We start from the raw sequence: 230,686 nt of genomic DNA on the forward strand, positions 1-230,686 counted from the left end.
ATTAAGTGAAATTGCAAGGTAAAAACTAGTAATAAGGATGTCATGAGGTTTTTTAAAATGGTTAATCTGCTGTAAAACAGTTGTTCATCACTATGAGCAAGCTACAAAATAATGTGAATAATTTCAAGAATAATTGTTCTGAAAAGAAGATTAGATTAACGAATAATAAATATTCCCGCGTTTTTTATTTCTTTTTCATTTTATTCTTTTTTATATTTACTTATAAGTCAGTAATGTAATTACAGACTTGACTCTGTTCGTTAGCCGTGTTGCATGGGAAAGCTTTATTTCTATGAAATCCGTGACTGATGAAGAAATGTTAGATATAAACCTTTATTCAAATTTTTAATTCATGGCGTTATACTCGCATCATCAGGGACACTTGTTCAGGTATTTTTATGATCAGGTGACTCGTAGTCCGCAGCAACTGTACCTCTCTAGTTCCGGCAAAAGATGGACTTTTCAAGAGGCTGACGATGTGATCTTTGCTATTAGCCGTTTAATTTTAAAATCTGCTGCTGATCTGACAACAGTAATCATCAACTTTAATGATCAAAGAAAACTGTTATTCTCTTTCTGGGCATGTGTCGCTTTGGAACTGGATATGATCCTAGTTCCAGAACGCACAATCCCCGCGCACGATCTGCTAGCAAGATCCGATTGCCAGGGTTCCAGTATCACCCTTTCTGATGATCAGGGTGAGCATAGTCATGATGTCTATATCGATATCCCGCTGCAAAGGGCTCAATGGTCCGAGTTGCCAAATAAAAGACAGCAGTATAGCCATATCTTTTTTTTTACCAGTGGAACAACTGGTCAATCTAAATTGATTAAAACGTCCTATTATCAACTGATAAATGCAATAGATAGCATCCGTAAATCAAGGATGATGCCCTATACCCAATCACAGCTAGTGTTGATCAGTATTCCTTTATTCCATTCTTATGGTATAAGTGCGGTTGTGGAATATACGCAGGGTGGCAGTGCCCTCTTTATACCAGATGCTAAAGATAGCATCAGTCCGATCCAACTGCTGTTTGATCCGGAGGTGAATACTAAAATTACCGCCATTGAAGGGGTTCCTTATTTCTATAAACAACTGATGTTGATCTCAAATCGGATAAAAATACCGCATCTTCAGCATTTGGGTTTTGGTGGGGATGCGGTACCGCCGGAGCTGTTACAACAGCTACATGGAAAGTTTAAACAGGTATCTTTTTCCATTCGTTACGGGGTCACGGAAATACCGTCCATCATTGCCTTAAATTATATTAACGATATACATCGTGTACATCTCAAGTGTATCGGGCAGGTACTCCCTATTTATGATCTTCATCTAGCAGATGAATCTGCGCTAGTGAAGCCGCTACATATAAAGGGCGAATTGATCGTTCAATGCGATTTATACCCCGATCACCGGCTTCGGGTTGAGACACATGATGTGATGGAAAAAATCGGAGATCACTATCATTTTATAAGCCGAAATCTATTTATTAAATATAAAGGATATAAAATTAATCCGGTTCAGGTGGAAACCTGCTTAAATGCGGTGATCGGTATTGTCGATTCGAAGGTGTATTTAAAGAATGATCACCTATGTGCAGATCTCGTTGTTCATGCAGAATTTAAAGATGTTCAAGCATTAAAAATGGAATTGGCTCAATCCTTAAATAGCTATTTGATCCCCGATCATTTTGTATTGGTGGAGCAAATTGAAAGAACTAAAACAGGGAAAATAAAGCGTTAGACTTGTTGTTTTACAAATTCTACGTAACCGAATGCAATCGCTTCAGATCTATATGCGGTCTAGTTCTGCATAGGATGGAGGATAGCAAATCTTCTAATATTTAATTTATGGTGTGAATTATGATTGGTATTTTAACTTTTTCTAGGTGTTATAATTATGGTGCTTTTCTGCAAGCTTATGCCTTACAACGTTTTTTAATTGAAAATGGATATGACAATGAACTGATCGATTACAGAAATCAGAAAAGTATCCATAATGAACTGAGGACCATGTTTAGGCATGATGGAAATACGCCCGCTCTTTATCTTAAATTACTTTATAAATTTATGAAATTTAGGTATTACCATCGTAAGTTTAAGAAAACAAGGCATTATTTGCACCGGGAAGAATTGGGAGAAAAGCACTATCATACGGTCATCATTGGGAGTGATCAAATTTGGTGCTACACCAAGGAGTGGGGGGGAGTAGATACACCGTATTTTTCGGATCAGCTGTCTGCAGATAAAATCATCGCATATGCTGCAAGTATGGGACCGGATAATTTCGATCGACAGCATCCCAGAAGTATTGTTCGCCTCATGAAAAACTTTGATTCTATAGGCGTTCGAGATCTGAATACCTTCAAATTTGCAACATCTTTGAATGAGAATACAGTCAGACTTGTTTTAGATCCAACCCTTATTTATAATTTTGATCAGGAAATTAAGGATGTTCACTTCAAAAACTATATCCTTTTTTATTCTGATGGTCTGCTTCCAGATGATAAAATCATTCAGGAGATGAAAGCATTAAGTCGGGAAAAAGGTTTACAAATCATATCAATTGGTAAAAAATTTGACTGGGCAGATCGAAATATTATCGCTCCATCGCCTTTCCGCTGGATGGGCTATATCAAACATGCCGATTTTGTCTTTACGTGCATGTTCCATGGGCTACTTTTTTCCATGAAGTTTAATAAACAATTTGCACTCTTTCTAATTCCCGAGCGGGAAAATAAGTGTTTAGATTTTCTAAGACGTGTTGATCTGACTGGAAGGGTCGTGCGAGAACAATCGGATATGAACCGTTTGCTGGAATCAAAAATAGATTATCGCCCCGTAAATGAATTTTTAAAGAAAGAGCAGATTGTTTCTGCGTCATTTTTACATGAAAATTTAAAAAAGAATACGCTGTAATCAATTTTTAGCTCGCTAAAATTTTGTTGCAATTTGCGGTTTTATGCTATTCTTATACTTTTAATTTGATTTACATTAAAAATAATTCCTTTATTTTTGATGTTAAATAGGTTGTTATGAAGATTTTGTAACGAATCTATTGTATTAGATATAATTAATTTGCGTTTTCTTGCGTATTTTATTTTTTATGCTTATCCTTACAGCAGAAAAGGAATAGCAAGTGTATTTCTTTTACACGATTATAAACCCCGTATAACCGCATTGTACCAAATAACGATTAAAAATAATGGCCAGGTTATAGGAATGATCTCATCAATATGAAAACAGTTAAAATTATCTTCAGCTTTTGCATCGTCCTGTTACTCACTAATCCTCTTGTTGCTCAAATCCGTACAGGAGCTGATCAAACTTCGGAATATCTCGATTATTTGAAAGGGAAAAGAATTGGGATGGTGGTTAATCCTACTTCACGAATCGGGGATCAATCCAGTGTGGATAGTCTGATCGCTCTTGGGGTTAATATTGTGAAAGTATTTGGTCCGGAACATGGTTTCCGTGGCGATGTGGGTGCAGGGGTAAAGGTGACAGATGCCATCGATCCAACGACAGGGGTCAAAATCGTTTCTTTATATGGAAAGACCAATAAGCCGACAAAAGAGATGCTGGCAGATGTGGATCTGATGATTTTTGATATTCAAGATATCGGTGTTCGCTATTTTACGTATATCGGAACCATGCATCGCGTGATGGAAGCCTGTGCGGAGCAGGGAAAAGAGCTGTTGATCTTAGATCGACCTAATCCTAATGGATACTTTATCGATGGACCTATTCTGGATATGGCGTTCAAATCAGGAATCGGCATGCATCCTGTGCCTGTCACCCATGGAATGACAGTCGGGGAATATGCGCAGATGATCAATGGGGAAGGCTGGTTGGCAAATGGTGTGCAGTGTAACATCAAGATTGTACCGGTGGCAAACTATACGCATGATATGGAATATATACCGCCTGTACATATGTCTCCGAATATCAATACCTATCAGGCTGTCCTGTTATACCCCTCGACTTGCTTATTTGAAGGTACAGTGTTAAGTGAAGGAAGAGGCACTTTATTTCCATTTACCGTGATTGGTGCGCCTGAATTAAAGGATAAATATGATTTTTCGTTTACGCCAGTCCGTATACCCAATATGAGTGCAACCCCCATTCACCTCAATAAACCATGCTATGGCTTGGACTTAAGAACAGTCGATCTACAAAAATTAAGAGCATCTAAGCAAATTGACCTTTCGTGGTTGATCGAGACCTATCAGAACTATCCGAATCAAAAAATATTTTTTGATCATAAGCAAAGTAAAGAAATTGTCGTATTTGATAAGTTAGCGGGAGGACCTGCGCTACGGGAGGCTATTATTGCAGGTAAGTCTGCGGATGAAATTCGTAAAAGCTGGGAACCGGGATTAGCGACCTATAAAGAAATGAGAAAGAAATATTTAATTTATCAGTAAGATTTTCTCTAAAGTTTCATTCTTATCGTATATTTATTGCGGTATAGGTATCTTGATACCCCGTAAGGTGTTATTTCAATAGGATTAAGCAAATAATCCTATTGAAGTGATCACTCCATTCACAAAATTCAAGCGTTAATAAACCGATGATATCATATCCAGTTTTAAGATCCTTATGGGTTGTAATAATGGTTTTATTTTGTACGCAGCTATATGGGCAAGTACACGATAAACGCATTACCGGAAAAGTTGTTGATCAGCACCAGTCGCCTATATCTTTGGCTACGATAAGTCTTTATGATCACAGTGAAAAGTTAGTTTTGAGTACTGCAACAGATCGTTTAGGACAATTTCAGCTAAAATTTGATCAAGCAGGGAGCTATTTTGTAAGAGTGAGGCATATGGGTCATCAAGACCAACAGTCTGCAGTTTTTGAATGGTCAACCATCGATCTCGGCACGTTTACGCTTGTGCCATTGGCCAATACCTTGGCAGAGGTGGCTGTGGAGGGGAAGAAAAAAATAATCCAGATCGACGGTGGTACGCTTATTTATAATGTCGAAAGCACGATTGGTGGACAGGATGTTTCTGTTTTGGAAGCATTGAAAAGAGCTCCCGGTGTTTATGTTGAAAACGAAAGTGACATTACACTCAATGGAAAAAGTGGAGTACAGATTTTATTGGATGGTCGTCAGACTTTTCTTTCTGGAAAAGAATTGACAGATCTGTTAAAATCATTGTCATCCAATAACCTCAAGTCCATTGAAATCATCAATAGCCCAACGGCTAAATACGACGCTACCGGATCAGCGGGTATTATCAATATCAAAACGAAAAAAAATCAGGTATCAGGACTTAATGGTACGGTCACCAGCACTTTAGCGTATGGAGTCACTGCTAAACAGCTCCAAAATGTTGCGCTCAATTACCGGAAAGATAAATTAAATGTATATGGTAATTATAGCCACACTTTTGGTCATTATAATTACCTGTACGGGACAAACCGTCAGCAAAATGGAAAAGCCTATGATAGCCATACGGATGACGTGGACAAGCGCCAGAAAATGTCGACACAGGTGGGGGTCGACTACAATCTAAACGCTAAAAATACCATCGGTTTTTTGGCAAATGGCAATTTTATTTTTGGAGGGGGGATCACCGATACCCGGACAGCAATCAGTACCCTTCCGTCCTTAGTGATGGAAGAAACACTGGATGCTATAAACGATTATTATGGACAAGGTACTGCACGTTATAATTTTAACTTCAACTACAAATATGAAGACACGCTGGGCAGGAGTTTGAATATCGATGCGGATTATGGTTTTTTTGATAAGTGGAATAAAAATCTACAATCCAACACCTACCGTGATCAGCAACAAACCCTTCTTCAGGAAAATCTATACCGGACGCTCAATGGGATCGATATCGATCTAAAAGGAATCAAACTTGACTACGGGATGAACCTCTGGCAAGGTAAGTTGGAAACAGGTTTGAAGTATTCGAATGTCGGTTCTCGAAACAATTCGAGATTTTATCATGTAGGTGCTGCCGCTGATAGTTTGGATAATCGACGCTCCAATGATTTTCATTTTGATGAGCATACCTCCAGTGCTTATGTCGATTATAAACGAACGCTAGGAAAATGGTCGCTCCAGGGTGGATTGAGATTAGAAAATTCACGTTCAACAGGCCAATTATTTTACAAAGAGAACGGTGCGGATCTGGACGATGAAATTAATCGCAATTTTACCAACCTCTTTCCATTTTTTTCTGCTACCAGACCGTTTGGTGAGCATCAAACTCTTTCTTTGTCTTATGCCAAACGGATAGAGAGACCGGCTTATGCCGATCTGAACCCGTTTATCTATATGCTAGACGAATTATCTTTTTGGCAGGGAAATCCGTTTTTAAGTCCATCACTCACCCATCGCTTTACTGCTTTATATTCCTTAAAAAGTGCCACGGTGATCTCGTTTAACTTTGCTTATACGGATCAGTTGAATGCAAAGGTAACGGATACGCTCGATAGCGATAAAATTGTAATGATCAGCAAGAATGTAGGTACACAAAAACACTGGTCACTAACGCTGACGCAGAATCTTGCTCCAAAACCGTGGTGGGATCTTACTTTTAATGGTCTTTTTTATTATATCCAAAATGATGTTTCTTTTGATCAGTATAGAAATCTAAACTTGCAACAGGCAGCAGGTCGTGTGAGTTTAATACAATCTTTTAAGCTGCCTTACAAGATGAAAGCCGAACTGGCGGCTGTCTATAATTCAAGACGTCTCAGTGGTGCCAATACACTAAGTAGGGCCATTAGTCAGGTAGATATTGCTTTTCAGAAAACATTACTACAAGATAAAGCGACGGTCAGGTTTGCGATCAATGACATCTATAAAGGGAATCAAAGTAAGTATACACAAAATTTCCCTGGATTTGTTTCGAATAGCTATGGTTACTACGAGTCTAGGCAGGTGCGGTTGAGTTTCAGTTATCGATTCAGCAATGGAACGGCAAAAGCGCAACGCGCACGGAAATCTGCATTGGAAAGTGAAAGTGGAAGAATTCCCTAGTGCGCTTGATGCTCTCTTTATTGTAGGATAGCTTGACCGTAGATGGACTTATCTATGAATGGATTTTTACGTGTCTGATCAGCCCATGCAACAATCGTCTTTTTTTTCGACTGGGCTCCTGACATAACCACTTCTCCATCGTTGTCGACCACATTTAATTCGAGACCTATTTTTGTTCCGATTTCTGGCTTGATGCCCAGAACTGTCCAAGGTATCTTGCACGTATACAGATAGCCCGAATCCAAATCCTGATAACTGGACTGAATGGCCGAAAGCGGTTCTGGACTGATCTGCTGTTTGCCTAAAACTCGGATCGTATCTGATCCGTAAGTGAGTCTCAGATAAGTTAAATCTTTGAATTTTGCTTCAGGATCGAGTTTTTTAAAGTTGTCGAAAAATAGATCAATGCCATCTAGGTCATTGATTTTTAAGTCATACGCTTTTTCTATGTCAGTCTGTGCATCGAATACATATTTTTTGTTATCGACAATTTTAAACAAGAAATACCAATATTGATCATCCCACATACTTTTATATGCCGCAGATAAATCATGTGGGTTCTCCATCCTTTGTTCTTGTCTTGTAAACCTGATATGGGATATAGGCTCCCAGGCGCAGGAATCCCATATATGGTCAATCTGATTATCAGCCAATAAGGGTACAGTCGTTTTTTTGATCAGGATTTGTGTGGTAGGTACATCATTGCAGCCATATAAAAAGAGTGAGGCGATGCTGATCAAGCAGTAGTAAAGGAATGTTTTCATAATTGATTTGCCTTATGGGATAAAAGAGAAAAATGATCATGCGCTAGTGTATCGTATAGTGCTGTTGCTATCAAAGCATGCCCACGTTCATTAATGTGACTATCGGGGAGTGAAATGTCTTCAGGCTTGAATTCCAAGTTGAGAAATAAAGTATGGATGCCATTTTCGTTCAGGTAGGATTGTAAATTATTCTTCTCGGTATAGTAGGAGACTACTTGGAGGTTTGATCCATTTTTTGCGAGCTGCTCTTGCGTTGATTTTAACAGTTCTACAGATTTTTTGGTAGTGAGGTAGAATTCTTCCATTTCGCTAGCGCGGGAGGTTTTATCTCGATAGGCCCGCATCAGCACTGCTTCTCTCGAAAAGCTATTTTTATTGATCGTTTCCCGACAGACAGCCCTGTACGTATAGGAGAGGTCATATAGCGTTTTAAAAAAGGTTTTACCCTCGAGTTCATCTACTAGGTTTTGGGCCTTAATTTTTGTAGAATCATTGGTATAGGTAAGGAGATAGTTTTTATAAATAGCGCGCTGCATAACGCCTAAACTGATCGGGAAGCTCATTTCCAGTAAAATAAGATCGGGTTTATATCCGGAGAGTTCTGCCGTTAATAACTGCAGATTTGCCAAGCCTCGCCCCTGTCCATCCATACTGCAGTTTATAATTTCAACTTTTTTCTTAGCCTGATCAAATCGTTCTTGCAATTGAACGGCATAATTTTTCTCACCATCCATATATATTCCCGTTGCAAAAGATGCACCTACGATCATAATTCTAGCAACATCAGCTTTTTTTTCAGTACTGAATTCTGGAGAATAAAATCCTTTGGAGTTTATCTTAATATGCCTTTTACCTATTCCAGGTTTACTGATATACCCTTCGCTTGAGGGTATGTGTCGATATCCATAGAGACTATCGGGTTGGAAAATGAGTGGGGGTTCCTGATTTTTTAGCTCCTCACGGTACCAGATTCTGAAAAATAATTCTGAGCATCCGATTCCGACAATGAGGACTAAGAAAACGATTTTAATGAATTTGTAACTGCGCATCATAATTGGAAAACTTGTTTTTGGGATTGGGGAATTGCGTTAAATGACCGGTTTTTTGAAAAAGAAATTTAGGAAAAAGATAGATATAAGTGCAAATACAGCATATTGGACGGTTAATAGGAAACTGGAACGGAGTAATAATTCAACGATAAATATAGAGCAAAGCAGTAAGACCGCTAATCCTTTGAAAAAACGGGTATGCTGATTTCTTTTTCTTAAGAATATGAATAAAGGTGTTAGGATCATTGAAAATAGAAATGGGTATACAAGTGCCCGGATCACAAGATGAGCCTCTGATGGATCATGCTGTTCTGGAACCGCGTTCGCTTTCATAATAACAAGTGAAAGAAGAAGATTGGTACCCATTGCGATAAGCGCGGCCTTAAATCCCAAAATCAATGTTGCGACAAGGATACGGTGGTAGATCAGCTGGTGATAAATTTTTCCGATGATTTTTGCCCATATGATGTAAAGGAGAGGTTTGCCGACTTTATTGGCTAGCCAAAATACGCGATGGCTCCAAAAAGATATTAAATAGCGTAAGCGATAACTGATTCTTTTGGAAATTGGAATACGATCATAAGCCGGGGAGACCCTTTTGTTGAGCGCCAACTTAGGAGGGATCACCGATAATCGAAAAGATAGGCCTTCCCGGCGATGTCTTAATCCGGCGTCTTGGGTCTGTTGTACAAATGCGGCATTGACTTCTTTTAACTCCAGCTTCTGGGTATGGATGCCGTTTTTCAGGATCTCCAATAAACCCTTTGAGCGAACAATAACCACATTTGTCCCCTGATCATCGGAAGAGTAAGGTTCGATCCAAGCATCTCCAAAAGAAATGTCCGCAGTTTCAGAAACGACATCATCGCAAAAATTACAGGCGGAGTTCATAAAAAAGCCCGCACCCCAATCACCATCTGCTAATAACTCCCAATTATACTCTCTATTTTGTCCATTTTTCAATGAAAATTTAGCAAAATAAAGATTGGCAGGTCTACCGGATTGTTTTGCTCTAAAGTCTAAAGTCGCTACGTTTTGAAATGGGATACCAGATTGTAAAGCAAAGCTTTCAACCATTTTGCTGCTTTTCATATGGCCACAAAATAATCCCAGGGTGTAGCGGATCCGTTCTTTAAAAACGGGGTTTGTATTTCTTAGTAACTGGACTGCCTTAATAAAACAAGGAATACCGACAACGGCATACTTTCCGGGAGTAGCGGTAATGAGGCTTAATATCTGAGAAAGATCGGTCGGATAATATCTGGATTTTGCTCCTTCCTGCAGTTCTTCTTGGGTCCTCGATATGCGATATTGAAACAGAGGTTGCCCTTCTGATGGTGCTATAACCGGTACGACATGCGCTATGCCATCGATCAGGCCTAGATCTAATAATGTGGTCGCAACCCAGCTGACCATGCCTCCGGAACTTCCATTGGCTCGAATATCGATTTGATTGCTATAACCTACATAAGCTCGTTCGTAACGTCCGATCAAATGATTGGAGTGGCGGGCTTGAGGAAAATTTAATACAGATAGCTGGTCCTCATGAGGTGCATGTGGAGAGAATGGGCAGGTTTGGGACAGCGTTTTGGATGGACGGTCAAGCCATTGTTGAGGACCCGTAGGGACGAGCTGTCCAAAGCAATCAAATGCCATTTTGGCCCCTTCGTTTTGTTGGGCGACACAGCTGCCGCAACCAATACATAGTCCTGATTTTATCACATGATTTGGGCTGATCGGATTATTCATAGACATAGAGCTTGATGTCACATTGGTTTATACTTACGCTAGGTTATTGATCAAATTCAGACAAGAAGCCTTATTTGCTGCTATTTTATCTTCTAACAATGTCAAAATGATAGAACAGGTATCGAGCAGATGTGATAGCGGCTTGTCTAACTGCAAATAAATATAAAGTTTTTTTCTTGTATTTTAAATTAATACATCAATCTTATATAAAACGTGCTGCTTGCTTAATTGAATCGGTCGATTTTACTTAGATCGGAAGAATAAATAGGAAGAAAAACATATTTATAATAATGAATTATTTTCATTAACTTTAGTTGACTAAACTAAATTTATGGAAACCAATACTGCATTTAAAACCAAAATAGCTAAAGTGCTAACCGAATTATTGTCTAGAGAAATCAATCCTGATGAATTAAATGAAGAGACCGATCTGATCGATGGTATAGGTCTCAATTCGCTAGATTTCCTTCAGTTTATCCTTAAACTCGAAAATGAATTTGATATCGAAATCGATATCGAAAAATTAGAGCTCCATTATTTTAAGAAAATGGGACATTTAAGGGAATTCATTACGCAAGTACAGGAGGCTGAATAAGCGGAGCATCACCGTTGTGGAATGCTGTAAAAGAAATGTGGAAGAGGCTTAAATCAGGAGCAAATTCACCCGGTCGGACTGGATACAATCAAAAAAAAGAAGGCTTGGAGCATACGCATACTGCCGTCGGCATCAATACACGGAATAAAAGGGTATTAGTGATAATCAATTCGACCAAATTCAGCGGCGCTGAATCGAGTATCATGACCTTATTGGAACATCTTCGGAATGAATATCAGATCTTTGTTGCTCTCCCTGCTGATAGCGACCTGGATGACCGGTTTAAAAAAATCGGGTATAATACCATTGCTCTTGATATGATGCGTTTTTCGGGAAGTAAGACTATTCTCCAAAAAATGAAACAGGGCTTTCATATTGTCAAGCAAGGGTTTAAGATCGCAAAGATGGTCCGGAGTAAGCAAATTGATGTGGTATGGGCTAATTCAACGCAAGCGTTGATCTATGTCCTGTTTCTTAAATTTTTTAAGCATGTGCAGCTTATCTGGCATGTGCGAGACAACCTGCCCAAAAAATATATTCCTTATTTATTGGGCTTTTTTGCGACCAAAATCATCTGTATTTCTGAGCATGTGCGGAGGCAAGTGCCGAAGCTATTTCGGGCCGCTGTTGTTTACAACGGTGTGGATGTAACGATTTGGAAGCCAGAGTTGAATAAGAAGGTGCCTCCACAGCTGCGATTGCCTGATTCCGACACTTTTCTTGTCGGAAATATTGGTCAGCTGATTCCTTGGAAAAATCATCGTGATTTTATTAAGTGTGCAGCAATCGTGTCCCGCTCCATTTCAACTGTTCATTTTTTTATAATCGGAGCGGATCTTTTTTCAGCATATGATGAGTATGTCGAAGATCTGCAGGAGCAGATCGAACAAGCGGGACTGGCGCATAAAATAACCTTTGTCGATCATCAAGAGCACATAGCGCCTATGATCAATAGTTTGGATATCATCGTGCACACGGCCTTGGGTGAACCCTTGGGGCGTGTCATATTGGAAGCGATGGCGCTGGGGAAACCTGTCGTCTCTTATTCTACTGGAGGAATTAAAGAAATCATAACGCACGGAACTGATGGATTTCTAGTCGCTGAGCAGGATGTGGAAGGAATTGCTCATGCTGTGATCGAGTTGCTTAGAAATGAAGAAAGGTATCGTCAGACAATTGGTCTAAATGCACGTAATAAAATAAATTCACAGTTCAATATTCAAAAAATTGCTGAACAAATAAAAGAACTGCTCTAGTAATTTCATTTGCAATTAATCTTTTGAGGCGTTATGATTTATAGGATATTTTTTATTTCATTATTCTTGATGTCTGCCATAAAAATAAAAATGATCATGTGTTGAAAATTTGATTTATATTTTCTTTTTTGTAAAATGAATTATTTATATTTACGTAAGTTATAAGTGTCGCGAACTTTTTTAATTTAGATGCCGATCAATTAATTTCCACCTGCTCGTTTGCTACACAATTTTAATTTGAGATTTATTCATAAGCAGTAAAGCTAATTTTTAAGCTTATGCTTCATTGGTATTTTCGTAAAAGTCTAAATTATGCAACCAAAAACTAACCTCCAGTACACGCAGCATGCGGTAAAAAAGATCAAGCAAAAGATTCACAACACGAAACTTTGCGCAAAAGAACGAGAAAAGGACCCTAAATTTGCCCTTGACGTACCCATAGAAATCGGTCTAAAACTAACAAACCGTTGTAATCTCCGATGTACTCACTGTTTCCAATGGGATATCGGTGGCTACCATCACTCCCTCGACAAGTCAGAATTAAAAAAAGATGGCGATCTAAGTTTTGAGATTGTGACAGAATTGTTCAATAAAACAAAAGAAGCCAATTCATCACTATACCTTTGGGGGGGAGAACCCACTTTATATGCGCATTGGGATAAATTGATGGATCTACTGGTCGTGGATCCTCGGGAAACGGTCCTGTGTACAAACGGGGTTACGTTACATACGAAAATAGATTCGATCCTCAAGGTATCGGAGTATCTGACCGTTTTGGTGAGTATAGAAGGTCCGGAAGACATTCATAATGCGATAAGAGGAAAAGATACCTATGCTAAAATTGTAAAAAACCTGGATCAGTTGATTCAACTGCGAGAGGAAGGTCTTTTTAAGGGCACTTTGTCGGTTGAAGCTGTGATCAGCGATGGCTTGATTCCTCAGATGTACGAATTCTGTGAATATTGGGAGTCCAGAGGGATAGATAGTTTGTATTTGAATTTTCCTTGGTTTATACCACATGCGGTTGCCGATCACATGGATGAATATTTTGAAAATAAATTTTCGTGGATGGGACCTGGTTTGGGAAAAGGAAATTCGTGGCACTCCTTTGACTTTAAGATCAGTTCTGAACTGATTGATGAGCTTAAGAGACAGATGAAGAAGATTATTGATCGGAAATGGAATATCAGAATTCGTTTTCATCCTGACTTGACCACAAAAGATCTGATTGAATATATTGAAGGTAGTGTCAAACCTGCTCAAGATAGAACGAGATGTCTGGGAATGTCCAATCGAATTGATTTGCTGCCAAGCGGTCAAGTTACACCCTGTAAAAAATTTCCAGAATTTAATGTCGGTAATCTGAACAATAAAAGTCTAGAAGAAATTTGGAAGGGCGATAAATTTGATGAGTTTAGAAATATCCAAAATAATGGACTGATGGATATCTGTTCGAAATGTGAAATTCTATATGCGAATGGTATCTAAACATATAGGGGCTTATGCGCATTAGTCAGCATTTTTTTAAAAGTAATTCGACTGATCTTTTTGGAGCACTTTTTCTCCCGGATAAGCAAGTACATAGCTCCGGTTATGTGGTCTGTCACCCATTTGCGGAGGAAAAGAAAAGTGGTCAAAAAACACTTGTCGACTTGAGCCGGCGATTGGCTGCTAAAGGGAATAGTGTATTCATGTTCGATTTTCAAGGTTGTGGAGACAGTGGAAGCACGATTGCGCAAACAACGATTCGCGATTGGCAAATAAATATAACCGATGGCATTGATTTTTTTAAACAGAAAACTGGATTAGAGAAAATCACTTTAATTGGTCTAAGATCTGCTGCTACATTACTATTATCGCCTGCTGTAGATAAAAAATCTGTTAAAAAGTTAATGCTCTTGGAGCCGGTTCCTTCGCTCATCAAACATATTGAAGACTTCATCAAACAGAAACTGGTCAACGACCTCCTGACATATGGAAAGATAGAAACAAATAAAGGGGTCTTGATGGACCATTTGTTGAACGGCAGATCTATCGATTTGAATGGTTATGAAATCAGTTCAGAATTTTATCAATCCTGTATCGACTTTGATCGGGAACTAGAAACGATGACTATCCATCCGGATTTGGATATTGATGTGATTTCTATTTCCGTTTCAGGGGTGGTGAGTAAAGACTGTGCTCGATTTTATCAAAAATTTATGTGCGATCACCCTGCTGAAGTTCAAGCGATTAAGCTTGATGCTTTTTGGAATAAGGTGGATGGCGTTAAGGCAGATGCATTGTGGGAGATAATCGATCAATTATGAGGGAGAGCAGTTTATTATTTCATCATGATCATATCACCCTTTATGGGATTGAACATGCTCCGCTTGCTGAAAATAAGCTCAATGAAACCGTGATCATATTTTTACATGGTTGGAGTGGTTACCGTACTGGCCCGCATGATATCTTTGTCAAGATGGCACGAAGGTATGCTGCAATTGGATTTGGTTGTGTCAGATTTGATTTTGGAGGGCGTGGATTTAGTGATGGGGACCAATTAAAGGTTGATTTTCCGTCTATGTTAGCCGATATGCACGCGGTCATTAATCAGATTGATAAACGACCGGAGGTCAAGCGGATTATATTGATCGGCATGTGTTCGGGAGCAAAACTCGGTCTCTATTATATCAAACACATGACAAAGGGCAAAGTATCACTTTTGGTCGAGCTCTCCAGTCCTCCGCTTAATGAAGTGGAAGGTAATATCAAGATGGAAACTCAGAAGTTTAATGCTCATCTAAAAAGTTATTTTAATAAAGCCCTGGACAGGAATACCTATCGGCGACTGTTGAACAAAGAAATTAATGTGAAGCATATTTTGAGGATTTTACTTGATCCTTTTAAAAATATGAGTAAAATGGATGATTTTAAAGCTGCTCAGGCAAAAAGATGGGAACAGCAAGGTACTCATTTCTTTAAGGGGGAAGTATTGTCTATTCATGGCGGAAAGGATCCGGAGACGATCTTATCCGTCGGGCAAATTCAGCAGATGCTTGAAGACCATCAGATCCCTTTTTTGGAATACATCATTGAAGATGGTAATCATGGTTTTTATAGTGTATCTTGGGAACAGGAGATTATTTCCGTCGTGGAAAATTGGATGCTCAAGTTTTATGCAAAAGAATTGGAAATACCAAGTATTATAAATGTTTAATTTTTTCGATTGATGATGTGAAAAAACTGTGAAAAATACTAAAATTGTATGCATTTCCTTTCATGATGAATAACGGAGGGAAATGATATTTTTAATTCCATTTTCAACGGATACCGGTTGTTTTCCTAAAATACCTAACATTTTAGCATTATCAGGCTGACGTCTGGACATGTCCCCTTCTTTCAAAGCGGGTAAATGTATAATCGATGATGACGAGTTCGTTAAAGCAATAATCTTCTCTGCCAGATCGCGAATATTAATTTCTATAGAACAACCAATATTGATGATTTCGTTGACTAGAAGTTGTCGGTCAATGATTTTAAATACCGTTTCCACATTGTCATCGACATAACAAAATGTGCGCGTTTGGTGTCCATTACCGTATATAGTAATATCTTGATTGTTCATGGCAGATTCTATAAATCTTGGAATCACAAAATCACTACTTTGCTTGGGTCCATAAGTATTAAAAAAGCGAAAGATGCCAAATGGAAGACCGTACTCCTTTTGATAGGATCTAAAAAACGCTTCTCCAACATTTTTGACAATGGCATACGGCAACTTACAATTTAATGGGGTAATATCTTCTTTCTGTGGAAGCTGGGTGGATTCACCGTATACCTCAGAGGAAGATGCATAAAAGACGCGCTTGACACCTAAATCCCGTGATAAATTCAGGATGTTTTTAATTCCCTCGATATCCTGCAAAACAGCAAGTGGATTTTCCAATGTACGTTTTACGCCCACAACAGCTGCATAGTGAAGCACGTAATCAAATTGAAAAGCTTGCATAATTGCAGCAAGTTCGCTGTAAATATTAACATCACATTTGAAAAATTTAAGGTTGGGATAGCCTTGGGGCAAATTCGCCTTGTTTCCAGTGGTCAGGTTGTCGACCACGACAACTTCATAATTTTGTCGTTGAACTAAGGTGTGAACAAGAGAACTTCCTAAGTTTCCAGCTCCGCCAGTAATAAGAATCTTAGTCATTTGGTTAATTTTAAGTCATTTAGGTATAGTAATTTACAAAAATTATTGAATTAAATCAAAATTTATAGGACTACTTTATAATTTTTTGTCGTAAATCGCTGCTATTGATACGTAAAGCCTATTTTAATGATGCTTAGGAGTTAATCATTTAAACTTCAGGGAGTTTTTTGTTGGGGTATCGGTATTCTCTTGTAAAATATTATATTTGTTAAGCAAGTTTTTGTAACCTAACCTGGTGAACTAATAATTAAATATAAATATGAGCATGCCTAATATTACGATTTTAAATGCAGGACCTGGAATGGGGTTTTATATTCCTGGAATCATTATGCATAGACAATTAAAAAGTGCAGGCATTGATTCATGTGTGCATGTTTTTGAGCGTTTCTATCAACAGCAGAAAAAGGATATTATTCCTCAAATTAAATCTACTTTTCAAGAGAATTTTTCGATTGCTTTGTTGGCGCATAAATTGGCCCGTAATCCACAGGATGCATTAGATGACCAAGCTGTGGGTGAACTTCTTGCGCTGTGGGTGAAAGAGCAACGACGTCATTTTGTTGTCTTTTCAGGTTTTTGGCTTCCCATTCTGCAGCGTTATCGCGAATTGATTCATCCAATTGAACTTCAAATCGACTGTTGTCATTTGGATGCTGATTATTCAGTTTCATGGAAAATGCATATGGATATTCATGCGGGTATGAATAATAAGTGGTTTCATCATTGGGAAGAACAAGCGATAAACTACCATATCGATGTGGATAACGGTATGCCATTACCTTTTGAAGAAAGGACAAATAATCTACTCATCCATGGCGGCGGTTGGGGGCTTGGTGATTTTGAAAAGCAAGCTGCGCGACTTTTCGATACGCAATATAACCTCTCTATGGTGGCCTATGGTAATCGGGATTTTAAAAAGGAAGACGCTCGCATTCATTTTTACCATTTATCTTCGGAATGGAATATTTGGGATACGGATGAAAATGGCGAACATGGATTTCCACCCCTATATGATGTAGATCGTGATCATGACTACACACAACACAGGCTTAATGATGCTCCATATTCCCCCCTGTATCAAATTGCTAAAAGTAGTAAGGCTATTATCTGTAAACCAGGTGCGGGCACCCTCATTGATTCTTTATCTGCTGCTACGCCATTGATTATTTTGGAGCCATATGGTAAAAGTGAAGATAAAAATGGTCTGTTATGGAAACATCATGGATTGGGCATGTCATTTGATGATTGGGCTGCAGGAGGATTTTCTCATGAAGCGTTGGAACGCATGCATGTAAATCTATTGGCTATGAGAGCAAAATCGCAAAACTATATCCAATTGTACATCAAAAATTTACATCATAACAGGGATTGATACAGGTCAAACGTATTTGTAGCAGTTTTTTGCCAAGTGAAATTTTTTGACCACAATATTCCTTCTTGAATCATATTTTCTCTGAGCTCTCGATCGTTCAATAGTAAAAGGATAGCGGAGATAAGGGAGTCGATATCGTATGGATCGATTTGATAGGCAGCTCCTCCAGTGACTTCAGGCAACGCTCCTCGATTTGATATAATAACGGGGCAGCCACAGGCCATTGCTTCCAATGCGGGAATACCAAAGCCTTCGTAGAGAGAAGGAAAAAGAAATAGATCTGCCATAGCATATAAGGCTGGTAAATACTGCTCGTCGATATATCCGAGTAAAATAATATCTAGTTTGAAACGGCTCTGCTTTATTTCGCTTAAAATAGAATCGTATTTCCAACCTAATTGACCAACGATCACCAATTTATGATCGCAGAGGCGCATGTTTTTAATTTTTGTGTAAGCTTGTATAATAAATGTGAGGTTTTTCTTAGGTTCCAAATTACCCACAAATAGAAAGAATTGTTCAGGAAGATTATACAGGCTCTTGATGTTTTCTCTGATTTTAAGATCAAGAACGGAATTAAAATTGGCCTTTAAACCGGGATAGATAACACGTATTTTCTCTTCCGAAATGTCAGGGAAATGATTTAATACATCATCTTTTACTTTTTGTGATACGGTAATAATATGATCTGCTTTTCGAATAGATTGGGGAAGTGTTAATTTGAAATAGGCTGCTGTTTCATTTTGACAAAGTTTTGGAAAATCTAAAGCTATCAGGTCGTGAACCGTAACAATACTTTTAAATTTGGAAAAATAGGGTAAAATATAACCTGGTGAATGATAGAGGTCAAAACCTTCCTCTTTTAAATAGGTGGGGATTACAACATGCTCATAATAGATTCGACTGAATCTATTGTTCAGATTGTGCTGTATTTTTTTTAACTTGACATTACTGTTATCAAGCAATGGGCCTTCGTAATTTTCTGATATCAATATTTCAATATCATGCTCTTTTAAATCTAGTTGCTGTAAAGCTGCAATCAAGTTCTCAATTGAATATTGTACCCCACTGTGCTTATTTTTAAGTAATAGTCCATTAATTAAAATTTTACCCATAATTGATTTATAATCTATGTATAAGATAGTTCTTTATAAGTTATTCACATAAAAAAATATGAATTTTAGCTACGGCAGACCTTTATCACTTTTGCTTAGGGAGATTGATGCAGAAAAATCATAATTTTTCCTATGTTTGACAGGGCAGGTTCTAAAGGACTGATCCGATAAGTTTTCCGTTTGAAAAATCGGAATATAATAGACCTTATTGCAAAACAATTATTTTCAAATGATGATCAAAATCTATTATGCTTCTTTAGAACAGCCTCTATCCAACATAGATTTCCAAACAAAAATGAAGCTTCTTCCTTTAATGATGCAAAATAAGATACTGAGATTAAGGCATTCGGTAGATCAGCAGGTGTCGCTTATTGGAAAGTTATTGTTGAAAAAAGGGATGATGGATCTGGGATTTGAGCATCTATTCGCTCAGGTGCAGTATAGTTCATATGGTCGACCCTATGTGGATGATGAACTGGACTTTAATATCTCCCATTCGGGATGTTATGTGGTCTGTGCATTTTCGGTTGGTGGAAGTATTGGGATTGACATCGAACAGGTTAGGGTTTTGGATATGAAAGACTTTAAACGTGTTTTCCATAAAGAAGAATGGGCTGACATACAGTCTGCGGTGAATCGTTATCAGGTTTTTTTTGATTATTGGACAGCGAAGGAATCGGTGATTAAAGCGGTAGGTAAGGGAATGAGTATCCCTTTAAAATCAATTTTTGTTTCAAACAAACAATCAATTTTTGAGGATTCGGTTTGGCATCATAAACAGATCCTTCTTTTTGAGCATTGTATTTGCCAGATCGCATCGGATAAGCTGATCGATGATGTGGACTTATATGAAATGAAATTTTAAGAAAACTTTATATCTGCATCTTCTTTTCATACAGTGGTATTTTTATTTCCATTGTTTGTCATTTAACATTTCGTTAGCATGGATTAGAAAACTGGGTCCATAGTAGTTTATATCTATATTGTATTGCTTTACTGGTCACCTGTGACTATAATCAGGTTAGAAAGTGATATGGTTAGAAAAAGTTTAGATCTTTTTGTTACTGGGTCACGAGTCACATCGTTACTCATTTTGTTACGTTTCTAATTTTTGATCTTTTTTAGTAATATAGGTGTTTAATGCCTAATTATACTTGTTTTTTTTAATTTTCCTCCATTTTTTAGCTTAAAATTGAAATAACCTTTAATTTATTTTTTGTAAATTAGTCTGATATGGAATTAGCAAATATTACAAAAGCCAGGCTTGTCGAAGCTCAAAATAATGGATATACTGCAATTATTACGAAGTACAACTCGAATCCTTTGGATCCCATCTGGATTTTTGAAAAGGTAAAAAAAGATCAACTTTTCCAATTTTCAGAAAAGCTAAATGAAACTTTTCAATTATGCTACCCGATTTCGGAAGCTATTGAAACGGTAGAAGAATATCCCTTTATTGGTAAGGTGAAATTGCCGGATTAGTAGACTTCAAACTGGTTCAATTCCCCAGAATTGGAACCACGACCTAGCAGAATAAGGAGCATAACTTTTTAGATATAAGATAACGAAAGTCGTTGGGGAAACCCAACGACTTTTTTTGAAAAATCTGCTATTCTATCATCAAAAAAACGCGCTATTTTTGTACGTAAAAGTTTATTTTTTTTGTATTTTTTATTAAGTTTGAACATGTAAAACGGAATCATAAACACAATAAGACCTGTGAAGATTAGAACATTAGAATATCCCCTGCACTTAAATTATATACATAATGGCTAAGGAACAGGAGTATACTGCGACCAGCAGCATGTGGTTCAGGCAGATCACAAAAGAGAAAAAAGACTTAGCAGCAATTTATATTTATGCCATTCTGAGTGGTCTTGTGCAGTTGAGTATTCCACTCGGTATTCAGGCGATCGTCAGTTTTGTTCTGGGCGCAACCATGGTCACATCTTTGTACCTACTCATTGGTTTTGTCGTCTTAGGAACTTTTTTGATGGGTGTTTTTCGAATTAAAGTGATGCAGATCATCGAAAAAATTCAACAGAAAATTTTCGTCGAATATGCCATCGCATTTGCACAAAAACTTCCGAAAATAGACCTCTCCGCAACAAAAAAATACTACCTCCCCGAACTGATAAACCGTTTCTTTGATACCCAAAATTTACAAAAAGGAATTTCCAAGATCTTGCTGGAGATACCGACTGCATTGATCCAGATCGTTTTTGGAATTATCCTGTTGTCTTTCTATCATGCTTGGTTTTTGGTATTTGGGGCTGTGGTCATCATCATCGTCATTTGCATTTTTTATTTTACAATGGATTCTGGTATTCAATCCAGTATTGAGGAGAGTAATAAAAAATATGAAGTGGCTTCCTGGCTTGAAGATATCGCAGGCGCAATAAAAACATTTAAGATTATTTCAAAAACCAATATGCATCTAGCGGGCGCAGATCAGCGGGTGATCCAATACCTCGATCATCGGACTTCCCACTTTAAGGTGCTGTTGATCCAATATAAATCGATCATCGGTTTTAATGTGATCATTACTTTGGTGATGCTGGCTATCGGGACGTATTTGCTCGTCAATCAAAAGCTCAATATCGGTGCCTTTGTCGCTACCGAAATTGTGGTCATTATGATTATGTCAGCGGTTGAAAAGTTGATAAAAAGCCTCGAAAGCTATTACGATATGATCGCCTCCCTTGTGAAATTAAATAAAGTAACCGGATTGTTGGAAGAGTCCAATGGAGAGATTGTACTGGAGGGTCAAAGCAATGGTCTGGAGGTGATGTTTAAAGACGTCAGTTTAAATTTTGGTGATAGTAGACCCATTTTTACAAATCTCAATTTTAATGTTCCAGCCAATAGCCTCGCCGTGATATCAGGACAGGTGGGAGCAGGTAAATCCATGCTTCTGAATATGATCGCCGGATTTTATGACCCATCGGCTGGTACCATACTTTTTGATAAAATACCCATCAAAAATATCGATAAAATTGCTTTGCGCAATCGCATTGGTTTGTATATGGAAGACATGACAATCATCAAAGGTACCCTGCATGAAAACCTGGTACTAGGGCGTGAAAACATCAGTACCGAAGATATTCTGCGACTTTCTGAAGCGATCGGTATCGAGCACCTGTCTGATCAATTTAGCAATGGTTTTTATACCTTACTGAGTGAAACGGATACCGAAATATCTTTTAGTGCAAGAAAAATGATCTTGATGCTCAGAGCACTTTTGGGAAATAATCGTCTTCTGCTACTGGAAGATCCGCTGGATGGAATGGATGATGTATTCAGAAATAAATTGTTGCAATATCTCCATCGAATCAAAGCGCATACAACGATTATTATAGTATCAAAAGAAAGAGATATTATGGAGATTGCCGACCAGCACCTCTACTTGCGCAACCGTACGATTGAAATTAAGTAAAGCCATCGCCTACCCATGAAACTAACATCATTCGATAACATATACCATATCCATCAGCAGTCTAACGTAAAGAGGTGGTTTATCATCTTGGCGTTGATCTGCTTGGTTACACTTTTTCTCCCCTGGACGCAAAATATCAAAGTGAAAGGTACGGTGACGACGCTTTATCAGGATCAGCGACCGCAACAGCTTCATTCGCCGATACCGGGTAAGATCATCAAATGGTATGTGAAAAATGGAGATTTTGTACAAAAAGGAGATACCATCCTGCAGTTGGCCGAAGTAAAGGAAGACTATATGGATACCTTGCTGGTGCAACGTACCGAGCAACAGGTGAATGCTAAAAAAGGGGTACGCGATTATTACGAAGCTAAAGTGGGGACCACGGCAGACCAGCTGAAGGCTCTTGCCTCAGGAAGAGAATTGAAATTGGCTCAGCTCAAGGTGAAGATCAGTCAGTTGAATAATAAGCTACAAGCAGAGGAGGCTGAGCTTCTGGCGATGACCAATGAGCTGCGGTTAAGTGAAGATCAATTTAATCGACAGAAAAAAATGTATGATGAAGGTCTTGTATCACTCACCCAGTTTCAGCAGCGTAATATCGGATACCAAAATGTATTGGCTAAAAAAACAGCGATCGATCAAAAATTGGCGCAGACGAAGCAGGAAATCGTGGCTGTGGAAATCGAACAGAATGCCACGATACAGGACTATACCGAAAAACTGAGTAAGACGGAGGGTGATCGATTAACGAGTATGGGACAGATCGAGGGAAGTACGGGAGAAATTGCAAAACTTGAAAATCAGGTCGCCAATTATAAAGCAAGGCAAGGGTTATATTACGTGGTCGCTTCACAGCATGGCCAAATAGTACAACTGAATAAGGGCGGTATCGGAGAGATTTTAAAGGAAACGGAAAGCATCGGTACGATTGTACCCAGTGAAGTGAATTATGCGGTCGAGATTTTTGTTAAGCCTGTAGATCTGCCTTTGCTTAAGGTAGGACAGCGCGTGATGTGTGTGTTTGATGGTTTTCCGGCGATCGTATTCTCAGGTTGGCCTACTACAAGCTATGGAACCTTTGCAGGTCAGGTGATTGCTATAGAAAGTAATATCAATGCCAGTGGTCTTTTTAGGGCTTTAGTCGTCGAAGCTAAAGGCCAAAAACCTTGGCCTCCACAGATCAAGGTGGGAGCCGGTGTGCAAGGGATCGCGATCCTCAATGATGTGCCGATCTGGTATGAGCTATGGCGAAATGTCAATGGATTTCCGCCTGATTATTATACCGTCAAAAATGAACAAAAAGCAACGAATGATGAGGCGACCAAATAGTTTTATTTTACTATTGATCTTCTGCTGTTTTGGACCTATTTCTTATGGTCAGGATACCTTACGTTTAGCGCATAGCGAGTTTTTGGCGATCGTCAAAAATTACCATCCCTTAGCTTTTAAATATCGCCTGCAAAATCGAATGGCTGAAACCGATATCCAGCAGGCGCGGGGGAATTTTGATCCCGTACTGGATGCAAAGATCGGTGATAAAACCCTAGATGGTCTCGATTATTATAAACAGCGCAATATCAGTTTGGGTATTCCGACTTGGTATGGTATTGAAGTGAATGGTAGTTATAACCATCTCGATGGGGAGAAACTCAATAACAGCGATACCAAAGGTGGACTATACCAGATGGGCGTGACTGTGCCCTTAGCTAAAAATTTATTGTACGACAAACGCAGGGCACTTTTAGAACAGGCACAGATCGCTAGACGGATGACCGAAGCTGAACAGCTGTTATTGACCAATGAACTGCTGATGAACGCGGAGAATACGTATTGGGAATGGGTGAAACACTATGAAAACTACCTCCTGCAGCACGAAACTGTAAATATCAATAAACAACGCTTAGATCTGGTGATTAAAACTTTTCAACATGGAGAGCAAGCTGCTATAGATACCACCGAAGCATGGTCTCAACTGCAAAGTTTTGAAATGCAGCAACAAGATGCCTTGCTCCAATTTATAAGTGCCACACAGCAACTTTCGCTGTATCTTTGGCAGGAAAATCAGCAGCCAAGTTCGATCACAACAGGACTTATCCCTGCTGAACGATTGGATAAAAATAATCTGTACAGCTCTTATACAGAAATGCTCGCGGAGGTTGATGGACAGCTTCTACAGGATCATGCTGCATTACGATACTACGATGAAAAGGCGCGGATCCTGGAAAGCGAACGTAGATTGAAACTGCAAAGCCTATTGCCTAAGATTGATTTTACTTATAACTTCTTGCGAAAGGAAGGTTATGGACATCACTATTTCCCACTTTTTGACAACAATTATCAGTATGGTGTAAAACTAGAAATCCCTATTTTTTTAAGACAGGCTAGAGCGGATTATAAAAATGCAAAATTTAAAATTCAACAAAATAATTTAGATCTTAAATTTAAAAGTCAGGAATTGACCATAAAAATTGCTGGCTATAGAAATGAGGTCATCAACTACTGGAGGCAGATCGATATCGCGACAAAAAATATCGATAACTATACCAAATTACTGCAAGCCGAACAGACGAGGTACTTGAATGGAGAAAGTTCGCTCTTCTTGATCAACAGCCGGGAGAATAAGCTCATCGATGCTCAGGAGAAAATATTGGAATTAAGACTCAAGTTTCTAAAAAGTTATAGTAAACTAAAATGGACCAATACGAATTTTATGGAGACTGGCGATTAGCAGCTTCAAAAGAAACCCTCACCGTCAGGAGATGGTGAGGGTTTTCTTTTATTAACCTAAATAATCAACAGTTTCCTATTGCATCCCTAATATAATAAAAAAATAATGAAGTTTCAAATGATTTTTTAGGTTGTCATTTGTTATTGATCATTCCTTTCACGCTGTCAATCATTTTATTGGTTTATTTCATTTCTTATTTGGATTGTGTCTAAATTAAGTTAAATTTGTCGAGCTGAAAAATGATATGAGCGATCAAAATAATATAATGTGTTGTAAGTCAATTGATGCCAAGAGCTTCGAACAGATTTATATACGGTATTGGGATCAAGTTTTGCAGTATGCGATCTGTATTGTTCATGACGAATCTTTAGCAAAGGATATGGTGCAACATGTGTTTGTCTCGCTCTGGGACAAGAGAAAAGAGCGGCAGATCGAACATATCGAAATTTACCTCAAAAGGGCGGTAAAATATGCCGCGTTGCATGAAATCAAAAAAAGACTGGCGATCGATGATCAAATGGATTTGCGTGATGTCGAAGTCATCGGCGACCAGGAATCCGATCAGGACATAATGTATCAGGATCTGCACCTCATGATTGATCAGCTGATCACTAAACTCCCCTCCAAAAGTAAGGATATGTTTATGCTCAAATTTAGAGATGGACTGGACAATAATGCGATTGCAACCGCTTTGGACCTATCCGAAAAAACGATCCGTAATCAACTTTCCATCTGCCTGAAATCGGTCAGAATGAATCTGAAAAAAGTAGGTTTTTAAGGCGCTTTATTTCCTTATTTATATTAAGTATAAATAAATCGGGACAATTTCTATAAAAACGACACTTAGTAATATAGGATGTTCGTCAATCACCATCAGCAAATATCCTAATCTCCTTATGACAGAAAGAAATGTGTCTTGCTTTTTCAACTGATTGGAAAGCAATTCGTAATCTTAATATGCAGTAAGGTATCGATGAAATGTGGTGTTTTTTAAAGAAGGTCTGAACATTGGGGAAATTTAAAAGCGATAATAAAACAATTAATGCAAGCTAAACAATTATTTTTAACAGGATTTTTTTTACACATCTCGCTCTTATTGTGTGCACAAAAAATAGAAACGTTTAATCTTTCGGGTTACGTAAAAGACTCTTTTGGAAAACCTATCGCTGGTGCGACCATCTCGATACAGGAATTGGATCTGGGAACAACCAGTGATGTCGATGGATCCTACCAATTCTTGAAACTAAAGCAAGCGCATTTCAGTGTGCGTGTATCAAGTGTCGGTTTTCATTCGGACACGAGGAAGATTAATCTGGCGACAAACACCAATACCTTTCTGGATTTCCAGCTTCGTCGGGATGAAAAATCACTCGATGAGGTTTCTGTTGTTGGAAAAACCTTAAATCAACGTAAAGTACAGGAAATAAAACAGTCCGGCTATGCGGTCAATGTGATCGATTTAAATACACAGGTGGATAAGGTAGCCGATCTGAATCAGCTGTTGAGACGTTCTCCCGGTGTGACCATTCGTGAAGATGGGGGGATGGGGTCTGATTTCTCCTTTAAAATCAATGGCTTGGATGCCAAAATCTTTATCGATGCGGTGCCCATGGAAAATTATGGGAGCTCCATGACCTTAAATAATATTCCTGTCAATTTAGTTGACCGTATTGAAGTGTATAAGGGTGTTGTGCCCGCTTACTTGCCAACGGATGTGTTGGGAGGTGCTGTCAATATCATCACCAAACGTAGAAATAAACAATTTTTTGATTTTAGCTATGGTTATGGCTCTTTCAATACCCACCAGGCTTCATTGATTGCCAATATGCGGGATGCAAAGACCGGATTGATGGTGAAAGCGGATGCGTTTTTCAACCATTCGGACAATAATTATATGATGTACAGCAATCCGAAGTATGGGATTAATCTGGATGGATACTTCAAATCCTTTGTTGATGAAGAAACAGGGATCGTACAGAATCAGTTGGTGAAAGTCGATAAAGCGCGACGTTTTCATGATGCTTACACCTCTGGAATGGGTAAATTGGAAGCTGGTTTTGAAAATGTGAAATGGGCAGATCGTCTCCTTTTTGGACTGGGCTATTCAGAAAATAACAAGCAAATCCAAATGGGATCCAATATCAAATCAGTATATGGTGGTCGATGGTCTGAAAATAAGTTCCTGACTCCAAGTATCCAATATCGTAAAAATGGGCTCTTCCTTCCGGATTTATATGTGGATATTTTTGCGAGCTATGGTGATAGTCGAACCGATGTAAGGGATACTGCAAAATATATCTATTACTGGTCAGGGATACCACAAAGTAATGGCACATTCAAGGATGAAGCTTATGATCAGATTGTCAACAAGAGTTATATCGCAAAGACCGATTTTTCTTATAATCTGAATAAGGAAAAATCGCAAGTGATCAATTTGAGCTATAACCTCAGCACCAATCAGCAAAAGAATTTTGATCTAATGAAAACCGAGGAATATCGGGAAATCAACAGCAGGCCAAAGCGTCTGAATAAACACCTGATCAACTTAGCTTGGCAGGGGCAATGGCTCGATGAAAAACTAAGTTCTGTGGTATTCTTTAAATATTATGGTATGGATAACAGCTATACGGCAGATGAGCGGAAATACGATAGTGAGGGCAATCTGATTGAAGGTGATGTGGTCAAGTATGACAACTATAAAGATTATAAAAGCGGTGGTTTGACCTTGAGATATCTCTTGAAGAAGGATATAGGAATCAAAACATCGATTGAAAAATCATATAAATTACCTTCGGTAGAACAGCTCTATGGTAACGTAGTCTATGTATTGCCCAATATTGACCTGAAACCTGAAGAAGCGAATAATGTAAATCTCGGTGTGTTTTATAATGGCTATTTCCAGGACAAACATTTTATCAATTTAGATGTCACTACGTTCTTACGCAACACCAATAATTATATCCAGATGGTCAGTGCGGGTAATTATTATCGATACTCTAACCTCGATGGGGCACGATTGTATGGAATTGAGTTTGATGCTAAATACGGTTATAAAGATTTGTTTCGGATCAATGTCAACGGAAGTTATGATAAAGCAATCGTAACCAAATTGCAAACCGATGAGTCTATTGATCCGGCAGCATCCATCCTACACAAACAATTGCCCAATAGACCGTATCTGTATGGAAATGTGGATATTTCAATTGGAAAAAATGACTGGTTGGGAATGGGTACTCGTATCGAACTGACCTATATGAATCAATATACCCATAAATTTTATATGAGTTGGGAGAACCTAGCATCGCAATCGACCAAGCTCTATATTCCGAATCAAGATGTGCATTCTGCGATTTTGTCTTACTCTTGGAAGCATAATAAATACGGGATTTCTATGGAAGCTAGAAATTTTACCGACGAAAGACTTTACGATAATTTTGGACTGCAAAAAGCAGGTCGTGCATTCTATACCAAATTGAGAATGTCCATATTTTAATTTAATTTTTAACAATTATACTATACAACTATGCGTTTTTTTAATACTTATTTTAAAAAATCATGTCTAATGGCCACTGTGGCTTTAAGTTTTGCTGCCTGTAAAAATTCTTCTGATAATCCGGCTCCAGAGGAAATCACGAAAGACTCCAAATATGGTGTGACCATTCAAGTGGAAGCAGCAGGTGAAAAGCACGATTATATTTTACCGGTAGAAGACCTGATGAAAGAAGGTTCGGTATCTCCTGTAGGATTTGGTATTGATGTAACGGGAAAAATAGACCAGACTTATGGCGTAAGGGAGGGATCCAATATTTTCATAACGGACGGTAATGCTGTTTTTAAATATTCGGTCGCAACAGGCGATATTGTTGAAAAAGGAAATGCGGTAGTTTCTAACCCGGGCAACTACATGGGGATGATGAAATCCGCATTTATGGATGGCCGTTTAAACTTTATCAATTGGGCGGCTCAATATAATGTGACAACGGAAGCTATTGATAAGCGCTTATTTATTATCGATACAGCAACGATGATCGTGAAGGGCGAATCGGCATTGAATTTTAAAGTTCCTGCGATTGCTAAAGCAGGTAAACCAAATGAATTTTATGAAAAATCAACAATTCAATTGTCTCCAACAAGTCTTGGTATTAGAAATGGTAAGATCTATGTCGGATTTCTATACCTAACACCGGAATGGGCTGCTCCAGCAAAACAAGTCGCTTATGTATTGACAGCAGATTACCCAAGTTTACAAAATCAAAAGATTGCATCTAATGATAAATATGGACATACAACAGGTACGTGGTATCAAACAAAATCAAGTTTCTTTGATGAAAATGGTAACTATTACTTCACCACGATCCGTGAGGATAAATTCTACACCTTGTTGCGTGTGAAAGCCGGTACTACAGAGATCGATCCGGATTATGCATTTGATCTGTCCAACTACAGCTTGTTCTCGGAAGGATATATGGGACAGCAATCGGACCAACATACTTACCTAAAAGATGGGAAAGCACTACTGGGCGCATATATTTTTGATATCAACAATAAGGTGATGGTCAAAAATCTAAATGATTCTGGATTAGGGAAAGTTCAGATTGTCCCTTCCAATGGGGTATTAGTAGAGGGTAGTAAAGCATATGTTTTTGTAAAAACAGTGGATTCACAATGGTATATCGCTTGCTATGATACCGATAAAAATGAATTTAAAAGAGGAATTCAAATTAAAGGTGGTATTACATCAGCATACGGTATCGTTAAATATTAATCAAAGCGATTAAAAGCGGTTGTCTTTTTTAGCTATTAAAGCGGTTATCTTTTTTGAGATAACCGCTTTTTCGGTTTAATTGGAAATGTTTTTCAGCTGAGGTAAGGTTTTTATTTTATGTCTAATACCGTTTTTAATAACGGATCATCTGTTTTTTCATATTGGCAATTTGAGCAATTCCCGTTATCCCTCAATCCCCTGTTTGTTCAAGGTATTCTAATAGGTTTAGAGTATGTTGCTCCCGACTGATTGCAATTACTTCTGAGTACAATTAGCTGCATGGGAAGAAGCCGCATTATTTTACTTTGCTGACTCTTAGGTCATAATCCTATATGACTACGCTCTCCATATCCCTAGAATTGACACATGTAGGATCCTTTATACCTTTTATTGATTGGTTATCAAATATTTGTTAGCTTTACTCTTGCTTAAAAGTATTGTCATATACTGCAGAATAAAAAACAAATTTTTATCATTTATATAGATTTATTATGCCAAATATGTACATTATTTGTGGTTGTAATGGGGCTGGCAAAACAACAGCTAGCTATACTGTTTTGCCAGAAATATTGGAATGTAAAGAATATATAAATGCGGATAATATAGCAGCTGGAATTTCTCCTTTTAATCCAGACAGTGTTGCTGTGTCAGCTGGCCGTATTATGTTGAAAAGAATTCAAGAACTGATGAATGAAGGAGTTGACTTTGCATTTGAAACTACACTCGCTACAAGAAGTTATGTATCATTAATTGAAAATGCAAAAAAACGTAGCTATCAGGTTACTTTGTTATTTTTTTGGCTTGATTCTCCTGAATTGGCTTGTAAGCGCGTATTAAAGCGCGTCTCATTAGGTGGTCACGCTATTCCAAAAGATGTTATTTTTCGACGCTACTATAGAGGAATTTACAATCTGTTAAATTTGTATAAACCTATTTGCGACACATGGATTATTTTTGATAATATGGATCTTGTACCTGAAATTATAGCTAAAAAGGATGAATTTGGAGAAATGGTAATTAATGACGAGATTTGGTTAACGATTAAAAAACAAAGTGAGTATGTTGAATAAGACAGAAAAAATACCGAATAATATTTCTTTTTCAGAGAAAGTTCGATTGGGTGTTCAAAAAGCTTTAATCAAATTAGCTCATGAAACTGCAGAAAAGAATGGTACCTTAGTAGTTAAGGTTAATGGGGAGATAAAAGAAGTTTCGGCTAAAGAACTATTAAGTACCTTGCCAAAGGAATAAATTATGCATTTTAACTCCAATTATAGTAGTAGAACATACTGCATATCTCTACCTTATTATTCTCCATTATTCTCCTGGATTTATTTTGGCTAAGTCATTTCTAGTTAGATGAGCTGCCTTAGTGTATAATCCAATTACAGAAAGCGCACATATACCTATAAATGTAGCATAAGACTATCAATAATGCCGTCGAAAACAAGTTTTACCCATCAGAAATTATTTAAAAGTTGGTTGAACTTTCAACTGATTAAACTTGCTGATTAGGGCATGTTAAGATCCTTTTTGTTTAATTGTTTTTTCACGGATACATACATGCTTTTCTCTAATTGTAAATCTTATTTTTCTTTCACATTTCGTATTGAAAGTCGCTTGATATTTTTTGTAATTGGGTAAAGTGAATCTGAAAAACTATTCGAATTTCTAGATTAGCAAAGTAAACCCATCTCTCTTTATAGATGTAATGTTTATAATTTGTTTTGCTTTACTGACTATTTCCGCAAAATGGTGTTGCGCATTATTTGTTTATATGATTTTGATAGCATCGTAGTACTTTCCATGCTATACTCCAATGATTAAAATCCGATCGATATGAGAATCATTTTTTTGCAGGCATATCGTGGTTCTGTATCCATATTGTGCATCATCTATAAATAAGTCCCCACTAAAAAACAGAAGGGTTTTTTGGTATGATGGTCTGCCGAGCAATTTCTGTGATTAACTACCCTCTAGCATATTGAAAGTTTAGCTTTTTATTTCTTTTCATTGTAGTGGAGCTGAATTGCTATTACGGACCTATAACATGTAATCGTTAGGGTGGTTTGCTCAATTATCCCCTCAAAATTGACGAAAAAGCCCCTGATCTTAATCAGATTTGTTAGCTAATATTGTAAATGTCTTTTTGACATTTATACAAAATAACCAACAGTAACTAAATTATTTACTAACCAAATTAAATCTATTTAAATTATGAGAGCGAGATTTTTTTTGCTCCTTTTACTCTTTGTGGGGTGCAAAGATAATGAAAGGGACGATGAAGGGCGTCATTTACCCTTTGATGCCTCAAAACCCATTGAGGTAACCAGTTTTATGCCTGATTCTGGACGAATTCGTGAGAAAATTGTGATTAAGGGAAGCAATTTTGGTAATGACAAAAGTAAGGTCAAAGTTGTCTTTAAAGATGCGTTGACGGAGAGAATATCAACCGTAATTGGTGTTGATAACAATACCATATACTGTCTCGCTCCAAGGCAAATTTCGGGGCAGAACACGATTTCGATCGAGATCGATGGTAAAACGGTAATTCCTACCCGTGTTTTTGCATACAGTGCTTCTGAAAATGTATCAACGATAGCAGGGGGAGCAGGAGGAACCAAGACGGATGGTTCACTAGCAGAGGCTAACTTTTCTTATATGCATGGCATAGCCGCATTGGGCGATGAAAAGATCCTTGTTTTTCAGCGAGATAATCCTTCGGTACGTTATATTTCCGTACCTGATAATACCGTCATCACTGTTCATGCCGGTTTTCAAGCAGGAAAACCGACCGTCACAACGGATCGAAATACCGTGTATGCTACAGGTTGGGATTCTCCTCATACCGTATATCGTTATACCCGAGAATCGGGGTGGGCACCAAGTCGATTGGGCGCACTTGGAACCTTTGCTCGGATTCGGGCTTTAGCATTGGATCAATCCGAAAAATGGCTCTATTTCTGTGACCGTGATGGAAAATTTGGCCGCTTTGAAATAGCAACTCAAGAGGTCGAAATTTTAAATCCAGCATTAGATATTGTCAAGTCAGGTGATGGTGGATACCTTATTTTTGATCCTTTTCATGATTGTTTTTATATGTCGGTTCAAGCTGCATATGGTATTTATAAAATTGCTAAAAATGCACAAGGCATATATGAAGCAGCTCCCTACGCAGGATTCAATGGAAATCGGGTGACGAATGGATATCTGTCGGAAAGTGCATTTGCTCAGCCTAACGGGATGACATTAGATGAAGATGGTAATATTTTTATTGTGGAGGGATCAGGGTCGTATTTAGTCAGAAAAATATCAGCCATAGATGGTTATGTCTCCACCATTGCAGGCAGGACAAATGTAGAAGGAGCAACGGATGGAGCTCCTGTAGAAGCGCGTTTTAGCTTTCCATATGACATCTCCAATGATGGTCAGGGTAATTACTATATCGCCGAAGGATGGGGCGTGAGAGTTCGTAAATATGCAATCGAGTAACAAGCTAATCATGAAAAGAATTTTAACCATAATAACACTATTGTGTATATCTATCTATGCGTTCGGACAAGGTACTATCAATGTCGCCGGAACGGTTATGGATGAAAAAGGAATAGAACTCGTAGGTGTTTCTATTACGATAAAAAATAAAGCAAATTCGGGAACGACAAGTGATGCGGACGGGAGATTCAGGTTTAATAATATCCCTGTCAATGCGACACTCGTTTTTAGAATTGTAGGATATGAACCCTTTGAAGGACTTTATACCGCAACTAAGGAAAAAGAAAAGATCGTTCTGAAACAAAAGGTCAATGAGTTTGATGAAGTGGTGGTAACCGGTCAGGGAACACAGCGGAAGATTTCTGTCGTTGGTGCCATTACCAGTGTAGACCCCAAAGAATTGCAGGTGCCTGCCGTATCTGTAAGTAATATGTTGGGCGGACGTGTACCGGGTATTATAGCGGTAACAAGAAGCGGAGAGCCGGGAAATAATTTTTCAGAATTTTGGGTTAGGGGGATCAGTACCTTCGGAGCCCGTCAGGGAGCTTTGATTCTAATTGACGGGGTTGAAGGAAATTTAAATGATTTGGATCCGGCAGATATTCAGGATTTCAGTGTTTTAAAAGATGCTTCTTCTACTGCAGTGTATGGGGTACGTGGGGCAAATGGTGTAGTCGTTGTCAATACAAAAAGGGGAAAAGCAGGTAACCTGAATATTAATTTTAAAACAAACGCGACCTATAGCTATTCGCCAAGGATGCCTCAATATGCGGATGCTTTTACTTATGCATCGCTAGCAAATGAAGCTAAAGTGGCAAGAGGAGATTCACCTATTTATTCCCCTACAGAATTGGAACTGTTTAAATCCAATTTAGATCCGGATCTCTATCCCAATATCAATTGGCGTGATGTGATTCTAAAAGATCATGCGATCAACAATCAGCACCACTTAAGTGTATCTGGTGGGGGAGCAAATGCACGTTATTACTTGAGTTTGGGTGCCCTAAATAATGAGGCTTTATTTAAGCAGGAAAAGAATACCACAAATAAGGTGAATGTGGATTACCACAAATATAATTTTAGAGGAAATATTGATGCCAATTTGACTAAGACAACAGAGCTTTCTTTGAATCTAGAGACTGTATTTATTACACATAACTCTCCGGGCAATGGAACTAATAACGATGCTTTGTGGTCAGCTCAGGCAAATCTACCACCGACGATGGTTCCTGTACGCTACTCGAATGGACAATTACCGTCTTATGGTCAGAATACAGATGAGATGTCTCCTTATGTACGCCTCAACTACACGGGCTATCTCGAAAGTGAGCGGTATTCGGCCAAATCCATTTTAGCTGTAAAACAAAACTTAAGCGCAATAACCGAGGGCTTATCGGCAAGGGCAATGTTTTCTTTGACCACCAATGGCTACCACAGTATTATCAAAACGATGAATCCTGATTTATACTATGCGGATCCAAAAAATGGAAGAAATTTGGATGGAAGTCTTCGTACTATCCGAAGGGTGACTAAACAGGATCTGAATACCGCACAGGGATCGATGTCGGATCGTCAATATTATTTTGAGAGCACATTAAATTATAATCGCACTTTTAGTAACGATCATAATGTGACGGGCTTGGTACACTATTATATGCAAGAGGCAAAAAATAGTAATTGGGGAAACAGTGTGTTTAGTGTTATTCCACAACGTTATCAGGCATTTTCTAGTCGAGCGACCTACTCGTATAAGGATACTTATTTAGTGGAGGCGAATGTGGGCTATACCGGTTCTGAAAATTTTAATAAAGATCGACGTTTTGGAGTATTTCCTTCCATCGCTGCGGGTTGGGTTCCATCACAATATGCGTTTTTTAATGATCATGTGAAATGGATCAACTACCTGAAGTTTAGAGGTTCTTATGGACGAGTTGGAAATGACCGTCTGAATGTACGCTTTCCTTATCTGACCTTAATTGGCTCCAGTGGAACAGGGACATGGGGTGGTTCGGGGATCGCCGAAACACAGATAGGAGCACCAGATATGGAATGGGAAACCACGACCAAGTATAACTTTGGTATTGACGCCAAATTTTGGAATCGCAAATTTGATCTGGTGGTCGATATCTTTAAAAATAAAACGACAGGTATCTTCCAAAAACGGGCTAATATTCCTGATGAAGCAGGATTATCATCAGTACTTCCTTACTCCAATATAGGTTCTATGAGCACTTGGGGTACAGATGGTACATTATCATTTTCCCAAAATATTGGTGAAGACAAAAGCTTTACGTTACGGACCAATTTTACCCTTTCTCGAAATAAGGTAGATTATTGGGAACAGTCTGGTGTTAATTTCCCATACCAATCGTATGTAGGTGTTCCTTATGGTGTGATGAGAGGTCTGATAGCCGAAGGGTTATTTAAAGATGAGGCTGATATTATCAGTAGTCCGAAACAGCAATTTATGGAAAATGTATTGCCGGGTGATATTAAGTATAAGGATGTCAATGGTGATGGTGTGGTGAATAATGATGATATCGTACCGCTGTCGCATGCCAATATTCCGAATATTAATTATGGTTTTGCAGCGACTTTGAATATTAAAAGATTTAGCGTTAGTGCATTTTTTGAGGGTATTGGAGAGGTACAATACTTTATGGGTGGTTCAGGATACTATCCTTATGCGTGGGAATCCCGAGGTAATTTATTAAGCATTGCAGCAGATCCGGCCAATCGTTGGATCTCGAAGGAATATGCGCAAAAGCAAGGTATGGATCCGGCATTGGCCGAAAATACAAATGCGCGGTTTCCACGATTGACCTACGGCAACAATCCGAATAACAATCAATCTTCGACATTCTGGTTGGCCAATGGACGTTATATCAGACTCAAAAATGTGCAGGTAGATTATCGTTTACCGGAGCATTGGGTAAGACCTGCCGGTATTAAATCCGCATCGTTGAGTTTTGTCGGCGACAATCTCCACGTATGGGATAAGGTTAAATTATGGGATCCAGGACAAGCGTCTTCTAATGGAGGTGTGTACCCGCTTCAGCGGATGTATACAATGCAATTAGTGGTTACATTTTAAAACGATATAAAATGAAAAGTATAAAAATCAATATCAGTCAAATTTTTGTCGGTAGTTTGATGGCGATCAGTTGTTGCAGCATTTCCGCTTGCACTAGCTTTTTGAGTGTCGATGATTATTTTGAAAATACAACGCAGTTGGATTCGGTTTTCAAACGCAGGGATTTGGTCGAACAATATATCCGTGGAGCTGCGGGCTATTTGCCTAATGAAGGAAATTTATGGACAAGTTCGCCTACGCCTTTTCAGGGTGCATCGGACGAGAATTTTACATCCTGGAATGACGATCGCCATGCGGGCATCAAGTTTCTCCTAGATGAAATTACCCCTTTTAATAACTATTTTAACAATTATACCAATTACTATCAAGGAATCCGACGGGCAAATCTAGTGTTACAACGGATCAACGAGGTGCCTGACATCAGCGATGTCGATAGACGAGATTTTATGGGTCGTTGTTATTTCCTAAGAGGATATTATTCTTATATGCTCTTGTTGCAGTATGGTCCATTCCCGATTGTACCGGAGGCTCCATTTGCCGTGGATGCTGGAACCGAGGAGATGTCTATAGAACGAAATACATATGATGAGTGTGTCGATTATATCAGCGAAAATATGGAAAAGGCAAATGAGTTTTTATTAGATAGGCGAGAGGCTTCTGCGGATATGAATGTACCTGACAAGGGGGCGGCATTGGCAACCATGTCCCGAGTTTTATTGTATGCGGCTAGCCCTTGGTATAATGGTAACCATTTTTATGCAGATTGGACAAGAAAAGATGGGAAACATTTTATCAATCAAAATGCGGATAATAGTAAATGGGGAAAAGCAGCGGTAGCAGCAAAACGCGTGATGGATCTGAATCGGTATAAACTTTATATTGCCGTAAAAGAGAAAGATACAGCACCGCTGCCCACAGTGACGGAAGACCCTAATTTCAATACCCGTGATTTTCCGAATGGTGCGGCAAATGTGGATCCTTATCGTTCATTTTCCTATGTTTTCAACGGAGAAGTACCTCGGCTGCTGAATGATGAGATTATTTATTCTTGCCAGCCAGCGGTAGGGGGGGATTCTCCGATGTGGATCGCTGCCCCTACTTATTTGGGAGGTGGCAATGGACTCAATCTGACGCAGGATGCGGTGGACGCGTTCTATATGGTCGATGGAAAAGATATCAATGCTTCAAGTACGAAATATCCATATCCTGCTTCATCGATCGCGGGAGATGCTATTGGTGGATCAGATCTGGTTTTCTCTGGTTTTACGTTAAAGAATCAAACTGCAAAAATGTATCAAAATAGAGAGATGCGCTTCTACGCAACGGTAGGTTTCTGCCATAGTTTTTGGCCAGGCACTTCCTATACGGGGAGCGATGCGAGTTTGAAAAATCAGGAAGTGACCTACTATGCAGATGGAAGTGCACAGCCAGCACAAAATTTTCCTGAAGACTATAACCGTACCGGATATACCAGTAAAAAATACATTCATTCGGAAGATAATCTAAAAGCAAATGTGCGAACGAAAGCTTATCCAATATTTCGTTATGCAGAGATTTTGTTAAATTATGCAGAGGCGTTGAACGAACTGAACGGTTCCTACACTTCACCAACAACAGGGATCACCGTAACGCGAAATGAACAAGAGATTTTAGCTGCATTCAACCAAATCCGTTATCGTGCAGGATTGCCAGGGCTGGTTTCTCTTCCAGATCAGGCAACGATGCGCCAACTCATCAAACGGGAAAGACAAATTGAGTTTATGTCTGAAGGAAAACGCTACCTCGATTTACGCCGATGGGGGCAGGATGCCATGGATGCCTACAATCGACCTGTTAGGGGAATGAACGTTAAAGCGCGTAAAGCTGCCCGTAAAGATTTTTATACGGTAACAGTACTAACCGATAAACTGACCCGCCGCAGTTTTGCTCATAAGCATTATTTCTATCCAATTCCAAGAACAGCGCTGGATAGAAACTCCAAGTTGACTCAAAATCCAGGCTGGTAATCTAAAGTGTATAAATCATGAATAATTTAATAAAAAAATACAGCTACATATGGATTGCTCTTCTGCTGTTTTCAGGATGCGAACAGATCGATCCGCTCAAAGAGGAACAATACATCAAACAAATCTATATAGTAGGTGCATCAGCAGTTGTATCGCAATTTGTCATGCCTTACCAATCTACTCCGTCCGATGCTTATATTTCGCTGGCGACTGGCGGATCTTTAAAAATCGATAAAGATGTGTCGGTATCTGTCGTACATGACGACCAGGCAATCAAGTGGTACAACAATAAATATATGATCGATGCACCGGCGAAGTATAGAATTTTGGAGGCAACAAATTATACCATCCCGAAGATGTCTACAACAATTAAGGCAGGCGAGGTGTATGGAAGGGTGCCGTTTTCGGTAACTACAAAGGGACTTCACTGCGATTCATTGTATGCGCTGACTTTTAAGATCGATCAGGTTTCTGACTTTCAGAAAGTAGTTAAAGACAGTGTTTTGATCTTGAACCTCAACTTGGTAAATGATTATTCAGGAACTTATCAATTGAATATAGCACGGTCCAATATGATTAAAAATAATGCGGGTGTATGGGAAAAGGGAACAACAACGAATTTGAGCACAACACGTTTGTTAAAAGCAGTCGATGAAAATACGGTGAGGTTGTTTAATGAGGTCAAAGCTGAACAACGCTCCAGCTATACTTCCCATGAAGAATATTTTAATGCAATCAAAAAGTATGGCGTGAATTTGTCCAAGTCCGCTGATGGTACATTTGTTATTTCTCCCTGGGCTGATTTAGCTATAGTCGATCCTGGAACGTGCAAATATACAGATGATACATTTACTTTCGTATATGATTATATGGACGGAACCACGCGCTATAGAATAGAAGGAACGCTCCGAAAGTAATTTATATTTCGATCTTTAATAATCTAAGATCCCGTCTTCTATGAAAAGGAAGACGGGATCTTTTAATCGTGTGCTATTGGATATGTATACATTTGGCTGTAACTTATATTCTCCTTTTCTGAATCATGACCAATAGATAAAGATTTGGTCTTATTTTGCTCCGTGTGATTAGGATACGATCCTTTTATTTACTTGTTTTTTCACGGATTATATACATGCTTTGGCTGTTTGAAGAATAAAAAGCAAATCCATTTGGGGAGATATAAAATGACGGTCGGAAGGTTATTGCTGGATAGGATGATTCTACAATGGTATAAAATCTATTTTTATAGTTGTCAAATTTTTCTTTTTCCACCGCAATATGTGGGCTGAAAAAATTAAACTCATATTCTCCAATTTTTGTTTGAAAAAACGCTTTTCCACGCCAATTTTTGACGCTATACCCCGGACTTCCGCCTCCAATATTATGGCTGTATTTTAATTTTTCTTCGGGATGAAAATGTAAAAAATTAACATTTTCGGGTAGATATGGATCTATTTCTCCTGTCCAGAAAACATCCTTTCGGAAGCGATTGGCTGTCTCATTATCATCAGGACTTTTGTATTCAGATACTTTTTGCCACAACAGGTACCATTGCTTGTTTTCATAATAGAAAAACTGCATATAGTATTGATCATCTTTGGTCACATTTTTTAAAAACCAATACGGTATATTCTTTTTTGCCTGTTCAATTTTTTTATTTACTTTTTCTTCCTTCCAATTTAAGTCTTGATTTAAAATTTGAATAGCATGTCTTGAGGTATCGCCATTTTGAGGCCAAGTGGTATAATAGGAATGATCGTCAGTGGTGAAAATTATAAAATCATCAATGAAATCGGGCCAGTAGTGATTTAGGTTTAACTGTAAGCTGTCTTCAACAGTTCCGTTGTTTTTTATCTTGTAATAAACCATATCACCTTGCATTTCCACATTTTTTTCGGCATCACAAGAAACAATGAGTTGGTTATTTACTGACTGAAATATGCGTATCGGATTAGGTGAACTTGAGCTTGACACTTGGGTTTCACAAAATAATTTTACCTCGAAAATATCAGAACGGTAATTTTCATTGATTTCTTGAATATGTACATATGCGGAATCCAGCGGTTGTTCGTTCCGTTCCAAAATGCCATTACAGGAATAAGAAAAGATTGAAATGAGTAAAGTAATTAAAGTGGAGGTATTAAAATATTTATTTTGCATTTGATATGATTAACATCTTGTTTTAGATTATGTAGAGAAATTGTCTTTTAAGCTCCTTCAATCTTCATTAATAAGGCTTATTTAGATAAATATTCAATATTTATTAAAGAAATCTTCACGTTCAACTAAATCTGGGATTAGCTGTAATTTGCTTTTTTCCCAACTCTGAAAAATTTCTTTTGGAATTTTGATTTTTAAGAGACTTATTATGGGGCGTCCTGACTGAATCCCCATTGACCATCTTTTCTGATTTTTTAAGAAACTAGATAAAATAAAATCTGGAATAATATTATCCTTGGTAACAGAAAATCCCCGATCTGAAATGATAACCTTAAATACATAATCGGAATATAGTTTTTTATTCGTTAATACACCTGCCTGATTCAGAGAATCCAAATAATTAATCCACTGCAATTTGAAATTCTTTATCCCTTTTGGAGGATGAAGAGGAGCTTCAACTGTTTCAAAAACCACGCTTGTTGTATCAATAATTGATTTTTCTTGTGCTTTAATCAATGTGGTACATAGCAAACTGACGAAAATACAGGTAGCAATAATTTTAGTCATAATTTTTTTATTAAATACTTCTTTTTGGATCTATTCGCGACCCAATTTGTTCTTCAATAACAAATTCAAGCTTTTATAGTATTAAGTCGACCGACATCTCCGTATGATATCCTTAAAGACAATCCATGATGGTGATTGATAACAAATCAAAATATGATAAACTATTCGACAAGTTGACAGATCAAATATAGCTATTGCTATGCTTTGTTATAAAGGAATATCATTCTATTTGAAGTAGAATGATCATGATTAATGCGTGTGGATTTTTCTCTTTTTATTTCATGATCCACGTATTTGCGGAGTAATTCATAAATACGACCAGATTCGAGGACAAGTTCAAAATCTTTTGCAAAATCGATAGCCATTTCGGCAATTGACCTTGATGTGTTGAAATAATCTGTATGTAAAACGATATACTTGATCATTTCCCGTTCCCATTTGTTCCCTGCTCCAGTAGGTTTGGCTGCAAATTTAATACCCTCATCTTTTAACAGTTTATTTTTGTTATGCAGGTATTTTATTTGAAATTCTTGAACATGTTTTATGACTGGAGGATTAACAACCAAGGGTTTATCTGGATTGAAAAAATCAGTAAGTGAAATTTGATAAGTGTCGCATATCTTTTTTAGTGTTTCCACAGAAATTCGAACTGTCCTGCTATGGTAAGTTCTGAAAGTACTGTAGCCGATCTTGGAATAAGCTGCAAATACTTCAAGTTCCAATCCAGTTGTTTTCATTATTTCATTGAAACGATCTGAAATAAACTGTGCCAATTCTTTATTTACTGTTTTTGCCATTATGTTGTATGTAAAATATTTTTGGTCACTTTATTTGTATATATCATACAGATTTATTATGTTTGTATTGCAATCAGTTAATCTGATTGGAGTCTCGATACCGAAACGGCAAATTTCAATAGACACGAGGCGTAGGGTTTGCAGACCCCCATACTTTTTGTATTTTTACAAATAGAAGGGGCAAGCTCCCTATTCGAAACTGTGTCTAAGGTTCTTTGCCGTACCAGGTGTCAGTGTAGAGTAGGGGCTTGCCTTTTTATCTAAAGCCTATACCTGACACAGGCTCATTTTCATAAACCATATTTTATAATCTTATAAATGATGAAAAGAAAAGAGTTTAATAATCGATTATTATGTTTGCCGATTCCAGATCGAGAAAGGTGTAACGCGATCAAAGCACTACTAAAAAACAAGATTCGACAACCGGAATAACTTGTCAATCCTGAAAACCAAAAAGGCTCATCTACCTATTTAGGGCGATGAAAGATAGCCAGACTAATTATAGCTATTTTTAGTATCCCTAACCTTGTTGGTTTTACCGATTCATTTATACAGGCTATTATTCTATATCAATCATTTTTGTTCTTTTATTCTTGACACATTAAAAGTAATGAATTATTTACTGTAAAGCAAAGCTACATTTGCTATTGGTATAGAATTTCTGTATGAGTGAATCGGATTTTATTTCGAATAAATCAAAATGCAATTGCGAAGACCAATTCAACCTGTGATGAAGACATATAATTGCATTTTTTCCATCTTATTTTTTAACTGTTAAGCGGTGTTACCGAGGTAAAGATTTCTAGAGTCTTGCTTTCAGCACTGTGCTTAACGTAATCTTAAAATGATGCAAAAAACTTGCAAAAGGAAGAGCTATGCGCTATCCTCAAGGGAAGAAATGTTTTCGTACCAGTCTAAAAAACGTTTCCTAATTCTCAAAAAACGGGCTATGATCAGCTTTTTACTGGAAAGATATACCCCATAATAAGGGACAACAATTAAAAATTAAGTTTCAGTGTTTATAAATCCCTTTCTACCGAGGGTTAAAAAAGACTTTAGGATCAAGTCTCCCTCGGTGTGAAATGGAATATGGATACATAATGTCTAAAAATATGATGAAAATAGTAAATATATACAGCACTAGCTTTTGGGGATATATCCGGAAGCTGCGGCGTAGAAAAAAGGGGTTTCTGTTTGCCGGAAATATGTTGCTCGTAATCCTGATGATGGGAGGTGTCATGGAAAGCGGGGCGCAAGTTGATGTGATCAGACCCCTGAAAATAGGTGATACCATTCCTGAAGCAGTATGGAATATGCCCCTGTCGGCGACGAATATTCGATCTGAAGAAAAAAGTATCAAATTAGGGGATTTAAGAGATAAAAAATTGATTATTCTCGATTTTTGGGCGACATGGTGTAAGGGTTGCCGATATGCTCTAAAAGAAGTAAATAAGATGTATGATGATTTTTCATCTCATGATGCTCAGTTTATTCCCGTTACGTATCAAAGTAAAGAAGAAACGGCAAAATCGGTGGAAGATATGGGATTACAATTTCTACAAGTGCATTCGAATACCGGCCTTTCTAAATATTTCGCTCATAATACGTTGCCGCATACCGTAGTAATAAAAAATGGTGCGTTTTATGGAATAATGAAATTTTCAGGAGATCAAACGATTCAAGAATTTAAAAAGCTATTGAATCATCAACCGGTGAATTGGAAATATAATGCAAATCTACTATCTCCTAATCGTCCTCTCTTTTCAGATGGGAACGGTGCTGGTGAAATTATATATCAAGCTGATGGATTGAGCCTTTACATCGCAGATTCTACATTTCTATATGAATCTCTGAAACGATATGCTGTTGACAATAAGTTTTTATGGTATGCAAATAATACATCCTTGCTTACATTGCTTTTTCAAATTTATAAAGAAGATATCGATAAACTAAATGTGATGACCTTAGGTAATACGATATGTTATAGCGATTCCATAGTGGAAAAAGAGGTTAAATCAAATCATAAAAAGCTCGGTATACTCTATGAAAGCTCGAGTGCTGAAAGAGCTGGTTTGAACTGTAATTTTAAGAATATGCTTCGTGACCTATATAATTTAGAAATCAATATCGGTCATCATGTAACTCGTTATGATCCTGAAGGTAAATACTTGAAAATTATGATCAGTGCTTATAAGAAGGGGGGAGTGAACTATGAAGGTTAGTTTTATTAAACTGGTGCTGTGCTGTATTTTATTTAGTGCTTTTTTGTTTTCGATGGGGCAAACCAAAACAAAGTTATCTGTTGTGGATATATTAACCAAAAAAGGGATTGAAAAAGCAAGTGTTAAACTAATCTCATCGGATCAAAAAATAATAACTGGTCTAACAGATGGTTCTGGTGAATTTATATGGTCTGCTCCAAACCAAAGATGGATTCGCATAGAAGTAACTCACCTGGCATATGAGACTTTATATTTTATTGTTAAAGAAGGAACGGAAATTCCCGATCCAATAGAACTCAGCCCTAAAAATAATCTTATAAATGAAGTCGAAATCGTTAATACAGGTTATCAACGCTTGTCGAAGGAAAGGAGTACGGGCTCATTTTCAATGATTAAATCGGATGATCTGATGCAATATTCGGATCGCAATGCGCTATCTAATCTAGATAAATTAACATCTGGAATTGTATTCGATAAAAGATTTGAAGAAAATGACGGGAATACAATTTCTATTCGAGGGAGAGGTACTATTTTTGGAGGCACTGCACCACTTATTATATTAGATGATTTTCCTTATGAGGGACGAATTGATGATATTGACCCTGCGATCATAAAAAGTATAACGATTCTGAAAGATGCTGCTGCTGCTTCTATCTGGGGGGCACGAGCAAGTAATGGTGTCCTTGTCATCACGACGAAAAACGGAAAGGGATTACGTAAAACTCAAATATTCACTTCATCATCATTTCGTCTAAAAAATAAGCCTGATCTACAAGAGTTGAACTGGATCTCTACAATAGATTTTATAGAAGTTGAAAAATTTCTTTTTTCAAATAATTTCTATGATAATCAAGAAATAAGCCCAACAAAAATGGTCCTGTCGCCAGTAGTGGAAGCTTTGATTTCAAAGAGAGAAGGTAAAATATCGGATCTACAATTGGGTAAAATTATATCAAAATATAGTACATACGATATTCGAAAGGATATGGAAAGATATCTTTATAAATCAGAGTTTGGATTTCAGAATACGGTCCAGATAGCCAACTCAAATGGCATTAATAGTCAAAGTCTCCAATTAGGATGGGATCAACAGCAATCGCATACGGGACTGATTAGTAATCGCTATACGATTAATACTACAAATAATTTTTTACTATGGAATAAGCTGCAGTTAGATCTAAGGTTGAATTATACGTTGAATAAAATGAATGCAGGTGGACTAAATTATTCAGATTTGACCTCGGGCGGATCGAAAAGGATATATCCGTATGCTCGATTGGTGGATGATCAATATAATAATGCAGTGGTATTAAAAGATTATAGAGACCAATTTCTGGATGAGTCATATCAAAATGGTCTATTAGATTGGAGATACAGGCCGTTGGATGAAAATCAACTCATAAATGATAAGAGCAATAGACATCAAGGATTGTCAAATTTGACTTTACGGTATCCCATTTTTAAAGGGCTTAATATCGAAACCAAATATCAAGCATCTCTATATAATCAAACCCGCTTAAATTTAAAAAACAAAGATAGTTATTATGTGCGTGATCTTGTGAATCGCTTTACTCAAGAATCAACAAATGGTGAGTTGTCTTATCCGGTGCCTTATGCTGATGTGAGGAATAAATCTATTCAAACAAGTTACGCTCATTATTTCCGTACACAGGTTAATTATAACTTTAAAAGTGTTAATCATGAACTTGACGTGATGGGAGGTTATGAAAAACGGATTTCTGATGCATCAAATGAATCCAGTACGATCTATGGCTTTAATAACAATGATCTTACGTTTGCGATTTTGGATCATAATGCGCTATACCCGATGTACTATAATAAGAGTTTTAGGTACCGTATTGATAATGGATTGTCTTTGAACGCGACCTCTGACCGTTTTGTCTCTTACTATGCGAATATGGGTTATACTTTTAAAAATAAATATACGCTTTCAGCTAGTGCGCGAAAAGACGGATCAAATATATTTGGAGTAAATACAAACCAAAAATTTATCCCTTTATGGTCCATTGGCGGAGCTTATAATCTGACCAACCAACCTTTCTTGGCGATAGATATTATTAAATATTTGAAAGTTAGATTAAGTTATGGTTTTAATGGTCATGTAGATAATAGTATGTCTTCATTACCGACAATGCGCTATACTAATGGACAGACATTTTATCCAAATCTTAATTATGCGATACTGGTAAATCCCTATAATCCTGATCTAAGATGGGAAAAAACGGGTACTATAAATGTAGGTGTCGATTTTAAATTGAGCGGGGGGGTGAGTGGTAGTGTTGATCTCTACCAAAAAGATGGAACTGACATCATTGGTGATACACCCCTGGACCCAACATTAGGTATTATGGGGTTAGGTCTTTCATATGGTTCTTACGCTTATCGTGGCAATATAGCTGAAATGCGCAATCGTGGTCTTGATATTTCTTTGAATACTGTCAACCCAATTGATAAACTGATCTGGTCAAATACATTGAATATATCTTATAATGCCAATGAGGTAAGATCCTATCAACAGAAAAATAATTTAAATGGAAGCTTTTTTGTGGGAACAGGAATGAAAGTGAATCCAATTGTTGGTAAACCTATCTATTCTATTTATAGTTATTCATTTCAAGGCCTAGACGAATTCGGAGATCCACAAGGATGGCAAGAGGGCCAGATTAACAAAGATTATAGTAAAATTCTGACAAGTACAAATGTTGACGAGCTTATATACCATGGTCCTGCTGTCGCTCCGTGGTACGGAAATTATCGTACCCGATTTTCCTATGGACCAATGTCAATTTCAGCAGCAATTGCATTTAAATTTGGATTTTATTTTAGACGTGAATCTATAAATTATAATGATTTATATCAAGATTGGCGAGGGCATAGTGATTTTGAGAAAAGATGGCAGAAGCCAGGCGATGAGCTAAAAACATCGGTGCCAGCAATGATATATCCTAATATAAACAATCGTGATTTGTTCTATAGTAATAGCTCGGTATTGGTTGAGCGGGGTGATTATATTCGACTTTCAGATATTCGGTATGAATATAACTTGTTGAAAGGGAGTATAAAGTGTTTTGCTATGGTAGAGAATTTGGGATTTGTTTATAAAAAAACTAACGCTAGGGTGAATCCCGAAACGCTGTCTGATTTGAGTTTACCGCGAATGTACACGCTAGGTTTTTCATTACGATATTAAACTAAATTATGAAACAGATATATATAATGTGGTTTGCAGTAGTGTTGCTAACCAGTTGTGATACAGAATTTTTGGATGTTAAATCTGATAAATCAATGGTAGTGCCGATGGATTTAAAGGATTTTAGAGCAATCTTGGACAATGGAGCAATGAATGATTTAGCCCCATCTATTGGAGAAATTGCAGCGGACGACTATTATGTGGAATTTAATGCCTGGCAATCGATGTCTGATGTAGCTTCACGAAATGCATACATTTGGTTAGATGATGTCTTAAATGATAAAGAGTCGAATGACTGGTCTTTGGGTTATAAAGATATTTTGTACGCCAATACGGTATTAGATGGACTTGATAAATTAAAAATTGCATCTGACGAAGCGAATGATATTCGCGGTTCAGCACTTTTTTTTAGAGCTTTTAAGTATTTTCATCTCGCACAGGTATTTTGTATGCCATGGAAGAGAGAGGGAAATGATGAAGTGTTAGGTCTGCCACTGCGCTTAGGATCTGAAGTAGAATATAAATCAGTAAGATCCAGCTTAGAACAAACCTATCAGCAGATATTAGAAGACGCAAATAGCGCATTGGGCTTACTGCAATATGATAATTCGATATATAAGACTAGACCGAATAAGACTGCTGCTCATGCACTATTGGCAAGAATTTATTTAGTGATGGGTAATTATAAAAATGCACTGAAGCATTCTTCAGCAAGTTTGAATAAGGTGGATGCATTGATCGATTACAATCAGTTAAATTTTTCGAAATTCAATCCTATTGAAAGATTTAATTCTGAAGTGCTGTTTCATCATCGATTGTCCACCAAAACTATTTGGGGTACAAGCCGTCAGCGAATAGATACGACACTCTTGGCTTCGTATTCATTAAATGATTTGCGAAGAAAAGCTTTTTTTAAGTTTAGAAGTGATTCTACAGCATATTTCGTAGGAAGCTACGACGGGTCGGCGACTCAATTTACAGGCCTTGCGTGTGATGAAGTTATACTCATTAAGGCGGAATGCAACGTACGTTTGGATAATCTACAAGAAGCTAAAAATGACATGGTAAAATTGCTGAAAAATAGAACCATAGGTAGTTTTGATATAGCAAGCATTCCATCTGATAAAAATAATTTACTAAATTATATTCTAATGGAAAGGAGAAAGCAATTAGTTTTTAGAGGATTGAGATGGATGGACATTAGAAGACTGAATGCTTTGGAAGGTCTAAACTATACCATCGAGAAAAAATTAGGTGACCGGTTATACACATTACCTCCAAATGATAAACGTTATGCCTTTTTAATACCACTTCAGGTTATAAGCCAGAGTGATATGATTCAGAATCAAAGATAAATAAAAGGCAGCTCTGATTACTGAGCTGCCTTTTATGTGTTTAATCTTGTTTAATTTTCTGGAGTATAACGCGATTCGATTGTTGTAGCTAAATTAGGTTGGTTAGGATTACTAGCTGATGGCTGTGCTTTTAATGAGCATAAAACCTCTGTCTCTTCGGTAACACATTCTGATGGAGACTGTGTACCGTCACTGTGTAACTGATAATTTGAAGGTGAATTTGGATCGCCACCCATAAAGATAAACCACTGCTCTCCTGACTTTAAATCTGTCTTTTTAACAGCTAATTCATTTTTCTCTTCGCTGACTTTGTTGTCTGCTTTTTTCGTAAAGGCATGTGCTCCAAATACCATTCCTGCTGCCAGGACACACACACTTGTTGCGCCGATGGCTCTTTTTAATAATGTTCTCATATTTTAAATTTTAATACGTATATCTATCCTATTTTTATCCTCTCGGATAGTTGGAGAGTTTTGCTCTTGGTTTGTACCAATCGTAGACAGTTCAAATTTATGTGATCATTTTTTTTATTTAATCCATGTATCTCTACTCAAAGATAGCGTGTATCTTAAATAGAGATTTCGGTGATCGACATATCTTGATTTCGGACTTTTTTCTTGATAAGGTGTCAATCATCACGATTTACCTTATTGCTCTTCACTTCGTTTTTTTCTTTTTAAAATTTTCCGTTGATAGGTACTGGGTCGCATGCCTACTTTCTTGAAGAAAAAATCAGAAAAACTGCTGACTTCACTGTAACCACAGTACATCGCTGTTTCACTGACCGTGTATAGGGTTAACTTTTCTTTTGCTTTGATAATCAGGAGGTGCTGCAGGTATTGTAGCAAAGTCTGCTTGAAATACTGTTTGTGGACTGCAATAAGGCGTTTGTGACTTAAATCAAAACGCAGAGATAAACTACTGAGAGATAGGTTGCTAAATTCTTGATTGACTTGATCAGCAATAGCAATTCGTACTCTTCTGGCGAGATCTTCACTGGGGTCGACATAGGAATACATCCTAAATTGTTTTTGCTTAGCAATTTCAAAAAGAGTATACATGATTTTGATTACTTCATATTCATGATCCGGTTGGTAATGAAAAAATATTTCTTCTAGTCGTTGGATCTGAAAACGGGTCATCTCTTTGATCGGCCAGATCGGGGTTTGGTATAGTTTCTTTTTATCCCGCTGACGTGCAGCTCTAAATTCATGTAAAAAACTACTGCTCGAGAAGATGTCTGCTCTAATAAATCCCACATCTATCAATAAGCCAAAGACATCATAATGGCCATGATGGACATGGATATCATATTTTCCTTTTGGTACATAAATATATGTACCAGATGAGCTTGGTAAGGTGATTTGGTCTTCGTTGTCTCTATTTTGTATGATGATCGATCTTGGGGCACTCATGGTATACAGGAGATGGAAATCTGACTTTTCTGTTTTGAGCGGCAAGTTACAGGACTCGGAGACATAGGCTTCCATGCGGTAAATAAGTACGGAATGATAATCTAAATAGGTATCCGTCAATTGGATTTTATCAGTTTCATATCTTACGGTTGTCGTATCGGGATACAAGGGTTGAAAATCATGCTGATATCTACTGAACAGATCGACTTGAGGTATGGTAAAGTAAAATGTTTTGAGCATAATGGGCTAGTTAGAAGAGGAACACAATGTTTGACTTATTGATTTCTGTAGCACTAGGACACGGCTGTTATATCGTAGTACTTTTCAATTTTAATGGTTTTACTTGTTATGATAATATGTATTGGCTTAGGTTATTTACGGTAATTATTAAGGGGCTCGCATGAAATTCTTGTATAGTGATTTGTACATTTTTTAGGATTTTATTTTGTTGTTCATAATCCTAAAAATAGCCCCTATGTCTGGTAATCGTGCTAAGTAAAATTCGATTATTGGCCGAAATGTTTTTTTATTGTGCCGAAATGTGATACGCAAAATGGTTAAGAAATTAACAATATAATGGTTATATTAGCTTAAAGGAAGTAATTATAACCTAAATAAATAAATTAAAGCCCGTGCTGATATGTTTGATATTGATATCAATTGTAAAACCTGTGTGCCCAAATTTTCTGATAAATACTGGTGGTCAACATCACAACACCAGAAATACTATGGCCGTTTTCTATTCGCCTCTTTATTATTTTCTATAATAGGGGCACTGTTTCTGGTACAAGATCGTAATGAGCGGTACCTGTTTGAAATTATAGTCGAAAGCTACTATTTGATCAATTTTGTTGCCTTAACAGGTTCTATATTTTTCATGCAGTGCGTCTGTTTTATATGCATTCGGTTCTTATTTCATATGCAGATCAGTGGATTTTCACGATTCAATTCTTTTTGCATCAAAATGATCATAGTAATTGCTGTATTTCATTTGTTGCTCCCTAAGGGAATCAAACAGTACATGATCTTTTTTACAACTTATATCCAGCAGGAGAATGTTCGGGATACGGGCTATCTCGATCATGAGTATCACCGGATATGTAAGTGGATGTTGCTATATACGGGCATTTGGTTGGTATATTTCTTTTGGAGGGATAATGAGAAAAAGAAACGACTGGTGGATAGAACGCTGTTTGAGAAAAAAATCGTGGATGATGGATTGCTGCGGCAGGAGCTACGCCAATATTTGGATCAGGCTTTTATTGTCATTGTAAAAAAAGATATCGTGATCAGGCTCAGTGCGCTAGGGCATTTAGACATTATGCCGCGGATAAATCCTCAATTGAGTCGGGCGTTGCAAATGGACTATGATCAAATATCAAAAAGTGTGTATATCGCTAAGGCTGAAATCTTGGATGTTAGCGATGGACGTATTGAAATTACGACTAAACTTCATGAGGTGCTCGATGAGGCAATAAAGAAGTATAAAAAATTAGAAATTATTACGTCAGCAATCAAAAGTGAACATGGTTTACTAAGCTTAAGCCCTGTTTATGCGGATAAGTTGACTATTTCATAAAAATATTGGCTAAATCCTATTTGGATTCAAATGTATTGGTTTTACCTGCATTTTTTGATCTGCGGGTCATCAAGGTACTTTTAAATTAAGAGTGCCCAGGCTGTTTGGTGTCTTGCCTTACAAGAATTAAGCATGTCAAAAATCAAGCTTATCGAGCAGATGCAGGAGATCATGGCTCAGTATGTTGAAGAACAGCTGCAAGAAGACCTTAAACATTATCCTCTTGAAATCCTGCTGAATGAAATTATTCAACGTTTTCCTTTAAAAAAGCACTCTGATGATATCAATGCGTTGTTGAAACAGCTGATGGATCTCACGACCAGCTATTTGAACATCCCCGATGTTACGATCAATACTGTACCCGAACACGTAGATGCGAAATGGGTGATGCAGACACTTGGCATTACATCTTCAACTTTTTATCGATCGGTCAATAAAATCTTACTTTTCCCTGCCATAACGATCGGAAGACGGCCGTATTTCTTAAAGTCAGATGTCATTTTTCTATTTAACAGATCAAGGGGAAAGGGACCTTACATTTTCGGAAAATTTGCTCGAATAGCACGTCAACACCAGTAGATTACGATGGTAAACTCCAAAATCAGGGATCACTTGTTGTCAATCTGTAGTCACATCTTTAAAAGAAGTGGCTACTTCTTTTAAAGATGTGACTTCTTCTTTGATTTTTAGAGGGACTTCTTTTAAACAACTGACTACTGTAGGCTGACTTGATCTATTTCTGCTCAAGATGTGATTCTATGTTGACCAGATTGAACCCCTTCTTGTCAACATGGGATCACTGCTGACCAACAAGCGTTTGTTTCTTTGAAATAAGGGACTACTTGTTGTGAAGAAGGAATAACATGTTCAAAAGTTGTTCCTGCTAATTGTCTAGAAGTGACCCCTTATTTTGGAGAAGTGATCACTTCTTTTAAAGATAGGGTCACTTTTTCAAAAGACTTTATCAATTGTTATCCATATGTAATACATATGGATAACAAATGCCTATTTGTTTCAAAGATGTGATCACATGTTATGAAGATGTGATCATTTGTTTCCATGATGTGATCCAAACTTTAAAAGATGGTCCTCCTGAAAGTCAAGAAGTGATCACTTTTTGGCATCAATTTTTAATTTCGTAAGCATTCTTGTCCCACATTGACCATTTCTTGTCCCACATTTTGATTTGCTGTCCCATTTAGTCCCACATTTCGATTTTTATTTCGATCCGCTTCTATGTTTGCTTCATGATGTTCGTCCGGAAGAGCATCGGTTATCATTTATTTTTTAATGGAGCAGAAGCTCGAAAAACGTAATGACTATGAGAAAGAAAAAAGTAATCTTAGACTACTCACAAATTAATGATGATGGGTTTAACACTTTGGTCGGTAAAGTACTGGACTGCCTGAAAGATCATGTTTTATTGGTTGATTTGCCGGTCAGCTTAGAAGATCTTCAAAATCAAGCAGATGATTTTAAGGTAAAATGGCAGAAAGCAAGCCGAGGCGGAAGTGTGCTGGAAATTGCGGAGAAGAATGATAGTAAAAGGATCGTCTCGGAGAGTCTTAAAAAGACCGCGTTTTATGTTAATATAGTAGCTGATGGCTCACGTTCTATCTTATTGAGTTCGGGGTTGATCTTGGAGAATGATGCTAAAACAGCACAGGTTCCCGTCCAAGTACAGGGGGCTGCACTTGTGGATGGTAGACAAAGCAATCAAATGCAGATCAAGTTTAAGCCGATCAAAGATGCTTTATTGTACGAGTACCAGGTGACGAGTGAATTAGATCAGTTTGATCAACCGGCATGGGGCGAAATCTTTCAGACCAGCACGAGTTATGCCAATATCTTCTCTCCGGTAAAGCCGGGCTTTACCTATTACTTAAGGATCCGTGCGCGCAATCGAAGAGGTATCGGCGACTGGTGTGAGGCCGTTCGTCTAACAGCACGCTAAACTCCTATGGGGAAGATGCTGGTCAAACGAATCAGACAGGGGAACAACAGTACCCTGTCTGAAATTTTTGTCGACAATATGCTGATCTGTTATGGTTTGGAGGATGCGGTAAGGGAACTGAAGATAAAAAGTGAAACAGCAATTCCTGCAGGTCACTATCCCTTAATCTTAAACACCTATGGCGCCATGAATGCACGTTATAAGCGGAAATTTCCGGTGCTCCATCAAGGTATGATCGAGATCAAAGAGATCCCAAACTATAGCTATGTCTATATCCATATCGGAAACAATTTTGGCGATACCGCCGGATGTCTGTTGGTAGGGGAAAGCTGGGAGTTGATCGAAGGTGATTATGAACTTCGACGTTCAAAAAAAGCTTATTTGACTCTTTATCAAAAGCTAGTCAGGCTAATGGCGAAGGAACAGGTTTTGATAGCGATCAGTAATGAAGGGGCAAGTAACCTAGTGAACAAGTGAGGGAGTAACGAATTGAATAGGTCTAACTATCTAACTTACTAACCCTCTAACTTCTTAACTTTCTAAATTTAAAAAAAAATGAAAAAAATAATCAAAAAAATAAGTCGAGTGGTCCAAGTGATCTTATTGGCTCCTGTAAAATTGCCGGGAAAAGTATTGAATATCATTAAATATATTGGCCTTGGACTTGGCATAATCGAATCAGTAATTGCTGATGAAGATGATAAAAAAGATGTGGAAGGAAAATCTCTAGAGCCTGAAAATGCTGGATTTATTTCCAAAAGCAGTGCACCAGACGGGACTGCTGATCCTGTATTGGAATCCAACAATGCACAAAAAAGTCTAGTTCGGTACGATCTAGAAACTGGAGAGGAGATGCTTGATGAAATTGAATGATATCCGAATTTCCGCTTTAGGAGGGACCATCTGCTCGATATGGGCTTCATTTTCTTTCGGAGATCTTCTACAAACAGCATTGATGGCTGCCGTAGGAACATGTGTAAGTTATGTAACTAGCCGTCTCTTAGGAAAAGTGACGAAGCGAAAGTAGCAGAATAAGCTCCAATAAACGTGAAGTTTTGATCATCATTATCTCCTGTGTAATTCCTTAATAATTAAGAGCTGGTTTACTCCGGCTCTTTTTTTTTGGTAATGACGCAGGTTGTGTTTAGGCTTGACAATTTAGCTGCTTTGCTTCATTAGAGTCAGAACTAACGACAGGTCTCATCATTTCTTTTGTATAAATAGGTGATATCAGAGAAAATATAAATGTTGCATTGGAGCGCTTTTAGTTTTTAATTTTGAACATTTCTTTCTGATACATAGTTTGTTATGTTTGTATATAATTTTTTTATTTCAAATAAGTGTTAAATTGACATTTATATTTTCTAAATTCAGCATATAAATCAGTTATATAGCAATTGATTTGACGTGATTATAAATCATGTCAAGGAAGGGGCTGTCAAGAATCAGTACTATATTCTTGAATCTATTTGGAAAATAACCAAAGCATAAACACCAAATTATGATAATGAAATCATTTTTAACAACCAATGGATATGGATGTCGGCATCTGTACCAAAAAAGAAATCTTTCATTGGGATTACTCTTGTTTTTGATCGCAAATGGCGCGCAGGCAAATGATCTTGGCAATGAATTTTCACGTAATCGGATCGAACATCTGAAAGGGGAGTATAGTGCTCTTTCTGATGCACAACTGGAACTCGGCGGGCGCGTTGTAAATGAACAAGGGCAAGGTATCGCAGGCGTCACTGTTAAGGTCAAAGGTGGCACATTGTCGACCTCTACAGACCAAGAAGGGCGATTCAGAATTAATGTGACTGCCAACACTATGTTGACTTTAACAGCTGTAGGTTATCGAGAGAAAGAAATTGCAGCTCCAGCTAACGGGGAACTGCAGGTAACGTTGGAAAGTTCTGTGCAAGGTCTAGAAGAAGTTGTTGTAGTCGGTTATGGAACGCAAAAAAAGGCGGTTGTATCGGGCGCAATTGCCACAGTAAAAGGTTCGGATCTCGCTAAATCATCGTCAGTTAATCTTTCAAACTCTTTTGCTGGACGCTTGCCTGGTGTAACAGCCATGCAATCTAATGGCGAACCGGGAGGTGATGGGTCTACGATCCGTATTCGTGGGATTAATTCTTTATCAGGAGGCAATACGAGCCCATTGGTTGTGATAGATGGAGTGCCACAAAGGGCCGGTGGACTGGATCGTATCAATCCGAATGATGTAGAAAGTGTATCGGTATTGAAGGACGCATCTGCTGCTATTTATGGATCACGTGCCGGAAATGGTGTTATACTCGTAACCACGAAACAAGGGAAGATTGGTAAACCCCAGTTTTCTTACGATTTTTCATATGGTATACAACGACCGACTCGAACACCCAAAATGGCAAATTCGGCTCAATATACTTCTATCATGAATGAGGTAACAAAAGTGTATCCAGAGGATGCAAGTAAGTGGGGGGATATCTGGAACCAAATCAATACCGGTGATGGTACCTATACAGGAAAAAATGGTGTGCAGAACCCTGCCTATACACCAGAAGTACGTCAAAAATATATGGATGGCTCAGATCCATTACGTTATCCGAATACGGATTGGTTTGGCGCTACAATCAAGGACTGGTCACCGCAACAACGACATAATTTGCAGATCAATGGGGGAACAGAGAATACAAAATATTTGATTTCGTTCGGATATTTAAATCAAGATGCGATTTATAAAAATTCGGCAACGTTTTTTAAACAATATGATCTTCGTGCAAACCTGGAGTTTAAATTAGGCAAATATGTGACTGCTCGATGGGGAATTACTGGGCGAGAAGAATCTCGTAATTTCCCGACCAGGGGAGCAGGAGATATCTTTAGATCGCTTATTCGGGGACTTCCGATTAGTGTGGCAACATGGCCAAATGGATTGCCAGGGCCCGATTTAGAGAACGGCGCTAATCCAGTGGTGATTACGACGGGTGAGACAGGATATGATCGTAACACGCGCGATTATTTACAAAATACGGGCGCAATAGATTTTAGAATACCGGGAGTTGAAGGATTAAAATTGACGGGAACAGCTTCTCTCGATAAGTATTGGGGCAGATCGAAAAGATGGGAAACTCCTTGGACGTTATACGAATGGGATAATGCGACTTTTGAGGCTGATGGGGTGACCCCTGTACTTTCTGGGTATATACCTAAAGGGATAGAGCCTAAGGCGCAACTTCGTGAAGCGGCAGAAGATCAACTGGCCATCAATCTATCCGCTTTACTATCTTATGATAAAACCTTTAATGGTGTACATAATTTTTCAGCAATCGCTGGTCTGACACGTGAAACGGTGCATAATAATGGTTTTTTTGCCGCCCGAAAAGATTTTGCTTCTACATTGCTCGAGCAGTTGAATTTTGGAGATCGAGATCGTCAAACTTTAGGTAACGAAAATGTATACGATAGAGCACGGTTGAGCTACTATGGAAGGGTGAATTATAACTATCAGGAAAAGTATATGCTCGAGTTTAACTGGAGAGTGGATGGATCCTATGTTTTTCCAACCAATCAAAGATTCGGTTTTTTCCCAGGTATTTCTGCTGGTTGGCGGGTGTCTGAAGAAGGGTTTTTTAAAGATCATATCTCGTTCATTAATAACTTAAAACTGAGAGGTTCATGGGGACAGATGGGGGCGGAAGCGTATTATGATAACACTTTCCAAGAATACAAATACTTATCCTTGATGAATACAGGGGAAGGGGTCTTTAGTGATAAGCTGTACCAAACCTTATATGAAAGTACAATTCCTAATCCTAATTTTACTTGGGAAGTTGCCAACAATAGTAATATCGGATTGGATGCTTCCTTTTTAAATCATAAGCTGACTTTGGAGTTTGATTATTTTTATAATAAACGCACAAGTGTTCTGACAAAAAATCCTGGAGTAGTACCGATCAGTAGCGGTATCTCCGGCAACTTGCCCATTGCCAACTTAGGTAATCTGACGAATAAAGGATATGAATTTAAATTAACATATTCGGATCGAGTGGGGGATTTTTCTTATAACGTAGGTGTGAATGGCGGTTATGCTAAGAATAATGTGCAGTATTCAAGTGATGTAGCAAATACATTACCCTACCAGCAGCAGATCGGAAAAGTGACAGACTCTTGGCTTGTCTACCTATATGATGGCGTATTTAAGGATCAAGCGGACATAGATGCCAACACTGTAGATTATAGTCCGCTCGGATTAAAAAATGGAACACTCCTGCCGGGTGATATGAAGTATGTCGACTATAATGGCGATGGAAAAATAACCAGTGATGATCGCGTGCGTCTGGATAAAAATGGTACGCCTACATTTACCGGAGGTGTGGTACTTGGTGCACAGTATAAGGGGTTTGATTTAAGTGTATTGATTCAGGGAGCTACTGGTGGTATGCGCAGAATGGGACCGACAGAGTCTGGCTCTATAGGGAATTACCTCGAGTGGAACTATGATAATCGTTGGAGTATAGACAATCCGAGTGATGTGGACCCTCGTCTTACTAATCGTTCGGATACCTACTATACATCGACTGATAATACCTACTGGATACGAAGTACCAATTATATCAGATTGAAAAATGTGGAGCTGGGCTACAATTTACCAAACGATTTTGTGAAAAGAATCGGTATGAATTCGATTCGCTTTTACTCCAATGGCATGAACTTGCTCACTTTCGATAAAATCAAAATATGGGATCCGGAATCGGAAAGTGGATCAGGTCAATTTTATCCGCAATCTAAGATCATCACTTTCGGCATAAAAGCAGGATTTTAATCTAGATCGTTAATCAATAATACAACTGAAATGAAGAAATTAATAAAAAATAAATTCTTATATATGTTGCCTGCAGTGTTTTTATTCACTACGGGGTGCAGTACCGATTTTCTCAATGTTGAGCCAAGAAATGCATTTTCGGATGCAACGACATGGCAGGATCCGGTATTAGCTGAAAAATTTGTCAGTGATATCTATAATGTTTTTGAGGCGAGTAACTCGGGCTTTACCGAGCAGATGCAAGCTTCGGCTACTGATGAGTCGTTATGGAATCATACTGACGCCTTTCTGCTCTTAAATTCGGGAAATATCAATGGTGCCAATCAAGGATGGGGGGGCACATCAAGATGGTGGGAGCGCATGTATACCTATATTCGATTTAGCAATATTGCTATCGAAAGACTTGGTGATGATACCAAAAACAGCATCAGTGATAGACAGGTGAAAAATGAATTATTAGCGCAGTCTTATTTTATCAGAGCGTATTGCTACCACCAATTATTGCGTTATTATGGTGGTGTTCCGCTTATTACTCAAAGTTACGAATATAGTGAAGATCCAACTATCTATGCCAAGGAACGCGGATCATATGAGGCAGGGATCAATCAGATCGTACAAGATTGTGATGAGGCGATTAAACTCTTAAATGGTAAGGTGCTAGAAAAAGGACGTATTAACCCCATGACCATCTTGGCGCTAAAAGCAAGAACGCTCATTTATGCTGCTAGTGATCTGCATGATCAGACCAAGTTGACCGCCAAAGTGAAAGACCTGGGTGACCTTGCAGAAAAGTTACCTTTATTGGCTTATACAAGTGGATCACAACAAGAACGCTATCGTGCAGCACAAGCAGCCGCTAAGGCTGTGCTTGATGCAGGTACAGGTTATAAGTGGGATTTAACAAAACCTGAAACACCTGAACAGGGTGCGCAAAACTATAAAAGTATTGCTATGGGGGGGGGCAGTAAAGCCCCAGGTATTGATGCGAAAGCAGCCTCTGATATCTTATACGCACGTTATTTCATTACCGAGCAAAGTTCTACTCATGCTCGGGATAATGGTCCAAATGGTTATAATAACTGGGGTGGCAACCAGCCGATTGGTTTGTTGGTCGATGACTATGAAATGATCGACGGGACTAAATTTGACTGGAATAATGCCGTGCATAAATCCAATCCTTATAAAAATCGAGACCCACGTTTTTATGCCTCTATTTTGTATGATGGTGCAGATTGGAAACCTAGAAATAATCCGTCTGATCCAGCTAATCAAATTCAAACAGGTAAATATGACCTGATTATAAATGGAAAGGTGAGCAGAGTGGCGGGATTAGATACAAAGGAGGGGCCGAAAGAAGCGCACAATGGAACTTGGACAGGTTATTATATTCATAAATTTATCGATCCAGATCCGAGTATTATCGATGCTCAGGCTAGACAATTTGTCCCTTGGCCATATTTTAGGTATACGGAAGCTGTTTTTAATTATGTGGAAGCATCTATTGAATTGGGGGAAATTGAAACAGCTAAACTTTGGCTGAATAGAATTAGGTTTAGAGCCGGGATGCCTGCTATTACAGCTACTGATCAAAATACGTTGCGTAATATATATCGTCATGAACGACGTATCGAGATGGCTTATGAAGAACAACGGTTTTTTGATACGAGAAGATGGTTGATCGCAGACGAAACCATTGGGCGTAAAGTGACTATCGTGAATGTTACTGCTACTTTTAAACCAGGAAAATCATTGGCAAATATCTATAAACATGATGAGTCAATTTATGATTATCAATATGTACCGCAGGAATTCAATACAAAAGAAAACCGGGTATGGAAAAATCAGGTCTATTTCCTGCCGTTATCTCGTGATGAAATAAGAAAAAATCCATTGCTAGTGCAAAACCCTGGTTATGTGGAATAAGAAAGATTTTTTTAGATAATGTAGGGTTATAAATTATAAATTTTTGAAATCGGAAAGATCATTTTGGCATATGCTCAAATGATCTTTCTGTCTTTAACCTCTTTGTTATTGTATCGGGTTCGGTTTTAATATGCACATGCATCATGTATTTTTTTTAAAAAATTCAATCAATAGGGTGCAATCTTTAATGTTAACCAAATACACTAGATAATCCGAAAACAGCTTGCCAATACCTTATTTTTGCAAATCCATTTTTAGGTAACTAAATGCTGAATAGTAATTTAGTGGATTGCGTTTTGCAATTGAATGCGGAGTTGTTACCTTTGCGTTTTCAAATCTTGACTCTGAGTTAATCATAGTTGAAAACAAATTAATCCGCTTTTAAGTTAAGCTCCCATTTCATGACAGTAAGAATTCTGATTTTTATCGCCCTAGCATTTATTTCCTTTTCATTGGTCGCTCAGGTGAGTCCTCGTATCTCAAGTTCATTAGACTCCAGTAAAACAAAGGGTTCGGGAAAGCCTAGATTAATATTTCAACTGGAACATGAAAGTGGTGGCGAATTAAAAATGAATGAGCGTACCAAAGAGACACTGGCTGATTCCTATTACAATGGAATTAATTTTCGTGTTGGTTTCCAGAGCCAGTATAAAGATTCGGTGCAAAGTCTGTATAATGAATTGTACAATTACCCCATCTATGGTATTGGCGTGTATAGCAGTACATTTGGACAGGAACATCTTGGAGATCCCTTCGCTGTATATGGCTTCGTAGCCATTCCAATTGCTCCTAAAGTAAATAGTAAATGGAATTTTAATTATCGCATAGCACTCGGTTTATCGGGTCGATTCAATCCCTATAATGAGGAAGAAAATCCACTGAATTTAATCATTGGTAGTAAAAATAATGTGTATATCGACCTTGGAGTACAAGCAAATTATCGATTGAGTCAAAAATTCCAATTAGGGGCTGGTCTTGCTTTCCATCATTTTAGCAATGGAGCACTGGCATTGCCCAATACGGGGATCAATTTGTTGCCTCTAAGCTTATCTGTTTCCTATAGTCCATCAAGTCAACCCTTTGATTTTAGAAAATCTTCAATCCCACCGATGGAAGAAGTCCAAGAACTGCGATTCAACTATGCTTTCGGATTTAAGCAGATCGATCGCGAAAATGATAAGCAATATTTCAAATCGACTTTAGGGGCTTATTACAGTAAACATCTGGGCTATAAATGGCGTATTGGTGCGGGTATGGATGCGTTTTACTCGGCAAGTGGCCATGATGAACAAGTGGCAGGAGACCAAGCTGGCTCTGTTGGAGCGTTGTTTTCCTATGGTCCGGCCTTTTATATCGATCATGTACTCAACTCCAGATTATATTTAAATGGTAATGTTGGTGCTTATTTGCACCGCAATAAATTTAATGGCGAGAGTAGCCCCATTTACTTGAGAGCAGGGGTAAGGTATAAGGTGTATCGGGATATCTTTACGGGAGTTTCCATTAAAGCACATGCTGGAAAGGCTGATTTTATCGAATGGACGATGGGGTATGGGCTGCAGCTAAAGAAGAAAAAGCAGTATTAATTAAGTATTGCTGAAATATCAGAAGTTTGATTGCTAAATTTTAATGGTTGTGATAACTGTTGCCCATATTTGTTATAGGAATTAAGAGCTCATATTAATGAGTGGATCAGTACATGGGGTGCATTATCAATATTATTATTTAAATTTGATATATGAAGACATTTAGAATGGATAGGACAGCTTTTAAAGCACAGACAGCAGCAGAAGCATCTAATCACGCTCCTTATTACAGAGAGATGAGTTGGAAAGAACGTCTTCATGTGGCTTTTTATCTGAATAGTATTGCTTTTAATTTTTCACTTGATAATCCTCCCAAAATGGATAAGACAAAATTTAAAGCAGTTTCAAGAGTATAATTATGATGGGAAATATCTTTAATGAGGATTTCAGAGATTTTTTGACAGCTCTGAATAAACATGAAGTAAGATATATTTTAGTTGGTGGTTTTGCCGTTATTTTGCATGGTTATTCTCGTACAACTGGTGATATGGATATTTGGGTAGAACGTTCTGAAACAAACTATTCAAAATTAAAAAATGCATTTTTAGATTTTGGTATGCCCGTGTTTGATATGACTAAGGAAAACTTCTTATCTCACCCTATATGGGACGTCTTCACATTTGGTGTTCCACCAGTTGCCATCGACATTATGGTTAAAGTAAAAGGATTAGATTTTAAAGAGAATTACGATAGCTCTATCTTATTTGAAGATGATGAATTAAAAATAAGAACATTACATAAAAGTCAGTTGATAGCTGCTAAAAGAGAGAGTAATAGACCTAAAGATATGGATGATATTGAAAATTTGTTGTAATACTAAATAGTTTTAAATCCGATATAATTCTTCTTCAAAAAATAGTGATGAGCCGATTATTTACTTTAATTGGCTCAACATGTATAATTGGCAATATAAAGACTGGCCCAAATTTCATTATTCAATTGATACATTACCCACGATAGCGATTAATTTTGTTCGTGAACTTGGAGAGATGAATGGTTTGTTAACAGCAATGAATGAAGATGTTAAATCAGATCGAGACCTACAAGAAATGCATGAAATGGGTATTTTTCAACAAGTTGGTGCGGGTCGTTCGGTCAGATATGAGCTGGTATTAGCAGTATCTTAAAACTGAAATTATTATAGAATACACATAAAAAAAGAGCATCCTCGAGAAGATGCTCTTTTTTTGTGGAGACTACTGGGTTCGAACCAGTGACCCCTACCTTGTCGAGGTAGTGCTCTAAACCAGCTGAGCTAAGCCTCCGTATAAAGTATGAACTGATGCAAAGAAACCAATTTTTTTAGAAATAAAGAAGCAGTTGGAATAAAAAAGGTATGAGAATAATTTGGATAAATGGTTAAGGGGTTGTAAAGTAGTGGGTTATTGGGTAAAAGGTTAGAAAGTTAGTAGGTTATAAAGTTCCTACGTCACTCGGTCACTACTTCACTTCGTCACTAAATTTAAAAGTATTTCTGTATTTTTGATAGAGTTGGTATGCATCATCAACAGGAAAGCGATCATGCGCTGTAGAAATTTTAAATTTTTTTTGGAACAAGATGCAGTTTAGAATTGTTTATGACCTATCAGCTGTATAACGTCAGGTTCATGATCCGGTATATTGCTGATATGCATCATTAAAATAAGGAATTGCCATGAAAGAAACAGAACTACCCCAAGATATCAAATGGCTCAATGCTGTGGTCTTGATGATCATGGCATGGTTTACGATAGCGGCAATTGAACCTTGGTCGGCCTGGCAGACGGATCCCCAATCGCATGGTTATGGATGGAATAGATTCAGCTATTTTACGATTCAAAGTAATCTGATTGCTACCGCTACCTATCTGATTGCTGCGGTTGCCATCTTAAGAAAAAAAAACTTAGGACAATGGTTTAGATACCTGCGTGCTGCTGCAGTACTCTATATGGTTGTGACGGGTATTGTATTTGCTGTCCTGTTGCGCAATACAGCGGTAGATGTCGATCCAACCCACTTTAATTGGAGCAATTTTATCTTGCATGAATTTGGACCTTTTTTTATTACAATATGGTGGTTGCTATGGCCTTCTAAAAAGCCGATTACAGCCATCAATTCATTTTACTTATTGATTTTCCCCTTATTATGGGTTATTTATACCTTTACTCGTGCGTCGATAACAGGATGGTATCCATACCCTTTTCTCGATCCGGATGTTGTAGGAGGGGTTGCCGGAGTAAGTTGTTATGTACTGGCGATCACGATTTTTTTCTTATTTCTCTGTCAGTTGCTTGCATGGATCAGCTGCGCGAGGGAGAATAATAATACCCTCTACTAAATCCAACTCAAAATACCCATATAAATTGCTTTTATTAAATTTATGTATTTTTGTATCTTGTTGAAAGGTTAGAAGGTTATAAAGCTAATGGTTTAGAAGGTTATAAAGTTATTAGGTTATTAGGTTAGGGATTACTTCGTTACTAGGTCACTGCTAACGAAGTTACTGGGTTATAAAGTTAATAGGTTAGAAGGTTATAAAGTTATTAGGTTAGATGGTTAGGGGTTACTCGGTCACTACTAACTAGGTTACTAAAAAAAAGGAATTTGGAAATATTACTTGTAGAAGATGAACCATCTGTAATTTCGTTGATTGAAAGGGGATTGAAAGGAGAAAACCATTCAATAAGTGTCGCGATGGACGGATATACGGGTTTAAAAATGGCAGGTCTCAACTCGTATGACTTGATTATCCTCGATGTTATGCTACCGGGTATGAACGGCTTGGAAATCTGTAAAAATATTCGCAAAACGAATAAAGATGTGCCTATCCTCATCCTGAGTGCATTAAATCAAACGGAAGATATTGTCGAAGCCTTTAACCGAGATGCCGATGATTACCTGACAAAACCTTTTAAATTGGATGAACTTCGGGCGCGCATCAATCGGCAATCTCGAAAAGTGAGACAGCAAACGGTCACAAGCAATACCATCACGGTCGATAATCTGGTGATGGACCGGGATAGTAAAAATGTACAGCGTGAAGGCAAATCGGTTATCCTGACCGCGACCGAATACCGATTGCTGGAGTATTTAATGGTCAATAAAAATAGAATTCTTTCTCGTGTCGATATACTCGAAGAAGTATGGGGGATCGATTTCAATATGAGTACCAATGTCGTTGATGTCTATGTCAACTACCTCCGTAAGAAGATTGATTATCCCACTGAAAAAAAACTCATTCATACGGTCATCGGAATGGGTTATATCTTGAGAAATGAAAATTAGAACCAAAGTCATTGCACTTTTTTCGGCCATTTCGGTCATTTATATTGTATCCTTTGCTCTTTACGTATCTTATTTTACAAAGGATAGCCTGCAGACGAAATTTTACCATCGACTGGAAGAGAATGCCACCATCGTCGGTAACCATACCATCCAAAATGATGCCTATAACAACAAAGTCTATTATGAAGTCACGCGCAAATATCTACGTCAGCTCGCAGAAGGAAAAGATTATCTATTACGCATTGTAAAAGGACATACTGATCTCCGGTATAAACCAGACCTTCCTTTGCCCGACTCCTTCTATGAAGAGGCTATAGTAAAAGGTAAAGTACAGTTTTTGCATCACAAAACTTCTTATGTAGGGATGTATTTTGTCGATTCTCTACATCAAGAAAATCTGCTTGTGATCTCTGAAGGCATCGATGAATATGGGCACGATGAACAACAGATGCTCGACCATACCTTACTGACAGGTGGACTATTCGCTATTATACTGGTTTTCTTGCTCGCCTTTTATTTTTCCAATCGTCTGTTGGCCCCTATTAATGCGATTAATAAAGAATTGACCCAGGTCGATATTTCTAATTTGGACAAGCGGGTTAAGAATAAATATTCGAATGAAGAGGATGAAATCGGGGTATTGATTTCTAATTTCAATGCGATGATGAAACGGTTGGATATTTCGGTCAAATCACAACAGAGCTTTATTGGCAATGCATCGCACTCCTTGCGAACACCCTTGACCATTATTGGAGGCGAAGCAGAACTAGCGCTGCAGCATTTGGATAAAACCAATGAGGCTTATTATTCGGTTGAGGCGATTGCCAAGCATGCGGCTAAGATGAACTTGATCATCAATAATCTTTTGCTTTTGTCACGTACCGGTTTTGATGGAAAGATCGAGAATAAGCAATGGATTCGGATTGATGAACTGCTGTATGAGGTACAAAAAAGTGAAAAAAGCATGAATCCAGACTGTGAAATCTTTCTGGATTATTCTCATATTCCTGAAGATAGTAGTGAAATGAATATCTTCGTCAATTTAGATCTATTTTATATTGCCTTTAGTAATATTGTTTCCAATGCCTGTAAGTACGGTAATAATAAAACGGTAACGATTTCATTGGTCTGTCATTTAAATCTCGTAGTCGTCAAAATTTCGGATCACGGTATCGGTATCCCACTGCATGATCAGCCACATATTTTTGATTCTTTTTATAGGGCATCCAATGTGGGGGCGATCTACGGAAACGGATTAGGATTAGTGCTGGCCAAACATATTTTTGAATTGCATCAAGCCATACTCTCAGTATCTTCGATCGAAAATAAGGGAACATCTGTCAGTGTCTATATTCCAAAATAATATTTTCTAATCTCGCTCTAATTTCGCTCTTATCACATTTTTATCTCTTTGTGATATACTTGTTTCAAATGTGTTGGACGACAAATCGATAGCGCTATACGACTGCTCAAGCATGAGGTATAGCCATTCGGATTTGATCGCCATCAAAAGACAAGTATATTCGAATGAAAAAAGTAACAGCAATTGCCGCATCTTTATTTTTTATTGTCTGTATAACGCAAGGCACAATAGCACAAGAAAAAGCTGTTGATACCCTACAGCAAGCAGATTCCTTAAAAAAATCGGAACCTCTGACCTCCGATCTTTTTCACCAGGATGTGCTTCTACGTGCCGGCCTAAATGTAGAATCGATGGGCAACAGTGAAAAGACCAATAAGATCAATCTGGATGAAGCACGGATCTTACTGCGAGGGGACTATAATGAGCAGTTGTCCTACCGTGTTCGTTTCCGCCTCAACCGCTCCTTTGCTCCAACAAGTCAGGACAATGCCTCGCGTGCATTAGATATGGCTTATATCAAGTACAAATTTGGAAAGGACCATAAATGGGCGGTTACGGCAGGAAAGCAAAGTGCATTGGTGGGAAGTTATGAATTTGAGAATAACCCCATTTACGAATTTATGTTTACCGACTATGTGGACCGCATCCTCAATCTTTTTGTCGTCGGAGGAACGCTATCCTATGAGCTGAATCCGGCACATTCCCTTCACCTTCAAATTTATAATACCATCAACGATAGTTTCTCAGATCTACACAGCAAAAATGGATATGCGATGGGTGACTTAAAGGCTTCCAGTACGCCTCTAGGTGCCTATGCGACGTGGATCGGATCGTTTTGGGATAAAAAGATCAGCACAAAATGGTCGTATAATGTCTCCCAGTTGGCCGAGCATAAAACCAATCATGGTATTTCTTTGGCCAATAAACTAAAAACAGATCGCGATATGCTCTATGTAGACCTGCAGTATAGTTACCTGGCGGTTGATCATGCGTTGATTGCGTCGGCAGCGATGAATGATTTTTATGCACGAACAAATAGCGATCGGGTGTTGGCACAGGATGTCACCTATACATCAGTTATAGCGCGCTACGATCGCATGCTGAGCGATAAATGGGAACTTGCTCTAAAAGGAGGATATGAAACTGCTGGAATGAAAAAAGATGCTGATATCGACAGAGACTTTCGCCGCAACTTGACCTACTTTGCAGCTTTACAACATAAACCGTTTCAGAAACAAGATTTGCGTTTTTACCTGGGATATGTCGGTAATACCGTCTCTTTTGATCGCCAGTTTGATCGTCCGAACCAACAATTTAATCGACTGACATTGGGAACTTATTTCACCATTCCAGCCCTTTAATATCATTTTTTAATACACCTTAAATAACAGGTTCAAGGGCAAATTGTCCTGCGTACAGTTCTGGATCATAGCATCGATGTACTTTATACCATTCGTTCGTATCGAGAACCTTTTATCAAAAAGTTTTGAATTTAAATAGATCATTATGCGTTTAACACCGAGAGAAACAGAGAAGCTATTGCTTCACTTGGCAGGAGAACTTGCTGCCAAGAGATTAAAAAGAGGGGTAAAATTAAACTATCCGGAGTGTATCGCTTACATCAGCGGACAGATTATGGAAGAGGCTCGCGACGGAAAGTCTGTGGCGTCATTGATGCAATATGGGACCACCTTATTGAAGCGTTCCCAGGTGATGGAAGGTGTTCCTGAAATGATTCACGATGTGCAAATTGAAGTCACCTTCCCTGATGGGACCAAGTTAGTTACCATTCATAACCCAATCCGTTAATTAAAACAACTATACGATATGGTACCAGGAGAATACATCATCAAAAAAGGAGAACTGAAAGCAAATGTAGGTTATAGAACCGCGAGTGTTACCGTAAAAAATGAGGGTGACCGTCCGATTCAGGTCGGATCACATTATCATTTTTTTGAAGTGAATAAGATGCTGTCTTTTGATCGAGAAGCGAGTTTTGGAATGCGTTTGAATATTCCAGCGAGTACAGCGGTACGTTTTGAACCGGGAGAACAGAAGAAAGTTATTCTGGTTGAAATGGGCGGGAACAAGGAAATTCATGGATTTAATGGTTTGACTAATGGCAAGTATACCGATGAAAAGGTGAAAAAAGCGGCATTGGAAAAGGCAAAACAACAGCAATTTAAAAGTACGAAATAATTATGGCAGGATGGAATAGAAGAGAGTGGATTAAAGTGGTCGGACTGGGTACACTAGGTACAGCCACGATGGGACTTGACGCTCTGGGTTTAGATAAATTAGGTTTAGACAAATCATCGGTAAAATATATAGATGGGGAATTGTATATCCCACGAGATAAATATGCGGCGCTATTTGGACCAACCACGGGCGATAAAGTCCGTCTAGCAGATACGGAGCTTTTTATTGAAATTGAAAAAGACTTTGGGGTCTATGGTGAAGAAAATAAATTTGGTGGTGGAAAGACCATTCGTGATGGAATGGGACAGTCTGCACGAGCCATGCGTGATGAAGAGGTGCTGGATTTCTGTATCACCAATGTCATCATTATTGACCATTGGGGTATTGTAAAAGGTGATATCGGTATTAAAGACGGTAAGATTGTCGGCATTGGTAAAGCGGGTAATCCCGATGTGCAGGACGGTATTACCAAAGGGATGGTGATTGGGGGATCAACAGAAGTACATGGTGGTGCAGGATATATCTTGACGGCTGGAGGTATTGATACCCATATTCACTTTATATCACCACAGCAAGTGGAAACGGCACTTTATAGTGGTGTGACGACTTTTATAGGAGGTGGAACAGGTCCGGCAGATGGAACCAATGCAACTACCGTAACCTCAGGTAAATGGTTTATGGAGCGTATGTTCGAAGCTTTTGAAAATTTACCGATTAACGTCGGTTTCTTTGGTAAGGGTAATGTTTCTACGACAGGACCGATCGAGGAGCAAATCGAAGCTGGGGCATTGGGCGTAAAAATCCACGAAGATTGGGGAGCAACTCCTGCTACCATCGATGTAGCACTTCGTGTTGCAGACAAATACGATGTGCAGGTGGCGATCCATACGGATACCTTAAATGAAGCGGGTTTCTTGGAGGATACCGTGGCTGCTATTGATGGACGGGTGATCCATACCTTCCATACCGAAGGTGCCGGTGGTGGTCATGCTCCCGATATCATCAAGATCGCGATGTACCCGAATATTTTACCAGCATCGACCAATCCGACCAAACCATTTACGGTCAATACGGTAGAAGAGCATCTGGATATGCTGATGGTGTGCCATCACTTGGATAAGAATGTAAAAGAAGATGTGGCTTTTGCAGATTCGCGAATCCGTCCGCAAAGTATCGCTGCGGAAGATATTTTACAAGATATGGGGGTATTCTCGATCATGAGTTCCGATAGTCAAGCTATGGGTCGTGTAGGTGAGGTGATCTCCCGTACTTTCCAGACCGCACATAAGATGAAAATCCAGCGAGGTCCTTTGGCGGAAGATAAATCAAACAATAACGACAACTTCAGGGTGAAACGTTATATCTCAAAGTATACGATCAATCCGGCTAAAGCGCATGGTATCGATCAATATATCGGTTCGATCGAGCCTGGGAAAATTGCCGATTTGATTTTGTGGAAGCCTGCCATGTTTGGTGTTAAACCAGAGATGATTATTAAAGGGGGCATGATCGTGGGAGCGAAAATGGGCGATATCAATGCTTCTATTCCAACACCACAGCCGATTATTTATCGTCCTATGTTTGGTAATTATGGTAAAGCTCTGCAGCGCATCTGTTTCAATTTTGTTTCGAAAGTTTCTCTGGAAAACGGAAATATCAAAAAATTAAACTTATCGCGGGTAAGTTTACCGGTGCAGGGCTGTCGTACGGTTCGCAAGAAAGATATGGTGCATAATGATGCAACCCCCAATATTGAGGTGAATCCAGAAACATATGAGGTATCGGTAGATGGCGTGTTGGCTGTTTGTGACCCTTTGAAAGAAGTGCCGATGGCACAACGTTTTTTCTTGTTCTAAAAATGAGTTGGATGCTGATCGCAAGAACAATTTTAGGCAATATCGGGAAAGATCCACAACCTATGGAGGTCGATTTTCTCCAGTTGGAATGGTTCGATACCACAAAGCGGATCATCAGAGCGATTACGGTAGGAGGACGTGAAATCGGTTTCAAAAATTTAACCAGCCAGCAATTGTCGGATGGGGATCTGCTTTACCGTGATCAAGATCTGGGCTTCTGTATTGTAGTCCAGATATTGCCTTGTTCTTGCCTTGTTTTCCGAGCGGCTGGTCCGAAACAGATGGCCTATGCCTGCTTTGAAATAGGGAATAGGCATATTCCCATTTTTATCAATGATCAGCAAGAAGTTATTACGGCGTTTGAAAAGCCACTGTTTGACCTGTTCACCCGAAGAGGTTTGCAGCCCAAGATCGAGCATCGCGTGATTGAACGAACAAGTACACTGGTGATGCACCAGTACAATCCGGCACAGAAAAAAATTAGTTTACAACTATAATAAGCATATGAATCCACTATTAACGCTGCTCCAGATCAATGATTCGGTATTTCCCATTGGAGGATTTACGCATTCCTATGGGTTGGAGACCTACATTACGAAGGAGATCGTCCAGGATAGCAAATCGGCAGAAGAATATGCGGTAACGCTATTGGAGCATAATTTTTATTACAACGATGCTGCTTTTTTTTCCAAAGCTTGGGAGCTCTGCGTGAAGCGGGCTTCTCAAAAGAAAATTGCGGAACTCGATGCCTTGGTGACGGTGTTAAAAGCACCTTATGAAATCCGGGAAGCAAGCCGGAAGCTGGGACTTCGTTTTTTGAAGCTAACGGAAAAATTACATCCTGTAAAACGTTGTTCTACTTATCTCAAAGCAATTAGTAGTCATACCCTTCATGGTCATTATGCCATCGCTTTTGCCATGTACGCACAGGCGTTAAACATCAGTTATCAAGATGCCCTAAGTGCATTTTATTATAACGCCCTGAATGGTATGGTAACCAATTGTGCTAAGCTGGTCCCGATTAGTCAGATGGATGCGCAGCAGATTTTGTTTAAGCTGCAGCCTGTGATCGATCGCTTGGTAGCGGAACAACCCCATTTGAGCGATGATCTGATCGGAAACTGTTGTGTAGCACAGGATATACGCTGTATGCAGCACGAAAAATTATATACACGAATTTATATTTCTTAATAAAAATGGCAACAAGAAACTACGTTAAGATAGGAGTGGGTGGACCTGTAGGGTCTGGCAAGACGGCCCTGATCGAACGATTGGTACGATCCATGACGGCTGATTATAGCATCTGCGTCGTTACCAATGATATTTATACGCGTGAAGATGCGCAATTTCTTCAGAAAAACTCCGCTCTTCCTGCGGAGCGCATTATTGGGGTAGAAACGGGTGGCTGTCCGCATACAGCAATTCGGGAGGATGCTTCTATGAATATTGAAGCGGTAGAAGAATTGGCAGACCGCTTTCCAGATACGGAAATCATCTTTGTGGAAAGTGGTGGAGACAACTTGACTTCTACGTTCAGTCCTGATCTTGCCGATCTCAGCATTTTTGTGATTGATGTGGGTGAGGGTGAAAAAATGCCGCGTAAAGGTGGTCCCGGGATTACACGTTCCGATCTGTTGATCATCAATAAGATCGATTTGGCTCCTTATGTGCATGCGGATCTGGAAGTGATGCGTCAAGATACGTTACGTATGCGGGGTGAGAGACCGTTTATTTTTACCAATCTGATGACCTTGGAAGGCTTAGAAGATGTGAAAAACTGGTTAAAAAAATATGCATTATTAGAGCAATAAGGAGATGGAAAGTGTCATTCAGCTACATGTAGGTAAAGAGGGAACGTATAGTGTTTTGAAAGAAAGTGGCCACAATGCGCCTTATAAACTCACACATTATGGAGCACCTCGGCTCCAGGAACATCTGGAGATGATCATCATGAGTGCGTCGCCCGGTATTATGGATGAAGATACGCTCGATATTGGTATTCATATGAAGCCCGATACGCAGTTAAAGCTATTTACACAGTCTTTCAATAAACTACATCCCATGAAACGAGGTGCACGCCAGACCACGGTGGCACATATCGATGATCGAGCTGTTTTTTATTATATCCCTCATCCAGTGACTCCTTTTAAAGATTCGATCTTTAAAGCGGACAACAGTATTTATCTAACAGGTGATGCGGTGTTGATCTGGGCAGATATCATAGCTGCGGGAAGGATCCATATGAAAGAGGCTTTTGTTTTTAATAGCCTCCACAGTACCACCAAAATATACCGCAATGATACGTTGATCTTGATGGATAACCAATTTTTATCGCCTGCCAAACAACCGATAAAAAAACTGTTGTTCTTTGAGGGATATACACATCAAGCGACCTTTCTATTCTCGGCGCCATTTGCCAAAGAACTGAAAGCCGAATTGGATGAAATCCTCACACTCGAATACAGCGATATTACCTATGGGTTTACGCAGGCGGCAGATGATATCGTCATGCTCCGTGCATTAGGGCACGATGGTGAACTGCTCTATGATTTTATGGGTATGTTGGGGCAGTTGTGCTGGGATTTTACACAACATATGCAAGAGGAAAGACAACTGAAACAACAGGCGGATGAGCGTAAAGGTGAAAATTTAGTAGAGGCTGGAGTAACTGAATCTACAAATTTGAAGATCGAAAAGTTGACTGGAGCGGAAGCTGTGCCTGAGCCAACGAAGAAACAGACGGTAAAGAAGAAAAGCAACGCTGCGGGAAACTCGGTGGTCAAAAGATCCGTTAAAAGGAAGAAAGCGCTTTCAAGCAATTAATACGATGATGCTGATCATAGAAAGAGATCAAAACGAGGTTACAGTATATGACGAGGCAGTAGTAGATGTGTTGTATATTGATTGGTATGAAGTCAACAAGACGCTCCTCACAAGACAAACTGAAGGGGGGCGTCTTGTTCGCCTATATCGTGCTGATGCTCCGCCACTCGAAAGTGGTGAGATCATTTATTCTACTTCGCAATTTACTATTCAAATACACATCAAACCTTGTACCTGTATCGTACTCCAAACAGATGACCTGACTACCATCGGTCATTTTTGTTGCGATGTAGGCAATAGACATTTGCCACTATTTTGGTTTGAAGATGGTCTCGCACTTGCTTATGATGGACAACTTTATCCGGCTTTGAAAGGTCAATATGGTGATCAGGTCAACCTCGATACGCGTACGCTTTTGCCTGCTTTTGCTTTGCAGGCCTACGGTCAAACTGTCGACCAATGACTGCTGCGGTGCTCCATGGTCGCATCTGTTTTGCCATTCGAGCCAGATATATCAATAGTGGGTAAGTGCATATCAGATAGGCTGATGTTTTCCTCTAATCTTACTCGTCAATTCTGCTATACAAACAAGAGGTAGTTAAATTATGTTTCTAAAGGGGTTTTTTAAGAGGTACATAGGTAAAAGTTTTAAGTTAGTTCGTCATTAATTCGGAATGTGTGAACTGTTTTTACTTGTTTTTCTTCATGATGCCTCTTTTGAAAAAGAGATAGGTAAATAACTTTCTGAATATCATTTTATTTATAAATGTTACAAAGATATTTGTTGTGAAATAATTAATAATTAATTCGTGAAGGCTAAAAAAATGGCTTTTTGATCGTATTTAATTCGTGTCCACACAGTATTTATGCTGTAAATTTAAAAATCAAACTATTTTTTTCTTTTATAAATGTTATCTTTAATCAAAAGTGTTGGTATTCAATAATAAGTTTAAACAACGAGTTTAATTTATTGAATATTTTATGTACTAACCAGTATTTAACTAAAGCGTAACGTATCATGATTAAAGTGGGCATAATTGATAGCGACGAGCATTCAAGAGTAAACATAAAAAGGATCCTTATAGAAAATTGTCTGGATGGTCAGCCAGTTCCTATAGATATTCTTTTTAATTCAGCATCAAGCATGTTACCTATGGGATCGCATCCGTTGCGACCTGATGTCATTATACTGGATATTCAACATCAAGATGCTACGATTATCGAAAAAGTGAGTAAAATGTATCCGGAAACAGAGATCATTGTATTGACGCAACTTGCTGATGTAAAAACTGTTCGTAGAGCTTTTCGAAATGGTGCTGTCAGTTATGTCTTAAAAGACACCTGTCTGCAATACTTGTTCCATGCGATAATCATCACCTTAAATCAAGGGTCATTTGTAAGCCCAACTATCAATAGGGCTTTAATTGAGCAGGCTTTTAGTTCAAAAAAATATGAAGATATGCTGACTGCAAGGGAACTTCAGATTGCGAATGGCATTGTGGAGGGTTTGAGTTATAAATTGATTGCCCAACAATATCACATCTCATTGGATACCGTCCGAATTTATATCAAGCGCGTGTATCGAAAACTCAAGATTAATAGCAAAGGGGAGTTGATCGCACAATTGTCAGCCTAGCGGTTATTTTGTTACATGAAGATGTGACTTGGGTTATTTCTGACTAAGCGAATTTAGACTGATTTTTGTTATTATTTGAACCTCCTGCTATGCCCATGAAGTATCTGTGGACTTTCTTGCTTCTGATGTGCTTTTTACTTGTTTTCTTATCCGAAGCGAAAAGTCAACACCATTTTGATGTGGAGTATCGCTTGGACCAAGATAGCATAGCTGTGACCCAAAGCCAGACGTTTGCAAACAAGATCCACATCCGCAATCTGACCGATAAAACCATTGAACTGATACCTTTGGCGAAAGGAACATTATCGTTATCGGGTTTGATCAAGCTACCGCAAAAAATCACCTTGCAGGCCCATGAGGAAAAAAGTTTTCCGATCAAATTTATGGCTGATCGTCATACATTATCAAATAATAACCAAGCTTTTACTATTGGGTTTTCAAGTGTTGATGCCACGATAAGGCTACCTCAGCCACTCACCTTTTATACGACATTAAGCAGTGACCGCTCGCTTATCTTACAAGCAGATCAATCGGAATATTATTTGGATCAGACGACCAACCAAGTGCAGTTTAGGATTCAGGCTTCCAATGCGGGTCTAGTGCCGATTACTTTTAAGCTGCTTTTTTCAGGATTTCCGCCAGGTTTTGAAGTAATAGGCGAACTGTTACCGGTTACCTTGCAACCTGGCGGACAGGTGCTGCTGCCTTTTAACGCAAGGATGCAATCAAAAAATAGATTCGATGATTTTGATATAGCCATGCAGGGTTTGGATCTGAATGGGAATGAGCTGATAAGTAGTCGGATTCGTATTTTGCAGGTGGGCAGTGTAAAACGGTTTGGGGCTGTTCCAAATTTCGGAAACGAAGCCTACAATAATGCGGTTGCATTGCGCTATACAAGTATGGATAAACAGAACTCCATATATCAGTTACAGGGCTATGGTGATCTTGATATCGGTGTAAATAAAAAATTGAACTATCGACTGAATCTGGATTACTATCAAAATCAAAAAGCTTTCAATAGTTACGATACCTATATCGATTATCAAGCGAAAGATTGGGCTGTCAAAGTAGGTAATATCTATGAAAACCTAGATCAGACCATCAGTGGAAGGGGGGTAAAAGCAAGTTATAAATTGGATAATAACCGATCCATAAGCCTGTATGGTGTGGAAAATAACTATATGCTCTTTACACAATTGAGCAATCTGATCCCTGGGGCACATATCATAGGAGCCAATTATACTGTTCGAACCGATCAAAATCAAGAAAGTTACTTAACTTATCTGCATAGCGAACATGATTATCGTCGGATCAATAGTGACCAGATCAATGGGAGGACGGTCATCCCCATGAGTGAGCATCAGCAATTATGGGTAGAGGGGGGCTATAGTATGGAGCGTGCGGATCAAGCTGGAAATAAACATGCTGTAGCTGCAGGTGCTCATTATCAATATCATACTGAACACTATCAGATCATCAGTATGAATTATTACAGTTCTCCCTATTACACGGGTCTGCGTAGGGGGCTAATGCAAAGTGATACGCGCATCACTAAGCTATTACAAAATAACAACAGTATTACTGCGCGTATGAGTTATATGGATAATAATCCAAAATATCAGCGTACAGATCGTGATTATTTTTTTGGTAATTCTAATCGAATCGAGATTTATGAAGTGGGCTATCATACGGCATTTGGAAAATTGCAATTGGATATTAAACCTTATATGATGTTTCAGCAGGCAACTATCCGGGGGGTGAGCTTATGGGGAGCGGTACCGGAAAGATGGAAGTCGAGTGCTCTTAGAACGGTGGGTGATGTGAGTTATTTTAGCTCCGTGCATCGCTTTTCCTTGAGAACGGACTATGGGTATACCTACCGGAATACATCGAATAAACCGATCAGCCCCTTTCATTCTTTAAGACTGTCAGGTAGTTATAGCAATCCCTTCTTGGGTTTCAACACTTATATTCAGATCAATCCCTACTATCTGAATGATCTGATGGCAAGTACCCCTGATGCGAACTATAGGATCTATTCTTTTGGTCCCAATACCCAGTTTACCGCATTTAGAGGGAGTTTGCAAACACAATTATCGACCATGTACAGCTATTATGGATTTTCTAGAAGCAACAATCTGTCGATCAATGGAAATGCCAGGTGGTTATTTAGAGGCAATTGGAGTTTAACGGCTGATGTTTTTTATAATATGATCCAAAGTCGAATACCCTTACATTTTCAACAGGATCCTTTTGCCTTTGAAACATCTTCATTCAACAACAGGCAGATTCGGATAGGCATTGAAAAGAAATTTGTCTACTGGGATAAAAATAAGGGACATAAATTGCAGTTGCAGTTTTTTGATGATCATAATCAAAATGGTATGGCCGATGCGGGGGAGCTTAGGCCTGAAGGTCTTGTCGTCAAGATTGATCAGGAGGTGGCTCGTACAGATACAAAAGGTCGGGTAACATTTTTAAATATGACTTCTGGATCATATGTGGTTCAGATCGAAAATAATCAGGGGTGGGTAGCGCAAGGTCCGATCAATACGCTGTTGACAAAAAATCAAAGTTTAGCGGTTCCCTTAGTAAAAACACGCGTGGTCAAGGGGAAGATCAAACCTATCGTTGATAAATACCTGCAAACAAGTCCGGAACTTTCCGGAATACGAATTCATGCCGAAGATCAACAGGGTAAAAGCTATAGCACACTCAGCGATGCAAAGGGTAATTACACTTTCTTTTTGCCTTTGGGTAGCTATACAGTATCTATCCCAACAGCAGGAATGGCTTTCACGATTGAAAATCCAAATCAGCAGATCCAATTGAAAGAGGAGCAGGTAAATTATCTGCAAGATTTCAATTATAGAGATGGACGTAGAAAAGTGGGAGTCAAGCGTTTTTAAGGGGCTATGAAGCTAAAAATAATATTGGTCGAATAAGTTCCTGCAGGTTTGTTCAATAATTTCGAAGTTTCTGAGGCGGGAATACTATATCGGATGCTCAATGAGCGATCGACTGTTGGGTCTGCAGCGTTGATCAGCTGTTGTGGGGTTGTGGATAAGGTAACCGTTTGCATACCGGTTTCCCCAGGTATCGGACCAATACGCAATACATTAAGGGGTACGCTGTTGACTCCTGAAGCAAAAGATGCTGATGTGGCCCGCACATATAGATTATAAGGTGTCGTTTTACTCAGTTTTAAATGGGCGGGCATATCCAGGTTAACGCCATTTCTGTATTGGCTTGCAGTGGTGAAAGATAGGCCTACTGTTTGTTGATTGGCAATCAATTCTCCGAGATCACTGACGACAACCTGTAAAGTGCCAACACTTTGGGACTGTAAGTTTCCTGTCGGATAGGCTGCAGCGATTTTGTTCCAAGTATACGTCAGGGGTACCGAATAAGTTCCTGCTTGTATAAACCTCGCTTTTAATTGTGCTCCTGTTATTGAAAAGGCATAGGTCAGAGCTTGGGAGTTGTTTGTTGGTACTACAATACCAGTGGTATTTGTCAACGGCTGGCTGGTGCTTGATAAAGCAATTGGCGTAGCGGTAGCTACTGCCGTCAAAGTCGTATTAATAGCGGAAACAGGAGATATAGGCAATGTGTTATAGGCCAGGGATGTTGAAAAACTGAAATTGCTGTTTCCTGTTTGCAAATTGGGAATGTAAGGTACAGTATGAGCCAGGGTCATGACTTTATTGCTAATGATCCCTGTTGGAGACCGATAGAAGCTCAGGTTATTGACTAAGATGCTGGTAGTACCTGCAGTATTTTGTGAAGTAATAAATGCAGGAACAACAATACTGAATGCCTGTGTGGCGGGAGTCATGGCATTTCCACCTAAAAGTCCTGGAGCTGTTAGGGCGATATCTGTGCTGTAAGTACCCGCTACCCATGTGAAGCTGGATGTGTTCAAACGTAGGTTGCTCAGCACAGTTCCTGAAACAAGACTGGCAACGGCCACATACAAGGATTGTGTCGAAGTAGAAAGTGAGCGTTCTGTGCTGGAGCTGAGCACTGATATACCAGCGATCGATGAAATTTTATAATTTGCTACACTAAGAGGTGCAGGACCTACTCCACCGAGGATGTTACTTAGCGTGCTGTTATTAGATTTGATGCCGATATTTGGCAATAAGGTGATCGCACTGTTAAATTGCCCCAAAGTAATACTTTGTTGATAGTCTGTTCTTGCTGTAATATTAGCCTCAGGTAAGTTCACTGAAATCTGAGCTTGTACGATCATAGGGCACAAACTGACAGCTAAGAGGCTGATCTTAATATGTAATTTCTTTTTCTGCAATTTTTAGATCGTATTGAGCGCCAGCATCCAAGATAGCTACCGCAAGGTAACGGCCTTTAAGTGTTGCCGGTAAATCGAGTTGAATCCATTGTTCTGCTTCGGGTAACATTGCTACAGCGATTGATTTGACAGGTATCTCCTCTCCGGTCTCTATATTGGTCAATTCAAAGCGTACATAGGCATCTTTATTAATCTGTCCCGTGTTTTTAACTTTGACCATCATTTTTCTGACACGTTGATCGGTTTCTTTTGTTACCATACCTTGATCTTCAAAGGCTAAAAACTCCAGATCTCCGACACGTAAACCGACGGGAACATGATAGACCTGAATACCAAATTCCAAGAGGATATTCATATTGACACCCTTTTTCACATCAGGTGTTTGCTCTTTTACTTGTGTGAAAAACAGCATACTATTGGTCAAGGCGAGGGATTTATTATCTTTTGGAATGGTCATGGACAAGTTTATACTTTTTGTTTCTCCCGGAGCTAAACGGACGCTATTATCCGATAAAGACAGCCACGATCCATTGGATTGCTTACGTTCGTCCGCTGGAAAATATTGTTTGATGCCCAGTGAATCGCGGTTCCAATCTTTTATATTGGCCACGAAGTAGAATGCTGAAGTGGAGGCATTGCTAAAAGAAATGGCCTGACTGACCGTTTGACCTGCTTCCCCTTTGAAAAAAATCCGGGAAGGTGAAACAGAAATACCCTGAGCATGGGCCAGGGTATTCAGGAATACTAAAATTAGAGATAGATAAAACTTCACAAATTATAATGCACGTTAATTTTTTAAATATTTACAATTGCGTTGCGGTATACGTCACTGTCGTGCTATACACCTCTTGAGGTAAGGCAACGAGCGTCGTTGCAGTTGGTATGGTATAGACGACATTATAAACAGCAGTAGTTGTTGGGTCAGCTTCTTCCACTAAGGGTTGATCAGTTTGGCTAAGCGTTACTGTGCTTAATGTACCTCCGTTGGCAGTTGTTGGATCAACGCTCACATTGACCACGCCTAATGCAGGCAAATTGGTCGTATTAGAGGTGTTGGAAGAAGTGAATAATCCGTTGGCCTGTACAGAGATATCGTACGGTTTATTACTGATGACCGTCAGATGTGCTGGTTTTGTCACGGTCTTGGCTGCTGCATATTCGGCAGCTGTGGCATACACAAAATTGACAGTTGGTGAAGCGTCCAAAGCGATAGAAATAACGGAAGCTTGCAGATCAATGTTAACCGTAACAGGATTCGTGCTTGCAGACTGTGCTTTTACTTGATGTCCGATGCTTATTGCTGCAAGAGCAAGCAGGGTAAATATTAAGTTCTTTTTCATAATGCTCACAATTTATTAGATAGTTAAAATTAAGAATTCATAGAGGTAAATCCTATGTTGCAAAGTCACATAATGATGTTATAAAGAAAGTTAAATATTTAGAAGGTTGAGTAGTTAGATCGTTGTCAGTTTACTGCATTATTATGTTTCTTTCAACTAAGTCGCTTGCTCTTAGTTCATTGGTCTTTCTGTCGATGCACTCTAATGGGAGTGATATATAGACCGTAATTACATCCGCAGTTCGATTTTCAAAATGAAGACGACCTCCTACTCGCTGTAATAGATCTTTGCACAATGAAACTCCAAGGCCAGTTCCAGTATGATTGACTGTTTTTTTATATTCCCAGCTGTTTCTGTTATTTAAGTTCGAAATAGTCGAATCGGAGATGTTATCTCCTTTATTTTCAATAAATAACTGAAAGGCATTTTGCTCACTTTCTAATATTCCAATTCTAATTGTCCCTCCGTTATGAGAAAATTTGATCGCATTACTGATGATATTTCGGATCACAAAGCAGAAGATGTCTCGACTCATATGTACCATTCGGTGTAGCGGAACAGTGTTGTTGATCACCAGATTTTTCTCCTTTAGATTATGCTCAAATAAAGATAAAATAGCAATGATCTGTTCTACAATAGTGAAGCTTTCCTTATTTTCTAAGTTATCTCTCAATTGGGATTCTGCCCATAATAAAACCTCGTTCAACATGTTTTTGGAAATGGAAACCTGATTTCCCAATGCTGCAAAAATTTGTTGCAGTTCTGGTTGTGTCATTTGAGATACATCTTCTGTATGCAACAGCATATCCATGGAGGTAAATGGAGTTCGCAAATCATGAAAAGTGATGGAAAGTACTTTAGTTTTAAAAAGTTCGGACGCCTTCAATTCTTTATTATAGCATATGATTTGTTCTCGCTGCTGTTTAAGTTTAAGATTGCTCTTTATTAATTTTAATTTCTGTCGCTTCAACAGACTGTTTTTCCTAAATAAGATATAAAGTAAAATTGCAATAATAATTTTACAGATAATAATTAGGGAGGTTATCATGGTTTGACTTTGCATAAATTTCTTTATCAACGCCTTTGATATCACGGATTAGCACATGATATCACTGCGAATTGTATTCAATAAAATTAAAAAAACAGACAGGATTTTGATAGAATTTTAACCGTATTGCCACAAAAATTAACCAAAATAATCTTAGGGTAAATATAAGCGTTTTGAATTAAAATAGGAGTATCGCTTTAATCAGGAAGAATGTCCATACAGGAATAGCAGTAGAAAGGACTTATTAATCGTCGAGATGTCACTGGTTACTCCGTCACTTATGATTGTAAGTTTCTTTTAGAATGAATTTAATTGCTTCTTTGATGCGATTCATGCCTTTTTCCTGAGTGAGATCGATTTCGCAAAATGTGCTAGCTGTCGTCTTGGTATGGAGTACCAAATAGTAAATTCCGGCAATCAATAAACTGGTTACGGCTCTCAGATCGACTTCCTTGTCTTTTAATTCTTCATCCGCATGCGGAAAGAATAAGGCACTGACATCATCTCTCATCTGCGATACCTGTGACATGATCTCCGATCGTTCACTGAGTTGCCAAAGTACTAACTTCTGCATTTCTTCATTAGCGCTAAATTGGACGATCTGATCCAATAACATATGTTCGAGTAGGTGACGGGAGCTTGTTTGTGCCTGAGTTGTTATTAACTCATCGGCACGATCGCTGGCGACGATCCAGTAATCTTTAGTTTTAATATAGGTAGCTATTAAGTGATCAATATGCCCAAAATATGCTGATATCAGTTTCCGGTCTACTCCTGCAGCTTTTGAGATATTGGTCGGCGTTAAACCGGTATAGCCTTTTGCTGCTAGAACTATCCCAACAGCCTGTATGAGTTTCGACATGGTTCTATTTTTGTCGTTTTTTTCTCCTTGATATGTTTTTCTAACCATTGAAGTCGTTTCGGTTCCTTATGATCTGGTTGGCACAAATTACTTTTTCATGCCATGAATTATATACGCGAACTATTTTAAAAAGGCACTATCATTCGCTCAAATTAAGTACAGACAGTTTTCGTTTTTACTAGGTATAGATGGCTTTCAGTAACTATCTGGTTCAAATTTAAAAAAATATTTTTCTAATCAACTATAATTATCGCATATTTAGGAAAATTATAATTTAATCTTGTTGAGATTAATTTTATTGGTCTTTCATCCTCGTATATGATCCTTGTTATTTTATGGTTACTTTAAAGAATATAAAATCTATTCGTACAGTGGATTAAAGGCAGTTTATGGCTTGATTTTGAAAAAAAATAAGTTTATATAGACGTTATTTATTGGTTTTAAAGTTGGATCGTAAACTTATATTTCCTATTTTCAACCTTACTAAAACCTTTTAATGATGAAAATTGTCCTCTATTTCCTGACAAGTGTTACTTTATTTATTTCGCAGGCGCTCTTTGCGCAGAAAAACCCTGTATTCCCAGGTTGGTACGCCGATCCTGAGGGTATTGTTTACAAGAATGAATACTGGATTTTTCCGACCTATTCAGCGCCCTATGAAGATCAAATATTCTTTGATGCATTTTCATCAAAGGATTTTGTGACCTGGAAAAAACATCACCGCATTCTGGATACAACCGAAGTAAAATGGGCGAAAAAAGCGATGTGGGCGCCGAGTGTTTTTGAAAAAGATCAGAAGTATTATTTATTCTTTGGCGCCAATGATGTGCACCAAGGAGAAATAGGAGGAATTGGCGTATCTGTTGCTGATAAACCACAAGGCCCTTATAAAGATCTCTTGGGGAAACCGCTCATTAATGAGATCGTCAATGGCGCTCAACCGATCGATCAGTTTGTCTTTAAAGATAAAGATGGTCAATATTATATGTATTATGGAGGGTGGCAACATTGTAATGTGGTCAAATTAAGTGCTGATTTTAAGAGCTTGGTTCCTTTTGAAGATGGAACGATTTATAAAGAGGTAACGCCTGAAAACTATGTCGAAGGACCATTTATGTTTATCCGCAACAATAAATACTACTTCATGTGGTCTGAAGGAGGCTGGGGTCTTCCAAATTATAAAGTCGCTTATGCGATCGCTGATTCTCCTTTTGGTCCATTTAAAAGGATAGGAACGATCTTAGAACAGGATCCTGGTATCGCAACGGGCGCTGGTCACCATTCGGTCATTAAAGTGCCCAATAAAGATCAATACTATATCGTGTATCACCGTAGACCATTAGGCAAAACAGGTGCCAATGAACGGGAGACGTGTATTGATGTGATGACCTTTGATGAGAATGGCCATATTAATCCTGTTAAAATGACTTTCGAAGGGGTGAAACATAAATTAAAATAATTAGAAACAGTGAGCTTGACATCATATTGTTCGCTAACTTTTTCTCCTGTTTTTGTATAGGAGATTAAAGTTATGCACAACATGTTAAGATCATGATGTATTTTGTGGAAACCAGATTTGTTATTCACAACAGATTCACATCTGTTGAAAAGTAATAGATAACTGTGTTTCCACAATTTGTTTATAATCATATGGCTGATGTTCCTGTCAAAATCTTGTGCGTTATTAACAGACAATATTCCCATGTTGAAAATGATCATGGATAGCTTATCCACATAATATGAATAATTGAGATGAAGTTTATGGGTATATAAATGAAATATGCAATTAAAGACAAATCATTTATTTGTCGTATATGTGATGGTAAAATGACCTAAACTAGTGTTCATTTGAAAAGTGATGAGTTTCTCCCTCAAAAATGATGAATTACCCCCCTGGTTTAATAGCAACATTTTATTAATATTGGATAATTTATAACAACAGTTATCATAACTTCATATCTATCATGAACCCCATCAGCTTCTTAAAGGAAGTACAGTTTTAAACAAAAATATTTTATGCAAAAGGCACTTTACTTAATTTTTCTACTGCATCTTGTCACGCAGGCAGGCGCGCAATACTTGCCAAAGGCAGGGTATAAATTGGTCTGGTCTGATGAGTTTGATCAAAACGGATCTGTAAATGATCAAAACTGGCAATTTGAACAAGGCTTCATGCGTAATCAGGAGGAGCAATGGTATCAGCAGGAAAATGTATCTTGTAAAGATGGCATATTGACCATCGAAGCCAGAAAAGAGGTTAAACCCAATACCACTTACCAGCCGAATAGTCAGCATTGGGCGACTTCGCGTCCACAAATTACCTATACATCTGCATCGATCAATACTTCAGGCAAACACAGTTGGAAGTATGGCATATTTGAAATGCGGGCAAGGATCCCCGTAGGCAGTGGATTGTGGCCGGCATTTTGGACATTGGGCATAGAAAAAGAATGGCCTTCAAATGGTGAAATTGATATTATGGAGTACTATAAGGGGAATATTCTCGCAAATATTGCATCTGGTACAAATAAGAGATGGCAGGCAAGCTGGCACAGCCAGAAAAAAGCAGTTTCCGAACTGGGCGGGAAAGAATGGGCAGCACAATTTCATGTCTGGAGCATGTACTGGGATGAAGAGGAGATCGCTTTGTATGTCGATGATATCCTGATGAATAAAGTGAAGCTTGATCAATTGATCAATCGAGATGGAACAGGATTTAATCCTTTTAAACAGCCGCATTATATCCTGCTTAATTTAGCTTTGGGCGGAATGAACGGTGGGGTTGTTGATGAAAAATTGTTGCCTGCAATCTATGATATTGATTACGTACGGGTGTATCAAAAGGATGCTGAAGATCCAGATAGCGCACAATTTATACCTGGAAAACGATGGTTAGATGATCAGGGTAATTTGATCAATGCACATGGTGGTGGAATGCTGTACCATAAAGGCACTTATTATTGGTACGGTGAAAAAAGAGGGGGAACCGAATCACAGGGAGTCAATGTCTATTCTTCGAAGGATCTTTATCATTGGAAGTTTGAAAAATTGGCTTTTTCACCTGCAGATGATCCCAGTAGTGACGTTGCATGGGGATGTATCATCGAACGTCCGAAAGTAATCTACAATAAAAAGACGAAAAAATTTGTGATGTGGTTTCACCTCGAATTGAAAGATCAAGGCTATGCCGCTGCGCGAGCTGCGGTTGCTATTAGTGATTCTCCTGCTGGTCCGTTTAAATTGGTGGACAGTTTCAGACCAAATGGCCATATGTCTAGAGATATGGGGCTTTTTGTAGATGATGATGATGTTGCCTATCATATCTATTCTTCAGATGAGAATTATGAACTGCGATTGGCGAAGCTGACTCCAGATTATTTAGCCCCTACGACAGCAGATAAATTACTGTTCAGAAATCATCGGGAAGCGCCTGCTTTGTTTAAATACAATAAGAAGTATTATCTCTTTACAAGCGGCTGTACCGGTTGGGCTCCCAATAAAGCAGAATTGCATGTTGCAGATGATTTGTTTGGACCCTGGACTTCATTAGGTGACCCGATGCGCGGACCTGACGCGCACATCACTTTTGATGCGCAATCTACTTTTGTGTTGCCTGTTGCGGGTAAGAAAAATGCTTTTATATTTATGGCAGACCGTTGGAAACCTAAAAATTTGTTGGATAGTCGCTATATCTGGCTCCCCATTGATCTACAAGAAGGTAAGATAACGGTTCCTTGGAAAGATAAATGGAATCTGGATGTCTTTCGATTTTAAATAAGGTATCTCTAAAGCTATAAGAGATAAAGGGGTGACGGATCGCATACCAATTCGTCACCCCTTTATCTGTTCGATCATTGAAATAATCATTCCAACCTATTTTGTGGATGTATGCGATCGCTTATCTTTACGCTTCATAATCTAAACATGCCTCTTGTCAATGATTAAATATGGGTCCAATATATACGAATATGAAGGGAAAGCTGTCTAATATAAATTGTCCTCGAGTAATGTGTTTTTTTTTATTTTAAAATGATTAAATCGTACGCCATATATGGATATAAACAAGTATGTAACCTTATGCCGCAGCATGCTGATTTTTTTCACCGTGTTGACCGTTTTTTACTTTTCGAGCTGTCAACAGGAAACTAAAAATCAACCTGTTTTCGGATATGCTAAAGATAGTTTAGCGTATCAGAACCTAATTGCTTGGGATACGCTGGCACCTGAAGCACGTTTGAAAAAATTAAAGAATTATATCGATTCGTTTGAGTATAAACCGAATGCTGCACAGCCGCCGCAATATTGGATCTATAAATGTTTTTATGAAAAATCAATGGGAAAGAGAGATTCCCTGCATGCGTATCTTTCAAAAATAGATTCAACTCAAAAGGATCGGGACTTGTATGCATTGCGTCAGTATTTAAGTTTGAGTATCAAAAATAGATATGATGAGATCAGTTCAGGAAAACTCGTGGAACAGATCATTTTGGAAAGGCAGAAAATAGAGAAATCAAATTCAGTCTTTCTATACCTCATGGATGATTTATTGGCGATGGCTTTTTACAATAATCATGAGGATCTCAAGTCGCTCAAGTATGCTAAGCAGTATATGGACAATCATCCATGGAGTACACACAACCGTTTAAAACAGCGCTATTATGATATCCGATTTATGCTAAGTCAACGGTTAGAAAATACCAGGGATATGCAAAATTATCTCGATAGCAGCCGGATGTTGGCGATCAGTATCAACGATAGTTTAGCCTTTATGCGAACCGTGGATTATGAGGCACAGATGCACTCAGCCATGGGACGACCAGATGCTGCAGTTAAAAATTTCCGTATTTTTTTTAATTATCTAAATCGGACGAATCAATTGGAATTCTATGTTTTCAATAATCTTGCGCGAGCATTTTTAGATTTAAACCTCCCGGACTCGACCATTAAATATGTGCGCATGAGTGAAGCGTGGAAGGGTTGGAAAAAAGGGAGTTTTACTGCTAAGATTTCCCTCTTGGACTTATTAAGTGAGGCTTATCAAAAGAAAGGTGATTTTAAAAATGCTTATTTAGCGAAGACCAAACAGTATAATGAGTATATGAAAGTCACGACGGAGATGCAGAAGGAGAAAATTGAAGAAATAAGCACGAAGTATGAGACGAGAAAAAAGGATCAGGATATTGTGACGTTGAAAGAAACAAATCTGCTCAACAATAAGCTCTTGGTCCAGCAACGATGGATTTTTGTGATCTTATCCCTGTTTCTGATGATGATCCTATTGTATACCTATAAGTTGTACAAACAAAAATTGTTAAAAGCCAAACATGATCAGTTACTCATTGAAAATAAACAGTATATCTTAGAACAAAAGAATCGTCAGAATCAACTTAATCCTCATTTTATCTACAATGCGATTGCCAATCTACAAGGGCTCATCGGTGCAGATAAAAAGCAGGAAGCAAATACATATCTAGTTGCCTTGACTCGATTGATCCGTGATATTTTAGAGTTAAATCGGCATGATTTTATCACGCTGGAACAAGAAGTACGCAGTTTAAAAAACTATATTATTTTGCAACAGATGCGTTTTCACCATATTTTTGATTCCATCATCGATACCGGTGACCTGGATATGGAAGATATATTGATTCCACCGATGCTCATTCAGCCATTTGTAGAAAATGCGATCGAGCATGGATTGAAAAATATTGATCACAAGGGATTGGTAAAAATAAGCTTTTATGCTAACAACGACTATCTACATGTATGTATAACAGACAACGGCATGGGACTTAAAGAAAATGCTACACATGAAAAAGACAAGAAATCGCTATCTCAGGTAATTACCAAAGAACGCTTGGCTTTATTGTATACGGATGTTCAACATCAAGCTTCGTTAAAAATTTATCCAAACTATAGACCATCAGGTGATGGTTATAAAGTAGAGATTTCACTTCCACTAAAACATGTGTTTTAATTATTATGGCTATGCTAAATGTTTATATCCTTGAGGATGAGTTGAATATTGTAAAATATATCTGGTCTATTTTAGATGAAATTCCATATGTTCGTATTGTTGGACATTCGGGTGAAATGGCAAAGGCTGAGCAGGAAATTTATGAAAAATCCCCTAATTTGATTCTGGCAGATATCCAGTTAAAGGATGGGGTCAGTTTTGAGTTACTGTCCCGATTGAATCTGGATGTACATCTTTTATTTATTACTGCTTACAGCCAATACGCCATCGAAGCCTTAAATATTGGTGCTATAGGCTACCTCACCAAACCGATCGATGCCATTTGCCTGACTGAAACCATACAGAAATGTTTTGATAAAACCCAAGAGTTTAAGTTTAATCAAAACCAATTGCTCATGGCAGATCGACATATGAAAACTCCGGCGATACCACAGAAAATTGCTTTAAAAACATTTGAGTTTACCCAGATCATCAATATCGACGATATCGTCTATTGCCTAGGAGATAAAGGTTATACCACTTTTTTTATGCGCAGCGGGGATCATCTATTGGTATCAAAAGTACTGAAGCATTTTGAAGGTATGCTACCCGAATCGCAATTTATCAGATGTCATCAATCTTATCTGATCAACACGCATTATATCCATAAGTATTATAAGGATGGACAGTTGGAGATGCAGGATGGTAAGCTGATTCCGGTTTCCAACCGGAAAAGAGATATCATTGCGCAATATATTGATACCTTAAGCTAATCCGCTGTTTCTTTGAGGTTTTAGTAGCAAAAATATTCTATAATGTGTTTCTATGTGTCAAATATTTTAAGAAGAGCCACGTTTATTGATGCGTACTTATCGGATTTATATCGGAGCTAAAAGTTTAATTTCCAAGTCCGATATTTATGTAAGTTTTATTGACGAGGGGGTAGCAAATCTGAAAAGCGCTATCGCTGTAGGCAATGAAATTAGTGAAATAGGGCATTCAAAGTCTGAAATAATATGCGCAACTCATTTGTTCGCATAGCAAAAATGGACGACGGTATAGGATGCTCTTGTTTCAGCTTGTTAAGTTCATATTTATACACATTAATAAAAAACACATTTATGAAAAAGCTAGAAAAATTAAACGCAAAAAGAATCGAGCACATTGAACAGGTTTTGGGTGGTAAACTCGCTTTTACATCTGATTTTGCAGTAGCAGATACGGGTGCTGGTGGTGTGCCGACAACAGAGCACAGACCAACAAAAGGACAATTGAGGGAGCATTATACTTGTGATCACACTCCAGATGTGAGTAAATAATTGAACCGATAGGTTTATTTTAGAACAAGTAATTTTTATTTTTTTTATTAACCAAGTTAAAAGAAATTGAGAATGAAAAAGTTAGAAAAATTAAATTCCAAAAAAATCAAACAAACTGAAACTATTCAAGGTGGTGCAGGAATATTTGTTGATTTCTCTTTGGATGATAGCGGTAGTGTTCCTACAACAGAACATAGACCAACAAAAGGTAAATTCAAGGAGCACTATTCATGTGACCATTCCCCTGATGTAAACTAAGCATTAAACTCTTTAGCTCGATCAGATGGATGAATGCGATAGGTAGGCATTCATACGTTCAGTTCATCCATTATGCTGAATGATTTGGCTAATGATCGGGCTTTACCCTTTAAAAGACTTCATTTTTTGAATAACTGATTCAAAAATGAAGTCTTTTTATCGCTTATCCCATATCCTGCATATACTCAAAAATATGTACTTCCCTTTCGGATATTGGTTCGCTGTGGACGAATATCAATAGTGCCCGTTATTATAGTATTGATATCTTATTTTCACGTGTTCAAGATGTATGCACCACCTGTGTTATTTTATGGAAATAATCAGGATTAATCAGTTTAAATGAGTGGTATATTAATATTAAGTCAAGCGAGCTTAGAGAGTTCTACAGATTATCTCTGTAAATGGTTATTATACTATAAGATACCCTTTCTCCGCTTCAATGGAGAAGATCTATTTGCGCTTAATAGTTTGGTTGAAATTCCTGATGATCAAGAATTTAGTATAGCCTGGTACAGGAGGAGAGTCGCTCAGTTTACGGATGTTGATTTGACCTTTAAACAAGATAATCATGAAGCCAATACTGCCGTAAAGAAATTCTTAAATGATGAATTCAAAGCTTTACATGCTTATATCTTCCATAAGATATCGCTTAAAAAATGGATCAATAACCCATTTACAGTCACTACGCTGAATAAACTGCAAGTACTCAAGCTTGCAGAAAAGCATGGCTTGACGATTCCTTTTACCGAGATGGTCACCAGCCGTATTGCTGTTGCAGCGTTATTGGAAAAATATGAACAGCTAATTGTTAAACCCTTCAGTGAGGTCATCTTTTTTGATACGATTGATGGTGATCATTTTAATATGTTGACCAAGGTTGTAAATGCCAAAAATATCCGCTATGTCCCTGAGCGTTTTTTTCCATCGCTTGTGCAGCAGCATATCGTCAAAAAGATGGAGTTGCGTATCTTTTATCTTTTTGGAAAGTTTTACAGTATGGCTATTTATTCTCAGAACAATAAAAAGACACAGGATGATTTTAGAAACTATGATCATGTACGTCCAAATCGTACCGTACCTTATCAGTTGCCTATAGGCATTGAACTGCAATTGCGTGCGCTGATGGAGGATCTGGAATTTCAAACAGGATCGATCGATATGATTTTAACACCTTCAGGGGAGTATATCTTTTTGGAAATAAATCCAGAAGGTCAGTTTGGGATGGTCTCTTATCCTTGTAATTACTATTTAGAAAAAGAAATGGCATTACGCTTTAAAGATAAAATTTCAGAAGAAATCGACCTGGATTTAAGTAAGCATTCGAATGAAGTAGCCTATCAGGATGATCCGAGCTTTAAGTTCAGGTAAAACAATGGATGATATATGAAAAATAGATTTGTAAAAAAATTGAAAAAAATGGACGGTCTGCCCCTTTCCATCTATTTTTTAGAAAAGGATAACAGTGTGGCCGAGAAGGGGGTCTTAAAAATGGATGCGGTACAGCAAATTAATTCGAAAGGATCCCTGTTGGTGAATTATTATAAACCCATTTCAAAATTATAGCATATGCCTTATTTAAATGTATTTTCAAACTGCAAACTCGTTAGGGGAAATGGGATGTCGTTGATCTGCGATCTACAGATGCGAAAATACTTCCATATCCCAAACGATATGGCAGCAGTACTGGATTACTTGAGTAAGCATCCTGTGGAAGCATGTTATACCGAATTTGGCATCAGCAATAAGTCGACCATCAACTCCTATATTCAGTTTATGATCAAAAATGATCTGGGTTTTTTGGATGATCAGATCATGCCCGAATTAGTGCCATTATCTATGGAATGGGATGCTTTTTCGCCCATCACCAATGTGATCATTGAACTGGATCAAGCGCTCCCTTATGAATCCGGGTTTATACAACAGTTGATTCAGTTGAATTTAAGTGCTTTGGAAATCAGATGCTATAACGAGATTACGTTTGAAAAATTAACTTCATTTTTAGCCCTATTCGATGCCAGTACTTTGACCTCCATTAAAATCATTTTAAAGTGGTCCGTCTGGTGTACAGAATCGGTCTTGGGAAAATTAGTGGATCAGTATTTACGTGTCCATCAGATCATGCTCCATACTGCTCCAAAAGATCAGGTTTTTAAATTTTTTGGCGATACAGTTTCTTTAATCTATAGTCAGGCAGTATTAGATTCTTGTTTGCAATGTGGCAATATACAACCGGCTTATTTTATGACCAACGTCGAACTTTTTACTGAGAGCCAACAGTACAATACCTGCCTCAACCGTAAATTGTCGATCGATCGAAACGGCTACATTAAAAATTGTCCCTCTCTGTCCCGTAGTTTTGGACATATTAACGACGCTCAATTGGATGCTGTATTGGCTGATCCTGCGTTTAAAGAGCATTGGTTTACGAAAAAAGATGATATCGCTGTCTGTCGGGATTGTGAATTTAGATATGTATGCACCGATTGCAGGGCATATGTGGAAGATCCTGCGGATCCTTATGCTAAGCCTTTAAAATGTGGTTATGATCCTTATGCCAATGTTTGGGAAGACTGGTCAACAAATCCGCTTAAACAACAGGCTATCGCCTATTATGGGCTGGAAACAAAAGCATTAGATTAAATCGCTATGGCAAGATTTCCATTTTATAAACAACCGGATTCTAAAGACTGTGGCCCCACCTGTCTTCGTATCATCAGTAAATACTATGGCAAGGTCTTACCATTACAGATGCTTCGTGATTTATCCGAAACGACACGTGAGGGTGCGACATTATTAGGATTGAGTAGGGCCGCTGAAACCATAGGTTTTAAAACACTTTCCGTAAAGATTGATTTTAAAACGCTTGAAGAAGATGTGCCTTTGCCTTGTATTGTCTTTTGGATGAAGCAGCATTTTGTTGTAGTACACAAAATCGAAAAAAGAAAAAATGGGTTTAAAGTACACGTCTCGGACCCTAGCTATGGATTGATCAGCTATTCGCAAGAGGAATTTATCCATAACTGGATCGGAAAGGGAGCTACGGACACGACGGAAGAGGGTATTGTATTGGTGCTCGAAACAACGGCCCGTTTCGATATGCAGATAGAGATCAAGGATAAGGGATTTTCTATTTATCAGTATCTGCGCCATTATTTGGTCAAGTATAAAAAGTTTATTCTTCAGCTCGGTTTTGGATTAATAGCGGGTAGTTTACTTTCCCTTGCTTTTCCATTTCTCACACAAAGTATCGTTGATATTGGTATCCAAAATCAGGATATCCACTTTATCTACCTGATATTATTGGCTCAGGTCATGCTTTATCTCGGTCAGATGGGTATCGATGTGATTCGCGGCTGGATCTTGCTCCACCTTTCTTCGCGTATCAATATCTCGATCGTATCCGATTTTTTTATCAAGCTCATGCGTCTGCCCATTAGCTTTTTTGATTCTAAAGTGACTGCGGATATCATGCAGCGCATCGCGGATCATGCGCGTATTGAACAATTACTCACGACCAGCTCCTTGCAGACTGTTTTTTCAGTCATCAATTTTCTGGTTTTTGGGGTGGTATTACTGATTTACAATTACAAGCTTTTTGTCCTGTATCTCATCGGTGCTATTTTGTATATCGGATGGATTAGCTTTTTCCTTAAAAAAAGACGAGAGCTGGATTATAAACAATTCGCACAATTGGCCGAAGAGCAAGGACAGGTGATGGAGTTGATCAATGGTATGCAGGAGATTAAAATGAACAATGCCGAAACCAATAAGCGATGGCAGTGGGAAGGCATTCAGATCAAAGTATTCCGCATCAAAATTAAAGCATTGAAATTGGAACAGATCCAGACGATCGGTGGGAATATCATCAATCAGTTGAAGGATATTCTGATCAGCTTTGTTGCCGCGAGTTTAGTGGTGGAAGGGCAGCTTTCCTTAGGGATGATGTTGTCGGTGCAGTATATCATCGGACAACTCAATAGTCCTTTGCTCCAATTGATGAATTTTGTCAGACAGTCACAAGATGCCAAGATTGCGCTGGAGCGCTTGAATGAAATTCATGAAAAAGATGACGAAGAATCCATCGATACGACTTATCTGTCCGAAATACCACGAAAAGATATTGTGGTCTCCAATCTTTCCTTTCGCTATAGAGGAACGACACCATTTGTATTTGAAAATCTGAATCTGGTTATTCCTTATGAAAAGACAACCGCAATCGTCGGTGCAAGCGGCAGCGGGAAGACCACGCTTTTAAAATTATTGACGCAGTTTTATTCCGACTACGAAGGAGATATCAAGATTGCGCAAGCCAATATTCGCAATATATCGCCGCGGATGTGGCGTGATGTCTGTGGAGTCGTGATGCAAGATGGATATATCTTCAATGAAAGTATCGCCAACAATATCGCACTGGGCAGTGATGTGGTGGATAAGGTCAAATTAAATCATGCAGTAGAAATCGCACATATCAAAGATTTTATCGAAGGATTGCCCTTGAGTTATAATACCAAGATCGGTTACGAAGGGCTGGGGATTAGCGGTGGTCAGCGGCAACGGATGTTGATCGCACGTGCTGTGTATAAATTGCCGCAATATGTTTTTTTTGACGAAGCAACAAGTGCCCTAGATGCCAATACAGAAAAAATAATTACCGACCATCTCAATCACTTTTTGAAAGGTCGTACGGCAGTGATTATTGCACATCGTCTATCTACGGTAAAAAGAGCAGATAAGATTATCGTACTGGACAAAGGGCTTGTAGTCGAAGAAGGTACCCATGATGAGCTAGTCGCTCTGCGGGGAGAATATTATCGTTTGGTTAAAAATCAATTGGAACTTGGAAACTAAAAAAAACATATTAGACGATATTCAGCTCCGTTCTGAACAGGTGCAAGAAGTCCTGGAGACACCGCCCAACTGGTTGATCCGTTGGGGGAGTCTAGTTATATTGGGGGTTATCGTTCTCTTTTTTGCATTAGCCTGTATCATAAAATATCCTGAATTTATCACCTCAACAATTGTGATCACTTCGCAGAATCCTTCTGAAAAAATTGAAGTACGCATCAATACTCGAATTGAAAAAATATTGGTCCAAGATCATCAGGAGGTTAAAAAAGGACAGCTTTTAATGATCTTGGAATCGACAGCTAATCATGCCGATATGTTGCGGCTCAAAAGCTATGTAGACTCGTTTTCTGCACAGAATCTCGCCGATTTCCCATTACAGGAGGTGTCTCGATTTAATTTAGGAGAAGTGCAGGAGGATTATAATGTTTTTGCTAAGGCTTTACAGGATGAACTGCTCTTTCAACAGCTCAAACCTTATGCAACCGAAGAAATGACAGCTGTCAAAAGTATTGCTGACTATCGCGAGCGTTTGGAAAACCTCAAGCAACAGCATATTCTGGAGTCCAGCAAACTCCAGTTGACGGAAAAAAATTATAAACGATCTGATCAACTACACCAAGAGGGGGTGATTTCTACTTTGGAATTGGAAAATGAGAAGCTGAAATTATTAGAAGCACAAAAAAACTATAAGAATGTCCAGATCTCTTTAGCGCAAGTGGAGGAGGCAATCCTCAATTTTAACAAAGTAAAAACAGGGGCTGACATCAACTTTATGAAAGAGAAAACAAGTTATTCATCGGCTTCTATATTGCTGTTGGAGAAACTTCGTAAATCGATCCGACAATGGGAACGCGATCACCTCATGTATGCTTCTATTGATGGAACGCTGAGCTACAACCAGTTTTTAGGGGAAAATCAGTTTGTCAAGACCGGGACTACCTTGTTGAGCATTCTTCCTGATAACAGGCAAAATGCCATCGGTCAGATGTATATCGGAGCTCAAAACCAGGGTAAAATTAAAGAAAAACAAAAAGTATTGATCAAGCTGGATAATTTTAAACATCAAGAGTATGGGATCATAAAAGGGGAGATCAAATCCATCGCGCTCCTTCAGGATAACGACAAGAAATATTACATCGAAGTACGTTTGCCTGAGGGCTTGAAAACGTCTTATCACAAAACCATTCATTTTGATAAGGAGCTCAGCGGAAATGCAGATATTGTCACGGAAGAGCTGACTTTGGCACAGCGTATCCTACATCAATTGAGAAGTTTACTTAAATATCAAGACCAATCATGATGCCTATTGTTCGTCCTTTTATCTATTTGATCTGCCTGCTCTGCCTGGGTGTGCAGCAGGTATGGGCGCAAGAAACCTGGGATCTAAAAAAATGTATTGCCATTGCGTTAGATAAAAACCGATCGCTAGATAAAAGTGAATGGGGATTAAAGAGTAAAGAAGTGGATATCCGCACAGCTAAAAATGAGCGCTTGCCCAACCTGAATGGCTATACCAATGTATACACCAATTTTGGTCAGTCACAGGATATCTTTGGTAATGCGGCGCGCAATGATAACTTCAACGGGACATTGGGTTTTTCTTCCAATTATTCTATTTTCAATCATGGGAAAATCAAGCATACCATCAAGAAAGAAGAGTTGTTGCTGGCAGCGGGTCAGGAGGATCTTGCGGTATTGAAGCGGGAGATTACCATTCGCGTGATGCAGCATTTTTTGAATACCATGTTGCAACGGGAGATCAGTCATGCCAAAGATACGGCATTGGTATTTGCTGAGAATCAGCTTCAAAAAGTGCGGAAATCGAATGAGTTGGGAGCAACATCTTTAACCATACTTTACGAAGCAGAAGCAAATTATGCCCGAGAAAAAGAAAAAAGCGCACAGGCGCACTATGCAGAAGATAAGGCGATCCTGGAGTTGAAACAAGCCATGGGACTAGGCATTGATGTGGAGCTTACCGTAGGGGACCAATTGGATTTTCCATTTTTGGAAACATTTCAGATTCAAGATAAATCCGCTATTTTTAATCGTTCTTTGGATACACATCCGATCCTCAAAAAGTATAACTTTTTGAATGAGTCGCTGCTCTTTGATAAAAAATCGATAGCAGCACAACGGTATCCTACTGTAGATGTCAGTCTCGCATTAGGCAGTTTTTATTTTAACAATTTAACCAGCAGAATCGGCAATATTCCTTTATTTAGGCAATTTCAGGGCAATTTTTCCCAACAGATTGGATTGAGTATCAATTTTCCCATTTTTAATAAACACGCGATCAAAAATGCCCTTCAGAAAAATCAAATTCAGCTTCAGGAAAACCTGACACAGCTGGAGTTGGAGAAAGAGACAATCAAGCAAGATCTCGAGAAGTATTTATTGGATCTGGCTAACTTTGAAAATCAATATGTTTCGCTAAGCCAAATAACGGAGATGAGTAAGAAAGCTTTTGCCGTCAGTTTAAAAAGTTATGAAGCAGGGCGCATCAGTATCTATGATCTGCATGTGTCGCGATCCAATCTTTTAGCGGTCGAAAGTGAATGGATTCAAGCTAAATATAATGTGCTTTTTACACAGATCCTCATCCATTACAGCATACACGGTAGTCTGGATTGATCGATTAAAACTGTGGTTAGCCTAAGCTAACCACAGTATATGGTTGTAGGAAGAGTTGTGTTCGAAATAAAAATTGCTTGACCGATGTTACTTTGTTTTTACCAGTGTCACGCTAGTGGTAGAAGCCGGTATGGTGTAACGATTGAATGGATCTTTTTGGAGTCCTTTAATCACATAGCCACTCTCGGGATTGATATTCAGCAAGATATTTGGCACCTTGTCCGATTGACTGGTATTAAAACTTAACACCACAGTTTTATCTTTTTGGTTATAGCGGAGGCTTTCGATTTCTCCGGCATCCGTAGTCAGCCAGAGATGCTCTTTAGCCAGAAAAACACGGCCTTTGGAAGCGGTTGTGATCGCGACCTCAATGTTGTTTTTAGTGGCTTTAAGATGGCCACTAAATGCCAGCCAACCGAACTCAGGGTGTTGGATAATATAAGTGCCTGAATTGACCGCATAACCATAAAATCCGGTACCATAATCGCCCGATATACCATCATTGGCTAATGTCGAAGGATAGGAGTGGAAGGCTGCAGGGCCAAAACCATCTGCAGTAACATTGGCCAGTGCACCCATCATACCGGCATGACCGACACGAAGAAGATAGAAATCGTCGGGGTGGTCACGGTATTCGGTCAGTACAGGGATAGCGTTGAGTGCCGATCCATAATGATGAAGTTGACGCTCGATGCGGGATAGTTTTCCGCCATATACAAAATCCCAATAACGGCGGGCACTACCGTTGTACCCCCAGTGAGGTACTGTTGGCATATAAGCCAAAATTGCATTTAAGGTGACTTGAGTTTTATCGTCGAAACCAAAGTAGCGTGACCATAAATATACCTCCTCTTGTCCGGTAGAATCCCACGGCATTTCACTTCCAAATGGATAATCAAGGCTTTTCCAGTGTTCTGCACGTTTGCGCATCGCGGCTTCCAGCTTATTAGCGGCATCGGTTAGTCCTTCTCGACGCAGATCATGAAGGATCAGTAAAAATATACTACCCTCCATCTGTCCAAATTGAGCGTAATAAGGTGCTTTTTCGATCATGGCCATGCTGGTTTGAAAAGCCCGATCTAAATAAACATCCCAGCTTTCCTCTTGTACAAGATTACGATAGTCACGAGCCAGTCGATACATGACCCAATGTGCCGCTGCAACATGGGGGTAGTTGTAGGAACGGCCGATGTTGTCCGCTTCTTTTTTCGGCCATGCTGACCACACCTTCCAATTGATGTTGGCATCGTAAGTATCTGCTGGCAGGGAGTCTGGTTCGTAGTAAAATAAACTTTTAACAACGCCATATTTTTGATCACCGTCCTTGTGCTGGATACGACCATACATCGTTTCGTTGACAAAGCGTTTGAGTTTGTTGATTTCCGTAGGATTGGGTTGTAAGACCTGTTTCATGATCGCAGCTAGCCAGCTAGCCGCTCCTGCTTCATCACTTAATCCAGCATACCAAGCGCGTTGTTCTTGGGTGACGAGTTTTTTGTCCTCGTAATCGTAGGTCATAACAGATGGAGATCTCCCAAAGCGGTCTTGATCATTTTCATACCATTGGGCCGTGGTCAGGAAATGCCCAAGGTCATTGACGACATCTTTTTCGGATTTGATGACTTTATATTGGATCGTTTGTTTGGTGCCATCCTGATAGGTGATGGTCAATCGTGCCCGTCCCCATTGTTGGCCTTTTACTTCATATTGATGCCATTTGTGTGGGGTATCTTGCTGTTTAGAAACGGTTAATGCCCCCTCTGGGTAAACCGAAATATCTGTAATGGCTTGATCATGTTTGATAAAAAGTTTGACCGGATTATCTAAAGGAACGACATATCCAGGAGCACCAATAGCCACGGGTCTTTTATTTTTTAAAAGCGTATTTTCAATTTCTTTGATACTGGGCGAAAGCACAAACTTAAGGGCAAACGTTTTGGATTCTTTTGGCTTCAAAACAGTAGAAGTCGGTGTGTTCCATTGTTCCACCCCTTTCCACTCGGTTTCTGCAAGTGCCTTGCTGTGGATCATCCATTCATGGAAACCTTCAAAAGTAATACTTTTTGGTGTAGGATCACTGTTAAGCGGGTTGTAGGCCTCAAATCCTGCATTCGTGTAAGGAAGTACTAATAAGCTTGGACCGTTTCCATGTAAGTGGTTGACCTGCATATAGCCTGCATCTTGACCAATATAAGGATCGAAAAATACATTTTGAGCATGGGCTTGATTCAGGTTTTTCCAATCCATATTGTTGTTGAAGGGAAGGGGTATGCCCAAAGATCCGATCTCAATAGCTTGATCAGTAGGATTGCTGATTTGAAATTTCAAGATGAGATCGCCCTTGACATTCTCCCAGCTACGCACTACTTTTAAGGGTATATTTTCCAGTGTTGGGGTTATATCTGCGGCGGCTAAAGTAGTTTTAGAAGGCGCAATTTCGATCACTTTTTTACGGTCTTTGGCAGACGAATAGCTGGACCATTTCGTTTCTCCGTCACGTTTCAGGCGGATGTTGATATCGCCGATATGAAAAAAATTGTTGCGGTCCCGTTTCGCTAATAGTTCAACAGGTGTATAGTCGAAAGCGACATCTCCGTTTACTTGTTGAAAGGCGGATAACGTTTGGGAGGCGTTGAGAATCTTGACCTTCAATTGGTCCAGTGCAAAGCTTTTGGCCCCCTGCTCGATACCCAACGTCGCCGGCTGGCTTTTGGTCGCCTTCCATACGGGATGTTCATCCTGTTGGCTAAATGCGGGATGTATATAGAATAAGGTCAATAGGAGGTAACAACTTTTCTTTAAATTCATTTGGTAAGATTTAGAGATTATCATGTTTCCATACATAATCAAGTGCAACGATTACAAATTTGACTTATTAAGTCCTTTTTTAATTACCACATTTTAACCGAATATACCATGTTATTGATATAAGTTGATAAATATTTGCTTTGTGAACGGCTAAATCCTAAATTTAATGTACTAATGACATTAATCGAAAAACCATTCTATTTATGAAACCAATTCAATACCGAGTTCCTGTTCCCAAGGACAGGACCGTTTTTATTCAGGAGGATTTTTTGGATAAGTTTTATCCCCATATGCATTGTCATGAGGAGTATCAATTAATTTGGATTAAGGAAGGCAATGGACAGTTATTGGTCGATGATCATGTCCATGATTTTGAGCGCGGAGATATTTTCCTGCTGGGGTCAAATCAAGCCCATGTCTTTAAGAATGATTTTAGGGTTGGGTATGTGCAATCGGTTTCTGTTTTCTTTAATGTAAAAGGATCCTTGTCCGCGATTTTGAATATGCCCGAGTTAAGGATGCTGTTGGATTTTATAGATAAAAATGGTCGCGGTTTTAAAGTTCCTAAAATACATTTGGCACAGATCAGTAGAAGGATAGAGGCGCTTAAGAACTCCGATAGCTTAGGTCAGCTTGTAAGTTTTTTTTATTTATTGAAATCTTTGAATCGACTTTCCCTCAAACTTAAACCGCTTTCGGGTGTCACTTCTGTTGATTTTGGTACGGGCGGTTCTTTTCGGATTACGGCCTTATGTGATTTTCTTGAAAATAACTATAAGGAGAATATCGGCTTAAATGAAATCGCCGAAAGAGCAAATCTGACTCCACAAGCTTTTTGCCGTTATTTCAAGAAAAGTACGGGTAAGACTTTTGTGTCTTATTTGAATGAATTGCGGGTAAGAGAAGCTTGTCGCCTACTGGGGGGGCAAGACTATGACTGCATTTCCATCGTAGCTTATCATTCCGGATTTAATAGTATCACCAATTTTAATCGGGTTTTTAGAAGCATTCTGGGGATATCTCCAAAGATGTATGTGGCTAATTATAAACATTTGCTCTATGAATAGATGGTGAAGGTTAATATCCAATAAGTAATGATTAAAAGGCGGTTAGTTTAGTTGTTTAATAGTTGCTTTCTTTGATAAAGAAAATTATAAATTAATTAAGTAAAGAATAACTATGGCTGAATTAAATTGGAAGGGCGTATATCCGGCAGTGCTGACCCCCTTCAAGGAGAATGGTGAGATTGACTTTGATATGTTTGCTAAAAATACAGAAGCTCAGATCAAAGCAGGGGTACATGGTATTATCATTGCAGGATCATTGGGTGATGCAGCGGTGTTGGATACAGATGAAAAATTTGAATTATTGACTTACGCCATTCAGGTTATTGCAGGCCGTATTCCCGTTATCTTGAATATCGCAGAAAATACAACTAAAAATGCCATTAATTTTGCAGTTAAAGCTAAAGAATTAGGGGCAGATGGCTTGATGTTATTACCTCCAATGCGCTATAAAGCTGATGATCGTGAAGTAGTTACTTATTTTAAAGCGGTAGCGAATGCGACAGACTTGCCTATTTTGATCTATAACAATCCAGTGGATTATTCGATTTTTGTGTCGACAGATATGTTTGATGAATTGAAAGATTGTCCAACGATTGTGGCGGTTAAGGAGTCCACGCGCGATTTGACAAATATCACCCGAATGAAAAATAAATTTGGCGATAGATTTCATATCTTAGGTGGTGTAGATACCATCTCTTTGGAAGCTTTAGTTGTCGGTGCAGATGGATGGGTTTTTGGTTTAGTAGACGCTTTTCCAAAGGAGACGGTTGCGATGTATAACCATGCGGTAAATGGCGAATACGATAAAGCTTTGGACATCTATCGTTGGTTTATGCCTTTGTTAGAATTGGATATTCACCCTAAGCTCATTCAATATATTAAGCTGGCTGCAGCTGCCGAAGGGATATGTACGCCTCACTTACGTGCGCCGCGACTTCCATTGGTGGGTCAAGAAGCTGAAAAAATCAATCAGATTATTGCTGATGGTATTGCTAATCGTCCTCAGTTAAATTAAGATCTGCGGATCAAAAATAATTAAGGTACTGTAGGCGATTGGTGGATACTTTTCGCCTACAGTTCGTTTTGTAAAGAAAAATTCCGATATATAATGAATCAATCACAAGTATTTTTAGATGAGCGTGTTCGCATAGCGGCAGAGGCATTTCAATTTTTGAAATCCACGACGATCGCTGAGCGTGCCGTATTTATGCATGCTGTTGCAGATAAAATTGAAGGGTTAGGCCCGGAGTTGTTGGAAACTGCTCATGCAGAGACCGCACTACCGTTGCCCCGTCTTACGGGAGAGAAAGCGCGTACAGTAGGGCAGTGGCGCAGTTATGCCAATGCCGTCGCATTAGGTATTTACACGGAAGCGCGCATCGATTTAGCAAATAGTGAAACTGGTAAAAATGATATTCGGAAATTCAATTTAGGAATAGGACCAGTTGTTGTATTTGGAGCGAGTAACTTTCCATTTGCCTTTTCTACTGCCGGTGGAGATACCGCAAGTGCCATCGGAGCAGGCTGTCCGGTGATTGTCAAAGGTCATTCGGGACATACCCATACCTCGACGATGATGGCCGAGGCCATCGCTGCTGTTATCAAAGATTTCGGTTGGCCGGAGGGAGTGTTTAGTCATATTCTTGGAGCCAATATCGAAGGAACAGATACGAAGATAGGGGCCTATCTCACGGGGCACCCTCTTGTAAAGGCAGTTGGGTTCACAGGATCATATTGGGGCGGGAAAGCTTTGTTTGATATCGCCAATCAACGCGAAGAACCGATTCCGGTATTTGCCGAAATGGGCAGTATCAATCCGGTGTTTGCCTTTACGCATATGCTGGAAGAGCGTGCTGAAGCATTGGCTAAGGAATACGCGACTTCGCTCACCATGGGTGTAGGACAGTTTTGTACCAATCCAGGTGTATTTATCGCGGTTAAAGGCGATGGCTTAGATCGCTTCAAAAATGCACTGGCATTAGAAATTGCTGCCATTGTACCGAGCACTATGCTCAATACGGGTATCTATGAGCATTTTGAAAAAAATAAAACAACGTTAAGTAACCAAGAAGCGGTCTCAGTAATCGCCGAATCGGGGACTGAGGCGGCCCAAGGTCAAGGTCGTGCTCGAATTATCAGCACTTCAGCGGACAACTTTTTGAAAAATCAGGTATTGAGTGAAGAAGTATTTGGCCCTTTTGCGGTATTGGTGGAAGCGGAGAGTGAAGCCGAAGTATTGGCAATTGCGCAGCAACTCAAAGGACAATTGACCATTACGTTTGCAGGAACTAAGGAAGATGTACAGGAGCATCAAGATGTTTTCCATGCTGTGAAAGACAAGGCGGGTCGACTCTTATTTAATGGGATGCCAACAGGAGTAGAGGTGGTATATGCGATGCAGCATGGTGGTCCATTTCCTTCCTGTACGGATCCTCGTTTCACTTCTGTGGGACCGGATGCGGTGAAGCGTTTTGTACGCCCTTTATCGTTTCAGAATTGGCCAGATGAATTTTTGCCTGAAGAATTGAAAAATGAGAATACACTAGGCATTTCACGAATCGTAGATGGTAGTGCGACAAAAACAAGTATTTAAGACATTTTTGTAAAGCAATTGATGAAGAAAACATTTTTTTGTATTGACTCCCACACTTGTGGTTGTCCAGTTAGGTTGGTAGCAGGAGGAGGACCGGTATTGAACGGTCATTCGATGATGGAACGCCGACTTCATTTTATGGAAGAATATGACTGGATCCGTAAAGGATTGATGTTTGAACCCCGTGGTCATGATATGATGAGCGGGAGTATTCTTTATCCACCTACAGATCCAAATAATGATACTGGTGTCTTGTATATTGAAACAAGCGGATGTCTTCCGATGTGTGGTCATGGTACCATTGGTACAGTGACGATTGCGATTGAAGAGGGGTTGGTCATCCCGAAAGTGCCAGGCAAGTTGCGTCTGGAAACACCTGCAGGATTGATCCTGATCGATTATGTGCAAGAAGGTCCAAAAGTAAAAACGGTGAAGCTAACCAATGTGAAATCTTTTCTTTATAAAGAGGGACTTACGGTCATGTGTCCAGATTTGGGAGAGATTGTAGCAGATGTAGCCTATGGTGGAAATTTCTATGCCATCGTTGATCCACAGAAAAATTTTAGAGATATCAGCGATTTCTCGGCTAGTCAGCTTATTCATTACGGTAAGATTATTCGCCGTTTACTCAATGAACAGACGGAATTTGTTCATCCTGAAAATGAAAATATCTATGGTCTCAGCCATATTCAATGGACGGGAAAACCTACTCATGCAAATTCTACGGGACGCAATGCCGTGTTGGTAGGTGAGAATGCCTTGGATAGATCTCCATGTGGCACCGGAACTTCTGCTCGTATGGCACAGTGGTATGCCAAAGGGAAGTTGAAAAAAGGAGAAGAGTTTGTGCATGAAAGTTATATCGGGTCGCAATTTGTCGGTCGTATTGAGGACGAAACAACCATATTGGGTCAGCCTGCGATTATTCCTTCGGTAGAAGGCTGGGCAAGAATTACGGGATATAGTCAAATCATTATTGATGATGAAGACCCGTATAAAGAAGGATTTCAGGTTATGTAATTACTATTAAAATATCAAACAACGTGTCAACACATAATAAAGGAAAAGTTGCTATCATAGGGGCGGGTATTGCAGGATTGTCTACCGCTTATTACCTCTTACAGGATGGTTGGGAAGTTCAAATTTTAGAGAAAGGGGACGGACAGGACAATTGTTCCTATGGCAATGCAGGAATGATCGTGCCTAGCCATTTTACCCCATTGGCAGCACCAGGTATCGTGGCACAAGGTGTAAAATGGATGCTATATAGTAAGAGTCCATTTTACGTCAGACCCTCCTTGAATTTCTCCTTGATAGACTGGGGACTGAAGTTCTTGAAACATGCCAACGAAAAACATGTTAACCGAAATGCAGCGGCTATACGCGATTTGAATCTTGCGAGTAGCCGGTACTATGATCAACTAGCTCAACAGGAGGGTTTTGATTTCGAACTGAGGCAGAATGGGATCATGATGCTCTACAAATCCAATCATGTGGCGCATGAAGAAATAGAATTGGCAGAAAAGGCTCAAAACTTGGGATTGGATGTGGAGGTTTTTGATCAAGCGGGTATCCAGGCCTTAGAGCCTAATCTCCGAATGGATACAATAGGTGGTATTTTATATAAATGTGATGGTATCCTGTATCCTCCCAAATTGATGAAAACATTAACAGATTACCTGCTCGCTCATGGTGTACAGTTTAACTATCAAACGGAAGTAACGGGATTCAAGTTTTCTGGCAAAAAAGTATCCGAAATCGTTACTTCAAAAGGAGCATTTCATGCGGATGAAGTAGTCGTAACTGGAGGGGCAGCGCTACCCGCATTAGCTTCTAAATTGCAGTTAAAATTGCCGTTAATGCCAGGGAAGGGGTATTCGTTCATGCACCATACCACAGACAATAGCCAGATGGTTCATGCAGCCTTGTTGTTGGAAGCACGTGTAGCAGTGACTCCTATGAACAATCAGATTCGCTTTAGTGGAACGATGGAATTAGGCCCTGCTAATGATAAAATATATACCAATCGGGTAAAAGGAATCGTCGAATCTATCCCGAAATATTTCCCTGACCTACAGGTCGACTATCCTCAAGATATTTGGTTTGGTTACCGCCCATGTTCGCCAGATGGACTTCCTTATTTGGGCAGAACTTCAAAATACAGCAATGTTAGCATTGCTGGTGGAGGTGGTATGATGGGATTGAGTTTGGGCCCTGCTTACGGAAAAGCGATCACGGCTCTATTGTCCAATCAACCCACAGAAACGGATATCACAGGATTTAATCCAGATCGATTCCAATAGACCATAATAAACCTAAATGATGAAGAAAAACAACAATAACCCTAACGTAAAGAAATTTATTGTCATTGGCGTACTTTGTATGGCTTCTTCGCTAACAAATGCCCAAGATATGGATTTGTACCAACATACGACACCCATTGAGCCTTATATTATTCAATATCGTCATGACCTGCAGGCTGTCAATTATTTTTATGGCCCAATGCCTAAAAATTGGGGGTTTCAGCAATCAGCGGCTTCACCCGAACAGATCAATCGACTGGTATCGATAGATGACGATTATTTGGCGAAACTGAAAAAATTTGATTATAAACGATTAAATACCAATGGTCAAGTTGATTATATTCTGTTGAACCAAAAAGTGCAGCGACATCAGGAAGAGCTCAAAGAATCATTAGCATCTTATAACCACCTGAAGTCTTACTTACCATTTGCTGAAAATATTCTTCAATTTGAACAGAAACGTCGTCGAGGAGCTGCTGTTGTCGGAAAGGATGTCGCCATCGTGTTAGAAAAAACAACCGGTCAGGTCGAGGAAGCGATGCAGAATCTTGAAAATGGATCAGCGATTGAATCTGCGGATGTTAATTTTTTGGTCAATATGGTCGAATCATTGCGAACCCGATTGGAAAGTTCATTTGACTTCTATAATGGATATGACCCGATGTTTACGTGGTGGGTGCCTAAATCTTACGAAAGATTAAACGAAAAACTGATCCAGTACAAAGCTGCTCTGCAAGCGAAGAGCAACTGGAAAGTGTTTAATGATGGCAGCCATATCGGAGGCCAGCCTATTGGAAAAGCGGCACTCAATAAAAAGCTGCGGGAAGAAATGATTGCTTATGATGCGGATGAGCTTTTGCGAATTGCTGATCAGGAATGGGAATGGTGTGTGGCGGAGTTATTAAAAGCTTCTCGTGAGATGGGATTTGGAGAGGACTGGAAAGCTGCGCAGGAAAAGGTTAAAAACACTTATGTACCGGAAGGTCGACAGCCCGACTTGATCAATGAACTGTACGACAGAGCCCAAACGTTTATCAAGCAGCATGATCTCATCGCGATTCCTGAATTGGCGGATGAGACTTGGGGGATGATTATGATGACCCCTGAACGGCAATTGGTCAATCCTTTTTTTACGGGAGGACGTGAGATCAGTATTTCCTATCCGACCAATACGATGACTTATGACCAGAAGATGATGAGCATGCGTGGCAATAACCCACACTTTTCATTGGGTACGGTTCAGCACGAACTTAATCCAGGCCATCATTTACAGTATTTTATGAATAAAAGGTATAAGCCTTATCGTGAGCAGAATTTCAATACACCATTCTGGACTGAAGGCTGGACCTTATATTGGGAATTACTTCTGTATAGAATGGGTTTTGCAAAGACTCCGGAAGAACGTATCGGGATGTTATTTTGGAGAATGCATCGCTGTGCACGGATTACCTTTAGTATTAAATTTCATTTGGGCGAATGGACACCACAGCAATGCATAGATTACTTAGTCAACAAGGTCGGTCATGAGCCTGCAAATGCGCATGGAGAAGTGAAGCGATCGTTTGAAGGTTCGTATGATCCTTTATATCAATTGGCTTATTTGATCGGTGGTTTACAGTTGCTGAGTATCAGCGATGAATTGGTAGGATCGGGAAAAATGTCCTATACCGAATTTCATAACCGTGTGATCAAGGAAAATTACTTGCCCATGGAGATGCTCAGGGCGATATTGACCAACCAGAAGCTTGAAGCTAACCATCAAGCGAAATGGAAATTTTATAATTTTAAATAAGCGCAATCCAACCCTAAATTATGAGTAGTCAAGAAAATAATCAAGATTTCAAAAAGTCACTGGGTTTATTGGACGCCACGATGCTGGTTGCCGGAAGTATGATTGGCTCGGGTATATTTATTGTATCGTCAGATATTGCCCGAAATACAGGTTCTGCAGGCTGGCTGATGGTCGTGTGGTTGATTTGTGGATTTATGACTTTAGCGGCAGCTTTGAGTTATGGCGAACTTAGTGCGATGTTTCCGAAAGCTGGTGGTCAGTATGTTTATTTGAAAGAGGCCTATGGACCGGTGGTCAGTTTTACATTTGGATGGACTTTTTTTGCGGTTATCCAGACGGCCACGATTGCAGCTGTGGGGGTTGCTTTCTCTAAGTTTACGGCTTATTTGTTTCCGGTGCTGGATGAAGATGTTTATCTGCTGGTGATCGGAGATTATCATATATCATCTGCTCAAGTATTGGCTATCGCTGTTATTTTACTGCTTACCTTGATCAATACCGGAGGGGTGAAAAATGGGAAAACGGTACAGACTGTGCTGACGCTGATCAAGATCTTAAGTTTGGTCTTATTGGTCATTTTTGGTTTTGCAGCTTTTGATCTGGAGGTGTGGAATCAAAATTGGTCTTCGGAACATATGTGGAACCTACATCGGTTAAATGTGGATGGATCGACAGCAGATTATGCTACGTTTGGTGCGTTTGGTGCCATGTCTGCAGCACTAGTAGGCGCGTTATTCAGCAGCGATTCGTGGCATTCCTCTTCTGCTGTAGCGGGAGAAATCAAGAATCCACAGCGCAACATTGGGTTTAGTTTGGCTTTAGGGACCCTGATTGTGACGGTGATCTATATTTTAACCAATTTGATGTATACGGGTGTATTGACAATTGAGCAAATGGCCAGTGCTCCTAAGGATCGCGTGGCGATGCTCGTGGCACAAGAAATTTTCGGTCCCGTTGGGATCGCCATCTTAGCGATCATGATTATGGTCAGCACTTTTGGATGCAACAATGGACTGATTCTGGCTGGTGCACGGATTTATTATTCGATGGCTAAGGATGGCTTGTTTTTTAAGAAAACGGGCACTCTAAATAAGAATGCAGTACCGGCTTACGCTTTGTGGTTGCAGGCAGTGATTGCTTCGATATGGTGTTTGACAGGTAAGTATGGGGATTTGTTGGATATGATTACCTGTGTAGTTGTCATCTTTTATGTGTTGTGCATCATCGGGATATTTTGGTTAAGATATAAACGTCCCGAAGTACCAAGACCTTATAAAGCATTTGGCTATCCATTTATACCGGCGATCTATATTTTGATGGGCTTATCGTTTATCATTTTATTGGTCATTTATAAACCACAATTTACTTGGCCAGGTATTATCATTACCCTTTTGGGTATTCCGTTATACTATGTTGTGAAACAAAAGGAAGCGAAGACGTAATCTATTTATTTCATCATGCCTGTTTATGAATAAAGGCATCATCTCTACGATATAAAAAAATAATAATACATATGAAGTTAACATTAACCGCTGTTTTAGTGGTGCTATTGCAGCTTACGACAATGGCACAGGGGACATTGGACGATTATAAACGTGCCAAAGATATCAGAAGTTCATTTGGTAAGGTGTACCAAGTACCGCAACAAATTATCTGGTCTGAAAAAGGTGATAGTTTTTCCTATCGGGTGACTCAGAAAGATGGGAAGAGGAGCTTATATCTGGTCGATGCGCTGAACAAGAAAAAAATAGATACCGATGTTGCCGCGATTGAAAAGCAACTGTCATCTCAGTTGGGCAAAGAAGTGAAATTAGGTGTATTGTGGGGGCGAGATCTAAAAGTGCTGACGGCCAATGAAGTGGAGTTTACAGAAGAGAAAGTGGTCTGGAAGTGGAATGCCCAAGAAAATAAACTGAGCAAGTTGCGAGATGTACCTGCAGCAGGTGCTGATCGGAGATCGGACGGATATTGGGGAGCACGATGGGATGATAGTAAGGGTGAGCCTGTGGACTCTCCCGATAAGGTCTATACCGCTTATATTAAAAATAGCAATATTTACATCAGCAAAAAGGATGATGCGAAAAGCGAAAAACAAATGACCTTTGATGGTAGTCCTGGAGCGTATTATAGTGCTCGTATCCAATGGTCCGATGATTCAAAAAAATTGGCTGCTTCTAAAGTTCGCAAGGCAGAAATTAGACAATTGACTTTATTGGAATCTTCTCCTGTCGATCAATTGCAACCTAAACTACAAACTAGAGACTATAATAAACCAGGAGATGCTTTATCACAATATTATCCAACTATTGTTCATATAGCTGACGGTCGGGTCATGTCAGTCGATCCTGCGCAGGTGGACAATCAATTTTCAGTATCTGCGATCGTTTGGAAGCAGGATAATAGTGGAATCACATTCGAATATAATCAACGTGGTCATCAACGTTATGATGTGATGGAGTTGAGTGCTGTGGACGGAAAAACGAAAGCAATTATTTCAGAGCGCAGCGCCACATTTATTGATTACAGTGGGAAAAAATATCGGAATGATCTTAAGAAAAGTACGGAGATTGTCTGGGCTTCGGAGCGTGATGGATGGAATCATCTATATCTGTTCGATGCCAAAACTGGAGCATTGAAACATCAGATTACCAAAGGAAAATGGGTGGTGCGTAAAGTCGTTAACGTCGATGAGGACAGTAAAAAAATTATTTTTGAGGCGAGTGGTATGGATAAGGAGTCGGATCCCTATTTAATCCGATATTATTCGATTGGCCTTGACGGTAAGGGACTGAAAGAACTCACTTCGGAACCGGCTAATCACCAAGCAACATTTAATAAAGATCAAACCTTATTTGTGGATCTCTATTCTCGTGTTGATCAAGCTCCAAAGGCAGTATTAAGACGCGCTGTAGATGGGCAGATCGTCATGGATTTGGAACAAGCTGATATTTCGGATCTGGAAGCCACGGGATGGCGCAAACCGGAAGTGTTTAAATCTCTTGCTAGAGATGGTAAAACCGATATTTGGGGTATTATTGTTCGTCCTAGAAATTTTGATCCTAACAAAAAATATCCAGTAATCGAATATATCTATGCTGGTCCGCATAGCTCTTTTGTCCCTAAATCATTTTCTGCTAATCCGGCAGGACTTACTGAACTTGCGGAATTGGGATTTATTGTGGTGCAGATTGATGGCATGGGAACATCCAATCGTTCGAAAGCATTTCAAGATGTCGCTTGGAAAAATCTAAAAGATGCCGGCTTTCCAGATCGGATTGCCTGGATGAAGGCTGCTGCGCTTCAATATCCTTATATGGATATCGAAAAAGTTGGTATTTATGGTACTTCTGCTGGAGGACAATCTTCTGCTGGGGCACTGTTATTTCATCCTGAGTTTTACAAAGTGGGTGTTTCCTCTTGTGGTTGCCATGATAATCGTATGGACAAAATATGGTGGAATGAACAATGGATGGGCTGGCCCATCGGACCTGAATATGCGGCATGTTCCAATATCGAAAATGCATATAAATTAGAAGGAAAGTTGCTATTGATCGTTGGTGAGTTGGATGATAATGTGGATCCGGCATCGACTTATCAGTTCGTCAATCAGCTGATTAAGCATGGTAAAGATCACGACTTCATTATGGTTCCAGGTATGGGACATGCTTCTGGTGGTGATTTTGGTGAAAAGAAACGTCGCGATTATTTTGTCAAACACTTGCTTGGGGTAGAACCTCCAGCTTGGAACGCTTATTAAAGAAGGTATAGGATAATCAGGGATTTAAACTGATGCAAAAACTTCGTTTAGCCGTGCAGCGTGCCAGGATGAGCACTTTAATCATGCAAACATGAGTAAGCAGATCTACACAGTCATTTCTTTAGGAATGAATAAAAATTGAGCTTATGAGCTCATGAAGTCGAGCTGAGGGCTAGTATGGCCTTTAAAGAATAAACCGAGCTTGCGAGCTCACAAAGTAATGATATACCAATGAAACCATCATGAGCACCCACGCACAAAAGGCGATGAATATTGCTCATGATAGGTTCATTACAGATAAAAAACAATTTATATCAATGAAAAGTTATACAGTTTTTTTACGTTTTATCCTCGTCGCCACAATCCTAACCAAAGGGTTAAGCCCGGTACAGGCGCAAAGTGGTGATCAGATTTTGGATGGAATCGGTGAAACGGGAATGATCGCACGCTATGTATTTAATGGGGATCTGAAAGATTGGTCCCGCAACAATCTGCATGCAACCGCTGGTCGGAATGCGACATTTATCACCGATAAGCGGTTTGGAAAAGTGTTGTCGCTATCGGGCGAAAGCAATGATTTTATCCAGATTCCTGCTGATGCTTTGACCGATATGGAGTCGCTGAGTATTTCGGGCTGGGTGTATCTGCGTTCGGAAAAAAAGGGTCAAGTATTTTTTGACTTCGGAAAGGATGCACGCAAACATTTCTTCGCTGCTCCTGTTGGAACAAAAAGTCAGGTTGGTTTCCAGAGTTTAATTACTTCAGGAAAAAACAACCAAAAAGGAGCAGTTTCTTCATCGATAACCTTGAATAAATGGGTGTACCTAACTATAGTGGTGGATATCCCTTCCAAAACGATGTTGACTTATGTCGATGCTGTGCCCGTTGGTGAATCCAAACAGATACCGCGTGAGTTGACGGAGGTTTTTGGATCTGCAGGAGAGAAGAATCAGTTGTATATCGGAAAATCACTTTTTGCAGGATCTCCTACGTTGGATGGGATGTTGCATGATTTCCGGATCTATCGCGTTCCGTTGAGTAAAAATCAGCTTACCGGAATTTATACCAATTCACAGCGAGGTAGGAGTAACGTTGCTGTAAATGTAACCAAGGTGGAGGATAACCTGCCCGAGTTTCCTTTAACGCAAGCACAACTCTACAATGCGTACTTAATTGCTGTGCCAGATGTACAGGTGGAAACGGCATTAGGCGATTTGCCGCGGTTACCGAGTTATGTACAAGGAATGTATAAAGAGGATATGGTAGGGCCTAAAGTACGTGTCATTTGGCCTTCGCCAAATGATAATAGTACTGTTCTGGAAGCTGGTCGCTATACCATTACAGGTCGGGTCCCAGGTACAGATTTGCAACCTAAAGCGATCGTGACTGTCAAAACAGGTACTGCAGCAGCGCCAAGCTTAAAATTGGAAAAATTTGATTTAAATCAGGTTTCATTGCAGGCCGATGCGCAGAACCAAGAAACAAAATTCATTGAAAATCGCGATAAATTTATCAGCACATTAGCAGTTACTGATCCTAACTCTTTTCTTTACATGTTTCGTGATGCGTTTGGGCTGCCACAGCCTCCAGGAACTAAACCTTTAGGGGTATGGGATAGTCAGGATACCAAACTCAGAGGACATGCCACAGGTCATTACCTAACTGCTATTGCTCAGGCGTATGCCAGTACAGGATATGATAAAACCTTGCAAGCGAATTTTGCCGAGAAAATGAACTATATGGTCAATACCCTATACGAAATGGCACAATTGTCGGGTAAACCGCAACAAGCTGGAGGTACAGCTGTCGCTGATCCGACAGCAGTGCCTTATGGTCCTGGAAAATCAACCTATGACTCGGATTTGAGTCAGGAAGGTATCCGTACCGACTATTGGAATTGGGGAGTTGGGTATATCAGTGCCTATCCACCGGATCAATTTATCATGTTGGAAAAAGGAGCCAAGTACGGTGGGCAGAAAAATCAAGTTTGGGCTCCCTATTATACCTTGCATAAAATTTTGGCCGGTTTGATCGATATTTATGAAGTGAGTGGCAATGAAAAGGCACTTCAAGTGGCGACCGGTATGGCAGATTGGGTACATGCACGTCTCAGTCAATTGCCTAAGGAAACGCTGATACAAGTGTGGAGTACTTATATTGCCGGCGAATTTGGAGGAATGAATGAGACTATGGCTCACCTCTACCGGATCACGAATAAAGAACACTATTTGAAGACTGCACAGTTGTTTGACAACATCGATATGTTCTTTGGAAATGCGCAACATGCACATGGATTGGCGAAAAATGTCGATACGTTTCGAGGATTACATGCCAATCAACATATCCCTCAAATTGTAGGTAGCATCGAGCTATATCAAGCTTCCAATCTGCCTGAATACTATCGGGTAGCCGATAACTTTTGGTATAAGGCTGTCAACGATTATATGTACAGTATAGGAGGAGTTGCAGGGGCTCGAAATCCGGCTAATGCAGAAGTGTTCACAGCAGAACCTTCGACCCTATATGAAAATGGTTTTTCTGAAGGAGGACAGAATGAAACGTGTGGTACTTATAATATGCTGAAATTAACCAGTAACCTGTTTCTTTTTGATCAACGTGCAGCATATATGGATTATTACGAACGCGGATTGTACAATCATATTTTGGCTTCTGTTGCTGAAAACTCAGCGGCTAATACCTACCATGTGTCCCTAAGACCAGGGGTACAAAAGCAATTTAGCAACGCTAATATGACAGGATTTACCTGTTGTAACGGTACCGCCATCGAGAGTAGTACCAAATTGCAAAATAGTATTTATTTTAAAAGCAAGGATGATCAGGCTTTGTATGTTAACCTGTATATTCCATCGACCTTGGAGTGGACGGAACGTCAGGTGACTGTGGAGCAAAAGACTAGTTTTCCAAAGCAAGACGAGACGGAGCTGACCATAAAAGGAAATGGTACATTTGATCTACATGTGCGTGTACCCAGCTGGGCAACAAAAGGATTTTTTGTGACCATCAATGGTCAAGATCAAAAAGTGCAGGCTCAACCGGGAACTTATTTGAAATTGAGCCGTAATTGGAAAAATGGGGATCGTATCACCTTAAAAATGCCTTTTCAATTTCGTTTAGATCCGGTGATGGATCAACAGAATGTTGCCAGTTTATTTTATGGACCCATCTTATTAGCTGCTCAAGAACCTGAAGCGAGAAAAGATTGGCGTAAAGTAACTTTAGATGCGAAAGATATCAGCAAATCCATTGAGGGTGATCCAAAACGTTTGGAATTTAAAATCGATGGGGTGGATTTTAAGCCATTTTATGAAACCTATGGACGACACTCTGTCTATTTAGACGTGACATTGAAATAATGTCGATAAATATAAAAAATCTGAGGGGTACTTTGCTTGACGAAGTACCCCTTTATTATCCATACAGACTATGAAAGAACTATTTTTGTTAGCTCTCTTTGCCCTTTCAATAGGTTCAGTATCTGCTCAATCGTTGAAAAAGCATGAAACACCAAAAGCATTAAACCCGTTATTGCCCGGTTATTTTGCAGACCCAACGATAAAAAAAATAGGGGATACCTATTATATTTATGCCACGACAGATGGTAATGGTTGGGGAGCAGGACCATCGCAGGTGTGGACTTCCACAGATTTTAAAAATTGGACCATACAGCCTATGAATTGGCCAAATACACATTGGTATTGGGCTCCCGATATGACAAAAGGGTACGATGGTAGATATTATTTATATTATAGTCAACCGGTCGAAATATTTGGTGCAGTATCGGATACACCGACAGGGCCTTGGCAATCCCTAGCTGATCATAATAAATCGATTATACCCAATTATAGGATTCCGGGTGTGATTACGTTGGATGGTCAAACGTTTACCGATCATGATGGACTAATATATATGTATTGGGGCACTTGGGGGATTTATCCAGACCACGGTTGTGCCGTGGGATTATTGGATCAGGATATGAAGAGTTTTAAAAAGATCGAGTTGATTCCCAATACCGTGGCAAAGGATTTTTTTGAAGCTCCGTATATGTTTGAACGCAATGGTATCTATTACCTCATGTATTCTTCTGGTCATTGTGAAGATCATACTTACCGTGTCCAATATGTCAAGAGTACAGTCGGACCGATGGGACCTTTTGAATATCCCGAGCATAATCCCATATTGGTAACCAATGAAGATGGAACAATCCACGGTCCAGGGCATCATAGTGTGCTGGAGGAGGATGGCCGGTATTACATCGTCTACCATAGGCACAACAATCCGCATTCAGGAGGAGGGTTTCATCGTCAGGTTGCAGTAGATGAATTATTTTTTACTGCTGATGGAAATATTGAAAAAGTCGTTCCCTCACATCAAGGGATTGCTGATCTCATCAAACCGAAACCCTATCCCGAAGATCTAGCGTTCGGAAAACCTGTACAGGTCTCTTCTTTTTATAATGCCGATTTTAGAGCGTCTTTTTTGGTGGATGACAATAATGGAACTTTATGGCGAGCAAAAGAAAACCATCAGCCTGCATGGTTAATGATTGATCTGGAAAAGATAACAGACGTACAAACTGTTGCCATCCAATTTGAATATCCCACTTATGCGTATCAATATCGGATCGAAACATCAACAGATGCTAACACTTGGACGACATATGATGACCAGTCCAATAATAATCGTTGGGCAAGTCCGATATTGGCCCACGGAAAGGTGAAGGCACGCTATGTACGCTTGCATCTCTTGCACACACAATTGCCGGGGCTACCTCGTGGAGTATGGAATATCAAGGTCTATGGTAAGTCGCTGGAGCAGCAAACGGTTTGGTCAGCTTCGCAAATCATGCCTCCTGAAGAAACCATTTTTGGCACTTTGATCCACATGGATGCGGAGGGCTATCAGGAAGGGGAGCGTATCAAAACGATTCAGAACAAAGGTTTACTACAAGGAACGCTAGATAGTGAAAAGCCGATTTATGTGAAAAACTATCAAGGTAAAAAAGCATTTTTCTTGAATGGTTCAGTTTCCCTTCGTTCGACATTTAAAGTTCCGCAATCACTCGCTGGCAACAGTCCCTATACAGTCTCCATGTGGATCAATAATCCACGAATCGATCGTTTTGAAAGTGTGGTTGCTTGGTCTAAAGGTAATCAGGACATCAGCAAAGCGGTATTTGGCTACGGCAAAGATGCACAGCGAGGAGCTGTGACCCATGGTTCCTGGCCAGATCTGGGTTTTGACTCTGTACCCTTGGCTGATCAATGGCACCATATGGTGATTTCGTTTGACGGTTATAAGGAACGTATATATGTTGACGGAAAGCTGCAACGGGAAGAAAATCGCATGTTATTTGTCAATCCTGCCGATTATTTTGTGCTGGGAGCATCGGATCTATTGGATGAGCATTTTTCAGGTTATCTCGCAGATGTTAAAATCGCCAATATAGATTTATCTACCGAAATAATAAACACAGAAAAAGCTTTCTCCAATCCAAAAAATGTGTCTTTTGCTATACAGACCGATGATCTAGCTCGGGGTAAAATCAGCAAAGTGCGAAATCATGGAGCTGTCATGGCTCATGATGTTGCGGTTGATCGGGGAGAGGTTTTGATACAGGGCAATCGTACTGCGCTTAAAATAGGTGCATGGAAAGATTCCTTATTGACCAGCATCATTGCTCAGCCGTCCTATACCTTAGCTTTTGATTGGTTTGATGGTCAGCGTTGGAATCATGGATTGGTGCTGTATGATCAGGGCAAGTCCGTGTTTTATCAGAACAGTAAGCAAGATCAGGTACAAAACATCAATAAATTGCTTCGTATAAAGGATAGTGAAGTTGCTTTTCAGCACGCTTTTCATTTTTTTCGTGCGTATCCTAGAAAATTTAATGTAGACCAGATAGAGGAAAATTATCAGATCTGGAAAGCAAAAAGTGAAGCTGACCTGAACAAGTATGTGCCGAATATCGCGGTGAAGCCGTATTGGATTAACGATGACGATGTATTTGTCCAGATCCGTCCAGATCGAACGGACCTGCTGTATCTATTTTCGACAGATCAATATGATTCGGGTTGGATTCAAGAGTCTTACCATTTATTTGACCGTGTACATCTGGGGAAGACCATTTCGGTTTTTGCGAAAGATGAATTCGGAAATGTGAGTCAAGCACAGCAGATCGGTGTGCCGAAGAATAAACCGTCTTTACTGGTACAGGCTTCCAATCAAACTTTTACATTAGGAGAGAAAGCAATCCTCTATTGGGATGGCTGTCAAATCGGTGTATATCCCGATAGTACAAAGGTGGAGATTAAAGGTGCCGATGGACAATGGACTATGAGCTCTAAGCATACAAAATGGGGTGATGTATCGTTGTTACCACCTTTTATCTATAAAGAATTGGATGGGGATTTCACCGTCCAAGTTCAGGTAAAAGATGTAGCGGGATTAACTTCTAAAACCCGCACCTCTAGTGAAGCCGGTATTATGATACAGGCTATGGAAAACCCAAATGCTTATATCAATAATACGGTCTTAACGGGTTGGAATTTGGGTAATCTTGCCAGAAGTATAGGTGATCAGATCCATCAGGAGGGGAATAATGGGACAGGTTTGCAGTACTCACCTTATATCCAAGTGCAAAAAGTGGGGAACTATTTCTTTCTCCGCAGTTCTCAGGATGGTGTTTCTTGGATCGATCTTCCGAATACACCTTTCCTTCGTGAAGATCTGAAAGGGAAAAAGCTGCGTGTAGGACTGTATCAGATTGCAACCAATAATCAGGAAGGTTATGGTGTATTTGAGCAGTTCAAGATTTGGCAATAATCTGCTGATAAGTACGAAAATTTAAGCCGTGATCGTCTAATCTTAATCAGACGATCACGGCTTTCTCTTTTCAATAAGGAGCTATATATAAGTTGTATATGGTTTTTTTTGGTCATAATATAAGTGTTATTGGTTAAATTCGGATTGAATTCAAACCCGATTCTCCTTTACCTTCGAGTATCTATTAAACAACTAATATTAACTAACCAAATTAATTAATTTATGAAAAACGTAGGTCTTTTATTAGTCCTCGTGGTTCTCCTTTCGTTTGATGTATTTGCTCAACAGGTAACAGGCGTGGTTCGGGATGTTTCGGGAAGTGCTATGGTCGGAGCGACGCTGAGAAATTTATCTACGCAGATAAGTGCACAAACCAATAGCAAGGGAGAATTTACGATGGTCGCAAAGCCGGGAGACATGGTGGAGGCAAGCTTGCTTGGATACGAATCAAAGAGACTAAAAGTGGGGGCAGAGTCGCCGCTCAATTTTGAACTGAATACGACATTCTCTACTTTAGATGAAACGGTCGTCATCGGTTATCAAAAAATCTCTAGAAAGAAAACTACTGCAGCAATTTCCAGTATTTCGGGTAAAGAATTGGCTAATCTGCCAGCGGCAAGTTTTGATCAATTACTGCAGGGACGCTTATCAGGTGTAAATGTACAGAATTTTACGGGGGAACCAGGGGCGTCGCCTACCGTTCAGGTACGGGGAAATACAAGTTTAAACCGAGAGTATGATGAATTTAGTGTCGGTAATGCTCCGCTTTATGTCGTAGATGGTGTACCTCAACCTCCGCAACAATACACTTCACCAGTGACAGGTACAGGTACAAATTTTATTGCTGGTATCAATCCGCAGGATATTGAAAGTATTGATGTGCTGAAAGATGCGTCTGCTGCAGCTATCTATGGCTCAAGAGCATCAAGTGGTGTCATTTTGATCACCACGAAGAAGGGCATCAGTCGTGAACCACAGGTGATGGTCTCGGCATATTCAGGCTTAACACAGCGCCCTGAGTTGAGGGATGTGGCGATAGGAGCTGAAGAAAGAAGGCAAAAAATGCGCATTTTACAAGAATTACAGCAATATCGTCCTGATATTGATAATCGAAATATATCTTTTCTGCTTACGGATAGCTTAAATCCTGCTTTTAACGGTGCAACCGATTGGCAGGATATGTATTATAGAAAAGGAATGGTTAATAATGCTGATCTAAGTTTGAGTGGAGGAGGATTTGGGGGATCTAATTATCGTTTCAGTGCTGGATTATACGACGAGAAAGGAATTGTCAAGGCCACCGGATTTAAGCGTTATTCTACGCGGTTGAATTTAATGTCAAAAGCGTTAAATGAACGTTTGATGATTAATCCGATTGTTGCTTATTCGCGTACAGAACGTACTCGAGCGGGTGGTGGCGGAGTCGGTGTGACCGCTAGGTATACGCCTGCATCTTATTTTAATCTCAGTGAGACCCGAAAAAATTATCTTTTGGGGATGTACAATGATGATTCGGATGTCAATACGGGTAATCAATTTACTTTTAACCTGAATCTGGGGTATGATTTTTCAAATGCGTTGAAATTTACCTCTCAAACTTCTTATATCTATTCCAATAGTAGACGTGATGTGAGTACTCCTTCTTCAGTTGCTAATTTTACAGGCAACAGACAGGATGTATTTTCGGACAATCAAGTTAATGTATTGGCTTCTAATTATTTCAGTTATAATAAAGAATTTAATAAACATAGCCTAAGTATGATCTTGGGAAGTGATCTGGAATATAATCAATACCGGTCAGTGGGGGCGGGTGCTTCGAATGGTTCTTCAGACCAAATCAAAGTCATACAAGGATTTCAGCAACGTTATCTAACTGCTTTTTCTGATTATCAGGCTTATAGTATGGCTTCTTTTTATTCGCGATTGGCATATGACTATGATTCCAGGTATCTCGTTTCTGCCAGTATCCGTGGCGATGGATCATCCCGCTTTGGCGTCGGTAATAAATGGGGTTATTTTCCGTCGGCTTCTGTAGCATGGCTCGTTTCGGAAGAATCCTTTATGAAAGACAAAGAGTCCTTGTTTTCGATGTTAAAACTGCGTGCTAGTCTGGGTACAACGGGTGGATTGCCGGGTAATAATTACTTGCAATATAATCTCTATCGTGTCAATGCGGGCAATTTCTGGGGAAATGATAATGGGACTTCTTATAATGGTGTTACGGCCATAACACCCAATCTGGTGGATGGGGTAGCGCAACCTAATATCAGCTGGGAACGCTCTATGCAATGGAATATTGGTCTAGATGGTGAAATTGCTAACGGCCGTTTTTCTTTTGCACTAGACGTCTTTAACAAGGAAAATAAACAATCCTTGTTTGATGTTGCATTGCCGGTCACAACAGGGTATGATCGCGCATTGACCAATTCGGTTGGCGTTAGGAACTATGGTGCTGAAGTGGTGCTGATGGCTAATCCGCTTCCAAGAACTAGTCCTGTTCAGTGGTTTAGCCGGTTGAATGTCTCATATGTGAAAAATAAAATCATGAATCTGCCTAATTCGGGTCGCGATTTGGTGGTCGCCGGTTCTCGTTTTGATAAAACACATATTCTATCCGTAGGGAGTCCGATCAATACTTTTTACTTGTACCAAACTTTAGGGATTTTCTCAAATTCTAATGAGATTCCAATCAATCCGCTGACAGGTGACCGCTATAATTCTGGAGGAAGCCCCTTTGCTCCGGGTGATATGTGGATCAGAGACGTGGATGGAGACTATATGATCGACCCTTTCAATGATGGGATCAATCCGGATAAACTTCCGCTTGGCGATCCAAATCCCAAATTTACGGGTGGTTGGACGAATAATGTGACCTGGAAGAATTTCAATGTTGGGGTACTCTTCACCTTTTTGTTTGACAGGGATGTGCTCAATCTATATCAATCTGATTTATTTGAGAATGGTGCAGCGACCAATTCAACGAATAGTTTTGCGCAGTATGCGACACCTGATTTTAGTAAGATCAATATCTGGCGTAAACCGGGAGATCGAGCCGATTATCCAGCCTACCCTTTAGGATCTTGGCGCTATTATACCGTTGCTGGTCAAACATTTTTCATGGATAAAGGTGATTATTTAAGAGTGAAGAGTGTGAGTCTTTCTTACAGTCTGCCCAATCGTTTAGTCTCGGGATGGGGGATGAAAAGTATTCGCATGTATGGTATCGTAGATAATTTAATGATGTTCCAGCGTTCGAAAAGATTACCGGATGCCGAGGCTGTAAATTATTACGGCGAATATGAGGGTAATGGTTATCCGATCCCGAGCAAGTTTACTTTTGGTGTTGAATTACAATTTTAATTAGAGCGTCATGAAAATATTATTTATAAGCAATTATTGGAAATGGGTACTTCTTGTGGCTATTGGCTTGAGCTCCGTGTCGTGCAATAAATTTTTAGAAGAGGAGCCTCGAAACTCCACCTTTAAGGAGGTGTATTGGAAAGATCCGAAAGCGGGAGAAAGTGCTATTGCAGGTAATTATGCTTTATTGAGGAACGCCTTGATGGACGGTTTTTCTGGAGTTGGAAACCGGTATTATATCTATGGAGATATGACTCCGGATATATATATCGGTATCAATCGGGATAGCTACAGTCATCCAGAAATTGGAAAAGGAAATTGGACCAGCAATTATTTTGCACAGTCTTATGGCAATTGGACCGTGTTTTATAAAACAATAGCGATGTCCAATATCATTCTCAAAGAAATGCCTTTGGTATCAAATGATATCTTGATCTTAGAGCAGGCAGATCCAGAAGCTTTCCGTAAAAAAATTATGGGACAAGCTTATTTTATTCGGGCTTTTTCTTATTTCATGTTGACCAAAATTTGGGGTGATGTACCTTTAGTGACGGAGTCTTATGATGATCCGATCAGTGCACCTCATCTGGGTCGTACCTCTCGTATTGAAGTGATGAAACAAATTGAGGAAGATTGTCATCATGCTATAAATTCTTTGAGCTGGGGCTATAAGACAGTCGCAGAACGCGCTGTTACAGCAAATAGAGGATCAGCTTATGCTTTGCTGGCACACCTATATTTATGGAGAGCGACGACAACAGATCTAGCATCAAATACACCCATAATGGATGATGTAACTCGTGCGGATACGACCATAAATACATTGTTGGCTCAAGGGGGCTATGCACTTACTGATACAGCCAAATATGGAGATATTTTTAAGGGTAGATCGAGCGAGGGTATTTTTGAATTAAACGTGAGTGAAAATACATTAGAAGGGTCGAGCGCACATATTGGGATGAAATTTTTGAATAATAGCTATATCCCAACGTATGGTGCAGAAGCCGATTTCTTTACCAAACCGGCGTATTTAAGTAGTCATTTTTACAAGATCGAAGAGAAAGACGAGTGGGTCTGGCATCAAGATATAGGGCAATGGGTCTGGGAAACTGTACAAACTCGGGCGCTCGATACATTGGATGTCCGTTTCAAAAATAATTTTGTCAATTATACCGCAGATAGACCCGTATGCATTAAATATAGCAATATTGTCTTTAGAAATCCAGGACAGCAACTTGAACCTTATAACAGTAATAATTTGATTTTGTTTAGGTTGAGCGATATCAAATTGTTGCAGGCGGAAATAGCGCTCTACCAAAATAATCCGAGTCGGGCAATTACCATCATAAATGCATCAAGAACGCGATATGGAGGTGATCCCTCGAGTTTATTAAAACCGGGTCTTGCAAAAACGGAAGTGATGAAAGAATATATGATCGAACGCGGAAAAGAGCTGTATCTGGAAGGTCATCTATTTTTTGATATGATTCGCACACGGACCTACTCGGATCATATCGCTTGGCTAAGCGAAGCTCGCTTTAAACAAGGAGGTTTTTTCTGGCCGGTAGATCCTCGTTTATTTAGTGAAAATAGACTTTTGGTACAGACAGAATACTGGCGTGGAAAGATTTAATGAAGCATTTAGAAACTTAATTTTTTAGAAATGATGATTAAAATAATAAAAAAAACTGGTGCATATCTATTATTTGCCCTGTTGTTTTTTCACATATTGACCTCATGCACGAAAGATGATTATATCAACGATGGGGGCATTCATCAAGCGAAAGTGAATATGACAACCTATGATTTTCTGGCATCGCACCCAAAATTTGATTCTTTGGTGCGGATCATTGACCGCGCAAATTTAAAAGAGCTGGTGAACAGTGATATCACTTTTTATGCAACAACAAATTGGGGGGTTGCGGAATATGTGAGTGCTAAAAAACAACAGCGTATCGCAGAGGTAGGGGATGAGAATATTTCTTTTACTATTGATGACATTGATCCAAAACGATTGGATTCATTGAAGATATATATGTTTAAAGGAAAGGTCGAGCGTGATAAGCTGGATGTTAATGGCGCATACTTTACAAATTTGTTTGGGCCTATCAGTGGTGTGCGATTTCAGTTGGGACTGAGACGAACAAGAGATTATAGCTCATATGTCGATTATGTGGATTATTTATATTACACAAAAGTGAATGGAACTCTGGATTCGGAAGAACCAAATCAAAATGCGATCCCAGAAGCACAACGAGATGCGCGAGTAGATGTACAGACTTCAGGAATTATTACGACTACGGGTATCATACACGTGTTGCACGGTGATCATCGTTTATTTTTTAATAAAGAAAAAATGGCTTCTAACTAATTAGGAGATATTCATCAAAATTAATGATTAAAAATTGCGTGTTTATGAAACTATCAGACGTAAGCTTACCTATTGAAGGTTAGTATTGCTCATGGTAGCTTCATTTCCGATAAAAAATATATTCTAATGAAAATGAATACTATAACGAGGTACACGATCCTATTAGGAATAATGATCGGTATCTTCCTTTCCTCCTGTTCAAAAATAGAGGAAGGTTTTTTAAGTGATACCATTCGATATCGTGACAGTGTGATTTACTGTAAGCGAGGGATGACGCTCACACTTTCGGATCGGATCAATGCAGATGGATCGACTCCACCATTTGATTTTAAAATGTTAAACCTTCGGAATAAGTTGACGGGAGAGCCTGCGCCTGCGGAATTTACTAAAATGTACGAAATTGAAGTATTTAAGGAAGGCATGACTTTTAATGCAGCTACAGATACCACTGTTGCGCTTTTGAAAGCAAAGCGGGAACTGAAACAGGTAACACCAATGGAATTTAACCCGATCAGCGGGCAGATCAGTTTTAATCGCGCATCTGCAAATCTACCTTTAGGGGTCTATACTTTTGATTTACAGGCAACGAATCGCAAGGGTACCAAAATCTATAAAGCATTTGCCGAGATACATGTGATCGAACCATTTTTCGAAGACGTTTTTGCAATAACGTATGCCTCGCTTACGGGATCAAATGCATCAGAAACTTTTACACCGGCTTATAATAGTAATATCAAATTGACCTGTAAAAAGGTTTCTGATGAAGGTGCACGTGTGATCCTAAAAGTTGTTGATAAAAATGGTCGCGCATGGGACCCAAGTGCTGGACAGGTGATCAAGCGTGGAGATCGTCCTACGTTTGAATCGCACGTTCGTTTCAATCCGGTTGTTGCCACAAACAACGCATTGGTATGTGATTATGAAGTAGCTCCGTTTCCCCTAACAAAATTCAATGATGGGAAGACAAATTGGGATTACAATATTTATTACCGTATACCGATGCGCTTTGCAGCGATGGATGGACATCCTAATCATAATATCAATCCTGTATTTGGATTTCGTGTTTTGATGGAAGGAACATTTGAAGTGGAAGTGAAGTTAACGAATGTCGCGGCGATCAATTCATCAGGAACGCCTACGACAGGAAATTAAGTCAATCACACATGCTGCGCAGATGTAACGATAATGAGAAGTTATGGAGAATGTCTTCAGCATGGTCACCACTAAATAGATAGCATCATATCCAAGAGCAGGGGAAAGTTAATCATTTAACTTTCCCCTGCTCTTTTGGTTAAAAAACGGTTATCAAAAGGTAGTTTATAAGGATTGGACTTGCTTATTTTTAGTTATGTTTATGGTTTTACCAAATGCTGTGGAACATATGAAAATTATTGAAAAAGAAACGATTGATGCTATACTTAAATACGATAAATTGATTGAAGCGCTACGCCAGATTTTTCAATCAACATTCACGATGCCTGTTCGACATCATCACTTTTATCAAAATGCTGAGGGAACTGAAAATACCCTTATTTTAATGCCTTCATGGACGGACAATTATATTGGAATCAAACAAGTTGTTGTCGCTCCTGATAACCATACTAAACAACTACCGGCTATTCATGCCTTATATACCTTATTGGATGCGGTCACGGGACAACCTTTAGCTCAGATGGATGCTGCAGGGTTGACTTCCCGAAGAACAGCCTGTACCTCTGCTTTAGCAGCATCTTATTTAGCTCGAGAAGATGCCAAAACTTTGTTAATTGTTGGAGGAGGGAAAGTTGCTCAACATCTTTTGCAAGCACATTCGGCTGTACGTCACTATAATCAAGTATTCATCTGGACAAGAAATTCATCGAAAGGAGCGGCATTGGTATCCGACTTGCAAAAGGCAGGATTTAATCATGTGACCTATGTCGATAATTTGAAGGAAGCAGTCGGTCAGGCAGATGTGATCTCCTGTGCTACGCTGAGTCATGAACCTTTGATACAAGGAGAATGGATTAAGGCGGGTACACACTTAGATCTAATCGGGTCTCATACGCCCAAAACACGAGAAGTAGATGATATAGCCATTATGAAGAGTAGCATCTTTGTCGATTCGCGATCAGGTGCACTTCATGAAACAGGGGAACTAGCGATTCCAATTGCAACAGGAATATTGGACCCGGATAGCATAAAAGGTGACATCAAGGAACTCTGCTGTGGGGAGATTAAAGGGAGATCATCATCGACTGAAATTACGCTCTTTAAATCAGCGGGACTGGCGATCGAAGATCTCGCGGCGGCTTTGCTCGTGTATCAGTCTGTTGTTTGATCTTCGGCTCTCAGCGTTAATAGCCATATAATAACTCATCCTGATGCTTGAAAAATCGAATGTCCCTGAATAGCACATTTTAATATCAAGTAGGGGTATTGTCTTTGATTGATGTAGCTTCATGAATCATCATTTGCACATGCATTCCATTGCCGTAGTTACGATCATAGGAATAGATCATATTTTAGTCTTTTTTCTGCCTTTTTTAAAATAAAACAAACGTTACGCTCTGCATACCGTTATACAGATAGAGAATAAGATTGTTAGCATTAAAAATGAAAAATAATGATGAACGAAGAATTAATTCAACTTTCACAAAAATTTCCCGCTTGGTTATGGAATACGGCATTTATCCTCTTTTCTTTTCTGATCGGTATTCTGATAAAAGTCCTATTTATCCCCATTTTACGTTATCAGGCAATAGCACAGTCTTCCTACTCCTTATTTCGATCTTTTATACGTCGCTTCAACAAGATCTTGAGCCTATTTATTCCCTTAGTGGTGTTTAACGGTCTTTTACCATGGAGTCGATTTAATGTATCAACACTTCATATCGTCAGTAAAATTAACGAAATCTTATTGGTCAGTTTTTTTGCTGTAGTTTTGATTCAGGCCATTAAAGTTTTTGAGGATTACCTATATCATCGCTTTGATATTAATAAAGAGAATAATCTACGTGAAAGAAAAATCAGAACGCAGATTGTGTTTATCCGAAAGGTTTTTGTTGCTATCATTATTGTCGTATGTTTTGCCATTATTTTATTGAGTTTTGAAAGTATGCAAAAAATCGGAGCAGGATTATTAACAGGTGTTGGAGTTGGGGGGATTATCATCGGTTTTGCTGCACAGAAGTCGCTTGGCAATTTACTGGCTGGTTTTCAGATTGCGTTTACACAGCCGATCCGCATGGATGATGTATTGATTGTAGAGGGGGAATGGGGAAAAGTGGAAGAGATCAACCTAACCTATGTCGTGGTCAATATCTGGGACAAACGACGCTTGGTGTTACCGATTACTTATTTTATTGAAAAGCCTTTCCAAAACTGGACTAGAACTACTGCGGAGATCTTAGGTACCGTTTTCATTTATGTTGATTTTGCTATTCCTGTACAACAATTGCGGGAAAAACTGACTGCTCTATTGCTGCATCATCCTTTATGGGATGGGAAAGTTAATGTGTTGCAAGTGACTGATTTGAAAGAAAAAACAATGGAGATTCGCTGTTTGATGAGCTGTCGCAACTCAGGGCAGGCGTTTGATCTAAGGTGTTATATTCGAGAAGAGATGATGAACTACATTCGAACAACTTTTCCAGAATGCTTATCTAAAACGAGAGTTGACTATCAAACAGATTCAATTGGAGTGAGATAAGACGTATATTGTGTTGTGGATACAGTTATGGGTTGAATTGAATGAACATTCGGATGAGATCAGATAGCTCTTGCCCTTTCCAGATTTCAACTGTTTATCTGGATATATATTCTAAGTTCCAAATTTCTTTGCTTATACAACCGACTTTTATGAAGTATAGGTGCATACTAACTGAATACGATAGAGGATACAATACATAATATAGTGAAATAAATAAGGCGACAAATAATGCTAACGTATGAATGGTTAAATGATGATGAGCAATAAAAATATGTTAAATATAATTGCGCTGTAATTACAATTTTAGTAAGAATCTTGATCTAGGTCAAGATTCTTACTAAAATTTAAAGTCTAAATTTGTAATAAAATATGCGTTTAAAAATATATTTTCTTATGTTGTGATATATACCATTATTATCGTTTGCACAATCTAATACGACCGCTGTTTGTCAATCGGTAACTGTTGATTAATCAAAGAGTATTGATATCTATGTTTTTACATCTTTTCAGATGACTTTAACAGGAGCTAATGAGTTAAGTACTTTGGTAAGGGCAAGAGCGATAGAGTTGGGAAAATAGATATCCATTGCTGTAGTTGATGTAAATGGTGAGGTTATTTTAATCAATCGAGGAGATGGTGTTGGCCCACATAATTGGGAAGCGTCAAGGCGAAAGGCATTCACTGCACTTTCAACTCAAACAGCTATTTTGATTTTTACTAAAAATGCAAAATCTAATCCGAACACAGAAAATTTAGCACATCTTCCTGAGCTTTTGCTTTTAGGTGGCGGTGGTCCACTTTATTTTAAAGATCATCTCATTGGTGCAATTGGAGTGTTTGGTGGAGGGGGACCTGAAAATGACGATATAATCGCAAGAGCGGCAAAAATATCAAAATTTGATATCGTAGCCCAGTAAAATTGACAATTTGATCTATTAATTTAATACAAATAAACATGAAAAAAATAATCTTAATTACCCTACTGTATATATCGTGCAGTTTTGTATTTGCTCAAGCTCAGACATACCAGTTGTCGAGTCATATTTTGGATATTTCTACAGGACTTCCTGCTCCTGAAGTGCCGGTTAAGCTTGCAAAATGGAATGAAAAAGAGAAAATATGGACTTCGGTTGATCAAAAGAATACAGATGAGAATGGAAGAATTAAGGATTTTTTAGAACAAAGTAAATTCACGACCGGAATTTATAAATTAACATTTTTAGTGGCTGATTATTTTAAGAGTAAAAATGTAACGAGTTTCTATCCTTTTATTGAAGTTGTTTTTGAAATCAAAGACAATAAGCATTATCATGTTCCGATTACATTGTCTCCTTTTGGATATTCGACTTATCGGGGTAACTAGATCTGGTAAATAATCCTGAGCATAACCATCCGTTATTGTACTAAACAAGCAACGCCCCTTTATTGAGGGGCGTTGCTGAAAAAATCTTCTTTCCTACCAGAACTTATCTTGCTTGTTGCACTTTTAACTCCAAATCGATTGATACTGATCAGGCTTATTCTTGTATACGCTGAATAGCTTGTTCCGAATCAAGTTCAACTTCATTTTCATCAAAAAATACCTCTGCTACATCTGCCTTAGATATTAAGTAGAACTTTTCATTCTTGGAATTGACAAAAGTAGTTTTGACTACATTGTGTCCATCTTCTAGCAGATTTTCGCTAAATGTTGGAGTCAGATCATAGGTCTGTTCGTTTAAAATATAGAGCATAGTTAAATGGTATAAAGTGAAAGTTTATGGTCTCCAATCTTGAGCATAGCCTGAACTTTTGTTCAACCAAACTGAATATGGAAAATCGATTATTTTTAATGGAGAAATGTTTTTAAGAATAAATCCACCTTCTTCTTCCAGGTAAGCATCTGGATTTTCACCCTCGGCTATAGGCATCACTTTAAAAATAGCATCCTTGTCCGTTTCATTTATATCCGATTGTAGCAACTTCACATGGTTCTCCAAGAGCCATACACTTAAATCTTTATTGCTGAGAGCTACAACATGTGGAATTTCGGCATCGAAATTAGCTAATTCCTGCACTGCTTCGTTCGGAAAAAAATCATTTAAATAGTTTTCATAGATCTTTCTGTCTTTATTTCGCAATGCATAATTTTTGATGATCAATCGATGTGGATGTCGATCAAAACTAAAATTTGTTGGATTTTCTAAAAATCCGTAATGCTGATTATACAATATAATCCTTGCATCCATATTATTTTTTTCTTCTTCCATAAAAGTCTATTTTTAATAAAGAAATCAATAGGAGTACCTTATCCTAAAGGCTTAATCTCGCACACCTACATCCAACGATTAGTTTCTCGTCTATATGGATAACGCCAACCGATCGTTTTATTTACTTCATGTAGTATTTTAACAATTTAAGCTGAAATAAGTTCTGTTTAAAGTAAATATACATGGCGTGCAGATAACGGTTTTACGTCTTGTGTAATCATGAAAAACAATCTAAACACATCTACTATGTAAGTCAGCGGTGTTTATGCTGATAGCGGCCTATTGCACCACTCAATTCTGCTGGTCTATTATGGTGACTCCACGCATTTTAATCTTCATTAAAAAACGAGCTATGTATGGTCGCGAAAGTAATTTTTTGCTTTAATCTCATAAAATGATGTTTCGATATGATTTGTAGTTTATTGACTACAACTATAAAGAATGCACTTATTCAAGCATAATAGTTTCTGATTTTAAACTAGATTTGAGTATAAATTACATCTATAGAGGAAAAATTAAAAACATTCTCTCTTTACTATTGGATATAATGAATCTTAACCTATTGGATTATGCTATTGACCGTTATTATTTTACTGTTGTTATGCTTAGATATAATTTTTATTTATATTGATATGAGAAGCGAACAGCAGACATTTTATCGCCCTCTTGCACTTATATTATTTTTAGGTATATTTCATCTGTTATTTGGATATATCTCTAGTATTCTATATTCACAATGGTTATACTTAACCTTATGTTTTCCTTTGGGGCTTCTTTATGGTCCTGCTTTTTTCTTATTGGTAAAAGATCTGGGACTGACTAAACCAGATCGTGGTTTATGGAAACATTTAATTCCATTTTATTTTTCGTGTTTCATTTTTACATTGCTCGTATTCCAAACTTCCCTGCGTTATCAATATCATTTTGAGTATGCTATATTTTTACACTTCTTTAGTTTGGTACAGCTGGTCGGGTATATTATCTGGCTATGTCCCGTGATCTCACCTCTACTGGTTCAACTTTCAACGGGGCTGTTGCGAACAGCAACAGGCTATGCTCTATTTATTGTTATGTTAGGATTGTGCATGAAATCATTACTGCAAATGGTTGTAAATGGCATAAATATGCATATTCAAAGTCAACTTCTGATGCTGATCTACTTATTTTTTCTTTTATCAGTATCTTTTTTATTGCTTATATATGGTCAAGTTAGACGAAATAATCGAAATCAAATCGAGGGTTCTGTCAGTAAACAAAGTCGTGCATTTACGATTCCAACTCCTTCAAAAAAAAGAACTACAACAAGAAAATCCATCTTGCTAACCAGAGATCAGGAAATAGCTTATCGCTTCCGAATCGAAATTTTTATTGAAACTCTTGCATTTTTGGATAGTGACATGAATAAAGATAAATTTTGTCAGCTAGTCGAAATACCAAGTTCACATGTTGCATCTTTTTTAAAGCAGGAATTTGGAAGGGGTTTTAATGGATTTATTAATCAGTTGCGCTTGAATTATGCAGCTAGACAATTGAGATCAGATGATCTTATCTATACGATCGAAGATCTTTCACTGATATGTGGCTTTAGTTCGAGAGCCTCTTTTTATCGAAATTTTCAAACTGAATTTGGTTGTTCTCCGCATCAATTCAGATTTGAAAAGAAGTCAGCCGTTTAACTAATTTCTGATCAACGTACTGACTATGCTCTTTTCAAATATTTTACAGCGAGCGCATAGATTCCGAGATCAAAACTTTTAATCAGATGGTACATATCCGTCACTTTTCTGACATCTTGTTAGAATCTGAAATATTTCGTACGCTAATCCTTTCTTATATACTTTTTGAGACAGATGTACTGATCCGCTTCGATAACGATGGGTGATTACATCAGGATGGTAATATCTAATTTTATAGGTGATCATGTACGCTCATACTGGAAAAAAATTTTGTTCTGATCTCCATCTTTTCCGATGTCCTATTAAAATCTCCAAAATCTTTTCTCCTAGATACTTTCATCTGGAATTTTTGATAAAAAATTTATTGATCCACAGGAACAGTAATCATACTTTCCTCAAGCCTAAAATGTCTTATTTTAAAGGTAGTCATGTATACTGCTGATGGAAAAACTTTTTCTTTTAAAGGTAAAATGTGGTCACTATGTTTTTTGCAGTAAATCATTTTAAATTTTTATAAAGCATTGTTAATGAGTGGTTTTTAATTTTTTTCATTTCTTTTTATACTAATTTGAGATAGTGCACATCAACCTTGTCTTCGAATATGAGACATATAAAATCGAAACGAAATATAAACTTTGTTTTACGACACGACAGCTATAATTGGTCCGGTGCTGATGGTTTCTGATGTGTTAGAATAAATTTTATTAAATACAAAGATCATTATGTACTACGATTATTATCTCTATTATTTGAGCTACTTGAGCTCTCTCTATAATGGTTATCCTTTCATCATTAGAATGACCGTATTTATGGTTATGGGATTGGCATTGGTTATTATTTATGGCATACTACGTTTGCTTTATATGGGACTTATGATCCATTTGAAAGCGAATCGGATAGCAAAAACTAAAACGCATTTTGAAGAAAAATTAATCTTCGTCATGAAGAGTAGAACAAATTATGACGTCGAAGAGATCCAGCAGCTCTTGAACTATGATATCTCGAATACAAAACGATGGAAACCGGAGATCATTACGGACGTTGTTTTGGCTGTTAAAAACCTGATGTTGCAAAGTGGTGAATTGAACACAATTAATTATAAGAATTGTTTGCAAGCACTTCATCTAATGGCTTTTTGGGAAAAAAGAATTCGTACTTCTGGTGTGGGTAAAAGAAGGGCTGCCTTGCAGATCGTTGGTGATATGGATAATGGGATCAATAGTGGGATACTTTCAAAGTCCACTTTTCACAAGAATAGGTATATCCGAAAGACAGCGCGCGACTTATATACCAGTCAAGATACGTACAATCCTTTTCGATTTATGGAGGAAAATTTTGATGATGAATTTACCCAGCTCGATAAATTAAGATTGCATGCAACGCTAATTAAGCGTTCAAATGAGGGGAAACTCCCCAACCTGATGCGGTGGGTGAGCAGTTCGAAAAACCCAAATTATATCATTTTTATAGTGAGAGAAATAGGCTATTTTAAACAGCATGAAGTCGCTGAAACTTTAATGGAATTTCTTGAGAAACACGAAAACAGAGATGTGAGGACTCAAGTTGTATTGACGTTGGGAGAACTGGAACATCATGCATGTTCCGCACAGTTGATCGCTAGGTATACGCTGGAGTCGACGGTGGTGCGGACTGCCATCATCAAAACCATGGGTAAACTAAAAAGTGACCTGACTTTATCATTTCTTGTTGATGCTTATCACGCAACAGCTGATGCCAATACCAAACTTTTGATCGCCCGAGCGATTAGCAATCATGAAGAGCAGGGCGATCATGTACTCAGGACATTACAACGTGAAGTAAGTCGCGATGAAAAGGAGCATATCCTTTTGGATCAGGTTTTTGCTGAGAAAGCAATCGTTTCATTTTAAATCTTATCACAAATGGTTTATTTTTTTACTTACGTCGTCTATTTTTATGCGACTGCTCTTGCTTTTCTCTACGTGCTCTTGATGATCCTGAGTTTTTACAAGACACGGCGGTATCGGTCTCATTATTCGGCAAGAGAAGAAGATTATCTTAAGAATTTTCCTGATGAAGCTCCTGGAATTTCAATCGTCGCTCCGGCATTTAACGAAGAGGTCATTATTTATGATAGTGTTAATTCGTTGCTAAATCTTGATTATCCGAAGTTTGAAGTGATTATCGTAAATGATGGTAGCAAAGACAAAACCATGGATATTCTGATTTCGGAGTTTGAGCTGGAAGAGGTTCCTTATTTTTATGTGTACAAAGTTTATTGTAAACAAGTATATCGGGTATTGCGCTCTACCAATCCAACATTTAGCAAGTTGATTGTCGTAGATAAAGAAAACGGAGGAACTAAAGCTGACGCCATGAATGCAGGGGTCAATATGGCCCAATATGATTATTTTATTAATACCGACGTAGACTGTATACTTGCGGAAGATACCTTATCAAAGATCATACTTCCAGTTCTAGACTCTGATAAGCAAGTGATTGCGGTTGGAGCGACTATGCGTATGGTGAATAGCTGTACCATTGAACGAGGTCGAATAACGCGTGTAAAACCTCCAAATCGATTAATTCCTCTGTTTCAGGAAACGGAATATCTCCGGTCTTATCTGGTCGCCAAAATGGGGTGGTCGATGCTCAATGCAGTACCAAATGTGTCAGGGGGATTTGGACTTTTTGATACCCAAGTAGTGGTTGCTACTGGTGGATTTGACTCGGCTTCGCATGCCGAAGATATGGATATGACAACTCGTATGGTAGCGTTTATGCGGGAGAATAATAGATCCTATCGGATTGCTCAATGTCCTTACAGTCTGTGCTGGACGGAAGGTCCACCCAATATCAGGGTTTTAAATAGACAACGTACCCGTTGGGGGCGTGGGATGCTCCAATTTATCATCGATCATCGCAAATTTTTTCTGAATAAGGATTATGGTAGGTTGGGTTTTTTGGTGATGCCTTATATTGTCTTCTTTGAGTTCCTTGCTCCAATCATAGAGTTTTTTGGTTTTTTGTTCCTACTTTTTTTATTGCTTACAGGTCAGGTCAATTATGACACTTTTTGGATGATGCTACTGTATGTTTATCTGCTCGGCTTAGCGGTTTCTATCATTACGATATCTTATGATCTGATTTTAGAAAAATTGTACCGGAATTTTTCTGAATACTTAAAGCTGGTAGTATTTGCGGCTTTTGAAGCAATTATCTACCATCCATTGATCGTCATATTCACGCTGAGAGGCTATATCCAATATTTAACTCGCAGCAATTTTAAATGGGGGCAAATGACAAGACAGGGATTTTCTCCATCCAATAACGCTAATACTGTAAAAAACAATGCTTAAAAGATTAACATATTTTAGACTACTAATCGTCATTTTTGGATCTCTATATGGCAGTCAAACCATCTATGCTCAACGTGCAGGTACAACGAATGAACGAAATGAGGAGGCCTCAAGAATCAATGAACGCTATAAGCAAGGAAAATGGGAAGAGGGAAAAAAACTGGCAGAAGAATTTCTGAGGAAAAATCCTAAAGATTCTGATATGAGAATGCTTGTCGGTAAATATCACCTGCATCATCAGCAATATGAACAGGCACGTTATGAACTGGTGAAATGTTTAATGTATGCGCCTGCCAGTGTGGACGCTAAGCACATGTTGGTCGCGGTGGAGACAGAGACACAGCGATATTCCAGCGCGATCTGTTATATCAATGAACTCCTGGAGGTCAATCCCTATTGGAAGGGTTTGTGGCGAAAGAAAATCGATCTGTATCGTAAGATGGGAAATCAGGTGGAGGCCGATCGCCTGCTAAAGCGTATCGTCCAGATTTATCCGGAGGATGGTGATCTGAATAAAGACCAATCTTATATATTGGACCAACGACTTGCTGATGTGAAAAAGTCTGGGAAAATAGATGAAACCATTCAAATGTCAAAAAAATTGATTGATGATCAACCTCGCCAAGCGGAAACTTACTTGTCGCTGATCAATCATTATATCAAAGCAGGAGATTATAATAATGCGCTAGTTTACACGGAAAGGGCATTGAATCAATTTGATGGAAATCAAAATTTTGTACAAAAAAAGATTGCTATTCTAGATCATCAACAGCGGTATTCGGAAATCCTTAGTCTTTTGGATGTGGAAATGAAAAATGGCAGAGCGAGCAATTTGCGCTCGCAGTATAACTATTTTTTATTGGAGGCTGCTCGAAATGCGAAAAATAATGATCCCCTAAATTTATATGGAAAGATATTCACAGGTTCTCCAGGAAATCGGGAAGCATTTGACTATGTATTTAGTGAGTTGCTTGCTAAAGAACAATATGAAGAGGCCCTGACAACTTTAATAAAACATAAAAGAAGTGTCGGCGGAAATAAGGATCTGGATATGAAAGAACTTACTATTTATAAAAAGATGAATGCTCATGGTAAGGTGGCGGTACTGACTCGTGAGTACATGGTAAAATACCCTACTGATTCGGATCTTAAGCAATCTTACGTCACCATCATGCTCCAACAGGCAAAAGCGAATATGTTGGATGGAAGAGTGTCGGTAGCCATTTCTGATTGGAAGGAGATCATACAGCATGGTGATCCGGAAACTTCGAAAATAGCTCAACATGGTCTGTATCATGCTTATGTGACTGAACAAAACTATCCAAATGCGATCATGCTTTTAGATGAGATGCTTTCGAATAATCCCAAAGATGCTGATCTGACACTGAAAAAAGCAGATCTGTATCATAAACAGGGACGTTATAAAGATGCACTTGGGTTATATGAACAAGTCATTGGATGGGCTTTACCAAAGGATCGAGAACGGCTTATTGGAGGTTATGGGGATTTAATTGGACCATGGATCAAAAAGTTTAAAGAAAATTATGATTTGGACATTGCTCGGAACTTAGCTGAACGTTGGCTTTCTATCGATGAAAAAAATCACGACGCTCTACTTTACCTGATCAATCTCTCTTATCAATTAAAGGATTATGAGGCCATGTTACGCTATGCTCAACAAGGAGTAGAGCAGCATGGATCGGATTTGACTTTTACCATTAAATTGGCTGAAGCAATGAACCACAAGGTCGATAAATTGGACGATTCTTGGAACTTATTACATCGACAAGCGCAATTGAATCCTTATCATGAGCCCTTGATCAATACGTTTGTCAATACAACTGAAGTTTATGCTGGAAGATTATTGAAAACGAAAGATCATCAGTTGGCCTTGTTGGCAATCGATACAGCGCTTTATTATAAAGATGAGAATAAAACGTTGAGGTATATGAAAGGATTGGCCTATGAAGGGCTCAAGCAGTATGACTCGGCGTATCATTATCAACAGTTTTATGAACCGTCACTTTTGGAATTAAAAGATTTCAAAAGCCATCTGAGTTATCTCGGCCAAAAATCACTTCAAAACTATGTTGGAATTTCTCATTTAAGAGCAAGATTTGGAGATGACTATGTCATATCATCGATCTCAACAGTGGAATATACACGATTGGCTCGTTCGGGTGCTTCGTACACGGGTCGGATTAATTATGCTGGGCGAGCTGACGGTAAGGGAATACAAGGTCAAGTAGAATGGTCAAATCCTTGGACAGATCAACTATCGACTCGAATAGATCTAGCACTTTCAAATCAGTTTTTTGCAAAACTCGCACTGAATGCAGCAGCGATGTATACTTGGAAACCAACTTGGGAAGGGGAGGTGGGACTAGGCTATAGACGATTTTTTACCCATCAGAATTTAATGAATCTGAATATTGGGGTGACCAAAGAAATGGATGATTTCAGATTGAGTGCAAAATTAAGTAATTTTTTTCTGGATAGCGAAGGCGAACGATTTTACCTCTATAGTGTCGTTGCTAAAGCACAATACCTGATGAATAATCCTAGAAATTATATACTTGCTCTCGGAAGTGTCGGTAATGCTCCGGATATTGACTTGTTAAACAATCAATTGTATAATAGTTTCCATGTGTTTAATGCGATGGTTGGGGCTGGAATAGGCAGATCGATAACCAAAAATGTTGGGGCAAGCGTCATAGGCACTTGGTATAATTTCCAAACCGACCGATCGGTCATTGCTACTTCATACCGCAATTTATATAATCTATATGTCCAGCTTCATGTCTCATTTTAAAGTAATTATACTTTTTATATTTTTTCATCTTTTGAACAGCTGCATTGGAAAGGGAAACGGATTTGATTTTTCTTCCAAGTACTTGTTGATCGCATCTAATGGTGATAAGAGAAGTATGGAAGCGGCAGATTATTTTTATCATCATCTGCTAAAGAGAAAGTTCGCACATGATGAATTGATGGTACATCGTTCGGATGAGCGACAGGGGCAGGAATCGCATGTGATCATTTATTTTGAGGTGGTGCCCGATTTGGAAAGTGATTATGAAATAATAAATGAAACAGGCAGATTAGCGCTATTTGCGAAACATAGATCAACGCTCAGATGGTTGTCTTATCTGTTGCTAGAAAAATTAGGGCAGGATGATCGATTAGATATTGCTGATCTTCCTCCGAATTATCTTGATTTTAAAAGCCGCAAGTCTAATTTTTTTATGAAATATCGGGAACCACATCTTCGTCCGAATGTCGAGCTGGATTATGCTGGGGTTATGTGCACGCAAAGTATCGACGGGGATTGGGGATTGTGGGGACATCATCTGGAACGTGTTTTCTTGGAAAGTATTCCACAGGAATCGCAAGCAGAGGTGCAGGGAAAAAGGACAAAAGAACAGTTCTGTTTCTCTTCGACATCGACTTTTGAGGCAATTTCGAATTTCGTTATAGATGGGTACGGTCATGGAGAGAAAGAAGCCAAATGGTTTATGATAAGTCCGAATGATAATAATTTAGTCTGTACTTGTTCTTCATGTATCGATCATGGAAACACGACTCATAGTGCTACCGGCGCAGTTACATACTTGGTCAATAAACTTGCTCATGAATTTCCAAACCATTATTTTTTCACCACTGCCTATAAGACTTCTCGACAAGCTCCAAAGGAGAAAATGGCTACAAATACTGGCGTATTTGTCAGTTCGATCGACCTCCCGAAAAACCCGATATTAAACAAAAAGCAACAAGAGGTCTTCGATTTTAGCGATGCTGTGAAAAGGTGGAAGGCAAAAACAAATGCGGTATATGTTTGGGACTATGTGGCAAATTTTGATGATTACATGACTCCCACTCCTGTTCTGCAACGTGTGAAAGCACAGCTGAGTTATTTTTCTGAAATAGGTGTAACGGGAATATTTTTAAATGGAAGTGGTTATGATTATTCGCCTTTTGATGACGTGAAGACATATGTCTTCAGTGCATTAATGATTGATGAAACTCTTGATGTCCAAAAACTGGTAAAGCAGTATTATCAAAAATTTTATCCAATAACGGGCTCTGTGTTATGTTCCTATATGATGGATATGGAGGCTATAGCGCTTCAGCATAATGTTTCTTCGGATGTATATGTTTCTTTTCGTACAGCGATGGCCACTTATTTTGATGCAGAAAAGTTTATGAATTTTTACCATGACCTGAACCAATTGAAACCTCTGCTGTCAGGAACTGAAAAATCAAAGATTGATCAATTACTGACAGCTCTGAGCTATACGAAATTACAGATTGTCTACCATCGGAGCAGTATCGAAAATGGATTTTTGAATCAGATAGATAGCAATAAAAATACTGTTGATATGGATGAAGATATAAGACGACTGGCAAAATACAAGGAATATGAGGGTTTACTAAAGTATAAGGAAGAGGATGGTCATTTTTCAACTTATCTCTCCGAATGGAATGATATAATGAAATCTCCTTTAAAAAGAAATCATTTTGCCCATCCAAAAGTGAAGGGAATGCTGTCGGGTGAAATGTATCAGGATGCTCGACTGTTAACTGACAATATGCCCGGATTCACTAGTGACTTTAATCAAGGCTGGCTGTTAGTCGGTGAAGATCTTAATATTGATTTTTTGACAAATTTAAAAGATAGGAAGTCGAAAGGGATTGTCATGAGATTTTTGATTAATCAGAAACATCGTATGGCTATGCCTGATCGGGTGGAAGTATTTGCAGAAGGTAAAATGATCTTGACATGCACAGCAAAAGATTTTAGGTTTGGGACGACTGTCGCGCGGTTGGAAAAAAAATTGATCATACCAAATGGTACGCCCATACAAGTGCGGATTTATAAGAATAAAGTAGATAACAAATCAGTAATAGCTTGCGATGAAATACAATTATATTAATTACATATGGGTAGCAGGAATCATTTTCCTGTTGAGTTCGTGCTTGGATATTTCCAATAGAAAGACGACTATGAAAGTTGAAGATAATGAAAGACATTATTATGCTGTGTTAGCGGGTCAACAAAAGGATTTATCTTTTAAATTGATAAATACGGGAAAAAATCCACTTATGATCACGGATATTATTACTTCATGTGGCTGTCTTAAAGTAGGAGATGGAAATGGTAAATTTTCGGTTCCACCGGGAAAGGAGCGCATCTTAACGTTATCTTATAATAGTGCGAAAAATGTTGGCTATGTCAAGCATTATATAGCATTATATGGAAACTTTGAAAAATTGCCCTATCAGGAGATTGTCTTTGATATTCATGTAGTCCCCAATGCACTTTATACGCAAGATTATGAGGAACTCTATGCTGATGAGATCAAGCGTGAAGGTGGATTGAAAAACCTGGTAGAGGGGCAGGAAAATAATAAAGGTTATTATCTGGATGAGGATATGCATAAAAATATACTTCCGAAGGAATAATCTAAGCCATCGTTACGTAAATGTTAATTTATGATGTTGATTATTAATTTGTTAATTTGTTTGTGATTGGTATCATTGGGGGGATAAATATAATTGTGGATATTTAGCAACAGGTTAAATAAATCTTAGCTGCTATTATCTATATGATGAATTCAGTGTCTTATGACCCACAAGAACTTTTGATTACGTTGATGGAGTTTGAGAAGAAACTTACGTCAAGCATTGCAAAAAATTGTCCGGATCGTGATATGGCGTTATGTGATGATTTGGACAAGGCATTGGATGATTTTCTTCAACTTCAGGGAGTAAGAAATAATGAAGTCGGGTATCTGTCGTCACAACTTGCACTGCTACATCTGCGTAGAGAGATACAAAAAACGATGGAAATTGTCGTCACGACCAATAACTTGAGGGCATTTCAGGATTTTAAGGTCAAGATCGAAGAAGAAAGTCAGCAAGCGCCTGCTCTTATGCGACAATGGGGATCTAGCGATTTAATCCTTGCAGCTATTTTAGGAGGTTTAATAGCCGCAGCCTTAACTTTCTTTGTCGTATTACCGTAAGCTGAGCATCAAGCATATTCCTACTACATACTTGCTCTTATACAAGATTTAATTATGTTTAGTGTTAACCTTTTTCTTATGAAATCAGTTGGTTTTTTTATTTTTTTATTTTTTATTTTTTGTTTGATCTGTCAAGCTAAAGGTGGTTCTGGTGATGACTTTAATAGGCGCTATCTCGATGTGGTTGTTTCTTTGGTCGCATCAGATAGCAAAGAAGCGCGTCGGGTAGCAGACTCCTTGGCGAAAGTCGCGAATACCGACGAACAAAAGATCAAAGCTTTTATGCTATTAGCGAAGCTTGATGAAAATAAAGGTGATATGAAAGGATGTATTGTGAATGCCATGCGCGCTGATACCATTTCAAATGCGACTTTAAATTTTTCATGGCAAGCTTCTACTTCGGGATTTTTGGCGACATCATTTCGTCAATTGGGATTATTAAAGGTATCGGAGCGCTATCTGTCGAAGGCAGAGATCGCCAATGAAAATCAAGTAGATGTGCATATGAAAACGCTCACGAAGATCAATATTTTACATGAGCGCGCTTTTCATTGCTTTGAACAACATCGCTATAGTGATGCAAAAAAATATTTGAAGTCGGCAGCTGAACTGATCCATATGGATGGTCAAGAGGATAAAAAAGCACTTTTGATAAAAGCTACTAACGATCAGTTGATGGGGATATGCGAATTGAAGTTGGGCAATCTGGTCGCTGCAGAGTCATATCTGAATGCTTCTCTTGCAAAAATTGGAAGTGTAGAAAGTAATTTGAGACCTTATATCATGCGTGCAAAAGCGGATGTAGAGATCGAACGAAACAATCTGAGTGCCGCACTTCAGTATCTACAAATGGTAGATCCTTATTTGACTAGTGGAGAGGTAGAAGAATTGAAAATGTTGACCTATGAGTCATGGGCAAGCTATTATCAAAAAATAGGTGATAAGTCGAAATCTTTAGAATTTCGAAGCAAAGCTATTGATATAAAAGGTAAACGGGACCAAGTGGCTAGAGATATATCGGATGATTTAATTGAAATATTCAATATAAGGAAGCAATATTATAAGAATAGATACACGCTCGCAATTGGTCTAATTCTTATCATCACCATCATCGCTGCGGTTTGTATGATCTATTATGCTAAACTAAAGATTTTGTATAGGACAAAATATCAAGTTATCCATGATATACAAGATAATGATGATGCAAACACGATATCCACAACAAGGATAAATTCGGATTTTTCTACAGTGATCAATAAGCTGGAAAATAATGCTGCAATTAAAGCAAAGGAAATTAATATTGCGAAAGATACTGAAGAACGATTATATCAGGCGTTTGTAGAACAAGAGGAAGCGCATTTCTTTTTAGAGAAAAGTGTTACTTTACAGCATTTGGCAACGCTTATGGGTACAAATATGCGGTATGCAAGTTATATTCTTCAAAAATTTAGAGGCAAGGATTTTTATGATTATCTTCAGTCTAGTCGAGTCGAATATATCATTGGAAAACTGAAGACTTCACCGGAGCTCTTTGATTATAAAATTTCATTTCTTGCAGAAATGAGCGGTTTCACTTCCTTGAGTAGATTCTCGAGTGCTTTTAAAGAGGTGACGGGGATCCCCCCTTCTGCATTTATTCATTTTATGAAAAAGGAAATAGATCAAAAAAAATAATAGCATTCCTACTTGACTAAAAAAAATCTTTCTTTTAATGGAAAATCCTATTCATCTATAAAGACGAATGGTCTTGTTCTAGGCCATTTTATATGCTTATCGTAAATATCTTTTTGTACACCTCGGGTGATCTATATTATTAAAGATAAATTGAGACAGTTTATACGCATGTATTTTCTGATATAAGCGCTTGCTTTGTAGGTACATGTAAGTGATCAATAGTATCATGATGATCAGGTTTAACAAATGAAAAAAATGGATAAATTAAATATGCATAAGGATAAATTCACCTTCGTGATAAGTCAATCTTTCAGCTTCATACTGATGATCTTAGTCCTATTTTCTTGTACAAAAAAAACAAGTGTTAATCCTGAAATTACTCTTGTTGAAGAGTTGCCGCTATTGGATGAGCGTATAAAAGCGGCTGTGCCACATGTGTATATTAATATTGATGATCAACAGGAAGTCGTGGACAAAGAAGTGTATCTAAATGCTGAGATCTATATGGAAGGGAACGGTAAATTTAAGGATTTTGAAAAGATGAAAACCAAGATCAAAGGTAGGGGCAATTCGACATGGAGTAAAGCAAAAAAACCATTTCGATTGAAGCTGGATAAAAAATCTTCTCTTTTCAATTTACCTGAAGCAAAGGATTGGGTTTTACTTGCGAATTATAATGACTATACGTTAATGACAAATGCGGTTGCGATGAAAATTGGTAAACAATTGGGGATGCCTTATACGCACGATATCATATCGGTAGACTTGACTATAAATGGTGTGTATCGGGGAAATTATAATGTAACCCAACAAGTTGAAATCCACGAAAATCGTGTGCATGTAGGTCCAAATGGTATTTTGTGGGAGCTAGATACATATTTTGACGAAGAGTGGAAATATAAGACAAAACATTTTAATCTTCCTGTCATGCTAAAGGATCCAGATCCTGAATCTGAATTTCAATTTGAAACATGGAAGGTGGATTTTCAGAATTTTGAAAATTTGTTGCACGCTAAAGAATTTCCCAAGAATTCGTACGGAAATATATTTGATAAGCAGCAGTTTGTGAATTTTCTTATTGTCAATATGTTGGTCGCAAACCATGAGATCTGCCACCCTAAAAGTGTCTATATCCATAAAAAATCTGGCGGAATATTTACAATGGGACCTATCTGGGATTTTGATTTTAGCTTCGGTTTTAATGAGAAGCGGGAAAGAACTTACTTCCATGATGTTGGGCTTGATTTAATCCGGGAGAGTGACCATAGAATAGGAGCAGAATTTTATAAGAAAATATTAAAAGATGCTGAAGTGAGGGTCTTACTAAATAGGACCTGGCAAACCTATAAAAATAATAAGTTTAATGAACTGATGCAGTTTATTGATGTCTTCGCTGCTGAAATACGGGATTCGCAAAAAAGAGATTTTGAAAAATGGAAAGTTGGAAATAATAATATGGCCTTAAATAAGGCCAATATGAAGACATTTCTTAGGAAGAGGACCAAAGTTGTGGATGATTATATTGCCAAACTTTAATTGGTAAATGACTTTTATCCGTATATCTTAGTTTTTTGGTGGATGCTTGCCATGCGTAAACCAGAAGTAAATAAAAGTAGGGCTGTGAAATGCAAATTTCCTATTGATGTGATTTTACAAGTAGTAGGGCTATAGTTCTTTTGTTCCTCGTTATTGTGATCAACGAAGATGATCTGGACTTATCTATCAGTCAAAATACTGATCTTTCCGCAGTGGTGATCTCTCCAGATATCTCTGCCTTCATGATTACAGTTATTTATTGACTTGCTCGTATGCGAAGGTTATATCCTTGTTGTTAACTTTCTGTCGTAAGAAACTTTTCTTTATATGACTTTTCAAAATAGATGCCTAATGAACGAGTTCTTTCAGTATCTACACTATTAATATAGCGGTGAAACATTTGCTCAGTACTGTGACCGGTAGCTTCCATTAGGAGGGGAGTAGGAATTTTACCATAAAAGTTTGAAGCAAAACTTCTGCGACCAATATGGCTGGTGATAGCTTCCCATTTTTGCACCATCATCTCATAAGCCCTGAAACCCCGACGTTTATGCACCTTTACCAAACTTTTTATGCCTGCTATTCGAGCAACTTCTTTAATTTGATCATTATATTTTTGAATGGGTAATCGGGATGGAAATGAATCGCTATTTTTTGACATAACTACCAAAGCTGCAGGATGAAGCGGTAGAAGAATATCCTTTTGTGTTTTTTGTTGGACAAATGACATACAGGGTCTTCCATCCAGTACTTCCATCATTGCTATATTAAATTTCATAAAGTCGGAAACACGTTGGCCGGTATAACAGCTGATAATAAGCCAGTCTTTTGCGGCCTGTAAATTGGATGGAACTTCCATTCTTTTGATTTTGATCAGTTCATCTTCCGTTAACGTTATGACTTGATGGAATTTTTTTTCCTTAGGAAGCTCCAATTCATATACGTGGGTACGGATACCTCTTTTTTCTAAAAAGTTCAGGATCGTACGTACAAAATGTATCGTTCGATATGTCGTACTTTTGCTGTACTCTTCTAGTTCGCAGAAAAATAGAAATTCTTTAACAAAATTTTCATTTACTTCATTGATATAGAGATGTTGCATACGATGTCCTTCAAATCGTTCTAATAATCGAAAAAAGACCATATAGCGTTTGTAAGTTGCAGAAGAGATCATATGGTGTCTATTATTGATGTAAGCCTCCACATGTTTCAAAAAACCTCCTTCGGGAGATGCCGTATTCATTATAGATGCATTTTTTTTAATAATCCGTCCCAGGGTATTGATGGAGAATGTACGATGTTTTGTCTTGATTTCTGTTAGATAGGTGGCAATTCCGATCCGAATTCTATTGAGCAGCGAATGAAGCTTTTTGTCTCTTTTTAGGTAAATATTGTCAGGACGCTGTTTTTCCTGATTCCATCGGGAAGAAGTGATTCGCAAGGGTGTTTTTAGTAGATATTCATTTTTTTTATCATCAATAAATCTGATTGCAATGTTAGACGATACGTTAGAATCCAGTAGAATAAAATTAAAAGTCATAATAATAACATTTAGCTAATTGTTTGTGGCTAAGTTAGTATTATATATTGAGTAGTCTAATTCAGACTACTATTGAGTATAGTAAATCTACGGAAAAATTTGGAATTACGCAATAGCTAATTATAAGACAGCAGGTTAAAAGAATTAGAACTGCGATCAGCAAATCAGATAAAATATAAAAAATCAATATTCACAAGAAATATTGCACTGATAATTAATGATTTAAATATTTTTTTAAGTCTGAATTAGACTACATATTATATTTTATTTGGCGTAAAAAGAAAAAATATGAACCAAGTTAATAAGGGTAAGAAAAATTATATCCAACCAAAAATCGAAGTGATACAGGTGGAAATGGAAGGCTGTATAGCAGCAGGCCCAGTTTCATTAAATCCTATTAGCAATTCTGAAAATAAACAATTTATGGAAAAGTTAAAAATTATTAAGTAAAATTTACTAAAGTTTTATTACAAGGTAGTCTAATGGCTACAATTTATATATGTAATAGCCATGGAGCCTAAACTTAAACTTGTTTTTGTAGATGACTGTGTTTTCCAACAAGCTATGATGAAAATGCTAATCAAAAGAATGGAGATTTTTGATCTTTATTTTACCTGTAATGATGGTGTAGAATTGATAGATAGACTTGATGATTCTGACTTCCTGCCTGAAATTTGCATTCTTGATCTACATATGCCTCATATGGGAGGAATTGCGACTGCCCATGAAATTTCCGCAAGGTTTCCCGATATAAATGTTTTTGGTTATACAGCAAGTGGAGATGAGGAAGAAATTGAAGATTTTAAACGTAATGGAGCGGTACATATATTTTCTAAAACGAATCCGAGATCGATGTTGGATCAAATTTATTTATGGACAAATGGTACAGATCCATTTGACGAAAATACGATCTAAACAGATCGTTTGAATAGCCTTTTTTGGACAAATAGTTTGTATCCAGATGGAGACGAACTAATATCTTAAAACCATTATTTAGACCATGATGAAATGAATAGTGCCCCTACAGAATTTAAAATGTTTCCATTATGTGATTGGAATTACGAACAGATTTTCGTTTGGTATAAGCATGTCGATTTTTTTACCATCGTAAGAGCTTTTGAGCCGTTAGAAATTTCTATTGGAATAGAAAAATATATCGTTGGTAAAGGTAAAATGGCCTTTATAGGTTCGGGAAAAGAGTATGATGTGATCCAAAGTGGATCGTCCAGGGGATTTGCGCTCACTTTCACGGCTTCTTTTTATGAAAAATCTATTTCTGATTCTATCCTTCTCAATTCGGAACTTTTTTTTGATGCATTCCAATCGGTACAGATCACGGACACAAGTGGTGATGAGGCTGATTTTATGAAAATCATAAATCGGACTAAAAACCATGCACATCAGGTATCTGATCTTGTCATCCATAATTGTATCGAGTCATTGCTACTCGATGGGATGCAACGCATTAAATTGAATTCCAATTTGCAAGATTATGGTTCTGTGCCGATAAGAGGGGTGGTAAATGCTTTTTCGATAATGGTACATAAACATTTTAAAGAGCAGAGCAATGTTCAGTTTTATGCGGATAAACTGCATGTAACCCCTCGGAAATTAACGGAAATGTGTTTAGCGATATGGGGTAAAACCGCTAAAACAGTAATTTCTGATATCGTACTGAAGGAGGCTTTACGCTATATTAAACATACAGATCTATCGATTTCACAGATTGCCTATGAGATGGGATTTACGGATGAATCCAATTTCAGACATTTTGTGAAAAAATGTACGGGAAATATTCCAATGAGCTATCGGCAGATATATGCATTGTGATGCCGTCATAATTAACATGAAGAATGCCCTTTTTCACAGAGGTAGCTTAAAGACTATTGTTTAATTTTACGGTTCACACTGGACGATCACCTCATTGATAATAACCACCTTATCATCCTATGAAAAAAAGTGTATGCATGTGTTTATATATTGGGATCAGCTATCTGCTCTTCGGTTTTGTTAAAACTCAAGCGCAGATAGCCAACACAGCACTATCCATAACGCTAAAGCCTTTCTTATCAGTAAGCGTGAATCCAGTGTCTTTTATGGAGGTTGATGAAAGCAAGACCGAAATGCGTGCTCAGATCGCATATGCTTATCATCAATCCTTTACCCATGTAGAGGTCGGGTCCAATGAAGCATTTGAAATTCAGGTCGATCATATTGACCTTCTTAATAAAGAAACAGTAACTCTCCCTTTGCAGTTCGCTAGCAATTGGGCTAAAATTAGGGTTGATACACGTCAAGATAAAAAGGTCGGGTTCAAGATTCTGGAGGCTACGATTGATTCAGGAACTCAGAAGCCATCTTATAACGCAACAATAGAAATTTATAGATATACTATAACAGCGCTGTAATCCTGAAGATTACAGCGATAAAAAAATGGAACGAAATCCCTTCGTCCCATTATCTAACATTATTGAAGAACAATTATTATTAATAACTGTTGATCAAAGATAAATACGCTGCTTAGTTTTTACTATGTTAAAAATGGTAGATTTCATGTGTGAAAAAACCTGTGCATCGATATGAATTCAAAGATACAAAGCCCCAATCCGAAGACTCAGTCTTTGAGATCCTAAACTAGATTTTATTGTTTATAGCACTCATTAAGTATTATTTATGGGGTATAACTTCCGCTATGGCTGGTCATACCATCTTTACGCATCGCTTCAATAATAAGACAGTTGTATACGTAGTCCCAATTTGAACTCACTTCAGAATTTTGATTCAAACCATATGGCCACCAATGCTGACTATCGCCACTTAACACTGCATTTTGATCTGAATTGATCAATTTTAACATATTGTTTCCATTGGTCAATTGATATTTTCCAGCACTTATTGCTTGCTGTGACCACCAGCTTGTTGTGCCTGTTCCAAATGTGTGATTCATTTCATGTAGCATCGTGCGTATATTTTGGTAAGAAGTATTTGTTCCAAATCGCATCCACCCTTCATTATTCGCATCAGCCGTAGCAACCCCTGGTACATAGTTGAGGTATACATGCTTAGTCGCTGATGTATATTGATTGGCATACCAAACGGCACTGTCAATTGCTATTTGAAGGCGGGAGTACGCGGCAAGTTCTGCCGCTGTAGGACTACTTGCTTTGTTGAATGTATACGTGACGTTTCCTTTTTTAATCGTTCGAAAAGGAATATTGGTTCCGTAGCTCACCCCAGTTTCATTGATGGCATATGCGCGGAGATGATAATTGGTCTGTGGATTTAAATTAGATAATCCGATTCGAAATTTGCCGATACCGTTTGCTCCATGTGCAGCCTTGTTTTGTGTGATCGTCGGATTTTCTGTTGTTCCCCAACAAACACCACGCTCCGTGACTGCTCCGCCGCCACTGCTCAAAATTTCCACGTCGTAATAAGCTCGCGATGAACCGATAATAAACATCGGTGTTTGGGCAAAGTTGATAGATTGTATATCTGCAGTTTTTAAAATAACCTGATCTCCGTACGCTACACCACCTTTGTTTTTAGCATAAGGTCTGATGTAATAGGTTGTAGACTGCAAGAGGGAATGGAGTTGAACACTAAATTCTCCTGATTCTTTGCTGACTGTAGCTTCGTGAGGATTATTTTCAATCGTGGGATTGGGACTTTTGCTCCAACAAACGCCTCGATGGGTGACGATATCCCCGCCTTTATTGGTCACCCTTCCTTTAACCACCGCCCCCGAGGTGGTGATGTTGGAAAATGCTAATTTTCCAAAGCCCGGCAGTGCAATTCCTTCCGAATTTTCCATTGGCTTTACGGGTAGAAGGTCAGATGTTGATTTGGCACATGCCTGCACGGTTAAGCCAAGCATAAGCAGATAGAAATATCTTTTTTTCATGTTTTCTTTTTTTATTGTAAAAATTAAAAATTCATATCACCAGTTTCGTTGGTGTATATACAATTATCGCAACTATCTTTGGAATGGTTCGGGGGGGATTTGGTCAAAATAAGGGGGGAAATCAGCATGATCGGAGTGTTGAAATTTTAATCTGAAATTTCCATCAACTTCAATGATGCCTGCTAAATGGTTTTTTTATGCAGTTGAATAGCAAGTCACGATCTATTTCCATAAAAAATAGTTAAGATTGATTTTCTAAATATTAAATGTTAATTTAACATTTGTAAAAGGGCTGCTTTTTACATAGATTTATAGCTATACAAACCAATAATCTACGACCAATAATTATGAGGTACACCTTATCATGCCTTCTTATTCTGTTATTGCTATGCTTTGATGCTCCAGCGCAGTCATCCATTGAATATTTGGGGATTGATCATGGCTTGTCCAATGATTTCGTGACCGATATTTATCAAGATAAAGATGGGTTTATGTGGTTTGGAACTTTTAATGGCCTCAATCGATTTGATGGCTATGAATTTAAGGTTTTTAAAAATAATCCATTAGAAAATAAATCGCTTCCCGACAATCGCATCACCGATATTCTGGAAGATCAATTGGGTAATCTCTTTATTGCAACCAAGGGTGGCTTAGGGGTTTTGGACATGGATCGTAATCATTTTAGTCGGGTAAATCTTGTGAGAGGCGATTCGGAATTGCAGCCTATTGATTTTTCCATCCATCAGCTGGAGAAAGATAGCTATGGACAACTCTTTGCAGCCTCCGGAAAAGCTGGATTATTGGCTATCAACAAGGATCTCACAGCCCAAACTGTCCCTTTGTATCGTTCAGGGAAAGCATCAGGTCAAGCTTACAGTGTCAGTTCGATCTGTAAAACTTTCGATGGAAGATTGATGCTGATGGTACAGGGGATCGGCTTAGCAATGTATGAACCAAAAAAGAAATGTATTCAAGTTGTTGTGCAGGGAGATTTTAATGCGACATTGATGACTGCATCAAGTGATGGAGATATTTGGTTTTCGAATAGTTGGTCAGTTACTTGCTACAATTGGCGGACCAAAGCCTTTCAGTATTACAGTTCGCAAAATGGCCTAACCAATAAGCGGATTGTTAATCTTTATTTTGGTCAGGATCGTAAAATCTGGGTATGTACCGATGGTGATGGTATACAAAAGATTAATATGGAAACCAAAAGAATCGAGAAGAATGCGGGTTTCGATGAAAAAAAACTAACCAGTAATGCTGTTGTTGCTATTTACGAAGATACTCAGCGTCGGAAATGGCTAGGTACGATCCGAGGTGGAGTGAATGTGATCGATCCGCGTAAGGGTAAATTTCAATTGGTGAAACATCATTCACTAGATAAGCAGGTGAGTTCACGAGATTTTATTTCTGTGCTGGAACAAGCGGATCATGATCATATTTGGGTCGGTACCGATGGTTCTGGTCTGTTGAAGTGGAATTTAAAACAGAAAGTATTTGTGCCTTATCCCAATATTTCCCGACTACTATTAGAGCGCGCATTTGTCACGGGACTTATTCAGGATGATCAGCATCAATTATGGATTGGGACTTATGATTCCGGTATTTTTAAATTAGATATGGCTACCGGTCAAATCAAATCCTATACCTGTTATTATCCCCAAACTGAATATGTCAATTCAGCAGCTTGGCGTTTGTTTAAAGATAGCCGCAAACGGATCTGGGCATCGACTTTAGGCGGAGGAGAGGTCTATCTGTTTGATGCCAGGGAAGATCAGTTTAAACCTTTAAACTTACCTATATATGATGTGCTGACTTTTTTTGAAGAAAAGGAAGATATTCTCTGGATGGGATCCTGGTCTGAACTGACTCGCTTGGATCTCCAAACGAAACGCTATAAAACCTATGCAGTGGGCACACCGGTACGGTTTATTAAGCAGGCAGATCGTCATCATTTATGGATAGGTACTGAAGGGGGAGGGCTACTGTATTTTAATATAGCGACTGGACAATTTAAATCATATACAGAAAAAGAAGGATTGCCAAGTAACACCTTATTAAATGCGCTAAAAGATGAGTTTGGCAATTTGTGGATATCGACGTATCATGGTCTATCAAAATTTGATACCAAAACGCGTTCCTTCCAAAATTTCTATAAATCTGATGGGTTGCAAAGCAATCAATTTAATTATAATGCTGCACTGAAATTGTCCGACGGACACTTGGTGTTTGGAGGTATTCGAGGATTTAATTTGTTTCAGCCGCGCGACCTTTTAGTCCATGCAGTCTTTTCTCCACTCAAATTGACACAACTCCAGATTAATAATACGCCTTATGGTACTGATGCACGTTATGGTACAGATCCTCTCAATGCCATTAGCAAGCTGACAATTCCATATAATCAAGCGATATTATCCTTTTCATTCGCCGCATTAGATTATAGTTTTTCTGATCGAATTCAATATGCTTACTTTCTTGAAGGCTGGGATAAGGATTGGAATTATGTGGATAAACAACGATCAGCATATTATTCGCATCTTAAAGAAGGAACTTATAACTTAAGAATTAAATCGACGGATGCTAATGGGGGGTGGAATCCGAGTGAACGTACTATTGTGATTCAAATCTTACCGCCATGGTGGCGTACGGGCTGGGCGTATACAGCTTATGGGATGTGTGTTGTCGCGGCGCTCTATCTTTATTTTCTGTATGTCAGGCATCGAGCGTTGTTGTTGACCAAATTGAAGACTGCTGAATTTGAACGCGATAAGGAAAATGAACTTACAGAGAAAAAAGTCGCATTTTTTACGCATATCGTACACGAAATACGCACACCACTTACGCTGATTATAAATCCAATCCAAGAATTGTTGAAGGATGCGGAAGATCAGGTGACTGATTATGAAGAGCTTCAGGATGTATATCGTCATTCCAAGAGATTGCTGAATCTAGTCGATAAATTATTACTCTTCAGAAAATCCGAAGGAAACTTTGATGAACTATCTCTTGTTCATTTGGATCTAGTGAGTTTGGTCCAGGAAGTTTTTCTATGTTTTCGTCAAATCGCGCATTCTCGAGATATCAGCTACACATTGGAAACTGAAATCGAAACTTATCCATGTTATGGAGATCTTGAAAAATTGGAAATCTGTTTTTTTAATCTGCTGCAGAATGCCTTAAAATATACACAAGATGGTGGTATGGTGGCCTTATATATTAAAACTACTGCTACAGGTATTCGCATTGAAATTTCGGATTCGGGTAAGGGTACTCCGACTTTGCTGAAGGAAGATATCTTTAAGCCGTTTCAGCGGGATTTCTCGTCTTCCAATAGTGTTAAGGAAGGTTTTGGAATAGGGTTATTTTTAGTCAAAAAATTTGTGGAAATACATCAAGGCAAAATTACGTATTACTCCAATCCTGATCGGGGGATGACTTTTTGTGTTGATCTGCCACATCATGCAATTCTTGGTGACAAGGATCATATTTTAGAAGTTGCACATAGTGTTTCTTCTTGGGAAATGATGGGGTTAGATGATCCGATTGGGGCGCAAAAGGCAGAACGTGAAAATCGTCCTAATATGGAGCCCTCCGATGGATCAATTTCGATTGAACGAGAAATCATGCTTTTGGTGGATGATCATGTTGATATTCGAAATTATATCTATAAACTGTTTCAAGATCGGTTTCATGTCATGCAGGCTGAAAATGGGGAGCAGGCAATAGCAATCTTACAAAAAATAGAACCACATATCATCATTAGTGATATCATGATGGAGGGTGGTTCGGGGATTGATCTTTGTCATAAAATAAAGAAAAGTAGTCAATGGAGTCATATCCCTTTTATTCTTTTGACAGCAAGTTCTTCATCTGAAATAAAGCTAAAGGGAATTGAAGGGGGTGCAGATGACTACATTACCAAACCTTTTGATAAAGATATGCTGATGGCACGTGTAGATAATCTGATTCAGAATAGGAATCGTCTGCACGAATACTTCCATAGCGAAATTACGTTGCAATCGAATGATCATAAAATTCCTGCCGAATACAAAGCGTTTTTGGAAAAGGTGATCCAAGCTGTTGAAGCACACTTGTTGGAAGAAGATTTTACGGTAAAAGTGCTGGCCGAAACAATGGGTATGAGCCATTCGAATCTCTATAGGCAAATTAAAGCAATATCAGGAAAATCCGCTAACGAATTTATTCGATATATCAGACTTCGTAGGGCAGCACAAATTCTAATTACGACCAAATCAAATGTCAACGAATCTGCTTATCAAGTTGGTTTTCGAGATGTTAAACATTTCAGGCAACAATTTACGAAGCTTTTTGGCTGTACCCCATCAGAATATCGGAAGCGTTATCCTCATTTAAAAAAACGCTATGCTCTTGATGGACTACTTCCTCATGAATAGTACAAGAACCAAAGTAAATGATACTATTGTTTAAGATTATTTTTTCATCTACTTTTGTGTGATATGTTTTTGAATTGAAAGTGTCTGCACCAACAATAAAAAAGGCATATGCTACCTCAGGTTTAGATTTTATGATCTAAAATTTGTGTCCATGATCGGATGATCGATTGCATATATGGACATGAAAAATGTTTGTACTGTCATGCAGTTTTATTTATATCCAAGTAATTTTTAAATAATTTAATATACACCAATGATAGTAAATGATAGCATGATATTGTCTTTGCTCAAGCAGTCGCCTCTGGCAACGGCTATTTATGACGGCTACGATTTGAATATTGCTTATGCTAATCAGGCCATGTTAGATATATGGCGTGCTGATGAATCTATCCTTGGTAAAACGTTATGTGCTTGTTTTCCAAATTTCGTGAAAGAGGGTTTTAGTTCTATTTTAAAGAATGTATGGAAGACAGGTATTACTTATCGTGCTACTGAAACCCCTGCAAATATTATAGATGGTGATAGCAAAGTGAAACGTTATTTTGATTTTGAATATAGAGCGATGGTTGATGAGAAAGGGCAATGTTATGCTATCTTACATACGGCAAGTGATGTGACGGATCGAAAACTGGCTCATCATCGAATGGAAAGACAGAGTGAGCAGCTCTCTTTACGTAATAAATTGGATGTTTTGACCAACACACTTGCGCATGATTTGAAAAATCCATTGTCCGTTTTAAAATTGGGAAATGATTTTCTGAGTAAGAATGAGCATATTCCAGAGAAAGTAAGTAAACGATGGTATAAAAACTTTTCAGATTCAATCCAGAATATTGAATCCATTATTAACCAAACCTTACAAATCAATACGGTGCGAGGAACCGTAAATAAATTGGAGGAAATCATTATGGATCAAAAAGTTGCGTATTGGATCAAAGAAGTGAAAAGTAATTATCCAGATCAACAGGTTGAATTTCGATTAGGAAATCTATATACTTTATATGCAGATTACGGTGCTGTCTATCAAATATTTATCAATCTTATCGGAAATGCTGTTAAATATGCAGACAAAGCCGAACAAGCTTATTTAAGTATCCATAGTGAAATCATAGATAGCGGAATTGTATATATGCTGGAGGATAATGGGATCGGTATTCCAGAAGCTGAATTGAATGAAATGTTTCAATTGCAGGTAAGAGAGAGTAATGTAGCCCATAGAAAAGGATCGGGGATTGGACTATCATTGGTAAAAGATCTCATTGAATTTTTTGGTGGAAATATCAATCTCTCCAGCGAACTGGGAAAAGGAACAGTAGTTCGTCTGTTTTTTCCACATTCTATAAAATAGTAGGTTGTAACGAACTTTTTTCGATTTATGTTTTATAACAACTGAAGATGTTATTGTATGCTTTTTCAGTATCGGATATTCACAATTTGTGGACAACCTCATGTTATTTGTATAAGGGATTACTTACATATAACATACAGACCTAACTTAATAAGATATTAACCCTTATTTATTTAAAATTTAGTTTTTAATATTTATTAAGCTTTCAATTATTGTGGAAAACTAAATGATTTTTGTGGATAAAATGTTAATAACATGAATGTGTACATAAATTCAGAATATTTCTGATTAGTATTATTTTGATGAATTAACATATGAACAAATTTTGTGTACAAATTGTCAATAACAATCTATTGATGTTGAATGTGTATTACTTTTTCCACATTTTTCTAATAAATGTTGAAAAAGGACTGTATATACAATTTTGAATGTGTTTAGTCTGATTTCTGGTATGAAATCGTATAGGACACGAGAACAAGAGCCGAACGATCACGAACGGCTCTTGCTTTAATAAAGGTTCCTTATTTTAATTGTTTATTTTTTTAAGCTTAGCTACTATAAAGTTGGCATTGGATTGTAATTAGCGGCTGCACTAGTAACAGCAAAGTTTGCATCACGGACGCATCGTACGTTTTGAAAACCAGATCCAACTAACCCAAGATTTAGCACATCAATGTTTAAAGCTCCAGCTCCTTTGGACCCAACTGATCTTGGTGCCCCAATTACAGGATCCTGTGTTCTACCGATATAACTCCATGCACCTACACTTGTACCTAAAAGTGCTAATAGCCCTCCATCTAATACATTGTCTCTTCCCCAGAATGCTGCTGTTGAACCAACTTGTCCTAGGGTAACATTAATAGTTCCAGATAACAGGTTGACCGTATTGTTCAAGCCATTATAATTGAAACGTAAAATATTCGCAGCTGGAGTAGTAGCATATGGACTTGTGCCTGAGCCTGCTGTATTTGTATACTCAATAAAATTACTTCCAAATGTAGTATTAGGAGTTGTTGGATTTCCAAGTAAAGCCCCTAAAAGTCCACTAATGACACCTTGTTGCGAAGTTAATGTCCCAATCTCGGTGTTTATTGGTGTTTTCCATAACCCTGCAGGGTATACTAAAGCACAAGGATCTTTTTGATTAGCCTCAACAGCAGTTGCTAGTACACCAGGAAGATGGCCTTTGAAAGAAAAGAAACTTTCTGCAACAGCTGGACTGAAAGGGTTTGTATGATAAAAACGGTATGGTGTCGTTCCTAAAGTACCGCCCGTTCTATAGTACAGATTAGATCTAGCCCATTTTACAGCTCCATTTGTAATTGCTGATTCTGTCAAACCGACTAAGAAACGGTGATTTTTACCACGCTCTGGTGTGATCAATTTCGTCTGTAGTAATTGGGTTGGACCAAAGTTACGTTCAGTACTATTATCAAGCTGGATTTTTAAATTTGTAACGGAAACGGAAATGTTCTGATCAGCAGGGTCTGCGGTATAGAAGTATGCTACTTTCCGACTTGCATTTCCGTCTATATTAGCAAAGTTTGCTTCAGTAAGAGCAGGTGTACCTGCTGATGGTGCAAGTGTTAAAGCTCCAGTTGTTAAATTAACTGTTGCAGCTCTAGCGCTTTGTCCTGATACTGTGATGGATGCTGAGTTGATTGGAGCAAACATACCTAATGTATTGACTTCTATTGCGATACGGGAGTATAAACGATTAAAAGTAATATTTAACGGAGATGTATTGCTGTTAATGACAATATCAGTGGTACCCGATGATGCATAAAGTACATCTTTGTTTTCCGGTAAGGCAATATTGTTCGATACATCACCATCTGGAATAGCGTCTGTATTGTTGTATGATAATGCTACCCATTTATATGAACCATTTGGAACTTGTATGGGTGCTTCAGCTCCCGTTGTTAATTGCATTGATTTTGTGAAAGTATAGGTTCCACCATTATTTTTGTAAAGAAATAATCGATACGTCGTATTGGAAGTTAATGGAGTAGAGGCTGCTTTCAATCCATTGGAGGCACGAAGACCTGTTTGTGCTGTTGGAGAGGTTTCTAAAGCAGGTACATTGTTGTCTAAAGCAACTACTGCATCAAATCCATTTGATTGAACAAGCTGTACTGAGTGTTCAGAAGATGAACTGTTTGATGTACTTCCCTTTACGCCTTTTGTATTGATATTTTCTCCGTCGCTGATACCTGCGATACGAACTACTATCTGGCTTTGACCATCTGGAATTTCCTGTCCAGTTTGGTTATTATCTTTGTTACAGCTAGTAACTGCTAAAGTTCCTAGTGCCAAAAAAGCGGCAAGAGCAAACTTGCTTGCTAAGTTATTATTCATTGTCTTCATAATGTTAAAATTGTTAGTTAGGATAAGTTATTTTTAAAAGCCATCTACCTCCCAACTACTTCCTCCAGCACCATCTTCGTCATTAACAGCAGGAGCGCCTGGCTGTGCGTTTCCTGATCCTGCGGCAATACCTTGCTCTAGCTCAATTACTAGCTCCTCAATAGTTGGAGCGATGTACATTTTTTTGTTCTTGTTCATAATGTTATTATTTAAAATACTTTGTTTAAACCTATTTTATGGTTAAAATAATTTACTATATATGTTTTAATATGTGTTTTTATATCATGAATAATGAGTTAAATGCTTTTTTTGTTATTAATCAAAGTTTTATGATATATTGTGTGTTTTTGATTAATTATAAAAATATAAAAACGCTCTTTTATAGTTTAATTAACTGTTCTTAATATAGTATTAGATATCAATATAAACTTTTTGAATAATAATAGCCTCTTTAATAATAAAAATCTTGATTCTAGTAATGAAAATCTATTTCTTTGTTATTTGTTGTAACATTGTTTTATTTCCAAATACCTATGATATATTTATTTTTTGATAATTATTGTCTGCAAATACTTTCATAATTGTATTAGTGTTATTAAAAGCAAAAATATATGTCTTTTATCAATATTCCTAGTTTTTGTTTTGATAATAATAAAAAATTAACAATGAAAATGTTATTATTATCTCTGTAGTTTATTGTTTTGAACTAAATTATTCTTATTAACAAATAAGATTTCAATTTTGTTTTGTCTTTTTTATTTTTCCTGAACTTTTGTTGTTTCAATATTTTCGTTAAGTATTAATTTGTACCATAAGTTTAATGTGCAACTATGCTATTTGTAATCATTTATGGTGAATGTTATAACTTATAATATAATTATATTTCTTTTTCGAGTTTTGCTAAAAAAAACAGGATAGTATTATAAAATATTTTCATTTTATTTTTTACTGAGTAAGTTTAATTTTAAGTATATATTTTGTCTGAAAATTGGTGGTTGATTGTTTTTTTTTGATTCAAGCTAAATCGTTCTATTAATTATTGAATCCATTTTTCAAAAAATGGATTCAATAATTAAAATTTCATCAATAGTTTTTTATTGAAGATTTGAGATGAAGCATTATGTTGCTAAAGCAGTTCATCAATATGGTTTATTTTTAATTATAAATTTTAGCTGTAGCTATATGTTTACAAAATATTTTATTGCTTAAAATTGATGATTTATATTAAGCCAAAATTGTTAATGAAATGAATTTAATTGTTTGGTAAACTATAATTTGTCAATGATAAAAATTGAATTACTACGCTATTTTATTCTGTCTTTTAAATCGAAATTTGCATGTAAACAGATAGAATATCAACATCAGTAATAATCATATGAAGGTGACCTGGATGATGACTAAATTTTTTAAAAAAATATCAAAATAGAGTACGTTTGGTAACAAGTTTTAGTCATGTTGTATCCTTGACTAACGAATTTTTCCGTAGATCATGATTAAAATTGGTCGTAAGTCGAATGGCTTCTTAATTGTAGTTGATTGTTTACAAAATTATTTATATAGGTAAGAAGCTGATGTAGCTGATAAATTATTATCTATTTTGGTACAATATTTTGGATTCGCTGTATTTTTTTGAGGGATAATAACCGATTAAAAACTGAAAGTGTGGAAATTCAAATGGAAGGATGATTTCCTATAAAATTTTTAAATAACATAAAGAATATTCTCATCTACCTATATAAAGAGTACTTTTCTATAAGAAAGTGCTCTTTTTTTGTTCATGTAATTTTCCTACATTTAATGGATCCATCAAATTGGATATGAACCTAAATGAGCTTTCGCTATGATATAGGCCTTCTGAGGGCAATTGCTGTATGCTTTGTTTTATTTTATCATTATCAAATTCCTTTTTTCGAAGGTGGTTATATAGGTGTTGATATCTTTTTCGTCATCTCCGGATTTTTGATGACCAAAATTATATTGGCAGATGTCAAAAAAAATAGCTTTTCTTATCTTGATTTTGTTTGCCGCAGAATAAAGCGAATCTTACCGGCCTTACTTTTTGTAGCGACAGCTATGCTTCTTGTGTTGCCGTTATTGTATTTTGATGTTGATCTCAAATTGAATGCGAAATACATCGCAGTAAGTCTTGCATTTATTTCCAATATCTATTATGCCACACTATCGGGTGATTATTTTTCTCCGGAATATCAGGATAATCTATTCTTGCACAGTTGGTCGCTAGCAGTAGAATGGCAATTTTATCTCCTTTATCCCGTCATTTTGTTGTTATTAAAAAGAATATATTTTAATCGATTTAATGGTTTTCGATATTTCATTATCGGACTTGGTATTTTATCTTTTGCGGTTGGGTTTTGCTCTCCATATGCTCAATCGTGGAGTTTTTATATGATGCCTACCCGAGTTTGGGAATTTTTACTTGGGGCCCTCGGATTTTTGTATAGTCGGGAATTGCGCTCTGCATTCAAATCAATACTTATTCCTATCACTGCTTGTATGCTAGGTATTTTGTTTCTTTCGGTAATATTTTTCGATATTGGGCATGCTTGGCCTTCACCCATGATCGTAATTCCGGTGATAGCGACTATGATTATACTCGCTTTGGATACTCAATTTTCATGGTATAAAATTCCTGCTATTCAGTTTTTGGGGAAAATATCTTATTCGCTCTATTTATGGCATTGGCCCATATATGTAGTATATAAAAAATACGAATTTTTGATGCAATCTCCGTATTGGATTTTTTTGGTGTTCTTTTTATTATTTTTATTTGCGATAATATCATATTATTTAGTGGAAAGACACAAAAATGATCTGACTTTGAAAAAGATTTTCATGCTGTTCTTTTTGCTGATGTCATTTTCTTTAGTTTTATTTCTTTGGCCAAAAAGTTCGACCTTGGATTATATCCGCAGATTAGATCCTTCTTATATCCATTATTTTCAATATGAAGAACATCAACATTTAAACCCATGCAATTGTTACGTTACACGTAGCGATCGTTATGATATTTATGATCAGCAGGCCTGTCTAAAGATAGATTCGGCAAAGGAAAATATCTTATTGATAGGCGACAGTCATGCGGCTCAGCTTTCAACGGCTTTTAGAAATGTACTGACGAAAGAGCAACATTTTTTGGAAATGAGTTTAAGCTTGACTTTTCCTTTTCCAAATCCTAAAGGTTATCAAAAGTCGGTTGATTTATGGCGCTATTTTTATCAAGAATTTTTACCTCAAAATCACGAGCATGTTGATAAAATATTTATTTCTGTCCATTGGTTGATGTATAATTTTGATGAAATGAATTATACTCCAGCAGAAATTAAGATGGGTCTGCAACAGATTATTAGTATTTTTGATCAATATGGTTTAGACTATTATTTTATTGGTCAAATCGAATCATATCGGATCCCCTACAGACAGATTGCTTTAAAAAAATTGTTCAATCCAGAAATTGATGAATACGAGTACAGTGTCGAGGAGGCAAAGGAGGTAAATGATTTTATGAAGCGAATAATACCATCAGATCATTATATTGATCTATATAAAAATAAAGAAATTGCTCATCATTCGGTTAAAGAACATATGCCTTATATGTATGATAAGCATCATCTGACGGATTTTGGTGCAAGGGAAGTAATTAAGTATCTGGTCAGATATGGATATTTGTAATAGATACAAACATGTATTATGATGATAAAAGGCAATGTTGTCGAAAACATTGCCTTCTATCATATTTATCCAGCGATAATATGCTGTCCATTTTCCGTATTAATATGATCCATTAATGTATGATTGAGAATGTTACAGGATTTTAACATTTCTCTTACTGGATATTTTTCAACAACGTTTTTTAAAGATTGCAAGTGCTTCTCGTGGTGGAGATCTGTGCCAACAAAATCATACATACCAGATTTGACCAATGTCATGGCAATCGCTTTTACATCTACACCATAATATCTACTGAGGGACAATAGATTTAATTGTAGCAAGCACCCTGCATCTTTTATTTGTTTATAAATACCAAAATTAGTGTGATAGTAATTGTAGCGTTCAGGATGTGCTAAAATTGGTTTATATCCTAATTTCTGTATGTTCAAAATAGTTTGAAATAATGCTTTTGATTCCGATAGGTAAGACATCTCTATCAAAACATAGCCTCCTGGCATTAAGGATAAATCATTATTTTGAACAAGCATATGTAGACCGTCGTCAATCATGTGTTCGGCAGCAGCGAAAATTTCAATATCACTTCCTGCTTTTTTTAAACCTTCGCTCAAGGCGTGATGTGCCTGTCCGATCGTAAATTTGGTGTTAGGATGTACGCCGTCCATAATATGGGGTGTACAGATAAATTTTTTAAATCCTAAACTGTTAAGTTCCTTAATAAATCCTAATGACTGTTGCACTGAAGTACTGCCATCATCAATCCCTGGAAGTAGATGATTATGCATATCGACTTCTAGAAAATCCAACTGGGTTAGCGATCTAACGGAAGTGGAATTTTTCTTTTTTGTAAATAGATTGCTAAAAAAAGCCATTTTTTGATACTAGTAATTGTTTTTCAATAATGTTGATTTAATGCTATTGATAGTCGTCGTGTATAATTTAAAATAAATGTTAATTGTCGGCGATCATGTGTTATTACCACAACATTTTTTTTCATTTCTATTATTGGCTATGTCAAACAGCATGCCAAGTTTTTTGTAATTCATTTCTTTGTAGCCTTTGTGTTATCAGTTCAACTGTCTGAAACATAGTTGTATTTAGTCTTAAATTTTTGAAAATTATGTTGTATTGTAAGATTGTTGTTATTTAATCATGATCGAGATGATTTCTGATAGGGGCATTTGGTTAAATTACTAATTAATAATATTTTATCAATTGGTGTTTAAATTATCAAATTTTAAGTATCTTAGTATATAACAAGTGCCATACATGTACATGTGACCTAAAATGTTTCCATGTATGATGTTATGAACTAACCAGTGCTAAAAACAGAGTATAAACTAAAAATTAGGTTATGATTGGTTTTTTAGCGGCTTTAAAAAACCGCTTGCGAAAAGATAATCCTCGGTGGGTCATTTTGATGATCGATATATGCTTTGTGTTTTTAAGCTATGTCATTTCTATTTATGTTCTTTATAATTTAAAGGGATTTTCTAATGCATCCTTTGTTTTGAAAAAACTGATGCTAATAGGTTTTGTATATTTCATACTTTTCCTCTATAAAAGCACTTATAAAGGTATTGTTCGTCAAACAGGTATTCGAGACACGGTGAAAATTTTCAAGACCACGGCAACGGCATATCTAATTCTGATCGTGTTGATGATTATAATTAGAGCAGAAGTTGAGAAAGACAGCCTTGCGGGAGAATATTTGCGGATACCATATGGTGTATTGACTATGCATTTTTGTATTTTGATGTTGCTTATGGTCGGGGCGCGTGTAATTTATCGTACAATTTTTGAATATTTAGTTTTACCACCCAGAAAGATTGAGAACGTCTTGATTTTTGGAGCTTCTAGACCTGGTATTTCTACATATTCCATGTTAAATGAGGATTCTGAAGTCAAATACCATGTTGTTGCTTTTGTGGAAGATCAGATATCTCGTGTAGGTAATAGGTTGGCAGGTTTAAAAATTTTGGATATTACAGAGGTTACCCACGATTTTATTAAAAAAAATCAGATATCTGATGTGATTATTGCAGTAGAAAATAATGATCCCGAACGTTTACAATATGTGTCCGAATGGTTTCATCAATTGGGATTAGAACTGAAAATTATGTCTCCCGCACGTATTTTACCGAACTCTAGTGTAAAGCGTGAAATTCGCCCATTGGAAATCCATGATTTACTTGGAAGAAAGGCCATTCAATTGGATCATCAAGAAATCGAAGCGCAAATGGATGGGAAAGTGATCTTGGTTACAGGTGCTGCTGGTTCTATTGGATCAGAATTGGCAAGGCAGATTGCACAGCGTTCCTATAAGACCTTGGTTTTAGTGGACCAGGCAGAATCTGCTTTATACGATATACAGCAATCGATCATATGCACCGAGTCAAAGAATTTACATTGTGTGGTGGCTGATGTTCGAAATTATGCCTCTATGCAAAAAATATTTGCAGAATATCGTCCTGATTTAGTGTTCCATGCTGCTGCTTATAAACATGTGCCATTGATGGAGGCTAACCCGTATGAATCCATTCAAACTAATGTTTTGGGCAGCAAAAATATTGCAGAATTGTCGATGGAATACCAAGTCAAGAAAGTGGTTTTAGTTTCTACAGATAAGGCTGTTAATCCGACAAATGTTATGGGAGCCACTAAACGTATAGCGGAAATATATATCAGTAGTTGTAGTGGAAAATCTCTGACGCAGTTTATTATTACAAGATTTGGTAATGTATTGGGCTCCAATGGTTCTGTAATTCCATTGTTTGAAAAACAGATGGCTAAAGGTGGACCTTTGACTTTAACACATCCAGAAATCACCAGATATTTTATGACTATTCCAGAGGCTTGTTTGTTAGTGCAAGAAGCGGGTGTAATGGGCAAAGGAGGGGAGATATTTGTTTTTGATATGGGGAAGTCAATTCGTATTATTGATCTAGCTAAACGTATGATTAATTTAAAGGGATATCGTTATCCTCAAGATATTGATATTCAAATTGTTGGCCTAAGACCTGGTGAAAAGATTTATGAAGAACTTTTAGCTAATAATGAGAATACAATTAAAACGCATCACCCCAAAATCATGATTGCTCAGGTGAATCATGATAATTTGAATGTAAAGATGGAGTTAATCAATGATTTATGCCAAATGATTTTACAAGCTCAAATACATTTGCCCAATTTTATGCATTTGGTCACATGTATGAAGAAAATTGTTCCAGAATTTAAATCTCAAAATTCAGAATTTGAGATTCTTGATACTGAATTACAAGAGGATGATGAAGTGCCGATCTATCCCATAGTTAAGAATGCATAATGTAAATTTGAGTTGTAGTTTACAATCATGATATCAATAATCATGATTCAAGGGAACGGAGTACAATGATGACGCTATTTAAATTACTTGATGCAATCTGTTTGCGTGTAGTGAAGTAACTACAAATTGATTAATACTCCTCTATTTTACCTGCTTTTAGGATACATGGATGATTAAAATAGTTATTTTTGCTTGTATTTTAAATCACAAATAATTCGGCATTAGGCAAAAATATCTAGGAAGATGTTGGCGTTCATCTATTAACTGTAAAATACGAACTCTTGTCAACAGTAAAAAAGAAAAATACATTCCTGCTCAGGAAAATATTAATAGCGGCACTCATTGCTTCTTTTGCTTATGTCATGTCGATATTTATTTATCAATATTTTGAACAGCAAAAGGTCAAAGATAGGCTTAATACAGCTTATGGAGCCCTGAATCAACGATCATCTGGATTATATGGTTTATTCTCCGTGTATAGTGAAGCGGACAACCTTTTTCGATTATATACCGTCAACTTTGATAAAAAAACCTATGGCGCTTATCGAAGCAAGTTGGATACGGTCAAATTATTTGTTGATTCATTGTCCAAATTAACACTAAGTGATCATTCATTAGAGGTCAGCGTAGCTGATGTTGCTCATAAAAGGAGATTGTCGACAGAGTTTGCTTCGCTCAAGCAAACAGTCGATCAGTTGATCTTTTTTACCAATGATTCCTTATCAACATTATCCTCCGATACGAAAACAACCTCCTATCGAGAACCTAAATTTGAGCAGCTCGATTCTATTGTCAATAGAATCATGCGTGATAGTTCTTTTAATACATTAAAACGTGATACGACAATCAGAAAAAAGGAAAAACTATTTAATCGTATTTTTAAAGCTAAAAATGATACCCTGGTTGCCAGTACCATCACACAAGATTATGGTACCATACAAAGAGATGTCATTTCGAGGAACATCGAATATTTGATTCGACAAAATAAAAAAATATATCATCAAAACTTAAGGGCACTTCAAGGTAAATTTTCAGCTCTCCAAGATAAAGAAAAAGAATTGATTCAAGCTAATCGTGACTTGTTGGACAATCTCAGAAAGGGGATTGATAAAATTAGGGATCAGGAAACTTTTGAGATCCGTCAAGCGGAGGCAAAGGATTTGGCTCTCTATCAAGAAAATACGCTCAATTTTAGAGATCAACTGGTGGCCTCCTTCATCATTATCCTTTTATTAATCATCATCACCTTTTTTTACCAGTCTAACGCTGTTTCTTACGAACGGAAACTACAGGAAGAAAGAGATTATGCGGATAAGGTGGCTGCTGAGAAAACGACCATATTGGCGAGTGTAAGCCATGAGGTCCGTTCACCTATCAACTCTTTGTTGGGTATTATTGATATTTTGAGAAAAAATAATGATAGTAAATTGATCCTTCCGGAATATTTGGATTCGGCATCGCATGAAATTGAAGTAATCAATACGGCCGTTAATGATATTCTGAATTTAAGTAAATTGGAGGCAGGCGCATTGGAGGTACAATACGAATATTTTGCACCTCAGCAATTGTTGCTCGATATCATTAAACTTCATGAGCATCTGGCTGCAGTGAAGGATATTAAGCTCGTGAGTAAAATCGATATCGATCCAACATTGCTCATATACAGCAGTGCATTTAGGGTCAAGCAAATCGTATCTAACCTCTTGAACAATGCTATTAAATATACCGCTAGAGGAGAGGTTTATATCGCTGCATCCTTGAAATCTAAACATGATCAATCTGTTTTTTCTGTTGAAGTGAAGGATAGTGGTGTAGGAATTTCGGAAGAAGAACAGGGTCTAGTATTTAGACAGTATTATATGGCGGGTAATAAAAATCAATCGAGTAGCTTTGGTTTAGGTCTGTATATCTCAAAATTATTTGCCCAACAATTGGATGGTACTATTGATTTGGTCAGTATTTTAGAACAAGGATCGACCTTTACCCTATCTGTTCCTATTAAGCAAATAAAGAAAATAGATAGTGAACAACAAAAATATGTGTTGGATGACCTTCCCGATTTAAATATGGTGGTAATCGAAGATAATCGGATTAATATTCTTTATCTAAAAAATTATTTTAAGAATTTTCCGAAAGTACACATTTTTGAGAAAGGGGAGGCTGCACTCGCCTATATGGAAGAGCAGCCGGTAGATATTGTGATCACCGATTTACATATGAACGATCTGGATGGTTGGGAAATTCTCAATCGGGTACGCAGCAATCCAGCATGGAAGAATATCCGGGTTTTTGTTTTTACAGCCGATAGTATGTATATGGAAGTGGAGCAACAAAAGCATCAGATTTACTTTGATGCAAAACTGAAAAAACCGATGGATGCGCATGATCTTATTTCTCGTATTAAAGAAGTAAAGTGATCGATATAATTTATTGCTTAATATAGGCTTCATAGGCATGTGTCAGAATCTGCCCATCCTCAGTAACGCGATTAAGCGTTCGGTTATTATCCAAGACATAGCGTAAGGAGGTTTTTTGATTGTTTTTTTGTGTATTCAGGATCACATCTTTATTATCTGTAATCGTATATACCCCTTCTTCATATAAACTATTGACTTTATCTCCTTTAATTCGCACGATTTCATAGGAGTAATCCTGCTTAAAACTTAATTTCAGATAATTATCGCCGCCGCCATAAATGATTTCCGAAGACATATCTTTTCTGAGCCAGACGGTTTGGCTTAAAATATTGATTTGTTCGGGTTCTATGTTCTCTTTAGAACTGCATGCTGATAAGCATAATGTAATCGTTAGCAGGACAAGTGCTAATAACTTTTTCATAAGTGTATATAGGGTTATGTAAATGACAAATAAGTTGTATTTTAGAATGTAATGACCTGAATCTGATTGTATTCAAATTTTTATAAACAAATATACCTGCGCTTATCGCTTTTTTATAGAGACCCTGGGGTTCTATTTGTAATAATTTACTGTTAATATTAAGATGTTTTTTAAATACTTAAAATATTATCATCCATTCGCAAAAATGATTCAGCATGATGGAAAAGATCGCGCTCTTTGCGCCATAATTACAAAATACAAAGTAAAGTTATGAGTACCTTCACGGAGCATGGAACAAGCGCTGTTGGGTTAACGATAGGTTCTGGAAAAAGCACGATTCATCAGCAATATGATTTAAAATATTGGGATGCAGCTACTGGGAAAGAATTTAGGATGATTAAACGATAACAATAGATTAGGTATTGCCCATCACATATAATTGTGTGAGGTCTGGAGTGGGGTTGCCTCCTATTGTTTCCAGTGTTATCGCGAAGGCCTGTGCTTTTGGGATCTGGTGCATTATGGTCACTTGATCAGTTTTGCCCAGCGGAAATACACCTGCATCAACAGGTTTGCCATCGACCATAGCCCATAGCTGATATTGCTTGCCTTTTGGTGCAGCAGGTAGATTTTCTAAGCTCAAGTATACATCCGTTGTTTTTGTATTCCAAAAAACATGAGCTTTGAGCTGAGGGTGTTGCTCCACACCAGCCAAAGTGACGGTCTTGATTACAGGGTCTTGTAACAATTTCCATTTCTCTTGGAAATGCTGAAGCTCTTGCTGAGTGGACTGGTTTTCTACCAATGCCTGTACCAGTATATCTTGATCATTGATGCTTTGATTATGGTAGAAGATATTGGCACCGATACTTGCCACCAGCAATATCGAAGCCGCAATGGCCCAATTGCGTGAAGCTAATGAGCGTATTGGTTTTTCCGTTGCAGATGATGGTAGCTCATGGATGACAGCAGAATCTTCAACTTGTGGTTCTAAGGGGCTCGAATTGGTGGTTTCCTGACTTGATATTTTATTCCAAATCGCAGCTTTCAATTCGGGAGGAGGAGACATAGCTTGACTAGTAGCAAGATCTTCAAAGGTCATTTCTGCCTCTAAAATCGCTTGCTCTACTTCAGTATTATGTTTGCGTATGCACATCAAGATGCTCACCTCTTCTTCGCTGGCGAGCCCCATCACATACGCTTCTATAATTCCTGACGATATGTATTCTTTAGTATCCACTATTATTCGTATTCTTTAAGTATTCTTTTTAATTCTAAAAGGGCGCCGCGCGTCCGGGTTTTGATCGTCCCTAAAGGGATATTCAGTTTTTCTGCAATTTCCTGCTGGGTGTACCCTTCATAATACGCCATCTCAATAAGCTCTCTCCACTCTGCTCGTAACTCATTCAATACATTTTTAAAACCAATATGATCAACTTGAGTCGAGACACTAAAATTATGTTTTTCTTTAACATCTACGATATCTGGAAGAGATTGGTTTTTTTGTTCGTTTTGAACACTCTTAGATTTGACATAATCAATAGCCGAGTTGCGGGCGATATTGATGATCCAGGTATAGAGCTTGCCTCGTGCTGCATCAAAGGAATCAATGTATCGCCATATTTTGACAAATACATCCTGAATGACCTCATCAGCATATTCTTTGATTGACACGATGCGTATCACGATTCCATAGAGTGCTCCTGCATAATGATCGTAGAGATAATTAAATGCGCGTTGATCCTTTTTTTGCAATAAGGATATGAGTGTCTCTTCTTCTAAATGGTGTATCGGGCTCAATCAATTAGTTTTTGATAGTCAAATATATAAATTAAGATTAATAATTAATACATATTTAATAAAATTTATGGATTGTACATCCAGCAATAGCAAAAACAGGTATTTTTATCACTTCAGTTTTTTCTCGATCTAAATCCGTGCGCAGCATAATGTCGTATATGATAGAAATTACATCATTAAAAAACTAAGAAATGAAAACGAAATTAAATGTTATGGCACTCGGTCTATTATTGATGGGTGTTCTATGTAGCGGAAATGTGCGGGCACAACATGCCGACAAAATGAAAACAGTAATGGTAGGTGGAGCAGCGATGTATCCAACTAAAAATATTATTGAGAATGCAGTCAATTCTAAAGATCACACGACGTTGGTGGCGGCTGTAAAAGCGGCGGGTCTCGTCGAGACCTTGTCTTCAAAAGGTCCCTTCACCGTATTGGCTCCTACCAATGAAGCATTCAATCTATTGCCAAAAGGGACAGTGGATAATTTATTGAAACCAGAAAATAAGAAGATGTTGACACAGATACTAACGTATCATGTATTGGCCGGTAACTTTAATGCAGCGACCATTTTAAAAACAGTAAAAGAAAAAGGTGGCAAAGCTCAAATGGTAACGGTAGAAGGTGGTACAGTCACTTTTTGGATGAAAGGGAAAGATCTATATGTGCGCGATGCAAAAGGAAAAGATGCTAAAGTGACTATAGCAGATGTACAACAGTCAAATGGTGTGATCCATGTTATTGATCATGTTTTGATGCCGTAAGTTTACGTTTTATTGAAATTCCTTTAATTTTTTATTCCATTTTAATCATTATAGTAGCTGTAATCCGATCATATATCGGGTTGCAGCTTTTTTATAAGATCAATGTGCATCTCGATGATTTTATGAATGACAAATTTCTTAAGTTTATTAACCATAATAGCTGGTCGGATTTAATAAATTTCAATTGTTTATTTTTTTTAAAAAAAATTTATAAATTAACATTTAATTCCTTCTAGTTTTTTTCTGTGAGAACGAATTCTTCTAACGATAAATTAGGTTATTACTGAACTTGTTTTTATATTTGGTATTAAATTTAGTATAATTTTATACCTTTGTTAAAGCTTGAGGAATAGCATATTCTATAATCATCAACATCATGAATTATAACTTATTAAAAGAAACGATTGACCTTATTGAGCAATTCGAAGACGAATGTAAAAAAGGAAATAACTATAGCGAGGACAGCAAAGGTCTTCGAAAGTATATCGTCGATCACTCTGATGCAGAAGTTATAGCAGAACCCAGTTGGGAAGGTAAAGAGGATGGGCGCAATCCAGAGAGTGTCATCAGTACGCTTATTGTGCATATGAATCGATATGCAAAAACGTATTCCAAATCGGCTATTCATGATTCGGAGTTCTCGACACAAGAAGAGTTTATTTATTTGATTAATCTGAAGGTTTTTGGACCCATGATTAAGATGGAACTGATCAAGCGTAATATCCATGATAAACCTCTAGGTATGCAAATTATCAATCGGCTTATTCATCAAGGATGGGTAGAACAAAAAAATTCGGAGAAAGATAAAAGGAGTAAAGTCATATCCATTACAGATGAAGGATTACGTGTATTAGAAGATCAAATGCATAAAATTCGTCAAGCAAGTCAAATTGTTACAGGGGATCTTACGCATAAGGAAAAGATGGAATTGATCCGATTACTGCAGAAATTAGCTGATTTTCATCAATGTATCTATAACCAAAATATTGATGTTGCTGATTTATTAGGCTCAGTTTCAGAAAATTATCCGTACGTTAACAATTAATTATAGCCAACTCTAAATTATAAAATGGCTTTTGATGATCATAGATGCACCAGGTATCAGTTAAGATATTTTGTATCTTTTAAAAACAAAAAGCGTATAAATGAGGTTATTTATTTACCCATAAACTAACAAATGCCACAAATTTGATTTCAATGAAGATAGCGATTATAGGTTCAGGTTTTTCAGGTCTCTCGGCAGCATGCTATGCTGCTCAAGCTGGTCATGAGGTACATGTATTTGAAAAAAATAGCATCCCGGGTGGACGAGCGAGGCAATTTAAAACCAACAATGGTTACACATTTGATATGGGTCCCAGCTGGTACTGGATGCCTGATATTATTGCTGATTTTTTTCATGATTTCGGTTATAAACCTGAAGATTTTTATAAGCTTGTGGCTCTTGACCCTCAATTTGAGATGATTTTTTCAGATGGAAATTTTGAAGTTCCACAAAACTATGATGAGCTGCGCATCATCTTCGAAAGTATAGAAGAAGGAAGCGGTAAAAAGCTGGACGAGTTTATGGAGGCTGCTCGCTATAAATATGAGGTCGGGATGAAAGAATTTGTCTATAAGCCTTGCCACTCTTGGTGGGAGTTCTTTTCACCAAAGATTGCCAAAAGTGCATTTAAATTAGATCTATTGTCCGACTTTAGATCTTATGTCAAGAAATATTTCACACACCCAAAGCTGATTGCTTTGATGGAATTTCCTGTTATATTTTTAGGAGCTTCACCTAAAAATATCCCAGCGCTCTATAGCTTGATGAATTACGGTGGTTATGCTTTGGGTACGTGGTATCCTATGGGCGGATTTTACGAAGTAATCAAAGCTATGCATACCGTTGCTGAAAATCTGGGCGCCACATTTTATTTTAATCATAGTGTGGACCGTATCGATACCGAAAATGATCAGGTGAGCACTTTACTGGTCAATGGTACTTCTATTGCATTTGATGCGGTGATTGCTTCATCGGATTATCATCATACGGAGACCTTGTTGGCAGAGAAGTATCGCAATTATACCCAGAATTATTGGGAAGACCGCATATTTGCACCATCGAGTTTAATTTATTATCTTGGATTCAACGAACCAATACCCAACCTGAAACATCATACGCTGTTCTTTGAGCATGATTTGGATATTCATATTGATGCCATTTATAAAGAAAAAAAGTGGCCTGATGAGCCCTTATTCTATACGTGCTGTCCCTCTAAGACCGATCCTCATGTAGCGCCTGTAGGTCATGAAAATATTTTTCTATTGATGCCTTTAGCGATTGGTATTGAGGATGATGAAGCGACTAGAGAGCGTTATCTGAATCAAATGTTGGAGCGATTGGCTAAGCATGTGGGGATAAAAGATCTAAAGTCCAAAATTGATTATAAGAGGAGTTACTGTGTAAGCGATTTTATCGCTGATTACCATGCTTATAAAGGAAATGCGTATGGTCTGGCCAATACATTGGGACAGACGGCGGTATGGAAACCAGCTGTTAAGAATAAAAAATTATCGAATTTATTTTATACAGGTCAATTGACCGTTCCGGGACCAGGAGTGCCACCGGCTATTATATCCGGAAAAATAGTGGCAAATGAAGTTCATAAACTTAACCTAAAACAACATGAAGAAACTGTTTGATGAATTATCTTACGAGGTAAGCAAATCCACAACAAAGAAATACAGTACGAGTTTTTCATTAGGTATTATGGCGCTACATCCTTCTATCAGACAGGCTATATATGCGATTTATGGCTATGTAAGACTTGCAGATGAAATTGTAGATAGTTTCCATGGCTATGATAAACGCTTGTTGCTGACCCGATTTATAGAACAGACTGATCAGGCGATCAACGAGCGGATTTCACTCAACCCCATCTTGCAATCTTTTCAGGAGACTGTACATCGCTATGCAATAGAGCGCAGTTTGGTGGATCAATTTCTGAAAAGTATGGAAATGGATTTGCATCAATTGACATACGATGAAGATCGGTATAAGGAATATATCTTGGGCTCGGCAGAAGTAGTGGGATTGATGTGTTTGCATGTTTTTGTAGATGGCTGCAAAGATGAATATGAAAGATTGAAACCTTATGCTATGAAACTCGGGTCAGCTTTTCAGAAGATTAATTTTCTAAGGGACTTGAAAGATGATTACCATATATTGGGGCGGACTTATTTTCCAGATGTAGATATGCGAGGATTTGATAACCATATTAAATTTGCGATCGAGCAGGATATTGAAAGTGAATTTATGGAAGCATTGATCGGAATAAAAAATTTGCCAAGCTCTTCTAAATTTGGTGTTTATCTTGCTTATAAATATTATTGGTCATTACTGAAAAAAATTAAGCAAATTCCTGCCCATAACATCTTAAAGGAGCGGATTCGGATTCCGAACAGACAAAAGCTTTCTATGATGATGAGTTGTTATGTGCAATACAAAATGGAAGTAGTGCGGCCATTTAGAATATTTGGTCTGTAAATCAATTGAACAGTTATAAATAGTGATTTGGACAATAAATGATCGCCCTTAGGGAGATCGTTAGCTTAAAATTTATAAAATATGATATATCAAATAGAGCTCACGCAGCAATTGAATTGTGATATCCAAACAGCTTGGGATTTTTTTTCTTCACCGCATAATTTAGCTAAAATCACGCCTAAAGATATGGAGTTTGTGATTGTCAATGATGTGCCAGAAAAACCCGTATACGCAGGTCAGATCATTGATTATAAAGTAACGCCTTTATTTGGTGTGAGAATGAAATGGCGAACTAAAATAACACATGTGCAACACCACGAAAGTTTTACGGACCTGCAAGTAAATGGTCCTTATAAATTATGGCGCCATTTTCATGAATTTATGCCTAACGAGGAGGGGGTATTGATGAGAGATCTCGTGACTTATGAACTTCCCTTTGGATTTATAGGCCGCATAGCAAATAAATTAATTGTAAGAAAGAAGCTCGTGAGTATATTTAAGTACCGCTATTATGTTTTAGAAAAAATGTTTAACACTCAAAATCAATCTTGATGAATATCTTTATTGTACTAGCGACCTTCTTCTTGATGGAAGGAGCGACTTGGTTGATTCACAAATATGTGATGCATGGATTTCTATGGCTCTTGCACAAAGATCATCATGATCACAGTACGGAGGGACATCTGGAGAAAAATGACTATTTCTTCATCATTTTTGCAATACCTGCTATTATTCTGATGTATATCGGTAGTCAGCAAGGATTTAGTTATATTTTCTATATTGGATTGGGGGTCACATGCTACGGCTTGGCCTATTTTTTTGTGCATGATATTTTTATTCATCAAAGGATCAGTTTCTTAAGTAATACAAAAAATCCATATTTATTGGCCATAAGGAGAGCACACAAACAGCATCATAAACATTTGGGTAGAGAGCAGGGTGAATGTTTTGGATTTCTTTGGGTTCCCGTAAAATATTTTAAAATGTATTTTAAAAAGAATTAAAGATGCAGGCATATACTTATATACTGATCAATTTTTTGACGGTTATCATTTGTTTTATTTTTTCATTTGATCGTAGAATACAGTTCAATAAACATTTTAATGCATTTCTTAAAGGAAGTATACTGGTCGCCATTCCATTTATTGCCTGGGATATTATCTTTACTAAGATGGGGGTGTGGTGGTTTAATTTTAGCTATACCATGCCTTTTCGTCTAGCAGGTTTACCGATTGAAGAATGGTTATTTTTTATCTGTATACCCTTTTCTTGTGTATTTACTTATTTCTGTCTGGATAAATTTTTCAATCTCAATTGGGCAAATGGGTTCAATACGATCATCGTATGGTTTACCGTATTGGTATGCGTACTGGTAGCGATCTTTTTCTATCAAAAAATATACCCTCTGGTTACCGTGCTTATAACAGCAGCGACTGTTCTTTATCTGCATTATATCGCAAAAGTAAGTTGGATAGGAAAGGGATCACTAGTTTATCTATGCTTGATGCCTGGGTTTTTTATGGTCAATGGGGTACTGACAGGCACTGGTCTGGAATCGCCAATCGTTAATTACAATCCGGACCAAATATTGAATATCCGTATGTTGACGATTCCAGTAGAGGATGCGGTATATGGATATGCGCAGTTTATGCTCAATATCTACTTTTTTAAACGGTTTCAAAAAAAATAACGATCATGAAAAATCATAATCGCTATCTCTGGATAGGCAGTTTTCTGGTTATGCTGCTGTTCTCTGCCTGCGCCATGATACCTAAAGGTGCACAGCCTATCCCTGATTTTGATGCGGATCGTTATTTAGGGAAATGGTATGAGATCGCTCGTATGGACAATCGCTTTGAAAAAAATCTTCAGCAGGTAACTGCCCAATATGCGTTGAATGAGGACGGTAACATCACCGTATTGAATAGGGGCTATGATACGCTTAAAAAGGAGTGGAAATCAGTAAAGGGCAAAGCAAAGTTTAGAACTCAGAAAACCACTGCAGCATTGAAAGTTTCCTTTTTTGGGCCTTTTTATGCCGGATATAATGTCATCGCTTTGGATCCATCGTATCGATATGCCTTGGTGGCAGGTCAAAATTTAGACTACTTATGGATACTTTCCCGAGACATCACGATTCCTGATGCTATAAAAGCATCATTCATTAAAACAGCTCAAGGCATTGGTTATGATACCGATCAATTCGTGTGGGTGATACATGAAAAAGAAATAGGAGTTGATCATGAATAAAAATAAAGTCGTCCTGTTTTGGTTTAGAAGGGATCTGCGCTTAGAAGATAACAGAGGTCTTCAAATGGCCTTAGCTTCAGGGTACCCCGTATTGCCGATCTTTATTTTCGATAGCGATATTTTGTCCCGATTAGAAAATCGCTATGATAGGCGTGTGGATTATATACATCAAGCATTGCATGCTATGAGTAAGACTTTGCAAATGTACGGATCGACTATTCAGACCTATTCAGGGGTGCCACTGGATACCATTAAAATGATCTGCCAACAGTATGATGTGCAGGGGCTGTATTGCAATCATGATTATGAACCGCAGGCTATTAAAAGAGATCATGCTGTCCAGCAAGATCTGCAAGAAATCGGAATTCCTTTCTATTCAAGCAAAGATCAGGTCATATTTGAAAAATCGGAAATAGTTAAAGCAGATGGAAGTCCATATACCGTATATACGCCTTATGCTAAAAAGTGGAAGAGTCTATTGCAAGTGGAACACTACAGTCAGGGGACTGTCTCACTAGAGAATATTCACAAAACAGCGTTTCAGCCGATCATGAGTCTCGAAACATTAGGCTTTCAAAAGACAGATCTCGTATTTGAACAACCTCAATTAGCCATATCCATCATAAAAAACTATGGAGAAAAACGTGATTTCCCAGCACTGGATCATACCACTCGACTAGGTATTGCTTTACGATTTGGAACGATATCAGTCCGAAAATGTGTGAATTTTGCGTTGAAAAATAATGAAACTTGGCTATCTGAATTGATTTGGCGTGAGTTTTTTATGCAGATCCTCTATCACTATCCTCATGTTGTGACTGCAAGTTTCAAATCGAAATACGATTCCATCGAATGGCGAAATAATGAGGTCGAATTTGAACGGTGGTGTTCCGGGAAAACGGGATATCCGATTGTTGATGCGGGGATGAGGCAGCTCAATGAGACCGGTTTTATGCACAATCGGGTACGGATGATCACCGCCAGTTTCCTATGTAAACACCTCCTCATCGATTGGCGATGGGGTGAAGCTTATTTTGCGCAGAAATTACTAGATTATGATCTTGCTGCAAATAATGGCAATTGGCAGTGGGTGGCAGGCTCAGGTTGTGATGCTGCGCCATATTTTCGTATTTTCAACCCGACAGCACAAACGTTAAAGTTTGATGAAGATCTCGTGTATGTTAAAACGTGGAACCCAGATTATGCAAAGCTTTTAGAAGCTCCTATTGTAGGGCATGAATTTGCTCGAGCAAGAGCGCTCAAAGCATACCAATCGGCATTGCAAGATAAATAGTAAAATATAAAATTTTATGGATAGAAATAAAGTGGTATTGGTTGACGAGCAAGATCATGCTCTGGGAGAGATGGATAAGATGGAAGCACATCAAAAAGGAATATTGCACCGGGCATTCTCGATCTTTATTTTCAATCATAAGGGGCAAATGCTGATTCATCAGCGTGCTCAGCATAAATACCATGGAGGTGGATTATGGACCAATGCATGCTGCTCTCATCCACAATGGGGAGAGGAGATTAAAGCGAGTGCATCCCAAAGGTTAGCGTATGAAATGGGATTAAAATGCGATATTGATCATCTTTTCTCTTTTACATACCATACTCCCGTTGAAAATAATTTGATTGAGCATGAATATGATTATGTATTTATGGGCTATACTGATGATCAGCCAGACTTTAATCCAGATGAAGTGCAAAATTATCAATGGATCGGTAAAACGGATCTGCTTAAACAAATAGCGGAAAAACCGGAGAAATTTACGTACTGGTTTCGCATGGCTGTCCCACAGATTATGGATCAGGTAGACACCTATTAATAGAAACTAGCTACTGCCTGATCATCGCTGATGGATCAATCTTTTTCAGAAATGATTATCCCTGTTTTTATGGTATACGGATACCCTTTAAATAAACGACAAGAGGTGATATCGTATCCCTTTGCGTTAAGAATTAGTTGTTGCGGTTACTGATTTTCTTCTAATGGATTTATATGCAAGATATATCTTTGCAGATCTTGCGTAAATAAGCATTTTATATAGGATTGGGATTCTCATTTATCCCTTTAATACTCCGCTTTTCGCTCCTACATGAGTGACTTTGCAGCGATCTTTAATACCCTTCATTTCTGGAATAACACAGCAGCTCTTTCTGGTTATGTGCCCTTGTTTTATTCAGATGCAAAAAACGTTGTGCACCCTCTTTTCATAAGACTTCCTGTATTTTTCTCTTCTTATTATGATGACTTATTTATTTGCTATTGACCGCTATAAGTCGATATTTTCAGTAGTCTAGACCTGATTGGCTACATCGTTTTCGTATGATGTGCAATCGTTTGCTTGAATAACGAAATAGGAGTCGTGATTTATTTTTGTTTAGAATTGCCATACTCTAACCAAGAGTTATACGAATAAAAACCTAATAATTACGATATGGTTAAAAACAATTACTCAAAGCAAAGGAGCTGGTCCAGATTATATGTTCAGCTTGCACTTTTAACGCCGCTTTCATGGAGTATACTGCCCAGTTTGGCAACCGCTCATCCCCTTTTTTCTGTGGAAAAAGGATATCCAGCAGGGGTATTACAACAACATTTTTCAGGAAAAGTAGTTGATGCAACTGGCAGGGGAGTGGGTGGAGTAACGGTCAAAGAGAAGGGTGCTCAAGGTTCTACGTCCACGGATATGAATGGAAAATATACCCTATCGATCAGCTCATCTAATCCGATTTTGATCTTCAGTTCGGTCGGATATATCAGTCAAGAAGTGGCGGCATCTTCGGCAGCAATAGTCACCTTGTTGCAGCAGGAAGATATGCTTGATGAGGTCGTAGTGGTCGGCTATGGTAGTCAAAAGAAAACCAACCTGACCAGCGCAGTTTCACAGATCGATGCCAAAGTGTTACAGAATCGACCTTCGCCCACCGTTGTTAATATGCTACAGGGAGCAGCTCCGGGCTTAGTGATCAGTCGAAATTCGGGTAGACCTGGAGCGCAAGGATTAAATATGGAAGTTCGTGGCGCTACTTCTGCCAATGGTGGTGTTGCTCCGCTAGTTGTGATTGACGGTGTGATCAGTTCGGAAGGTACGTTTATGGCTTTAAATCCCAATGATATTGAAAATATCAGTGTGCTAAAAGATGGTGGTGCAACAGCTATCTATGGGGCGCAGTCAGCGGGAGGGGTGATATTGGTGACCACAAAAAAAGGCCATAAAGGTCAATCACGGATTTCATTGATGAGCAATATGGCTTGGCAAATGCCGGCCAATATCCCTAAAAGATTGTCCTTGATTGATGAAATGAATTATGTCAATACGGCACGCGCAAATGCCGGTTTGGCTCCTGAGTATAATGAGGAGGATCTCAACTATGCTGTGAATGGTCCTACATTTGTGCTGGGATCGAATGGGCAATGGCGGACTTACAATCAGGAAAATCTCATTGACCAAGTTGTGAAGAAGTCTTACACGATGAACAACGCCAACCTGCAGTTTTCGGGCGGTAGTGAAAATATAACGTACATGGCTTCATTGGGCAATATGAGTCAAGCGGGTATGTTTAAGGTCGGTGAAGATCATTTTACACGTTGGAATGCAAGAGCCAATATTTCGGCTAAAGTCAATGAATATATCAAATTAGATATCGGGAGTGCTTATATCAATCAAGCTACTGATAATCCACAGGATGGGGGCTATGGACTAGATGGGGGCGGAAATGGTATTTTACGTCAATTTTTCTCTTCCAGAATGCGTTTTCCGCTTTTCAATGAAGATGGAACCTATTACCGAAGTGGTACTTCATCAGCATTTGGTTATGCGCTATTGAAAGATGGAGGATTTAACCGTGACCGTAGTAGTACCTACTTCAATAATGCAACGGCAACCATACACAAGTTGGTGAAAGGTCTGGAGGTTAAATTGATGTATAGCCGTGAAGATATAACAAAACAAAATCGCAATTTCAGACGAACAGTAACTTTCTATTCGGGGCCAACGGCTAATACCGCAAGTCAATTAAACAATCCGAATAATTATGCGATCACGGATTATAAAACGTTGAGCCAGAATTATCAAGCTGTGGCAGATTATAACGTTAAAATTGTGGATGATCATAATTTCCATATCATGGGCGGGTATCAGCTCTATGCTTACGACTATCAAACCTTAAGTGCGTCGACAAAGAATTTGTATGTTAACGATAATCCGAGTTTGAACTTTACCTCAGATCCACTCAATAAGTCCAATTCGCAGTCGGCGGCTACTGAAAAAATGCAATCCTACTTTGGTCGTTTCAATTACAATTATAAAGAAAAATACTTATTTGAAGCCACTGTGCGAAGTGATGAAAGTTCACGATTGACTCCAGGTGAACGCGTCAAGATATTTCCTTCCTTTTCAGCTGGATGGAATATGTCTAAGGAAGCCTGGTTTGATGGTTTATCAACTGTCGTCAATGAGTTGAAACCACGCGTATCTTGGGGTAAAGTGGGCTCTAAAGTCGGCATAGGTTACTATGATTTTATTGCTCAGCTCTTGACTGGATCAAATGTACTGTTGGGCGATAGTAGACAAACTTATCTCAATCAGGGTATGATTCCGGCAACAAATCTATCTTGGGAAACGATAGAGACACAAAATTTTGGTGTAGATTTTAGTTTCTTGAATAGAAAGTTGAAAGGTTCATTTGATTATTACAATAAGTATAACAATAATATGTTGGTGAGAGTGAGTTTGCCTGCAACTATTGGTATTGATGTTCCTAAATCAAATGTTGGAAAGATGAAAACCTGGGGATGGGAACTGAGTTTGGGTTATCAAGATAAGATCGGTGATGATTTTACTTTTGGGGCATCATTTAACCTGGCTGACAACCAAAATAAATTGGTTAAATATGGTGGTGCTGATAATATAGTTTATTCAGGCGTCAATAATCTAGTAGAAGGCTATGCCCTGAATTCGATCTGGGCTTACAAGACCAATGGGTACTTTCAAACGGAAGAAGATTTAAAAAATGCACCCAGCTATGCCAAGTTGATCAATAAAGCGGGGGTACCTGGATTAGGGGATATTCGTTATGTAGATGTCGATGGAAATGGGGAGATCTCTCCGGGGAAAAACGTACTTGGTGATACAGGTGATTTACAATACTTAGGCGACATTAACCCTAGATATCAATATGGTTTCAATTTTAATTTTGGATATAAAAATATTGATTTCAGTATGTTTATTCAAGGGATAGGAAAACGTAAGTTTAAACCCAGTAATGAGCTGATCCAACCTCAGTTGTATTCCTATTATCTACCGATGAATTTTCATATGGACTATTGGACTCCAGATAATCGCGATGCCGCTTATCCGAGACCTTACCTAGAAGGAACACAAAATTTTCAGAATTCGGACAAGTGGTTTATGAGTGGTGCTTATGCACGTTTGAAGAATATTCAGCTCGGTTATTCTTTGACTAAGGAAACCGTGAAAAAACTTCCATTCTCACGGGTGCGGATGTATGTTTCTGGAGAAGATTTATTGACGATTTCCAAATTGGGAATCTATAAAGGTGTGATCGATCCTGAGATGAAACCTGAGGATGGTAAAGTTTCGCCATATCCGTTTGCGACATCTATTTCCTTCGGTTTAAATATTGATTTTTAATTAGACAGTGATCATGAAAAAAAGAATTTTATATCTATTAGTAGCTTCGGTGTCGTTAGGCTCATTTGTTTCCTGCGATATCCATGAAGTACCCGAAACTTCGATGAGTGACGCCAATTTTTGGAACACTGTTGCAGATGTGCGATTGGCAGCTAATTATTTTTACTCCACAGTACCGGGATTAACAACAGCTGATGTCACTGTCGATAATTGGTCGACAGATACATACCCCAATACCTCATCGAATACGATTAGTGATGGTTCTCGTATTGCTCCTGCAACAAGTGCCGATTATAGTTACTATGGAATTTTTCAGGCAAATAAGTTGATTGAAAAGTCCGAAGAGGTGATAAAACAAGGGGGCGATCTGACGCAAATTAACTGGTATGTCGGTGAAGCACGTTTTTTTAGAGCCTGGTATTACTTTGAGATGTTCAAACGTTTTGGAGGTGTACCTCTGATCACAAAAACAATGGCTGTTGATGATCCCGATGTGTTTAAAGAGCGTGCCTCGAGGGAAGAACTGTTGCAGTTTATTTTAGACGATGTTGACTATGCGATATCCGTATTACGATCGGCAGATGAATTGAATACGGCAAAAGAGTATGGTCGTATTTCTAAAACCGCGGCTTTGGCATTTAAGTCAAGAATCGCATTATTTGAAGGAACGCGAGAAAAGTTTCACCAATATGGTGATTACAAGAAACATCTGACTATCGCTAAAGAAGCTGCTGAAGCGGTGATCAGTTCCGGAGCACATGGGCTGTTTAGTATTTCTACAACAGGAAGCCAGGGGGAGATCAACAACAATGCGTACTATAATTTATTCCAAGAAGCGGGAGAAGGTCGTGCAAATAAGGAAAATATAATGGTGAAGCTTTATGGAGTCAATCGGGAAAATAGTATTATTTCTACTCCTGTACAACGCTATTATGAGGGTAACTCCGTGGTACCTACTCAAAATTTTGTAGACAACTACCTAATGGCTGATGGATTGCCTATTCAGAAATCACCTTTATATCAGAAACCCGATAAGTCCATGACTCATGCACAGTATTTCAATAAGAAAGATCCGCGGATGAGTTTTAGTATTTTTAAAAGAGGGGATGAATTTATCTCCAGTAGTAATTACACGATTCCAAACCCCAGTTATCAAAGAAGTGGTTATGGGATTCGGAAATATGCTAAAAAAGATTTTTGGACCTTGCAAGCTTCTTATATCGACCGTCCCGTGATTCGTTATGCTGAGGTACTGCTGAATTATGCGGAAGCTGTCTATGAATTGGATGAGCATATTAGTGATGCGGTGTTGGATCAAACAATCAACGCATTGAGAGGCCGATTGCCTCAAGTGAATGTGGGGACTGATGCTGCGCCTCAATATGTCGCCATGTCAAAATTGAGCAATGCTTTTGTCAACAGTAATGGTCTTAATATGCGCGAAGAAATTCGTCGTGAACGAAAAGTAGAGCTGGCTTTTGAAGGTCATGGATATTGGGATCTCATCCGTTGGAAAACAGCAGAAGTAGAATTGCCAAAAACATTATTGGGGAGTTATTTATTTACGGAATATTTAACATCTACAGGTGACAAATGGTCTGACAAAACGGTTGTCAATGATCAGAACTATATTGTCCTACAGCCAGCATCTTTACGAAAGTTTGATGTAGAGCGAGACTATCTATGGCCGTTGCCCACATCAGAAATTGCCAAAAATCCAAAATTGGTTCAAAATCCGAAGTGGTAAATATTTACAACATATCTCGAGATTGACCTCGAGATATGTTGTTTTTAATTGTAAATATAAGTGGATCTAGTGCAAACTATTTTTTTTCACTAAGGCAATATCGCATTGCATCATTTCATTTATCAATTTTGCGAGGTCATATTTAGGTTTCCATCCCAATTGAGTATTTGACTTTGTTGGATCACCTACCAAAAGATCAACTTCAGTAGGTCTATAATATTGTGGATCTACTTTTACAACGATCTTTCCAATTTCCAACTGATATTCTGGATGATGACAAGCTCTGACTTTGGCAACTTCTGAAGACTCATTTCCTTCGAAAGCTAATTCAATCCCTACTTCGGCAAATGCCAATCTTACAAACTCTCGAACATAAGTAGTAACTCCTGTTGCTATAACAAAATCTTCAGCGACATCCTGTTGTAACATAAGCCACATAGCCTCAACATAATCTTTTGCATGACCCCAATCGCGCTGTGCATTAAGATTCCCTAGATATAGGCATTCTTGTTTACCAAGGGCGATAGCGGCAGTGGCCATCGTGATTTTGCGAGTAACAAAAGTTTCGCCTCTACGTGGTGATTCATGGTTGAATAAAATACCGTTACAGGCGTACATCTGATAGGCTTCACGGTAATTTTTAGTGATCCAGAACCCATATATTTTTGCAACTCCGTAAGGTGATCGTGGATAAAAAGGGGTAGTTTCTTTTTGAGGTACTTCTTGCACTAGACCGTAAAGTTCAGATGTGGAAGCTTGATAAATACGTGTCTTCTTTTCTAATCCTAAAATACGAACTGCTTCTAAAATGCGTAATGTACCAATTCCATCAACATTAGCTACGTATTCGGGTGAATCAAAAGATACTTTCACGTGTGACATAGCTCCTAAATTATAAATTTCATCCGGCTGTACTTCTTGGATGATGCGAATGATATTGGTTGAATCAGTTAAATCACCATAGTGCAATTTAAAGTTGACATGGCTTTCATGTTGATCCATATAAATATGGTCAATACGTTGTGTATTGAAAGAGGAAGCTCTACGTTTGATGCCATGTACCATATAGCCTTTTTCTAACAATAATTCTGCTAAATAAGAACCATCTTGTCCTGTAACACCCGTGATTAATGCAATTTTCATTTTATGCTTAATTTAAGTAGTATTTAATACTTATAATTTAACTTCTTTGTAATTGTTTTGATTTTTGAGAAACCATTGATATGTAATCTCAATACCTTCTTTCAATTCAATCTGGTGCCTCCAACCCAATGCATGCATTTTACTCACATCCATTAATTTACGAGGAGTCCCGTCTGGTTTACTACTATCCCAAATAATATCTCCTTGGTGCCCAACTATTGATTGAATAAGGTGTGCTAAGTCTTTGATACTTAGATCCACTCCTGTGCCAATATTATATAGATAATCAGGTAATTTGTTTTCTAATGCAAAGACTACAGCTTTTGCTAAATCATCTACAAATAAAAATTCACGCATTGGATTACCAGATCCCCATAAAGTTACTTTAGTATTCCCTTTAATTTTTGCCTCATGAAATTTACGTATCATCGCTGGTAATACATGAGAACTGGTTAAATCGAAATTGTCATGTGTACCATACAAATTGGTCGGCATTAGGCTGACGTAATCTTTCCCAAACTGGTTACGTATCGCTTGACAAGCTTTTACACCAGTAATCTTAGCTAATGCGTACCATTCATTGGTTGGTTCTAAGCTGTCAGTCAATAGACTAGATTCTTTTAAGGGCTGATCTGCAAATTTGGGATATATACAAGAAGATCCTAAAAAAATAAATTTTTCTACTTTGTTTTCTAGTGATTCGTGAATGAGGTTATTCTGAATCTGCATGTTGTCCATTAAAAATTGATATGGATAATTATTATTGGCCATTATACCTCCGACCTTTGCAGCAGCATCAATAACAATTGCAGGTTTTTCTTGTCTAAAAAACTCTTTTACCTGTGATTGATCCCGTAAATCTAATTCGCTGGAGCTGCGGAATATAAAATTATGATAACCTAAGTCTTCTAATTTTCGTTTTATAGCTGAACCTACCATACCCAGGTGTCCTGCTATATATATTTTTTTTTCTTTCATGCTTATTCTTATTGCTTAAAGCATATTTATAAATCTTTATTTTTATCTAGCATATATAGATCAATCTAATGCGGAAGCTTTTTCTTCATATTCATACTAATAAATGCCTAAGTAATCTGATCAGAATACTTGGGCAAAGTACGAAAGAATATTTGGAATAATTACAGAAATGATAGTATTATACCAAACTGTTTTTTCTGCAGATGTCAATTTAACATATTTGCACAGCAATGGATATAATCTTAAATTTTCTGTCGAATATTGATGGATTTTTAATGATAAAAAAATAGCCCATGTAATTTAGTTACGGGCTATTTTTATTTTTTTAGAGATCATGCTGCAGAATATGATTAAACTTCAGCAATGATTTTTTCTTGAATTTCCTCATCAAGATCTTGAAAGATGGAATTTTGAGATTTGAATTCAGGAACTATCTTTTTAAGTTGTTGTACCAATTTCATATCGTTTATTTCTCCTTTGCCAATTGTTGTGATATCGTCACTGAGTTGCTGTATTAAATGGCATTTTTCAGCAATATCTTCACGATTGACCTGTGCTATCATAATCTTTGGATGGTGTGTCTTTTGAGTGTTTTCATCATTGGCCAGCAGCTCCTCAAATATTTTCTCTCCTGGTCTTAATCCCACAATCTTGATATCGATATCTTCGGGATATCGGTATCCTTTTAATTTGATCATGCGTTTGGCGAGATCGATGATCTTTACGGATTTACCCATGTCGAAAACAAATATTTCGCCTCCTTTTCCCATAACACCTGCTTCTTGAACTAATAAACAAGCTTCTGGAATCGTCATAAAGTATCGTGTGATATCTTCATGAGTGAGTGTTAATGGTCCACCATGTTCCATTTGTTTTTCAAACAATGGGATTACTGATCCATTAGATCCCAGGACATTGCCAAATCGGGTTACGATAAAATTGGTTTTTCCAAGAGCACTGCAACTATTGACATAAATTTCTGCAGCGCGTTTGGTAGCTCCCATCACATTTGTTGGGTTGACCGCTTTATCTGTGGAGACCATCACAAATTTATGGATACCATAGGCTACTGCAAGATCAGCCATATTTTTGCTACCTACCAAATTGGTCCAGATGGCTTCATATGGATTCTGTTCCATTAAAGGGACGTGTTTATATGCTGCTGCGTGAAAGATCATCTGCGGACGGTAGCGTTTAAAAATCCGTTCCATAAACACTTTGTCGCGGACATCTCCCACAATACATTTGACGCGGTCAGGATGTGTTGCTTTTAATGATTGTTGTAAATCGTAAAGTGGTGATTCGGCTTGATCCAATAAAATCAGATGACGATAATTGCGTTGTGAAATCTGACGCGATAATTCTCCTCCGATTGAACCTGCAGCACCGGTAATTAAAATAACCTTATTATCCAACTCGGCATCAATACCTGGGTTTTCAATTTTAATGGCTTTCCTTCCCAATAAATCCTCAATTTTTAAAGCACGGATCTCACGCTTAGCTCCAGAATTTAACATTACACGGGTGTTGGGCATGATTTTTAGCTCAACATCCAATTGTTGAAAATGATCGGTGACTTGAACTAAACGCTCGGGATCATTGTTTTCAACAGCAATGATTACTTCTGAAATATTATATTGTTTTATAAAAGCATGATCTATTTTTTCTAAATATAGAATACGAAGCCCAGCAATTCGATTTCCAACTCGAGAAACTTTATCTTCGACAAAGGCGACGATGTGGTTTTTCACACGTCGATCATCACGTAATAATGAGTACGCTACTAATCCGGGTCTGGAAGCTCCAAAGATCAATACATTGCGGTTTTTTCGATTGGGTAGAAAAAGCATTTCATAAATGCTTCTGTAAGTTACTCGAGCAGCAACTAACATCACCATCGTAAAAAAACTATGCATGAAAAGTATGATATACGAGAGACGTAAAAAATCACCAGCTAAAGTGCCTTTCGGGATATAATAACGAATTGCTATGGTTGGGATGGCCAATAACATAAAGGCAAGCCAGACTGTCTTAAAGATTTTTGTCGCATCTTGAATTCCAGTTTGACGGATAATACCTTTATAGGTGCGCATCATCGTGAAAGCCAAACTATAAACCACTAAAATGAACACACTCTTTTTAAGCATCATAGCTGTAGAGTATTGTTCATGGATGGTATTGAAGATAAAGTTGGAAATAGCATAACATCCAAATACGATCAATAGATCGATTAAAAGAATGACCCAACGTGGGTTATCTTTCCGGAGTTTTTTCTTAATCAGCGTAATATTAATCATGTTCGTATTTCAAATAGTAGGTGATTACTAATATGTGGCTTAAGGAAAAATAGCTTATAGACATGTGATCCAATTGTTACTTTCATAAATATCTGTAAAACCAATTCCCAAATTTTGCATCCTGTTGAAAAAATCGTGCCAAAAGATATATAATATCTGACCTTATTCAAGTGAGAGCCTTTAAATAACTTTATGAAAGCGCACTGCATAAAAAATGATAAATAAAGCTGTTTTAAATCCTTAAAAACAGTTATTTTTTTCATTTGTATTCAAATCGCTTAATGTTTAAATTTTTGATAGTTTTGTAGCTACAAAGCTACAAATTTTATTGTTACAAAGTTGATTTAGTTTCTAAAGTCGCAAATGTCGGTAATTATCTCATGAAAGAGAAAAAATAAGTATGCTATTTATCATATTTATCCTCGGCTACATCATTATTTTTGTAGAATAGCCTTATCAAATATTTTTAGACTGTCACATGGGATAGGAACTCTTTTATCATCATGATCTTGATGGCCTAGTTCTGAGGCTATTTTTTCGGGCAGTTATCAAGATATCTGTTTTTTTTTATGGTAGCTTTGTGCCAGAAATATGAAATCAATCATGAAAGATAACATCCAGTTTTATAGTTATTTTAAACTTGTGATAGGCAGTATTATTGTCGCTGTGCTATCGGGGATATTGGCGTATTCGCTTAAGCACCTGACCACCTATTTTCAAGATTACATTTTTGAAATCGTGCCGGTCCTCCATAATTACTTATACATTATCTTTCCTTCTATAGGAATCACAATTATCTATTTTTTGAGAAAGTATCTTTTTCAAAACAGGAAAAACAAAGGAATTCGTGAAATCTATCGTTCACTGGATACGCGTCAGGATCATCTTCCTTTTTTTAAAATTCCATCGCATTACATCAACGGATTTCTGACGGTCATCTTCGGTGGATCTACCGGGATAGAGGTTTCTACTGTTGTCGCTACAGCAACTGTGGGCAATCAATTTAGTAAAAAAGGTTGGATGCCCATGAAATATAAAAGAGAGTTAATCTGTGCTGGAGTAACAGCAGGGGTCGCAATTTTATTTGGCTCTGTCCTTGGTGGGTGGTTCTTTGCCATCGAAGTTATTGCAAGAGGATGGAAAAAAACAGTACTCCTGAGTTGTAGTATAGCTGCTGTTATTGCCCTTGTTGGGATATATTATTTTGAAAAGGAAACGTTATTACCCTTTTCTGTTCAAGATTGGCATTGGTATGGTTTACCCTTTATGGCGTTAGTAGCTATATTATCAGCGCTATTGGCGCTATATTTTATGAAGCTGGTACTTCTTTGCAAAAAACTATTTGCAAAGATTAATAATAATTTTCTTCGAGTCAATATAGGTGCTATCATGATTGGTAGTCTAATTTTGTTTTTCCCAGCGTTATATGGTGACAGCTATCATGGTCTTCAAAAAATGATCGAACTACTTATACAACCTGGTGCAGCATTCGTTATCCCACTTTCCTTGTTTCTATTGATTTTATTGAAACCATTTGTCGCTTCACTGACTTTAGGTGCTGGTGGAGACGGAGGAGTATTTGCGCCAAGTATTGTTGCTGGAGCGTTTTTAGGAATGCTCATTGCAATCCTTTGTAATCTGGTATTTGGTTTAGATTTGATCGTACTTAATTTTGCTTTGATCGGTGCTGCTTCCACATTGGCAGCGGCGATCCATGGCCGATTTACTGCAGTTTTTCTAATCTGTAGTATAGTTCCTAATGGCTATAGCTTGATATTGCCTTTAGCAATGGCAGTTTGGTTAGCCTATGCAGTGGCAAAAAGATTAAATCCTCATAATGTATACACTTCTCCGGAAGTAGCATAATCATAAAAACGTAAAATGAATGATCATGATTTGTAACAAAAAAAAGCAGCTTCCGATGAGGGAGGCTGCTTTGCAAGAAAATATAATAGTAATTAGTTTATTCTTACATTAACGGCATTTAAGCCTTTTTTTCCGTTTTCAATTTCGTAGCTAACGCTATCGCCTTCTCTAACTTGGTCTTTTAAGCCTGAAATGTGTACAAATACATCGTCTCCACCATTTTCAGGGGTAATAAAACCAAATCCTTTAGTTTCATTGAAAAACTTTACAGTTCCTTTATTCATTTTATTTAAAAATTATATTGATACAAGGATAGGTTAAATATGTTAATAATTTTCTAGTGATCTTCAAAAAAGACTTTCAGATGACAATTCTTTTTATCTTATACTTCCTTTGTAATAAAGAAGATAGGAATTAAAAATTGCATAAATTTTATTTTCATTTATTGCTAAAAGGTTTTATCTTTATTTTTATTAAATCAATTATTTCCTCGCAATCATGTCGGAGATAGCCAATTTATGTCAATTTAATTTACCACATATGATTTTTAAAACCCTAAAATGGGGGATAGCATGGAGTCTAAGCCTATCCTTATTTTGTACGAGTACCGTGTCTGCCCAGAAATTAAATGGGAAACCTATCGATCCTGTTGATTTGGTTAATCCTTTAATGGGAACAGATTCAAAACCTTCGCTTTCGAATGGAAATACATATCCAGCAATCGGGTTGCCGTGGGGCATGAATATGTGGACACCACAAACGGGGAAAAATGGCGATGGTTGGCAATATACCTATGCTGCTGATAAAATAAGAGGACTGAAACAAACGCATCAACCTTCTCCTTGGATGAATGATTACGGGCAATTTTCTTTAATGCCCGTGACTGGTAAAGCGGCTTTTGATCAAGAGGAGCGGGCAAGCTGGTTTTCACATAAGTCGGAGAAATCAACCCCTTATTATTATTCGGTATACCTAGCCGATCATGATGTAACGGCAGAACTTACACCAACAGAACGTGCTGCTCATTTTAAATTCACATTTAATAAAACGGATTCTGCATTCGTTGTGCTTGATGCCTTTGATAAAGGATCTGAAGTACAGATTATTCCTGAAAAAAATATGGTGATCGGTTATTCTACACGTTATTCCCGTGGTAAGTTGACCAATTTTAAAAATTATTTTGTTTTAGTATTCGACCAACCTTTTGATAATTATTCAACTTGGGAAGGTAAGCAACGTTTCAAAGGCAAATTAAAATCTACGGCAGATCAAACCGGAGCTATACTGGGGTTTAAAGTGAAGGATAAGACTAAGCCTGTCCAAGTGCGGGTTGCCTCCTCATTTATCAGTGCCGAACAGGCATTACTTAATCTAAATGAATTAGGGAACCGTAGTTTCGATCAGGTAAAAGCTGATGGAAGAGCCATCTGGAATGAAAAATTGGGACGTCTGGCTGTTGAGGGGGACAATATTGATCAAATGCGTACATTCTACTCGACTTTGTATCGTACTTTATTCTTTCCGAATAAATTATATGAAATCAATGCATCGGGAGAAAAAGTACATTACAGCCCTTATAATGGAAAAGTACTTCCGGGTTACCTATTCGGGGGTACGGGCTTTTGGGACACCTTTAGGGCACTATATCCGTTCTTAAACCTGATGTACCCATCTATCAACGTGGAGATGCAAGAAGGACTTAAAAATGCATATCTCGAGGGAGGCTTTTTACCAGAATGGAGTAGTCCAGGTTTTGCTGATATCATGGTCGGTAATAATTCTGCTTCTGTAGTGGCTGATGCCTATATCAAAGGATTAAGAGGTTATGATATCAATACCTTGTATGAAGCATTGAAGCACGGAGCCAACAATGAGGGGCCAATGACGGCTGTAGGACGTAAAGGTGTAGCATACTATAATCAATTGGGCTATGTGCCTTATGATGTAGATATCAATGAAAATGCAGCGCGTACCTTAGAGTATGCTTATGATGATTTTACGATCTATCAATTGGCAAAGGCTTTGAAAAAACCAAAAGCAGATATTGAGCTGTACGCAAAAAGAGCACAGAATTACCGCAATCTATTTGACCCATCGACCAATTTAATGCGTGGAAAGAACAAAGATGGTCAATTTCAAAGTCCATTCAATCCATTGAAATGGGGAGATGCCTTTACAGAAGGAAATAGTTGGCATTACTCGTGGAGCGTGTTTCACGATATCGAAGGCTTAATTGGACTTATGGGAGGTGATCAAAAATTCAATGTCATGTTGGATAGTGTCTTTACACAAAAACCTGATTTTGATGACAGCTATTATGGAGGTACGATTCATGAAATCCGTGAAATGCAGATCGCCAATATGGGGCAATATGCTCATGGCAATCAGCCTATACAACATATGATCTATTTGTACAACTATAGTGCTCAACCATGGAAAACACAATATTGGGTACGTCAGGTATTAGATCGTATGTACCAGGCTACTCCTGATGGATATTGTGGTGATGAAGATAATGGTCAGACATCAGCTTGGTATGTTTTCTCTTCACTGGGTTTTTATCCTGTTTGTCCTGCGACAGATGAGTATGTGTTGGGAGCTCCTCTTTTTGCAAAAACAACGTTAAAATTGGAAAACGGAAAAATAGTAGAAATCATCGGAAATCAAGCCAGCGCTCAGAATTTTTATGTCAATGACTTAAAAGTAAATGGTAAATCGTACACCAAAAATTGGTTGAGTCATCAAGAATTATTAAAAGGGGGTACATTATCATTTGATATGACTTCTAAACCGAATTACAATCGTGGTGTGACCAAGGCTGCGGCACCTTATTCAATGACTATGGAATTGAAAACAATATTTAAAAAATAATAACAGATGAATTTTATTAAGATAGTTAGTTGTGTCATAGGGTTGATTGCTTGTCAATCAGCCCTTGCTCAAGATAATTGGCAGCATACCGAGCATGATCGCCAGGTGGCGGTTGATATCGATAGCATTACAAAAGGAGGATATACCTTAATCTGGATCAATAAGGACAAAGATTTCAGCCCGGCATTAAAGGAAAAGCTGATCCATACATTTTTTGTTAATTATCCCAAATTGGCGAAGACCTATAATAAAAAGACGATGAAAAAAGTCTCTTTTGTCATCGATCCAGATTATAAAGGTGTCGCAGCAACTGCAGGTGGAATTGTACGTTATAGTCCATCGTGGTTTGCCAAAAACCCGGGAGATATTGATGTCGTGACACATGAAGTGATGCATATTGTACAGGGATATCCGAATGGATCAGGTCCTTGGTGGATTACAGAAGGTATTGCCGATTATGTTCGATTTGTGGATGGTATCGATAACGCTGGAGCAAACTGGAAATTGCCGGAATGGAATGCAAAACAAAAATATTCGGATTCCTACCGCGTGACCGCCCGTTTTTTCTGCTGGATTGAAAAAAAGGTCAAAAAAGGATTTGTTAAAAATCTTGATGCTGCCATGCGCGATAAAACATACACAGAGGGATTTTGGAAAAAACAAACTGGAAAAACAATCGATGAGTTGTGGGATAGCTACAGCAAAAATCCCGCTTTATAAAACCTAAATCCATGATCAATAAACCACTTCTATACTTAGGGCTGTTCTTGTTTCCTAGCCTATTGCAGGCGCAGTCATCTAATTTAATACAATATGTAAAACCGTTAATTGGTACTGCTCGAATGGGACATACATTTCCAGGTGCAACCGTACCTTTTGGCTCTGTACAGTTGAGTCCCGATACCGATACTATTCCTTATTCAGTAAATGGTCAATATAACGGTGATGTTTATAAGTATTGTGCGGGATATCAATATGATGATCCTACAATTGTGGGATTCAGTCATACCCATTTTAGTGGCACTGGACATTCGGATTTGGCAGATATCTTGGTGATGCCTACTCAGGGGAAAGTTCAGCTCAATCCTGGGACAGCAGATCGGCCACAAGATGGTTATCGCTCACCCTATTCGCATAACAATGAGGTTGCTGAGGCGAATTATTACAAAGTGCTATTAGATAAACATCAGATCAAAGCAGAGATGACGACCACGACCCGTGTCGGAATACATCGATATACATTTCCACAGTCGGATGCCTCTCATTTAATCTTGGATCTGACAGCCGGTATCTATAACTACGAAGGAAAAAATGTGTGGACAGTAGTGCGGGTTTTGAATGACTCTACATTGGTGGGGTATCGACAGACGAATGGTTGGGCTCGTACGAGAACAGTTTATTTTGCGATTAAAACCTCCAAAGCATTTAAAAATTATGGTGCTAAATATGAAGATGGCAAACAGGTGTATGCTGGTTTTTGGCGTAAATTTGATCAAAAAAACAATTTTCCAGATTTAGCGGCTCATCAAATTAAGATGAACTTAGATTTTGATACGAATGAGGGAGAAGAAGTCTTGATGAAAGTGGCGTTGAGTCCGGTGAGTATGAAAAATGCGCTCGCCAATATGGAACAAGAGGCGCCACACTGGAATTTTGAAAATTATGTTCAGGCCGGACAGCAGTCTTGGGAACAGGAATTGAACAAAGTTCAAGTGGATATGCTCAATAAGGAAGATTTGGTGAATTTCTATACAGCGATGTACCATGCCAGTTTGATGCCGACGGTATATATGGATGTTAATGGGGAATATAAAGGTTTGGATCAAGAGGTGCACCAAGCAAAGGGATTTACCAATTATACCTCCTTTTCGCTATGGGATACTTTTCGTGCATTTCATCCTCTGATGAATTTGATCAACCCGACACGAAATGCTGATATGGTCGCTTCGATGATGGCACACTATGATCAAAGTGTGTTACATATGTTGCCGATCTGGTCGCATTATGCCAATGATAATTGGTGCATGAGTGGTTATCACTCGGTATCGGTTGTGGTAGACGCAATTTTGAAAGGTGTCTATAAAGGCGATGCACAGGCAGCACTAGCAGCTTGTGTGCAGACGGCAAACGCTCGAAAGTATGAAGGAATTGGACCTTATATCGATATGGGCTATGTCCCTGATGAGTTATCAGGAACTTCAGTTTCCAATACCCTGGAGTATGCTTATGATGATTGGTGTATTGCGCAACTTGCCAAAAAATTAGGGAAAGATGATGTTTATGAGACCTTTATTAAAAGAGCTGCTAACTGGAAAAATGTCTATGACCCCACAATCGGGTTTATGAGACCTAAAGATTCTAAAGGAGTATTTAGAGCAAAATTTGATGCCTTGGAAACTCATGGGCAAGGTTTTATAGAAGGAAATACCTGGAACTATAGTTTATACGTACCGCATCAACCTGCAGCCATGATGGACATGATGGGGGGTAAGAAAAAATTGGAAAATTATCTGGATTCTTTATTTACCATGGAACTGCCGGATAAATATTTTGAGCATACTGAAGATATAACGCGTGATGGGATCATCGGTAATTATGTTCATGGTAATGAACCGTCACACCATGTGGCTTACTTGTATAATTTAACGAATAGTCCTGGGAAAACGCAGGCACGTGTACGCCAGATCATCCGCAATCAATATCATAATGGTCATGCAGGACTGGGTGGAAATGATGACTGTGGACAGATGTCGGCTTGGTACCTATTTACTGCTTTGGGATTTTATCCTGTAGCACCAGGGGAAGATGCTTATTGGATCGGCAGTCCATTGGTCAAATCGGCGAAGATTAACTTAGAGAATGGTAAGACGATTTCAATACAAGTGAAAAATCAATCGGAAAAGAATGTGTATGTGAAAAAAGTAAGTCTAAATGGACAAACTTTATCGGGATTGAAACTTTCTTATGAGGCGATCAAAAATGGTGGAGAACTACAATTTGAGATGGCAAGTAAACCAAGTAAATAGTAGATTGCTTTGTACACCCAAGCACATTCGATCAATATCATAGGAAGGACATAGATTAAATATCAGGTTTGAAAAATGTCAATGGTCAAGTATACACCTAAGAAGATAAGTAAAATTAAGATCATACAAGCGGTAGCAATTACCAGTTTTGTGGTCTTAATTTTTCTGCAGCTTCGATTGATATCGAGTGTTTATAAAATCGAACAACTTGATTTTTTAAAAAATGAAAAAGCGGGAATTAAGCTGGAATATGAACAATCGATCATCAATGATAAAGTCTATCGTGGTGGGCAAAAGATCATCGATTCCATCTTGGTGCCGCAATACCCTAGGTTGCAAAAGTTAGCGAAAGAAGATCAAAAACTATTTAAACAAAAATTAAATCAATTAGGAGATCAAGTCTTGGTAGCGCTCAAAAAGGGGGCGAACTTTAATGTCGAATTTGACCATATCGTGCGTAAACAAAAGTTGGATCAAGCAGAATATAATTATGCCCTATATATGGACCGACTTAGTCTCACATTTGATGGGAATACCTATTATTCCTTATTTGATATCAGTACAGCAGATAGCAAAGGGTTAATAGATGGTCATCTGGAAGTTGTCCGGCCCCAAAATATTGTCTCCGCAATTACGGTTACGCTACCTTCTGCGTATTCTAATTTAGTAGGTTTTAAACTTTATGTGAGTAAGCATAATCAGGTCAAAAATATCCTGTTGGCTATAGCACCATTTTTACTTTTATCCTGTAGCAGTATTATTGTCATTGTTTTTTTATTTTTCATCACCATGCGCAATTGGATCAGGCAAAAGAAATTGAACGAAATTTCTGCTGACTTTTTCAACCATGTGACACATGAATTCAAAACCCCACTTACCACGATACAAGTGTCCGCCAAAAATCTGAAAGCAGATCTACAAGATAAAAAATGGACAGGTGGTTTTAGAAGTGTTGAGGTCATCAACCGGCAGGTGCAGCGCCTGGACAAATTGGTCAATCAGGCCTTGGAGGTTTCGTCTTTCGACCCGCAGGCAGCACAATTTGATAGACATTTTTTGATCACAGATTTATATGATATCATCCTCGATAGTCAGATCAAGTGGAAAAAAGAAGCCACAATTACCTTGTTTTTTGACGATCACATAGCCGAATTGTGTGCTTATTATGACCACTTTATGTTCACGACATTAATCACAAATTTGATCGAAAATGGATTAAAGTATAATGTAAGCAATGAAAAAAATGTGCGTGTGCAAGTTGTACAGCTATCTACGAAGCTGTTGGAAATTGAAATTCGTGACAATGGTTATGGAATCGAAAAGCGTGACCAAAAGCGTATATTTAATAAGTTTCAAAGGGGTGATCAGCTGAGGTCTATGACAGGACTGGGCTTAGGATTATATTTTGTTCAGAAAATTGTTGAGGTCCATAAATGGAAACTCGATCTGGATAGTACAATAGATGTTGGAACTATTTTTAGAATTACAATTCCAATTATTAAATAGTATGGAAGGTAAAATATTACTGATAGAGGACGACGCAGATTTAGGCTGCGAAGTACAATGGTATCTGGAACGAAGCGGTTTTGAAGTACACTTGGTCGATGACGGTGATCAAGCATTAGCGCTAAGTAAAAGACAAAATTTTGATTTACTACTTGTTGATGTTCAATTGCCATCTTTTGATGGTTTTGAATTAATTAGGCGTATCAAGCTATTAAAACCAGAATTTCGATTTTTATTTCTGACTGCAAGAAATGCAAAAGAGAGCTGTATCACGGGTTTGAAATTGGGGGCAGAAGATTATGTCACCAAGCCATTTGATACGGAGGAACTTTTATGGCGTATGAATAATATTTTAGCACGAGGAAAGGAGAAGAAAGTGGAGGAGTTACAAATTGCGGATGTAACCTTACTCTGTAGCGCTATGGAAGTGCGGGTGAATGGTGGAACCACGCTTCGTTTGACTACCCGTGAATTCGAGCTTTGGAAATACCTACTGCAAAATCTGGATCGCGTATTGACAAGAGAAGAAATATTGAATAAAATATGGGGCGAATGTGATTATTTTATGGGTAGGAGTTTGGATGTCTTTATTTCTAGGATACGTAAAGTATTACAAAATTCGACTCAATTGAAAATTGAAACCGTGTACAAAGTTGGCTTTATCACCCGATTGATCAAGCATGGATAAAAAAAATCGTTGTTAACAATTGATTAACAAGTTTTTGAAATAGGCTTTTCTATATTAGACTACTAATCCGTTTTAGTATATCTAATAAAGCCTATTATGAACAAACTAACCAAATCTAGGCGATTGTTGCTTCTTGTTAGCATACTGTTGTCTTTTAGTGCTTGCCAGAAAACTGAGGTCAAGAGCTATGAATTATTACCTGCGGAAAATGAACCAGAAATGGATATTACCATTTATGGTAAATTGACTGTTAACCATGAAAATAGTAATGGTGTGACTGCAGGTGAAGGTTCTCCAAAAGTTGTCGATGATGACTATTCAACCAAATTTTTAATTAATCCCTATGTAAATGATCTATTTCTACAATTAACTTTCCCTGGTGGGATTGCGGTCACTTCTTATGTATTAGCTTCTGCAAATGATGCTTCAGGAAGAGATCCAAAAGATTGGGACCTCGTTGCTTCCAATGATAGCGAAAATTGGACAACATTGGAGAGCAAAACAGGATATGCTTTTCCCGATCGTAATTTTAAAGTTCGCTTTGACATCTCTAATACAACAAAATATAAGTTTTACAAACTGAATATTAAGGCTATTGCAGGTGGAACAGGCTTGTTTCAATTGGCCGAGTGGCGGTTGATCTCCGATCCTCAAAAAAGTGCTAATCAATAATTAACCTACCAGATGATGAAAAAAATAATCGGAACAATAATCGTTCTTGTCGCTTTTTGCAATAGTTTTTGGGGCAATGAAGCTGTTGCGCAACAGGCAGGACAAGTTCTCGTAAAAGGAGTTGTGCGTGATGAGATGAATGTAAATCTTTCAGGAGTAACTGTCACCAATTTAATGACGAAAAATTCTGCAGCAACAAAAGAAAATGGGCAATTCGAGATCCTTGCCAGCCGAGGAGATTCCTTGACCGTCACCAATGTGGGATATGAACCTTATCGTGTTGCAATCAATAATGCCATCAATTTAAATATTATTTTGAAAGCCATAAATAACGGTATTAATGAAGTCGTTGTTGTAGGTTATGGGCAGCAAAAGAAAATTTCTGTTGTGGGAGCCCAATCCAGTGTGAATGTTGAAGACCTGAAATTACCGGTAGCCAATCTGAGCACCATGCTGGCAGGACGTATCTCCGGACTTGTTGGAGTACAGCGTTCTGGTCTTCCAGGTGCAGACGGTGCTGATCTATGGATCCGCGGTATTTCAAGTATGTCCGGAAATACAGGACCTTTGGTCGTGGTCGATGGGGTACAAGGTCGTGATATCAATGGGCTAGATCCAGAGGATATCTCCTCGTTGACGATCTTGAAAGATGCATCAGCGACAGCGGTATACGGTGTTGCAGGAGCCAATGGTGTAATTTTAATCAGTACCAAAAAAGGTATAACGGGCAAACCTGCTTTGATGTTTAATTATAATCAAGGCTTTACATCGTTTACAAAAAGACCCGAACTGACGGACGGGGTGACGTATATGCTCTTGCGCAATGAGGCTCGAATAGCGACAGGTATGCAAAAAGAATATTCCAATAATTATATCAACAATACTATTCTTGGCAACGATCCTTACCTATATCCCAATGTCAATTGGATGGATCAACTCTTTAAAAATTCGGCAAGCAACCGTCGTGCAAATTTTAGTGCTCGAGGAGGATCTGAATTTGCAAGTTATTATGTGTCTGGAGCATATTATGATGAGTCGAGTTTGCTCAGGACAGATGATCTGCAAAAATATGATGCTACCACACGATATAAGAGGTATAATTTTACTTCTAATATCTCCATGAACTGGACGTCAACAACCAAATTCGAATTGGGGACGCAAGGTAATATCGGTAACATCAATTATCCAGGCGTGAGACCCGAAGAAGCTTTTGGCAACGTGATGCAAACAAATCCAGTGTTGTATCCTGCTATGTATCCAGGAAATTTTGTTCCAGGAGTGAGTTCAGCAGGAGCGCAACCTAATCCGTATGGTCAAATAACGCAAACGGGTTACCAAAATATTTTCAGTAATCAAATAATGACAAATGCTCGATTGACACAAGACCTTTCATTTTGGTTAAAAGGATTGAATTTTTCAGCATTATACTCCTTTGATATCTGGAACGAACATACCATCAATCGGACCCGAAATAGGAGTACTTATTTAATCAATCGCTTATTCCCATACGATGATCAGGGAAATCCAATTTTGAATATTATTTCACAAGGGGCCGATGATCTTGCATTTTCAAAATCAAATAATTCCAATAGACAATTTTACACCGAGGCGGCATTGAATTATAATACCGTGATTGCAGACAAGCATCAGATATCGGCGATGTTATTATATAACCAAAGGGAGATCGTGGAAGCTTTTGCGGATAATGTGACATCCTCGCTACCTTTTCGTAATATGGGTACGGCAGGTCGTTTGACCTACTCTTATGACGATAAGTACTTTGTTGAAGGTAATTTTGGTTACAATGGGTCGGAGAATTTTGCACCAGGAATGAAGTTTGGATTTTTCCCTTCCTTTGGTGTCGGCTGGGTAGTGTCTAATGAGAAATTTTTTGAACCGGTAAAAAATGGGATTAACTTTTTGAAATTGCGCTATTCTGACGGTAAAGTTGGAGATGGTAGTAATGGAGGAACCCGTCGCTTCGGTTACCTGACCTTAGTGAATACCGGTGCCGGAGGATATACTTTTGGTAACGGTACCAATAATACGGGCTATGGTGGAACTGCGATTTCAGATTACGGTACCAATGTGCAATGGGCTGAGTCCCATAAACAAAATCTAGGTCTTGAAATCAAAACATTAAAGAGTAAATTATCATTAACAGTTGACTTTTTTAAAGAAAAAAGAACAGGAGTATTTTTACAGAGAGCTTCACTTCCTGACTATGTAGGATTGACCAATAATCCTTGGGCAAATTTAGGAATTATTGAAAACAAAGGGATAGACGGAACTCTTGAATTAGCACCTTTTCCTGTTGGAAATGTCCATGTAGATATGCGTGCTACCTTTACTTATAACAAAGACAAGATTCTTGAAAATGATCAACCGAAGCAACCATTCCCCTATATGGAAAGAAGGGGCAACAACGTGTTGGGCATATATGGATATCAAGCAGATGGTTTGTTTCAATCGTTAGAAGAGATCCAAAATCATGCTGATCAAAGTGCTTTAGGAGCACAACGTGTCGGTGATATTCGGTACAAAGATCTAAATGGTGACGGATTGGTAGATGCCAATGATGTCAGCTGGATAGGACATGGTGATGTGCCTAATGCTGTCTTTGGTTTTGGTGTCAACGTTTCCTATAAACAGTTTTACTTTGGTGCATTTTTTCAAGGTACTTCGGGAGCTGAGCGCCTTATTGGTGGTGATGGTATTATTCCTTTCAATAACAGCACTGGAGCAGAGAGAAGTAATCTCTATACCATTGCTGAAGATCGCTGGACAGAAGAAAATCCTTTGGAAAATCCATTCTATCCGCGTTTAGCTTATGGTAATGCCGCAAACAAGAACAATTCTGCTGCTTCTACATGGTGGGTGAAAGATGTGGATTTCCTACGTTTAAAAACGATGGATATCGGCTATAATTTTAAAAAGGACTTTTTGCAGAAGATAAATATGAAAAATGCAAGGATCTATATACAAGGCGTAAATCTACTTTATTGGAGTAAATTTAAGCTATGGGATCCTGAATTGAACACAGGAAATGGAACTCGATATCCAAATGTGCGGACCATATCAATGGGCGTACAGGCCACATTTTAACTTTTAATCTTACAAAAATGAAAATATATAAATATAGCTGGGTGTTAATTGCAGCTTTAGCTTTGACATCTTTCAATAGCTGTAAAAATTACTTGGATCAAGTACCTGATGATGTCATTACGGTAGAGGATATTTTTAAATCCAAAACAAATACGGATAAGTTTCTCGCCAACATCTACAGTGTCATTCCCAATGAGTTGGTACAGCGATTTACGAATTCGGGCAATGCAGGCCCTTGGACCGCGGCTTCTGATGAAGCGAAATATACCTGGGATTTCAATTATGCCAACAATATGACTTCGAGTGTATGGAGCAATACCGATGGTGTTGTCGCAGGATTTTGGAACAGCTACTATGAGGGTATTCGCAATGCATCTTATTTTATTCAAAATATCGATAATGCAAATCCTGTTGAGGTGACTTCAGTCATGAAATCGACTTACAAAGCTGAAGCACGTGCACTTCGTGCACTGTATTACTATTATCTGGTGAAAACCTATGGGGCTGTCCCACTTATTGGGGAGCAAATACTGGATATCAACGCACCCTTAGCAGATCTTAAACTGGCAAGAAGTCCGTTTGATGCCTGTATCGATTATATTGTAACCGAGCTGGATGAATCTTACCAAGAATTACCTTTTGTACCGAGTAACAATGAATATGGAAGAATCACAAAAGGTGTCGTGAAAGCGTATAAATCTGAGGCATTGTTATTAAAAGCAAGCCCATTATATAATGGTAACGCCGATTTTGCAGCAATTAAAAATTCAGATGGAACAGCATTATACAGTCCAACTGAGGACCGACAAAAGTGGCAAGTAGCAGCAACAGCTTCTAAAGAATTTATAGATGAATTTGTACCAAACTATTATGATCTCTATCAGGAAACCAATGCGGACCCTTTTGTTGCAGCATATTTATCCTGCCGTAATGTGATGACGACAGATTGGAATCGGGAATGGATATTTGCCCGATCGAACAGTGGAAATAATACGCAGTATGATCGTACACCAAAACATGTTGGTTTTCCGTCGGCAGCTCAAGGTGGTGGTGCACTCGGAGCAACTCAATTCATCGTCGATGCTTATTTTATGAAAAATGGATTGCCTATTTCTGATCCTAAATCAACGTATTCGGAAGAGGGATTTGTCAACTATAAGGCTCCATATGATCCGGCAGAGCGTACCACATACAGGATGTATGTCAATCGCGAACCACGTTTTTATGTCGGGATCACTTACAGTGGAAGCTATTGGTTGAACCAAGCTAATAGTAGTGCTCCAGTCATTTCTTTGTTCAACTATAGTGGTAATTCAGGAAGATCACAAAGTACATCCGATGTTACACCTACAGGTTACACGGTGAGAAAGAATGTAGGATCTAATGGTAACAGCAGAGGAGCGCTATTGTTAAGATTAGCAAATATATATCTGAATTATGCAGAGGCGCTCAATGAATCTTCACCTGGACATGCAGATATTTTAAAATATGTAAATCTGATCCGCAAACGTGCGGGCGTACCTGGATACGGTGAAGGAGATGTTGCCATTCCTGTGGGGCAGGTAGCGATGCGTGACGCTATTCGAAAAGAACGTCAGGTAGAATTAGCTTTTGAAAATGTCCGTTATTTTGATGCACGCCGTTGGAAGATTGCTGAAAATACGGCTAGTACTGCTGTGTATGGAATGAATCTCAATGCAGACGGTAATGACTTCTTTAAACGGACACTTATTGAAACTAGGATATTTAAAAAACGGGATTATTTATTCCCAATTCCAAATAACGAAGTATTGAAGAATGAAAAGTTAGTTCAGAATGCAGGTTGGTAATGTTTGTTTGTAATCGAATCAAGGTCCTTTTAGGACCTTGATTTATTTATTGCGGAGCATCTCAACTATCTTTTTTTTAATAATAATCGGAGCTTATTTAGGAGTTAACGTGAAGATGTGTAAATTTAGAAAAAACTATTTTTAAAGATTAAAGCATGACCTTTGTCTATTTGATCGAAAAGAAAAACAACATAATGAATTTAAAAAAAATTGTAGGATCGCTTGTTTTCATGTTCTCCATCTGTGTAAGTGGAGCACAATCTCTTAGTCCAGTTGATTATGTCAACCCATTGATCGGTACCCAGTCCAAGTACGAATTATCCAATGGCAACACCTACCCGGCTATTGCTGTGCCCTGGGGAATGAATTTTTGGACGCCTCAGACCGGTAATATGGGCGATGGTTGGGTATATACTTATACCGCCGATAAAATTAAAGGTTTTAAACAAACCCATCAGCCAAGTCCATGGAATAATGATTATGGACAATTTTCAATCATGCCGACAACAGGTGAACCTGTCTTTGATCAAGAGAAACGTGCAAGCTGGTTTTCACATAAAGCAGAAATCGTGAAACCTTATTTATACAGCGTTTATTTAGCGGATTGGGATGTAACGACAGAGTTGACGCCATCGCAACGCGGAGCGATATTTCGTTTTACATTTCCTAAGACAGCAGAAGCAAATATCGTTGTCGATGCTTTTGATAAAGGATCTTATGTAAAAATAATTCCAGAGGAAAATAAAATTATAGGATATAATACTCGTAATAGTGGTGGTGTACCAGAAAATTTTAAAAATTATTTTGTAATCGTTTTTGATCGTGCTTTTGATTTTAAAGCTGCGGTCAAAAGTGGTGCGATCAAAAGTAATGTATTGGAATTAGAGGACAATCACGCCGGAGCCATCATCGGATTTAAAAATTTAAAAAGAGGCGAACAAGTTTTAGCTCGAGTAGCATCATCATTTATCAGTTTTGAACAGGCAGAACTCAATCTAAAAGAAGTAAATGGTAAAACATTTGATGAAATTGCAACCGCAGGAAAAGCCAAATGGAATGAGGTCTTAGGACGTATTGAGGTCACAGATCCAGATATAGATCGTTTAAAAACTTTTTATTCCTGTTTATACCGTTCGACTTTATTTCCACGTGATTTTTCTGAGATAGACCGTCAAGGCAACCGCGTGCACTATAGCCCTTATAATGGTCAGGTACTTCCTGGTGAGATGTTTACCGACACGGGGTTTTGGGATACATTCAGAAGCTTGTTTCCTCTGTTAAATTTAGTGTATCCCGAGATGAATGATCGGATGCAAGCGGGTTTGGTAAACGCCTATAAGGAAAGTGGATTTCTACCGGAGTGGGCTTCACCAGGACATCGCGAATCGATGATCGGTAATAATTCTGCTTCAATCGTTGCTGATGCTTTTGTGACAGGGAGAAAAGGGTACGATGCCCATTTATTATGGGATGCCGTCGTGCACGGAGCACATCATGCGCATCCTAAAATTTCGGCAACCGGAAGGTTTGGTCATGAGGTCTATAATCAAATGGGTTTTATTCCCGTCGATAAAAATATCGATCAAAATGTGGCAAGAACACTGGAGTATGCATACAACGATTGGAGTATCTATCAATTTGGTAAAGCATTGGGCAAACCAGCATCTGAAATAGACATCTATGCAAAGCGTGCCATGAATTATAAAAATATTTATGATGCCGAGACAAAATTGATGCGAGGTAAAAAATCCGATGGTACTTTTATTGCACCTTTTGATCCAAGCGCTTGGTCAAAAGAATATACCGAGGGAAATGCTTGGCATTGGAGCTTTTGCGTATTTCATGATCCTCAAGGACTGATTGATCTGATGGGAGGTAAACAATCATTTAATGCGATGTTAGATACCGTATTTGTGATCCCAAGTTATGAAGGTATGAAAAGTAGAAGCATGATTCATGAAATGCGTGAAATGCAGATCATGAATATGGGACAGTATGCGCATGGCAACCAACCGATTCAGCATATGCCTTATCTATATAATTATGCTGCTGAACCTTGGAAAGCACAATATTGGGTCCGAAAAATAATGGATAAGCTTTATCTGCCTACTCCAGATGGTTACTGCGGTGATGAGGATAATGGACAGACATCTGCATGGTACGTTTTTTCAGCGTTAGGTTTTTATCCCGTAGCACCAGGATCGGGAGAATATGTACTGGGGTCGCCACAATTTCAATCCGTTAAGTTAAAATTGCAGAATGGGAAAGTATTGACAATTGATGCCACCAATCAAGACAAAGGAAATGTATATGTCAATCAAGTCAAGATCAATGGAAAATCGTATACTAAAAACTTTTTTAGGTATGAGGAACTGATAAAGGGGGCGAAAATACAATTTGATATGTCTGATCAGCCCAATAAAAAAAGAGGAATAAAGGATGAAGATGCTCCTTATTCCTTTAGTAAAATAGAATTAAAGTAATGTAATCATTGTTCATCATCTCCAGATCAAAATTGTACTAGGAGTTGGTATACTGATACACACAATGGCATCAAATGGATGGCACTGTAAAAATGGGGTAGGCAATTTTTTGTCTACCCCATTTTTGTGAATTTAAGGTAAAATATGATATATTTATCGGCAATCACGGGGGGATTTAAATAATGACTAAACGCTTAGCAGTTCTTTTTTTACTTTATTTTTTTGTTTTTACGGGTATTGCCCAAGATTTGAGTGATAGTACAAGTGTCTATCGCAAATTGGAGTATGTCATGGAAAATCAAGAACTTTATGTGAAAAAGAAAGAAGATCAAATCGCCAGACTTAAAAAGGAAGCGGTCATGATCCAACATGATAAAAATTTATATCTGAACAAAAACTACGAAATATTTAAAAGTTACAAAAAATTTCAATCTGATTCGGCTCTCCATTATATCATGCTTTGCAGGAAATTGGCTTTGAACAAATCAGATTCCTTAGCAGTTGTGATTAATCTGGATCTAGCTTGGATCTATTCTTCAATAGGCCGTTATATCGAGGCAGCTCAGGTGTTGGCCCAATTGCAGTCTCAGACTTTACCTCAGGCACTGTTACCCAAATATTATGAAATTTACAGTGCCTTTTACAGTCATTATGGACAAAGCAATAATCATGATAAATATTATCAGGCAAGTGAACGCTATCGGGATTCTCTCCTCATGGTTCTTAATCCAACATCTTCTGAATATAAAAGTACAATTGCCATTAAAACCCTATTTCAGGGAAAGCGAGATGAGGCGAAGGCATTATTTAAGTCCATGTGGGTAGATCATGAAGAAAATTTAGAACAAAGGGCACTTATAGCCTATTTCATGGGATTGATCTATAAGCAAGAAAAGAATATTGTGGCTCAACGCTATTATTTTGCTCGCTCAGCGATTGCTGATATTGAAATTGCTAATCGAGATAATGCTTCTTTACAAGACTTGGCTTTGACTTATTATGAATTACGGGATTTTGATCATGCATTCAAATTTATTGAAAAAGCAATTGATGATGCCATGGGTTGTAATGTTCGTTATCGTATCGTTGAGGGTACCTCTTTTTATCCGATTATCAATGCCGCTTATCAGAAAAAAATTAATACCCAAAATAAGCAATTGCAAATGATGCTTTTTGTCATTAGTTTTTTATCGGTGATTTTGATTATTGGTTTGATATTTATCTTTAGGCAAGTACAGCGATTGCGGCAAACAAGAGAGGAGCTATCGGTGACCAATACCAATTTACGAAAGTTGAACGATGAGATCAATCATAAAAATAGTCAACTTTCCGAATCGAATCATATAAAAGAGGAGTATATAGCCCAATTTTTTGATCTCTGCTCCAATTATATTGACAAAATGGAAGACATCCGTAAAGCGCTTCTTAAAAAAGCAAGTGCGCAACACTGGGATGCGATCAAAGATCAATTGAAATCCACACAGATGGTCGAGCGGGAAGTACAGCAGTTGTATATTAATTTTGATCGTATTTTCTTAAATCTTTATCCTTCATTTGTATTAGACTTCAATAAACTCCTCGCCCCAGAAGAGCAAATTCTACCGAAGAAGGGTGAGTTTTTAAATACCGAACTTCGTATTTTTGCATTGATCCGACTAGGTATTACGGACAGTGTAAAGATTGCCAGTTTTTTACGATACTCGTTGCGAACGGTGTATAACTACCGAACCAAAGTTCGCAATAAAGCGATCGGAAATCGCGATGATTTTGAAGATTTTGTCCGCCAGATAGGCGTAATTGATCGTTCTTAACGATCAATTAAGTACTTTTTGACTTATATATATTTTTGCAAAATCCTCATTTATAATTATTTAAAAAAATAATCCAGTACTTTTTAAGATTGCACCCTTTTATTCCGATTGGGGTTCTAGTAGCTTTGTTTGAGCCACAGAGCGGGGGAACTCTATGGCTATTTGAGTAGTTCTCAAACTAATTCTAGAAACCATTTTATAAATACTTATGATTTTCTTTACTAAGAAAGCAACTCTTTTTATGTGGCTAATTTGTTTCTTTGCGATGATGGGTCCATCTTTTGCTCAGGATAGATTGCAGATCAGTGGGCGTGTCATTGACGCTCAAGATCAGAAACCATTAGGTGGAGTGACGATTGTTCAAAAAGGAACAACAAATGGCGTATCTTCCCAAGAAGATGGACGCTTTCAAATTTCGGTTCCAGCAGGAACGACCCTTTTAGTGACCTATGTCGGTTATGACAGCAAAGAGGTACTAGCAAATACCAGTAATCTTACCGTACAGTTAAGTGCATCGACCAATGTGTTAGACGACGTCGTAGTGATTGGATATGGCTCTGTCAAACGAAAAGATGTCACTACTGCTATCTCATCGGTATCAACCAAAGATCTTGAAAAAAGACCGATCGTCAATGTGGGGCAAGCGATCCAAGGGAAAGCAGCGGGTGTAGCCGTGATGCAACCGAATGGTGCACCAGGAGGTCAGATGAATATCCGTGTACGTGGAACAACTTCTTTTAATGGAAGTAATGATCCGTTGTATGTAGTCGATGGTGTACCTGTGGATAACATCAAATTCCTATCACCCAATGATGTGACCGATATTCAAATTCTCAAAGATGCATCTTCTGCCGCTATTTATGGATCAAGAGCTGCCAATGGCGTCGTTCTGATCACGACTAAAACTGGTAAAGTTGGCGAAGGAAAAATTACATTTGGAGCGCAATTGACATCCAATATCGTGAACAATACCGTGAATGTGTTGAATACGGAACAATATCGAGATCTTCAAAATGAAATTGGTATGGTCAATCTTCCTGTTGGATTGACAGATCAAACCGATTGGTTTAAAGAAACCTATAAAACGGGTATCCAACAAAACTATCAATTGACGATTTCAGATGGTACGGAGAAATTAAGATATTATCTTTCTGGAGGATTCACAGATGACAAAGGAACATTAAAAGGTTCGTTTTTTAAACGTTATAATTTTAAAGCTAATATTGACAATCAAGTCCGTAAATGGTTAAAAGTTAATGCCAATGTTACCTATTCTGATTACAATGATAATGGTATTACATCCGGTTTAGGTTCTAATCGAGGAGGAGTGGTGACTGCTGTGATTACAACACCAACTTATGCACCAATATGGGATCCAACGGATCCGGAGCGTTACTATAATAATTTCTATGGAATCAATAATATCACGAGCCCTATTGAAAATCTAGCGAGAACAAAATATAACAACAATCGCGAAAATAGAATATTAGCATCGGGAAGTGCCTTGATCACCTTTGATCCCAATTTGAATTTTAAATCTTCCTTTACTTTAGATCGTAGAAATGGTTTATTGACTACTTTTTTAGATCCGTTGACAACGACGTGGGGGAGAAATCAATATGGTGAAGCATCAGATATCCGTAATATGAATACGGTATTGACATGGGATAATGTGTTGACCTATAACAAAAGATTTGGAAAGCACCATATCGAAGCTATGGCTGGTTCTTCCTGGACAGATTCAAAATATACCAATAGCTATATCAATGGATCGCACTATGCAAACGGTTTGATACAAACATTGAATGCAGCAAACATGATTTCTTGGAATGGTACAGGATCTGGCGCTTCCAATTGGGGGATCATGTCCTATTTCGCAAGGGCCATGTACAATTACGATGGTAAATATCTGTTGACAGCAAACATGCGTGCAGATGGTTCTTCCAAATTAAATCCAAATGATCGTTGGGGTTATTTCCCTTCTGTTTCTGCAGCATGGAGACTTTCATCAGAAGATTTCTTAAAAGATGTGGAATGGATTGATGACTTAAAGATAAGAGGTGGATGGGGACAAACAGGTAATCAATCGGGTCTGGGCGATTATTCTTACTTAGCTTTCAACGGAATAGAAAGAATAGAATGGTTTAAGGTAGGTCAAGAACATGCTGTGCCCAATATTACACAGCCCAATACGTTAAGAGCGAAAGATTTAACTTGGGAAACCACAACACAAGCAAATATAGGAGTGGACGTCGCAGCTTTTCAAAATAGAGTAACCTTGACGTTAGATTATTACCATAAAAAAACAACGAATATGTTGATGGAAGTTTCTCTTCCAGCAGGATCGGCAGCAGCAAGTGTGATCAAACGTAATGAAGGAGAGATGACGAATAAAGGTCTTGAAATTGCGCTAGGATCAAAAAATTTAGTAGGTGAATTGACATGGAACACTGACTTTAATATATCATTCAATAAAAATCGTCTCGATAAACTGGTGCTAAGTCAGCTTTATAATGACGCGATGACCAATGACAATGTGCATGATTATGCTGTTCGAAATGAACCTGGACGTGCATTAGGAGGTTTCTTTGGTTATATCAGTGATGGTGTGAACCCAGAGACCGGTCAGTTGATGTATCGTGATTTGAATGGAGACCAAAAAATATCATCTTCTGATAGAACATATATTGGTGATCCAAATCCCAAATTTACTTACGGTATGACCAATAGTTTCTCTTGGAAAAACTTTGATCTCAGCATATTTATTCAAGGAACTTATGGCAATGATATCTTTAATGCAAGCCGTATGGAAACTGAGGGCATGTATGATGGCCGTAATCAATCTACAGTGGTATTAGACCGTTGGCGTGTGCCAGGACAGATAACCCATGTACCTAAGGCGGGATTTGATATGAAAAACTCGACTTATTTTGTGGAAGATGGAAGTTATTTGAGATTGAAAAATATCTCATTGGGTTATGCTATCGCTCCAGAACGATTGAAAAGAATGGGTATTCAAAAAATACAACCTTATTTATCTGCGAGCAATTTGTTGACCTGGACGAAATATTCAGGTATGGACCCTGAAGTCAACCAGTATGGAAACTCTGGACGTGTACAGGGTATAGATTGGGGAACTTATCCGCAAAGTAGATCATTTGTAGTTGGGGTAAACGTAGAATTTTAATGGAATAATCATGAAAACAATAGCTATAAAATTATTTTTCAAATTGCTTATCATATCTCTTCTAGCCTCTTCTTGTTCTTTAAATAGAGATCCATTAGATGGTTATTCGGATGATACTCAAGGAAAGACCGAATCAGGAACTCAGATTGTTTTTAAGAACAAGAGTGAAGTGGATAATTTCTTAACGGGAATTTATCAACAGATGCGCGACAGACAAGAACATTGGTATGTAGATTTATTACTCATCTCCGAATCACATGCCGACAATGCCTATGCAGGAACAACAGGGGCTGAGGTTTTACCCTTTGAGAATAATTCCATTGAAGGATCTAACTCCGTTATCGATCGGGATTGGGGTCGTTATTTAGAAGATATCGCTCGTGCTAACCGATTAATTATTAATATCGATAGTGTAGCAGATAAATCCGTAAGTGATTCGGATATTAAATCATACAAAGCACAAGCTAAAATCTTCCGTGCATTAGCGATGTTTGATATGGTACGTATTTTTGGATCTATTCCGGTCATCACGACGCAAGCTGCAGATATTACAGCTGAAAATATTGAAGAGGTATATCCACAATATTTTCCGTTCCAAAGCACCGAAGAAGAAGCATATCGTCAGATCGAAAAGGATTTAGTGGAAGCATTGGCGGATGCGCCTAATGGATCTGCAACTGATAAAACACGGTTTACAAAATCTGTAGCCAAAGCCATGTTAGCAAAAGTATATGCTGAAAAACCGATTCGTGATTATGCCAAAGTAATCCAATATGTAGATGCACTAACAGCTGATGGCTTTGACTTGAATACCAATTATGCTGATATATATGCGATGAATGCTGGCAACACTGACCTGGCACAGCGCAATACACGCGAATCCATATTAGAAGCACAATTTATGCCTGGAGCAGGTAATTGGGCGACATGGATGTTTGGTCGTGATCTGGCAAATTATGAAAATAGCTTTACATGGGCTAAGTGGGTCACCCCATCTCGAGATTTGATTCAAACTTATGAAAATGATGGTGATCAAATTCGAATGAATCAATCCATCGTCTATTATGTAGCCAAATGGAGTAATTATTATCCAGCTTCGCATTATCCATTTATGTTCAAACTGCGATCTTCAATGAGCAGTATGGTTAAATTAAGATATGCTGATTTATTATTACTAAAAGCCGAAGCATTGATTATGCAGGCCAGTCCAAATTTGACTGCTGCTGCTGAAATTATTGATCGTGTCCGTGAAAGAGTAAAACTTCCAAAATTAGATAATGCTACACGAGCAGGCAAAGATCGTATGTTGGAAGCATTATTGAAAGAACGCCGACTGGAATTGGCATTTGAAGGACAGCGTTGGTTTGACTTAGTTCGATTGGATAAGGTAGAGTCTGTGATGAATGCTGTATATGCTAAAGATTCAGGACGTAAGTCTCAAGTCTATCCATTTAATCAGTATTCATACCGCTTGCCTATACCACAAGCCAAGATCGATCAGAATCCAAATTTGGTACAAAATCTAGGATACTAATTAATTTAAAACTTTATGAAACGTAAAAATAATAATACTATGATATATACACTCTTGTTGTCCTGTTTAATGACGGCAACATCATGTAACCGAGACAGCTATACACCTTCTGCTATAGATTCGATAAAAGATAATGGCGATATCACCATATATACGACAACAAATACCCGTTCGCAAGATTTTAGTAAAGGGTTTATAGATTTCAGTACAAAATTTAATATGTCGCCCAATACGATCACCTTAGATCCTACTCAAAAGTTTCAGACTATGGATGGTTTTGGTGCAGCAATAACGGGATCTACTTGTTACAATCTGATGAAGATGACTCAAGAAGATCGGACAAAATTTTTAACAGAAACTTTCTCCGATGACAAAGGTATGGGAATGAACTACATTCGCATTGCTATTGGATGTTCGGATTTCTCTCTCAGTGAGTATACCTGTTGGGATAAAGAAGGTAAGGAAAACTTTGCTTTGCAGTCAGAAGAGAAACAATATGTTCTGCCGGTATTGAAAGAAATACTTGCCATCAACCCATCGATCAAAATTATGGGATCTCCTTGGACTGCACCAAAATGGATGAAAGTGAACAATCTAACAGATTTAAAACCTTTCGATTCTTGGACAAGCGGTCAGTTAAATCCTAAATATTACCAAGATTATGGATGGTATTTTGTACAGTGGCTGCAGGCCATGAAAAAAGAAGGAATCCATGTTTCTTCGATTACAGTTCAAAATGAACCTTTAAATCGTGGAAATTCGGCTTCTATGTATATGACTTGGCAAGAGCAACAGGCTTTTATTAAACAAGCCTTAGGTCCACAGTTGAAGGCTGCTTCTTTAGATACAAAAATCTATGCCTTTGATCATAATTATAATTATGATAATATCGCAGATCAAAACGATTATCCAGTAAAAATTTATAATGATGCCGGAGCAGCTTCCTTTATTGCTGGTGCAGCATTTCATAATTATGGTGGTGATAAAGCGGAGTTATTGGATATCCATAATCAACGTCCAGATAAAGAATTGGTATTTACTGAAACATCTATTGGTGAATGGAATGAAGGCCGTAATCTTGAAAAGAGACTGATGGAAGATATGCGTGAGGTCGCTTTAGGAACTGTTAATAATTGGAGTAGAGCAGTCATTGTTTGGAATCTGATGTTGGATAATGATAAAGGCCCGAATCGCGACGGAGGTTGTCAAACCTGTTATGGTGCAGTAGATATCAGTAAATCTAACTTTAAAAAGATTACACGCAATTCTCATTATTACATTGTGGGGCATCTTTCAGCGGTCGTAAAATCTGGAGCGGTGCGCATTGGAGCAAGCGGTTACACGGCGGAAGGACTGATCTATACGGCATTTAAAAATATAGATGGTTCTTATGCCCTAGTATTGCTAAATGATGCTAATGAGAATAGAAAAATCACCATAAATGATACAAAAAATCACTTTAGCTACGAAGTTCCCGCTAAATCGGTGGTTTCTTATCGTTGGGCTAATTAAAATATGACATTATGAAAAGACTTATTTTAAATTTCCTGTTGGGTACGGCTGCACTAGCAGCTTTGTATTCCTGTAAAAAGGATGAAAAATATGTGTATCAAATAGGAGAACCTAAAATCGAACTGAAATCCGATGTTTCATCGGCTCATTTTGGAGATAGTTTAGTATTTAAACTCCACGCATCGGATCAAGAAATAGCATTGTCAACAGTAAAAGTACAACTGTTTTTTACCGATGATAAAGTCTCTGAAACTATTATTCGCACAAAAGAGAACGGGGAATATAGCGGAAAGATTTTGATACCCTTCTATAAGAATATTCCAAACGGAAAGGCGACATTGAAATTTGTCTTGCAGAATATAAGTCAAAAAACGACTGAGCAAGCGTATGAAATTGAGTTGACTAGACCTGATTTTCCTTACTTGAATTTAGTAACTGAATCTAAATCGTATAAAATGGAAAAAGTAGGGCCAAATGAATATGCTGCGACAGAAAGTTTTCCATTTTCTGTAAAGGGATATATTCATGCCCCTAAGGTAGGAGCACAAGGAAATGAAATGAATTTTGGATGGGTAAATAATGCGGTAGACTTTGGTTCTATTACAGAAATTCCATTTTCTAACTCAACTTCAGGTGTATATAGTATCAAGTTTAACACCTTGACTTATGCAGCATCACCTTTTATTATAGCATATGCTATTAATGGAACTGTGTATAGCCGTATTGACGATGATCATTTCAAAGCAGAACTGGAATTGAAAAATGGAGAAAAAGTAACGATAGATGGGATTGAAGACCTCAAAGATTGGTGGATTGATCCCGATTATTTTACTCAAAAATCAGATGGAACAATCAATTTCAATGGTATCAATGGTAAATACCGTGTGACAGCAGATTTTAAAATGAAATATTTTGTTGTAGAAGCGATGGATGGAGCAAACTTAGCGACTTTAAAAGCAGATGGTACAGGAGCCATTTGGATTATTGGCGAGGGTATTGGTAAACCAAATATTGCAGCTAATCAAGTCGGGTGGAATACGGATAAGGCCTTATGTTTAGTACCTATAGGTAATAAAAAGTATCAAATTACGGTTAAAGCAGGTGAGTCTATTCATAAAGACAATATCAACTTTAAGTTTTTCCACCAAAAAAATTGGGGAGGTGAGTTTGGAGCAACAACGATCAGTACTGAAAGTGATTTAATATTTATTGGCACTGGAACAAATGGTCGAGATTCGGGTAACCTCGGCATTGTTGCTGGTAAATCACTTACTGTAGGTGAAAGTTATATCCTAACGGTAGATCTGAGCCAAGGGAATAGCAAAGCAGTGTTGACTGTAGTAAAAAAATAGGTCATCAGTGCATAACAATAAAAGGTAATATTGACCAAATAACTAAGCGATAATAAGACATTTCAGACAAAATGTCTATTATCAACGCAACTATTGCAAAGGGCTTGTACAAACATAATTGTACAAGCCCTTTTATATATGTAGTTTTTTTGCCCAATAACAATTCTTCATTCGATTCTATAAATCCAACCTTTTGATTTTCCAATTTCAGTTATATATAAGTTTTTATAGCGGATGTGTTACTGATCATTTTGATAAAACCCTATCATTTTGATTGACAATTGTGTCCGTAGTTTGGCTTGAATTGTAATGAAATTGTTGTTTTAATGTCTGTTTTCATTGTTTTTGTGCTGATGGCACGTTATTCGTAGTAGTGGCAAATAAGTTGGCAAAAGAATGATAGAGAAAACGAGAATAATGCCGTGGATTTGGTATGATTTTGATCAATCAATCTTAGAAAAAATAAATGAGTATAATATATTGGAGAAAAAATCGTAAAAAATAAGGGTACGAGTCAATATGAGATATGTTTTATCGTTTTTGATGGAAGAACCTTTGTTAAAACTTAATAACTAAATCAAGGCAAATAGAAAAAATAATATGGATACAATTAATGAGAATAAAGCAACGGATTATATAACTGCTTATTATAAAGAAATACATGACGAAATACGTCAATTGTCTAGTCGGGAAAACTTCGCAGGTATTCTTCAGGCAGCTGTGAATTTCTTGAAACTTTTACTTACAAATGGGCAAATACAAAAGATTGGAGATCGAATCAAAGTGATGGGGTGGTTGCATAAACGCGGAAATGAATACGTGAAATTTATCATTGAAAACTTGTTTGTGAGATCATTTGATGGGATGAAAAGAAGATGCACGGCAGTAGAGTGGAATAACTTATACAAAGGTATCCCTGTTGCTTTGAAGAAAGTATATATTGCACAAAAAGCATTAGCATAACCTAGATTTGTTGTTATATTATTAAAATCAGATTGGGTATCCAGTATATATTGGATACCCAATCTGATTTTAATAACTCCGATGTACTTCTTATACGTCTAGACCTAATTGCCATACATCTATAACCCTAAAATAGATTTTAGATCTTTTAATTCCTTTCTAAAAGACCAGCTTACTGCTGATTCTGCTAGAACAAATAAGATGAATACAGTTGTCAAGCTCATGATGATTAAATTGATTTGACTTGGTATCAATATTTCTATTTTATTGATAAGGGATATGAGGGTTATTTTATTGAAGTAACAATAAACAATGCCAAAACCAGATGCAATAAAAGTTGTGATATAATGAAAGCTTTTGTAATGAGCTAATTCGATACGTAGTTCATGGTAAAACCAGTTTGCATCTTGTATATTTTCGGAATTGATGTTCTCTGCCTTTTTATAAAAGGAATAAAACTTACAGAGATAATAGATGGCAAAGATCAGCATGATGGTATAAAAGAAATAGTAGACAAGAGCAAGCTGCTTGGTAAATCCAAAATAGGTGGGTAAAAAAGCAAGAAGGAGCATGCCCAGCACCTGTGCTAAAAATTCAATTTTCATTTTCGATTTGACCGACCGGATGATGTTTAATGTATTCATATTTTTTTAGTTTAAAATTGTTATAATTTAATGTACATGCAGTAAGTAACCAGAATTTGCAAACGTTACAATTTTTTTTAATCTTTTTAAAACTAGGATCTAGTGCTTCTCTAATTTATTCTAAATTGTAAGCTAACCTTATTTTTATGAATTTATTCAGACAGTTCTGTATCCGTTGGATTCTTGTATCTTCTTGCTAATTCATACCTTTGTCATTGAAAATGAAGAAAAGTAGATTTTTTATCGAGGTAGCTTATTTTGGAAAGAATTACCATGGATGGCAGGTTCAAAACAACGCCGTTTCTGTTCAAGAAAGATTGAATGATGCATTAGCTATTTTATTGCGTGTGCCGACGGAAACGATTGGAGCGGGAAGAACAGATGCTGGTGTTCATGCAAAACAGTTATTCGTTCATTTTGATGCAGATGCGACAGGAATATTGGCCAATCCAGAGCGTTTTTTATATGCGTTAAATGGACTTTTGCCTCATGATATTTCCGTTAAATCCGTCGTTCCGATACATGAAGATGCACATGCACGTTTTGATGCGATACGCCGTTCTTATGAGTACCATCTTCACTTTGAGAAAGATCCTTTTAGATATGAATACTCTTCATTTCTAAGGGATATTCCCGATGTTGAAAAAATGAACAAAGCTGCGGAATTTTTGTTAGGAAAAAAGGATTTCAGTTGTTTTAGCAAATCGAATACACAAGTATTTACCAATATATGTACCATATCAAGAGCGCAATGGATCTGGGAGGACGAAGGAAAACTTGTTTTTCATATTACCGCGGATCGATTCTTGCGTAATATGGTACGTGCTGTAGTCGGAACATTGTTGGAGATCGGAATAAAAGGTAAACCAATTTCATTTATGGAAGAAGTCATCGCGAGTCAGAATCGATCAATGGCAGGAACATCAGTTCCAGCTCATGGCTTATATTTGACTGAAGTGGCCTATCCTTACCCTGTAAATTAGAAAAAGTGAGTCAAGAGAAAATAGTAGGAAAAACTTATGACGTAAATTTGTTGCGTCGGATGGTCAAATATATGAAGCCTTATGGTGGTGTTTTTTGGATATCCGTAGTATTGACGATTTTACTGGCAGCTGTCGCTCCAGCATTACCCATGCTGATCCAGTATACATTGGATAAATACATATTACAATTTAATACAGCAGGATTGAGTTTGATGTTCATCTTGATGATCGTATTGTTAATTGTACAGACACTCGTACGGTATTATCATACTTTAATGACCAATACCTTGGGGCAATCTGTGATTCGGGATATTCGAATTGAAGTGTTTAATCATATTACAAAACTTCGTTTAAAATATTTTGATCAGACACCTTTAGGGAAATTGATCACACGTACCATTTCAGATTTAGAGACTATATCAAATATCTTTTCTGAGGGCTTGATCCAAATTATTGGCGATTTATTGCAGCTCATCGTTATTCTAGGGGTCATGTTTTATACGGACTGGAAACTAACATTAATTGTATTGGTACCTATGCCGCTTATGGTCGCCGCAACTTATATTTTTAAGGAGGCGATGAAATCTGCTTTTCAAGATGTTCGTAAATGGGTTTCAAACTTGAATACCTTTTTGCAGGAACATATCTCAGGTATGGGTATTATCAAATACTTTGCGCGTGAAGAACAGGAGATGGATAAATTTAAAGAGATCAATGGTCACCACCGCAATGCTCATATCCGTGCAAATTGGTATTTTTCTATATTTTTCCCTGTTTTAGAGATTATCATGGCCATTTCATTAGGTTTGTTGGTCTGGTTTGGAGCTAAACAGATTTTAGGAGATGTGATCTCTCCAGGAGTTGTCGTTGCATTTATCATGTATATTAATATGATCTTTCGCCCTATCCGAGAATTGATCGATAAATTTAATACCTTACAAATGGGAATGGTGAGTGCTGAACGTATATTTGAAGTATTGGATACCGATGAACATACTCCTAATTCAGGAACATTAGAACCCAATCATATTCATGGAGAAATCGAATTTAAAAATGTATGGTTTGCTTACAATGATGAAAACTGGGTATTGAGAGATGTTAGTTTTAAAGTTGCTCCAGGTGAAACATTAGCTTTAGTCGGTGCGACGGGGGCAGGAAAATCATCGACCATTAATATTTTAAGCCGTTTTTACGAAATCAATAAAGGACAGATCTTATTGGATGGTGTTGATATTCGGGAATATGAATTAAATTTTCTTAGAAAAACGATAGCAACTGTACTTCAGGATGTATTTTTATTTTCGGATTCCATCTTGCACAATATAGATCTGCACGATGAGCATATCACGCGAGAATCCATTATTGCAGCTGCTAAACAGGTAGGCGCGCACGATTTTATCATGCGTTTGCCCGGCGGATATGATTATCAGGTTCAAGAAAGAGGAGCCACCCTGTCATCAGGGCAAGCCCAATTGATTTCATTTATTAGAGCTTTGGTTCATGATCCTCGTATTTTGGTACTCGATGAAGCTACATCTTCTGTTGATACAGAAACAGAAGAGCTTATCCAACATGCCATCGACAATTTGATGGTAGGGAGAACAGCTATAGTGATTGCACATCGATTGTCCACCATTCAAAGAGCAAACAAAATTATCGTATTGGAAAAAGGGGAGATCATGGAGGTGGGGACACATCATGAACTACTCAATATCGATGGTTACTATAAGAAATTATACGACCTGCAGTTCCATTCTGCAGGTATTTAAAGCATTCATAAGCCCATCTTCAAATGTGAGATGGGCTTATGAATATTCTTTTTGCTTGAAGATTGAACTTGTCAATTACTCGTAAACATGTGCTCATGGATAGATCTTTTTAATATCATCCAATAGCTGGGAGCAATTTTATTTAGAATTATTGTTTAAAATTAGTGCACAGATCATGCTTTTTCAATGCAGCTGTCTTTAGCGATAGTTTCTTCTGCTGGTATATGGATATTGGCCGTAATCTCAGATCCCCGTCCGATCAATACATGGCTACCGATAGTACTATTGGGACCAATATTCACAAAATCTTCAATAATCGTATTACTGGCAATGACAGCATTACTGCTGATGATGCAGTGATTACCGATTTGCACATCAGGTGCTATCGATGCTCCTGGTAAGATAATCGTACCCCTGCCGATGTCCGCTCTTTTTGAAATATGAGCTTGGGGATGAAGAAGAGAACAGTATTCCCAACTAGGATTTTCTAAAACAATGCGTTGACGTAACCCCGGATCATAAACCGCAATGAAAAACTGTTCATCATAACTTTTTACCTCATGATGAAGATTAACCGGATAATCAAAAACAGATGCTATTAGCAATGATTTATCAATAAGACCTGAAATACCGATATGTAGTTCCTCGGCTGTTTCGACAGCAACTTTAGCGTGTGCTGTAGCGCCATAAATATATAACATAGCACAAAAGTAAAAATAAGCAAATCAAAAGTTCAATTTAATTGTTATTATGAGGAGTTCTTATGATAAGGGTTCATTTTGTTATTCTAATTGCTAATTTCTTACCAATAGATCAAAATGACTGCAGGTAAAAAGATCATGGGGGGCGCTCATCAGGAAGGATTTAAAGAATCATTACAAATGCGTATGAAAGCTGATAGGTGTTCTTTACAATAGCTCATAACGCATAAATTTGCTTTTGATTATAAACTAAATATATTGTGTTTATAATCAAATTTATCTAAGTTTGTCATCAATCAATTTAATATATAAAAATGATTCAACGTATTCAAACCATTTATTTGCTCGTTGCTGGACTGATTTTGTTTGGCTTATTTTTGTTTCCTTATGTTCACTATAATGACCTTGTAGGTCTCGGAAAAGATGTTAGAGTTACAGGTATTTATGGTACATCAGCGGGCTTACCGACACATGAGACTAGTTTTTGGTATATATTGCAAATCATTGCAACTGTAGTTGTGGGACTATTGCCTATTTATACCATATTTAAATTTAAAAATCGAAAGACTCAAATTAAATTGATTCTGCTTGATATCGTGTTGATTGTTTTGCTTGCGGTCTGGTTGTACGCAAGTGCTAGTGGTCATTTGGTCACTGTCAATCAATTTTTAGGTGCAGGCACTATCGGTGTAGGCTTCTTTTTGTTACCCATCTCGATTATCTTTCTTTCCTTAGCACTAGGAGCAATTCGCCGAGATGAGAAGTTAATCAAATCTGCAGATCGATTACGTTAATATCAAGTAAAATTTATTATAGAAAGCTATGTATATATGACATGGCTTTTTTAATTTAAAAAAAATGAGACCAGCATGATACCGCTCACAAACGGGAGTGAATATACTCATGCTAGCTTCATTGCCGTTAAAAATAAATTATATTCTAATGAAAATAATTGCAAAATATTCAGCAATCCTTTGTGCGGTTTTATTTGTAGGGCAGTATGCCTTTGCACAGGTTGCTCAAGTGGAAAAAGACCCATTAGTGGTTGATGAAATTCAAATCGATGTAAAAAGTGTGCAGATTGATGCTAAATCGAAGACGGCATCGGTTGAATTATTTCTGACATCTTATACCCGTAGTGGAAGAGAATTAAAGTTGAATACTTTTGGGACACAACTCTTGGATGTGAAAGGTACAACCTATTTATTTGGAACGATCACGTTGGGCAAGATATTGGTAAAACTGCAGGATAAGCAAAATTATATTAATTATTTAATGCAGATGGATGAACCTGTTTTACTGAAAGTGACTGTTCCAAATTGGGGGAAAGTAAAACCAAAAGAAATAATCGTTGTCTTTGAAGACAGTGAAGAAGAAGGGCATTATATAGAAACGGCTGTTCAATTGTAATTGAACAGCCGTTTTTACTTTTGTTAGCCTTATCTGCTATAACGTATTTGTTGACGATCCATCATACCCATTTGGTCTTTCATCATTTTGATTTGATCAGCCAACAATTTATTTTTATCTGCTTTTTTAGCCTCCTGTAGATATTTCTCCGCTTCACGCTTATTGCGTTTCGCCATTGCAATACCTGCTAAACTGAGTTTTGCAAGAGCAATATTGTGATCCATGTGAAGACCTAATGTTAATGCTTTTTTGAAATACTTTTCAGCTTGCATAGGGGCACGCTGTGATTCGATCAATCCGATCAACATATTGTAGTAACCATATTGAGCAGGGATTAATTGCTGCTCGTAGTTCGTGATTTTATTTAACCATTTTTCAGCTTTTGGCATATCCTGTTTGCGCAGAAACCACTGAGCCAATAACATATATTCGTGGAAAAATACCGTTACAAATCCAAGTATAGTTAAGAATATCCCTAAAATACCCCATCCCCATTGGCCGATCCAAAATAAAGCGACAGTTCCAATTAATAACAAGCTGCTGATAATAATTCTTACAAGATTTGACATAAGTCTATATTTAGTGTAAATGTATACCGAGTTTAATTTTGCAAATATCCGTTAAATTGTGCGCTAAAGCAACTTGTTTTAGTTGTTATTTTGTAAAATTGTATATTTAAAGTATGGGAAAACGTTTTGATCAATCTTGGGAACCTATTTTGGGCCCACTTTTAAATCAGCCCTATATGGCTGAACTTTCATTTTTTGTACAACAATCGAGAAATCAGGGACGTGTTTTTCCGCCTCGAGAATTGGTTTTTAATGCATTTAAACTAACAGGTTTTGATTCGCTAAAAGTTGTTATTTTGGGCCAAGATCCTTACCATAATGATGGGCAAGCACATGGTTTAGCATTTTCTGTTCCAGATGGTATTGCTCTGCCACCTTCATTAAAAAATATATTCAAAGAGCTGGAAACTGATATACCAGGCTTTAAGACACCTCGATCAGGAGATTTATCTCACTGGGCGCAACAAGGGGTGTTGTTATTAAACGCGACATTAACAGTCAATGCACATCAGGCAGGTTCACATCAAAAGAAAGGATGGGAGCAATTTACAGATCAAGTCATAAAAGCAATTTCCGATCAGAAAGATGCTGTTGTGTTCTTACTGTGGGGTGCATACGCACAAAAGAAAACGAACTTAATAGATGCGAATAAGCATTTAATTTTGAATACTGTGCACCCATCACCTTTGTCTGTTTATCGTGGGTTTTTTGGTTGTAAGCATTTTTCTCAAGCTAACTTTTTCTTACAAAAGCATGGAGAAAAAGCCATAGACTGGAAGTTGTTGTAAATCCTCTAAGCAGTCATTTCTTCTTCCAATAAGGATTGTAACTCCTCAGTGGAAATATGATGCAGGTGATTTACTTTTAGTTTTTTATGATTTTGTAGGAGATGTGTGACCATGAGATGACTGTCATAGGTAACTTTTAAGCCTTCTAAACTTCTTATTCTTTCTTCAGTTTCGCCTATGATGGCATACTCAAAAATGCCTGTGATGGTAAATCGCTGAATGAGCAATTGGTTGTTTTTAAGTAAAGTGAAATCAAACCATGCTCCCTCGCCTACACCTCCAAGATATTGAGCACTTTCGGGAATTTGTAAAGGCTTGTGTTTGTGCAACATACTGCCAATCGTGATGTCTTCTGGCAATAAGGCAGCCCGATTGCTGTATACATTTTCACTTAACTTCTTGATCAAGAATAGGAGGGATTGGACACGCGACATTCTGAAGTTATGTAAACCCTGTTGTGGTGTGTAGCTGTAGATCATCTTATTTTCAGCCGAATTGACCAAATTACTTATTGGACTTGCTTTGATCGTTTCTGGGAAATTGATGGGATGAGTCCATGAAAATTGCTTGGAAGAGGCAAAAAGTAATCGGGTAATGAAGCGCGAGCAGTTGTTGTTTCCTTTTGCTACAGCTCCATATGGATAAGAACCTTTTCGTACCCAATAATCAGCAAATTTTTTAGCCTGTTTAAAGTTTAGCCCCTTCACGATAGAAAAATATAACTCTCCACTACCCTGCATCGCTGGTTTCATGCTTTCAAAATGATACGCTATCGCTTCTAAATTAGAAATATCGCCATTTTTAAATGTTGCTTGGATATCAATATTTAAAAGTGGATCCGAATCCTTAGATCGTGCTCGGCCATAACCACGTGGGGAGATGTATCTTCCGAAATCGTAGTATAATAATTCACCTGTCTTAGCAGAAATAAGAACAACCCCGGTATGTCCAACTTTAAAATTTAAATTTTTTACAATGCCAATTTTTTTAAAAAACATCATCCATTTTTCATCCCCTCTTATTGTGGCATCGGGCCAAGATAAAATAAGGGCAAAATCATGATATGTTGTGGGCTGATCTCTCATAACTGTCTTGTAAAGATAATAAATAAAATTAACGGACTTCTTCAATTCCTGTCAGTCACCAATAAAAACCTGCTTTTCAATATCTGTTTATACTGAATTTTTTATATTAAACGCCATCAAGTGAATACAATAGGTATACGAGCTGATTTTTTTAACTTTATATTTAAAACTATCTTCGAATACATATAATATTGGTATCATCCACCGTATAGCCAACGATCTGAGCGATATGCTAGCTGTGAAGGATATAAGAGCGAAGTTTTTATGTTGTTTAGCTGTGAAGCTGAACAGTTTGATTGAGGTAAATGCATGGCTTATGCTGCACAATCTCCTCTATAGCTTAAATGAAGCAAGATGAGATTGGCGATCACATCTTGCTTTTGTATTTTCGATCCATTAATTATCGGGATGTAATGGAATGCAACCGCTCGCTATCAGGAATGTTTAAGAACTATTAAACCAGCATTTTAATGATTATCAACATTTTCTCCTGGTTATTTTAACCTCAAGCCAATAGGCTACTATGAGTAGCAATTGCTTTTGAAATTATTTTTAATATTCTAATGGAATAATAGGTTCTTTCTTACTGGTAGACATGATCATCATCGTTTGAAAGGTTTTCACAAAAGGAATCTTGGCGATTTTTTCCATGATAACAGCTTCATAAGCTTTGATATCTTTTACATATACCTTAAGCATAAAATCACAGCTGCCTGTTACGTGGTGACATTCTGTGACCTCCGGAATCATTTTCACGGCCAAAACAAATTCTGGAATAGCATTATGGGTGTGAAAATCTAAAGATATCTGTATGAACGATTTGATTCCTAAACCTAATTTCTCTTCATCCACAAAAGCATGATAACTTTTTATAAATCCCGAATTTTCAAGTTTTCTAACGCGTTCTAAAGTCGGAGCTGGAGAAAGACCAATACTAGATGCTAATTGCAAATTCGTAATGCGTCCGTTCTCTTGCAATAACTTAAGAATTTTTAAGTCTGTTTTATCTGGCAAAAATGGCATATTAAACTATTTTTATTGGTGATATTCTGTAAATATACACAATTGTTCCAAATTTAATTTGGTCATGAAGAGTGTTTTTGATTTTTAATTTTTTATATAGTTATTAACTATATTTTACATGTATATGTATAGATTTTTGCTATGACAAATCATTTGTTTGTAAAAAAGTGATATCCGTTAAGCTTATAACGCCCAGAAAGTGACTTTTGTCACTTTTTTAATCAAAATGAGGTTCTAAACTGCTAAAAGTAACGTTTTATTGGCAGGTAAATCGTAACTTTGTCGTTCAGAAGATTGTGGGTTTTACCTGAATGCAATTTTTTAAACGTGAGAGCGAACTATGAGTACTAAAGACGACGATTTACTAAAAGAGCTGGAGCTCGAAGAATATAAATACGGGTTCACAACAGACATCGAAATGGATTTTGCACCAATTGGTCTTACAGAAGACACTGTGCGTTTTATTTCAGCAAAGAAGAATGAACCCGAATGGTTATTGGAGTGGAGATTGAAAGCATTCCGTCATTTTCAGACCTTAAAAATGCCGAAATGGCAAAATTTTGAATTACCTGAAGTTGATTTTCAAGGCATCTCTTATTATGCGGCACCTAAGGTGAAACCGCAATTAAATAGTTTAGACGAGGTAGATCCAGAATTGCTGTCTACATTTGCTAAACTTGGGATTCCATTGGATGAACAAAAAATATTAGCTGGTGTGGTTGCTGTAGATGCTGTATTTGATTCGGTATCTGTGAAAACGACTTTCCGAGAAAAACTAAAGGAGCAAGGTGTGATCTTTTGTTCTTTTGGAGAAGCTGTTCAGGAACATCCCGAATTGGTGAAAAAATATTTAGGTACAGTTGTTCCTCAAACTGATAATATTTATGCAGCCTTAAATTCTGCTGTATTCTCTGATGGATCATTTGTATACATACCGAAAGGCGTCCGTTGTCCAATGGAATTATCTACCTATTTCCGTATCAATGCACAAAATACAGGTCAATTTGAGCGTACTTTGATCGTAGCAGAAGAAGGAGCATATGTTTCTTATCTAGAAGGTTGTACAGCGCCTATGCGTGATGAAAATCAATTGCACGCAGCAGTTGTAGAATTGATCGCTGAAAAAGATGCTGAAATAAAATATTCTACCGTACAAAACTGGTATCCTGGGGATAAAGATGGTAAAGGTGGTATCTTTAACTTCGTTACAAAACGCGGTATCTGTAAAGGTGACAACAGTAAGATCTCTTGGACACAAGTAGAGACTGGTTCCGCAATCACATGGAAATATCCGGGTGTAATCTTGAAAGGCGATAATTCAGTTGGTGAGTTTTACTCCGTAGCGATGACCCGTAATATGCAAGTAGCAGATACAGGTACCAAGATGATCCATATCGGAAAGAATACGAAATCAAAAATTATTTCTAAAGGGATTTCTGCAGGTAGAAGCCACAACAGCTATAGAGGTTTGGTGAAAATTGGTCCAAATGCAGATAATGCAAGAAATTTTACACAGTGTGACTCTTTATTAATTGGAGATCGTTGTGGTGCACATACTTTCCCTTACATCGAGAATCGTAATAATACAGCAACATTAGAGCATGAAGCAACGACTTCAAAAATAGGAGAAGATCAAGTCTTTTATCTCAATCAACGTGGTATTGACTCTGAAAAAGCAGTCGGACTTATCGTTAATGGTTATGCAAAAGAAGTGCTAAATCAGTTGCCGATGGAGTTTGCTGTAGAAGCTCAGAAATTATTAGCAATCTCATTAGAAGGTTCAGTAGGATAGATATAAAAAATATAGTTGCATCATAAGTGGCTAGCTGATAGCACTTGAGGCAATACACAATACTAATAAAGAAATGTTAAGTATAAAAAATTTACACGCGTCTGTAGACGGCAAACAAATTTTAAAGGGTTTAAATCTTGAAGTAAAAGCAGGCGAAATTCATGCAATCATGGGTCCAAACGGTGCTGGTAAAAGTACTTTGGGAAATGTTTTAGCTGGTCGTGATGCGTACGAAGTAACTGAAGGTGAAGCTTTATTGGACAATGTTGATCTATTGGATTTGTCTCCAGAAGATCGTGCTCGTGAAGGTCTATTTTTAGCTTTCCAATATCCAATCGAAATACCAGGGGTATCAAACATTAACTTCTTGAAGACCGCGGTTAACGATATTCGTGCATATAAAGGATTGCCTCCAATGGAAGCAAAAGAGTTCTTAAAAACGGTTAAAGAAAAACAACAATTGGTTGAATTCTCTGCTAATCTGGCAAATCGTTCATTAAATGAAGGATTTTCAGGGGGTGAGAAGAAACGTAATGAGATTTTCCAACTAGCGATGTTAAATCCTAAATTATCTATTTTAGATGAGACAGATTCAGGTTTGGATATTGATGCATTACGTATCGTAGCCAATGGTGTGAATCAATTGCGTTCTAAAGATAATGCTTTTGTAGTGATCACTCACTACCAACGTCTTTTAGATTATATCGTGCCTGATGTCGTGCACGTATTATACAACGGACGTATTGTGAAATCTGGTCCTAAAGAACTTGCTTTAGAATTAGAAGAAAAAGGTTACGATTGGTTAAAAGAATTAGACGCACAAAACGCATAATCACCCTAAATCTTGTGAAAGAATAGAGTTTTTAAAGCGATTTGATTAAAATATAAAATGAATACATTAGTTTCAGAATCATTACTTCAACAAGTGTTGAACAGTTTTCAAGAGCAAGTGGCAGAGCCTGCTTTTTTGTCGACGATACGTCAACAAGCTTTTGATCGCTTTTCGGCAGTTGGCTTTCCTACTGTGAAAGATGAAGAATGGAAATACACCAATATTCATAAGCTTATCGATCAATCATATGTATTGAATTCGGATGTGGATATTGAAGGATTAGATTTTAGTGCTGGCGAAATTCCAAACTTGGATGCCCACCGTATCGTATTAGTTAACGGTCAATACATGCTTTCATTCTCCTCATTAGAGGAGGAAAACGGTCTTATTGTAAAACCTATGGAAGATGCTGTAGAGGAGCCTGCTTTTAAAGCGAATTTTGCACAGCATGCCGATAAAGCTAATAACACTTTCGTAGCATTAAATACTGCAGGTTATACAAATGGTGTTTTTATTGCGTTAGCAAAAAATACAATTTTATCAAAACCAATTCATATTATTCATGTTGCGACAGGTCAAGAAGATTTCTTCTCGCAAACACGTAATTTGATTGTCGTAGATGCCAATGCTGAAGTAGAAATTATCGAGTCCTATATGACTGCTGAAGGTGCTGCTAAAAACATTCAAAATAAAGTTTCAGAGATCGTGATTAAGGAAAACGCTAAAATGCAACATTATTATTTGCAAGTAGCAGAAGCTGTCAGTCATTATTTCAATCATACCGAAGTATATCAAGAGAAGTATAGTCTTTACAACAATTATAACTGTAACTTCCCTGGCGCATCTTTTATTAGAAATAATATCAATGTACGTCTTGATGCTGAAAATGTCGAAAGTCATCTATATGGTATCAACTTGACAGATGATAAGCAATTGGTGGATAACCACACGGAAGTCGACCATATGAAACCGCATTGTGAATCTTACGAATGGTACAAAAACATTACGCAAGGCGAGTCAACAGCTGTTTTTAACGGTAAGATTTTTGTACGTGAAGATGCTCAAAAAACAAACGCATTTCAACAAAATAATAATTTGTTGATCTCCGATAAATCAGCAGTTTATACAAAACCTCAGTTAGAAATTTTCGCTGATGATGTGAAGTGTTCACATGGTTGTACCATTGGACAGTTTGACAATGATGCATTGTTCTACTTAAGAGCGAGAGGTATTGGAGAACAGGCAGCACGTATTTTATTGGTACATGCATTTGCATTTGATGTGACAAGTCGTTTTTCAAATGATGTTGTTCGTCGATATGTAGAAGAATTAGTTGAAGAAAGTTTAACAAGCAAATAGGTCTCCCTATATTGCTCTATCTATAAAAAAGCGTTTGAACTCTAATTCAAACGCTTTTACTATGAAATAATTTCAATGGTTGGATTTACTTTTAAAATTTCCTGGAGAAAAGTATCCTCGGAATTTGGATTGATAAAGACATCATCATATATATTAAAGTGTACGACGAGACCCTTTTGATACGGATTAAAAAAAGGGTAAAGTCCTCTAGTTTGATTTCGCTCAATTTTTCGGATAGAAGGGATTGAAATCGTCTTTTTTTCTAAAAAATTATTCAAATTCAAGGATTTATCTATAATACTATATCTTGGAAATATAAAAACAACGTACCAGATGAAACCAAGAAATACGGTTGATAATAGGGCCCCTAAATAAAGTCCTTTATTAATATTTCCATAAGAATTGAAAATAAAGATAGCAAGGATAATCAGTAACCAAATATAGGTTCCTCCATAGATTTTAGGTCTGTAAATTTTCATAATGAAGTGCTTTTGAGGCTTTAATTCTTTAAGTTAGTGGTTTTTTTTTATTTCCCCTAGAAAATTTTCAAATATATAGTGATGCGGGGTTCATTTGATGTTCAAAAGGTTAATTGTTGTTTTATTTTTTATGATTTTTGAATAAATACGTTATGGCTTCTATTTCTTTTACACGTAACAGAATACTCATCTTAGGATTGGCACTTATTTTTGTTGTGTCGATATATATCATCATGTTTCGTGTT

The 230,686-nt window shown here is 38.0% G+C and carries 177 protein-coding genes and 1 tRNA gene (1 of these 178 cut by a window edge); 139 read left to right on the forward strand and 39 right to left on the reverse strand.

From position 1 onward, the window contains the following. The first annotated feature begins 352 nt into the window (after positions 1-352). The 4 genes from C8N37_RS05445 (at position 353) to C8N37_RS05460 (ending at position 7,009) form a co-directional block, all read left to right on the forward strand. Positions 353-1,747, forward strand: a complete 1,395-nt coding sequence (locus C8N37_RS05445; protein WP_108157965.1) for an AMP-binding protein — start codon at positions 353-355, stop codon at positions 1,745-1,747. Positions 1,748-1,866: 119 nt separating this feature from the next. After that, positions 1,867-2,922, forward strand: a complete 1,056-nt coding sequence (locus C8N37_RS05450) for a polysaccharide pyruvyl transferase family protein (protein ID WP_108157966.1) — start codon at positions 1,867-1,869, stop codon at positions 2,920-2,922. Positions 2,923-3,239: 317 nt separating this feature from the next. After that, entirely contained in the window at positions 3,240-4,430 is a 1,191-nt protein-coding gene (locus C8N37_RS05455; RefSeq protein WP_108157967.1) for an exo-beta-N-acetylmuramidase NamZ family protein, read from the forward strand. 188 nt (positions 4,431-4,618) lie between these two features. Next, positions 4,619-7,009: an outer membrane beta-barrel protein gene (locus C8N37_RS05460; protein ID WP_170114477.1), complete on the forward strand. Its 2,391-nt coding sequence runs from the start codon at positions 4,619-4,621 to the stop codon at positions 7,007-7,009. 17 nt (positions 7,010-7,026) lie between these two features. On the opposite strand, the gene C8N37_RS05465 is transcribed toward C8N37_RS05460, so the two are convergent. The 3 genes from C8N37_RS05465 to C8N37_RS05475 are packed head-to-tail and all read right to left on the reverse strand — an operon-like array spanning position 7,027 to position 10,571. Then, positions 7,027-7,773 (reverse strand): sugar-binding protein, encoded by a 747-nt coding sequence (locus C8N37_RS05465; protein ID WP_108157969.1) that lies wholly within the window; start codon positions 7,771-7,773, stop codon positions 7,027-7,029. Further along, positions 7,770-8,825 carry an SGNH/GDSL hydrolase family protein gene (locus C8N37_RS05470; RefSeq protein WP_108157970.1) on the reverse strand — a complete coding sequence of 352 codons (1,056 nt, stop codon included), beginning with the start codon at positions 8,823-8,825 and terminating at the stop codon, positions 7,770-7,772. The genes C8N37_RS05465 and C8N37_RS05470 overlap by 4 nt, the downstream gene beginning before the upstream one ends. A gap of 36 nt (positions 8,826-8,861) precedes the next feature. After that, the gene (locus C8N37_RS05475) at positions 8,862-10,571 is read right to left on the reverse strand and encodes a Coenzyme F420 hydrogenase/dehydrogenase, beta subunit C-terminal domain (protein WP_170114478.1); all 1,710 of its coding nucleotides are present in this window, start codon (positions 10,569-10,571) and stop codon (positions 8,862-8,864) included. A 331-nt stretch (positions 10,572-10,902) separates the two neighbouring features. Between C8N37_RS05475 and C8N37_RS05480 the strand changes: the two genes are divergently transcribed. The 5 genes from C8N37_RS05480 (at position 10,903) to C8N37_RS05500 (ending at position 15,621) form a co-directional block, all read left to right on the forward strand. Continuing rightward, positions 10,903-11,166, forward strand: coding sequence for an acyl carrier protein (locus C8N37_RS05480; protein ID WP_108157972.1), 264 nt, complete (start codon positions 10,903-10,905; stop codon positions 11,164-11,166). Between the two features lie 35 nt (positions 11,167-11,201). Continuing rightward, entirely contained in the window at positions 11,202-12,422 is a 1,221-nt protein-coding gene (locus tag C8N37_RS05485) for a glycosyltransferase family 4 protein (protein ID WP_108157973.1), read from the forward strand. 312 nt (positions 12,423-12,734) lie between these two features. Beyond that, positions 12,735-13,910 (forward strand): radical SAM/SPASM domain-containing protein, encoded by a 1,176-nt coding sequence (locus C8N37_RS05490; protein ID WP_108157974.1) that lies wholly within the window; start codon positions 12,735-12,737, stop codon positions 13,908-13,910. Between the two features lie 14 nt (positions 13,911-13,924). Beyond that, positions 13,925-14,731 carry an alpha/beta hydrolase family protein gene (locus tag C8N37_RS05495; RefSeq protein ID WP_108157975.1) on the forward strand — a complete coding sequence of 269 codons (807 nt, stop codon included), beginning with the start codon at positions 13,925-13,927 and terminating at the stop codon, positions 14,729-14,731. Then, on the forward strand, positions 14,728-15,621 hold the full coding sequence (locus tag C8N37_RS05500; RefSeq protein ID WP_108157976.1) for an alpha/beta hydrolase: 894 nt from the start codon (positions 14,728-14,730) through the stop codon (positions 15,619-15,621). Before C8N37_RS05495 ends, C8N37_RS05500 begins: the two co-directional genes overlap by 4 nt. Before the next feature lie 60 nt (positions 15,622-15,681). Here the strand turns inward: C8N37_RS05500 and C8N37_RS05505 are convergent, their stop codons facing one another. Then, entirely contained in the window at positions 15,682-16,611 is a 930-nt protein-coding gene (locus tag C8N37_RS05505) for an NAD-dependent epimerase/dehydratase family protein (protein WP_108157977.1), read from the reverse strand. Positions 16,612-16,876: 265 nt separating this feature from the next. Between C8N37_RS05505 and C8N37_RS05510 the strand changes: the two genes are divergently transcribed. Continuing rightward, entirely contained in the window at positions 16,877-17,983 is a 1,107-nt protein-coding gene (locus C8N37_RS05510) for a hypothetical protein (protein WP_146171016.1), read from the forward strand. Here the strand turns inward: C8N37_RS05510 and C8N37_RS05515 are convergent. Further along, the gene (locus tag C8N37_RS05515; protein ID WP_108157979.1) at positions 17,968-19,098 is read right to left on the reverse strand and encodes a glycosyltransferase family 4 protein; all 1,131 of its coding nucleotides are present in this window, start codon (positions 19,096-19,098) and stop codon (positions 17,968-17,970) included. The two genes, C8N37_RS05510 and C8N37_RS05515, sit on opposite strands and share 16 nt — an antisense overlap. 229 nt (positions 19,099-19,327) lie before the next feature. On the opposite strand from C8N37_RS05515, the gene C8N37_RS05520 reads away from it, so the two are divergent. From C8N37_RS05520 to C8N37_RS05585, 14 genes are all read left to right on the forward strand, one after another. Beyond that, positions 19,328-19,963: a 4'-phosphopantetheinyl transferase family protein gene (locus tag C8N37_RS05520; RefSeq protein WP_108157980.1), complete on the forward strand. Its 636-nt coding sequence runs from the start codon at positions 19,328-19,330 to the stop codon at positions 19,961-19,963. Positions 19,964-20,331: 368 nt separating this feature from the next. After that, positions 20,332-20,580: a hypothetical protein gene (locus tag C8N37_RS05525; protein WP_108157981.1), complete on the forward strand. Its 249-nt coding sequence runs from the start codon at positions 20,332-20,334 to the stop codon at positions 20,578-20,580. A 286-nt stretch (positions 20,581-20,866) separates the two neighbouring features. Continuing rightward, a complete protein-coding gene (locus C8N37_RS05530) occupies positions 20,867-22,534 on the forward strand; it encodes an ATP-binding cassette domain-containing protein (RefSeq protein ID WP_211322203.1) in 1,668 nt (555 codons plus the stop codon). Positions 22,535-22,549: 15 nt separating this feature from the next. Beyond that, positions 22,550-23,866, forward strand: coding sequence for an HlyD family secretion protein (locus C8N37_RS05535; protein WP_108157982.1), 1,317 nt, complete (start codon positions 22,550-22,552; stop codon positions 23,864-23,866). Next, a complete protein-coding gene (locus C8N37_RS05540) occupies positions 23,829-25,265 on the forward strand; it encodes a TolC family protein (protein ID WP_170114479.1) in 1,437 nt (478 codons plus the stop codon). The genes C8N37_RS05535 and C8N37_RS05540 overlap by 38 nt, the downstream gene beginning before the upstream one ends. Positions 25,266-25,509: 244 nt before the next feature. Continuing rightward, positions 25,510-26,043 (forward strand): sigma-70 family RNA polymerase sigma factor, encoded by a 534-nt coding sequence (locus C8N37_RS05545; RefSeq protein WP_108157984.1) that lies wholly within the window; start codon positions 25,510-25,512, stop codon positions 26,041-26,043. Between the two features lie 264 nt (positions 26,044-26,307). After that, the gene (locus tag C8N37_RS05550) at positions 26,308-28,758 is read left to right on the forward strand and encodes a TonB-dependent receptor (RefSeq protein ID WP_108157985.1); all 2,451 of its coding nucleotides are present in this window, start codon (positions 26,308-26,310) and stop codon (positions 28,756-28,758) included. Between the two features lie 69 nt (positions 28,759-28,827). Beyond that, positions 28,828-30,030 (forward strand): hypothetical protein, encoded by a 1,203-nt coding sequence (locus tag C8N37_RS05555; RefSeq protein WP_108157986.1) that lies wholly within the window; start codon positions 28,828-28,830, stop codon positions 30,028-30,030. 491 nt (positions 30,031-30,521) lie between these two features. Beyond that, positions 30,522-31,100, forward strand: coding sequence for a zeta toxin family protein (locus C8N37_RS05560; protein ID WP_108157987.1), 579 nt, complete (start codon positions 30,522-30,524; stop codon positions 31,098-31,100). Beyond that, entirely contained in the window at positions 31,090-31,281 is a 192-nt protein-coding gene (locus C8N37_RS05565; protein ID WP_108157988.1) for a hypothetical protein, read from the forward strand. The genes C8N37_RS05560 and C8N37_RS05565 overlap by 11 nt, the downstream gene beginning before the upstream one ends. Before the next feature lie 966 nt (positions 31,282-32,247). Beyond that, on the forward strand, positions 32,248-33,522 hold the full coding sequence (locus C8N37_RS05570; RefSeq protein ID WP_108157989.1) for an IPT/TIG domain-containing protein: 1,275 nt from the start codon (positions 32,248-32,250) through the stop codon (positions 33,520-33,522). A gap of 10 nt (positions 33,523-33,532) precedes the next feature. After that, positions 33,533-36,616, forward strand: a complete 3,084-nt coding sequence (locus C8N37_RS05575; RefSeq protein WP_108158410.1) for a SusC/RagA family TonB-linked outer membrane protein — start codon at positions 33,533-33,535, stop codon at positions 36,614-36,616. Positions 36,617-36,627: 11 nt separating this feature from the next. Continuing rightward, positions 36,628-38,622, forward strand: coding sequence for a RagB/SusD family nutrient uptake outer membrane protein (locus C8N37_RS05580; protein WP_108157990.1), 1,995 nt, complete (start codon positions 36,628-36,630; stop codon positions 38,620-38,622). A 17-nt stretch (positions 38,623-38,639) separates the two neighbouring features. Beyond that, on the forward strand, positions 38,640-39,539 hold the full coding sequence (locus C8N37_RS05585; RefSeq protein WP_108157991.1) for a BT_3987 domain-containing protein: 900 nt from the start codon (positions 38,640-38,642) through the stop codon (positions 39,537-39,539). A gap of 184 nt (positions 39,540-39,723) precedes the next feature. Here C8N37_RS05585 and C8N37_RS05590 read toward each other — a convergent pair whose 3' ends face one another. The 3 genes from C8N37_RS05590 to C8N37_RS05600 all read right to left on the reverse strand — a co-directional run bounded on the left by C8N37_RS05590 (position 39,724) and on the right by C8N37_RS05600 (position 42,146). Then, a complete protein-coding gene (locus tag C8N37_RS05590) occupies positions 39,724-40,782 on the reverse strand; it encodes a hypothetical protein (RefSeq protein ID WP_108157992.1) in 1,059 nt (352 codons plus the stop codon). Between the two features lie 93 nt (positions 40,783-40,875). Then, the gene (locus C8N37_RS05595; protein WP_108157993.1) at positions 40,876-41,349 is read right to left on the reverse strand and encodes a hypothetical protein; all 474 of its coding nucleotides are present in this window, start codon (positions 41,347-41,349) and stop codon (positions 40,876-40,878) included. A gap of 197 nt (positions 41,350-41,546) precedes the next feature. Next, positions 41,547-42,146: a helix-turn-helix domain-containing protein gene (locus tag C8N37_RS05600; RefSeq protein ID WP_108157994.1), complete on the reverse strand. Its 600-nt coding sequence runs from the start codon at positions 42,144-42,146 to the stop codon at positions 41,547-41,549. 1,112 nt (positions 42,147-43,258) lie between these two features. Here C8N37_RS05600 and C8N37_RS05605 point away from each other — a divergent pair. From C8N37_RS05605 to C8N37_RS05615, 3 genes are read left to right on the forward strand one after another with little or no spacing between them, the layout of a single operon-like run. Next, positions 43,259-44,368: a peroxiredoxin family protein gene (locus tag C8N37_RS05605; RefSeq protein ID WP_170114480.1), complete on the forward strand. Its 1,110-nt coding sequence runs from the start codon at positions 43,259-43,261 to the stop codon at positions 44,366-44,368. Continuing rightward, the gene (locus C8N37_RS05610; protein WP_108157996.1) at positions 44,358-47,579 is read left to right on the forward strand and encodes a TonB-dependent receptor plug domain-containing protein; all 3,222 of its coding nucleotides are present in this window, start codon (positions 44,358-44,360) and stop codon (positions 47,577-47,579) included. Before C8N37_RS05605 ends, C8N37_RS05610 begins: the two co-directional genes overlap by 11 nt. A gap of 8 nt (positions 47,580-47,587) precedes the next feature. Then, on the forward strand, positions 47,588-48,934 hold the full coding sequence (locus C8N37_RS05615) for a RagB/SusD family nutrient uptake outer membrane protein (protein WP_108157997.1): 1,347 nt from the start codon (positions 47,588-47,590) through the stop codon (positions 48,932-48,934). 50 nt (positions 48,935-48,984) lie between these two features. On the opposite strand, the gene C8N37_RS05620 is transcribed toward C8N37_RS05615, so the two are convergent. Next, entirely contained in the window at positions 48,985-49,347 is a 363-nt protein-coding gene (locus tag C8N37_RS05620) for a hypothetical protein (RefSeq protein WP_108157998.1), read from the reverse strand. 234 nt (positions 49,348-49,581) lie between these two features. Beyond that, positions 49,582-50,589: an AraC family transcriptional regulator gene (locus C8N37_RS05625; protein ID WP_108157999.1), complete on the reverse strand. Its 1,008-nt coding sequence runs from the start codon at positions 50,587-50,589 to the stop codon at positions 49,582-49,584. Between the two features lie 400 nt (positions 50,590-50,989). On the opposite strand from C8N37_RS05625, the gene C8N37_RS05630 reads away from it, so the two are divergent. Together C8N37_RS05630 and C8N37_RS05635 are read left to right on the forward strand one after the other, a co-directional pair. Next, positions 50,990-51,928: a hypothetical protein gene (locus tag C8N37_RS05630; protein WP_108158000.1), complete on the forward strand. Its 939-nt coding sequence runs from the start codon at positions 50,990-50,992 to the stop codon at positions 51,926-51,928. 132 nt (positions 51,929-52,060) lie between these two features. Beyond that, entirely contained in the window at positions 52,061-52,507 is a 447-nt protein-coding gene (locus C8N37_RS05635; RefSeq protein ID WP_108158001.1) for a hypothetical protein, read from the forward strand. A 39-nt stretch (positions 52,508-52,546) separates the two neighbouring features. Here C8N37_RS05635 and C8N37_RS23155 read toward each other — a convergent pair whose 3' ends face one another. After that, positions 52,547-52,675: a hypothetical protein gene (locus C8N37_RS23155; RefSeq protein WP_261775277.1), complete on the reverse strand. Its 129-nt coding sequence runs from the start codon at positions 52,673-52,675 to the stop codon at positions 52,547-52,549. Positions 52,676-52,929: 254 nt separating this feature from the next. Here C8N37_RS23155 and C8N37_RS22745 point away from each other — a divergent pair, with 254 nt between their 5' ends. Then, positions 52,930-53,070, forward strand: coding sequence for a hypothetical protein (locus C8N37_RS22745; protein ID WP_170114481.1), 141 nt, complete (start codon positions 52,930-52,932; stop codon positions 53,068-53,070). On the opposite strand, the gene C8N37_RS22750 is transcribed toward C8N37_RS22745, so the two are convergent. Next, positions 53,059-53,208, reverse strand: a complete 150-nt coding sequence (locus C8N37_RS22750) for a hypothetical protein (RefSeq protein ID WP_170114482.1) — start codon at positions 53,206-53,208, stop codon at positions 53,059-53,061. The two genes, C8N37_RS22745 and C8N37_RS22750, sit on opposite strands and share 12 nt — an antisense overlap. Before the next feature lie 41 nt (positions 53,209-53,249). Here C8N37_RS22750 and C8N37_RS05640 point away from each other — a divergent pair, with 41 nt between their 5' ends. From C8N37_RS05640 to C8N37_RS05680, 9 genes are all read left to right on the forward strand, one after another. Further along, positions 53,250-53,882, forward strand: a complete 633-nt coding sequence (locus tag C8N37_RS05640; protein ID WP_108158002.1) for a fibronectin type III domain-containing protein — start codon at positions 53,250-53,252, stop codon at positions 53,880-53,882. 6 nt (positions 53,883-53,888) lie between these two features. After that, a complete protein-coding gene (locus C8N37_RS05645; protein WP_244914347.1) occupies positions 53,889-54,359 on the forward strand; it encodes a DUF5675 family protein in 471 nt (156 codons plus the stop codon). 78 nt (positions 54,360-54,437) lie between these two features. Beyond that, entirely contained in the window at positions 54,438-54,755 is a 318-nt protein-coding gene (locus tag C8N37_RS05650) for a hypothetical protein (RefSeq protein ID WP_108158003.1), read from the forward strand. Positions 54,756-55,389: 634 nt separating this feature from the next. Then, positions 55,390-58,689 (forward strand): SusC/RagA family TonB-linked outer membrane protein, encoded by a 3,300-nt coding sequence (locus C8N37_RS05655; RefSeq protein ID WP_108158004.1) that lies wholly within the window; start codon positions 55,390-55,392, stop codon positions 58,687-58,689. Between the two features lie 30 nt (positions 58,690-58,719). Beyond that, positions 58,720-60,612 carry a RagB/SusD family nutrient uptake outer membrane protein gene (locus C8N37_RS05660; protein ID WP_108158005.1) on the forward strand — a complete coding sequence of 631 codons (1,893 nt, stop codon included), beginning with the start codon at positions 58,720-58,722 and terminating at the stop codon, positions 60,610-60,612. Positions 60,613-61,013: 401 nt separating this feature from the next. Continuing rightward, the gene (locus C8N37_RS05665) at positions 61,014-62,198 is read left to right on the forward strand and encodes an acyloxyacyl hydrolase (RefSeq protein ID WP_108158006.1); all 1,185 of its coding nucleotides are present in this window, start codon (positions 61,014-61,016) and stop codon (positions 62,196-62,198) included. A gap of 152 nt (positions 62,199-62,350) precedes the next feature. After that, the gene (locus C8N37_RS05670; protein ID WP_108158007.1) at positions 62,351-62,554 is read left to right on the forward strand and encodes a hypothetical protein; all 204 of its coding nucleotides are present in this window, start codon (positions 62,351-62,353) and stop codon (positions 62,552-62,554) included. Between the two features lie 2 nt (positions 62,555-62,556). Next, positions 62,557-63,012, forward strand: a complete 456-nt coding sequence (locus C8N37_RS05675; RefSeq protein ID WP_211322204.1) for a DUF6036 family nucleotidyltransferase — start codon at positions 62,557-62,559, stop codon at positions 63,010-63,012. A 79-nt stretch (positions 63,013-63,091) separates the two neighbouring features. Next, on the forward strand, positions 63,092-63,325 hold the full coding sequence (locus tag C8N37_RS05680; protein ID WP_108158008.1) for a DUF4172 domain-containing protein: 234 nt from the start codon (positions 63,092-63,094) through the stop codon (positions 63,323-63,325). A gap of 63 nt (positions 63,326-63,388) precedes the next feature. Here C8N37_RS05680 and C8N37_RS05685 read toward each other — a convergent pair. Further along, positions 63,389-63,463 (reverse strand) — tRNA-Val (locus tag C8N37_RS05685). A 389-nt stretch (positions 63,464-63,852) separates the two neighbouring features. Between C8N37_RS05685 and C8N37_RS05690 the strand changes: the two genes are divergently transcribed. The 14 genes from C8N37_RS05690 (at position 63,853) to C8N37_RS05755 (ending at position 78,251) form a co-directional block, all read left to right on the forward strand. After that, positions 63,853-64,515: a Pr6Pr family membrane protein gene (locus C8N37_RS05690; protein ID WP_108158009.1), complete on the forward strand. Its 663-nt coding sequence runs from the start codon at positions 63,853-63,855 to the stop codon at positions 64,513-64,515. A 266-nt stretch (positions 64,516-64,781) separates the two neighbouring features. Next, positions 64,782-65,462: a response regulator transcription factor gene (locus tag C8N37_RS05695; RefSeq protein ID WP_108158010.1), complete on the forward strand. Its 681-nt coding sequence runs from the start codon at positions 64,782-64,784 to the stop codon at positions 65,460-65,462. Then, complete coding sequence (locus C8N37_RS05700) at positions 65,452-66,825, forward strand: HAMP domain-containing sensor histidine kinase (RefSeq protein WP_108158011.1); 1,374 nt, start codon at positions 65,452-65,454, stop codon at positions 66,823-66,825. The genes C8N37_RS05695 and C8N37_RS05700 overlap by 11 nt, the downstream gene beginning before the upstream one ends. Positions 66,826-66,989: 164 nt before the next feature. Beyond that, positions 66,990-68,186 (forward strand): porin, encoded by a 1,197-nt coding sequence (locus C8N37_RS05705; protein WP_108158012.1) that lies wholly within the window; start codon positions 66,990-66,992, stop codon positions 68,184-68,186. Positions 68,187-68,331: 145 nt separating this feature from the next. Beyond that, on the forward strand, positions 68,332-68,634 hold the full coding sequence (ureA, locus tag C8N37_RS05710) for an urease subunit gamma (protein ID WP_108158013.1): 303 nt from the start codon (positions 68,332-68,334) through the stop codon (positions 68,632-68,634). Positions 68,635-68,652: 18 nt separating this feature from the next. Next, positions 68,653-69,024: an urease subunit beta gene (gene ureB / locus C8N37_RS05715; protein ID WP_108158014.1), complete on the forward strand. Its 372-nt coding sequence runs from the start codon at positions 68,653-68,655 to the stop codon at positions 69,022-69,024. 2 nt (positions 69,025-69,026) lie between these two features. Beyond that, a complete protein-coding gene (gene ureC, locus C8N37_RS05720) occupies positions 69,027-70,880 on the forward strand; it encodes an urease subunit alpha (protein WP_108158015.1) in 1,854 nt (617 codons plus the stop codon). Positions 70,881-70,891: 11 nt separating this feature from the next. Continuing rightward, on the forward strand, positions 70,892-71,377 hold the full coding sequence (locus C8N37_RS05725; RefSeq protein WP_186812807.1) for an urease accessory protein UreE: 486 nt from the start codon (positions 70,892-70,894) through the stop codon (positions 71,375-71,377). Positions 71,378-71,384: 7 nt separating this feature from the next. Continuing rightward, positions 71,385-72,071: an urease accessory protein UreF gene (locus C8N37_RS05730; protein ID WP_108158017.1), complete on the forward strand. Its 687-nt coding sequence runs from the start codon at positions 71,385-71,387 to the stop codon at positions 72,069-72,071. 5 nt (positions 72,072-72,076) lie between these two features. Then, a complete protein-coding gene (ureG, locus tag C8N37_RS05735) occupies positions 72,077-72,691 on the forward strand; it encodes an urease accessory protein UreG (RefSeq protein WP_108158018.1) in 615 nt (204 codons plus the stop codon). 4 nt (positions 72,692-72,695) lie between these two features. After that, positions 72,696-73,703, forward strand: coding sequence for an urease accessory protein UreD (locus C8N37_RS05740; RefSeq protein WP_108158019.1), 1,008 nt, complete (start codon positions 72,696-72,698; stop codon positions 73,701-73,703). Between the two features lie 4 nt (positions 73,704-73,707). After that, a complete protein-coding gene (locus C8N37_RS05745) occupies positions 73,708-74,166 on the forward strand; it encodes an urease accessory protein UreE (RefSeq protein WP_108158020.1) in 459 nt (152 codons plus the stop codon). A 555-nt stretch (positions 74,167-74,721) separates the two neighbouring features. Then, positions 74,722-75,339 (forward strand): LuxR C-terminal-related transcriptional regulator, encoded by a 618-nt coding sequence (locus C8N37_RS05750; protein WP_108158021.1) that lies wholly within the window; start codon positions 74,722-74,724, stop codon positions 75,337-75,339. A 95-nt stretch (positions 75,340-75,434) separates the two neighbouring features. Continuing rightward, positions 75,435-78,251 (forward strand): MSCRAMM family protein, encoded by a 2,817-nt coding sequence (locus C8N37_RS05755; protein ID WP_108158022.1) that lies wholly within the window; start codon positions 75,435-75,437, stop codon positions 78,249-78,251. On the opposite strand, the gene C8N37_RS05760 is transcribed toward C8N37_RS05755, so the two are convergent. The 5 genes from C8N37_RS05760 to C8N37_RS05780 form a co-directional block, all read right to left on the reverse strand. After that, the gene (locus tag C8N37_RS05760; protein WP_146171018.1) at positions 78,248-79,654 is read right to left on the reverse strand and encodes a hypothetical protein; all 1,407 of its coding nucleotides are present in this window, start codon (positions 79,652-79,654) and stop codon (positions 78,248-78,250) included. The genes C8N37_RS05755 and C8N37_RS05760 overlap by 4 nt on opposite strands. Continuing rightward, complete coding sequence (locus tag C8N37_RS05765; RefSeq protein ID WP_108158024.1) at positions 79,629-80,426, reverse strand: fimbrial biogenesis chaperone; 798 nt, start codon at positions 80,424-80,426, stop codon at positions 79,629-79,631. The genes C8N37_RS05760 and C8N37_RS05765 overlap by 26 nt, the downstream gene beginning before the upstream one ends. A 31-nt stretch (positions 80,427-80,457) precedes the next feature. Then, entirely contained in the window at positions 80,458-80,994 is a 537-nt protein-coding gene (locus C8N37_RS05770) for a hypothetical protein (protein ID WP_108158025.1), read from the reverse strand. A gap of 130 nt (positions 80,995-81,124) precedes the next feature. Then, complete coding sequence (locus C8N37_RS05775) at positions 81,125-81,880, reverse strand: sensor histidine kinase (RefSeq protein ID WP_170114483.1); 756 nt, start codon at positions 81,878-81,880, stop codon at positions 81,125-81,127. A gap of 436 nt (positions 81,881-82,316) precedes the next feature. Further along, positions 82,317-82,904 carry a TetR/AcrR family transcriptional regulator gene (locus tag C8N37_RS05780; protein WP_244914348.1) on the reverse strand — a complete coding sequence of 196 codons (588 nt, stop codon included), beginning with the start codon at positions 82,902-82,904 and terminating at the stop codon, positions 82,317-82,319. 496 nt (positions 82,905-83,400) lie between these two features. Here C8N37_RS05780 and C8N37_RS05785 point away from each other — a divergent pair, with 496 nt between their 5' ends. The 12 genes from C8N37_RS05785 to C8N37_RS05845 all read left to right on the forward strand — a co-directional run bounded on the left by C8N37_RS05785 (position 83,401) and on the right by C8N37_RS05845 (position 97,919). Beyond that, a complete protein-coding gene (locus C8N37_RS05785; RefSeq protein ID WP_108158028.1) occupies positions 83,401-84,363 on the forward strand; it encodes a glycoside hydrolase family 43 protein in 963 nt (320 codons plus the stop codon). Positions 84,364-84,920: 557 nt separating this feature from the next. Beyond that, on the forward strand, positions 84,921-86,678 hold the full coding sequence (locus tag C8N37_RS05790; protein ID WP_108158029.1) for a family 43 glycosylhydrolase: 1,758 nt from the start codon (positions 84,921-84,923) through the stop codon (positions 86,676-86,678). A 277-nt stretch (positions 86,679-86,955) separates the two neighbouring features. Then, complete coding sequence (locus C8N37_RS05795; protein ID WP_108158030.1) at positions 86,956-88,881, forward strand: sensor histidine kinase; 1,926 nt, start codon at positions 86,956-86,958, stop codon at positions 88,879-88,881. Between the two features lie 5 nt (positions 88,882-88,886). Further along, a complete protein-coding gene (locus C8N37_RS05800) occupies positions 88,887-89,633 on the forward strand; it encodes a LytR/AlgR family response regulator transcription factor (protein WP_244914349.1) in 747 nt (248 codons plus the stop codon). A gap of 348 nt (positions 89,634-89,981) precedes the next feature. Next, a complete protein-coding gene (locus tag C8N37_RS05810) occupies positions 89,982-90,179 on the forward strand; it encodes a hypothetical protein (protein ID WP_108158032.1) in 198 nt (65 codons plus the stop codon). A 72-nt stretch (positions 90,180-90,251) separates the two neighbouring features. Next, entirely contained in the window at positions 90,252-90,437 is a 186-nt protein-coding gene (locus C8N37_RS05815) for a hypothetical protein (protein ID WP_108158033.1), read from the forward strand. 339 nt (positions 90,438-90,776) lie between these two features. Next, positions 90,777-91,805, forward strand: coding sequence for a grasp-with-spasm system ATP-grasp peptide maturase (gene gwsG, locus C8N37_RS05820; RefSeq protein ID WP_108158034.1), 1,029 nt, complete (start codon positions 90,777-90,779; stop codon positions 91,803-91,805). A gap of 15 nt (positions 91,806-91,820) precedes the next feature. Next, positions 91,821-92,000 (forward strand): hypothetical protein, encoded by a 180-nt coding sequence (locus tag C8N37_RS05825; protein ID WP_094773118.1) that lies wholly within the window; start codon positions 91,821-91,823, stop codon positions 91,998-92,000. Between the two features lie 3 nt (positions 92,001-92,003). Next, positions 92,004-93,077 carry a grasp-with-spasm system SPASM domain peptide maturase gene (gwsS, locus tag C8N37_RS05830; RefSeq protein ID WP_108158035.1) on the forward strand — a complete coding sequence of 358 codons (1,074 nt, stop codon included), beginning with the start codon at positions 92,004-92,006 and terminating at the stop codon, positions 93,075-93,077. 6 nt (positions 93,078-93,083) lie between these two features. Then, complete coding sequence (locus C8N37_RS05835; RefSeq protein WP_108158036.1) at positions 93,084-95,285, forward strand: peptidase domain-containing ABC transporter; 2,202 nt, start codon at positions 93,084-93,086, stop codon at positions 95,283-95,285. Then, the gene (locus C8N37_RS05840; RefSeq protein WP_108158037.1) at positions 95,275-96,585 is read left to right on the forward strand and encodes an HlyD family secretion protein; all 1,311 of its coding nucleotides are present in this window, start codon (positions 95,275-95,277) and stop codon (positions 96,583-96,585) included. Before C8N37_RS05835 ends, C8N37_RS05840 begins: the two co-directional genes overlap by 11 nt. After that, entirely contained in the window at positions 96,582-97,919 is a 1,338-nt protein-coding gene (locus tag C8N37_RS05845) for a TolC family protein (RefSeq protein ID WP_108158038.1), read from the forward strand. Before C8N37_RS05840 ends, C8N37_RS05845 begins: the two co-directional genes overlap by 4 nt. A gap of 87 nt (positions 97,920-98,006) precedes the next feature. Here the strand turns inward: C8N37_RS05845 and C8N37_RS05850 are convergent, their stop codons facing one another. Next, positions 98,007-100,751, reverse strand: coding sequence for a DUF5695 domain-containing protein (locus C8N37_RS05850; protein ID WP_146171020.1), 2,745 nt, complete (start codon positions 100,749-100,751; stop codon positions 98,007-98,009). A gap of 179 nt (positions 100,752-100,930) precedes the next feature. On the opposite strand from C8N37_RS05850, the gene C8N37_RS05855 reads away from it, so the two are divergent. The 18 genes from C8N37_RS05855 (at position 100,931) to uraH (ending at position 129,868) form a co-directional block, all read left to right on the forward strand. Further along, a complete protein-coding gene (locus C8N37_RS05855) occupies positions 100,931-101,794 on the forward strand; it encodes an AraC family transcriptional regulator (RefSeq protein ID WP_108158040.1) in 864 nt (287 codons plus the stop codon). Positions 101,795-101,906: 112 nt separating this feature from the next. Continuing rightward, on the forward strand, positions 101,907-102,809 hold the full coding sequence (locus tag C8N37_RS05860) for a dihydrodipicolinate synthase family protein (RefSeq protein WP_108158041.1): 903 nt from the start codon (positions 101,907-101,909) through the stop codon (positions 102,807-102,809). A gap of 93 nt (positions 102,810-102,902) precedes the next feature. Beyond that, on the forward strand, positions 102,903-104,387 hold the full coding sequence (locus tag C8N37_RS05865) for an aldehyde dehydrogenase (NADP(+)) (protein WP_108158042.1): 1,485 nt from the start codon (positions 102,903-102,905) through the stop codon (positions 104,385-104,387). Between the two features lie 21 nt (positions 104,388-104,408). After that, positions 104,409-105,407, forward strand: coding sequence for a 4-hydroxyproline epimerase (locus C8N37_RS05870; RefSeq protein ID WP_108158043.1), 999 nt, complete (start codon positions 104,409-104,411; stop codon positions 105,405-105,407). A 23-nt stretch (positions 105,408-105,430) separates the two neighbouring features. Further along, on the forward strand, positions 105,431-106,690 hold the full coding sequence (locus tag C8N37_RS05875) for an NAD(P)/FAD-dependent oxidoreductase (protein WP_108158044.1): 1,260 nt from the start codon (positions 105,431-105,433) through the stop codon (positions 106,688-106,690). A 16-nt stretch (positions 106,691-106,706) separates the two neighbouring features. After that, positions 106,707-108,482 carry a DUF885 family protein gene (locus tag C8N37_RS05880; protein WP_211322205.1) on the forward strand — a complete coding sequence of 592 codons (1,776 nt, stop codon included), beginning with the start codon at positions 106,707-106,709 and terminating at the stop codon, positions 108,480-108,482. A 20-nt stretch (positions 108,483-108,502) separates the two neighbouring features. Further along, the gene (locus C8N37_RS05885) at positions 108,503-109,924 is read left to right on the forward strand and encodes an APC family permease (RefSeq protein ID WP_108158046.1); all 1,422 of its coding nucleotides are present in this window, start codon (positions 108,503-108,505) and stop codon (positions 109,922-109,924) included. A gap of 71 nt (positions 109,925-109,995) precedes the next feature. Then, entirely contained in the window at positions 109,996-112,239 is a 2,244-nt protein-coding gene (locus C8N37_RS05890; protein WP_108158047.1) for a S9 family peptidase, read from the forward strand. Positions 112,240-112,556: 317 nt separating this feature from the next. Then, the gene (locus tag C8N37_RS05895) at positions 112,557-115,613 is read left to right on the forward strand and encodes a beta-L-arabinofuranosidase domain-containing protein (RefSeq protein ID WP_108158048.1); all 3,057 of its coding nucleotides are present in this window, start codon (positions 112,557-112,559) and stop codon (positions 115,611-115,613) included. Positions 115,614-115,683: 70 nt separating this feature from the next. Further along, positions 115,684-119,082, forward strand: coding sequence for a family 43 glycosylhydrolase (locus C8N37_RS05900; RefSeq protein ID WP_108158049.1), 3,399 nt, complete (start codon positions 115,684-115,686; stop codon positions 119,080-119,082). A 222-nt stretch (positions 119,083-119,304) separates the two neighbouring features. After that, positions 119,305-122,442 carry a SusC/RagA family TonB-linked outer membrane protein gene (locus C8N37_RS05905; protein ID WP_108158050.1) on the forward strand — a complete coding sequence of 1,046 codons (3,138 nt, stop codon included), beginning with the start codon at positions 119,305-119,307 and terminating at the stop codon, positions 122,440-122,442. A gap of 10 nt (positions 122,443-122,452) precedes the next feature. Next, positions 122,453-124,075, forward strand: coding sequence for a RagB/SusD family nutrient uptake outer membrane protein (locus C8N37_RS05910; protein ID WP_108158051.1), 1,623 nt, complete (start codon positions 122,453-122,455; stop codon positions 124,073-124,075). Between the two features lie 30 nt (positions 124,076-124,105). Continuing rightward, entirely contained in the window at positions 124,106-124,813 is a 708-nt protein-coding gene (locus tag C8N37_RS05915) for a hypothetical protein (RefSeq protein ID WP_146171022.1), read from the forward strand. Positions 124,814-124,945: 132 nt separating this feature from the next. Next, entirely contained in the window at positions 124,946-125,965 is a 1,020-nt protein-coding gene (locus tag C8N37_RS05920; RefSeq protein WP_170114484.1) for a DUF5007 domain-containing protein, read from the forward strand. Between the two features lie 229 nt (positions 125,966-126,194). After that, positions 126,195-127,133, forward strand: coding sequence for a bifunctional Delta(1)-pyrroline-2-carboxylate/Delta(1)-piperideine-2-carboxylate reductase (gene lhpI / locus C8N37_RS05925; protein ID WP_108158414.1), 939 nt, complete (start codon positions 126,195-126,197; stop codon positions 127,131-127,133). Positions 127,134-127,418: 285 nt separating this feature from the next. Continuing rightward, the gene (locus C8N37_RS05930) at positions 127,419-128,504 is read left to right on the forward strand and encodes a mechanosensitive ion channel family protein (RefSeq protein WP_244914350.1); all 1,086 of its coding nucleotides are present in this window, start codon (positions 127,419-127,421) and stop codon (positions 128,502-128,504) included. A 585-nt stretch (positions 128,505-129,089) separates the two neighbouring features. Further along, complete coding sequence (locus C8N37_RS05935) at positions 129,090-129,422, forward strand: heme-binding protein (protein WP_261775280.1); 333 nt, start codon at positions 129,090-129,092, stop codon at positions 129,420-129,422. Between the two features lie 38 nt (positions 129,423-129,460). Beyond that, positions 129,461-129,868: a hydroxyisourate hydrolase gene (gene uraH, locus C8N37_RS05940; protein ID WP_108158055.1), complete on the forward strand. Its 408-nt coding sequence runs from the start codon at positions 129,461-129,463 to the stop codon at positions 129,866-129,868. Positions 129,869-130,022: 154 nt separating this feature from the next. Here uraH and C8N37_RS05945 read toward each other — a convergent pair whose 3' ends face one another. Together C8N37_RS05945 and C8N37_RS05950 are read right to left on the reverse strand one after the other, a co-directional pair. Beyond that, the gene (locus C8N37_RS05945; RefSeq protein WP_108158056.1) at positions 130,023-130,238 is read right to left on the reverse strand and encodes a hypothetical protein; all 216 of its coding nucleotides are present in this window, start codon (positions 130,236-130,238) and stop codon (positions 130,023-130,025) included. A 24-nt stretch (positions 130,239-130,262) separates the two neighbouring features. Further along, a complete protein-coding gene (locus tag C8N37_RS05950; RefSeq protein WP_108158057.1) occupies positions 130,263-130,754 on the reverse strand; it encodes a hypothetical protein in 492 nt (163 codons plus the stop codon). Positions 130,755-131,386: 632 nt separating this feature from the next. Between C8N37_RS05950 and C8N37_RS05955 the strand changes: the two genes are divergently transcribed. The 9 genes from C8N37_RS05955 (at position 131,387) to C8N37_RS05995 (ending at position 145,004) form a co-directional block, all read left to right on the forward strand. Then, complete coding sequence (locus C8N37_RS05955; RefSeq protein WP_170114485.1) at positions 131,387-132,430, forward strand: helix-turn-helix transcriptional regulator; 1,044 nt, start codon at positions 131,387-131,389, stop codon at positions 132,428-132,430. A gap of 722 nt (positions 132,431-133,152) precedes the next feature. Then, entirely contained in the window at positions 133,153-134,319 is a 1,167-nt protein-coding gene (locus C8N37_RS05960) for a HEAT repeat domain-containing protein (protein WP_108158059.1), read from the forward strand. A 12-nt stretch (positions 134,320-134,331) separates the two neighbouring features. Beyond that, positions 134,332-135,768 (forward strand): glycosyltransferase family 2 protein, encoded by a 1,437-nt coding sequence (locus C8N37_RS05965; protein WP_108158060.1) that lies wholly within the window; start codon positions 134,332-134,334, stop codon positions 135,766-135,768. Further along, complete coding sequence (locus C8N37_RS05970; protein WP_108158061.1) at positions 135,761-138,580, forward strand: tetratricopeptide repeat protein; 2,820 nt, start codon at positions 135,761-135,763, stop codon at positions 138,578-138,580. The genes C8N37_RS05965 and C8N37_RS05970 overlap by 8 nt, the downstream gene beginning before the upstream one ends. Further along, positions 138,567-140,702 carry a DUF4838 domain-containing protein gene (locus C8N37_RS05975; RefSeq protein WP_170114486.1) on the forward strand — a complete coding sequence of 712 codons (2,136 nt, stop codon included), beginning with the start codon at positions 138,567-138,569 and terminating at the stop codon, positions 140,700-140,702. The genes C8N37_RS05970 and C8N37_RS05975 overlap by 14 nt, the downstream gene beginning before the upstream one ends. Positions 140,703-140,772: 70 nt before the next feature. Next, positions 140,773-141,231: a DUF1573 domain-containing protein gene (locus tag C8N37_RS05980; protein ID WP_211322206.1), complete on the forward strand. Its 459-nt coding sequence runs from the start codon at positions 140,773-140,775 to the stop codon at positions 141,229-141,231. 143 nt (positions 141,232-141,374) lie between these two features. Beyond that, positions 141,375-141,794 (forward strand): hypothetical protein, encoded by a 420-nt coding sequence (locus C8N37_RS05985; protein WP_146171026.1) that lies wholly within the window; start codon positions 141,375-141,377, stop codon positions 141,792-141,794. Positions 141,795-141,872: 78 nt separating this feature from the next. Beyond that, positions 141,873-143,468, forward strand: a complete 1,596-nt coding sequence (locus tag C8N37_RS05990; RefSeq protein ID WP_170114487.1) for a helix-turn-helix domain-containing protein — start codon at positions 141,873-141,875, stop codon at positions 143,466-143,468. A 255-nt stretch (positions 143,469-143,723) separates the two neighbouring features. Continuing rightward, positions 143,724-145,004: a CotH kinase family protein gene (locus tag C8N37_RS05995; protein ID WP_170114488.1), complete on the forward strand. Its 1,281-nt coding sequence runs from the start codon at positions 143,724-143,726 to the stop codon at positions 145,002-145,004. 295 nt (positions 145,005-145,299) lie between these two features. Here the strand turns inward: C8N37_RS05995 and C8N37_RS06000 are convergent, their stop codons facing one another. After that, complete coding sequence (locus tag C8N37_RS06000) at positions 145,300-146,544, reverse strand: phage integrase SAM-like domain-containing protein (protein ID WP_108158067.1); 1,245 nt, start codon at positions 146,542-146,544, stop codon at positions 145,300-145,302. Positions 146,545-146,832: 288 nt separating this feature from the next. Between C8N37_RS06000 and C8N37_RS22755 the strand changes: the two genes are divergently transcribed. The 4 genes from C8N37_RS22755 to C8N37_RS06015 all read left to right on the forward strand — a co-directional run bounded on the left by C8N37_RS22755 (position 146,833) and on the right by C8N37_RS06015 (position 148,952). After that, on the forward strand, positions 146,833-146,994 hold the full coding sequence (locus C8N37_RS22755) for a hypothetical protein (RefSeq protein WP_170114489.1): 162 nt from the start codon (positions 146,833-146,835) through the stop codon (positions 146,992-146,994). 60 nt (positions 146,995-147,054) lie between these two features. Then, entirely contained in the window at positions 147,055-147,459 is a 405-nt protein-coding gene (locus tag C8N37_RS06005; protein WP_108158068.1) for a response regulator transcription factor, read from the forward strand. Positions 147,460-147,552: 93 nt separating this feature from the next. Continuing rightward, on the forward strand, positions 147,553-148,374 hold the full coding sequence (locus C8N37_RS06010; RefSeq protein WP_108158069.1) for a helix-turn-helix domain-containing protein: 822 nt from the start codon (positions 147,553-147,555) through the stop codon (positions 148,372-148,374). Positions 148,375-148,511: 137 nt separating this feature from the next. Next, complete coding sequence (locus C8N37_RS06015; RefSeq protein ID WP_146171027.1) at positions 148,512-148,952, forward strand: hypothetical protein; 441 nt, start codon at positions 148,512-148,514, stop codon at positions 148,950-148,952. 263 nt (positions 148,953-149,215) lie between these two features. Here C8N37_RS06015 and C8N37_RS06020 read toward each other — a convergent pair whose 3' ends face one another. Then, the gene (locus C8N37_RS06020) at positions 149,216-150,448 is read right to left on the reverse strand and encodes a hypothetical protein (protein ID WP_108158071.1); all 1,233 of its coding nucleotides are present in this window, start codon (positions 150,446-150,448) and stop codon (positions 149,216-149,218) included. A 347-nt stretch (positions 150,449-150,795) separates the two neighbouring features. On the opposite strand from C8N37_RS06020, the gene C8N37_RS06025 reads away from it, so the two are divergent. Next, entirely contained in the window at positions 150,796-154,866 is a 4,071-nt protein-coding gene (locus tag C8N37_RS06025; protein WP_108158072.1) for a hybrid sensor histidine kinase/response regulator transcription factor, read from the forward strand. Positions 154,867-155,119: 253 nt separating this feature from the next. After that, the gene (locus tag C8N37_RS06030; protein ID WP_108158073.1) at positions 155,120-156,214 is read left to right on the forward strand and encodes a sensor histidine kinase; all 1,095 of its coding nucleotides are present in this window, start codon (positions 155,120-155,122) and stop codon (positions 156,212-156,214) included. 555 nt (positions 156,215-156,769) lie between these two features. On the opposite strand, the gene C8N37_RS06035 is transcribed toward C8N37_RS06030, so the two are convergent. Both C8N37_RS06035 and C8N37_RS22760 read right to left on the reverse strand, forming a co-directional pair. Beyond that, entirely contained in the window at positions 156,770-158,581 is a 1,812-nt protein-coding gene (locus tag C8N37_RS06035) for a hypothetical protein (protein ID WP_108158074.1), read from the reverse strand. Positions 158,582-158,614: 33 nt separating this feature from the next. Next, positions 158,615-158,779, reverse strand: coding sequence for a hypothetical protein (locus C8N37_RS22760; RefSeq protein ID WP_153194736.1), 165 nt, complete (start codon positions 158,777-158,779; stop codon positions 158,615-158,617). A 1,629-nt stretch (positions 158,780-160,408) separates the two neighbouring features. Between C8N37_RS22760 and C8N37_RS06040 the strand changes: the two genes are divergently transcribed. Further along, on the forward strand, positions 160,409-162,271 hold the full coding sequence (locus tag C8N37_RS06040) for an acyltransferase family protein (protein WP_108158075.1): 1,863 nt from the start codon (positions 160,409-160,411) through the stop codon (positions 162,269-162,271). Between the two features lie 65 nt (positions 162,272-162,336). Here C8N37_RS06040 and C8N37_RS06045 read toward each other — a convergent pair whose 3' ends face one another. Further along, positions 162,337-163,140 (reverse strand): tyrosine-protein phosphatase, encoded by an 804-nt coding sequence (locus C8N37_RS06045; protein WP_108158076.1) that lies wholly within the window; start codon positions 163,138-163,140, stop codon positions 162,337-162,339. A gap of 482 nt (positions 163,141-163,622) precedes the next feature. On the opposite strand from C8N37_RS06045, the gene C8N37_RS06050 reads away from it, so the two are divergent. Together C8N37_RS06050 and C8N37_RS06055 are read left to right on the forward strand one after the other, a co-directional pair. Beyond that, positions 163,623-165,593, forward strand: a complete 1,971-nt coding sequence (locus C8N37_RS06050) for a polysaccharide biosynthesis protein (protein WP_108158077.1) — start codon at positions 163,623-163,625, stop codon at positions 165,591-165,593. A gap of 281 nt (positions 165,594-165,874) precedes the next feature. Then, positions 165,875-168,010, forward strand: coding sequence for an ATP-binding response regulator (locus C8N37_RS06055; RefSeq protein ID WP_146171028.1), 2,136 nt, complete (start codon positions 165,875-165,877; stop codon positions 168,008-168,010). A gap of 10 nt (positions 168,011-168,020) precedes the next feature. Here C8N37_RS06055 and C8N37_RS06060 read toward each other — a convergent pair whose 3' ends face one another. Continuing rightward, a complete protein-coding gene (locus tag C8N37_RS06060; RefSeq protein ID WP_108158079.1) occupies positions 168,021-168,431 on the reverse strand; it encodes a hypothetical protein in 411 nt (136 codons plus the stop codon). A gap of 270 nt (positions 168,432-168,701) precedes the next feature. Here C8N37_RS06060 and C8N37_RS22765 point away from each other — a divergent pair, with 270 nt between their 5' ends. Then, positions 168,702-168,839 carry a hypothetical protein gene (locus tag C8N37_RS22765; protein WP_170114491.1) on the forward strand — a complete coding sequence of 46 codons (138 nt, stop codon included), beginning with the start codon at positions 168,702-168,704 and terminating at the stop codon, positions 168,837-168,839. 7 nt (positions 168,840-168,846) lie between these two features. On the opposite strand, the gene C8N37_RS06065 is transcribed toward C8N37_RS22765, so the two are convergent. Both C8N37_RS06065 and C8N37_RS06070 read right to left on the reverse strand, forming a co-directional pair. Next, a complete protein-coding gene (locus C8N37_RS06065; RefSeq protein WP_244914351.1) occupies positions 168,847-169,671 on the reverse strand; it encodes an anti-sigma factor in 825 nt (274 codons plus the stop codon). A 2-nt stretch (positions 169,672-169,673) separates the two neighbouring features. After that, positions 169,674-170,231: an RNA polymerase sigma factor gene (locus tag C8N37_RS06070; protein WP_108158080.1), complete on the reverse strand. Its 558-nt coding sequence runs from the start codon at positions 170,229-170,231 to the stop codon at positions 169,674-169,676. Positions 170,232-170,464: 233 nt separating this feature from the next. On the opposite strand from C8N37_RS06070, the gene C8N37_RS06075 reads away from it, so the two are divergent. From C8N37_RS06075 to C8N37_RS06130, 12 genes are all read left to right on the forward strand, one after another. Continuing rightward, complete coding sequence (locus tag C8N37_RS06075; RefSeq protein WP_373866213.1) at positions 170,465-170,995, forward strand: fasciclin domain-containing protein; 531 nt, start codon at positions 170,465-170,467, stop codon at positions 170,993-170,995. Positions 170,996-171,371: 376 nt separating this feature from the next. Continuing rightward, positions 171,372-172,040, forward strand: a complete 669-nt coding sequence (locus C8N37_RS06080; protein WP_108158082.1) for a MarR family winged helix-turn-helix transcriptional regulator — start codon at positions 171,372-171,374, stop codon at positions 172,038-172,040. 152 nt (positions 172,041-172,192) lie between these two features. Then, the gene (locus tag C8N37_RS06085) at positions 172,193-173,680 is read left to right on the forward strand and encodes a phytoene desaturase family protein (RefSeq protein ID WP_108158083.1); all 1,488 of its coding nucleotides are present in this window, start codon (positions 172,193-172,195) and stop codon (positions 173,678-173,680) included. Continuing rightward, positions 173,664-174,524, forward strand: coding sequence for a phytoene/squalene synthase family protein (locus C8N37_RS06090; RefSeq protein WP_108158084.1), 861 nt, complete (start codon positions 173,664-173,666; stop codon positions 174,522-174,524). The genes C8N37_RS06085 and C8N37_RS06090 overlap by 17 nt, the downstream gene beginning before the upstream one ends. An 81-nt stretch (positions 174,525-174,605) precedes the next feature. Next, entirely contained in the window at positions 174,606-175,076 is a 471-nt protein-coding gene (locus tag C8N37_RS06095) for an SRPBCC family protein (protein WP_108158085.1), read from the forward strand. Further along, on the forward strand, positions 175,076-175,528 hold the full coding sequence (locus C8N37_RS06100; RefSeq protein WP_108158086.1) for a sterol desaturase family protein: 453 nt from the start codon (positions 175,076-175,078) through the stop codon (positions 175,526-175,528). Before C8N37_RS06095 ends, C8N37_RS06100 begins: the two co-directional genes overlap by 1 nt. A gap of 2 nt (positions 175,529-175,530) precedes the next feature. After that, positions 175,531-176,214 carry a lycopene cyclase domain-containing protein gene (locus C8N37_RS06105; protein ID WP_108158087.1) on the forward strand — a complete coding sequence of 228 codons (684 nt, stop codon included), beginning with the start codon at positions 175,531-175,533 and terminating at the stop codon, positions 176,212-176,214. Positions 176,215-176,219: 5 nt separating this feature from the next. Further along, positions 176,220-176,774 carry a lipocalin family protein gene (locus tag C8N37_RS06110; protein ID WP_108158088.1) on the forward strand — a complete coding sequence of 185 codons (555 nt, stop codon included), beginning with the start codon at positions 176,220-176,222 and terminating at the stop codon, positions 176,772-176,774. Further along, a complete protein-coding gene (locus tag C8N37_RS06115) occupies positions 176,767-178,068 on the forward strand; it encodes a cryptochrome/photolyase family protein (RefSeq protein WP_108158089.1) in 1,302 nt (433 codons plus the stop codon). The genes C8N37_RS06110 and C8N37_RS06115 overlap by 8 nt, the downstream gene beginning before the upstream one ends. Positions 178,069-178,084: 16 nt before the next feature. Beyond that, the gene (idi, locus tag C8N37_RS06120) at positions 178,085-178,606 is read left to right on the forward strand and encodes an isopentenyl-diphosphate Delta-isomerase (protein WP_108158090.1); all 522 of its coding nucleotides are present in this window, start codon (positions 178,085-178,087) and stop codon (positions 178,604-178,606) included. Positions 178,607-179,218: 612 nt separating this feature from the next. Then, a complete protein-coding gene (locus tag C8N37_RS06125) occupies positions 179,219-182,437 on the forward strand; it encodes a SusC/RagA family TonB-linked outer membrane protein (protein ID WP_108158091.1) in 3,219 nt (1,072 codons plus the stop codon). 13 nt (positions 182,438-182,450) lie between these two features. Beyond that, positions 182,451-184,184, forward strand: a complete 1,734-nt coding sequence (locus tag C8N37_RS06130) for a RagB/SusD family nutrient uptake outer membrane protein (RefSeq protein ID WP_108158092.1) — start codon at positions 182,451-182,453, stop codon at positions 184,182-184,184. 66 nt (positions 184,185-184,250) lie between these two features. On the opposite strand, the gene gmd is transcribed toward C8N37_RS06130, so the two are convergent. The 3 genes from gmd to C8N37_RS06145 form a co-directional block, all read right to left on the reverse strand. Then, positions 184,251-185,327 (reverse strand): GDP-mannose 4,6-dehydratase, encoded by a 1,077-nt coding sequence (gene gmd, locus C8N37_RS06135; RefSeq protein WP_108158093.1) that lies wholly within the window; start codon positions 185,325-185,327, stop codon positions 184,251-184,253. Between the two features lie 30 nt (positions 185,328-185,357). Next, positions 185,358-186,305: a GDP-L-fucose synthase family protein gene (locus tag C8N37_RS06140; RefSeq protein WP_094773140.1), complete on the reverse strand. Its 948-nt coding sequence runs from the start codon at positions 186,303-186,305 to the stop codon at positions 185,358-185,360. Between the two features lie 350 nt (positions 186,306-186,655). After that, the gene (locus tag C8N37_RS06145) at positions 186,656-188,602 is read right to left on the reverse strand and encodes a polysaccharide biosynthesis protein (protein WP_045753562.1); all 1,947 of its coding nucleotides are present in this window, start codon (positions 188,600-188,602) and stop codon (positions 186,656-186,658) included. Positions 188,603-189,205: 603 nt separating this feature from the next. Here C8N37_RS06145 and C8N37_RS06155 point away from each other — a divergent pair. Then, positions 189,206-190,468 (forward strand): chloride channel protein, encoded by a 1,263-nt coding sequence (locus C8N37_RS06155; RefSeq protein ID WP_108158094.1) that lies wholly within the window; start codon positions 189,206-189,208, stop codon positions 190,466-190,468. A gap of 92 nt (positions 190,469-190,560) precedes the next feature. Here C8N37_RS06155 and C8N37_RS06160 read toward each other — a convergent pair whose 3' ends face one another. Then, positions 190,561-190,752 carry a cold-shock protein gene (locus C8N37_RS06160; protein WP_021190047.1) on the reverse strand — a complete coding sequence of 64 codons (192 nt, stop codon included), beginning with the start codon at positions 190,750-190,752 and terminating at the stop codon, positions 190,561-190,563. A 256-nt stretch (positions 190,753-191,008) separates the two neighbouring features. Between C8N37_RS06160 and C8N37_RS06165 the strand changes: the two genes are divergently transcribed. The 15 genes from C8N37_RS06165 (at position 191,009) to C8N37_RS06235 (ending at position 217,007) form a co-directional block, all read left to right on the forward strand. After that, on the forward strand, positions 191,009-193,339 hold the full coding sequence (locus C8N37_RS06165) for a GH92 family glycosyl hydrolase (RefSeq protein WP_108158417.1): 2,331 nt from the start codon (positions 191,009-191,011) through the stop codon (positions 193,337-193,339). Between the two features lie 6 nt (positions 193,340-193,345). Next, positions 193,346-194,059 carry a basic secretory protein-like protein gene (locus C8N37_RS06170; protein WP_108158095.1) on the forward strand — a complete coding sequence of 238 codons (714 nt, stop codon included), beginning with the start codon at positions 193,346-193,348 and terminating at the stop codon, positions 194,057-194,059. An 11-nt stretch (positions 194,060-194,070) separates the two neighbouring features. Then, positions 194,071-196,365: a GH92 family glycosyl hydrolase gene (locus C8N37_RS06175; protein WP_108158096.1), complete on the forward strand. Its 2,295-nt coding sequence runs from the start codon at positions 194,071-194,073 to the stop codon at positions 196,363-196,365. Positions 196,366-196,446: 81 nt separating this feature from the next. Then, complete coding sequence (locus C8N37_RS06180; protein ID WP_170114492.1) at positions 196,447-197,871, forward strand: sensor histidine kinase; 1,425 nt, start codon at positions 196,447-196,449, stop codon at positions 197,869-197,871. 1 nt (position 197,872) lies between these two features. After that, complete coding sequence (locus C8N37_RS06185; protein ID WP_108158418.1) at positions 197,873-198,559, forward strand: response regulator transcription factor; 687 nt, start codon at positions 197,873-197,875, stop codon at positions 198,557-198,559. Positions 198,560-198,655: 96 nt separating this feature from the next. Further along, positions 198,656-199,231, forward strand: a complete 576-nt coding sequence (locus C8N37_RS06190; protein ID WP_108158098.1) for a discoidin domain-containing protein — start codon at positions 198,656-198,658, stop codon at positions 199,229-199,231. A 12-nt stretch (positions 199,232-199,243) separates the two neighbouring features. Next, complete coding sequence (locus tag C8N37_RS06195; protein WP_108158099.1) at positions 199,244-202,336, forward strand: SusC/RagA family TonB-linked outer membrane protein; 3,093 nt, start codon at positions 199,244-199,246, stop codon at positions 202,334-202,336. A 17-nt stretch (positions 202,337-202,353) separates the two neighbouring features. Next, positions 202,354-204,165 carry a RagB/SusD family nutrient uptake outer membrane protein gene (locus tag C8N37_RS06200; protein WP_244914352.1) on the forward strand — a complete coding sequence of 604 codons (1,812 nt, stop codon included), beginning with the start codon at positions 202,354-202,356 and terminating at the stop codon, positions 204,163-204,165. Between the two features lie 194 nt (positions 204,166-204,359). Further along, complete coding sequence (locus C8N37_RS06205) at positions 204,360-206,648, forward strand: GH92 family glycosyl hydrolase (protein ID WP_108158420.1); 2,289 nt, start codon at positions 204,360-204,362, stop codon at positions 206,646-206,648. Between the two features lie 182 nt (positions 206,649-206,830). Further along, complete coding sequence (locus C8N37_RS06210) at positions 206,831-208,459, forward strand: DUF6377 domain-containing protein (RefSeq protein WP_108158100.1); 1,629 nt, start codon at positions 206,831-206,833, stop codon at positions 208,457-208,459. A 241-nt stretch (positions 208,460-208,700) separates the two neighbouring features. Further along, positions 208,701-211,646, forward strand: a complete 2,946-nt coding sequence (locus tag C8N37_RS06215) for a SusC/RagA family TonB-linked outer membrane protein (protein WP_244914353.1) — start codon at positions 208,701-208,703, stop codon at positions 211,644-211,646. A gap of 10 nt (positions 211,647-211,656) precedes the next feature. Beyond that, a complete protein-coding gene (locus tag C8N37_RS06220) occupies positions 211,657-213,180 on the forward strand; it encodes a RagB/SusD family nutrient uptake outer membrane protein (RefSeq protein ID WP_108158102.1) in 1,524 nt (507 codons plus the stop codon). A 39-nt stretch (positions 213,181-213,219) separates the two neighbouring features. Beyond that, complete coding sequence (locus C8N37_RS06225) at positions 213,220-214,692, forward strand: glycoside hydrolase family 30 protein (RefSeq protein ID WP_228115812.1); 1,473 nt, start codon at positions 213,220-213,222, stop codon at positions 214,690-214,692. Positions 214,693-214,703: 11 nt separating this feature from the next. Then, the gene (locus tag C8N37_RS06230) at positions 214,704-216,044 is read left to right on the forward strand and encodes a DUF5125 domain-containing protein (RefSeq protein WP_108158104.1); all 1,341 of its coding nucleotides are present in this window, start codon (positions 214,704-214,706) and stop codon (positions 216,042-216,044) included. Positions 216,045-216,644: 600 nt separating this feature from the next. Further along, on the forward strand, positions 216,645-217,007 hold the full coding sequence (locus C8N37_RS06235; RefSeq protein WP_108158105.1) for a DUF7674 family protein: 363 nt from the start codon (positions 216,645-216,647) through the stop codon (positions 217,005-217,007). A 119-nt stretch (positions 217,008-217,126) separates the two neighbouring features. On the opposite strand, the gene C8N37_RS06240 is transcribed toward C8N37_RS06235, so the two are convergent. Continuing rightward, positions 217,127-217,651 (reverse strand): hypothetical protein, encoded by a 525-nt coding sequence (locus tag C8N37_RS06240; protein ID WP_108158106.1) that lies wholly within the window; start codon positions 217,649-217,651, stop codon positions 217,127-217,129. Positions 217,652-217,872: 221 nt separating this feature from the next. Here C8N37_RS06240 and truA point away from each other — a divergent pair, with 221 nt between their 5' ends. Both truA and C8N37_RS06250 read left to right on the forward strand, forming a co-directional pair. Then, a complete protein-coding gene (gene truA / locus C8N37_RS06245) occupies positions 217,873-218,634 on the forward strand; it encodes a tRNA pseudouridine(38-40) synthase TruA (protein ID WP_186812809.1) in 762 nt (253 codons plus the stop codon). A 5-nt stretch (positions 218,635-218,639) separates the two neighbouring features. Further along, entirely contained in the window at positions 218,640-220,403 is a 1,764-nt protein-coding gene (locus C8N37_RS06250) for an ABC transporter ATP-binding protein (protein WP_108158108.1), read from the forward strand. A gap of 173 nt (positions 220,404-220,576) precedes the next feature. On the opposite strand, the gene C8N37_RS06255 is transcribed toward C8N37_RS06250, so the two are convergent. Next, positions 220,577-221,104, reverse strand: a complete 528-nt coding sequence (locus tag C8N37_RS06255; RefSeq protein WP_108158109.1) for an LbetaH domain-containing protein — start codon at positions 221,102-221,104, stop codon at positions 220,577-220,579. A gap of 314 nt (positions 221,105-221,418) precedes the next feature. Here C8N37_RS06255 and C8N37_RS06260 point away from each other — a divergent pair, with 314 nt between their 5' ends. After that, positions 221,419-221,898 (forward strand): DUF4293 domain-containing protein, encoded by a 480-nt coding sequence (locus tag C8N37_RS06260; protein WP_108158110.1) that lies wholly within the window; start codon positions 221,419-221,421, stop codon positions 221,896-221,898. 148 nt (positions 221,899-222,046) lie between these two features. Next, positions 222,047-222,514, forward strand: coding sequence for a hypothetical protein (locus C8N37_RS06265; RefSeq protein ID WP_244914354.1), 468 nt, complete (start codon positions 222,047-222,049; stop codon positions 222,512-222,514). 29 nt (positions 222,515-222,543) lie between these two features. Here the strand turns inward: C8N37_RS06265 and C8N37_RS06270 are convergent, their stop codons facing one another. Further along, positions 222,544-223,083: a tetratricopeptide repeat protein gene (locus C8N37_RS06270; protein WP_108158111.1), complete on the reverse strand. Its 540-nt coding sequence runs from the start codon at positions 223,081-223,083 to the stop codon at positions 222,544-222,546. Between the two features lie 113 nt (positions 223,084-223,196). Between C8N37_RS06270 and ung the strand changes: the two genes are divergently transcribed. After that, the gene (ung, locus tag C8N37_RS06275) at positions 223,197-223,871 is read left to right on the forward strand and encodes a uracil-DNA glycosylase (RefSeq protein ID WP_108158112.1); all 675 of its coding nucleotides are present in this window, start codon (positions 223,197-223,199) and stop codon (positions 223,869-223,871) included. Positions 223,872-223,876: 5 nt separating this feature from the next. On the opposite strand, the gene C8N37_RS06280 is transcribed toward ung, so the two are convergent. Together C8N37_RS06280 and C8N37_RS06285 are read right to left on the reverse strand one after the other, a co-directional pair. Continuing rightward, positions 223,877-224,956, reverse strand: coding sequence for a DUF6695 family protein (locus C8N37_RS06280; RefSeq protein WP_108158113.1), 1,080 nt, complete (start codon positions 224,954-224,956; stop codon positions 223,877-223,879). 552 nt (positions 224,957-225,508) lie between these two features. Beyond that, complete coding sequence (locus tag C8N37_RS06285; RefSeq protein ID WP_045753407.1) at positions 225,509-225,979, reverse strand: Lrp/AsnC family transcriptional regulator; 471 nt, start codon at positions 225,977-225,979, stop codon at positions 225,509-225,511. A gap of 340 nt (positions 225,980-226,319) precedes the next feature. On the opposite strand from C8N37_RS06285, the gene sufB reads away from it, so the two are divergent. The 3 genes from sufB (at position 226,320) to sufD (ending at position 229,962) form a co-directional block, all read left to right on the forward strand. After that, complete coding sequence (gene sufB / locus C8N37_RS06290; protein WP_108158114.1) at positions 226,320-227,771, forward strand: Fe-S cluster assembly protein SufB; 1,452 nt, start codon at positions 226,320-226,322, stop codon at positions 227,769-227,771. A gap of 73 nt (positions 227,772-227,844) precedes the next feature. Beyond that, positions 227,845-228,603 (forward strand): Fe-S cluster assembly ATPase SufC, encoded by a 759-nt coding sequence (gene sufC, locus C8N37_RS06295; protein ID WP_021192429.1) that lies wholly within the window; start codon positions 227,845-227,847, stop codon positions 228,601-228,603. Between the two features lie 57 nt (positions 228,604-228,660). After that, entirely contained in the window at positions 228,661-229,962 is a 1,302-nt protein-coding gene (sufD, locus tag C8N37_RS06300; RefSeq protein WP_108158115.1) for a Fe-S cluster assembly protein SufD, read from the forward strand. Between the two features lie 59 nt (positions 229,963-230,021). Here sufD and C8N37_RS06305 read toward each other — a convergent pair whose 3' ends face one another. Next, a complete protein-coding gene (locus C8N37_RS06305) occupies positions 230,022-230,441 on the reverse strand; it encodes a PH domain-containing protein (protein ID WP_108158116.1) in 420 nt (139 codons plus the stop codon). Positions 230,442-230,593: 152 nt separating this feature from the next. Here C8N37_RS06305 and C8N37_RS06310 point away from each other — a divergent pair, with 152 nt between their 5' ends. Then, positions 230,594-230,686 carry the 5' portion of a sensor histidine kinase gene (locus C8N37_RS06310; RefSeq protein ID WP_108158117.1) on the forward strand. 1,383 nt of this gene lie beyond the right edge of the window, so 93 of the gene's 1,476 nt are visible here — the first part of the coding sequence; it begins with the start codon at positions 230,594-230,596; its stop codon lies off the right edge, out of view.

Origin of the sequence: Sphingobacterium faecium (assembly GCF_003054045.1) — a bacterium.
GTDB classification, from domain to species: Bacteria; Bacteroidota; Bacteroidia; order Sphingobacteriales; family Sphingobacteriaceae; genus Sphingobacterium; species Sphingobacterium faecium.

Coding starts and splice junctions, on each gene's coding strand:
- C8N37_RS06045 (WP_108158076.1), bottom strand. CDS start 163,140: ATGGCTTTTTTTAGCAATCTATTTACAAAAAAGAAAAATTCCACTTCC.
- C8N37_RS05610 (WP_108157996.1), top strand. CDS start 44,358: ATGAAGGTTAGTTTTATTAAACTGGTGCTGTGCTGTATTTTATTTAGT.
- C8N37_RS05680 (WP_108158008.1), top strand. CDS start 63,092: ATGTATAATTGGCAATATAAAGACTGGCCCAAATTTCATTATTCAATT.
- C8N37_RS06130 (WP_108158092.1), top strand. CDS start 182,451: ATGAAAAAAAGAATTTTATATCTATTAGTAGCTTCGGTGTCGTTAGGC.
- C8N37_RS05470 (WP_108157970.1), bottom strand. CDS start 8,825: ATGATGCGCAGTTACAAATTCATTAAAATCGTTTTCTTAGTCCTCATT.
- C8N37_RS06115 (WP_108158089.1), top strand. CDS start 176,767: ATGAATAAAAATAAAGTCGTCCTGTTTTGGTTTAGAAGGGATCTGCGC.
- C8N37_RS05490 (WP_108157974.1), top strand. CDS start 12,735: ATGCAACCAAAAACTAACCTCCAGTACACGCAGCATGCGGTAAAAAAG.
- truA (WP_186812809.1), top strand. CDS start 217,873: ATGAAGAAAAGTAGATTTTTTATCGAGGTAGCTTATTTTGGAAAGAAT.
- ureC (WP_108158015.1), top strand. CDS start 69,027: ATGGCAGGATGGAATAGAAGAGAGTGGATTAAAGTGGTCGGACTGGGT.
- C8N37_RS05850 (WP_146171020.1), bottom strand. CDS start 100,751: ATGATAATCTCTAAATCTTACCAAATGAATTTAAAGAAAAGTTGTTAC.
- C8N37_RS06185 (WP_108158418.1), top strand. CDS start 197,873: ATGGAAGGTAAAATATTACTGATAGAGGACGACGCAGATTTAGGCTGC.
- C8N37_RS05980 (WP_211322206.1), top strand. CDS start 140,773: ATGAAAGTTGAAGATAATGAAAGACATTATTATGCTGTGTTAGCGGGT.
- C8N37_RS05790 (WP_108158029.1), top strand. CDS start 84,921: ATGCAAAAGGCACTTTACTTAATTTTTCTACTGCATCTTGTCACGCAG.
- C8N37_RS05870 (WP_108158043.1), top strand. CDS start 104,409: ATGAAGAAAACATTTTTTTGTATTGACTCCCACACTTGTGGTTGTCCA.
- C8N37_RS05645 (WP_244914347.1), top strand. CDS start 53,889: ATGGGGAAGATGCTGGTCAAACGAATCAGACAGGGGAACAACAGTACC.
- C8N37_RS06210 (WP_108158100.1), top strand. CDS start 206,831: ATGACTAAACGCTTAGCAGTTCTTTTTTTACTTTATTTTTTTGTTTTT.
- C8N37_RS05785 (WP_108158028.1), top strand. CDS start 83,401: ATGATGAAAATTGTCCTCTATTTCCTGACAAGTGTTACTTTATTTATT.
- sufB (WP_108158114.1), top strand. CDS start 226,320: ATGAGTACTAAAGACGACGATTTACTAAAAGAGCTGGAGCTCGAAGAA.
- C8N37_RS05795 (WP_108158030.1), top strand. CDS start 86,956: ATGGATATAAACAAGTATGTAACCTTATGCCGCAGCATGCTGATTTTT.
- sufC (WP_021192429.1), top strand. CDS start 227,845: ATGTTAAGTATAAAAAATTTACACGCGTCTGTAGACGGCAAACAAATT.
- C8N37_RS06100 (WP_108158086.1), top strand. CDS start 175,076: ATGAATATCTTTATTGTACTAGCGACCTTCTTCTTGATGGAAGGAGCG.
- C8N37_RS05540 (WP_170114479.1), top strand. CDS start 23,829: ATGAACAAAAAGCAACGAATGATGAGGCGACCAAATAGTTTTATTTTA.
- C8N37_RS05650 (WP_108158003.1), top strand. CDS start 54,438: ATGAAAAAAATAATCAAAAAAATAAGTCGAGTGGTCCAAGTGATCTTA.
- C8N37_RS05560 (WP_108157987.1), top strand. CDS start 30,522: ATGCCAAATATGTACATTATTTGTGGTTGTAATGGGGCTGGCAAAACA.
- C8N37_RS05800 (WP_244914349.1), top strand. CDS start 88,887: ATGGCTATGCTAAATGTTTATATCCTTGAGGATGAGTTGAATATTGTA.
- C8N37_RS05860 (WP_108158041.1), top strand. CDS start 101,907: ATGGCTGAATTAAATTGGAAGGGCGTATATCCGGCAGTGCTGACCCCC.
- C8N37_RS05865 (WP_108158042.1), top strand. CDS start 102,903: ATGAATCAATCACAAGTATTTTTAGATGAGCGTGTTCGCATAGCGGCA.
- C8N37_RS05590 (WP_108157992.1), bottom strand. CDS start 40,782: ATGCAAAATAAATATTTTAATACCTCCACTTTAATTACTTTACTCATT.
- C8N37_RS05880 (WP_211322205.1), top strand. CDS start 106,707: ATGATGAAGAAAAACAACAATAACCCTAACGTAAAGAAATTTATTGTC.
- C8N37_RS05530 (WP_211322203.1), top strand. CDS start 20,867: ATGGCTAAGGAACAGGAGTATACTGCGACCAGCAGCATGTGGTTCAGG.
- C8N37_RS05905 (WP_108158050.1), top strand. CDS start 119,305: ATGAAAAACGTAGGTCTTTTATTAGTCCTCGTGGTTCTCCTTTCGTTT.
- C8N37_RS06050 (WP_108158077.1), top strand. CDS start 163,623: ATGATTGGTTTTTTAGCGGCTTTAAAAAACCGCTTGCGAAAAGATAAT.
- C8N37_RS05675 (WP_211322204.1), top strand. CDS start 62,557: ATGATGGGAAATATCTTTAATGAGGATTTCAGAGATTTTTTGACAGCT.
- C8N37_RS06110 (WP_108158088.1), top strand. CDS start 176,220: ATGAAAAATCATAATCGCTATCTCTGGATAGGCAGTTTTCTGGTTATG.
- C8N37_RS06170 (WP_108158095.1), top strand. CDS start 193,346: ATGAATTTTATTAAGATAGTTAGTTGTGTCATAGGGTTGATTGCTTGT.
- C8N37_RS05930 (WP_244914350.1), top strand. CDS start 127,419: ATGATGAACGAAGAATTAATTCAACTTTCACAAAAATTTCCCGCTTGG.
- C8N37_RS05965 (WP_108158060.1), top strand. CDS start 134,332: ATGGTTTATTTTTTTACTTACGTCGTCTATTTTTATGCGACTGCTCTT.
- C8N37_RS05755 (WP_108158022.1), top strand. CDS start 75,435: ATGAAGTATCTGTGGACTTTCTTGCTTCTGATGTGCTTTTTACTTGTT.
- C8N37_RS05725 (WP_186812807.1), top strand. CDS start 70,892: ATGCTGATCGCAAGAACAATTTTAGGCAATATCGGGAAAGATCCACAA.
- C8N37_RS05615 (WP_108157997.1), top strand. CDS start 47,588: ATGAAACAGATATATATAATGTGGTTTGCAGTAGTGTTGCTAACCAGT.
- ureG (WP_108158018.1), top strand. CDS start 72,077: ATGGCAACAAGAAACTACGTTAAGATAGGAGTGGGTGGACCTGTAGGG.
- C8N37_RS05495 (WP_108157975.1), top strand. CDS start 13,925: ATGCGCATTAGTCAGCATTTTTTTAAAAGTAATTCGACTGATCTTTTT.
- C8N37_RS05445 (WP_108157965.1), top strand. CDS start 353: ATGGCGTTATACTCGCATCATCAGGGACACTTGTTCAGGTATTTTTAT.
- C8N37_RS05825 (WP_094773118.1), top strand. CDS start 91,821: ATGAAAAATAGATTTGTAAAAAAATTGAAAAAAATGGACGGTCTGCCC.
- C8N37_RS05580 (WP_108157990.1), top strand. CDS start 36,628: ATGAAAAGTATAAAAATCAATATCAGTCAAATTTTTGTCGGTAGTTTG.
- C8N37_RS05525 (WP_108157981.1), top strand. CDS start 20,332: ATGGAATTAGCAAATATTACAAAAGCCAGGCTTGTCGAAGCTCAAAAT.
- C8N37_RS05910 (WP_108158051.1), top strand. CDS start 122,453: ATGAAAATATTATTTATAAGCAATTATTGGAAATGGGTACTTCTTGTG.
- C8N37_RS05810 (WP_108158032.1), top strand. CDS start 89,982: ATGAAAAAGCTAGAAAAATTAAACGCAAAAAGAATCGAGCACATTGAA.
- C8N37_RS05985 (WP_146171026.1), top strand. CDS start 141,375: ATGATGAATTCAGTGTCTTATGACCCACAAGAACTTTTGATTACGTTG.
- C8N37_RS05970 (WP_108158061.1), top strand. CDS start 135,761: ATGCTTAAAAGATTAACATATTTTAGACTACTAATCGTCATTTTTGGA.
- C8N37_RS05815 (WP_108158033.1), top strand. CDS start 90,252: ATGAAAAAGTTAGAAAAATTAAATTCCAAAAAAATCAAACAAACTGAA.
- C8N37_RS05500 (WP_108157976.1), top strand. CDS start 14,728: ATGAGGGAGAGCAGTTTATTATTTCATCATGATCATATCACCCTTTAT.
- lhpI (WP_108158414.1), top strand. CDS start 126,195: ATGAAAATTATTGAAAAAGAAACGATTGATGCTATACTTAAATACGAT.
- C8N37_RS05700 (WP_108158011.1), top strand. CDS start 65,452: ATGAAAATTAGAACCAAAGTCATTGCACTTTTTTCGGCCATTTCGGTC.
- C8N37_RS05635 (WP_108158001.1), top strand. CDS start 52,061: ATGTCAAAAATCAAGCTTATCGAGCAGATGCAGGAGATCATGGCTCAG.
- C8N37_RS06000 (WP_108158067.1), bottom strand. CDS start 146,544: ATGACTTTTAATTTTATTCTACTGGATTCTAACGTATCGTCTAACATT.
- C8N37_RS22750 (WP_170114482.1), bottom strand. CDS start 53,208: ATGATAACCGATGCTCTTCCGGACGAACATCATGAAGCAAACATAGAA.
- C8N37_RS05510 (WP_146171016.1), top strand. CDS start 16,877: ATGCCTAATATTACGATTTTAAATGCAGGACCTGGAATGGGGTTTTAT.
- C8N37_RS06175 (WP_108158096.1), top strand. CDS start 194,071: ATGATCAATAAACCACTTCTATACTTAGGGCTGTTCTTGTTTCCTAGC.
- C8N37_RS05520 (WP_108157980.1), top strand. CDS start 19,328: ATGATGATCAAAATCTATTATGCTTCTTTAGAACAGCCTCTATCCAAC.
- C8N37_RS06225 (WP_228115812.1), top strand. CDS start 213,220: ATGATATATACACTCTTGTTGTCCTGTTTAATGACGGCAACATCATGT.
- C8N37_RS06155 (WP_108158094.1), top strand. CDS start 189,206: ATGAAAGATAACATCCAGTTTTATAGTTATTTTAAACTTGTGATAGGC.
- C8N37_RS06270 (WP_108158111.1), bottom strand. CDS start 223,083: ATGTCAAATCTTGTAAGAATTATTATCAGCAGCTTGTTATTAATTGGA.
- C8N37_RS06010 (WP_108158069.1), top strand. CDS start 147,553: ATGAATAGTGCCCCTACAGAATTTAAAATGTTTCCATTATGTGATTGG.
- C8N37_RS05505 (WP_108157977.1), bottom strand. CDS start 16,611: ATGACTAAGATTCTTATTACTGGCGGAGCTGGAAACTTAGGAAGTTCT.
- C8N37_RS06005 (WP_108158068.1), top strand. CDS start 147,055: ATGGAGCCTAAACTTAAACTTGTTTTTGTAGATGACTGTGTTTTCCAA.
- gwsG (WP_108158034.1), top strand. CDS start 90,777: ATGAGTGGTATATTAATATTAAGTCAAGCGAGCTTAGAGAGTTCTACA.
- sufD (WP_108158115.1), top strand. CDS start 228,661: ATGAATACATTAGTTTCAGAATCATTACTTCAACAAGTGTTGAACAGT.
- C8N37_RS06165 (WP_108158417.1), top strand. CDS start 191,009: ATGATTTTTAAAACCCTAAAATGGGGGATAGCATGGAGTCTAAGCCTA.
- C8N37_RS06140 (WP_094773140.1), bottom strand. CDS start 186,305: ATGAAAGAAAAAAAAATATATATAGCAGGACACCTGGGTATGGTAGGT.
- C8N37_RS05565 (WP_108157988.1), top strand. CDS start 31,090: ATGTTGAATAAGACAGAAAAAATACCGAATAATATTTCTTTTTCAGAG.
- C8N37_RS05670 (WP_108158007.1), top strand. CDS start 62,351: ATGAAGACATTTAGAATGGATAGGACAGCTTTTAAAGCACAGACAGCA.
- C8N37_RS05460 (WP_170114477.1), top strand. CDS start 4,619: ATGGTTTTATTTTGTACGCAGCTATATGGGCAAGTACACGATAAACGC.
- C8N37_RS06015 (WP_146171027.1), top strand. CDS start 148,512: ATGTGTTTATATATTGGGATCAGCTATCTGCTCTTCGGTTTTGTTAAA.
- C8N37_RS05515 (WP_108157979.1), bottom strand. CDS start 19,098: ATGGGTAAAATTTTAATTAATGGACTATTACTTAAAAATAAGCACAGT.
- C8N37_RS05750 (WP_108158021.1), top strand. CDS start 74,722: ATGATTAAAGTGGGCATAATTGATAGCGACGAGCATTCAAGAGTAAAC.
- C8N37_RS05895 (WP_108158048.1), top strand. CDS start 112,557: ATGAAAAGTTATACAGTTTTTTTACGTTTTATCCTCGTCGCCACAATC.
- C8N37_RS06080 (WP_108158082.1), top strand. CDS start 171,372: ATGAATTATAACTTATTAAAAGAAACGATTGACCTTATTGAGCAATTC.
- C8N37_RS06190 (WP_108158098.1), top strand. CDS start 198,656: ATGAACAAACTAACCAAATCTAGGCGATTGTTGCTTCTTGTTAGCATA.
- C8N37_RS06160 (WP_021190047.1), bottom strand. CDS start 190,752: ATGAATAAAGGAACTGTAAAGTTTTTCAATGAAACTAAAGGATTTGGT.
- gmd (WP_108158093.1), bottom strand. CDS start 185,327: ATGAAAATTGCATTAATCACGGGTGTTACAGGACAAGATGGTTCTTAT.
- C8N37_RS05485 (WP_108157973.1), top strand. CDS start 11,202: ATGTGGAAGAGGCTTAAATCAGGAGCAAATTCACCCGGTCGGACTGGA.
- C8N37_RS05885 (WP_108158046.1), top strand. CDS start 108,503: ATGAGTAGTCAAGAAAATAATCAAGATTTCAAAAAGTCACTGGGTTTA.
- C8N37_RS05555 (WP_108157986.1), top strand. CDS start 28,828: ATGGCCACTGTGGCTTTAAGTTTTGCTGCCTGTAAAAATTCTTCTGAT.
- C8N37_RS05625 (WP_108157999.1), bottom strand. CDS start 50,589: ATGCTCAAAACATTTTACTTTACCATACCTCAAGTCGATCTGTTCAGT.
- C8N37_RS05475 (WP_170114478.1), bottom strand. CDS start 10,571: ATGAATAATCCGATCAGCCCAAATCATGTGATAAAATCAGGACTATGT.
- C8N37_RS05835 (WP_108158036.1), top strand. CDS start 93,084: ATGGCAAGATTTCCATTTTATAAACAACCGGATTCTAAAGACTGTGGC.
- C8N37_RS05665 (WP_108158006.1), top strand. CDS start 61,014: ATGACAGTAAGAATTCTGATTTTTATCGCCCTAGCATTTATTTCCTTT.
- C8N37_RS05455 (WP_108157967.1), top strand. CDS start 3,240: ATGAAAACAGTTAAAATTATCTTCAGCTTTTGCATCGTCCTGTTACTC.
- C8N37_RS05690 (WP_108158009.1), top strand. CDS start 63,853: ATGAAAGAAACAGAACTACCCCAAGATATCAAATGGCTCAATGCTGTG.
- idi (WP_108158090.1), top strand. CDS start 178,085: ATGGATAGAAATAAAGTGGTATTGGTTGACGAGCAAGATCATGCTCTG.
- C8N37_RS05575 (WP_108158410.1), top strand. CDS start 33,533: ATGAAAAGAATTTTAACCATAATAACACTATTGTGTATATCTATCTAT.
- C8N37_RS06305 (WP_108158116.1), bottom strand. CDS start 230,441: ATGAAAATTTACAGACCTAAAATCTATGGAGGAACCTATATTTGGTTA.
- C8N37_RS06025 (WP_108158072.1), top strand. CDS start 150,796: ATGAGGTACACCTTATCATGCCTTCTTATTCTGTTATTGCTATGCTTT.
- C8N37_RS06085 (WP_108158083.1), top strand. CDS start 172,193: ATGAAGATAGCGATTATAGGTTCAGGTTTTTCAGGTCTCTCGGCAGCA.
- C8N37_RS05950 (WP_108158057.1), bottom strand. CDS start 130,754: ATGGAAGAAGAAAAAAATAATATGGATGCAAGGATTATATTGTATAAT.
- C8N37_RS05890 (WP_108158047.1), top strand. CDS start 109,996: ATGAAGTTAACATTAACCGCTGTTTTAGTGGTGCTATTGCAGCTTACG.
- C8N37_RS06145 (WP_045753562.1), bottom strand. CDS start 188,602: ATGATTAATATTACGCTGATTAAGAAAAAACTCCGGAAAGATAACCCA.
- C8N37_RS05655 (WP_108158004.1), top strand. CDS start 55,390: ATGAAATCATTTTTAACAACCAATGGATATGGATGTCGGCATCTGTAC.
- C8N37_RS06125 (WP_108158091.1), top strand. CDS start 179,219: ATGGTTAAAAACAATTACTCAAAGCAAAGGAGCTGGTCCAGATTATAT.
- C8N37_RS05570 (WP_108157989.1), top strand. CDS start 32,248: ATGAGAGCGAGATTTTTTTTGCTCCTTTTACTCTTTGTGGGGTGCAAA.
- C8N37_RS05585 (WP_108157991.1), top strand. CDS start 38,640: ATGAATAATTTAATAAAAAAATACAGCTACATATGGATTGCTCTTCTG.
- C8N37_RS22745 (WP_170114481.1), top strand. CDS start 52,930: ATGCCTATTTGTTTCAAAGATGTGATCACATGTTATGAAGATGTGATC.
- C8N37_RS05770 (WP_108158025.1), bottom strand. CDS start 80,994: ATGAAAAAGAACTTAATATTTACCCTGCTTGCTCTTGCAGCAATAAGC.
- C8N37_RS06180 (WP_170114492.1), top strand. CDS start 196,447: ATGGTCAAGTATACACCTAAGAAGATAAGTAAAATTAAGATCATACAA.
- C8N37_RS06200 (WP_244914352.1), top strand. CDS start 202,354: ATGAAAATATATAAATATAGCTGGGTGTTAATTGCAGCTTTAGCTTTG.
- C8N37_RS06280 (WP_108158113.1), bottom strand. CDS start 224,956: ATGAGAGATCAGCCCACAACATATCATGATTTTGCCCTTATTTTATCT.
- C8N37_RS22765 (WP_170114491.1), top strand. CDS start 168,702: ATGAGTACCTTCACGGAGCATGGAACAAGCGCTGTTGGGTTAACGATA.
- C8N37_RS05620 (WP_108157998.1), bottom strand. CDS start 49,347: ATGAGAACATTATTAAAAAGAGCCATCGGCGCAACAAGTGTGTGTGTC.
- C8N37_RS05465 (WP_108157969.1), bottom strand. CDS start 7,773: ATGAAAACATTCCTTTACTACTGCTTGATCAGCATCGCCTCACTCTTT.
- C8N37_RS05535 (WP_108157982.1), top strand. CDS start 22,550: ATGAAACTAACATCATTCGATAACATATACCATATCCATCAGCAGTCT.
- uraH (WP_108158055.1), top strand. CDS start 129,461: ATGAAAAAAATAATCTTAATTACCCTACTGTATATATCGTGCAGTTTT.
- C8N37_RS05780 (WP_244914348.1), bottom strand. CDS start 82,904: ATGTCGAAACTCATACAGGCTGTTGGGATAGTTCTAGCAGCAAAAGGC.
- C8N37_RS05595 (WP_108157993.1), bottom strand. CDS start 41,349: ATGACTAAAATTATTGCTACCTGTATTTTCGTCAGTTTGCTATGTACC.
- C8N37_RS05550 (WP_108157985.1), top strand. CDS start 26,308: ATGCAAGCTAAACAATTATTTTTAACAGGATTTTTTTTACACATCTCG.
- C8N37_RS05975 (WP_170114486.1), top strand. CDS start 138,567: ATGTCTCATTTTAAAGTAATTATACTTTTTATATTTTTTCATCTTTTG.
- C8N37_RS06040 (WP_108158075.1), top strand. CDS start 160,409: ATGAGCTTTCGCTATGATATAGGCCTTCTGAGGGCAATTGCTGTATGC.
- ureB (WP_108158014.1), top strand. CDS start 68,653: ATGGTACCAGGAGAATACATCATCAAAAAAGGAGAACTGAAAGCAAAT.
- C8N37_RS06235 (WP_108158105.1), top strand. CDS start 216,645: ATGGATACAATTAATGAGAATAAAGCAACGGATTATATAACTGCTTAT.
- C8N37_RS05920 (WP_170114484.1), top strand. CDS start 124,946: ATGAATACTATAACGAGGTACACGATCCTATTAGGAATAATGATCGGT.
- C8N37_RS05945 (WP_108158056.1), bottom strand. CDS start 130,238: ATGCTCTATATTTTAAACGAACAGACCTATGATCTGACTCCAACATTT.
- C8N37_RS06240 (WP_108158106.1), bottom strand. CDS start 217,651: ATGAATACATTAAACATCATCCGGTCGGTCAAATCGAAAATGAAAATT.
- C8N37_RS06260 (WP_108158110.1), top strand. CDS start 221,419: ATGATTCAACGTATTCAAACCATTTATTTGCTCGTTGCTGGACTGATT.
- C8N37_RS05705 (WP_108158012.1), top strand. CDS start 66,990: ATGAAAAAAGTAACAGCAATTGCCGCATCTTTATTTTTTATTGTCTGT.
- C8N37_RS06075 (WP_373866213.1), top strand. CDS start 170,465: ATGGGTGTTCTATGTAGCGGAAATGTGCGGGCACAACATGCCGACAAA.
- C8N37_RS06030 (WP_108158073.1), top strand. CDS start 155,120: ATGATAGTAAATGATAGCATGATATTGTCTTTGCTCAAGCAGTCGCCT.
- C8N37_RS05990 (WP_170114487.1), top strand. CDS start 141,873: ATGAAATCAGTTGGTTTTTTTATTTTTTTATTTTTTATTTTTTGTTTG.
- C8N37_RS06090 (WP_108158084.1), top strand. CDS start 173,664: ATGAAGAAACTGTTTGATGAATTATCTTACGAGGTAAGCAAATCCACA.
- ung (WP_108158112.1), top strand. CDS start 223,197: ATGGGAAAACGTTTTGATCAATCTTGGGAACCTATTTTGGGCCCACTT.
- C8N37_RS05960 (WP_108158059.1), top strand. CDS start 133,153: ATGTACTACGATTATTATCTCTATTATTTGAGCTACTTGAGCTCTCTC.
- C8N37_RS22760 (WP_153194736.1), bottom strand. CDS start 158,779: ATGAACAAGAACAAAAAAATGTACATCGCTCCAACTATTGAGGAGCTA.
- C8N37_RS06205 (WP_108158420.1), top strand. CDS start 204,360: ATGAATTTAAAAAAAATTGTAGGATCGCTTGTTTTCATGTTCTCCATC.
- C8N37_RS06265 (WP_244914354.1), top strand. CDS start 222,047: ATGAAAATAATTGCAAAATATTCAGCAATCCTTTGTGCGGTTTTATTT.
- C8N37_RS05640 (WP_108158002.1), top strand. CDS start 53,250: ATGAGAAAGAAAAAAGTAATCTTAGACTACTCACAAATTAATGATGAT.
- C8N37_RS06060 (WP_108158079.1), bottom strand. CDS start 168,431: ATGAAAAAGTTATTAGCACTTGTCCTGCTAACGATTACATTATGCTTA.
- C8N37_RS05855 (WP_108158040.1), top strand. CDS start 100,931: ATGAAACCAATTCAATACCGAGTTCCTGTTCCCAAGGACAGGACCGTT.
- C8N37_RS05605 (WP_170114480.1), top strand. CDS start 43,259: ATGATGAAAATAGTAAATATATACAGCACTAGCTTTTGGGGATATATC.
- gwsS (WP_108158035.1), top strand. CDS start 92,004: ATGCCTTATTTAAATGTATTTTCAAACTGCAAACTCGTTAGGGGAAAT.
- C8N37_RS22755 (WP_170114489.1), top strand. CDS start 146,833: ATGAACCAAGTTAATAAGGGTAAGAAAAATTATATCCAACCAAAAATC.
- C8N37_RS05900 (WP_108158049.1), top strand. CDS start 115,684: ATGAAAGAACTATTTTTGTTAGCTCTCTTTGCCCTTTCAATAGGTTCA.
- C8N37_RS06220 (WP_108158102.1), top strand. CDS start 211,657: ATGAAAACAATAGCTATAAAATTATTTTTCAAATTGCTTATCATATCT.
- C8N37_RS05480 (WP_108157972.1), top strand. CDS start 10,903: ATGGAAACCAATACTGCATTTAAAACCAAAATAGCTAAAGTGCTAACC.
- C8N37_RS06035 (WP_108158074.1), bottom strand. CDS start 158,581: ATGAAGACAATGAATAATAACTTAGCAAGCAAGTTTGCTCTTGCCGCT.
- C8N37_RS05660 (WP_108158005.1), top strand. CDS start 58,720: ATGAAGAAATTAATAAAAAATAAATTCTTATATATGTTGCCTGCAGTG.
- C8N37_RS06020 (WP_108158071.1), bottom strand. CDS start 150,448: ATGAAAAAAAGATATTTCTATCTGCTTATGCTTGGCTTAACCGTGCAG.
- C8N37_RS05955 (WP_170114485.1), top strand. CDS start 131,387: ATGAGAAGCGAACAGCAGACATTTTATCGCCCTCTTGCACTTATATTA.
- C8N37_RS06195 (WP_108158099.1), top strand. CDS start 199,244: ATGATGAAAAAAATAATCGGAACAATAATCGTTCTTGTCGCTTTTTGC.
- C8N37_RS05995 (WP_170114488.1), top strand. CDS start 143,724: ATGGATAAATTAAATATGCATAAGGATAAATTCACCTTCGTGATAAGT.
- C8N37_RS06285 (WP_045753407.1), bottom strand. CDS start 225,979: ATGCCATTTTTGCCAGATAAAACAGACTTAAAAATTCTTAAGTTATTG.
- C8N37_RS05630 (WP_108158000.1), top strand. CDS start 50,990: ATGTTTGATATTGATATCAATTGTAAAACCTGTGTGCCCAAATTTTCT.
- C8N37_RS05545 (WP_108157984.1), top strand. CDS start 25,510: ATGAGCGATCAAAATAATATAATGTGTTGTAAGTCAATTGATGCCAAG.
- ureA (WP_108158013.1), top strand. CDS start 68,332: ATGCGTTTAACACCGAGAGAAACAGAGAAGCTATTGCTTCACTTGGCA.
- C8N37_RS06095 (WP_108158085.1), top strand. CDS start 174,606: ATGATATATCAAATAGAGCTCACGCAGCAATTGAATTGTGATATCCAA.
- C8N37_RS06215 (WP_244914353.1), top strand. CDS start 208,701: ATGTGGCTAATTTGTTTCTTTGCGATGATGGGTCCATCTTTTGCTCAG.
- C8N37_RS05740 (WP_108158019.1), top strand. CDS start 72,696: ATGGAAAGTGTCATTCAGCTACATGTAGGTAAAGAGGGAACGTATAGT.
- C8N37_RS05745 (WP_108158020.1), top strand. CDS start 73,708: ATGATGCTGATCATAGAAAGAGATCAAAACGAGGTTACAGTATATGAC.
- C8N37_RS05730 (WP_108158017.1), top strand. CDS start 71,385: ATGAATCCACTATTAACGCTGCTCCAGATCAATGATTCGGTATTTCCC.
- C8N37_RS05600 (WP_108157994.1), bottom strand. CDS start 42,146: ATGGCAAAAACAGTAAATAAAGAATTGGCACAGTTTATTTCAGATCGT.
- C8N37_RS05915 (WP_146171022.1), top strand. CDS start 124,106: ATGATGATTAAAATAATAAAAAAAACTGGTGCATATCTATTATTTGCC.
- C8N37_RS06105 (WP_108158087.1), top strand. CDS start 175,531: ATGCAGGCATATACTTATATACTGATCAATTTTTTGACGGTTATCATT.
- C8N37_RS05450 (WP_108157966.1), top strand. CDS start 1,867: ATGATTGGTATTTTAACTTTTTCTAGGTGTTATAATTATGGTGCTTTT.
- C8N37_RS06230 (WP_108158104.1), top strand. CDS start 214,704: ATGAAAAGACTTATTTTAAATTTCCTGTTGGGTACGGCTGCACTAGCA.
- C8N37_RS05845 (WP_108158038.1), top strand. CDS start 96,582: ATGATGCCTATTGTTCGTCCTTTTATCTATTTGATCTGCCTGCTCTGC.
- C8N37_RS06255 (WP_108158109.1), bottom strand. CDS start 221,104: ATGTTATATATTTATGGCGCTACAGCACACGCTAAAGTTGCTGTCGAA.